At 45.1% G+C, this 228,362-nt stretch carries 233 protein-coding genes, 9 tRNA genes, 18 pseudogenes and 2 riboswitches (1 of these 262 running past the window's edge); of the genes and pseudogenes, 81 read left to right on the top strand and 179 right to left on the bottom strand.

Annotation, left to right across the window (positions count from 1 at the left end):
* Positions 1–152: 152 nt before the first annotated feature.
* From AC1DN5_RS13745 to AC1DN5_RS13760, 4 genes are all read right to left on the bottom strand, one after another.
* Positions 153–226: transfer RNA gene (locus AC1DN5_RS13745), tRNA-Gly, on the bottom strand.
* Between the two features lie 9 nt (positions 227–235).
* Positions 236–312 (bottom strand) — tRNA-Arg (locus AC1DN5_RS13750).
* A gap of 303 nt (positions 313–615) precedes the next feature.
* On the bottom strand, positions 616–2,034 hold the full coding sequence (locus AC1DN5_RS13755; RefSeq protein WP_188154811.1) for a sugar porter family MFS transporter: 1,419 nt from the start codon (positions 2,032–2,034) through the stop codon (positions 616–618).
* A gap of 420 nt (positions 2,035–2,454) precedes the next feature.
* Positions 2,455–3,456, bottom strand: coding sequence for an NADPH:quinone oxidoreductase family protein (locus tag AC1DN5_RS13760; RefSeq protein WP_045926943.1), 1,002 nt, complete (start codon positions 3,454–3,456; stop codon positions 2,455–2,457).
* Positions 3,457–3,582: 126 nt separating this feature from the next.
* Here AC1DN5_RS13760 and AC1DN5_RS13765 point away from each other — a divergent pair, with 126 nt between their 5' ends.
* The 6 genes from AC1DN5_RS13765 to AC1DN5_RS13790 all read left to right on the top strand — a co-directional run bounded on the left by AC1DN5_RS13765 (position 3,583) and on the right by AC1DN5_RS13790 (position 8,232).
* Entirely contained in the window at positions 3,583–4,050 is a 468-nt protein-coding gene (locus tag AC1DN5_RS13765) for an SRPBCC family protein (RefSeq protein ID WP_016937076.1), read from the top strand.
* A 111-nt stretch (positions 4,051–4,161) separates the two neighbouring features.
* Positions 4,162–5,007, top strand: coding sequence for a manganese catalase family protein (locus AC1DN5_RS13770; RefSeq protein ID WP_366970170.1), 846 nt, complete (start codon positions 4,162–4,164; stop codon positions 5,005–5,007).
* A 249-nt stretch (positions 5,008–5,256) separates the two neighbouring features.
* Entirely contained in the window at positions 5,257–6,819 is a 1,563-nt protein-coding gene (locus AC1DN5_RS13775; protein ID WP_047478243.1) for an APC family permease, read from the top strand.
* 116 nt (positions 6,820–6,935) lie between these two features.
* Positions 6,936–7,517 (top strand): TetR/AcrR family transcriptional regulator, encoded by a 582-nt coding sequence (locus tag AC1DN5_RS13780; RefSeq protein WP_016937079.1) that lies wholly within the window; start codon positions 6,936–6,938, stop codon positions 7,515–7,517.
* Positions 7,518–7,588: 71 nt separating this feature from the next.
* Entirely contained in the window at positions 7,589–7,918 is a 330-nt protein-coding gene (locus AC1DN5_RS13785; RefSeq protein WP_016937080.1) for a DMT family transporter, read from the top strand.
* Positions 7,918–8,232, top strand: a complete 315-nt coding sequence (locus tag AC1DN5_RS13790; protein ID WP_007409295.1) for a DMT family transporter — start codon at positions 7,918–7,920, stop codon at positions 8,230–8,232. The genes AC1DN5_RS13785 and AC1DN5_RS13790 overlap by 1 nt, the downstream gene beginning before the upstream one ends.
* Positions 8,233–8,291: 59 nt before the next feature.
* Here the strand turns inward: AC1DN5_RS13790 and AC1DN5_RS13795 are convergent, their stop codons facing one another.
* Positions 8,292–9,506 (bottom strand): CynX/NimT family MFS transporter, encoded by a 1,215-nt coding sequence (locus tag AC1DN5_RS13795; RefSeq protein ID WP_366970169.1) that lies wholly within the window; start codon positions 9,504–9,506, stop codon positions 8,292–8,294.
* Positions 9,496–10,182: a FadR/GntR family transcriptional regulator gene (locus AC1DN5_RS13800; RefSeq protein WP_188154808.1), complete on the bottom strand. Its 687-nt coding sequence runs from the start codon at positions 10,180–10,182 to the stop codon at positions 9,496–9,498. Before AC1DN5_RS13800 ends, AC1DN5_RS13795 begins: the two co-directional genes overlap by 11 nt.
* Positions 10,183–10,539: 357 nt before the next feature.
* Positions 10,540–10,639: riboswitch (purine riboswitch) on the top strand.
* Positions 10,640–10,694: 55 nt separating this feature from the next.
* Between AC1DN5_RS13800 and AC1DN5_RS13805 the strand changes: the two genes are divergently transcribed.
* Positions 10,695–11,855: an MFS transporter gene (locus AC1DN5_RS13805; RefSeq protein WP_016937083.1), complete on the top strand. Its 1,161-nt coding sequence runs from the start codon at positions 10,695–10,697 to the stop codon at positions 11,853–11,855.
* Between the two features lie 52 nt (positions 11,856–11,907).
* Here the strand turns inward: AC1DN5_RS13805 and AC1DN5_RS13810 are convergent, their stop codons facing one another.
* Entirely contained in the window at positions 11,908–12,474 is a 567-nt protein-coding gene (locus AC1DN5_RS13810) for a YdhK family protein (RefSeq protein ID WP_045926971.1), read from the bottom strand.
* A 203-nt stretch (positions 12,475–12,677) separates the two neighbouring features.
* Here AC1DN5_RS13810 and AC1DN5_RS13815 point away from each other — a divergent pair, with 203 nt between their 5' ends.
* Positions 12,678–12,851 carry a hypothetical protein gene (locus AC1DN5_RS13815; RefSeq protein ID WP_016937085.1) on the top strand — a complete coding sequence of 58 codons (174 nt, stop codon included), beginning with the start codon at positions 12,678–12,680 and terminating at the stop codon, positions 12,849–12,851.
* Positions 12,852–12,901: 50 nt separating this feature from the next.
* Here AC1DN5_RS13815 and AC1DN5_RS13820 read toward each other — a convergent pair whose 3' ends face one another.
* Both AC1DN5_RS13820 and AC1DN5_RS13825 read right to left on the bottom strand, forming a co-directional pair.
* Positions 12,902–14,260, bottom strand: a complete 1,359-nt coding sequence (locus tag AC1DN5_RS13820; protein WP_188154806.1) for a serine hydrolase — start codon at positions 14,258–14,260, stop codon at positions 12,902–12,904.
* Positions 14,261–14,399: 139 nt separating this feature from the next.
* Positions 14,400–14,669, bottom strand: coding sequence for a hypothetical protein (locus AC1DN5_RS13825; RefSeq protein ID WP_047478256.1), 270 nt, complete (start codon positions 14,667–14,669; stop codon positions 14,400–14,402).
* A gap of 233 nt (positions 14,670–14,902) precedes the next feature.
* Between AC1DN5_RS13825 and AC1DN5_RS13830 the strand changes: the two genes are divergently transcribed.
* The gene (locus AC1DN5_RS13830) at positions 14,903–15,157 is read left to right on the top strand and encodes a hypothetical protein (protein ID WP_016937088.1); all 255 of its coding nucleotides are present in this window, start codon (positions 14,903–14,905) and stop codon (positions 15,155–15,157) included.
* 58 nt (positions 15,158–15,215) lie between these two features.
* On the opposite strand, the gene AC1DN5_RS13835 is transcribed toward AC1DN5_RS13830, so the two are convergent.
* A complete protein-coding gene (locus AC1DN5_RS13835; RefSeq protein ID WP_047478259.1) occupies positions 15,216–16,403 on the bottom strand; it encodes a macrolide family glycosyltransferase in 1,188 nt (395 codons plus the stop codon).
* Between the two features lie 139 nt (positions 16,404–16,542).
* Positions 16,543–17,229 (bottom strand): GntR family transcriptional regulator, encoded by a 687-nt coding sequence (locus tag AC1DN5_RS13840; protein WP_029575258.1) that lies wholly within the window; start codon positions 17,227–17,229, stop codon positions 16,543–16,545.
* 180 nt (positions 17,230–17,409) lie between these two features.
* Between AC1DN5_RS13840 and AC1DN5_RS13845 the strand changes: the two genes are divergently transcribed.
* Positions 17,410–18,465, top strand: coding sequence for a tartrate dehydrogenase (locus tag AC1DN5_RS13845; protein ID WP_047478263.1), 1,056 nt, complete (start codon positions 17,410–17,412; stop codon positions 18,463–18,465).
* A gap of 21 nt (positions 18,466–18,486) precedes the next feature.
* Positions 18,487–19,392: an alpha/beta fold hydrolase gene (locus tag AC1DN5_RS13850; RefSeq protein ID WP_047478267.1), complete on the top strand. Its 906-nt coding sequence runs from the start codon at positions 18,487–18,489 to the stop codon at positions 19,390–19,392.
* Between the two features lie 129 nt (positions 19,393–19,521).
* Here the strand turns inward: AC1DN5_RS13850 and AC1DN5_RS13855 are convergent, their stop codons facing one another.
* A complete protein-coding gene (locus tag AC1DN5_RS13855; RefSeq protein ID WP_095242142.1) occupies positions 19,522–20,139 on the bottom strand; it encodes an NUDIX hydrolase in 618 nt (205 codons plus the stop codon).
* Positions 20,140–20,411: 272 nt separating this feature from the next.
* On the opposite strand from AC1DN5_RS13855, the gene AC1DN5_RS13860 reads away from it, so the two are divergent.
* On the top strand, positions 20,412–20,882 hold the full coding sequence (locus tag AC1DN5_RS13860) for a GNAT family N-acetyltransferase (RefSeq protein WP_095242143.1): 471 nt from the start codon (positions 20,412–20,414) through the stop codon (positions 20,880–20,882).
* 145 nt (positions 20,883–21,027) lie between these two features.
* Complete coding sequence (locus AC1DN5_RS13865) at positions 21,028–21,771, top strand: sulfite exporter TauE/SafE family protein (RefSeq protein ID WP_016937094.1); 744 nt, start codon at positions 21,028–21,030, stop codon at positions 21,769–21,771.
* A gap of 40 nt (positions 21,772–21,811) precedes the next feature.
* Here AC1DN5_RS13865 and AC1DN5_RS13870 read toward each other — a convergent pair whose 3' ends face one another.
* On the bottom strand, positions 21,812–22,651 hold the full coding sequence (locus tag AC1DN5_RS13870) for a helix-turn-helix transcriptional regulator (RefSeq protein WP_016937095.1): 840 nt from the start codon (positions 22,649–22,651) through the stop codon (positions 21,812–21,814).
* A 108-nt stretch (positions 22,652–22,759) separates the two neighbouring features.
* On the opposite strand from AC1DN5_RS13870, the gene fabF reads away from it, so the two are divergent.
* Complete coding sequence (gene fabF / locus AC1DN5_RS13875; protein WP_366970166.1) at positions 22,760–23,995, top strand: beta-ketoacyl-ACP synthase II; 1,236 nt, start codon at positions 22,760–22,762, stop codon at positions 23,993–23,995.
* A 27-nt stretch (positions 23,996–24,022) separates the two neighbouring features.
* On the opposite strand, the gene AC1DN5_RS13880 is transcribed toward fabF, so the two are convergent.
* Positions 24,023–25,234 (bottom strand): Bcr/CflA family efflux MFS transporter, encoded by a 1,212-nt coding sequence (locus tag AC1DN5_RS13880; protein WP_045926951.1) that lies wholly within the window; start codon positions 25,232–25,234, stop codon positions 24,023–24,025.
* Positions 25,235–25,389: 155 nt separating this feature from the next.
* Positions 25,390–26,502, bottom strand: coding sequence for a glycerol dehydrogenase (locus AC1DN5_RS13885; protein ID WP_060963463.1), 1,113 nt, complete (start codon positions 26,500–26,502; stop codon positions 25,390–25,392).
* A 301-nt stretch (positions 26,503–26,803) separates the two neighbouring features.
* Here AC1DN5_RS13885 and AC1DN5_RS13890 point away from each other — a divergent pair, with 301 nt between their 5' ends.
* The 9 genes from AC1DN5_RS13890 (at position 26,804) to AC1DN5_RS13930 (ending at position 33,778) form a co-directional block, all read left to right on the top strand.
* A complete protein-coding gene (locus AC1DN5_RS13890; protein WP_003156057.1) occupies positions 26,804–27,661 on the top strand; it encodes a YitT family protein in 858 nt (285 codons plus the stop codon).
* A gap of 113 nt (positions 27,662–27,774) precedes the next feature.
* Positions 27,775–28,302, top strand: coding sequence for a GNAT family N-acetyltransferase (locus AC1DN5_RS13895; protein ID WP_366970164.1), 528 nt, complete (start codon positions 27,775–27,777; stop codon positions 28,300–28,302).
* 275 nt (positions 28,303–28,577) lie between these two features.
* Entirely contained in the window at positions 28,578–30,206 is a 1,629-nt protein-coding gene (gene abc-f / locus AC1DN5_RS13900; protein ID WP_441397063.1) for a ribosomal protection-like ABC-F family protein, read from the top strand.
* Positions 30,207–30,347: 141 nt separating this feature from the next.
* Complete coding sequence (locus AC1DN5_RS13905) at positions 30,348–31,070, top strand: gamma-glutamyl-gamma-aminobutyrate hydrolase family protein (RefSeq protein WP_016937100.1); 723 nt, start codon at positions 30,348–30,350, stop codon at positions 31,068–31,070.
* A 391-nt stretch (positions 31,071–31,461) separates the two neighbouring features.
* On the top strand, positions 31,462–31,707 hold the full coding sequence (locus tag AC1DN5_RS13910; RefSeq protein ID WP_016937104.1) for a hypothetical protein: 246 nt from the start codon (positions 31,462–31,464) through the stop codon (positions 31,705–31,707).
* 17 nt (positions 31,708–31,724) lie between these two features.
* Positions 31,725–32,093 (top strand): spore coat protein, encoded by a 369-nt coding sequence (locus tag AC1DN5_RS13915; protein ID WP_049627976.1) that lies wholly within the window; start codon positions 31,725–31,727, stop codon positions 32,091–32,093.
* An 18-nt stretch (positions 32,094–32,111) separates the two neighbouring features.
* Positions 32,112–33,248, top strand: coding sequence for a zinc-dependent alcohol dehydrogenase (locus AC1DN5_RS13920; RefSeq protein WP_095242151.1), 1,137 nt, complete (start codon positions 32,112–32,114; stop codon positions 33,246–33,248).
* A gap of 18 nt (positions 33,249–33,266) precedes the next feature.
* Complete coding sequence (locus AC1DN5_RS13925; RefSeq protein WP_016937107.1) at positions 33,267–33,464, top strand: hypothetical protein; 198 nt, start codon at positions 33,267–33,269, stop codon at positions 33,462–33,464.
* 14 nt (positions 33,465–33,478) lie between these two features.
* Entirely contained in the window at positions 33,479–33,778 is a 300-nt protein-coding gene (locus AC1DN5_RS13930; protein WP_016937108.1) for a spore coat protein, read from the top strand.
* 179 nt (positions 33,779–33,957) lie between these two features.
* Here AC1DN5_RS13930 and AC1DN5_RS13935 read toward each other — a convergent pair whose 3' ends face one another.
* Positions 33,958–34,536 carry a TetR/AcrR family transcriptional regulator gene (locus AC1DN5_RS13935; protein ID WP_095242163.1) on the bottom strand — a complete coding sequence of 193 codons (579 nt, stop codon included), beginning with the start codon at positions 34,534–34,536 and terminating at the stop codon, positions 33,958–33,960.
* A 248-nt stretch (positions 34,537–34,784) separates the two neighbouring features.
* Here AC1DN5_RS13935 and AC1DN5_RS13940 point away from each other — a divergent pair, with 248 nt between their 5' ends.
* Positions 34,785–35,975, top strand: a complete 1,191-nt coding sequence (locus tag AC1DN5_RS13940; protein WP_049627973.1) for an MFS transporter — start codon at positions 34,785–34,787, stop codon at positions 35,973–35,975.
* 92 nt (positions 35,976–36,067) lie between these two features.
* Here AC1DN5_RS13940 and AC1DN5_RS13945 read toward each other — a convergent pair whose 3' ends face one another.
* The 4 genes from AC1DN5_RS13945 to AC1DN5_RS13960 form a co-directional block, all read right to left on the bottom strand.
* Complete coding sequence (locus AC1DN5_RS13945) at positions 36,068–36,703, bottom strand: TVP38/TMEM64 family protein (protein WP_316936483.1); 636 nt, start codon at positions 36,701–36,703, stop codon at positions 36,068–36,070.
* A 119-nt stretch (positions 36,704–36,822) separates the two neighbouring features.
* Entirely contained in the window at positions 36,823–37,896 is a 1,074-nt protein-coding gene (locus AC1DN5_RS13950) for a sensor histidine kinase (protein ID WP_366970162.1), read from the bottom strand.
* Entirely contained in the window at positions 37,893–38,579 is a 687-nt protein-coding gene (locus AC1DN5_RS13955) for a response regulator transcription factor (protein WP_016937113.1), read from the bottom strand. Before AC1DN5_RS13955 ends, AC1DN5_RS13950 begins: the two co-directional genes overlap by 4 nt.
* A complete protein-coding gene (locus AC1DN5_RS13960; RefSeq protein WP_366970161.1) occupies positions 38,551–39,159 on the bottom strand; it encodes a class I SAM-dependent methyltransferase in 609 nt (202 codons plus the stop codon). The genes AC1DN5_RS13955 and AC1DN5_RS13960 overlap by 29 nt, the downstream gene beginning before the upstream one ends.
* A 205-nt stretch (positions 39,160–39,364) precedes the next feature.
* On the opposite strand from AC1DN5_RS13960, the gene AC1DN5_RS13965 reads away from it, so the two are divergent.
* Positions 39,365–39,727, top strand: coding sequence for a hypothetical protein (locus AC1DN5_RS13965; protein ID WP_366970160.1), 363 nt, complete (start codon positions 39,365–39,367; stop codon positions 39,725–39,727).
* A 48-nt stretch (positions 39,728–39,775) separates the two neighbouring features.
* On the opposite strand, the gene AC1DN5_RS13970 is transcribed toward AC1DN5_RS13965, so the two are convergent.
* Positions 39,776–40,396 (bottom strand): FMN-binding negative transcriptional regulator, encoded by a 621-nt coding sequence (locus tag AC1DN5_RS13970; protein ID WP_366970159.1) that lies wholly within the window; start codon positions 40,394–40,396, stop codon positions 39,776–39,778.
* A gap of 116 nt (positions 40,397–40,512) precedes the next feature.
* Between AC1DN5_RS13970 and pdxR (AC1DN5_RS13975) the strand changes: the two genes are divergently transcribed.
* Positions 40,513–41,895 carry a MocR-like pyridoxine biosynthesis transcription factor PdxR gene (pdxR, locus tag AC1DN5_RS13975; RefSeq protein ID WP_366970158.1) on the top strand — a complete coding sequence of 461 codons (1,383 nt, stop codon included), beginning with the start codon at positions 40,513–40,515 and terminating at the stop codon, positions 41,893–41,895.
* 30 nt (positions 41,896–41,925) lie between these two features.
* On the opposite strand, the gene AC1DN5_RS13980 is transcribed toward pdxR (AC1DN5_RS13975), so the two are convergent.
* Together AC1DN5_RS13980 and AC1DN5_RS13985 are read right to left on the bottom strand one after the other, a co-directional pair.
* Complete coding sequence (locus tag AC1DN5_RS13980; RefSeq protein ID WP_366970157.1) at positions 41,926–43,215, bottom strand: Na+/H+ antiporter NhaC family protein; 1,290 nt, start codon at positions 43,213–43,215, stop codon at positions 41,926–41,928.
* A 213-nt stretch (positions 43,216–43,428) separates the two neighbouring features.
* Positions 43,429–43,833: a MerR family transcriptional regulator gene (locus tag AC1DN5_RS13985; RefSeq protein WP_045926964.1), complete on the bottom strand. Its 405-nt coding sequence runs from the start codon at positions 43,831–43,833 to the stop codon at positions 43,429–43,431.
* A gap of 159 nt (positions 43,834–43,992) precedes the next feature.
* On the opposite strand from AC1DN5_RS13985, the gene AC1DN5_RS13990 reads away from it, so the two are divergent.
* A complete protein-coding gene (locus AC1DN5_RS13990; RefSeq protein WP_366970155.1) occupies positions 43,993–45,042 on the top strand; it encodes an NAD(P)-dependent alcohol dehydrogenase in 1,050 nt (349 codons plus the stop codon).
* Between the two features lie 73 nt (positions 45,043–45,115).
* Here the strand turns inward: AC1DN5_RS13990 and AC1DN5_RS13995 are convergent, their stop codons facing one another.
* Together AC1DN5_RS13995 and AC1DN5_RS14000 are read right to left on the bottom strand one after the other, a co-directional pair.
* Positions 45,116–46,078 (bottom strand): arsenic resistance protein, encoded by a 963-nt coding sequence (locus tag AC1DN5_RS13995; RefSeq protein ID WP_366970154.1) that lies wholly within the window; start codon positions 46,076–46,078, stop codon positions 45,116–45,118.
* A gap of 211 nt (positions 46,079–46,289) precedes the next feature.
* On the bottom strand, positions 46,290–46,676 hold the full coding sequence (locus tag AC1DN5_RS14000; RefSeq protein WP_047478546.1) for a hypothetical protein: 387 nt from the start codon (positions 46,674–46,676) through the stop codon (positions 46,290–46,292).
* 191 nt (positions 46,677–46,867) lie between these two features.
* Between AC1DN5_RS14000 and AC1DN5_RS14005 the strand changes: the two genes are divergently transcribed.
* The gene (locus tag AC1DN5_RS14005; RefSeq protein WP_366970153.1) at positions 46,868–47,398 is read left to right on the top strand and encodes a DinB family protein; all 531 of its coding nucleotides are present in this window, start codon (positions 46,868–46,870) and stop codon (positions 47,396–47,398) included.
* A 117-nt stretch (positions 47,399–47,515) separates the two neighbouring features.
* On the opposite strand, the gene satA is transcribed toward AC1DN5_RS14005, so the two are convergent.
* The 4 genes from satA to AC1DN5_RS14025 form a co-directional block, all read right to left on the bottom strand.
* Entirely contained in the window at positions 47,516–48,037 is a 522-nt protein-coding gene (gene satA, locus AC1DN5_RS14010) for a streptothricin N-acetyltransferase SatA (RefSeq protein WP_366970152.1), read from the bottom strand.
* A gap of 346 nt (positions 48,038–48,383) precedes the next feature.
* Positions 48,384–48,944 carry a cupin domain-containing protein gene (locus AC1DN5_RS14015; RefSeq protein ID WP_366970151.1) on the bottom strand — a complete coding sequence of 187 codons (561 nt, stop codon included), beginning with the start codon at positions 48,942–48,944 and terminating at the stop codon, positions 48,384–48,386.
* 422 nt (positions 48,945–49,366) lie between these two features.
* Positions 49,367–50,404 carry a flavin-containing monooxygenase gene (locus AC1DN5_RS14020; RefSeq protein ID WP_366970150.1) on the bottom strand — a complete coding sequence of 346 codons (1,038 nt, stop codon included), beginning with the start codon at positions 50,402–50,404 and terminating at the stop codon, positions 49,367–49,369.
* 63 nt (positions 50,405–50,467) lie between these two features.
* Complete coding sequence (locus AC1DN5_RS14025) at positions 50,468–51,409, bottom strand: cation diffusion facilitator family transporter (protein WP_366970149.1); 942 nt, start codon at positions 51,407–51,409, stop codon at positions 50,468–50,470.
* A 207-nt stretch (positions 51,410–51,616) separates the two neighbouring features.
* Between AC1DN5_RS14025 and AC1DN5_RS14030 the strand changes: the two genes are divergently transcribed.
* A complete protein-coding gene (locus tag AC1DN5_RS14030) occupies positions 51,617–52,039 on the top strand; it encodes a VOC family protein (protein WP_366970148.1) in 423 nt (140 codons plus the stop codon).
* Between the two features lie 77 nt (positions 52,040–52,116).
* Here the strand turns inward: AC1DN5_RS14030 and AC1DN5_RS14035 are convergent, their stop codons facing one another.
* The 5 genes and pseudogenes from AC1DN5_RS14035 to AC1DN5_RS14055 form a co-directional block, all read right to left on the bottom strand.
* Complete coding sequence (locus AC1DN5_RS14035; protein ID WP_366970173.1) at positions 52,117–53,463, bottom strand: FAD-binding oxidoreductase; 1,347 nt, start codon at positions 53,461–53,463, stop codon at positions 52,117–52,119.
* 344 nt (positions 53,464–53,807) lie between these two features.
* Complete coding sequence (locus tag AC1DN5_RS14040; RefSeq protein WP_099744880.1) at positions 53,808–54,128, bottom strand: hypothetical protein; 321 nt, start codon at positions 54,126–54,128, stop codon at positions 53,808–53,810.
* Positions 54,129–54,395: 267 nt separating this feature from the next.
* Positions 54,396–54,581 (bottom strand): hypothetical protein, encoded by a 186-nt coding sequence (locus AC1DN5_RS14045; RefSeq protein ID WP_016937132.1) that lies wholly within the window; start codon positions 54,579–54,581, stop codon positions 54,396–54,398.
* 138 nt (positions 54,582–54,719) lie between these two features.
* Complete coding sequence (locus tag AC1DN5_RS14050) at positions 54,720–55,085, bottom strand: cupin domain-containing protein (protein WP_049627954.1); 366 nt, start codon at positions 55,083–55,085, stop codon at positions 54,720–54,722.
* A 66-nt stretch (positions 55,086–55,151) separates the two neighbouring features.
* Positions 55,152–55,588, bottom strand: a pseudogene (locus tag AC1DN5_RS14055) (DinB family protein).
* Between the two features lie 178 nt (positions 55,589–55,766).
* Here AC1DN5_RS14055 and cotR point away from each other — a divergent pair.
* Positions 55,767–56,729: a sporulation hydrolase CotR gene (cotR, locus tag AC1DN5_RS14060; protein ID WP_016937134.1), complete on the top strand. Its 963-nt coding sequence runs from the start codon at positions 55,767–55,769 to the stop codon at positions 56,727–56,729.
* Positions 56,730–56,794: 65 nt separating this feature from the next.
* On the opposite strand, the gene AC1DN5_RS14065 is transcribed toward cotR, so the two are convergent.
* Together AC1DN5_RS14065 and AC1DN5_RS14070 are read right to left on the bottom strand one after the other, a co-directional pair.
* Entirely contained in the window at positions 56,795–58,057 is a 1,263-nt protein-coding gene (locus tag AC1DN5_RS14065; RefSeq protein WP_366970146.1) for an MFS transporter, read from the bottom strand.
* Positions 58,058–58,078: 21 nt separating this feature from the next.
* Positions 58,079–58,984 carry a bifunctional helix-turn-helix transcriptional regulator/GNAT family N-acetyltransferase gene (locus AC1DN5_RS14070; protein ID WP_099744883.1) on the bottom strand — a complete coding sequence of 302 codons (906 nt, stop codon included), beginning with the start codon at positions 58,982–58,984 and terminating at the stop codon, positions 58,079–58,081.
* Between the two features lie 306 nt (positions 58,985–59,290).
* Between AC1DN5_RS14070 and AC1DN5_RS14075 the strand changes: the two genes are divergently transcribed.
* Positions 59,291–59,608 carry a PadR family transcriptional regulator gene (locus AC1DN5_RS14075; RefSeq protein ID WP_015416893.1) on the top strand — a complete coding sequence of 106 codons (318 nt, stop codon included), beginning with the start codon at positions 59,291–59,293 and terminating at the stop codon, positions 59,606–59,608.
* Positions 59,595–60,164, top strand: a complete 570-nt coding sequence (locus AC1DN5_RS14080) for a DUF2812 domain-containing protein (protein ID WP_016937138.1) — start codon at positions 59,595–59,597, stop codon at positions 60,162–60,164. Before AC1DN5_RS14075 ends, AC1DN5_RS14080 begins: the two co-directional genes overlap by 14 nt.
* Before the next feature lie 328 nt (positions 60,165–60,492).
* On the opposite strand, the pseudogene pdxR (AC1DN5_RS14085) reads toward AC1DN5_RS14080, so the two are convergent.
* From pdxR (AC1DN5_RS14085) to AC1DN5_RS14105, 5 genes and pseudogenes are all read right to left on the bottom strand, one after another.
* Positions 60,493–61,455 (bottom strand): annotated as a pseudogene (gene pdxR, locus AC1DN5_RS14085) (MocR-like pyridoxine biosynthesis transcription factor PdxR); the annotation flags it as partial.
* A 240-nt stretch (positions 61,456–61,695) separates the two neighbouring features.
* Entirely contained in the window at positions 61,696–63,099 is a 1,404-nt protein-coding gene (locus AC1DN5_RS14090; protein ID WP_016937141.1) for an MFS transporter, read from the bottom strand.
* Between the two features lie 167 nt (positions 63,100–63,266).
* Positions 63,267–63,499: pseudogene (locus tag AC1DN5_RS14095) on the bottom strand (BCCT family transporter).
* A gap of 484 nt (positions 63,500–63,983) precedes the next feature.
* Complete coding sequence (locus AC1DN5_RS14100) at positions 63,984–64,754, bottom strand: TSUP family transporter (protein WP_095242162.1); 771 nt, start codon at positions 64,752–64,754, stop codon at positions 63,984–63,986.
* 160 nt (positions 64,755–64,914) lie between these two features.
* The gene (locus AC1DN5_RS14105; protein WP_223152404.1) at positions 64,915–65,085 is read right to left on the bottom strand and encodes a TauD/TfdA family dioxygenase; all 171 of its coding nucleotides are present in this window, start codon (positions 65,083–65,085) and stop codon (positions 64,915–64,917) included.
* Between the two features lie 411 nt (positions 65,086–65,496).
* On the opposite strand from AC1DN5_RS14105, the pseudogene AC1DN5_RS14110 reads away from it, so the two are divergent.
* A pseudogene (locus AC1DN5_RS14110) lies at positions 65,497–65,758 on the top strand (T7SS effector LXG polymorphic toxin); the annotation flags it as partial.
* 34 nt (positions 65,759–65,792) lie between these two features.
* Here the strand turns inward: AC1DN5_RS14110 and AC1DN5_RS14115 are convergent.
* The 3 genes from AC1DN5_RS14115 to AC1DN5_RS14125 form a co-directional block, all read right to left on the bottom strand.
* Complete coding sequence (locus AC1DN5_RS14115; protein WP_064778170.1) at positions 65,793–67,241, bottom strand: DHA2 family efflux MFS transporter permease subunit; 1,449 nt, start codon at positions 67,239–67,241, stop codon at positions 65,793–65,795.
* Between the two features lie 164 nt (positions 67,242–67,405).
* Positions 67,406–68,593, bottom strand: coding sequence for an MFS transporter (locus AC1DN5_RS14120; protein WP_045925207.1), 1,188 nt, complete (start codon positions 68,591–68,593; stop codon positions 67,406–67,408).
* Positions 68,594–68,884: 291 nt separating this feature from the next.
* Positions 68,885–71,224 carry a molybdopterin-containing oxidoreductase family protein gene (locus tag AC1DN5_RS14125; protein WP_366970144.1) on the bottom strand — a complete coding sequence of 780 codons (2,340 nt, stop codon included), beginning with the start codon at positions 71,222–71,224 and terminating at the stop codon, positions 68,885–68,887.
* Between the two features lie 238 nt (positions 71,225–71,462).
* Here AC1DN5_RS14125 and AC1DN5_RS14130 point away from each other — a divergent pair, with 238 nt between their 5' ends.
* Positions 71,463–72,341 (top strand): LysR family transcriptional regulator, encoded by an 879-nt coding sequence (locus tag AC1DN5_RS14130; RefSeq protein WP_049627941.1) that lies wholly within the window; start codon positions 71,463–71,465, stop codon positions 72,339–72,341.
* 449 nt (positions 72,342–72,790) lie between these two features.
* On the top strand, positions 72,791–73,246 hold the full coding sequence (locus tag AC1DN5_RS14135; RefSeq protein ID WP_366970143.1) for a CarD family transcriptional regulator: 456 nt from the start codon (positions 72,791–72,793) through the stop codon (positions 73,244–73,246).
* Between the two features lie 615 nt (positions 73,247–73,861).
* Here the strand turns inward: AC1DN5_RS14135 and cspC are convergent.
* Positions 73,862–74,065 (bottom strand): cold shock protein CspC, encoded by a 204-nt coding sequence (cspC, locus tag AC1DN5_RS14140; RefSeq protein ID WP_003156143.1) that lies wholly within the window; start codon positions 74,063–74,065, stop codon positions 73,862–73,864.
* Between the two features lie 355 nt (positions 74,066–74,420).
* The gene (locus AC1DN5_RS14145; RefSeq protein WP_082083375.1) at positions 74,421–74,552 is read right to left on the bottom strand and encodes a molecular chaperone TorD family protein; all 132 of its coding nucleotides are present in this window, start codon (positions 74,550–74,552) and stop codon (positions 74,421–74,423) included.
* A gap of 183 nt (positions 74,553–74,735) precedes the next feature.
* Between AC1DN5_RS14145 and desA the strand changes: the two genes are divergently transcribed.
* Complete coding sequence (desA, locus tag AC1DN5_RS14150) at positions 74,736–75,764, top strand: Delta(5) desaturase DesA (protein WP_342007394.1); 1,029 nt, start codon at positions 74,736–74,738, stop codon at positions 75,762–75,764.
* Positions 75,765–75,948: 184 nt separating this feature from the next.
* Here desA and AC1DN5_RS14155 read toward each other — a convergent pair whose 3' ends face one another.
* Positions 75,949–76,587: an NAD(P)-dependent oxidoreductase gene (locus AC1DN5_RS14155; RefSeq protein WP_099744887.1), complete on the bottom strand. Its 639-nt coding sequence runs from the start codon at positions 76,585–76,587 to the stop codon at positions 75,949–75,951.
* A 198-nt stretch (positions 76,588–76,785) separates the two neighbouring features.
* On the opposite strand from AC1DN5_RS14155, the gene AC1DN5_RS14160 reads away from it, so the two are divergent.
* Positions 76,786–77,229, top strand: a complete 444-nt coding sequence (locus AC1DN5_RS14160; RefSeq protein WP_049627938.1) for an Rrf2 family transcriptional regulator — start codon at positions 76,786–76,788, stop codon at positions 77,227–77,229.
* A 125-nt stretch (positions 77,230–77,354) separates the two neighbouring features.
* Here AC1DN5_RS14160 and AC1DN5_RS14165 read toward each other — a convergent pair whose 3' ends face one another.
* Both AC1DN5_RS14165 and AC1DN5_RS14170 read right to left on the bottom strand, forming a co-directional pair.
* Positions 77,355–77,438 (bottom strand): hypothetical protein, encoded by an 84-nt coding sequence (locus AC1DN5_RS14165; RefSeq protein WP_327816083.1) that lies wholly within the window; start codon positions 77,436–77,438, stop codon positions 77,355–77,357.
* A 297-nt stretch (positions 77,439–77,735) separates the two neighbouring features.
* Complete coding sequence (locus AC1DN5_RS14170; protein ID WP_016937147.1) at positions 77,736–78,176, bottom strand: MarR family winged helix-turn-helix transcriptional regulator; 441 nt, start codon at positions 78,174–78,176, stop codon at positions 77,736–77,738.
* A gap of 432 nt (positions 78,177–78,608) precedes the next feature.
* On the opposite strand from AC1DN5_RS14170, the gene AC1DN5_RS14175 reads away from it, so the two are divergent.
* The 3 genes from AC1DN5_RS14175 (at position 78,609) to AC1DN5_RS14185 (ending at position 80,454) form a co-directional block, all read left to right on the top strand.
* Positions 78,609–79,028 carry an organic hydroperoxide resistance protein gene (locus AC1DN5_RS14175; protein WP_029575264.1) on the top strand — a complete coding sequence of 140 codons (420 nt, stop codon included), beginning with the start codon at positions 78,609–78,611 and terminating at the stop codon, positions 79,026–79,028.
* 74 nt (positions 79,029–79,102) lie between these two features.
* Positions 79,103–80,050 carry an alpha/beta hydrolase gene (locus tag AC1DN5_RS14180; RefSeq protein ID WP_366970142.1) on the top strand — a complete coding sequence of 316 codons (948 nt, stop codon included), beginning with the start codon at positions 79,103–79,105 and terminating at the stop codon, positions 80,048–80,050.
* 146 nt (positions 80,051–80,196) lie between these two features.
* The gene (locus AC1DN5_RS14185) at positions 80,197–80,454 is read left to right on the top strand and encodes a MarR family transcriptional regulator (protein ID WP_366970141.1); all 258 of its coding nucleotides are present in this window, start codon (positions 80,197–80,199) and stop codon (positions 80,452–80,454) included.
* Between the two features lie 448 nt (positions 80,455–80,902).
* On the opposite strand, the gene AC1DN5_RS14190 is transcribed toward AC1DN5_RS14185, so the two are convergent.
* The 4 genes and pseudogenes from AC1DN5_RS14190 to AC1DN5_RS14205 all read right to left on the bottom strand — a co-directional run bounded on the left by AC1DN5_RS14190 (position 80,903) and on the right by AC1DN5_RS14205 (position 82,534).
* Entirely contained in the window at positions 80,903–81,427 is a 525-nt protein-coding gene (locus AC1DN5_RS14190) for an NAD(P)H-dependent oxidoreductase (protein WP_016937151.1), read from the bottom strand.
* 182 nt (positions 81,428–81,609) lie between these two features.
* On the bottom strand, positions 81,610–81,738 hold the full coding sequence (locus AC1DN5_RS14195) for a phosphatase (protein ID WP_076983039.1): 129 nt from the start codon (positions 81,736–81,738) through the stop codon (positions 81,610–81,612).
* A pseudogene (locus AC1DN5_RS14200) lies at positions 81,695–81,823 on the bottom strand (tetratricopeptide repeat protein); the annotation flags it as partial. The pseudogene AC1DN5_RS14200 and the gene AC1DN5_RS14195, both read right to left, overlap by 44 nt.
* A gap of 69 nt (positions 81,824–81,892) precedes the next feature.
* Positions 81,893–82,534 carry an FMN-dependent NADH-azoreductase gene (locus tag AC1DN5_RS14205; protein WP_016937153.1) on the bottom strand — a complete coding sequence of 214 codons (642 nt, stop codon included), beginning with the start codon at positions 82,532–82,534 and terminating at the stop codon, positions 81,893–81,895.
* 197 nt (positions 82,535–82,731) lie between these two features.
* Here AC1DN5_RS14205 and AC1DN5_RS14210 point away from each other — a divergent pair, with 197 nt between their 5' ends.
* A complete protein-coding gene (locus AC1DN5_RS14210; protein ID WP_198698398.1) occupies positions 82,732–83,235 on the top strand; it encodes an RrF2 family transcriptional regulator in 504 nt (167 codons plus the stop codon).
* Between the two features lie 375 nt (positions 83,236–83,610).
* Positions 83,611–83,961: a TQO small subunit DoxD gene (locus AC1DN5_RS14215; protein ID WP_441397065.1), complete on the top strand. Its 351-nt coding sequence runs from the start codon at positions 83,611–83,613 to the stop codon at positions 83,959–83,961.
* A gap of 89 nt (positions 83,962–84,050) precedes the next feature.
* On the opposite strand, the gene AC1DN5_RS14220 is transcribed toward AC1DN5_RS14215, so the two are convergent.
* The 13 genes and pseudogenes from AC1DN5_RS14220 to AC1DN5_RS14280 form a co-directional block, all read right to left on the bottom strand.
* A complete protein-coding gene (locus AC1DN5_RS14220) occupies positions 84,051–84,554 on the bottom strand; it encodes a tunicamycin resistance ATP-binding TmrB (protein WP_366970171.1) in 504 nt (167 codons plus the stop codon).
* 57 nt (positions 84,555–84,611) lie between these two features.
* Positions 84,612–84,952 (bottom strand): annotated as a pseudogene (locus AC1DN5_RS14225) (cystatin-like fold lipoprotein).
* A gap of 406 nt (positions 84,953–85,358) precedes the next feature.
* The gene (locus AC1DN5_RS14230; protein WP_366970139.1) at positions 85,359–85,826 is read right to left on the bottom strand and encodes a GNAT family N-acetyltransferase; all 468 of its coding nucleotides are present in this window, start codon (positions 85,824–85,826) and stop codon (positions 85,359–85,361) included.
* 114 nt (positions 85,827–85,940) lie between these two features.
* Positions 85,941–86,122 (bottom strand): annotated as a pseudogene (locus tag AC1DN5_RS14235) (IS1595 family transposase); the annotation flags it as partial.
* A gap of 19 nt (positions 86,123–86,141) precedes the next feature.
* Positions 86,142–86,497 (bottom strand): annotated as a pseudogene (locus AC1DN5_RS14240) (cystatin-like fold lipoprotein).
* A gap of 94 nt (positions 86,498–86,591) precedes the next feature.
* Positions 86,592–86,675 (bottom strand) — tRNA-Leu (locus AC1DN5_RS14245).
* Between the two features lie 62 nt (positions 86,676–86,737).
* A tRNA-Leu gene (locus AC1DN5_RS14250) sits at positions 86,738–86,819 on the bottom strand.
* An 8-nt stretch (positions 86,820–86,827) separates the two neighbouring features.
* Positions 86,828–86,903 (bottom strand) — tRNA-Lys (locus AC1DN5_RS14255).
* A 33-nt stretch (positions 86,904–86,936) separates the two neighbouring features.
* Positions 86,937–87,011, bottom strand: a tRNA-Gln gene (locus AC1DN5_RS14260).
* An 11-nt stretch (positions 87,012–87,022) separates the two neighbouring features.
* Positions 87,023–87,097: transfer RNA gene (locus AC1DN5_RS14265), tRNA-Glu, on the bottom strand.
* A gap of 19 nt (positions 87,098–87,116) precedes the next feature.
* Positions 87,117–87,207, bottom strand: a tRNA-Ser gene (locus AC1DN5_RS14270).
* 3 nt (positions 87,208–87,210) lie between these two features.
* Positions 87,211–87,285 (bottom strand) — tRNA-Asn (locus AC1DN5_RS14275).
* A 135-nt stretch (positions 87,286–87,420) separates the two neighbouring features.
* Entirely contained in the window at positions 87,421–87,870 is a 450-nt protein-coding gene (locus AC1DN5_RS14280) for a SprT family protein (RefSeq protein WP_049627932.1), read from the bottom strand.
* A 98-nt stretch (positions 87,871–87,968) separates the two neighbouring features.
* Here AC1DN5_RS14280 and cmpA point away from each other — a divergent pair, with 98 nt between their 5' ends.
* On the top strand, positions 87,969–88,082 hold the full coding sequence (gene cmpA / locus AC1DN5_RS14285) for a cortex morphogenetic protein CmpA (protein ID WP_003156164.1): 114 nt from the start codon (positions 87,969–87,971) through the stop codon (positions 88,080–88,082).
* Positions 88,083–88,091: 9 nt separating this feature from the next.
* Here cmpA and AC1DN5_RS14290 read toward each other — a convergent pair whose 3' ends face one another.
* The 14 genes from AC1DN5_RS14290 to acpS all read right to left on the bottom strand — a co-directional run bounded on the left by AC1DN5_RS14290 (position 88,092) and on the right by acpS (position 98,867).
* Positions 88,092–90,251, bottom strand: a complete 2,160-nt coding sequence (locus tag AC1DN5_RS14290; RefSeq protein WP_016937166.1) for a Tex family protein — start codon at positions 90,249–90,251, stop codon at positions 88,092–88,094.
* Positions 90,252–90,323: 72 nt separating this feature from the next.
* Positions 90,324–90,926, bottom strand: coding sequence for a phosphoserine phosphatase RsbX (gene rsbX, locus AC1DN5_RS14295; RefSeq protein WP_016937167.1), 603 nt, complete (start codon positions 90,924–90,926; stop codon positions 90,324–90,326).
* Complete coding sequence (gene sigB, locus AC1DN5_RS14300) at positions 90,926–91,714, bottom strand: RNA polymerase sigma factor SigB (RefSeq protein ID WP_016937168.1); 789 nt, start codon at positions 91,712–91,714, stop codon at positions 90,926–90,928. The genes rsbX and sigB overlap by 1 nt, the downstream gene beginning before the upstream one ends.
* Positions 91,680–92,162 carry an anti-sigma B factor RsbW gene (gene rsbW / locus AC1DN5_RS14305; protein WP_003156173.1) on the bottom strand — a complete coding sequence of 161 codons (483 nt, stop codon included), beginning with the start codon at positions 92,160–92,162 and terminating at the stop codon, positions 91,680–91,682. Before rsbW ends, sigB begins: the two co-directional genes overlap by 35 nt.
* Positions 92,159–92,488 (bottom strand): anti-sigma factor antagonist, encoded by a 330-nt coding sequence (locus AC1DN5_RS14310; RefSeq protein ID WP_016937169.1) that lies wholly within the window; start codon positions 92,486–92,488, stop codon positions 92,159–92,161. The genes rsbW and AC1DN5_RS14310 overlap by 4 nt, the downstream gene beginning before the upstream one ends.
* Positions 92,489–92,551: 63 nt before the next feature.
* Positions 92,552–93,559 carry a PP2C family protein-serine/threonine phosphatase gene (locus tag AC1DN5_RS14315; RefSeq protein WP_016937170.1) on the bottom strand — a complete coding sequence of 336 codons (1,008 nt, stop codon included), beginning with the start codon at positions 93,557–93,559 and terminating at the stop codon, positions 92,552–92,554.
* 11 nt (positions 93,560–93,570) lie between these two features.
* Positions 93,571–93,972, bottom strand: coding sequence for an anti-sigma regulatory factor (locus AC1DN5_RS14320; protein WP_003156178.1), 402 nt, complete (start codon positions 93,970–93,972; stop codon positions 93,571–93,573).
* 2 nt (positions 93,973–93,974) lie between these two features.
* Complete coding sequence (gene rsbS / locus AC1DN5_RS14325) at positions 93,975–94,340, bottom strand: RsbT antagonist protein RsbS (RefSeq protein ID WP_003156180.1); 366 nt, start codon at positions 94,338–94,340, stop codon at positions 93,975–93,977.
* A gap of 4 nt (positions 94,341–94,344) precedes the next feature.
* Positions 94,345–95,166: an STAS domain-containing protein gene (locus AC1DN5_RS14330; RefSeq protein ID WP_003156182.1), complete on the bottom strand. Its 822-nt coding sequence runs from the start codon at positions 95,164–95,166 to the stop codon at positions 94,345–94,347.
* A 120-nt stretch (positions 95,167–95,286) separates the two neighbouring features.
* Positions 95,287–95,637 (bottom strand): type II toxin-antitoxin system endoribonuclease NdoA, encoded by a 351-nt coding sequence (gene ndoA, locus AC1DN5_RS14335; RefSeq protein WP_003156187.1) that lies wholly within the window; start codon positions 95,635–95,637, stop codon positions 95,287–95,289.
* 5 nt (positions 95,638–95,642) lie between these two features.
* Positions 95,643–95,924 (bottom strand): type II toxin-antitoxin system antitoxin EndoAI, encoded by a 282-nt coding sequence (gene endB, locus AC1DN5_RS14340; protein WP_003156188.1) that lies wholly within the window; start codon positions 95,922–95,924, stop codon positions 95,643–95,645.
* A gap of 119 nt (positions 95,925–96,043) precedes the next feature.
* Positions 96,044–97,213 (bottom strand): alanine racemase, encoded by a 1,170-nt coding sequence (alr, locus tag AC1DN5_RS14345; RefSeq protein ID WP_016937171.1) that lies wholly within the window; start codon positions 97,211–97,213, stop codon positions 96,044–96,046.
* A gap of 116 nt (positions 97,214–97,329) precedes the next feature.
* Positions 97,330–98,337: a LolA family protein gene (locus tag AC1DN5_RS14350; protein ID WP_016937172.1), complete on the bottom strand. Its 1,008-nt coding sequence runs from the start codon at positions 98,335–98,337 to the stop codon at positions 97,330–97,332.
* A gap of 164 nt (positions 98,338–98,501) precedes the next feature.
* Positions 98,502–98,867, bottom strand: coding sequence for a holo-ACP synthase (gene acpS / locus AC1DN5_RS14355; protein WP_095242092.1), 366 nt, complete (start codon positions 98,865–98,867; stop codon positions 98,502–98,504).
* A gap of 92 nt (positions 98,868–98,959) precedes the next feature.
* On the opposite strand from acpS, the gene AC1DN5_RS14360 reads away from it, so the two are divergent.
* Positions 98,960–99,559, top strand: coding sequence for a rhomboid family intramembrane serine protease (locus AC1DN5_RS14360; protein WP_016937174.1), 600 nt, complete (start codon positions 98,960–98,962; stop codon positions 99,557–99,559).
* On the opposite strand, the gene AC1DN5_RS14365 is transcribed toward AC1DN5_RS14360, so the two are convergent.
* The 5 genes from AC1DN5_RS14365 to AC1DN5_RS14385 form a co-directional block, all read right to left on the bottom strand.
* Complete coding sequence (locus tag AC1DN5_RS14365) at positions 99,556–101,022, bottom strand: PH domain-containing protein (protein ID WP_064778179.1); 1,467 nt, start codon at positions 101,020–101,022, stop codon at positions 99,556–99,558. The genes AC1DN5_RS14360 and AC1DN5_RS14365 overlap by 4 nt on opposite strands.
* Positions 101,012–101,491 (bottom strand): PH domain-containing protein, encoded by a 480-nt coding sequence (locus AC1DN5_RS14370; protein WP_029575265.1) that lies wholly within the window; start codon positions 101,489–101,491, stop codon positions 101,012–101,014. The genes AC1DN5_RS14365 and AC1DN5_RS14370 overlap by 11 nt, the downstream gene beginning before the upstream one ends.
* 116 nt (positions 101,492–101,607) lie before the next feature.
* A complete protein-coding gene (gene cshA / locus AC1DN5_RS14375) occupies positions 101,608–103,095 on the bottom strand; it encodes a degradosome RNA helicase CshA (protein ID WP_047476319.1) in 1,488 nt (495 codons plus the stop codon).
* Between the two features lie 329 nt (positions 103,096–103,424).
* A complete protein-coding gene (locus AC1DN5_RS14380; RefSeq protein WP_064778180.1) occupies positions 103,425–104,795 on the bottom strand; it encodes a UDP-N-acetylmuramoyl-tripeptide--D-alanyl-D-alanine ligase in 1,371 nt (456 codons plus the stop codon).
* 77 nt (positions 104,796–104,872) lie between these two features.
* The gene (locus AC1DN5_RS14385) at positions 104,873–105,958 is read right to left on the bottom strand and encodes a D-alanine--D-alanine ligase (protein ID WP_013351087.1); all 1,086 of its coding nucleotides are present in this window, start codon (positions 105,956–105,958) and stop codon (positions 104,873–104,875) included.
* Between the two features lie 153 nt (positions 105,959–106,111).
* On the opposite strand from AC1DN5_RS14385, the gene AC1DN5_RS14390 reads away from it, so the two are divergent.
* Positions 106,112–106,429 carry a thioredoxin family protein gene (locus tag AC1DN5_RS14390; RefSeq protein WP_016937180.1) on the top strand — a complete coding sequence of 106 codons (318 nt, stop codon included), beginning with the start codon at positions 106,112–106,114 and terminating at the stop codon, positions 106,427–106,429.
* Here AC1DN5_RS14390 and AC1DN5_RS14395 read toward each other — a convergent pair.
* Positions 106,426–107,319 carry a cation diffusion facilitator family transporter gene (locus AC1DN5_RS14395; protein WP_366970137.1) on the bottom strand — a complete coding sequence of 298 codons (894 nt, stop codon included), beginning with the start codon at positions 107,317–107,319 and terminating at the stop codon, positions 106,426–106,428. The genes AC1DN5_RS14390 and AC1DN5_RS14395 overlap by 4 nt on opposite strands.
* Before the next feature lie 216 nt (positions 107,320–107,535).
* Here AC1DN5_RS14395 and AC1DN5_RS14400 point away from each other — a divergent pair.
* Together AC1DN5_RS14400 and fbpB are read left to right on the top strand one after the other, a co-directional pair.
* Positions 107,536–107,710 (top strand): annotated as a pseudogene (locus AC1DN5_RS14400) (Fur-regulated basic protein FbpA); the annotation flags it as partial.
* A complete protein-coding gene (gene fbpB / locus AC1DN5_RS14405; protein ID WP_003156206.1) occupies positions 107,703–107,849 on the top strand; it encodes a Fur-regulated basic protein FbpB in 147 nt (48 codons plus the stop codon). The pseudogene AC1DN5_RS14400 and the gene fbpB, both read left to right, overlap by 8 nt.
* A gap of 25 nt (positions 107,850–107,874) precedes the next feature.
* Here fbpB and AC1DN5_RS14410 read toward each other — a convergent pair whose 3' ends face one another.
* The 8 genes from AC1DN5_RS14410 to AC1DN5_RS14445 all read right to left on the bottom strand — a co-directional run bounded on the left by AC1DN5_RS14410 (position 107,875) and on the right by AC1DN5_RS14445 (position 116,220).
* On the bottom strand, positions 107,875–109,020 hold the full coding sequence (locus tag AC1DN5_RS14410) for an acyl-CoA dehydrogenase family protein (RefSeq protein WP_476982769.1): 1,146 nt from the start codon (positions 109,018–109,020) through the stop codon (positions 107,875–107,877).
* Between the two features lie 114 nt (positions 109,021–109,134).
* Positions 109,135–109,470: a hypothetical protein gene (locus AC1DN5_RS14415; protein WP_003156210.1), complete on the bottom strand. Its 336-nt coding sequence runs from the start codon at positions 109,468–109,470 to the stop codon at positions 109,135–109,137.
* A gap of 94 nt (positions 109,471–109,564) precedes the next feature.
* Positions 109,565–110,305: an ABC transporter permease gene (locus AC1DN5_RS14420; protein ID WP_095242095.1), complete on the bottom strand. Its 741-nt coding sequence runs from the start codon at positions 110,303–110,305 to the stop codon at positions 109,565–109,567.
* 19 nt (positions 110,306–110,324) lie between these two features.
* Positions 110,325–111,251: an ABC transporter ATP-binding protein gene (locus tag AC1DN5_RS14425; RefSeq protein WP_016937186.1), complete on the bottom strand. Its 927-nt coding sequence runs from the start codon at positions 111,249–111,251 to the stop codon at positions 110,325–110,327.
* A gap of 100 nt (positions 111,252–111,351) precedes the next feature.
* Positions 111,352–112,401, bottom strand: a complete 1,050-nt coding sequence (locus tag AC1DN5_RS14430) for an AI-2E family transporter (protein ID WP_016937187.1) — start codon at positions 112,399–112,401, stop codon at positions 111,352–111,354.
* Positions 112,402–112,586: 185 nt separating this feature from the next.
* Positions 112,587–113,843, bottom strand: coding sequence for a C4-dicarboxylate transporter DctP (gene dctP, locus AC1DN5_RS14435; RefSeq protein ID WP_012116859.1), 1,257 nt, complete (start codon positions 113,841–113,843; stop codon positions 112,587–112,589).
* Between the two features lie 108 nt (positions 113,844–113,951).
* A complete protein-coding gene (locus AC1DN5_RS14440; protein ID WP_366970135.1) occupies positions 113,952–114,623 on the bottom strand; it encodes a response regulator in 672 nt (223 codons plus the stop codon).
* Entirely contained in the window at positions 114,598–116,220 is a 1,623-nt protein-coding gene (locus tag AC1DN5_RS14445; protein WP_366970134.1) for a sensor histidine kinase, read from the bottom strand. The genes AC1DN5_RS14440 and AC1DN5_RS14445 overlap by 26 nt, the downstream gene beginning before the upstream one ends.
* A gap of 80 nt (positions 116,221–116,300) precedes the next feature.
* Here AC1DN5_RS14445 and AC1DN5_RS14450 point away from each other — a divergent pair, with 80 nt between their 5' ends.
* Both AC1DN5_RS14450 and AC1DN5_RS14455 read left to right on the top strand, forming a co-directional pair.
* Positions 116,301–117,353 carry a TRAP transporter substrate-binding protein gene (locus AC1DN5_RS14450; RefSeq protein ID WP_366970133.1) on the top strand — a complete coding sequence of 351 codons (1,053 nt, stop codon included), beginning with the start codon at positions 116,301–116,303 and terminating at the stop codon, positions 117,351–117,353.
* Positions 117,354–117,435: 82 nt separating this feature from the next.
* Positions 117,436–118,257 carry a manganese catalase gene (locus AC1DN5_RS14455; protein WP_016937192.1) on the top strand — a complete coding sequence of 274 codons (822 nt, stop codon included), beginning with the start codon at positions 117,436–117,438 and terminating at the stop codon, positions 118,255–118,257.
* 24 nt (positions 118,258–118,281) lie between these two features.
* On the opposite strand, the gene AC1DN5_RS14460 is transcribed toward AC1DN5_RS14455, so the two are convergent.
* The 4 genes from AC1DN5_RS14460 to AC1DN5_RS14475 form a co-directional block, all read right to left on the bottom strand.
* Complete coding sequence (locus AC1DN5_RS14460; protein WP_016937193.1) at positions 118,282–118,641, bottom strand: YdbC family protein; 360 nt, start codon at positions 118,639–118,641, stop codon at positions 118,282–118,284.
* A complete protein-coding gene (locus AC1DN5_RS14465) occupies positions 118,635–118,976 on the bottom strand; it encodes a cupin domain-containing protein (protein WP_045927189.1) in 342 nt (113 codons plus the stop codon). Before AC1DN5_RS14465 ends, AC1DN5_RS14460 begins: the two co-directional genes overlap by 7 nt.
* 133 nt (positions 118,977–119,109) lie before the next feature.
* Positions 119,110–119,481 (bottom strand): glucose starvation-inducible protein GsiB, encoded by a 372-nt coding sequence (gsiB, locus tag AC1DN5_RS14470; RefSeq protein WP_003156229.1) that lies wholly within the window; start codon positions 119,479–119,481, stop codon positions 119,110–119,112.
* Between the two features lie 100 nt (positions 119,482–119,581).
* A complete protein-coding gene (locus AC1DN5_RS14475) occupies positions 119,582–120,388 on the bottom strand; it encodes an EcsC family protein (protein WP_366970132.1) in 807 nt (268 codons plus the stop codon).
* A 162-nt stretch (positions 120,389–120,550) separates the two neighbouring features.
* Between AC1DN5_RS14475 and AC1DN5_RS14480 the strand changes: the two genes are divergently transcribed.
* The 3 genes and pseudogenes from AC1DN5_RS14480 to AC1DN5_RS14490 all read left to right on the top strand — a co-directional run.
* Positions 120,551–120,916, top strand: coding sequence for a DMT family transporter (locus AC1DN5_RS14480; protein ID WP_366970131.1), 366 nt, complete (start codon positions 120,551–120,553; stop codon positions 120,914–120,916).
* Positions 120,913–121,320, top strand: a complete 408-nt coding sequence (locus AC1DN5_RS14485) for a DUF5360 family protein (RefSeq protein ID WP_045927191.1) — start codon at positions 120,913–120,915, stop codon at positions 121,318–121,320. The genes AC1DN5_RS14480 and AC1DN5_RS14485 overlap by 4 nt, the downstream gene beginning before the upstream one ends.
* Positions 121,321–121,377: 57 nt before the next feature.
* Positions 121,378–121,593: pseudogene (locus AC1DN5_RS14490) on the top strand (DUF2188 domain-containing protein); the annotation flags it as partial.
* Positions 121,594–121,651: 58 nt separating this feature from the next.
* Here AC1DN5_RS14490 and AC1DN5_RS14495 read toward each other — a convergent pair.
* Positions 121,652–122,005 carry an SH3 domain-containing protein gene (locus tag AC1DN5_RS14495; RefSeq protein ID WP_016937199.1) on the bottom strand — a complete coding sequence of 118 codons (354 nt, stop codon included), beginning with the start codon at positions 122,003–122,005 and terminating at the stop codon, positions 121,652–121,654.
* Positions 122,006–122,641: 636 nt separating this feature from the next.
* On the opposite strand from AC1DN5_RS14495, the gene AC1DN5_RS14500 reads away from it, so the two are divergent.
* The 5 genes from AC1DN5_RS14500 to AC1DN5_RS14520 all read left to right on the top strand — a co-directional run bounded on the left by AC1DN5_RS14500 (position 122,642) and on the right by AC1DN5_RS14520 (position 126,338).
* Positions 122,642–123,919 (top strand): Nramp family divalent metal transporter, encoded by a 1,278-nt coding sequence (locus AC1DN5_RS14500; RefSeq protein WP_116746213.1) that lies wholly within the window; start codon positions 122,642–122,644, stop codon positions 123,917–123,919.
* A 107-nt stretch (positions 123,920–124,026) separates the two neighbouring features.
* A complete protein-coding gene (locus AC1DN5_RS14505; RefSeq protein ID WP_029575267.1) occupies positions 124,027–124,293 on the top strand; it encodes a hypothetical protein in 267 nt (88 codons plus the stop codon).
* Between the two features lie 517 nt (positions 124,294–124,810).
* Positions 124,811–125,095: a hypothetical protein gene (locus AC1DN5_RS14510; protein ID WP_016937203.1), complete on the top strand. Its 285-nt coding sequence runs from the start codon at positions 124,811–124,813 to the stop codon at positions 125,093–125,095.
* 72 nt (positions 125,096–125,167) lie between these two features.
* The gene (locus tag AC1DN5_RS14515) at positions 125,168–125,725 is read left to right on the top strand and encodes a hypothetical protein (RefSeq protein WP_366970130.1); all 558 of its coding nucleotides are present in this window, start codon (positions 125,168–125,170) and stop codon (positions 125,723–125,725) included.
* A gap of 382 nt (positions 125,726–126,107) precedes the next feature.
* A complete protein-coding gene (locus AC1DN5_RS14520) occupies positions 126,108–126,338 on the top strand; it encodes a hypothetical protein (protein ID WP_252206696.1) in 231 nt (76 codons plus the stop codon).
* Between the two features lie 360 nt (positions 126,339–126,698).
* Here AC1DN5_RS14520 and AC1DN5_RS14525 read toward each other — a convergent pair whose 3' ends face one another.
* The 16 genes and pseudogenes from AC1DN5_RS14525 to AC1DN5_RS14600 all read right to left on the bottom strand — a co-directional run.
* A complete protein-coding gene (locus tag AC1DN5_RS14525) occupies positions 126,699–126,833 on the bottom strand; it encodes a hypothetical protein (RefSeq protein ID WP_254922222.1) in 135 nt (44 codons plus the stop codon).
* On the bottom strand, positions 126,833–127,963 hold the full coding sequence (locus AC1DN5_RS14530; RefSeq protein ID WP_441397064.1) for a response regulator aspartate phosphatase: 1,131 nt from the start codon (positions 127,961–127,963) through the stop codon (positions 126,833–126,835). Before AC1DN5_RS14530 ends, AC1DN5_RS14525 begins: the two co-directional genes overlap by 1 nt.
* Positions 127,964–128,099: 136 nt before the next feature.
* Complete coding sequence (locus tag AC1DN5_RS14535) at positions 128,100–128,303, bottom strand: DUF2651 family protein (protein ID WP_228767510.1); 204 nt, start codon at positions 128,301–128,303, stop codon at positions 128,100–128,102.
* A 75-nt stretch (positions 128,304–128,378) separates the two neighbouring features.
* The gene (locus AC1DN5_RS14540) at positions 128,379–129,512 is read right to left on the bottom strand and encodes a hypothetical protein (RefSeq protein ID WP_025853743.1); all 1,134 of its coding nucleotides are present in this window, start codon (positions 129,510–129,512) and stop codon (positions 128,379–128,381) included.
* Positions 129,513–129,574: 62 nt separating this feature from the next.
* A complete protein-coding gene (locus tag AC1DN5_RS14545; RefSeq protein ID WP_079890911.1) occupies positions 129,575–130,342 on the bottom strand; it encodes a septation ring formation regulator EzrA in 768 nt (255 codons plus the stop codon).
* A 416-nt stretch (positions 130,343–130,758) separates the two neighbouring features.
* Positions 130,759–131,013: pseudogene (locus tag AC1DN5_RS14550) on the bottom strand (peptidoglycan-binding domain-containing protein); the annotation flags it as partial.
* Between the two features lie 316 nt (positions 131,014–131,329).
* Positions 131,330–131,537: pseudogene (locus AC1DN5_RS14555) on the bottom strand (phage terminase small subunit-related protein); the annotation flags it as partial.
* Between the two features lie 90 nt (positions 131,538–131,627).
* Positions 131,628–131,877 (bottom strand): annotated as a pseudogene (locus AC1DN5_RS14560) (hypothetical protein).
* Between the two features lie 141 nt (positions 131,878–132,018).
* Positions 132,019–132,810 carry a DUF4145 domain-containing protein gene (locus AC1DN5_RS14565; protein ID WP_099686869.1) on the bottom strand — a complete coding sequence of 264 codons (792 nt, stop codon included), beginning with the start codon at positions 132,808–132,810 and terminating at the stop codon, positions 132,019–132,021.
* 56 nt (positions 132,811–132,866) lie between these two features.
* Positions 132,867–133,791, bottom strand: a pseudogene (locus AC1DN5_RS14570) (DNA cytosine methyltransferase).
* A gap of 105 nt (positions 133,792–133,896) precedes the next feature.
* Positions 133,897–134,418 (bottom strand): annotated as a pseudogene (locus AC1DN5_RS14575) (ParB N-terminal domain-containing protein).
* A gap of 119 nt (positions 134,419–134,537) precedes the next feature.
* The gene (locus AC1DN5_RS14580) at positions 134,538–135,299 is read right to left on the bottom strand and encodes a DUF2971 domain-containing protein (protein WP_366969965.1); all 762 of its coding nucleotides are present in this window, start codon (positions 135,297–135,299) and stop codon (positions 134,538–134,540) included.
* 538 nt (positions 135,300–135,837) lie between these two features.
* Positions 135,838–136,410, bottom strand: coding sequence for a hypothetical protein (locus tag AC1DN5_RS14585; RefSeq protein WP_039252705.1), 573 nt, complete (start codon positions 136,408–136,410; stop codon positions 135,838–135,840).
* A 263-nt stretch (positions 136,411–136,673) separates the two neighbouring features.
* Positions 136,674–136,835 (bottom strand): hypothetical protein, encoded by a 162-nt coding sequence (locus AC1DN5_RS14590; RefSeq protein WP_014304372.1) that lies wholly within the window; start codon positions 136,833–136,835, stop codon positions 136,674–136,676.
* A gap of 177 nt (positions 136,836–137,012) precedes the next feature.
* Positions 137,013–137,225 (bottom strand): annotated as a pseudogene (locus tag AC1DN5_RS14595) (ArpU family phage packaging/lysis transcriptional regulator); the annotation flags it as partial.
* A 7-nt stretch (positions 137,226–137,232) separates the two neighbouring features.
* Positions 137,233–137,343, bottom strand: a pseudogene (locus AC1DN5_RS14600) (hypothetical protein); the annotation flags it as partial.
* 122 nt (positions 137,344–137,465) lie between these two features.
* On the opposite strand from AC1DN5_RS14600, the gene AC1DN5_RS14605 reads away from it, so the two are divergent.
* Positions 137,466–137,903, top strand: coding sequence for a GNAT family N-acetyltransferase (locus AC1DN5_RS14605; protein ID WP_366969966.1), 438 nt, complete (start codon positions 137,466–137,468; stop codon positions 137,901–137,903).
* A gap of 121 nt (positions 137,904–138,024) precedes the next feature.
* Here the strand turns inward: AC1DN5_RS14605 and AC1DN5_RS14610 are convergent, their stop codons facing one another.
* The 10 genes from AC1DN5_RS14610 to AC1DN5_RS14655 all read right to left on the bottom strand — a co-directional run bounded on the left by AC1DN5_RS14610 (position 138,025) and on the right by AC1DN5_RS14655 (position 152,491).
* Positions 138,025–139,746 (bottom strand): pyruvate oxidase, encoded by a 1,722-nt coding sequence (locus tag AC1DN5_RS14610; RefSeq protein ID WP_326351757.1) that lies wholly within the window; start codon positions 139,744–139,746, stop codon positions 138,025–138,027.
* A gap of 58 nt (positions 139,747–139,804) precedes the next feature.
* A complete protein-coding gene (locus tag AC1DN5_RS14615) occupies positions 139,805–140,251 on the bottom strand; it encodes an NUDIX hydrolase (RefSeq protein WP_016937209.1) in 447 nt (148 codons plus the stop codon).
* A gap of 53 nt (positions 140,252–140,304) precedes the next feature.
* Positions 140,305–142,125 (bottom strand): APC family permease, encoded by a 1,821-nt coding sequence (locus AC1DN5_RS14620; protein WP_016937210.1) that lies wholly within the window; start codon positions 142,123–142,125, stop codon positions 140,305–140,307.
* Positions 142,126–142,281: 156 nt separating this feature from the next.
* Positions 142,282–142,428, bottom strand: a riboswitch (cyclic di-AMP (ydaO/yuaA leader).
* A gap of 134 nt (positions 142,429–142,562) precedes the next feature.
* Positions 142,563–144,680, bottom strand: a complete 2,118-nt coding sequence (locus tag AC1DN5_RS14625; protein WP_366969967.1) for a cellulose biosynthesis cyclic di-GMP-binding regulatory protein BcsB — start codon at positions 144,678–144,680, stop codon at positions 142,563–142,565.
* 5 nt (positions 144,681–144,685) lie between these two features.
* Positions 144,686–145,948, bottom strand: coding sequence for a glycosyltransferase family 2 protein (locus AC1DN5_RS14630; protein ID WP_366969968.1), 1,263 nt, complete (start codon positions 145,946–145,948; stop codon positions 144,686–144,688).
* On the bottom strand, positions 145,941–147,668 hold the full coding sequence (locus tag AC1DN5_RS14635) for a DUF2334 domain-containing protein (RefSeq protein WP_366969969.1): 1,728 nt from the start codon (positions 147,666–147,668) through the stop codon (positions 145,941–145,943). Before AC1DN5_RS14635 ends, AC1DN5_RS14630 begins: the two co-directional genes overlap by 8 nt.
* Complete coding sequence (locus AC1DN5_RS14640; protein WP_366969970.1) at positions 147,658–148,506, bottom strand: diguanylate cyclase domain-containing protein; 849 nt, start codon at positions 148,504–148,506, stop codon at positions 147,658–147,660. Before AC1DN5_RS14640 ends, AC1DN5_RS14635 begins: the two co-directional genes overlap by 11 nt.
* Entirely contained in the window at positions 148,487–149,572 is a 1,086-nt protein-coding gene (locus AC1DN5_RS14645; RefSeq protein ID WP_049627907.1) for a hypothetical protein, read from the bottom strand. The genes AC1DN5_RS14640 and AC1DN5_RS14645 overlap by 20 nt, the downstream gene beginning before the upstream one ends.
* Before the next feature lie 233 nt (positions 149,573–149,805).
* On the bottom strand, positions 149,806–151,992 hold the full coding sequence (locus AC1DN5_RS14650; protein WP_366969971.1) for a DNA topoisomerase III: 2,187 nt from the start codon (positions 151,990–151,992) through the stop codon (positions 149,806–149,808).
* A gap of 64 nt (positions 151,993–152,056) precedes the next feature.
* Positions 152,057–152,491, bottom strand: a complete 435-nt coding sequence (locus AC1DN5_RS14655) for a transcriptional regulator LrpC (protein WP_045926223.1) — start codon at positions 152,489–152,491, stop codon at positions 152,057–152,059.
* A 176-nt stretch (positions 152,492–152,667) separates the two neighbouring features.
* Here AC1DN5_RS14655 and AC1DN5_RS14660 point away from each other — a divergent pair, with 176 nt between their 5' ends.
* On the top strand, positions 152,668–152,958 hold the full coding sequence (locus AC1DN5_RS14660; RefSeq protein ID WP_013351048.1) for a DUF3817 domain-containing protein: 291 nt from the start codon (positions 152,668–152,670) through the stop codon (positions 152,956–152,958).
* Positions 152,959–152,995: 37 nt separating this feature from the next.
* Here AC1DN5_RS14660 and AC1DN5_RS14665 read toward each other — a convergent pair whose 3' ends face one another.
* From AC1DN5_RS14665 to AC1DN5_RS14705, 9 genes are all read right to left on the bottom strand, one after another.
* The gene (locus AC1DN5_RS14665) at positions 152,996–153,805 is read right to left on the bottom strand and encodes a lipid II flippase Amj family protein (RefSeq protein WP_366969972.1); all 810 of its coding nucleotides are present in this window, start codon (positions 153,803–153,805) and stop codon (positions 152,996–152,998) included.
* A 498-nt stretch (positions 153,806–154,303) separates the two neighbouring features.
* Positions 154,304–154,726 carry a pyridoxamine 5'-phosphate oxidase family protein gene (locus AC1DN5_RS14670; protein ID WP_045926226.1) on the bottom strand — a complete coding sequence of 141 codons (423 nt, stop codon included), beginning with the start codon at positions 154,724–154,726 and terminating at the stop codon, positions 154,304–154,306.
* A 6-nt stretch (positions 154,727–154,732) separates the two neighbouring features.
* Complete coding sequence (locus AC1DN5_RS14675) at positions 154,733–155,356, bottom strand: GNAT family N-acetyltransferase (protein WP_366969973.1); 624 nt, start codon at positions 155,354–155,356, stop codon at positions 154,733–154,735.
* 87 nt (positions 155,357–155,443) lie between these two features.
* The gene (locus AC1DN5_RS14680) at positions 155,444–155,947 is read right to left on the bottom strand and encodes a D-lyxose/D-mannose family sugar isomerase (RefSeq protein ID WP_045926228.1); all 504 of its coding nucleotides are present in this window, start codon (positions 155,945–155,947) and stop codon (positions 155,444–155,446) included.
* 12 nt (positions 155,948–155,959) lie between these two features.
* Positions 155,960–156,820 (bottom strand): SDR family oxidoreductase, encoded by an 861-nt coding sequence (locus AC1DN5_RS14685; RefSeq protein ID WP_016937221.1) that lies wholly within the window; start codon positions 156,818–156,820, stop codon positions 155,960–155,962.
* A 159-nt stretch (positions 156,821–156,979) separates the two neighbouring features.
* Positions 156,980–158,494 carry a class I adenylate-forming enzyme family protein gene (locus AC1DN5_RS14690; protein WP_188154762.1) on the bottom strand — a complete coding sequence of 505 codons (1,515 nt, stop codon included), beginning with the start codon at positions 158,492–158,494 and terminating at the stop codon, positions 156,980–156,982.
* A gap of 220 nt (positions 158,495–158,714) precedes the next feature.
* A complete protein-coding gene (locus AC1DN5_RS14695) occupies positions 158,715–160,799 on the bottom strand; it encodes a BglG family transcription antiterminator (protein ID WP_366969974.1) in 2,085 nt (694 codons plus the stop codon).
* 297 nt (positions 160,800–161,096) lie between these two features.
* Positions 161,097–161,999, bottom strand: coding sequence for an aldo/keto reductase (locus AC1DN5_RS14700; protein WP_016937225.1), 903 nt, complete (start codon positions 161,997–161,999; stop codon positions 161,097–161,099).
* Positions 162,000–162,113: 114 nt separating this feature from the next.
* Positions 162,114–164,117: a penicillin-binding transpeptidase domain-containing protein gene (locus AC1DN5_RS14705; RefSeq protein ID WP_045926230.1), complete on the bottom strand. Its 2,004-nt coding sequence runs from the start codon at positions 164,115–164,117 to the stop codon at positions 162,114–162,116.
* Between the two features lie 155 nt (positions 164,118–164,272).
* Here AC1DN5_RS14705 and AC1DN5_RS14710 point away from each other — a divergent pair, with 155 nt between their 5' ends.
* Entirely contained in the window at positions 164,273–164,593 is a 321-nt protein-coding gene (locus AC1DN5_RS14710; RefSeq protein ID WP_016937227.1) for an antibiotic biosynthesis monooxygenase family protein, read from the top strand.
* Here the strand turns inward: AC1DN5_RS14710 and AC1DN5_RS14715 are convergent.
* From AC1DN5_RS14715 to AC1DN5_RS14755, 9 genes are all read right to left on the bottom strand, one after another.
* The gene (locus AC1DN5_RS14715) at positions 164,564–164,779 is read right to left on the bottom strand and encodes a YczI family protein (protein WP_395941101.1); all 216 of its coding nucleotides are present in this window, start codon (positions 164,777–164,779) and stop codon (positions 164,564–164,566) included. The two genes, AC1DN5_RS14710 and AC1DN5_RS14715, sit on opposite strands and share 30 nt — an antisense overlap.
* A gap of 196 nt (positions 164,780–164,975) precedes the next feature.
* Complete coding sequence (locus AC1DN5_RS14720) at positions 164,976–165,617, bottom strand: GDSL-type esterase/lipase family protein (RefSeq protein WP_016937229.1); 642 nt, start codon at positions 165,615–165,617, stop codon at positions 164,976–164,978.
* A gap of 64 nt (positions 165,618–165,681) precedes the next feature.
* Entirely contained in the window at positions 165,682–166,431 is a 750-nt protein-coding gene (locus AC1DN5_RS14725) for an IclR family transcriptional regulator (protein ID WP_099744419.1), read from the bottom strand.
* A gap of 18 nt (positions 166,432–166,449) precedes the next feature.
* On the bottom strand, positions 166,450–167,457 hold the full coding sequence (locus AC1DN5_RS14730) for a 5-oxoprolinase subunit C family protein (protein ID WP_155816730.1): 1,008 nt from the start codon (positions 167,455–167,457) through the stop codon (positions 166,450–166,452).
* A gap of 2 nt (positions 167,458–167,459) precedes the next feature.
* Entirely contained in the window at positions 167,460–168,191 is a 732-nt protein-coding gene (pxpB, locus tag AC1DN5_RS14735; protein WP_064778202.1) for a 5-oxoprolinase subunit PxpB, read from the bottom strand.
* A 28-nt stretch (positions 168,192–168,219) separates the two neighbouring features.
* On the bottom strand, positions 168,220–169,014 hold the full coding sequence (locus AC1DN5_RS14740) for a putative hydro-lyase (protein ID WP_366969975.1): 795 nt from the start codon (positions 169,012–169,014) through the stop codon (positions 168,220–168,222).
* 4 nt (positions 169,015–169,018) lie between these two features.
* Complete coding sequence (locus AC1DN5_RS14745; RefSeq protein WP_198698375.1) at positions 169,019–170,233, bottom strand: NRAMP family divalent metal transporter; 1,215 nt, start codon at positions 170,231–170,233, stop codon at positions 169,019–169,021.
* A gap of 22 nt (positions 170,234–170,255) precedes the next feature.
* Positions 170,256–171,020 (bottom strand): 5-oxoprolinase subunit PxpA, encoded by a 765-nt coding sequence (locus AC1DN5_RS14750; RefSeq protein ID WP_047476256.1) that lies wholly within the window; start codon positions 171,018–171,020, stop codon positions 170,256–170,258.
* 200 nt (positions 171,021–171,220) lie between these two features.
* The gene (locus tag AC1DN5_RS14755; RefSeq protein WP_188154757.1) at positions 171,221–171,970 is read right to left on the bottom strand and encodes a Cof-type HAD-IIB family hydrolase; all 750 of its coding nucleotides are present in this window, start codon (positions 171,968–171,970) and stop codon (positions 171,221–171,223) included.
* Between the two features lie 127 nt (positions 171,971–172,097).
* Here AC1DN5_RS14755 and AC1DN5_RS14760 point away from each other — a divergent pair, with 127 nt between their 5' ends.
* On the top strand, positions 172,098–172,262 hold the full coding sequence (locus tag AC1DN5_RS14760; protein WP_003156294.1) for a hypothetical protein: 165 nt from the start codon (positions 172,098–172,100) through the stop codon (positions 172,260–172,262).
* Between the two features lie 38 nt (positions 172,263–172,300).
* On the opposite strand, the gene AC1DN5_RS14765 is transcribed toward AC1DN5_RS14760, so the two are convergent.
* The 5 genes from AC1DN5_RS14765 to AC1DN5_RS14785 all read right to left on the bottom strand — a co-directional run bounded on the left by AC1DN5_RS14765 (position 172,301) and on the right by AC1DN5_RS14785 (position 176,302).
* Complete coding sequence (locus tag AC1DN5_RS14765) at positions 172,301–172,696, bottom strand: 3-hydroxyacyl-ACP dehydratase FabZ family protein (RefSeq protein WP_264820255.1); 396 nt, start codon at positions 172,694–172,696, stop codon at positions 172,301–172,303.
* 68 nt (positions 172,697–172,764) lie between these two features.
* Positions 172,765–173,886 (bottom strand): mannitol-1-phosphate 5-dehydrogenase, encoded by a 1,122-nt coding sequence (locus AC1DN5_RS14770; protein WP_366969976.1) that lies wholly within the window; start codon positions 173,884–173,886, stop codon positions 172,765–172,767.
* Position 173,887: 1 nt separating this feature from the next.
* On the bottom strand, positions 173,888–174,319 hold the full coding sequence (locus AC1DN5_RS14775) for a PTS mannitol transporter subunit IIA (RefSeq protein ID WP_012116817.1): 432 nt from the start codon (positions 174,317–174,319) through the stop codon (positions 173,888–173,890).
* 25 nt (positions 174,320–174,344) lie between these two features.
* Complete coding sequence (locus AC1DN5_RS14780) at positions 174,345–175,778, bottom strand: PTS mannitol transporter subunit IIBC (protein WP_366969977.1); 1,434 nt, start codon at positions 175,776–175,778, stop codon at positions 174,345–174,347.
* Positions 175,779–175,960: 182 nt separating this feature from the next.
* Positions 175,961–176,302: a hypothetical protein gene (locus tag AC1DN5_RS14785; protein WP_016937241.1), complete on the bottom strand. Its 342-nt coding sequence runs from the start codon at positions 176,300–176,302 to the stop codon at positions 175,961–175,963.
* Positions 176,303–176,478: 176 nt separating this feature from the next.
* Between AC1DN5_RS14785 and AC1DN5_RS14790 the strand changes: the two genes are divergently transcribed.
* The 3 genes from AC1DN5_RS14790 to AC1DN5_RS14800 are packed head-to-tail and all read left to right on the top strand — an operon-like array spanning position 176,479 to position 179,333.
* Positions 176,479–177,051 (top strand): DeoR family transcriptional regulator, encoded by a 573-nt coding sequence (locus tag AC1DN5_RS14790; protein WP_049627893.1) that lies wholly within the window; start codon positions 176,479–176,481, stop codon positions 177,049–177,051.
* 32 nt (positions 177,052–177,083) lie between these two features.
* Positions 177,084–178,709, top strand: coding sequence for a copper resistance CopC/CopD family protein (locus tag AC1DN5_RS14795; RefSeq protein WP_064778228.1), 1,626 nt, complete (start codon positions 177,084–177,086; stop codon positions 178,707–178,709).
* A gap of 12 nt (positions 178,710–178,721) precedes the next feature.
* Complete coding sequence (locus tag AC1DN5_RS14800) at positions 178,722–179,333, top strand: YcnI family copper-binding membrane protein (RefSeq protein WP_045926241.1); 612 nt, start codon at positions 178,722–178,724, stop codon at positions 179,331–179,333.
* Between the two features lie 45 nt (positions 179,334–179,378).
* On the opposite strand, the gene gdh is transcribed toward AC1DN5_RS14800, so the two are convergent.
* From gdh to gabT, 4 genes are all read right to left on the bottom strand, one after another.
* Positions 179,379–180,164 carry a glucose 1-dehydrogenase gene (gene gdh / locus AC1DN5_RS14805; RefSeq protein ID WP_366969978.1) on the bottom strand — a complete coding sequence of 262 codons (786 nt, stop codon included), beginning with the start codon at positions 180,162–180,164 and terminating at the stop codon, positions 179,379–179,381.
* Positions 180,165–180,185: 21 nt separating this feature from the next.
* Positions 180,186–181,049 carry a RhaT/GlcU family sugar-proton symporter gene (locus AC1DN5_RS14810; protein WP_016937246.1) on the bottom strand — a complete coding sequence of 288 codons (864 nt, stop codon included), beginning with the start codon at positions 181,047–181,049 and terminating at the stop codon, positions 180,186–180,188.
* A gap of 154 nt (positions 181,050–181,203) precedes the next feature.
* A complete protein-coding gene (gene gabD, locus AC1DN5_RS14815) occupies positions 181,204–182,592 on the bottom strand; it encodes a succinate-semialdehyde dehydrogenase (protein ID WP_045926242.1) in 1,389 nt (462 codons plus the stop codon).
* Between the two features lie 105 nt (positions 182,593–182,697).
* Complete coding sequence (gene gabT / locus AC1DN5_RS14820) at positions 182,698–184,005, bottom strand: 4-aminobutyrate--2-oxoglutarate transaminase (RefSeq protein WP_264819636.1); 1,308 nt, start codon at positions 184,003–184,005, stop codon at positions 182,698–182,700.
* Positions 184,006–184,113: 108 nt separating this feature from the next.
* Here gabT and gabR point away from each other — a divergent pair, with 108 nt between their 5' ends.
* Positions 184,114–185,523: a MocR-like transcriptional regulator GabR gene (gene gabR / locus AC1DN5_RS14825; RefSeq protein ID WP_366969979.1), complete on the top strand. Its 1,410-nt coding sequence runs from the start codon at positions 184,114–184,116 to the stop codon at positions 185,521–185,523.
* Between the two features lie 25 nt (positions 185,524–185,548).
* Here gabR and AC1DN5_RS14830 read toward each other — a convergent pair whose 3' ends face one another.
* On the bottom strand, positions 185,549–185,863 hold the full coding sequence (locus AC1DN5_RS14830) for an ArsR/SmtB family transcription factor (protein WP_003156322.1): 315 nt from the start codon (positions 185,861–185,863) through the stop codon (positions 185,549–185,551).
* Between the two features lie 141 nt (positions 185,864–186,004).
* Between AC1DN5_RS14830 and AC1DN5_RS14835 the strand changes: the two genes are divergently transcribed.
* The 4 genes from AC1DN5_RS14835 to AC1DN5_RS14850 all read left to right on the top strand — a co-directional run bounded on the left by AC1DN5_RS14835 (position 186,005) and on the right by AC1DN5_RS14850 (position 189,533).
* Positions 186,005–186,292 carry a putative quinol monooxygenase gene (locus AC1DN5_RS14835; protein ID WP_016937251.1) on the top strand — a complete coding sequence of 96 codons (288 nt, stop codon included), beginning with the start codon at positions 186,005–186,007 and terminating at the stop codon, positions 186,290–186,292.
* A gap of 16 nt (positions 186,293–186,308) precedes the next feature.
* Positions 186,309–187,055, top strand: a complete 747-nt coding sequence (locus AC1DN5_RS14840; RefSeq protein ID WP_095242043.1) for an NADPH-dependent oxidoreductase — start codon at positions 186,309–186,311, stop codon at positions 187,053–187,055.
* A gap of 160 nt (positions 187,056–187,215) precedes the next feature.
* On the top strand, positions 187,216–188,091 hold the full coding sequence (locus tag AC1DN5_RS14845) for a TetR/AcrR family transcriptional regulator (protein WP_047476241.1): 876 nt from the start codon (positions 187,216–187,218) through the stop codon (positions 188,089–188,091).
* A 17-nt stretch (positions 188,092–188,108) separates the two neighbouring features.
* A complete protein-coding gene (locus AC1DN5_RS14850) occupies positions 188,109–189,533 on the top strand; it encodes an MDR family MFS transporter (RefSeq protein WP_047476239.1) in 1,425 nt (474 codons plus the stop codon).
* 41 nt (positions 189,534–189,574) lie between these two features.
* Here the strand turns inward: AC1DN5_RS14850 and AC1DN5_RS14855 are convergent, their stop codons facing one another.
* From AC1DN5_RS14855 to AC1DN5_RS14870, 4 genes are read right to left on the bottom strand one after another with little or no spacing between them, the layout of a single operon-like run.
* On the bottom strand, positions 189,575–190,519 hold the full coding sequence (locus AC1DN5_RS14855; protein WP_366969980.1) for a siderophore ABC transporter substrate-binding protein: 945 nt from the start codon (positions 190,517–190,519) through the stop codon (positions 189,575–189,577).
* 21 nt (positions 190,520–190,540) lie between these two features.
* The gene (locus tag AC1DN5_RS14860; RefSeq protein ID WP_047476235.1) at positions 190,541–191,299 is read right to left on the bottom strand and encodes an iron ABC transporter ATP-binding protein; all 759 of its coding nucleotides are present in this window, start codon (positions 191,297–191,299) and stop codon (positions 190,541–190,543) included.
* The gene (locus AC1DN5_RS14865; RefSeq protein WP_045926247.1) at positions 191,293–192,240 is read right to left on the bottom strand and encodes an iron chelate uptake ABC transporter family permease subunit; all 948 of its coding nucleotides are present in this window, start codon (positions 192,238–192,240) and stop codon (positions 191,293–191,295) included. The genes AC1DN5_RS14860 and AC1DN5_RS14865 overlap by 7 nt, the downstream gene beginning before the upstream one ends.
* On the bottom strand, positions 192,230–193,183 hold the full coding sequence (locus tag AC1DN5_RS14870; RefSeq protein WP_045926248.1) for an ABC transporter permease: 954 nt from the start codon (positions 193,181–193,183) through the stop codon (positions 192,230–192,232). The genes AC1DN5_RS14865 and AC1DN5_RS14870 overlap by 11 nt, the downstream gene beginning before the upstream one ends.
* 414 nt (positions 193,184–193,597) lie before the next feature.
* Here AC1DN5_RS14870 and AC1DN5_RS14875 point away from each other — a divergent pair, with 414 nt between their 5' ends.
* Complete coding sequence (locus AC1DN5_RS14875) at positions 193,598–194,962, top strand: aspartate kinase (RefSeq protein WP_366969981.1); 1,365 nt, start codon at positions 193,598–193,600, stop codon at positions 194,960–194,962.
* Positions 194,963–195,058: 96 nt separating this feature from the next.
* Positions 195,059–195,157, top strand: a complete 99-nt coding sequence (locus AC1DN5_RS14880; protein WP_016937260.1) for a YjcZ family sporulation protein — start codon at positions 195,059–195,061, stop codon at positions 195,155–195,157.
* A 141-nt stretch (positions 195,158–195,298) separates the two neighbouring features.
* Here AC1DN5_RS14880 and phrC read toward each other — a convergent pair whose 3' ends face one another.
* The 4 genes from phrC to AC1DN5_RS14900 form a co-directional block, all read right to left on the bottom strand.
* On the bottom strand, positions 195,299–195,418 hold the full coding sequence (phrC, locus tag AC1DN5_RS14885) for a phosphatase RapC inhibitor PhrC (RefSeq protein WP_016937261.1): 120 nt from the start codon (positions 195,416–195,418) through the stop codon (positions 195,299–195,301).
* Positions 195,402–196,550, bottom strand: coding sequence for a Rap family tetratricopeptide repeat protein (locus AC1DN5_RS14890; RefSeq protein ID WP_366969982.1), 1,149 nt, complete (start codon positions 196,548–196,550; stop codon positions 195,402–195,404). The genes phrC and AC1DN5_RS14890 overlap by 17 nt, the downstream gene beginning before the upstream one ends.
* A 153-nt stretch (positions 196,551–196,703) precedes the next feature.
* A complete protein-coding gene (locus AC1DN5_RS14895) occupies positions 196,704–198,137 on the bottom strand; it encodes a two-component system sensor histidine kinase YclK (protein ID WP_366969983.1) in 1,434 nt (477 codons plus the stop codon).
* Positions 198,124–198,807, bottom strand: coding sequence for a two-component system response regulator YclJ (locus AC1DN5_RS14900; protein WP_016937264.1), 684 nt, complete (start codon positions 198,805–198,807; stop codon positions 198,124–198,126). The genes AC1DN5_RS14895 and AC1DN5_RS14900 overlap by 14 nt, the downstream gene beginning before the upstream one ends.
* Positions 198,808–199,019: 212 nt before the next feature.
* On the opposite strand from AC1DN5_RS14900, the gene AC1DN5_RS14905 reads away from it, so the two are divergent.
* Both AC1DN5_RS14905 and AC1DN5_RS14910 read left to right on the top strand, forming a co-directional pair.
* Positions 199,020–200,456 carry an ABC transporter permease gene (locus AC1DN5_RS14905; RefSeq protein ID WP_366969984.1) on the top strand — a complete coding sequence of 479 codons (1,437 nt, stop codon included), beginning with the start codon at positions 199,020–199,022 and terminating at the stop codon, positions 200,454–200,456.
* A 14-nt stretch (positions 200,457–200,470) separates the two neighbouring features.
* Complete coding sequence (locus AC1DN5_RS14910; RefSeq protein ID WP_064778214.1) at positions 200,471–201,154, top strand: ABC transporter ATP-binding protein; 684 nt, start codon at positions 200,471–200,473, stop codon at positions 201,152–201,154.
* Positions 201,155–201,256: 102 nt separating this feature from the next.
* On the opposite strand, the gene AC1DN5_RS14915 is transcribed toward AC1DN5_RS14910, so the two are convergent.
* From AC1DN5_RS14915 to gerKA, 10 genes are all read right to left on the bottom strand, one after another.
* Positions 201,257–202,603: an MmgE/PrpD family protein gene (locus tag AC1DN5_RS14915; RefSeq protein WP_366969985.1), complete on the bottom strand. Its 1,347-nt coding sequence runs from the start codon at positions 202,601–202,603 to the stop codon at positions 201,257–201,259.
* Complete coding sequence (locus AC1DN5_RS14920) at positions 202,600–203,751, bottom strand: M20 peptidase aminoacylase family protein (RefSeq protein WP_366969986.1); 1,152 nt, start codon at positions 203,749–203,751, stop codon at positions 202,600–202,602. Before AC1DN5_RS14920 ends, AC1DN5_RS14915 begins: the two co-directional genes overlap by 4 nt.
* A gap of 17 nt (positions 203,752–203,768) precedes the next feature.
* Positions 203,769–204,518, bottom strand: coding sequence for an amino acid ABC transporter ATP-binding protein (locus AC1DN5_RS14925; RefSeq protein WP_099744404.1), 750 nt, complete (start codon positions 204,516–204,518; stop codon positions 203,769–203,771).
* A gap of 13 nt (positions 204,519–204,531) precedes the next feature.
* Positions 204,532–205,206: an amino acid ABC transporter permease gene (locus AC1DN5_RS14930; RefSeq protein WP_016937270.1), complete on the bottom strand. Its 675-nt coding sequence runs from the start codon at positions 205,204–205,206 to the stop codon at positions 204,532–204,534.
* Between the two features lie 22 nt (positions 205,207–205,228).
* A complete protein-coding gene (locus AC1DN5_RS14935; protein WP_045926256.1) occupies positions 205,229–206,020 on the bottom strand; it encodes an amino acid ABC transporter substrate-binding protein in 792 nt (263 codons plus the stop codon).
* 28 nt (positions 206,021–206,048) lie between these two features.
* Entirely contained in the window at positions 206,049–206,540 is a 492-nt protein-coding gene (locus tag AC1DN5_RS14940) for a GNAT family N-acetyltransferase (RefSeq protein ID WP_049627878.1), read from the bottom strand.
* A gap of 13 nt (positions 206,541–206,553) precedes the next feature.
* Positions 206,554–207,876 carry an LLM class flavin-dependent oxidoreductase gene (locus AC1DN5_RS14945; protein ID WP_099744403.1) on the bottom strand — a complete coding sequence of 441 codons (1,323 nt, stop codon included), beginning with the start codon at positions 207,874–207,876 and terminating at the stop codon, positions 206,554–206,556.
* A 170-nt stretch (positions 207,877–208,046) separates the two neighbouring features.
* The gene (locus tag AC1DN5_RS14950; RefSeq protein WP_047476216.1) at positions 208,047–209,165 is read right to left on the bottom strand and encodes a GerAB/ArcD/ProY family transporter; all 1,119 of its coding nucleotides are present in this window, start codon (positions 209,163–209,165) and stop codon (positions 208,047–208,049) included.
* A gap of 24 nt (positions 209,166–209,189) precedes the next feature.
* On the bottom strand, positions 209,190–210,416 hold the full coding sequence (locus tag AC1DN5_RS14955) for a Ger(x)C family spore germination protein (RefSeq protein ID WP_366969987.1): 1,227 nt from the start codon (positions 210,414–210,416) through the stop codon (positions 209,190–209,192).
* On the bottom strand, positions 210,403–212,043 hold the full coding sequence (gerKA, locus tag AC1DN5_RS14960; protein ID WP_045926260.1) for a spore germination protein GerKA: 1,641 nt from the start codon (positions 212,041–212,043) through the stop codon (positions 210,403–210,405). Before gerKA ends, AC1DN5_RS14955 begins: the two co-directional genes overlap by 14 nt.
* Before the next feature lie 121 nt (positions 212,044–212,164).
* Here gerKA and AC1DN5_RS14965 point away from each other — a divergent pair, with 121 nt between their 5' ends.
* Complete coding sequence (locus AC1DN5_RS14965; protein WP_016937277.1) at positions 212,165–212,386, top strand: YczF family membrane protein; 222 nt, start codon at positions 212,165–212,167, stop codon at positions 212,384–212,386.
* 88 nt (positions 212,387–212,474) lie between these two features.
* On the opposite strand, the gene AC1DN5_RS14970 is transcribed toward AC1DN5_RS14965, so the two are convergent.
* Positions 212,475–214,220, bottom strand: a complete 1,746-nt coding sequence (locus AC1DN5_RS14970; RefSeq protein WP_366969988.1) for a right-handed parallel beta-helix repeat-containing protein — start codon at positions 214,218–214,220, stop codon at positions 212,475–212,477.
* 277 nt (positions 214,221–214,497) lie between these two features.
* On the opposite strand from AC1DN5_RS14970, the gene AC1DN5_RS14975 reads away from it, so the two are divergent.
* Complete coding sequence (locus AC1DN5_RS14975; RefSeq protein ID WP_366969989.1) at positions 214,498–215,976, top strand: peptide MFS transporter; 1,479 nt, start codon at positions 214,498–214,500, stop codon at positions 215,974–215,976.
* Between the two features lie 43 nt (positions 215,977–216,019).
* Here AC1DN5_RS14975 and AC1DN5_RS14980 read toward each other — a convergent pair whose 3' ends face one another.
* From AC1DN5_RS14980 to AC1DN5_RS14995, 4 genes and pseudogenes are all read right to left on the bottom strand, one after another.
* Positions 216,020–216,481, bottom strand: coding sequence for a hypothetical protein (locus tag AC1DN5_RS14980; protein WP_047476204.1), 462 nt, complete (start codon positions 216,479–216,481; stop codon positions 216,020–216,022).
* Complete coding sequence (locus tag AC1DN5_RS14985; RefSeq protein WP_016937281.1) at positions 216,481–216,708, bottom strand: non-oxidative hydroxyarylic acid decarboxylases subunit D; 228 nt, start codon at positions 216,706–216,708, stop codon at positions 216,481–216,483. The genes AC1DN5_RS14980 and AC1DN5_RS14985 overlap by 1 nt, the downstream gene beginning before the upstream one ends.
* A 17-nt stretch (positions 216,709–216,725) precedes the next feature.
* The gene (gene bsdC / locus AC1DN5_RS14990) at positions 216,726–218,147 is read right to left on the bottom strand and encodes a phenolic acid decarboxylase BsdC (protein ID WP_016937282.1); all 1,422 of its coding nucleotides are present in this window, start codon (positions 218,145–218,147) and stop codon (positions 216,726–216,728) included.
* Positions 218,148–218,149: 2 nt separating this feature from the next.
* Positions 218,150–218,769 (bottom strand): annotated as a pseudogene (locus AC1DN5_RS14995) (non-oxidative hydroxyarylic acid decarboxylases subunit B).
* 84 nt (positions 218,770–218,853) lie between these two features.
* Here AC1DN5_RS14995 and AC1DN5_RS15000 point away from each other — a divergent pair.
* From AC1DN5_RS15000 to AC1DN5_RS15025, 6 genes are all read left to right on the top strand, one after another.
* Complete coding sequence (locus AC1DN5_RS15000; protein ID WP_045926264.1) at positions 218,854–219,726, top strand: LysR family transcriptional regulator; 873 nt, start codon at positions 218,854–218,856, stop codon at positions 219,724–219,726.
* Between the two features lie 129 nt (positions 219,727–219,855).
* Entirely contained in the window at positions 219,856–220,653 is a 798-nt protein-coding gene (gene tcyA, locus AC1DN5_RS15005; RefSeq protein WP_016937284.1) for a cystine ABC transporter substrate-binding lipoprotein TcyA, read from the top strand.
* Positions 220,640–221,344, top strand: coding sequence for an amino acid ABC transporter permease (locus AC1DN5_RS15010; RefSeq protein WP_016937285.1), 705 nt, complete (start codon positions 220,640–220,642; stop codon positions 221,342–221,344). Before tcyA ends, AC1DN5_RS15010 begins: the two co-directional genes overlap by 14 nt.
* A 12-nt stretch (positions 221,345–221,356) precedes the next feature.
* On the top strand, positions 221,357–222,100 hold the full coding sequence (tcyC, locus tag AC1DN5_RS15015; protein ID WP_016937286.1) for a cystine ABC transporter ATP-binding protein TcyC: 744 nt from the start codon (positions 221,357–221,359) through the stop codon (positions 222,098–222,100).
* 99 nt (positions 222,101–222,199) lie between these two features.
* Positions 222,200–222,829, top strand: a complete 630-nt coding sequence (locus AC1DN5_RS15020; RefSeq protein WP_016937287.1) for a YczE/YyaS/YitT family protein — start codon at positions 222,200–222,202, stop codon at positions 222,827–222,829.
* A 98-nt stretch (positions 222,830–222,927) separates the two neighbouring features.
* Positions 222,928–223,602: a 4'-phosphopantetheinyl transferase family protein gene (locus AC1DN5_RS15025; RefSeq protein ID WP_327815964.1), complete on the top strand. Its 675-nt coding sequence runs from the start codon at positions 222,928–222,930 to the stop codon at positions 223,600–223,602.
* Positions 223,603–223,637: 35 nt separating this feature from the next.
* Here AC1DN5_RS15025 and AC1DN5_RS15030 read toward each other — a convergent pair whose 3' ends face one another.
* The 3 genes from AC1DN5_RS15030 to srfAC form a co-directional block, all read right to left on the bottom strand.
* Positions 223,638–224,948, bottom strand: coding sequence for an aminotransferase class I/II-fold pyridoxal phosphate-dependent enzyme (locus AC1DN5_RS15030; RefSeq protein ID WP_016937289.1), 1,311 nt, complete (start codon positions 224,946–224,948; stop codon positions 223,638–223,640).
* 121 nt (positions 224,949–225,069) lie between these two features.
* Positions 225,070–225,801 (bottom strand): surfactin biosynthesis thioesterase SrfAD, encoded by a 732-nt coding sequence (gene srfAD / locus AC1DN5_RS15035; protein ID WP_016937291.1) that lies wholly within the window; start codon positions 225,799–225,801, stop codon positions 225,070–225,072.
* 18 nt (positions 225,802–225,819) lie between these two features.
* Positions 225,820–228,362: the 3' portion of a surfactin non-ribosomal peptide synthetase SrfAC gene (gene srfAC / locus AC1DN5_RS15040; protein WP_366969990.1), read on the bottom strand. Its footprint extends 1,294 nt past the window's final position; 2,543 of the gene's 3,837 nt are visible here — the last part of the coding sequence; the start codon falls outside the window, past its right edge; its stop codon occupies positions 225,820–225,822.

The raw sequence follows: 228,362 nt of genomic DNA on the forward strand, positions 1-228,362 counted from the left end.
GTATTAGGCACGCCGCCAGCGTTCGTCCTGAGCCAGGATCAAACTCTCCGATAAAGTAGTTTGACTGACTACGCACATCGCTGTGCGATTTATTTAAAACTTTGAATTAACAGGTACGTTTTGTCTTGTTTAGTTTTCAAAGATCATTATAATGGAGCGGGTGATGAGAATCGAACTCACGACATCAGCTTGGAAGGCTGAGGTTTTACCACTAAACTACACCCGCATTTTAAATTGGCGCGCCCGAGAGGAGTCGAACCCCTAACCTTTTGATCCGTAGTCAAACGCTCTATCCAATTGAGCTACGGGCGCTTATCAGGCGACTCAACTATCATACTATCAATCAGTTATGATGTCAAGTGTTTTTTTATTTCTTTTCGAAGTTGTTTTCTCAACCTCATTTATTATACACGTTTCTGAGAATTTGTAAAGTCTTTTTTCAAAAGCTCATTTTCTCTTTTAGCGTGATCGCTTTGTTCATCAGCGACGTTTAATAATATACCATGCCCCTTAAATCGCGTCAACACTTTTACAAAAGTTTTTTCTCGCTTATTACTTCCTTCTATATATAGAAAATAAAAAACAGGATTCCTAAGAACCCTGCATCTCTCTTGATTACCCGCTCACCTTGACCTCTGCACTTTTTCGCTCTGGTTTTTCATAAGTACGGAAGTTTTGTTCAAGCTGTTCAAGCGACAGACCTTTTGTTTCCGGCAGGAACCTTTTCACGAATATGACGGACGCTATTCCTAACAGAACAAAAATAAAGAAGGTTGCAGACAGTCCGATGTTTGCGAGCAGAACCGGGAAAGTTAAACCGACAAGGAAGTTCGCGATCCAAAGGCAGAAGACAGTGACTCCCATACCAAGCCCCCGCAATCGAAGCGGGAATATCTCCGACAGCATCAGCCAGGTCACAGGAGAAACCGCTCCCTGCTGAAACGCAAGGAAAGTGACGGTTAACCCAAGAACTACATAAGGAAGTGAAGGGGATCCTTTCAGCACGACAGATAAAATGCCGATCAGCAGCAGCACGGCAGTCGTTCCGATCAGCCCCGTCATCAGCATCGGGCGCCGGCCGACTCTGCCGAGAAGCCATATGCCCACAAAAGTCGCAAGCACGGAAATCACACCGTTAGCGATATTGCCGATCAATGCAGCTTTTGTTTCGAAGCCGGCATCTTTTAGTATTTGAGTTCCATAGTACATAATTGAATTTACGCCGGTGAGCTGCTGCACTACAGCAATTCCGATTCCGATAAACACAATGCGGCGCACCCACGGAACGGCAAGGTCCTTAAATGTCGCCTGCTCCATCTCCGCTTCCTTATGAAAAGCAGATTCAATCTCGGCGAGTTCTGACTTTGCTTTCTCGTCATTCCGTATTCGCCGGAGAACGCGCAAAGCATCTTCTTTTCTTCCTTTAGAAACCAACCAGCGCGGACTTTCGGGAACTTTCAGCATACCGAAAAACAAGAATACCGCCGGAAGAGCCGCGATAACGAGCATGTAACGCCAAGCGTGGGACGTATCACCGAGCACATTGCCGATGATGGCATTACACGTGAAGGCAAGCAGCTGGCCCGTTACAATCATCAGTTCATTTTGGGTAACCATTCTCCCCCGGCTTTCCGCCGGCGACATTTCAGCCAAGTATGCCGGAACTGTTACGGAAGCTCCCCCGACAGCAAGCCCCAGCAGAAAACGAGAGATAATCATAACCGATACGTTAGGCGCCAGTGTACATCCCAGCGTCGCCGCAAAGAACAAAACGGCAAGGAAAAGGATATTTTTACGTCTGCCGTTATAGTCTGACAGCCGCCCTCCGAAAACTGCGCCGATCGCAGCCCCCAAGAGAAGGGAGCTTGCCACCATGCCTTCAGTCAGGGCCGTAAGATTAAGCTGGTCAGCTTCCGCCATAAAAGGAAGCGCTCCATTAATTACACCTGTATCGTAACCGAAAAGAAGCCCCCCGAACGTCGATACTAAAATGATGGTTCTCAAAAATGAATACTGGCTGCTATTTTTATTCATCTTCAAATCCTCCCAGTTTTTATACAGAGATATAAACCGAATATTCAGTTATCTATATTTACGCCTATAATGACTTACCCACGTTTCGACAATTCAAAACAGCTTTTATATAAAAAATCACTCGAAAGTGTCATCATTTATATTTGCTCTCTCCTTTCGTCGAATTGTTACTTTATAGTTATTTCTTAGTTAAGTTGTAATAATATTATTGGCACTTATGTTATTATATTAATTTTAAAAGCGCTTTCAGTCAATAAATATTTCAGATAATTTAAAAACTTTTCTAAATATGATCTACATATAACCAATATTTGTTTAAAATCAGCTCACTTTCAGAATATACTCAATAATCATCTCAGTTTTAATCAGTAAATGATTATATAATGAAAAAACCCCCAACTGCTGATCGGGGGTTTTTGTTTATTCTTCGTTCAGTTTAACGATCGTTCTCCCTCTCGCTTTTCCTTTTAAGAGAGCAGGGAGCGTGTCCGGCAGTTCCTCAAGTGTAATTTCCTTTTGAATAAAGGTCTCGAGATCCGCTGGCTTGAAATCTTCAGCCAGACGCTGCCATGTTTTCTTTCTTGTCTCCATCGGACAGGATACGGAATCAATTCCCAGGAGGCTGACGCCGCGCAATATAAACGGAAAGACCGTAGCCGGGAGTTTCGTTCCCGCTGTCAGTCCGCTCACTGCAACTGCTCCGCCGTACTGAATCTGGCTGAGAACTGAAGCAAGCGGCTCACCTCCGACCGGATCGACGGCCGCGGCCCATTTTTGTTTTTGCATCGGTTTTAACGTGCCGTTGTAAACTTCGTCACGGTGAATAACCGATTTCGCACCGAGACTCTTCAGATAGCCGCTTTCTTCTTCTTTTCCCGTACTGGCCTCTACGTCATAGCCTAATGCAGAAAGAATGGAAACCGCAAAGCTTCCGACGCCTCCTGTTGCTCCCGTCACCAGCACTTTCCCTTTTTCAGGGGCGGCATGGTTTTCCTCAAGCCGCTGAACGGACAATGCGGCCGTAAAGCCGGCGGTTCCGATCGTCATGGCTTCTTTAAGAGTCAGACCTTCAGGCAGCGGCACAATCCAATCTGCTGGAATGCGGGCCATCCCGCTATAGCCGCCAAAGTGGGAAACGCCTATGCCGTAGCTTGTCGCAATGACTTTGTCCCCTTCTTTAAAACGGGCGTCATCTGAGGAAACGACGATTCCCGCTAAATCAATTCCCGGCACGAAAGGATACGAGGTTACGATCTTGCCGTCAGGAATGGCAGCCAAGCTGTCTTTGTAATTCACGCCTGAATAGCAAACCTTAATCAGCACTTCACCCTCGGGAAGGTCCTGAACTGCGAGCTCCTGTACGCTGACTGAAAACCGGTCTTCACGTTGATCGACTACTAACGCTTTAAATTGATCTGTCATCACTACGTCTCCTTAAAATGTATTGAATGGCTTTGAAAAAGCATAAACTAAGTTTGATTTGTTTTCAAATGTCATGCCCCGTGTAGTATGATCAAAAGAAAAAACAGCGAAAGAGTGGTTAGCAGCATGTCTGATAAACAAAACAATGATAACAAAAATAACAACAGCAGTAATCAAACATTACCGGACATTATTCATACCGCCGTTTTCAAGGCGCCGCTGCAAGTGGTCTGGGATACGGTCTCCACTGCGGACGGACTGTCTCTCTGGTTTATGCCGAATGATTTCACGCCTCAAGAAGACAGTGATTTTCAGTTGGAATCTCCATTCGGTCCGTCTCCGTGCAAGGTGCTGGATATCGAAGCGCCGTACCGCCTTTCTTTTTCATGGGATACGGAAGGCTGGATCGTTTCTTTTATCTTGAAAGAAACGGAAAGCGGAGATACGGAATTCACTCTCATTCACGGCGGATGGAAAGAGCCGGATGCCGTCATCAATAAAGTCAATCGGAAAAGCTCGGAGATTCACAGTACGATGGACCAAGGATGGAACGGGCTTGTCAACACGAAGCTCCGCGGGGCGGTCGAGGCTTAACGCAAAAGGACGGGACACACTTTCCGTCCTTTTTTGCTGCCGATACACAAAAACCGACTTTGCTAAGACACTAACAGAAGAACTGAAAACTGATTTCAGGGTGCGCTGTTCATGTACTATTACAAAGAAGAACTGATCAATATCATTAAGCCGGATCCGGCCGCCGCCAAGGTGCTTCAGGAAATTTTAGGCGGGCACTACGGAGAAATGCGGACGATGATGCAATACTTTTTCCAAAGCTCTAATTTCAGGGGAAAAGAAAAGCAGTTCCGCGACCTGCTTCGCGGCGTATTTTTAGAAGAAATTGCACACGTTGAGCTCGTCCAGCATACGATTAATGCGCTGCTCGATGAAAGCGGGGCTGAGGGCCCCGGAAATCAGGCTTCAGATCAGGCGCCGATTGACGAAGCGGTGAAGCATGCCAATCCGCACCATTATATTATCGGGGCGCAAAGTTCTCTTCCTGTAGACGCCGGCGGCAATCCATGGAATGGGTCTTGGGTATACAACCACGGGAATCTGATTGCCGACTTATTGGACAATGTCGTGCTGGAATCAACCGGCGTGCTGCAAAAAACGCGCATTTATGAAATGATTTCTAATCAGACGTTCAGAGAAACACTCGGTTTCCTGATTGTCCGTGACAATGCTCATCAAAATGCTTTTACAAAAGCGCTGGAAACACTTGGTGTTGAATGGGGAAAATTATTCCCCGTGCCGAATTATGACATTGAGAAATATCCGGAGTGCCGTAAATTCGTTGAGATGGGATATCACAATACCCAATTTAATTTCAGACTGGATTCGACACGGATCGGAGAAATTCTGCAGGGACAGACGCCGAGCCGAAACGGCGGCGAATTAAGTGTGTCTGAGCCGCCTAAAGGGTTCCCTGTGCCGGAACTTCCTGAGCTTCCGAATGAGCACAGCCCCGGACTGAAAGATATGAACTTGTAATAAAAAAACGCCTGCTTCGGGCGTTTTTTTATTTTTATAGATGTAAGGTTTGAACGTGAGCAAAACGGGGAATATAAGCGGGGAGATCTTGACATGCGGCCGTATCAAGTCACTCCATTATGATTTGAGCATACTGCTGTACATACTTCAGCATATAAAGCTGTCCTAATTTTCCAGCCGGCCGGCTGGGTATGTTCGAATGATAATGGGAATTATGTAAATAGAACATGTCTTATAAGGAGGCAGCGAATGTCTAAGCAAGGAAACTTCCAGAAATCTATGTCACTTTTTGATCTTATTTTAATCGGCATGGGAGCCATATTCGGTTCAGCATGGCTGTTTGCCGTCAGTAACGTCGCCTCTAAAGCGGGCCCATCAGGCATTTTTTCCTGGCTGATCGGCGGGGGAATCATCTTATTGATCGGCTTAGTTTATGCGGAACTGGGCGCCGCGCTGCCGCGGACCGGGGGAATTATCCGGTATCCCGTATATTCACACGGACACCTGGTCGGATATTTAATTTCCTTTGTCACCATTGTGGCCTACACGAGCCTTATTTCTATAGAAGTCACGGCAGTCCGCCAATACGTGGCGTATTGGTTTCCAGGGTTGACCGTGAAAGGTTCTGACTCGCCGACAATTGCCGGGTGGATATTGCAATTTGCGCTGCTCTGCATGTTCTTCCTCCTCAATTACTGGAGTGTCAAAACCTTTGCAAAAGCAAACTTTATTATTTCGATTTTTAAATATGTCGTTCCGATTACGGTTATTATAGTACTGATTTTTCATTTTCACCCGGGCAATATGACCGTTCACGGATTTGCGCCTTTTGGTTTCACCGGAATTCAGGCCGCGATTTCTACCGGCGGTGTCATGTTCGCCTATCTTGGGCTGCACCCGATTGTGGCTGTCGCAAGTGAAGTGCAGAATCCGAAGCGGAACATTCCGATCGCATTGATTGTCTGTATTATCGTTTCTACTATTATTTACACCGTGCTGCAGCTCACTTTTATCGGGGCGATTCCGGCGGATACCCTGAAGCACGGATGGCCGGCTATCGGGACTGAATTCTCTCTTCCGTTTAAAGATATCGCCGTTTTGCTCGGATTAGGGTGGCTGGCGACATTGGTTATTTTAGATGCGATTTTATCACCGGGCGGTAACGGTAATATCTTTATGAATACGACTTCACGTCTCGTCTACGCCTGGGCCAGAAACGGAACTTTATTCAGCATCTTTTCTAAAGTCAATAAAGAAACCGGGACACCGCGTGCCTCCCTTTGGCTTTCGTTCGGTCTGGCTGTTTTTTGGACGCTGCCGTTCCCTTCTTGGAACGCTCTTGTGAACGTGTGCTCCGTCGCATTGATTCTGTCTTATGCGATTGCGCCGATTTCTTCAGCGGCGCTGAGGGTGAACGCGAAGGATATTAACAGACCGTTTTATTTAAAAGGGATGAGCATCATCGGGCCGCTGTCGTTTATTTTTACCTCTTATATTGTATATTGGTCCGGATGGCGCACCGTATCCTGGCTTCTCGGTTCTCAAATTGTCATGTTTCTGATCTATCTCTGTTTCAGTAAATATGCTCCCAAAGATGATGTCAGCATACGGCAGCAGCTGAAATCAGCCTGGTGGATCGTCGGCTTTTATGTGATGATGCTGATTTTCTCCTATCTCGGCTCGTTCGGCCACGGATTGGGTATTATCAGCAATCCGCTTGACCTGATTCTGATCGCCATCGGTTCGCTCGGTATTTATTACTGGGCAAAATATACGGGACTGCCGAAGGCTATGATCGACAGTGATAAATGATGAACGCCGGAAAGAAGCATGATCTTCTTTCCGGTCTTTTTATTTTTAAGGATGACAAAAAAGCGAAAATACGATAAAATGAATGACAGTCATTCATAAAAGGAGGAACCCCTCTATTGGCAAAACAAAGCTCGGGAAAATATGAAAAGATCCTGCAAGCCGCGATTGAAGTCATTTCTGAAAAAGGATTAGACAAAGCATCCATCTCAGAAATCGTCAAAAAAGCCGGAACGGCCCAAGGGACGTTTTACTTATATTTTTCTTCTAAAAACGCCCTCATATCAGCGATTGCAGAAAACCTGCTTGATCATACGCTGGACAGAATCAAAGGGAAAACGGACGGCACTGAAGATTTTTGGACGGTGCTGGACATTTTGGTTGATGAGACATTTCACATCACCCGGCTTCATAAAGATATTATCGTCCTCTGTTATTCCGGTCTTGCCATCGATCACTCAATGGAAAAATGGGAGGCCATTTATCAGCCTTATTATTCCTGGCTGGAAGGCGTCATCAATACGGCCATTGAGCAGGGTGAGGTCATCAGCGGCATTCATGTCAGATGGACGGCCAGAACGATTATCAATGTTGTCGAGAACGCGGCTGAACGGTTTTATATCGGCTGTGAACAGGATGTTGATCTCGAAGTATATAAAAAAGAAATATTCAGCTTTCTCAAAAGAAGCTTACAGAAATGATTGGCAGAGACCGATCATTTTTGACCGCCATAAAAATGACTGACATTCATTCATAATTGAGGTGACTGTAAATGTATTGGCTGCTTGTACTGATAGCCGGACTGTTAGAAGTGGTTTGGGCGTCCGCTCTGAAACATGCGGACTCGCTCATTGATTGGATCGGTATTTTCCTGCTGATTGCCGTCAGCTTCCTGATGTTGATTCGTTCTTATAAAAAAATACCGATGGCTGCCGCATACACCGTTTTTGTCGGAATAGGCACCGTCGGCACATATGTAACGGGCGTCATTTTAGGAGAACCTTTTTCAATCGGGCAAATCTTCTTTTTGGCTCTGCTGTTGTCCGGTATTTTAGGAATGAAGGTATTTACGAAAGAAACTGAAACAAGGGGTGAACATTAATGGCTTGGCTGCTGTTATTTATTGCCGGAGCGGAGGAAGTTGTAGCGGCCGTTGCCATGAAACATATTGACGGTTTTAAAAAAAAGTGGCCGCTGATTGTCATGGTAACAGGCTTTATGCTTTCATTCTTTTGCCTTTCCGGAGCGATGCAGGTTCTTCCCACAGGTGTCGCGTATGCGGCTTGGACCGGCATGGGAAGCATCGGCGTATCAGCCGTGGGTATACTTTGGTTTAAAGAAAAATTCAATCTGTCACAATTGGTGTCTCTGGGGCTTATCCTCATCGGGGTCATCGGTTTGAAACTGACAACGTGATGTCCGGAGACAGCTTTTTAAATAAAAAACAAAGGGCCCTAAGCAGACCCTTTGTTTTTTTATGCAGTTTTAATCTGTTCCGCTTTTCCGGCCCCGACACCGAAAATGAAAATCAGAACGGAGACCGCGATCAGCATGAATAACGGAACCGTCCAGCCGTGCGTGATATCATGCAGCAGGCCGAATACGAGCGGTCCGAACGCGGCAAGCAAATATCCGAATGACTGGGCCATTCCCGAAAGCGCCGCGGCTTCATGGACATGGCGGGTCCGCAGGCTGAAGAACATCATTGCCAGACTGAACGCACAGCCTCCCGCAATTCCGATCAAAATGACCCATAGCGGAGTGAGAGCCGGGCTTCCGAAAAGAACGCCGGCAATGCCGATAAGGAAAAATAAAGCCGTCAGTCCGGCGAGTGCGCGCTGGTTTTTCATTTTAGCGGCAGCGATCGGCACGATAAAAGTAATCGGCAGGACTGAGAATTGCATTAATGAAAGCATCCATCCCGCCTTACTTGAGCTGAGTCCATTCTGCTGAAGAATTTCCGGCAGCCAAGCGATGATGGTGTAAAAAATAAGGGATTGCAGCCCCATGAACAACGTCACCTTCCAAGCCAGAGGAGACCGCAGCAGACTGCTTTTCTTCTCTCCATTTATCCCAGTCGTGCGGACGGGCAGTTCGCGTCCTTTCATTTGCGGAATCCACATGATAAGCGCAATGAAAGAAAGGATAGCCCAGCAGCCGAGCGCGCCTTTCCAGCCTAACCCCGCTGAGGAGGCGATCGGAACGCTGATGCCGGATGCAATCGCGCCGCACAGATTCATAGAAACCGAGTAGACGCCGGTCATGACGCCTAAATTTCCGGGAAACTTATGTTTAATGAGACTCGGCAGCAGGACGTTGCATACGGCGATCGACAATCCTAACAGGATCGTTCCGAAAAAGAGAGTGCCGATCCCTGCGATGGAGCGCAGCAGAGTTCCGGCTGTCAGGACAATTAATGATGACAGTAAGACAATCTCGGTCCCGAAGCGCCGGGACAATAAAGGAACAAACGGCGACAGACATGCAAAGGCCAAAAGCGGCACTGTCGTAATGGTGCCGGCAGCCGCATTGGTCATTCCGAGGCTGTCCCGAATTGAGGAAACGAGCGGTCCGACCGATGTCAGAGGCGCTCTGAGGTTGGCCCCTATCAATATGACTCCGATAACCAGCAATATCAGTTTTTTACGCTGACTTGCTTGCAGAATTTGATGTTCGTCTTCAATTTTCATGTTCATCCTCCATGTGTATTGTATCTTTAAATACTGTGATGTATTGGTTGACGGCCTCCATGGCCTCATCCGGTTTCTGTCCGGCAATCGCAGCGGCAAGCTGGGTATGGATCCGGATAGCAGGGGTGATTTCCAAGAGATTATGGACTGACGCACAAAGCGCATCCGTCATATGCTCGTATAAATCAGAAAGCATATTGTTATGGGCCGCCTGTACAATTGTTTTGTGCAGTTTAATGTCAGCTTCGGCATACCGTTTTCGATCTTCATTTTGCAAGGCCGCCTCACATTCACCTAAGCATGCCTTCAGTGCTTTAAGGTCTTCGTCATTACGCCTTTGGGCCGCCAATCGTGCGGCTTCTCTCTCAAGTGCGTATCTGACTTCTAATGTTTCAAGCAAATTTGATTTTTTTATATGGCGGTAAAATGCAGCGCCGAGGACGCTGGATGAGCTGACATACGTACCGCTCCCCTGCCTAGTCTGAAGAAGGCCGGCATGTACGAGCGCCCGAATGGCCTCACGCAATGTGTTTCGGCTCACATCAAATTGCTTCATTAAATCCAACTCAGGGGGAATGCGCGTCCCGACCGGCCATTTATCCGATTGTATTAACGATTCAATTTGCGCCACCACTTGTTCTACGAGCGACAGTCTGCTTGTTTTGGATATTTCCATCAGAACACCTCTGTAATTTGTAGGATGATTCTATCATTGGGTAATATAACATAAATGAAGCGAAGATGTAAATCAGCCGCAACGAAAAAAAGTGAGATTTCTCTCACACTTCGGCGCTTTATGAACGTTTTAAATTGACTGACGTTACGACGAACTTGTCATGGCGGCGGCGATTTTTTCGTATTTATTCATCGGTTTCCTCCGGCTGTGTAATGTTTGATCTGTATAGACTCCTTATGGTTATCATAAATTTTTTTCTGCTTCATCAATGACCCGCTGTTGAAATTGAAAGGATTTCCTCGAATTTTCTATGGAATCTCTCTCACTATTATGGTAGAATTCTTTGCAGAAACGGACACAAACGAATATTGTATACATTGTATAACCTCAATGATATGGTTTGAGGGTGTCTACCAGGAACCGTAAAATCCTGATTACAAAAAATTGTCCCGCACACTTTTTGTAATCAGGATTTTTTATTTTCTAAAAAATAAAAAAAGGAGTATCTGTACATGAATTTCAAAGTATTTCTGCTTGCAGCATCTACTATTGCAGTCGGATTGGTTGAGTTAATTGTGGGCGGTATTCTTCCGCAAATCGCTTCCGACTTAGATATATCCATCGTCAGCGCGGGGCAGCTGATCAGCGTATTTGCGCTCGGTTACGCGGTATCCGGCCCGCTGCTTTTGGCAGTGACGGCAAAAGCTGAACGAAAGCGGCTTTATTTAATCGCACTTTTTGTTTTCTTCCTGAGTAATCTGGTCGCTTATTTCAGTCCTAATTTCGCCGTGCTGATGGTGTCACGGGTGCTCGCTTCCATGAGTACGGGACTGATTGTCGTCCTTTCTTTAACGATTGCCCCTAAAATCGTAGCGCCGGAATACAGAGCGCGGGCGATCGGCATCATTTTCATGGGCTTCAGCTCCGCAATCGCTTTAGGCGTGCCTGTCGGCATTATCATCAGCAATGCTTTCGGATGGCGCGTTCTGTTTTTGGGAATCGGCGTATTATCTCTTGTTTCCATGCTGATTATCAGCGTCTTTTTTGAAAAAATACCTGCTGAAAAAATGATTCCGTTTCGTGAGCAGATCAAGACGGTCTGGAACGCCAAAATTGCCAGCGCACATCTTGTCACCTTGTTTACACTGGCTGGGCATTACACACTCTATGCCTACTTTGCGCCTTTTTTGGAAACAACGCTTCATTTGAGTTCCGTTTGGGTCAGTGTATGCTACTTTTTGTTCGGCCTGTCAGCGGTATGCGGCGGACCGTTCGGCGGCTGGCTGTATGACCGTTTGGGATCATTTAAAAGCATCATGCTTGTGACTGTTTCTTTCGCTTTGATACTGTTTATCCTTCCGCTGTCAACGGTTTCTTTAATTATTTTCCTGCCTGCGATGGTGATCTGGGGATTGCTCAGCTGGAGCCTTGCGCCGGCGCAGCAAAGTTATTTGATCAAAATTGCGCCTGAGTCTTCCGATATTCAGCAAAGCTTCAATACATCCGCTTTGCAAATCGGCATTGCGCTCGGGTCAGCCATCGGCGGCGGCGTGATCAGACAAACGGGTTCTGTCACAGCAACCGCCTGGTGCGGCGGTTTGATTGTCATTATCGCTGTCGCGTTAGCTGTGTTTTCTTTAACGAGACCCGCTTTGAAAAGAAAATCCGCATAAGTGTGAGACCGCATAAAAGCCGAAGGAGTTCCTTCGGCTTTTGCGGTCTTTTTTATTTTGCGGCGGACAGCTCGTCTTCTGTCACCCATTTATGGTTCGTTACTTTTTGGCCGCCGTCCGTCGATGTATAGTCGACCATATAAACGGTTGTCTTTTTGGCTGAATCAATGACGGCTTCAGCGCCCTTCATGCCTTTCATATGGGATGCCTCGATGACGGCCTTGTCACCCGGCTTTAACGTCTTATCACCGGCGCCCTTTAATTCTTCCTGAATGACCCATTTATGATCTTTAACGCGCTTTCCTCCCGTTGTCGGCGTGTAAGATACACTGTAAACCGTTGTATCATAAGCACCTGTTACGGTTCCTTGCGCATTTTTCATGCCCTTCATATGAGAAGCTAAAATCATGACGTCACTGCCGACTTTATAAGTCGGATTTTCGGCCTTCTTTAAACCTTTCGGCACCTCGGATGAACCTGAGTGATTCATGTCTTCGTGAGCGTGCGTTTCTTTGTCTTTCGCTTTTTCGCTTCCTCCTGAAGATTGACTGTTGCATCCGGCAAGCGCCAGGACGGGAATGAGGAGAAACATGCTGAATAAAAATAATCTTGCTTTCATTTCAAGAACTCCTTTGCCTTTTTGATTTTTTACTTTTCCCTTTCGGTTCGTCAGTAAAACAAAAGATGAATTGCAGCCGGTCACCTCTCCTAATTCTTCAAATCTCTCTTCATTGCCTTTCGTCAGGTGAAATTGTTCACAAAATGTACACATTAATGGAAATGCAGTATAATTCAATTATCAGATAATAGGGGGAACTCATCATGAAAACGAAGGTTTTTGCGGTGGTATTGGGCGCTGTTTTAATGGTTGCAGGTTTGATTTTGGCAGAGGTTTCACTTTATATGGAATACATCACCATGCTCGGAGCTATGATTTTCTCTTCTATCTTTATGTCAGAGCCGAAAAGGAAATTTCGCGTCATCAAAGGGGTTTGACTTTTCTATTACCGCCGTCTTCTCAGGACGGCGGTTTTTTTGTATGTCACTCAGTCTATTCGCAGAGCGGTTTCTTCTGTGCCGTCTTGATATAAAACGAAATGTGAGGCCGCTTGGTCTTTATCACCGGCAAATTCAATTTCAAGCGGCAGCGCCCGGACAAAATAACGGGTTTCCGCCATTGGGAATAATTCGAATGGTGTCTGCCCGTCTATAGTAAGATACAATCGATTTTCTTTTACCGCCACCGATGCATGTGTATCATCCTGAAATGAGTAATCACCGGTAAATCTGCTGTAAATCGCAGGATCGATATCTGCTTTTTTCTGATCCGCCGGACGTTTCGGAATCACGTATGGCTGATCAAATAAGATGTTTACGGCCGCGGCAATCACAGCTTGTTCAAATTGATACGGTTGTTCCATATTGCTGAGATAAATCAGTGTTTTGTTCTGGTCAATATATCGGATCATCAGAGTTGAATAGCCCGGCCAGCCTCCGTCGTGACTGACAACCTTCCCTTTTTGGGGGCTGTTTTGAATCATCCAGCCAAATCCATACCCGAAATGCTCTTCTTCATTCCAATAGCCAGGTGTAAAAGCTTGGTCTTTCGTCTCTTTGCTGATGATTTCTTCCGTATAAAGAGCCTGATCAAACAGATATAAATCTCTTATCGCCGAGTTAACGGTTCCGTCACCTTGAATGCCGTCAAGGAAGACGACATAATCGGTTTCCTCAAGTTCATCAGGCAGGACATACTCTCCGGAATGCACATCATAGACATAGCCATATGCATAGTTCGGGATGTTTTCTTTACTCAGCCTTCTGTTATAAACCCGCGTATCGTTCATACGGAGCGGATGAAATACAGCTTGCTGCATAAATTCAGCAAAACTCATGCCTGATACAATTTCAATCATAACCGCTAACACAACATACCCCGTATTACTGTAAAGCCACCCCTTACCCGGCGGGAAATAAGCATCCGGTTTATGCTGCTTAAGCATATCGATCACATCTTGATTAACGGCAATTCTGTCCCGGTCCCAATGTGTTAAGAACAGCTCCATATAATCCGGCAATCCTGACGTATGATGAAGTAAATGCCGAATGGTAATGCCCGGATAAGGAAAATCAGGAAGCCACCGCTCTATCATATCGTCATACCGCAGCTTCCCCTGCTGCTCTAACTTCATAATCCCGAGAGCTGTAAACGGCTTCGATACTGAGGCCAATTCAAAGACAGAGCGGTCATTCAGCATCCTGTTTGTTTCCAGTTCTGCAATGCCGAATGAACCCTGATATAAAATGCGGCCGTTTTCTGCCGCTAAAACAGCTCCGTTTATTTCATGCCTTCCGTCTAAAGTGCTGAAAAGCTGTTCAAAAGCTTGTTTTTTCTTATCCTTCATTATGATCCCCCCATATAAAAACTGTATTTCTCTTTTATACGAATGGCTTTTATATGAGTTTCAATATTATTCCTTAACCGGCACAAGTCGGTAAATATACGATGATAATCAGAAGCCGCGGAGTTTTTATGACGATCTTTTATTCACACAATACAGTACAGGCTTCGAATTCAACATGCTTCTCATCTTTTTTGGCCCCGGCAATTTCCATAGTTGAAAACATCGCACAGACGACAGCTTTGTATTCGTTCATGACGGTTTGAATTTCAATCAGGAACCGTTCGGATGAAGCCGCGCATTCCGTTACGTACTCTTTCATTTTGCCGATAATATCATCTGCCTGACGACTGAATCCTGCCGCCTCCAAATCACTCTCAAACTGGTTTTTGTTCATCATATGAATATGCATTTCCAGGCCCCTTTCAGCAGTGTGTTTGTGGTTTACACCTACTGTAAAGGACAGGGTTGGATAAACTTTTAATAAAATATGAACAAACTATGAATTGGCGCATCAGCCTGACCCGCGTGCATCCGGCTGTTCTCCATACCATTTGAACTACCTGAAAATAATACTTCTTTACTCTATTAAAAACAGCTCATATATGATCTAATACTGTAAAACAATCGTTTAGGAGGCGGCCTATGTCAACAGCAGGAAACCGGCAAAAATTTTGGGTTAAGGCGATGCTTATAGCGGTCTTTGCTGTGTTTGTCTTCTCTTTTTCTGAGAATCATTCACAAAAGGACTGGCACGCGACAGTAGATCAGGCGTCCGTGAATGTTTTCGGCCAGCAGATCTTTGAAAAAGACCGTCTGGAAAAAACACTCGGCGCACGTGAGGCAGAATCTCTTCTGACTCTTATCAAACTCGCAAATGAAGAGCATCACATCATCTAGGAATCTTTATAAAAAGCCTGTTTCCCTTTTTACAGCGGAAACAGGCTTTTTTCGTGTATTATTTTTTTTGTTCAATAAACCGGTCGATCCGGGCCAGGACATCTTTCATGTCCATGCATTCTTTAAAGCTTTCGTTAATGGCTTGAATGCCTTGTTTATATTTCCCGTTATGCAGCACTTCTTCTGCGGCAAGCTTTAACTTTTCAGCGCTTACTTCATCTTTTTGCACTGTATAGCCGGCATTCAGTTCAGTCAGGCGGCGTGCAATCATCGGCTGATCTTTATCATGCGGGATGACGACCAGCGGCACTTGATAATGAATGCCTTCATTTACACTGTTCATTCCGCCATGTGTAACAAATAGGTCAGCTTGTTCCAGCACCTCAAGCTGCGGCACGTATGGAGCGATGATAAAGTTTTCCGGCGCCTGTTTGATTTTCGACTGATCGGCTATTTCTCCGGCGGCGATGACAACCTTGCCTTCAAAATCTGAGAACGCGTCTATGCACAGATTGAAAAACGCTTCCGTGTCCCCGAGCACCGTCCCCATTGAAATATAAATGACTTTTTCATCCTTTAAAGAATCGATCGGGAAGTCGGCGTGCCCCTTTCTCTTCGGAAAACTTGGACTGATAAATAAATACTCATCTCCGAACGTCTCGCTTTCGGGCTGAAAATATCTGCTTGTATAGACGACGTTCAGTTCACCCGTGTTGTTCATAAATTGGAGCAGGCTGTCAGGAGCAACGCCGTATTTGTCTTTCATCTCAGCCAACAGCTCTTCACATTCCCTATCCGGCTGAAACGGCACGCCCGATTCCGGATGGAGCGGGAGGGTTTTCAGGCCGTCTTCATTGAGCAGGAAGGATGCTGAAGAAGAGATGCCGGGAATGTTGAGATAATCTCTCACCAGCTCTCCCGCACCGAATTTATCATAATAGACGGCGTCGAATTGAATGTCCTCAGCCAGACGCTGCACAATATGTAAAATCTCCAGTGACGTTTTGATATGAATTTTTAAGAATGGCAGTATGCCGGACGGGCTGTCTGGATCAATGGGTGTCATTCTGAGCAGATCGCGGTGAAGGTGAACCTCCGCCCCTACTCCTTCCAGCCTGCTTTTGTATTTTTCCGTTGAGATATAATGAACGTGATCGCCCCGTTCACTGAAGGCCTTTGTCATACCGAGGGTCGGGTTTACGTGTCCTTCTGCGGGAAAATTGACCATGAGAATATGTTTTGCCATTTTCAAACTCCTTTGCCTTTTTTGCGCTTTTTCCATATCCATCATAAATGAGCAGAAAAAATCATGCAAGAAACATCAGTCAGGTCTTTATTGCAGTTTGATGACACCGCAAAAAAAAGGACAAGGCTTTTCGCCTTGTCTATCGTGATGATTCGTCTGTTTCTTGTGCTTTCAGCACGCCTTTCAGATGTTCTGCATCGTGCTTGAGATGTTCCGTCATATAGTGCACGGCTTTTGTTTTGTCGCCTTTTTTTATTTCTTCAAAGACTTTCCGGTGCTCATGTAAGATCACTTCCGCACGGTCATCCCCTTTAAAATTAAGGACTCTGCAAAAATGAATCAGCACATTGACATGCTCAAGCAGCTTGGCCAGCTGACTGTTATGGCTGAACTCCACAAGGAGCTGATGAAACGTTTCATTCAAGGAAATAATCTCCGTCTCTTTGACGCCTTTATGGATGGCTTCTTCCGTCTCCCGCAGCTGTTTTTCGATGAGTTCAATTTCACTCTCAGCCGCTTCATCAATGACGAGTTCGACCGCCAGTGATTCAAGTGACATTCTGATTTGATAAATCTCTTCAACATCCTTTACGGATAAAGAATAGATGACAAAGCCGTTTCGATCGTCTGCCGTCAGAAGCCCGTCCTTTTCAAGGAGCCGCATCGCTTCTCTGACCGGCGACCGGCTGACTCCGAAATCCTTGGCCAGCTGTGTTTCATTCAGCCGTTCTCCCGGTTTAAAAATCCCGTCAAATATCATTTTTTTCAATTGGGAATAAAATTGCAGATAATACGGGGTTGGCTTATCTAATTTAAAGTTATCCATCTTTCCTACCTCTTCATACAATTTAGGCCTTATTGTTACCAAGATCATATAACAGTTTATCTATGGAAGCAACATTCCCGAGCTTGTCAGCATAGCGGATTTGGCGTAATATGGAATTATAACAAACGACGGTCGACGGTCTGCCGTAAACCGAAACAATTCATTCAGGGGGGATGGAATATGAAAACATACAAGATTGCCAGCATACCGGGGGACGGTGTGGGAAAAGAAGTCGTTCCGCAAGCGGAGCGGGTGTTGAACACAATCGCCGAATTACATGGGGGCATGGCATTCGATTTTACTTCTTTTCCGTGGAGCTGCGAGTATTACTTGGAGCACGGAACCATGATGCCGGATGATGGATTAGAAACGTTACAGCACTTTGATGCTTTGTTTTTAGGAGCTGTGGGGAATCAAAAGCTCGTCCCCGACCATGTTTCGCTGTGGGGGCTGCTCATCAAGATACGCCGGGAATTTGAACAGGTGATCAATGTGCGGCCGGCGAAGCTGCTGCCGGGCATCACGTCCCCTCTCGTTAACCCTAAGGATTTTGATCTGCTGGTCGTCCGGGAAAACAGTGAGGGCGAGTACAGCTCTGTCGGCGGCAGAATGTATCAGGGCGAAGACGAAATCGCCATTCAAAACGCGGTCTTTTCCCGCAGAGGAACGGAAAGAGTGATGCGGTATGCCTTTGAACTGGCGGCAAATCGAAAAAAACACGTCACAAGCGCGACGAAATCCAACGGTATTGTTCACTCGATGCCGTTTTGGGATGACATCTTTAAAGAGGTCAGCCGGGAGTATGCCGGGATTGAAACGGACTCGCAGCATATTGACGCACTGGCGGCCTTTTTTGTCACTCACCCGGAGCGCTTCGATGTCATTGTCGCTTCAAACCTGTTCGGAGATGTGCTGACAGATATCGGCGCGGCGATTATGGGAAGCATCGGAATCGCTCCCGCCGCCAACATCAATGTAAACGGCAAATACCCTTCCATGTTTGAGCCTGTTCACGGCTCCGCTCCGGATATTGCCGGAAAAGGGATTGCCAACCCTATCGGCCAAATATGGACGGCTAAATTAATGCTCGATTCGTTCGGAGAAGAGGAGCTGGGCAATCTCCTCCTGCAATCAATTGAAACGGTCACAAACAGCGGCGTCCTGACCCCGGACGTCGGCGGAAAACATTCAACGGAAGACGTCACCTCCGCTATTATTTCTCAAATAAAAAAATAACATTTTATAAGGAGAGAGAAAATGGATTCTTTTCGTGAACAATTTGAAAAGCATGTGACCCATGATTCAATTGAAGTAAATGGCATCCGCCTTCATTACGTCTTTGCAGGAAAGGAGGAGGCTCCCCCCGTCATTCTCCTGCACGGCTTTCCGCAAAGCTGGGTGACGTGGCGTTATGTAATTCCGACGCTTGCCGCTTCTCACAGAGTCATCGCTGTTGATCTGAGGGGCTACGGCGATTCTGAAAAGCCGGGCGGCATAAACGGCTATGATAACAAAACGATGGCAAGCGATATACAAGGTCTGATGCGCCGCCTGCATATACAAAAAGCGTTAATTGCCGGGCATGACAGAGGCGCCAGGGTAGCAAGACGGCTTGCTTTAGATGCTCCGGAGCTGGCGGCAGGCCTTGTGCTCATCGACATTATGCCGACTGAATACGTCTATGATTCTCTGACGGCAGCTGAAGCCGCAAAAAAATACTGGCACTGGATATTTCAAGTCGTTCCCTATCTGCCGGAAGAATTAATAAGAGGAAAAGAAGAGGAATATCTTAGATTTTTATTAAGCAGAGGTGACGGGCTTTTTGACCTGCTGACATCAGACGGCGCCTGGGACCGGTACTTAGCCGCCTGGAAGCAGCCCGGTGCTGTCCAAGCTGCGCTTAACGACTACAGAGCCGCTTATCAAATTGATTTGCCGAGATATCGTTCAGAAAAGGAAGCACAGAAAAAACTGGATATGCCCACGCTTTTGCTGTGGGGAGAAAAAGGGAACTTAGCCGGCCTTCCCGTGCTTGACACATGGAGAGAATCAATTCGTGAAGTCAGCGGATATGAGGTAAAAGGCTGCGGCCATTACGTCCCTGAGGAAAAACCGACAGAAATTGCCCGCAGGATTATCGATTTTTCAAAAACGGTTTTTTAAGGGCGGACCACACCGAAACAGGCAGACTCTTAAAACCCGGCCTGATGATTTACCATCTCTATCACAGGCCGGATTATTCATAAGTGAAATGGTTCTGAACCAGTTCCTCTCTTTTTCCTGCTTGCTGCCTTAATCAAAATAAACGGGTTCGTCCGGATGTTTGAGATATGCAAACATCCTTTCAATCTGACTTTCCGTATTGCGGGCTTCAGACAGCGGCGGCAGCTCCGTTTCTGCAAAAAAAGCGGCCGCGCTTGTTTCCGTTCCCTCCCTGAGCTGTCCGCCGATGATCTCACATTTGATAAACACTTTGTAAACGTGGGCGGCGGACGGCGGATGGGAATGGCATTTCTTATCCATTACAGCTAACAGTTTGACCGGCTTTACGTCAATGCCCGATTCCTCTTTTACTTCTTTGACAGCGGCTTCGCCCGGAGAGATGCCGATATCGGCCCACCCGCCCGGCAGCGCCCATCTGCCGTCGCTTTTCTCTCTTACCATTAATATACTATGATCTCTAAAAACTGCCGCTCTGACATCAACTTTCGGAGTGGGATACCCGCTGTCCCCTGCGAAGACGTCTTGTAAGATCTCTTTGCCAACCCCGGTATGATGCGCCATGATATCCACGCTTATTTTTCTTATTTCTTCAAATCTCTCAATATCATATATGTCTTTGGAATAAGCCAGCCCCGCTTGCGCCGCGGATTGAAGCTGTTTTGCCCATTCAAGCCATTTTGGCTCCATTTTCAATCACCCGCCGATCTTTATGTTTTCACGAATACAGAAAATGCTGCCGGTTCATTAGACCCCAGTTTTCCGCCGATGAGACTGGGGCCCGTTCTCCCCTCTGCCGGAGAAAGCAGACGGAACAGGGTTTGTTTTTTTACATGAATTCAACTGTTATGAAGTATTTTTTGACGTCTTCGCTCATAATACCTCCTTGACGATATGGCAACCATATCCTTTATGATGATCATTGGATGATCTTCAGAAAAAGCGGAAGAGGAGTATGAAGGATGACGATTGAAATCAGAGCAGTCACGGAAGAAAACCGTGCCGATATACTGGCGCTTCATGTAAGTGAAAGCCAGGCTTTATTTATTGAAACCGCGGAAGAGTGTTTACAAGATGCTGAGGATTGCCGGCATTATCAGCCGGCCGGCCTTTATGTTGACGGGGAGTTGGTCGGCTTTGCCATGTACGGCTGGTTTCCGGAATATGATGAAGAAAATAAAAACGGCAGAGTGTGGCTTGACCGTTTTTTCATTGATGAACGATACCAGGGACGGGGATTGGGCAGACTGATGCTTGATGCCCTTATCCATCATCTCGCTCAATTATATGATTGCAGACGGATTTATTTAAGCCTGTTTGAAGATAACGTGCACGCACTGCGCCTTTATCAAAAATTCGGCTTTAGATTCAATGGAGAGCTGGACTCAAACGGGGAAAAAGTGATGGTCAAAGAGCTGCAGAGCGCTGTATAAAAGCATTCCGGCTTCTTGCCAATACTTTAAATTTGAGGTAACATAAAGATATTGAACGACGGTCGACGGACAACGGTCGATCGTTAAACATCTGGTACAGCGGATCGAAACATTGTCATCAGGCATCTAAATGGAGGAGAAGATTGTGCTTATTATACTCGTTATGTTTCTGCTCGGGATTATTCTCGGGTTTATCGGCGCGGGGGGAGCCGGCTTTGTTATTGCACTTTTAACCATACTTTTTCACGTACCGATTCACACGGCTTTGGGCACTTCCTTAGCCGGAATGGCTTTCACAAGTCTGTCCGGAGCTTTCAGCCACTACCGTGAAGGCAATATTCAGATGAAAATCGGTCTCATCGTCGGCGTTTTTGCGGCATTCGGTTCTTTTTTCGGGGCCAGACTTACTTCTCTTATCCCCGCAGATTTGCTGCATTACTTGACGGCGGGCATGCTGTTTTTATCTGCTCTATTGATTTTAGTCCGGTTATTTATTTTAAAAGAAACACAAGAGGACACCGGACCGCAAAGCAATCTGAACATATGGGTGAAAGCCGTTGTTCTCGGTATCATCGCAGGAATCTTGTCCGGAACATTCGGCATCGGCTCCGCCCCTTTCATCCAAATCGGCTTAATGATTCTTTTGCGCTTATCCATCCGCCAGTCGGTCGGCACAACCATGCTAGTCATTATCCCGCTTGCAGTCGGCGGAGGTCTCGGTTATGTGACGGAAGGGTTTGTCGACTATATGCTGTTGGTCAAAGTGCTGATCGGAACGATGTGCGGCGCATATGTCGGAGCGAAATTCACCAATCTCGTGCCGAAAGTCATTCTGAAATCAGCTATCTTTTTAACACCGGCCATCGCCGGTCTGATGCTTTTATTTTAAATTGAAACGGAAGGCGGCGGCCTTCCGTTTTTTTCTGTTTTCACCTGTTTTCGAAGAGCTTTTTCAGCTTTGCTTCCGTTTCGGTATGATCTACCGGCGTATAGACGCTGCAGCGCAGGTCACTGTTGCCCTGAACCTGAAAAGAAGTCAGATTAAAGACCATTTTTCCCGCCTTCGCGTGGCGGAACTCAATTAATACTTCGGGAGCCGAGCTGACTTCGCTCTCATTCCACAACGTATGAAACTCTGAATATGTCTTCTCCATTTCTTCTATAAACTGAGAATACCACGTATCCGCTACATATTGGCCGTAATACGTTCTGAAAATGGCAATGAAACCTTTCACAAAGTGCTCCCAGTTCACGGCTAGACTTCTTAATTCTTTTCTTGAAAACAATAGCTCAATGAGATTCCGTTTTTCGGGGGGGATTTGTTCAAAATCTAAAAACACGTGAGCCGCCGCCTGGTTCCACCCTACGATATGACACCGCCTGTCCGAGATAATGGTGGGACAATAACGGAGCTCCTGCAGAATTTTTGAAAGGGACGGGCTGATGACCGCTTCTTCCTCCGCGGTAAACGGCTGTTTCACGCCCTCATCAATGGCAAGCGCGTACAAATAATTTCTTTCATCTTTATTCAGCTGCAGCGCATCGGAAACGGCGTCCAATACACCTGCCGACACTTTAATGTCTCTGCCCTGCTCCAGCCACGTATACCACGTGGTGCTTACGCCGGCTAATTGCGCGACCTCTTCTCTTCTGAGTCCCGGCGTTCTTCTTCGCGTACCCGTCGGCAGGCCGGCCATCTGCGGAGAAATTTTAGCCCGCTGCGTTTTTAAAAACTCTGAAAGAGCCTGCAGTCTTCCTTCTGGTATCATTCCGAATCTCTCCTCTCCTACCCTGGTATTCATTATACTAGGATAAACAACAACTTGTAATAGGATAATTGAGAGTTACAATAAATACATACCGAAGGAGGAATGACCATGAAAAGAGTTGTAATCACCGGAATGGGAGTGATTTCACCTCTCGGCAATGATGTAAATACATTTTGGAAACACCTGACGGAAGGAAAATCGGGAATTTCTTTCATAGATTCTTTTGATGTCTCCGGCTCCAAGACAAAAATAGCCGGCACCGTCCGCGATTTTGACGCAGAAGAAAGATGGGGCAGAAAAGAAGCGAGACGGCTTGACCGTTTCAGCCAGTTTGCTTTAGCGGCAGCGGAACAGGCACTGGAAAGCTCCGGAATTCAGCTCGATCAGATTGACCGTGAACGCCTCGGCGTGTACGTCGGCTCCGGAATCGGCGGCATCACGACTTTGATTGAGAATGTCCATACTTTAAATGAACGGGGAGCGCGAAAAGTGAGCCCGAGCCTTGTCCCCATGATGATCTCAAATGCGGCCGCAGCTCAAATCAGCATCAGATTAGGCGCGCTCGGCCCCTCACTTTCTCCGGTGACCGCGTGTTCCATCGGCAATACGTCGATCGGGGAAGCATTCAACGCCATTCGGAATGATGACGCGGATATCATGTTTGCCGGGGGTGCGGAGGCGGCGATTACCAATCTGTCACTGGCCAGCTTCGGAAATGCCCACGCCATTTCAGCAAGAAACGAAGATCCCGCAGCGGCAAGCCGGCCGTTTGACGCGGATCGTGATGGATTTGTCATGAGTGAAGGCGCAGGCATCTTAGTATTAGAATCATTGGATAGCGCAATCAGCCGAAACGCCCCGATCCTCTGTGAGGTGCTCGGCTACGGCGCGAGCTCGGATGCCTATCATATGGTAGCCTCTCATCCGGAAGGAACGGGCGCTTACCTGGCGATGAAAAACGCTTTGAAGAAGGCGAACGTTTCAGCGGAAGACATTGATATCGTAAGCGCCCATGCGACAAGCACAAAAGCCGGAGATCTCTCTGAAACATTGGCCATCAAGAAATTATTCGGGGAGCTTGCCTATGACATTCCGGTCACGGCAAACAAATCAATGCTCGGCCACATGCTTGGCGCGGCAGGCGGAGTTGAAGCCATCGCTTTGACAGAAAGCTTGAGACACGGCATCATCCCGCCGACGATCAATCTTCAAAACCCTGATTCGGCGTGTGATTTGGACTATGTATCAGACGGTCCGCGACATCAATCGTTAACGATCGGCCTTTCCAACTCATTCGGCTTTGGCGGGCATAATTCAGCGATCGTGCTCAAGACATATGAATAACGGGAACAAAAAAAGGAGTGAATCATTTCACTCCTTTTTTGCTTTCTCCGGTTTAGTTGTTAAGGTGAAAAAAGCGATGGAACCGATAACGGATGTCGTAAACATAATCGCCCCCATCGGGACGGCCGTCGCTTCATTCATTCCGACAAGCGGCGACACGATGGAACCGAGAAGAAGCGGAAGCATGCCGAGCAGTGCGCTTGCGCTTCCCGCGCGGTGTCCCTGCTTTTCCATCGCCAATGTAAAGGTGCTTGTCAGCGTCATGCCGATCGTAATCATATAAATAAAAATTGAAATCACCAGTGCCGCCAGCGGCCCGTGAATGATCGTCATGACGAGCAGAACGGCAGTCGCCGTCATAGCTGTAATCACGCCGATTCTCAGCAGGCTTTTTTCATGAATAATTCCGCCGAAACGCCCGATGATAAAACTTCCGGAAATGATCGCCAGACCGTTTATGCCGAATAAAATACTGAATACCTGCGGCGATACTCCGTAAATATCCTGATACACAAAAGGCGTCCCGGAAACATACGCAAAGCTCCCGCCGTGAATAAAGCCGACCGTCAGCGCATAGCCGATAAATGACCGGTCTTTCAGCAGGCTTCCCATTGTCCGCACGGAATTTCCGATGGAACTCGGAATCCGCTTTTCCGGCGGGAGGGTTTCTGTCAGCTTGAGCGCAATGATGAGAACAAGCAAAAACCCGATAACGGTTAAAAAGAGAAAAATCGTATGCCATGATGCAAACGGGAGCAGTAAAATCGCGCCTCCCGTCATCGGCGCCACCATCGGCGCGACGGCGGTAATGACCATCAGCAGCGAGAAAAACTTAGAAAGCTCTCTTCCCGTAAACACATCTCTGACGATCGCACGGGACAGAACGAGCCCCGCCGAAGCGGTGAATCCTTGAAGAAAACGGGCAATCACTAATGTTGTAATGTTCGGTGCAAGCGCGCAAAACAGAGAAAACAAAGCAAATAAAAAAATACATAGTAATAACGGTTTTCTTCTTCCCTTCGCATCACTTAACGGTCCGACAACAACCTGTCCGATTGTCAGTCCGATCAGACATGCGGTTAAACTGAGCTGGACAAGCGATGCGCGGGCGCTTAAATCTTCAGCGATTTCAGGGAAACTCGGCAGATACATATCTATATTCAGCGGCCCCAGTATCGCAAGCATGCCAAGAAGAAATGCCAGCGCAAGCCGCTCCTTACCGGTCGGATTATGCAGCATATCGTTCCCACCTTTCCTTTGTTAGTCTCTCAAAACATTTGTATATTGTATCATAATTTTTTCTTTATTTTTAAAAGTTTTCAATCGGGGCAAAAAGACATAAAAAAACCAAGAGCCGTCACAGCCCTTGGTTTCAAATCACGCGATGAAAATGTTTACGCATGCTTTTCTTTAAACGCTTTTGCGTATTGGTCGGCCGCTATAATAGCATCCGCCACATCATCAGCCGTCACATCAAAAGCGGCATGAATCGTTTCTTCCTCAATCGTCGCGGCTTCTGCCACTTTCATAATATCCTCTTTCGATGCGTCTTTTAATTTGATGTCTTCAAGTGTGACAGGCAGTCCCAAGCTGATATAAAACGCGATATACCGCTCAATTTCTTCAAGCGAACGTTTTTCCAGCGCCAGCTGAACGAGCGTGCCGAATGCCACTTTTTCACCGTGGGTTAAGTGATGGATTTCTCCTTCAAGCGCGGTGAAGCCGTTGTGAATGGCATGCGCCGCAGCCAAGCCTCCGCTTTCAAATCCCAGTCCGCTCAGAAGTGTATTCGCTTCAACTACCGCTTCTAATGGAGGAGTGACGACTTTCGCTTTCACAGACTCATAGGCGAGACGGCCATATTTGAACAGAACTTCCTCACATTTTTCCGCGATAGCTTCCCCGGCAATTGTGGGAATTCCGCCTGCCATCGTTTTACCGCCGCTGGCGATGACACTGCGGGCCTCTATCCACGTCGCCATCGCATCGGCAATCCCTGATGCTAAAAAGCGCGGCGGAGCTTCCGCGACGATTTTCGTATCGACCAGAACCAGATCAGGATTCTTATGATAGAAACGATAATTTTCAAACGCGCCTTGTTCAGAATACACGACAGACAGCCCGCTTGTCGGGGCATCCGTCGAAGCGGCCGTCGGCACGATAACAGTGTAGCCGTTTATTTCATCTGATACCGCTTTGGCCGTATCAAGCGTTTTACCGCCGCCGACTCCGATTACAATGGACGCGCCCGCTTTCTCTGCGATGCCCGCAATTCTTTTCATTTCTTCTTGGGAGGCTTCCCCGTTGAAAACCGCCTCTTCAGCCGAAATGCTGCTTTTCTTTAATTCAGCCGTCACTTTGTGACCCGCGATATCCCATACGGTTTTGTCTGCAATGACGATTGCTTTTTCACCAACGCCCTCAAGGTGTCCGCCGATCGTTTCAATTGCGTTTTTTCCCTGCACATATTTAGCCGGACTGATAAAAATTCGTTCCAATGTTCTCATCCCTTCTTTGCTGCTTTATTCCATTTCTCTAATCAATAGATTAGAAATAAAAACTCTTCTGATATAATTCCTTGTTTTTATTTCATTCAAACCTCATATATACAATAGAAAATTCAATTTTTACGTCATTGACAAGATGTGAAGGTGTCTATATAATCTTCGATATTGAAGCTGATCATTCTTTACTGAATGAACAAACGAGATTGTGAATGATTCGTCTTAAAAATTATTTAGTTCTGCTGGATAATTTTTGAGGCGTTTTTGTTTTGTATATATTTTTAACTGCGGAGGAGGTTTGCACATGAAGAATATTTGCAAGGATATACTGATGATTATGGCCGGAGCCTTTCTTATCGCGGCATCCGTGGAATTTTTCGTCATCCCGAATCATCTGGGGGATGGCAGCACCGTGGGAATCGCTCTCGTTTTATATTATCTTTTCCATATACCTGCAAGCATTACAACTCTGGTTGTAAATTTGATTTTTATCGGGCTGGCTTATAAATTTTTAACGAAAAAGACAATTTTATATACGATACTCGGCACGGGAATGACTTCTGTTTTTCTCAGCATCGTCAGCTTTATTCCATTCGGCGTGCACGACATGGTGCTCGGGATTGTATTCGGCGCTCTGCTGATGGGAGCGGGGCTGGCATTGATCTTTATCGCTGACGGATCTACCGGCGGAACCACGCTTTTGGCGTATTTATTGAATTACACAAAGGGCTTTAACATCTCCAAAAGCATGTTTTATATGGATTGCGTCATTATTTTCGCGTCCGTTTTAGCGATCGGCATCAATCATATGCTGTATACGTTTATATTCGTTTATCTGTGCGCCAAAATCGTCGATATTGTCATTGAGGGTTTCCATAATAAAAAAGCTCTCACCATTATGTCCGACCAATACGAAGAGATCGCCAAAGCCATCACGTCCGAATACGGCAACGCGGCGACGATTTTTTACGGATACGGGTATTACGGCAGCAAAGACAAGCGTATTATCTATGTCGTCATTAAAAAGAACGAATTGCTGAAAATCAAAAAACACGTTCAAAAAATTGATCCGAAATCATTTATCGTTATTCATGAAGTAAAAGAAGCTGTCGGAGGGCAATTCGGCTTTACTAACCTGCCTGCCGCCGCCAATGAGAAATAACCGCCTGCAGTGTACAGCTGCAGGCTTTTTATATCGCCCTTCCCCGCTCAAAGGTATTTGCATCTTTTCGATCGAAGTATTAGGATGAAACCTTTTGGATGGGAGAATGTAAAATGAAGATCAAAACCGACAGACTCGTGATCCGGACATTTGAACGGGAAGATTGGCAAGACGTTTATGAGTACACGTCAAATCCGGAGGTCATGAAGTATATACTGGAGGGCGTCTTTTCCGAAGAAGACGCCAAGAAATTCGTTATTGAAAACAGCGGTGAACATGCTGAAAAGTATCCCGTTTTATTGAAGGATGAAAAAACGGTCATTGGCCACATTGCTTTTTTTAAGTATTTTGGCGACCATACGTATGAAATCGGCTGGGTGTTTCACCCGGAATATCAGCGCAAAGGATATGCTTCAGAGGCTGCACGCGCCGTGCTGGCATTCGGGTTTAACGAGATGAAATTACACCGAATCATTGCGACATGCCAGCCGGAAAATACGGCTTCGCACCGGGTGATGGAAAAGATCGGAATGAGACGGGAAGGTTTCTTCAAAAAATGCATCCCCCATGAAAATCACTGGTGGGATGAATATTATTATGCGGTGTTAGAAGAAGAATGGGAAGCCTCGAATCTGGAATAAAAAGGCGAATACCCTTTGCTCTTACAGGTAGGTGTGTGCTACACTGTTTGTAACAAATACGAAGGGATGATGGGTGGACAATGATTAACTAATCTTATTTTGACCGTTTGAAATCAAATATTTCAAATCAGAAAAAATAGGATTAGTCTGCCCATTTTCTATACGATACGAAAGCTATGTGAAAATAGCTTATTTGATCATGCACAGGTACGGCTAATCCTTCCAAATCAATTGGGAGGATTTTTTGTCCTCCCTTTAAAGCGAGGGATTGACATATGAAAGAAATATTAAAATTAAGCGGCATCAGTTATGAAATCAACAGTGTGCCCCTTTTGGAACAGATCAGCGCAAGCGTTCAGCAGGGCGACATCATCGGCGTTATCGGCAAAAACGGCGCCGGCAAATCTTTATTGCTGCAAATGATCTGCAATAAAACAGCGCCGTCACAAGGACAGATTCAGATGCTGCAAGATGTGAACATCTATATGGTGGAACAAGAAACGGAAGCTTATGATTCCGGCCAACCGGAGCCTGCGGAAGCAGCCCTGTTAGAAAAATGGAACGTGCCCGCCCGCGCCTTTTCACAATTAAGCGGCGGAGAAAAACTGAAAGCCCGGCTTGCTAAAGGATTCTCCTCCTCAAGCGGTCTTTTGTTATTAGATGAACCGACGAACCACCTCGATCAGCAAAGTTTAGACATATTGCTTAATCAGATCAAGAACTATAAGGGCACCATTATTTTCGTATCACATGACCGTGCATTTTTGGATGCGGCGGCGACAAAAATCTGGTCGATCGAAGGAAAGAAACTCATTGAACATAAAGGGAATTATTCAAGCTATATGGAGGTCCGCAAACAGAGAAGACTGACACAGCAGCGGGAATATGAGAATCAGCAGCATATGATCAGACGGATTGAAGCTCAAATGAACGAGCTGAGCGCCTGGTCAGCAAAAGCCCATGCCCAATCAACGAAAATAGAAGGCTTTAAAGAATACCATCGCGTAAAAGCAAAACGCACGGACGCCCAGATTAAATCAAAACGGAAGCGCCTTGAAAAAGAGCTTGAAAAAGTGAAAGCAGAACCGGTGGAGGCGGAGTATGAAGTCCGTTTTTCCATTGAGCACCGCAAAAAAGCGGGAAAGCGTTTTTTAGAAGTACGTGATCTCACAAAATCGTATGACGGCCGAACGCTGTTCAAAAACGTAAATTTCACTGTTATGCACGGCGAAAAGATTGCCATTACAGGCCCGAACGGGAGCGGGAAAACAACATTATTGAAGGTCATCCTCGGTCAGGAAAAAGCGCAGGGAAGCATATGGATATCTCCGTCTGCAAACGTCGGATATTTAACGCAGGAAGTATTCGACCTCCCGCTTGATAAAACCCCCGAACAGCTTTTTCACAAAGAAACGTTCGAAGCAAGAGGAAATGTTCAATCTCTCATGAAGCATTTAGGATTTACCGCAGCGCAATGGACGGAGCCCATCGGCAAGATGAGCATGGGAGAGCGGGTCAAATGCAAGCTGATGGCGTTTATTCTGGAGGAGAAAGATGTGCTGATTCTGGATGAACCGACAAACCACCTTGACCTGCCGTCACGCGAGCAGCTTGAAGACACATTGGCTCAATACGACGGTACGCTCATCATCGTATCGCACGATCGCTACTTTCTCGAAAAGACGACAGACATCCGGCTTGATATCACGAACGGCAGCGTTCAAAAACAATGGAAAGAATCCCCCGCCGCCAGAGATGATATTGAAGAGCTGCGGTTAAAGCTTGAAACCGAACGGCAGGAAGTCCTCGGAAAGCTCAGCTTCATGACTCCGGCTGATAAACAATATCGTGAGCTTGACCAAAAATTCAAAGAGCTGACGGAAGAGATCAAGAAATTGAAATGAATGTAAAGACCCGTGATTGTTGTCACGGGTTTTGTTTTAGAAAGCTTACGTATAAAGAGAATAATTTCAAACTGATTTGTACAACCTACGTTCAGATTTGTTATGAACAGGCTCAGAAAGAAAGGTTCAGGTGAACGAAGAATGGCCAAGCGCATTGGTATTACGGGAAACATTATGGCTGATCAATCCGGTCCTTTCCCGGGTTATAATCGGGCGTATGTCAACAATGATTATATTCAGTCTGCTGCCGAGGCCGGCGGTGTGCCGTTTATATTGCCGGTAATTCAAGAAACTGAGCTTTTAAAGGAACAGGTCTCTCATGTTGACGGCATTATTCTGTCCGGCGGCCAGGATATAGACCCGCTGATGTACGGTGAAGAACCTTTACAGGCTTTAAGAAAGACCTTTCCTGACCGGGACGCCTACGAGAAGGAGCTGATCCAAACGGCGGTTGCTTTGGAGAAGCCGATACTGGCAATCTGCCGGGGGATGCATATATTAAACGTCACTTTCGGGGGGACTTTATACCAGGATCTGACACACGCTTCGTTTGCTGAAATTAAGCACGATCAAGAAAAAGATCCCCCGTTAAGAACCCATCATGTTTCTTTTGAAAAAGGAACCCGTCTTCATTCCTTGTTTGGCGATTCAACGCTTGTGAACTCGTTCCATCACCAAATCATAAAAGAGACAGCGCCATCGTTTAAGGCCGCGGCTTATGCAAAAGACGGGGCCATTGAAGCGATTGAACGGACGGGTGAATTATTTGTCGTCGGCGTGCAATGGCATCCTGAAATGCTGACAAAAAAACATGAAGATATGAAAAAGCTTTTTTCTCTTTTTATGGATGCGGTCAGCACATAAAAAAAGCAGATCATCATGATCTGCTTTTTCCTTTAAGGTTTTACTGTGTGTCAGCTTATGGCCCTCGATATCACAATGAGTGATGCTCAATGCCGTTTTTTCTCCCTGCTTCCCCCAACTATTTTTCGATCATCGTACTAATGGGCATTGTGCTCAGCAGTCCCGTCTCCCGCACGGCAAAACAGCCCGCGCATCAGAAAAACGTGCATGAAAATAGCCATTCTACGTAATGGGATATTGTGACCAAGAGGAAGCGATTATGCTTCCTCTTTTTTGATGTGCTGCCAGACTTCTTCTCTGCTTTTTTTTATAAACAAAATGTGCAAGAATAAAGTCCTTTTCTCAGGGGAAATTAATTACGTAATTGAGAAGAGGAGGTTTAAAGATAATTATGGAAAAGCGTGAATTAGCGGCTCACGAGTCGCTTGACTTACATGAAATGATTAACTTCAAGACGCTTTGTGTAGCGAAATCCAAGCTCATGCAAGGGCTTGTGTTTGATCAGGACCTGAAAACGTTAATGGAAAAAGACGTTCAGCAAGCCTCTCAAGACCTGGCTGATTTGCAGGCGGTTTATGAACGTGCTTCTTTTCAGGCTCCTGTTCCTCAAAACCGGCCGACTTCGATCATCAATTGAAAGGAAGGTAAGCATCATTGAATCATGACCATTTAGATCCAATCAATTCATTACACGTCCCTGAACTCGCAGATACGACATTCGCAATGGATTTTCTTTTACGGGCAAAAGAAGGCGTCAGAAATACCGCCGTCGCTTTAACAGAAACCGCTTCACCTGATGTAAGAGCTTTGCTGCGCAAACAGCTCATGCAAGGAATCGCGATGCATCAGGAAATTACAGACTTGATGGTCAGCAAAAAGTGGTTTCACCCGCATGATCTGAGCGAACAGTATAAACTGGATCAGCTCTCTGCGAAAAATACCCTCATGGTCGGAAACATGAATCTGTTTCCCGTGGAAACGAACAGAAAAGGGATGTTTGACCGCACACCTGATGAACACTAACACTGGAGGTATTACAGCATGAAGGCCGTAACGTATCAAGGAGTTAAAAACGTCGTCGTCAAAGACGTGCCTGATCCGAAGATTGAAAAACATGATGACATGATTATAAAAGTCACAAGTACGGCAATTTGCGGGTCAGATTTACATTTAATCCACGGACTCATCCCGAACTTGCAGGAAGACTACATCATCGGGCATGAACCGATGGGCATCGTGGAAGAAGTCGGTCCCGGCGTGACGAAAGTCAAAAAAGGGGACCGTGTCATTATTCCTTTTAATATCGCCTGCGGAGAATGCACTTATTGTAAAAATCACCTGGAAAGCCAATGTGATCAATCAAATGATAACGGCGATATGGGCGCTTATTTCGGCTATTCAGGGAGTAACGGCGGCTATCCGGGCGGCCAGGCCGAATATTTACGCGTCCCTTTTGCGAACTTTACTCATTTTAAAGTCCCCGAAACATGCGAAGAACCGGATGAGAAATTGAGTGTTATTGCCGATGCGATGACAACCGGCTTTTGGAGCGTTGACAATGCCGGCGTAAAAGCAGGCGATACGGTCATCGTTCTCGGCTGCGGGCCTGTGGGTCTGTTCGCTCAGAAATTCTGCTGGTTAAAGGGAGCGAAACGCGTAATAGCTGTAGACTATGTCAACTACCGTCTCCAGCATGCGAAACGGACGAATAAAGTGGAAATCGTGAACTTCGAAGACCACAAAAATACGGGCAGCTACCTGAAGGAAATCACCAAAGGCGGCGCTGATGTGGTCATTGACGCCGTCGGCATGGACGGAAAAATGACGGATCTGGAGTTCCTCGCCAGCGGATTAAAACTTCAAGGCGGGGCGATGAGCGCTTTAGTCATTGCCTCCCAAGCTGTGCGCAAAGGCGGAACGATCCAGATTACGGGTGTGTACGGCGGCAGATATAACGGTTTTCCTCTTGGCGATATCATGCAGCGAAACGTCAATATCCGATCAGGACAAGCTCCGGTTATCCATTATATGCCGTATATGTTTGAACTGGTGTCAACCGGCAAAATTGATCCGGGCGATGTTGTAAGCCATGTCATTCCGCTTAGTGAAGCGAAGCACGGCTATGAGATGTTTGACACGAAAACAGATGATTGTATTAAAGTTGTACTCAAACCTTAGAGAACGGAGGCTACAGAAATGGCCAGCGCCTTACATGAATTACTCGAAATTCAGGAGATGGCTTCTTTTAAGTCACTTTGTCTGACGAAATCCAAAACCATGAAAGCGCTCGTATCCGATCCGCAGCTGAAAGAAATCATGCAGCAGGATACGGATACATCAACAAGGCAATTGCAGGAGTTTGCCTCGATTTTATCTGATGCAAAGCATGAATAGGAGATGAATAACGAATGAATCCGATTATGGAATACCTGACGGGGATGGATGCACTGACAGACCAAATTGTCGCTATGGATTTATTGAATTCGGCAAAAAGCGGAGTCAGAAACTATGCGATGGCGGCGACGGAAGCCGGAACGCCTGAAGTGAAAGCGATACTCACCCGTCACTTAGAAGAAGCCATCGACATGCATGAGCAAATCTCACGCTATATGATGGAAAAAGGCTGGTATCATCCGTGGAACACAGATGAACAAGTCCGGTTTAATTTGCAAAATATTGATACGGCGCTCCGCCTGCCCGTCCTATAAATCGTTTTGCTGCTGAGACAGCAGCTTCAGTATGTCAAACTGAGAACTGCCTTTACAGCGCCCAGGCATACCCCCGCGAATATCGCGTGCGTGGCAGCCGCCCGGCGGTTCGCTAATAAAGCAGAAAAGGCAGAACAATGACCTTGTTCTGCCTTTTTATTTTCCGCTCGGGCGATTATTCAGGTAGCTTGAACTCCCTTAAACGCATTCATCACCAAATCATGCACATAGGCATCATTGACCTCGTCCCCTGTCACAAGCAGCCGATAGAAAATCGGTCCGTAAATGAGATCAATACTTACTTCAATATCAAGATCCTCTCTCAATTCACCTTTCTGAATTCCCTTTTCCAGAAGGCCTTTCGCTTGGAGGCGGCGGGGCCGGAAAAATCGTGTGCGATATTCTTCTGCCAATTTGGCATCCAGCTGCCCCGCACCTATTAATTCCTTAATCACGGTTCCTTCCCGGCTTGTCAAAAACCTTGCTAAATTCGCGGCGTGGGTCGATATATCATGTACTGTTGATCCCGTATCAGGCACAGGCAGTCTTTCCGTAGCGGTCGAAAGAAAGCTGTCCATGATAACGGCAGCTTTGTTTGCCCACCATTTATAAATCGTTGCTTTACTCACTTTCGCGCGCTCTGCAATTTTATCGACTGTCACCGCATCAAAGCCTTTTTCCAGCAAGAGGTCATAGGCCGCAGAAAGAATCGCCTTATGTGTTCCTTCATCACGCGGCCGCCCTCGTTTACTCTGCACATACATCATTCCTTCCCGAAATATAAACGATACGTTCAGTATACTTAACATGATAAAAAAATAAAACAGAAACCTATTTACAAAACTGAACGTTTAGTATATCATTCACTTATAAATAAAACTGAACGTTCAGTTTAGAAAATGTTTAACACTCCGCAAAACCTTAGGACTAAAAATCTATGGAGAGGAAATGAATCAGCAAATTATTTATCAAACCTCATAAAATCATTAAAAAGGAGTTCATTCACATGGCTACATTAAACAAACAAAAAGCAGATCAGGGGGTCTCACCTGGTTTAACCCTTCTTCTCGCAGCTGCATGCGGCATCATTGTCGCTAATCTTTATTATGCACAGCCCTTGGCAGGATTCATCAGTGCGGCAATTGGGCTTTCTCCAAGCAGTGCCGGATTGATTGTCACGCTGACCCAGATCGGATACGTTGCCGGCTTACTGTTTCTCGTCCCTTTGGGAGATATTATCGAAAACAAAAAACTTGTCGTGGTATCGCTCCTACTAAGCGCAGCCGCTTTGACACTGACAGCATGTGTGAAGCACGGAACACTGTTTTTAGCCGCTGCGTTTTTCATCGGATTGGGATCGATCGCAGCCCAAGTGCTTGTTCCGTTCGCATCCTACCTTGCACCGGACGCCGCACGCGGCCGGGTTGTCGGCAATGTGATGAGCGGCCTATTGCTCGGTATTATGCTTTCCCGCCCGATATCCAGTCTGGTCGCTGATATATGGGGGTGGAATGCCATATTTGCTTTTTCCGCCGCGTTAAGTGTTGTCCTGGCCATCGTCTTAGCAAAAGTGCTTCCTGCCAGAAAACCAACAGCAAACACACGCTATACCGTCTTACTCGGTTCAATGTGGAAGCTGTTGCGCACGACTCCGGTCTTACGCCGCCGCGCCATTTATCATGCGTTTGTATTTGGAGCTTTCAGCTTGTTCTGGACGACTGTACCTTTATTATTGTCCGGTCCTGCTTTTCATTTTTCTCAGAAGGCAATCGCGCTATACGCACTGGCAGGCATTGCGGGTGCAGCCGCTGCACCGATAGGCGGCCGTCTGGCTGATCGCGGCCTGACCCGGCTTGCCACCGGAATCGCTCTTGGTGCTGTCATCGTTTCTTTATTACTCCCGCTCATGATTCAGAGCAGCTCCCCCGTCGGAATAGCAGTTCTGGTGGCCGCAGCTATCCTGTTAGATGTGGGTGTATCCGCCAATCTCGTACTCAGTCAACGTGCCATTTTTTCGTTGGCGCCTGAATTTCGCAGTCGATTAAACGGTTTATTCATGGCAATCTTCTTTCTGGGCGGTGCTGCAGGTTCATCAATCGGAGGATGGGCATACGCTTCAGGCGGGTGGAGTATCACATTATGGATTGGAATCGCTTTTCCGGTCATAGCATTGCTTTATTTCACCACGGAGAAATAAGCCTTTCACCCAAAAAAAGCCGTCAGTGACCAAGCTGACAGCTTTTTTTGGGTGTATTCTTCTTTAAATCCTTCCGAACAAAAAATACGGATTCATGAAAAATTTTGCTTCATGCGGTTCCATATTCTCACCGTTAAGACCGTAATCAATATAAATGAAACAATAATAAGTGCAATGCCTGCAAAAGACTCACTGAAATTGATAACAACAAAGCTGGACAATACGATGACAGGAATATTTGAAAGCAATACAGTTAACATGTAGACAGAATACTTTAACCCGGCTGCAGCGGATAAAAAACAAATCACATCCGTAGGAGCTGCCGGGCAAAGCATCCCCAATGCCAAAAACTTATAATTGTACGCCTCCAATAACACTTTCAAATCAGGATATTTATCTTCCAGTAATTGAGTCGTTTTTTCGCTGGCGAATTTCCTCGAAAAAAGATAAACCAATGTTTCGCTTATAAACAGACCGGCCAATGATAATAAAATGCTGACCATCGGATCAAAGCATATTCCGCCCAAAAACATCAGCGTCATGCCGGGAATAAAAAAGAGAAGCCTGACGACCCACAAAGCCAAAAACAGCAGCATCGCGTATTCCGCATGCCCTGATATAAAATCCGTTACATCATTCATATCAAATGACAGCAAGTCCAGTTCCTTCAAACAATAAATGCCTAAAAACCATATACATAATAAAACAATTTTATTTTTCAATTTCACCGCTCTCCTCGCTTTCCATCACATCATAAGCAAAGAAAATGAAGAAACAGCCGGTAAAATTCTTAAGGATTCTTAAGTTATTCTAAAAAAAAGCTTATGGAATGTTTGTGCCGCAAGCTCTAATCAATCTGGTGTTCAACAGTAAAACGAAGCCAGCCGCCGCTGTAATCCGCATGAATACGGCCGCTGTGAAGCTCAACAATTCTTTTTGAAATGGCAAGTCCGAGCCCGGTGCCATGATGACCCGTCCTGGCCTTATCCCCTCTGAAAAACCGTTCAAACAATTGATTTATATCGTCAGCCGGAACATTTTCGGCCTTGTTTGATACTTGCAAAATCGCTTTTTCATCTTTCAGCTCAAGGTTTATGAAGAATTCAGAAGGTTTGATACTGTACTTTAACGCATTCATAAAAAGATTATCATAAACGCGAACCATCTTTTCTATATCAATACATACAGGTACATGTTCTTCCGTAATTGATTTTCGGACAGTTAATTGTTCCTTTTCAAACATAGGAAAGTACTCTCCGACGATTTGTTCCAATAAAGCAGACAAGTCTGTTTTGCTGCGGTTCAAAATAACATCCGGACTCGATAAATGCGTATATTCAAACAGTTCATCTATCAAATATTTCAGTCTTTGCGATTTGGAATAAATCGTTTCAAGGTATTCCTGAAATTGTGCTTTACTATTGTATTGTTCTTTTTTAAGCAGATCCAAATATCCGATAATCGATGTTAACGGGGTTCTTAAATCGTGCGATACATTTGAGATCAGCTCACTTTTCACTCGTTCCAATTGTCTTTCATGTTCAAATTTACTCTCTAATTCTTCAGACATATAATTGATATGTTGTGCAAGCTGAGTCAATTCATCCCTACTCTCCATCCTAATGGTCAAGCCCAAATTTCCATTGGCAATATGGTGAACACTCTCAGTAATGAGCTTCAAATATCCTATTTTTTTTCGTATCAATAACCAAAAAACCACAATAAAGGTCAAAATAGCTGCAGTAAACTGAAGCAATATCTTAAAATAGGCGCCGCCTAGGCTCACATTTGTCAAATGGTATATTTTATCCAAATATGAAATAGATAATATAACAAGAATCAATACACCGAATGCAACAAGATAACTAATAGCGATCGCGACCAGAAGCCTGACAATCAGCTTATTTCCAAACTTCCTCATATTTTATATCCCGTTCCCCATACCGTTTTGATATAAATCGGATGTTTAGAATCCTCTTCTATCTTGTCTCTGATCTTTGTGATGTGGACCATTACAGTATTGTCCGACTTAAAAAAGTCTTCCTTCCATACCGCCTCATATATTTTTTCAACACTCATGACAATTCCTTTGTTTCTCGAAAGAAGCTCCAGAATATCAAACTCTTTCGGGGTGAGCCTGACCTCTTCTCCCCGCACCCACACCTGCCTTGTATCCGTATTAACGGTCAAATCACCGATTTCAATAACGTTTGCCGTGCTGACCGCATCTGTATTGTATTTTTTATACCTTCTCAGCTGAGATTTCACTCTGGCGATCAATTCCAACGGATTAAACGGTTTCGTTAAATAGTCATCTGCACCGGAAGCCAGCCCTTGAATTTTATCCATATCTTCTGATTTGGCGGACAGCATGATGATGGGCAGATTTCGTTCTTGTCTGATCTTCATGCATGCCTCAATCCCATCCATATTGGGCATCATAATATCCAAAATAATCAGGTCAAACTCCTTTTGCTCCAATAATTTCAAGGCTTCAGCAGCATCTTCCGCCTTGCGCGTGCTTATTCCTTCATTTTCCAAATATACAGAAATAAGATTTCGGATATCTTTGTCATCATCCACGATAAGAATGCTTGTCCCCATATGAATCCTCCCTCGTTTTTGGCGGCAATGAACAGCTGAAAACATAAGCCGGCGGAATATTCCTGAATTCTCTCCTTACTTCTGTTTTGGGAAAGAATTGCTCAATCAATGCCTTCTTATATTGAGTATATTGGAATGTGATAAATTCTCCATGATTTCTTAAGATTTTAGCTGTATCCGTCAAAATATCTTCAGAAACATTTTTTGGAAGGCTTGCAAAAGGAAGTCCGGAAACGACATAGTCGGCATAAGGGATTCCATGCTCTTTTATATGCCTCTCAATATGTTCGGCTGATCCGTGCACAATGAATAGGTTCTGTTCATTTTTATATTGTTCTTTCAGCAAAGCATAAAATTCTTCATTTTGTTCTATCAATAAGATTATTGTCCCGGGTTGCCGTTTTTCAAGCAGTTTTTTTGTAAATACTCCCGTACCGGGCCCGTATTCAACAATGTATTCAGCTTTATGAAAATCAATTTTTCCCATCATCTTCTCAGCAAGAAAACGCGAGCTGGGCAGAACGGCGCCAACAGATCTGGGATTCATAATATATTGAAATAAAAATAACAGACGTTTCATCTTTAATCTCTCCATTTGTTTTGAATTTATAAAACACACTCTACATTCAAAACCTGAAGAAAAAGCGGTGAAAGTTCTTAAGAAATCTTAAGATATAAAAAAGACGGCGGGATTTGCCGTCTTTTTCAGCTGCCGATTCTTTCAGCAGCGGTAAAACCATGTCATAATATGTTAAGAATTAATTGCGCTATAGGCAGGTGAACACATGAAGAAGAATTTATATAAACACCTTTTGCTGGCTCTGATTTCGTCCGTTTGCTTTTTAATGATCTTTTATTTTGGTTTAAGAATGACACAAGAAGACACACCGCCGTTGTCTTCTTATCCGTTTTACCTTTTTATTTATATGTACATAGCAGCCGGATATTTGACGGTCGGCCTTTTGTCAGCATGTATGACTGATGTCTTGAAGAACCGCTGGACATTGAATAAAACGTCTTCCATTCTATTGAAACTTATCGTTTATTTACTCATAACGTATGCTATTTCCCGTTCTTTCTTCGTTTTATCGGCGCCGTTGATTTATTTGCTGTTTGAGTCGTTATTCATCCTGAGAAAAGCTTCATAATCAGAAAAAAACATACCGCATGCTGCCGGTATGTTTTTAAGATGCGTATCAGTTTTTTGCAGTGATCCGCTTGATGTTTTCTTCCATCAGGCCGGAAATGAGCTGTTCGTTTGTGTGCGGGATCTGTTTGAGCTGTTGTACGACCATTTCCTGTCTTTGAGCTGAATGATTTTGACTCAGCTTCGCTTGCCCCTCTATTTTGCTGATTTTAATTTTAAAGCCTTTTACCCCTTTGTTCATGCCTGACAGGAATTTCGCATCGACATCCTCTAATTTGTAGGGGCTGTCGGGGCTTTCGTATTTCAATACGAGATCGCCCATCGAATGCACGGTTTCTTCCTCATCCAAAAGCTCTGCCTCCCCGTATACATGAACCGCCACATAATTCCATGTAGGAACAGCCCGATTCGTCTCATACCATTTGGGTGAGATATAACAATGAGGCCCTTGAAAAACGGCTAATACACTTTGGCCTTCAATCTCTTTCCATTGGGGGTTCGGCAAGGCAAAATGACCGTATAAGCATTCGTTGTCCTTGCTCATCGTCAATGGCAGATGGGTTGCATACGGCATGCCTCCTGCCGTTGAGAACAGTGCTGCGAAACCATACTCTTTAATAACATCGTACGCTTCAGCTTCACTCAGCTGAAATGGAGCGGGAATATACATAAAAACTCTCCTCCTGAACTTGGATTGGTAAAGCGCTTTCCGCTATAATAAAATATCAACTGACATTTAAAAAGGTACAGTTTGGGATAAATGCACATGTCAGAGGAGAACATCTGATGAAAAATATGATTTTTGCTTTCAAAAGCGACACCCCGAAATACAAACAAATTTACGAGCAATTTAAGACATTGATTGAGCAGGGAACGATTCAGCCAAATGAGCGGCTGCCATCCATTCGGGAGCTGGCAGATTCCCTGCGTGTAAGCCGTAACACGACACTGATGGCCTATGATCTGCTTTTCGCGGAAGGATACATTCGCGGCGAAACGCGCAAAGGATATTTTGCAAATGAAATAGAGCCCTCTTTATTTCAGCAAGAAAACGATGTTGTTCACGCAGAGAAAACCGAATCAACTCAGTCGGCCCTGATTGATTTTCGCGCCGGAGCCGTCGATCAAAAGCATTTTCCTCTGAAAACATGGAGAAAATTATTCAATCAAGTTTTGGCAGCAGAGAAAAGCTTTCTGTACGGTGAACCGTTCGGCGAGAGAGGCTTGCGTGAACAAATTGCCGCTTATCTTTTGGAATCACGCGGGGTGAAAACAGATGCGGATTCGGTTATCATCGGCAGCAGCACACAGCAGATGCTGATTTATCTCAGCCGGATTCTGAAAGAAGATTTTTCCGGAGTTATAGTAGAAAACCCGGGCTTCGACGGTGCCAGAGAGGCTTTTCAATTTCACGGGCTTTCTCTTGAAACGATACCCGTCTATGAAAACGGAGCTGATTTTTCTCAATTGCATGCAATGAAAGAAAAATTAATCTACGTGACTCCTTCCCACCACAGCCCTTACGGCGTAAGCATGTCCATTCAGCAGCGCCAAACTCTGATCAATTGGGTGAATAAAAGAGAGGGATATATTCTTGAAGATGATTATGACAGTGAATTTCGTTATACGCAGCAGCCGTTTCCCGCCCTTGCTTCCATTCAGTCAGACCGGGTGATTTATTTAGGGAATTTCTCAAAATCCTTTCTTCCGGGCATCCGCATAAGCTATATGGTTTTGCCGCAGCGCATTTTGCATCGGTATAAAAAACGTTTCATTCATTTCGAAAGCACCGCTTCTTCGCTTAACCAGCTGACCATGGCTGAATTGATGAAGACCGGAGAATGGACTCGCCATATTAAGCGCATGCGCACTGTCTACAAGCGTAAGATGCAGCACTTGACTTCACATATCAAGCAGCAGTTCGGCGATCATGTGACGGTCATCGGCGAGCAGTCCGGATTGTATATATTGGTGAGAGTTCACTTGAACTTTACAGAAGAAACGTTAATTGAGCGCGCTCTTCAGTACGGAGTGAAAGTATACCCTACCTCCGTTTATTTCGTTGCCGGAAAGCCTGAACCGCCGATCATAAAGTTAGGTTTCGCCCACCTCGATACTGAACAGATCGCACAGGGCGTGCAGCTTTTGAAACATGCTTGGCTGAGATGAAAGAAAAAAGGCGCCGAACGGCGCCTTTTTTTATTTCGTATTCCTTGTGAATTTCGGCAGGCCAAACATAATGGCGATGATGCCGCAAATTCCGATTAAAACGGGGTAGAAAGAGTATGGCAGGATGCTGACGGGGGAAATATTCCCGAATTTCCCGGCCGATAACAGCTGCGCGCCGTAAGGAATCAAACCTTGCACCATGCACGAAAAGATATCCAGAATACTTGCCGATTTTCTGTTGTCGATCTTAAATTCATCAGCGATATTCTTTGCAATCGGACCGGCTGCGATAATCGAGATCGTATTATTGGCAGCAGCCAGATTCGTCACGCTGACCAGTCCGGCAATGCCGGCTTCGGCGCCTTTTTTCGAACGGATTCGTTTCGTGATGAACTCCAGTAAAAAGTCGATTCCGCCATTTTGTTTCATCACGCCGACCATTCCGCCGATCAGCATGGACAGGATGATCAGATCGCTCATTCCGGCAACTCCATCCGTAATCGCCTTAAAATAAGAATCAAACGTCAGGCTGCCGCTCGCTAACCCTATGATTCCCGTCAAAACCAATCCGCCGAATATGACAGCCATCACATTAATACCGATTAACGCAAAAACTAACACGGCGACATAAGGAAGCACCTTAATCCAGCTGTAAGATACAGCACCCGTATGGAGGGCGTGGCCTGCCGGAATAAAAAATAAGATAATAACAGTCACAATGGCAGCGGGCAAAACAATCAGAAAGTTCGTTTTGAATTTATCCCTCATTTGTGTTTTTTGCGTCCGGACTGCCGCAATGGTCGTATCTGAAATAAAAGAAAGATTATCTCCGAACATAGCTCCGCCGACCACAGCCGCAATCGGTATCGCGCTGGAGATGCCAAGCTCGCCGCTCAAACCGGCGCTGATCGGCGCAACCGCCGCAATCGTACCCATTGATGTTCCCATCGATATAGAAATGAAACAAGCAATGATAAACAGCCCAGGCAGCAAAAACTGCTGCGGAATAATGCTCAAAGCAAGATTGACAGTTGAATGCACCGCTCCCATCGCTTCAGCCGCTGAAGCAAAGGCACCTGCCAATATAAAAATCATAACCATAATGATAATATCAGGATGTCCCGCGCCGGAAGCAAACCATTCTATTTTTTGATTGAGCGATTTCTTCCGGTTAAATAGCAGCGCAAAAGCTGATGCAATAATCGCGGCAATCAGAATCGGCAATTTATAAAAATCTCCGGTCACCAGACCAGAGCCGACAAAAAGCCCTACGAATAAGACTAAAGGCAATAACGCCCAAGGGTTCTTTTTATTGTTCATCTGGGTAAACCACCTCTTTTCAGCATTAAAGTCGCTAATCACAGTCTAAGCAACATTTCACACTTTAAAAGTCTGCAGTAAAAAAGTCAAGCTGAAAAAAAGATTGGTAAGATAGGAAAAACTGTTTTGTCTCCTCTCTTTAGAAAATAAAAAAACCAAGGTTCGTTTCCCTTGGTACATTTCATGCGGCCCGGCGCCCGGGACATCTACTCTTCATTCAGAAATATATTCAGCTTTCAATCTGTTTTTAAGTTTCGCTTCATTTTCGAGGATGTCTTCGTAATCCTCAATCTTCCTGTTTAATCGTTTTATAGTTTCATCAATTTCCCTCTGTTTCTCCGTCAGCCTTTTCCTTTCATTTATAAGGATGTTTTTTCGGGGTTCAATCGTATGATCGGCTCCTTCAATAAATAAAGCGGTATATTCAATCAGCGCCTCAATCGACAGCCCGGCACTTCTCATGCATTTTATAAATTGAATCCAATTCACATCATCTTCGTCATAATCGCGGATGCCGCTTTCATCGCGTTTTACCGGAGGAATCAGTCCTATACTTTCATAATACCTAAGCGTCGCGGCTGATAACTCAACCTGCTTTGCAGCCTGCGCAATCTTCATCTTCTTACCACCCATCCTTCATCCCTTTCATAAGCGTGCCATTATAGAATATCATTTCATAAAAAAATAAACCAAACCCCTTGACTTAAAGTCCGCTTTAACCTTTAAAGTAAAACCGAACAGAGGATTCATCACTTTATCTTGGAAAGGAAGATAACCATGTGCAATAATCATCCGACTCGTGTATTAAGCGCTCCGCATGCAAAAGCTAAATTTGAGCGGACGACGATTGAGAGAAGAGCATTACGGCCGCACGATATCCTGATTGATATTAAGTACAGCGGGATTTGTCACTCAGACATCCACAGCGCATTCGATGAATGGGGCGGCGGAATCTTTCCGATGGTTCCCGGGCATGAAATTGCCGGAGTTGTGGAAGCCGTGGGAGAAGAAGTCACCAAATTTGCCGTCGGCGACCGTGTGGGTGTCGGCTGTTTTGTAGACTCCTGCGGGGAATGTGAATACTGCCTTAACGGAGACGAACAATATTGCACAAAAGGTGTTGTTCAGACCTACAATAACCTGGACTACGACGGAAATCCTACGTACGGCGGCTACAGCCAGAAAATAGTTGTCACTGACAGATTCGTTGTCCGGATTCCGGATCAGCTGGATTTGGATGCTGCCAGCCCGCTATTGTGCGCGGGCATTACCACGTATTCTCCGCTGAAACACTGGAATGCCGGTCCCGGCAAAAAAGTGGCGATTGTCGGAATGGGAGGGCTCGGACACTTAGCCGTTCAATTCGCGCACGCTTTAGGCGCAGAGGTCACCGTCCTCAGCCGCTCAATGAACAAAAAAGACGAAGCTCTTGAATTTGGAGCCGATCATTACTTCGCGACAAGCGATCCGGATACATTCACTGAGCTGGCCGGACATTTTGATATCATTTTAAATACGGTATCCGCGAACCTTGATGTAGATGCCTACTTATCCCTGCTACGCATTGACGGTACATTAGTAAATGTAGGAGCGCCTGCTGATCCGGACTCATACAGTGTGTTCTCTTTAATCACGGGCCGCCGCAGCATCGCGGGTTCACTCGTCGGCGGTATTCCGCAGACTCAGGAAATGCTTGATTTCGCCGCCGAGCACGGCATTGCTCCTAAAATTGAAGTGATTCCGGCCAGTCAAGTCGACGAAGCATACGAACGGGTTCTTCGAAGCGATGTCCGCTACCGTTTCGTCATTGATATTTCAACTTTATAATCATCAAAAAAAAACATACCAATATCTCTTGGTATGTTTTTTTCAGTTCAGACGGAATCCGCCGGGTATTTTTTTATTTCAGCAGCCATTTGGGCACCGCTTTTATATAAATCAATTCGCCTATCAGTTCAACAATCGTCTGTGTGACGATAACAGCTGCGGCTAATGAGGCCCAAGCATCCGGCAAAGCCAGTGCTAACGGAAGGACTGCGAGAGAATTTCTTGTGCCCGTGCTGAAGATCAATGCTCTTCCTTCGCCTGTATCCAGACGGAACACATATGCGATAAACCGGGAAACAAATGGCATAATGAGCAGGAATAACAGATAAATCGGAATTACACGTATAATGACCTCAAAATCACTGTATACCTTGCCGATTTGTGTGGCAACGACCGCCAGCAATACGAGAGCCATAAAAGGAACAGGCAGCCAGGACGTCCACTCTAACACCTTTTCTCCAGCCGGCTTCTTATCAGCCCATAATTGTGTCATCACTGCCGCCAGCAGCGGCCCCGCTATTAAACATAAGAATGCTTCCAGAAACGGCCCGGCATGAACAGCCCCTATGACTTCTTTCCCGATAAACAGCCACAAGTATAACGGAAGCAATACCATCTGAACGACGAACAAAACCGGCGTGGAAGCCAGTATTAATTTCTCATTACCTTTCCCGAGCTGAGTAAAGACGATGACGTAATCAATGCAAGGTGTAAGCAATACTAAACAAACTCCTAATAATATAGGAGGAGATTGAGGAAAAATGGCGGTCAAACCCCATACAACAACAGGCACAGCTAAAAAATTACCGATCAGTAAAGCCGCCATAAACTTGAGATTTGAAATGGCTTCCCTCAGCTTCAAGAATGGGATCTGAGCAAACATGGCATACATGAGAACAGCGATTAGCGGTGATATCGTCCAGTCCCAGCTGAGTCCTGAATCCTTCCCGGCGATCCCCGCTATTCCTCCGATCACAAGAAACACACCATATATCCAAATTTGCTGATTTTCTAATGTCTCTCTGGTTATTTTCATTGACCGGCACCCCTTCCCGACCATTATACCTTCTTTTCTGATCAGCCGGACCGCTGAATTACCAGTTCCTATTAGTTGGATCGTTTTATTACTGGGTGTTGCTTTGTCATTTTACAGCGCTGTATGGCTGGCAGCATAACTAAAAATTCCCGAAGAAAAAACAAGCATGTAACAATATGCTTGTTTTTTTACTTATGCATGATCAGACCTTCTAGCCGTGTTTTGTTTTAACATCCTTATTTCTTCCAATGAATAAGGTCACGGCAACACTCGCTAAACTGACCAAAGTCCCCAGAACGGCAGCAAGAATTGTCAAAAAGCCATTAGGGATAAGAAATCCAATTGGAATGAGCCCCGCAAACGTGAGAACGATAAAACATTGATAGACTCCGGATATAATTCTCACAATCAAGCTGCCAAAAAAGGACATCACTAATGGGGGAATGAATAAACATAAAATGATTCCGAGTGAGATCAATAAAATCATAGGCTCGTCAAAAGAAATGACATGATCGCCGGGAGACTCCTCAGCAGCCGCGAATACAGCAAATACAGACATTATCAGCGTAAGAAAAACAAGAAAAAACCTTTTCAGCAACGTTTTAACTCCTTTTTATAAAAACGGGTATCCTTTTTTAATTACGATAACCATTTTATGTTATTAAATGTAATAATACGAAGTCGATTGATGAATGAATCATAATAAAACGTGTCATTCTCTGGATGACTTGACAAATAACAGTAATAAGGCAAACTTAATATAAAAATTGTACTAATGAGGTGGGGTTAATGATTTTAGATTTAAAAGGTGAAACACACATGGATCATGTTGTGGGGATGCTCTATTCTGCCGTTAATGAAAATTACAGCCGCTTAAAAACCATAGTATCTGACATGTCACAGGAGGAGATTGATTTTAAAGGACCAAATCAAAAATACAACAGTACAGCTCAGCTAATAAAACATTTAGCATATGTTGATCTCTGTTGGATATTTAGAATTAAGGGTGAGCCTGTACCAAAGGAACTGGAAGAAAAGTATGGACCAATGTTAGATCAAAACAATGAGATTCCTTTCATTTCCGGTGTGTCATTAAAACAAATTCTCTCTGATTATGATGAGATATTCAGCATGTTTAAGTCTGTTTGTTATCAGTTAACTGACGATCAACTGAATCGTACAATAGATTATGAAGCTGGAAAACAAGCAACCATTCAGTGGGGGATATGGCATATAGCAGATCATAATAGGTACCATCAAGCTCATATCAATCAACTTCACAAATGGTTTGAAGAAGAAAAACAGAAACTTGGCAGTTAAGTGAGATTGAGCAAGGGCCTGCTCCAACTGCAGCTAAAATTTATTTCAAATTCCCTTTAGATGATAAATTTAGAATCAATGCCAAACAATTAACCTCTCATCACCCTTAAGCGGCAGTTAAAATTGATAATACCAAAAAATCGCGATCTCATTTGCCGTTGAAAAGTTGGAATAAAGCATAGTATCAACTGCGCCTATTACAAAGCCGTGTTTAGCATAAAAATGACAAGCTGATACATTAATATCTTGTGTTTCAAGCATGAGACCGCAAAAATCATTCTCCTTTGCCCATTCAATCCCTTTATTTAACAATTCCGTTCCAATACCATTGTTTCGATAGTCCTTTGCAATCGCAATGTCCTCTATCAGCGCATATCCATTCCAATTAGAACGTATCTTAATCCGGCCGATGCAGTTATTTTCATCATAATAAAAAAAGACTGCTTTCCCCTCTTCTTCAACATAACTGACGTCAATTTCGTCATCTTCATATTTCTTAACATAAGGCTTAGAAAATCGTTCCTCAGTATATGTCCAAACATTGTTTTCAAGTGCGGGTATAATTCTCCCGAAAACAACCAGAGGTTCATTTGGTTTATTGAAGTCTTTCATATGAAACGAAGTCATTTTAATGATCATCTCAATCTCCTTCTCAACGAGATTACATTTCACCATTTCCATTATATGTTACTTCACAAATAAATCAATAACGTTTGCCAAATGAATGAAGAAGCAAAAAAAGAGGATCTCTTTCTTTGCTGAAAAGCCTAATCAAGAAGGCCGTATTGGGCTCGTGCCGGGGTATACCGGAGAATTTGGGGGCCGTTAAAACCGATACATTGCCCGCAGCGATCAAAGGCCGATTTAAGGAAAAATCCAACAAAAAATAAGCCGATTCATATTAAATCGGCCTTATTTACCGTACTCTTGGGCAGCCAGAAAGGCGTAATCCCAGTTTGTCAAACCTCTGCAGCATACTTTACTGCTAACCTTCCGCAGCCTCTGCATCTGCCTTAGTCGCATGAACCGTGCCAAATGGATGGTTGGGAGGCGCATAAATTGAATATAGTTTTAACGGCGTATTACCCGTATTAATCACATTGTGCCAAGTGCCGGCAGGTACAACAATGGCAAAGTCATCATAGACATTTCTTTGGAAAGTTAAATTTTCCTTGCTCCTGCCCATTTTAACGATTCCCCGGCCTTGCTCAATCCGTAAGAATTGATCTACGTGGGGGTGGATTTCCAAACCGATATCTTCTCCAATGCCGATACTCATCAAGGTAATTTGAAAATGTTTTCCTGTCCATAAGGCAGTACGGAACGTGTGATTTTGTTTTGCGGCTTTATTGATATTCACAACAAATGGTTTTGGTCCGTAATCTTTTAGGAGAAGATTTCTATCTTCGTATGAAGATCGCAAATCATCATTTCGGTCTGCATACCCCATGTCGTTTGGATAAGTCCAATAAACAGATCTTCCATCGCTATACATCGGTACATTCACATAATAATAACATTGATGCGAAAAAGGTATATAATACATTTTTCATCCCCGCAATTTCAAATTTTTATGATATTATCCTATGCTTTTTGTAATGAGAGTGTGCCACAGCAGAAACGGCCACAAAACCTGTTTGCATAAAAAATACCAAAGGTCTGCAACTCTTGGTAACACTGTTGCAGCCGGGAAACTTGAACCTGCCCGGGGTATGCACTCACCAGTCCGACAACCAAGAGATATTGTGTTTTCTGTTCCACAAGCCGATTAAAACAGCGTTTTTGGCGGGTTTCCTTACGTGCCGCGCAGTTAGCTCGGGAAGTACGTCAGAATGTTGCACAATCAGTGAGTCAGGGATCTTCTTACTTAATACGTCAAAAGATTTTTTCGGCTTTACACAGTCACATAACTGGACTTATTCAATACAAAAAAGAGCAGTAAACCCGTAAGTTACTGCTCTCCTCAGTCTATCCACCGTTCATTTGTTTTACAATGTATTCAGCATCATTTCCTACACCTTGAAGCAGCGCTGAACCTCGCCTATGCTGCCAAGGCAAACCAATAAAGTACAATCCTTTCACAGCTGAAACACCCCGGTGATGTATAATTCGGCCTTCCTTATCCAAAACACCTTCTATTTTCATCCACCAAAGCGGATTCTTAAAACCAGTTGCCCAAATAACATTGTTAACTTCTAATGAAGATGAATCTTTAAAAATAATTTCATTTTGCTTTCCGGCTATGACTCTTTGTTTTAAAATGATCTTCTTCTGTCTTATTGCATGTTTTAATTCATACCCAAATATGGGGTCGCCTTTCTTTTGAATGAACTTGCCTAATATTGATGTATGACTTGCATGTAAAACTCCTAATTTATCAAACCACCAAAAGATGCTTCTTTTTCCAATCCATAAAGGGAAATAAACCGGTTTATTACTGCAAGCCAAATATGTAACTCTTTCTTTGAATAATTCAACAGCTATCTGAGCCCCGCTATTCCCGCCGCCGACTACCAGTACATTCCCAGGCGCCAGTTGTTTTGAATGTTTATATTGTGAAGAATGTAATTGATGAATATGACCGGCTACATCCTTTGATATTGATGGAATGTTAGGGGTATGAAAAGGACCTGCGGCCATCACAAGATTCTTCGTTTGATAATCTTCCCGGTTTGTTTTTATTAAGAAATAGTTGTTTAATTTTTGGACACTTATTACTTCTGTCCGTAATTGGATCGGGATTTCAAATCTTTCAACATATTTTTTCAGATAAGCAGCAATTTCATTTTTTGAAGGGAGTCCATGCTTGTCTCCCTCAAGATGCATTCCAGGCAAAGAGCTGTACATTCGAGAAGTAAATAAAACCAATGAGTCATACCGGTTTTTCCAGCTTTCTCCCACTTCATGACTTTTATCTAAAATGATAAACTTTTGTTTCGACTTCTTTAGATAATATCCTGCTGAGATTCCTGCCTGACCGGCTCCGATTACTATCGTGTCGTACATCTGAATCCCCCTCCGGTTTTATCTTAATTGTCAGAGAGACAAAGTGAGTCCCTATCTCCTCCTTTAATGATGATGGTGGCCGTCCGTCTGCTCACTTTTTGCCTGACAAAGGATTGCATTGTCGTGATTATGCGCTGCTGTTTCCATTTGAATCGTTACATGCGTAATGCCTTTATCTCCAAGCTCATGTTCAATTTTGCGTAAAATACTTTCGCTTTCTGAAATGGTCAGCTGATCGTCAACAACAGCGTGGCAGGAAAGAGCATTCAATCCGCTTGTGATAGACCATATATGTAAATCATGAATATGCTGAATGCCCTCTGTCTCTTCAATCGTATGGATGATGTCAGTCACGTCAATATTTTCCGGGGTTCCTTCCATTAATACGTGAATGGAATCTTTCGTCACATGATAACCGCTTCTTAAAACAAGAACAGCTACAATGACACTGGCCAATGGGTCTGCCCAGCCCCACCCGAAGAAGATGATAAGCAATGCAGCCAGAATGGCACCTACAGAGCCGAGCATATCACTTATTACATGTAAATAAGCTCCCCTTATGTTCAGGTTATTCTTTGTATCTCCGCCGCTCAGCATAATCCAAGCGACCAATATATTCACAGCTAACCCGATGATACTAATGATAAGCATGCCGGTTGTTGCCACTTCTGGCGGATGAGAGAAACGTTTGATTGCTTCATAAATGATATAAAGGGAAATCAATATTAAGGCAACACCGTTTATCACAGCTGCGAGAATCTCAAATCGTTTATAACCGAATGTCTTATTATGACTTGCCTTTTTTTCGGCTAATTTAAAAGCAATGAGAGCAACCATTAATGAAATTGAATCACTCAGCATATGACCGGCATCTGACAAAAGCGCTAAACTATTGGTTACAAATCCGCCTATAGCTTCTATTATCATATAACCTGTAATCACGATAAAAGAGATCAATAAAACCTTCTTATTGGACCCGCCGGCGTGATTGTGATTGTGACCCATAAAAAATCTCCTCCTGCATTTATTATTCCTTTTCTGTTATGAAGCATTCTAACATGGACACAAAAATAATCATATATGATTATGTGCTCATATAAGAATATATAGATTCTTTACTGAAATGTCAAAATCTTTTTCTATATGATGCTGCAGCGCAATAATGAAACTTGATATCATTTTCTTATCAACAGCTTGGGAGGTTATATTTTTATGAAACCGCGGGTTACAGTCATCACTTTAGGCGTAGATCATCTGGAACGATCACTTCGCTTCTATCGGGACGGCCTCGGACTGCCTGCTGAGGGAATAGTCGGAAAAGAGTTTGAACATGGCGCCGTTGCCTTTTTTGACTTACAAACAGGACTGAAACTGGCCATTTGGAATCGTAAAGACATCGCACATGAGACAAACGTTGCTTTAACTGCACCAAGCCCGGCAGAATTTACATTAGGACATAATGTTACGAGTAAAGCTGAAGTCGATAAAGTCATGGAACAGGCAAAACAGGCAGGAGCGACGATAACTGATCCCGCTCATGATACTTTTTGGGGCGGGTACTCCGGTCACTTCCAAGACCCCGATGGGCACCTATGGGAAATCGTTTGGAATCCGCACTGGGATGCAAGTGAATAACCAAATTTTATAGCAACAATAAAAACACACCTGAATGTTCTGGTGTGTTTTTTATTTTGTTTCCCAAAACGATCAAACTATTTATACGATGGCGGGATGCTTTGCGGAAAATGAAATACATTTTCTGGATCGTATTTCGCCTTTACTCTTTGAAGCCTTGCAAAGTTTGAGCCATAATATGCTTTTCCGAAATTTTCAATATTCTGATCCGGAACATTGACGTATGAACCTGTTACATATGGTTTCAACAGCTGACGCACTCTTTCAACTGATGCAAGGTTCGAGGCTTCTTGTGATTTATTTTTCCAACTGGCCGTCCATTCCGTATAAAACAATGGACGGCGCCAAAAGAAGGCTGTTTCGCTGCTGGGAACTCTGCTTATCGCACCGCCCCAATTGATAAAAAAGAAATTTGTTTCTGTCCCGGTGGCTTTTTCTAAAAATTGTCTCATCACTGAAATAGGTTTTTCCGGCCAAAGATTTAGCGCCCACGCCGAGGAGAATTTAACACTCTGATCAGATCTTCCCGGGATCGGTTCATCAGGGTCCAGGAAATCTATGCAATCCGGATAGTATAATGTTTTGATAATTGTCCGTGTCGGGGTTCCGGCATTTAATAAAGGTTTTAATAATTGAATCAGCTCAGGTTTTGAACCGAGGAACAATCCTTCCACATGACACAAGCCATTTACTTTGCTGTAAATCTCAAGGTAGCACCCCAATCGTTCGTCTGTAAACGGCGCCCACTTTTGCCAAGCTTTAAAGACCGTCTCCAACTGCTCCCATGGCCAAATAATATTAAAGACGGTTGCAGTTTTAGGAGCACGGTGAACTTTGAACGTGTATTGGGTATTATATCCGAAGTTGCCTCCCCCGCCGCCTCTGGAAGCCCATAGTAAATCTTCATTGTGAGATTGATTTGCTTGAATGATCCTGCCTTTTGCATCTACCATTTTCAGTGCGAGAAGGTTATCACTTATCAGGCCGATTGATCGTGAAAGCACTCCAAACCCGCCGCCCATCGTAATTCCTCCGATTCCCACTGTCGGGCTGTCTCCAAACGGAGCCATAAAACCGTCGCGGGCCAATCCTTTCACAAGCGGGCCGACGTGAATGCCGGTTTGAACGGTTGCAATCGCGTTTTTTTCGTCTAATAAAACTTTATTCATATCACTCACATCAATAACTATTCCATCACTTACGACTGAAAGGTTTCTATCCAGAGCATGGCGGCCGCTTCTGACACGCAAAGGCACATTATTCTCACGCGCCCATTTAATCGCATTACTTACATCGTATGAATTTTGTGCAAAAACAAAGACAAGCGGACAGACATCAACATAAGGGTTCCAATTCTTAACCGCCTGTGCATAGCCGGGGTCCCCTTTGAAGATGACGCGCCCTGTTAACTGTGTTGATCCCATCTGTTTCACTCCCCATAAACATTTGATTCCGATTCCAGTATATGCAGGATCTGGACAAATTCTTAGACGGATGATCTGCTGACTTAAAAATAAATAGAAATACGCGAAGATGATATAAAAACACAAAAAAGACAAGAGCGGCAAGTTGCCGAAACTCTTGTCTCTCCTATCTTTTTAATATGATTGGCGTGATATACTGACCCGGCTATGAAAGCTCATAGGAAAGTTTTTGTTTGCCCTGCTATGCGCCCTTTTCGCCGCACCAGCTGAGTAATCTTCCTGTTTGATCTTCCAACAAGAATCTTTTTCTTTATCGTTTTTGCAGCCTTGGGACGGAATTTCTCCTATTTTTTCTTCTTGTGTTTCCGTTTGCAATCATGTTTTTTCTCTTTCTTATGATGTTTTTTACATTTCGCTTTTGCTGCTGCTTTTGCTGCTTTTGCCGCTTTTACCTTTGCTTCTGCTGCTGCTCTTGCTGCTTCTGCTGTTCTGGCTCTTGCTTCTTCCGCTCTTGCTATTGCCTCTTCCGCTCTTGCTCTCGCTTCTGCTTCTCTTGCTGCTTCTGCTCTCGCTTCGTCTTCCGCCATATCAAAATCATGGCCAAGGTCACAGGCTTCGTCGTATGGTTTTTTCTGAACGTGATTTTCACCTGGGTTATAATACATGAACTACCACTCCTTCTTATATTTTTTAATCTCTTCATACTATGTAGATAAAAGACTCCAGCTTGGACTATTCATTTGGTTAACCAGCACATTTCAGCCGCTATTTTCATTTATCCATACAACAGACTCTGGATGCCTGCAATAAACTTGAAAAATAATAAGCTGCGAAAACCACAAAAAAAAACCAAGGGGCTGAACCCTTGGTTTTTTGTGAGACTGAGAGATGCTGCACGTTGCAGCCTCCTTCTGTACCAACTTTTTTGACTTTTAATTTGCTTGCTGTGTTTGTTTTACCGGTTCTTTGCTAAAAAGTCCAACAATGTTCCACAAGACAACTACTGAAGCTATTATTAAACGAGTAGTATTAACTTCTTGGTTAGTCAATAATTTATAACCATATATTGATCCCAATGCAACTATACAAAAAATATTGAACCATTTACTCCAACGCAATTAGAAAACTCCTTATCAAATGATAAAATTTCCAAACAATATATTATAATATTAACAAAATTTTTCAATATTCAACCTTAAATCTTTCTTAATTGGTTTTCCTGACCATTTTCTCTAATCGTCAGTTATTATTACAGGCTAGATCCAGACATCATTTTCAGCTGTTTGATCAGTTATTTCTTCCCCGGTATTCACAACACCTTTAGGCTCTACAAGCAAAATTTTACACTCTGATTCTGCATAAGGTTTATGTTCAGCATTTTTCGGAATGACAAACATTTCACCTTCATTTAATTTTACTTCTCCATCACGAAATTCAATGATTAAATTCCCCTCAATAACAATAAAGACCTCATCTGTTTCCTCATGCTTATGCCAAACAAAGTCCCCTTGTACTTTAACAAGTTTAAATTGATAATCATTCATTTCAGCAATTACTTTTGGAGACCATTGATCTTGGAATGCAGCTAATTTCTCTTGAAAATTAATCGGTTTATAATTCATTCTTTCTCCTTCCCGTGTAAAACTAAAGACATCATATGTCCGCCTTTGTTCTTCTCCTGATTTTAACTAGTCCCAAATGAAAGGCCGCTCCACTTCAGCAGTTCTGAGATAGTCTAAAAGCTGACCGGTATGTACTGACTCATGATAAGCAATCCTTAATAACATGTCCCCCAGTTCACGGACGTACCCAACATCAGACCTATCAATCTTTATATTTGTTAAATCGGTTTCATTTAAAGATTTGATGAATGTCAAAAACTCGGTCCGAAACGGTTTTGCAAATTCTAATTCTTCGGGTGCTGTGGTAAACGTTTTTGATTCATAAGGATTAGCAGATTCCTCTGAAGTCTCATTCATATGTTTTAGTAAAATTTGATGATAAAGACATTCTGCTTCTAAAACATGTCTTATCATTTCCTTACACGACATGGCTTCGGAATCCGGGCGCCAGTCCATCTTTCCTTAGATATACCTGTCCATAACTTAATGCTTCGCCGTCTCACTTATTTTTAAATCATTCTCCTTCTTCCCGGAAAAACCTCTTCAAATAAAGAAGATATTTTTTCCCAACCCGCTGGATTGATAAATTTTTAAGATAAAGAGATATCCATTCATCCATACAATAGATTCTGGTTGAACATATACTAAATGATAGTTTTCATTAGAAAGGAGACATCAGCTTTGGCAAAATATCGGATCATGACCTTTGATGGGGGAGGTACGTTAGGTGCTTTAAGTTTACAGCTATTGAACAGACTGGTTAAACAAAATCCGACTTTAATAAGCCGAACCCACGTGTTTTCAGGAAATTCAATCGGTTCATTCACTGCCCTTGCATTAGCCAGCGGAAGATCGCCGCATGAGACATTCCGCTATTTCAAGGAAAAAATCCTGCCCGCATTCAGCGTTTCCCGGCCGGGCGGACCCGTTTTCAATCAACAATTACCATATTCCGGTTTTATTAAAGCAGTACGGAATTTTTTCCCGGCAGATCTTCGTCTCAAAGATTTAAGAAAGCGAATTGTTGTCCCTTCATTCAAATTATACTCTCCAAAACTGGATCGTTGGACTCCTGTATTATTTCACAACTTTCCCGGCTCTCCCTATTTAAATGAGAAAGTGAGTGATGTCATACTGCGGAGCAGCGGTGCCCCTGCGACGCAACGCGCCTATCAAAACTACGTGGACGGATATGTAGTAGCAACGAATCCCAGCACAGCCAGTATCGCGTTTGCAGTTGGTAAAGCCAACGTGCCATTGGATCAAATTGCGGTATTGTCCATCGGAACAGGTGAAGCCCCGACCCGTTTAAGAAGAGATACGAGGGGATGGGGAATGGTAAGTGCAGATAACATACGTCCCGAAAATCTGAAGAACCTTCCTCCAAATTGGGGAGTCCTTTTGGACAGGTCGCCTAATGAACCTTTACTGCCATTTCTTCAGATAATTGCTGGCGGAAATGGTTACTATGAATCCATGGTCAGTGCGAATCTTCTGGGAGATCGTTTTTTCCGATTAGATCCGCGGATTCCGAACTTCTCCAAAACGGACCCTGCCGTCGTTCCCGCTGTCATTGAAATTGCGAACAAAACCAACTTACAGCCTGCGATTGAATTCATAGAGAAAAACTGGAACAACAAATAAGAACAGACAAAATACCAAGGGTGGAAAAACCCTTGGTATTTTTAGATGCGGCCCGAAAGAACTGATTAATATGAAACTGAATCGGTCTCCGGCTTTTGCTCTTTTTCTATTTTCACCGTTTCAGGCAGTAAGAAAGTAAATATTGCCGCCCCAAACAAAATAATAATTGAGAAATAAAAAGAAAGATCATAGTTACCCAATTCACTATAAAGAAAACCCGGTACATAAGCTCCCAGTGCTGATCCTATCTGATGGCTCAGGAATAACCAGCCTAAAATAAATCCAACTGAATATTGCTTAAAATATTGCGTGGCTAACATTTGGGCAGGAGCTACAGTTGCAAAATCAACCAGCCCAAACAGAATTGCAAAAATAAGTAATATAACCGGATGATGACTGTATAACAGGATGCAAATTGATAATGCGCGGATGACATATAAAAGAATAAGCATCTTTTTACTGCTCCAGCGGTCTGCCGCAATCCCTGAAATGATTATCCCCAAAATATTAAATCCCGCCAACACACTAACTGCAGCACTGGTTACACTTGTTGAAAACCCATGGTCATGAGAAAAAGGAATAAGGTGAGTATCCATCAGGCCTGTAGTTGTAAAACCGCATATCGCAAAGGGTAATATTAAAAACCAGAATTGTTTCTTGCAAAATACTTCCCAAACAGAAATGCGGGTCGTATACTGCCCACTTGCAGCTTCTTCTTTCATAAAGCCGCCCATAGGAGATAACCCCATCTCGCCGGGATGATTCCGTAAAAATAACAGGATGACAGGAAACACAATAACCATTAAAAGCAAACCCAAAATCACTACAGTTAACTTCCAGTCAAACCATTGAATCAAAATGAGAGAGCCGGGAACAAGAAGCATCTGACCAGCGCCAAACCCCGCCTCCATAATGCCAAAAGCAAGCCCGCGTTTTTCATTAAACCAATTTGTAACCACAACTGTTGCGGCTACATTAGATGCCCCTCCAACACCGATGGAGATAACAACTCCGTAAAGGATAAATAATTGCCATGGATGATTCACAAAAGAAGTTAAAATAAAGCTAAGCCCGACCAAGAAAGTGCTGACTGACAAAATCATTTTGGGGCCTAGTTTATCAACCAGCCTCCCTATTATGGGCTGAGATATGCCATATATGATAAAACTCAGAGTAGAAATAAGTGAGATTGTTCCTCTGTTCATAGAAAAATATTTTTCCCACGGTTCAACAAAAGCTCCAAATGAAAGACGTGCGCCTTGAACCGCTAATAAGGTTAAAAAACTGACAAAAACAATGATCCATGCGTAGTGATATTTTATTCGCATCCTATCCCCCCTCACTTTTATTTATAATTCCAAATCCCAGCGCTCTTCTATTAAATTTGATCCCCATAAAGGTTTCTCTTCATGAACTTCTGTCATTTCAAATCCGGTTTTTTTATACAATGGCCGGGCTGTTGACATGTCTTTTACCGTCCAAAGAAATATGCGCTCGTATCCATTTTCTTTACAATATTGCACAAGTGCCTTCATCAGACGGCTGCCGACACCTTTTCTTTGAAAAGACGGATCGACTAAAAACCATCTTAACTGTCCTGTTTTTTCATCGTCATTCACTAAGCCGATACAACCTGCAAAGGTATTCCCGCTTTCCGCCACCCATATTTTTTCAATATCAGCTTTAAACGTATCGCGAAGATAAGATAAGAATGTGTTATCCCACCCATGGGATTTGGCATAAAATAATCGCTGTTTTTCAATTATGTTTTTGACATCCTCTGAAGTATAATAGTCTCTTATTGAAATCGGAGATTCTTTATCATAAAAAGAATGCTGCAAAATGTTTTGAATGGTTTCCATTGAACCTAAAAGTTTTTCTTGTTCCTCTTTGTCTATGCATTCAAGGATATATTCAACTTGATGATTGGCTTTTTTCTCCAGACTTTTATAAATACTTTTCCCTGACTCGGTGACATAAAGGAAATGATTACGTCCGTCTTCTATACATTTTTGCTTATATATAAAGCCTTCCTCTTCGAATTTTCTGATAATTCTGCTTACATATCCTCTGTCCAGATCTAACCTTTCTTGAATGATTTTTGCTGTACAATCGGGCGTATTATAAATTTCGTATAAAATCCTGGTTTCTGTTAAAGAGAATGGACTGTCATAAATATGTTCATTCAGAAAACCCAAAATATCTGTATAAAATCTATTAAATTGTCTGAATGCCAAAACACGTTTTGTTTCCAAATTGATGTACCTCCTCCAAATGATTGACTTAAGCAACTTTTTTCCATCGTAATCGAGACAGTTGCTTAAGTCAACTATATTTTTCAATCCTTCTGCCTTTTTTGTAATGAGCACCTTTTATTTCTAAAAAACACATTGAAAATAAACGGCACTGTTTCATCGGAGAACCGTTACGCACCGCCATAAATTCTTTTTTACTTCAAGTTCCTTTTACAAATTTTGAAAAACTCATTGACTATTCAGTTGAACTGTATTACATTATTATAAAGTTGAACTATATAGTCGAACTGAATAGAGGGTGAGGATATGAAACATAAATTATTACCGCTGTCTGAAACCATGCATTACATTTTATTAGCTCTGCGTGAGCCGCTTCATGGCTATGCCGCCATGCAGAAGATAGAAAAGATGAGTAACGGTACTGTTATTTTAGCGGCCGGCACATTATACGGCGCGATTGAAAACTTGAATAAGCATGGCTGGATTGAGCCTGTCGGAGAGTCGGGCCGGAGAAAAGTCTATATGATAACTGCGGAAGGAAGCGCCATTTTGAAAATGGAACAAAACAGGTTATTGCATATTTTATCCCTGTACGAAGGAAGTGAATCGAATGAAGAAATTTAAGATGTTTTTTGATATTGAAAAAGAGGAGCAATGGCTGAACGAGCAATTACAAAACGGCTATCGTTGTACAAATATTAGCGGATTAGGAATATACACCTTCGAAAAAACCGATAAGAGATATGTAATGCGAGTGGATTATCAAGATTATTTATCAAACAAAAAGTTCAAAGATTACAAAGGAATTTATGAAGACTTCGGCTGGAGTTATATAAACGGCCCGTGGGGGCTTGGAACTCGATATTGGCAAAAAGAAGATGATGGTCAAAATGAAATCTTCTCGGATCGCCAATCAAAGAGTAATTATTATAAAAGATTAATGAGTTATTCATCAAGTTTTGGTTTCCTGTGTTTGTTTATTTCTTATATGTTTTACAAGGATTCAGGTTTATATTTAGCTGAAGGCCTGTGGAGTATGGAAGGCTCAATGTTTTGGAAAGCATTTTTATTTGAAACTCCATTTGCCATTTTGAGGTCGCTTCCCGCCCTTATGGCTGTTATCTTCGGCATCAGTTTCTATAAAGCGTATCGAAAGTATTCAATGTTAAAAGAAGAATAATGCGGGGAAGTTACATTCAAAAAAGTAATGAAGGATCATGTCCTGCCACAGTCGGGCGCAACAAAAAATACCAAGGGCGTAAAACCCTTGGTATCATTGGGATGCTGCCGAGACGGCTTAAACCTTCACAGAGATAGTGACGTTTTTAAAACAGATGAAGCAAAACATTCTTGAAACCAGCTCTTCTACTCGTTTCATCCCGAAATGATCCTCCCCTGTTTAACGGGGATTTTTTCATTCGAGGCTTTTGGAAATATATCATAGAATGTTGCATGTTAGACTGGATACAATTTAAATTTTCAGAAAAATACCCATTCAAGTACAGCGCCTATAATGTTAATGCTTTTGCAGACAAAGCAGCTTTCAATCTTCGTATCCCTTCTTCTATTTCTTTCTCAGCTAAATTTCCGTAGCCTAAAATAATTTTGTTTTTATGAACCCCTTTCTCGATCGTATGGAGTTCAACCGGGTAAATTTTAATTTTATGCTGATCTAACTTTTTCAGCACCTGTTCAGAAAAAATGACATTTTCAAAACTGGCTATTAAATGGAGACCTGTCGAATCTCCAAATATCTTGACCTCATCTCCAAATTCACGGTTCAGGCTTTGTTTTAAAGCCTCACGACGTTTCTTATACACTTTTTTCATTTTACTAATATGGTGTTCTAGATAACCATCCTCAATAAAGTTTGCAAGTGTAAGCTGCTCCAAGGAAGAGGTATGAAGATCTGTAAACCATTTTAGATTCTTACACTTCTCAACGAGAGACGGCGGAAGAACTAAATATCCAAGACGCAGTGCCGGTGATAAGATCTTACTGAATGTACCGATATAAATAACTCTTGACGGGTCTAACCCCTGAAGGGAACTTATAGGTGATCCCTTATATCGAAATTCACTATCGTAATCATCCTCTACGATATAACAATTTGATTGACGCGCAAACTGTATTAATTGAATACGGCGTTGAATTGTTAATGTACCGCCGATTGGGAATTGATGAGACGGAGTAACAAATACAAAACTTGGTTTTTTATCGTGGGGCAGCAGCTCCGTTCGCATCCCATTATGATCTACTGGTATAGGGTAAAGCGAGCTGCCGGGTGATGAAAAAATAGTTTGAATTTCATGTGTAATAGGATCTTCAATAATGACTTCATCACCCGGTGACAATAACAATTTTGCTATAAGGGAAAGTCCTTGGGTTGCACCTGAAGTGATTACAATTTGGTCAGGATGACAATGAACCCCTCATGTTCTTCTAAGATACCTTGAAAGGACATGCCTTAATAGGATTATTAGTTAGCGTACAAGTTCCCCATATAGAAAATAAAAAGCCAGCTCTCCTTCGGGAGAAGAACTGGCATACCAAAGCTTCTTGCTTCTTATTTTGCTGTATTGCTCGGACCTTTTAATTTCTCTTCGTTCTTGCGTCAATGTTTTATTATTAGGACACAACCAATTAAATAATGACGATCGAGAAGCTGCAGTATTGCTGCTGGGATAATCCCGCTTATATGGATGCTTTTTTCATTCCTTTTCTGTTTGCTCCATTTTCCACCACAGTGAATCTTTTGGATTTTCAACAGCTTCTTGAAACTCAGCTTTAGAAGCAACTGTTGGGTAAGAACCTTTTAAAGATTTACCTGAAGTATCTTTAAATAAGGTTAACACCACTATTAAGCCAATTAGACTAACTGCTAATAAATAAAAACCTGGCGCCAAATTGTTTCTTGTCACATGGGTTAACCAAGAAGCAACTAAGGGTGTTGTTCCGCCAAAAATAGAAACCGATAAGTTGAATGTCCAGGATAATGTACGATATCTAATGTCAGTATGGAACAACGTAGGTAAAGATCCTGGCATAGTACCTTCATATACAGATAATACAATACCTAACAATAAAAGTCCTATAAATAAGAATGTTATATTCCCCATATTAAGAAATTGGAAAGAGATAATCGAAAATACAATTCCTAATACTAATCCAATTGTTATAACTTTTTTATTTCCTAATTTATCTCCCAGTTTACCAAAAGTTAAAGCGAACGGTACCATAATAATCAATACAATTGCTGTAACCGGTGTACTTATATTATCACTTATACCAAGGTTCTCATCTAAATAAGAAGGCATATAACCTAACAATAGGTAATTGGTTATATTGAAAAACGCCACAAATACGATACATAAAAAGATATCTTTTTTATATGTTTTAATTACTTCTAATAAACCTGGTTGTTGTTCTTGGTTTTCAGAGATGTCATTTTCAAAGATTGGTGATTCATCTAAATGACTTCTCAAATACAAACCAAATAATCCAATTGGAATACTTAAGAAGAAAGGAATCCTCCATCCCCAACTATTCATTTGAACATCAGATAAAGCCCAGAAAAGTACTGTAACTAAAACAGAAGCTACTATATAGCCAGATAATGTACCGATTTCTAAACCGCTGCCTAACCTTATACGTTTATTATCTGGAGAAGATTCTGCGATATATACCATTGCACCAGCGTACTCTCCACCCACAGAAAAACCTTGCAGAATACGAGCTAAGAGTAATAATATAGGGGCCCATACACCAATCTGATCATAGGTAGGAAGTACACCAATTATTAAAGTAGATAAAGCCATCATTAAAATAGTAATTGTTAATACCATTTTCCGGCCAAATTTATCACCCATTTTACCAAAAATAATTCCGCCTACCGGTCTAAGTAAAAAGGCAATTGCAAATGTAGCAAAAGTAAATATTAACTTTAATTCATCGTTTTGAACCGGACTGAAAAAGTTTTTACTAATAATAACTGCCAAATAAGAATATAAAGCAAAATCAAACCATTCCATCGCGTTTCCTATCCCTGTAGCAAACACGCTTTTCTTCGCTTTTTGAATGTCTACAACGTTAATTTTTTTCTTGTTGAACTTCATTTAATAATATCAACTCCTTAATGATCAAATCCACATGATACAAGCGGATAAACGGTCCAAGCGTGCAGTCCCAGAATGTATAGCGTAATGCTTCTCTAAAAGTCTGGGGGTTTCTGTTTCACCTGATGGAGAGCTAATGGCATAGTAGCGATTGGTTCAACTGGACCTTAAAAGACTGGACCAATATCCATCTCAGCGTCAAATAACATTGTAAACCAGGAAAGAAGGATGAAATTCAGCTTTTCCGACGGTTTTCTTAACTTATTTTTGCCGATTGGACTAAAAATAATACAAACACAACAAAAAGAGAAACAACCAACAGATAATGCCAGCCAAAGTGGTTAGTGATACATCCTTGGGCTGTGGTTGGTATTTTCTGCAGACTATTTGGAGAAATGATTCCCCTTCATACAGCTCTATTGTGAATATTATCACAATCGAAAAAAAACTTTTATTCCTTCAAAGTATCCTAAACCTTTATTTTAGTTCTTCCATTACGTCTTCCAATATGTTTATTATGTGTTGCAGAAAGATTGAGGTCATTCCTAAGAATTATTTACTGATCCTATCTTTATTACCCCGCAATCAGGTGAAACAAAACATTATAAACGTAGCATACCTTTTTAAAACCTGACAAGCCCAACAGGGTGATAGAAACCCGGCTAAAGCCAAGCTAATCAATGGATAGAAGAAATTTTTTTTGTTTTTCCCAAGGAATAACCGTCTGCGTTTAATCTAGCCCAATCAGAAAGAAAAAGAGCAGGAGTAATCCTGCTCTTTCATTCAAAACTTTAATTTGGATGACGAATTTCGTAAACCTTTTCGACTTCTTTACCTATTAATTAGTATGCAGACTGCAAACAGAAATACTCATATCGCCATCATCAATAATGCATTATAAAATCAAAGATATTTTTTCCTATTAAGATAACAGTAACTAAAATAAATAACATTCTCACATAGGTTACACCTTTTTTAATTGCGAAGTTAGATCCCACAAGCGCTCCTAATATCATTGATATACCCATTGGTACACCATATAAAAAATTAATTTTATGAAGAAAAAGAAACATAATTAGAGCTGCAATGTTACTGCCGAAATTAAGAAATTTTGCATTTCCTGCAGATTGTAAAAAATCGAAGCCTATAATCAAAAAGGCAAATAAAATAAATGAACCCGTTCCTGCACCTAAAAATCCATCATAAAAACCAATAGCGAATATTACAAAAGAAAAAATAATGGCTTTTTTCCAAGTCAGTTTTTTATAAGTAGATTCATTACCCCAGTTTTTCTTCAAAATAGTGTAAATAGCTACACCTACTAAAAGAATTAATATTAATGGTTTTAATAATTCAGACGAAATAAAATTGACAACTAAAGCACCCAATAAGGACCCTATAAAAACAATCGGAAACAATTTAGAGACTAACTGAAAATTAACTTTTCCTGATCTTATAAAGGAAATCGTACTCGTTAATGTACCCATTGTACTGGCTAACTTATTTGTAGCGATAGCAACTGAAGGCGGGAGACCTGAAAATAACAAAGCTGGTATAGAGATCAGTCCTCCTCCTCCCACTACTGAATCAATAAAAGAAGCAAGAAATCCGAAACATACTACTATTAATAGTGTATAAAAATTAATATCCTCCACTTATAAAATCCCCCCATAATGGTAAATAATAAGAGTGATCAAACTATTTTTCAATAAATAGTTTGATCACTCTGTCCATTATTTTTGCAATTCAAGTTCGATTTTTAAAAGCATACATACATGACTTTTAATAGAACGACTTGCACTTGATTTATTACTATCAGCTACAGCAAACATTCTTTGTAACCATCTGTCTTTCCCCATATTTTGGTTTAAAGGCCGTTCGAGCATGTGCCGCTAAATGGTTGTCTAATATAATAAGGTCACCAGGTTTTAGAACTACTCCTGAAGACACTTCCGATAGTGCTTTTTCAGCTCTTCTAATGCCCATCTGGCTTCATCATTTAATCCTTCCATTAAGGAACCATGAATACATAAGTCCGGTTTAATAAATCTTTTTCATTTCAATCCCTTAATGATTTAATTCCAGTATATAAAAAATTTTTTAAAAATTCCACATCTTATTCATTTCCTTTAGGTGACACGTATGGATACGTTCAAAAACACACCAAAAATTCAGGTGTGTTTCAAAAAGGCACTCAAAATTGTAAATCCATTTCACTTGTAATGAAGGTTTGTTGCATTGCACTTTCTAACTCCACATTCATCATTTCTATATGTTTGGATAAGTTGGGTTAACCATAATTAGTTAACAAAAACCACCCTTACTTTCCCACTTCTATTCCCATTACGTTCAATTTATTACCTATCCTTCAACAATTTTTTGGGAAGCCCATAACTTATCTATGGTGATATTTGGTTATTAAGTCGCCAAAAAGATTATAAAGAATTGAAAAATCAAATGATTAATTTGAAAAAGCATTTAAGGCTGTTGCTGATCTTGATGATTGTGAGTTCTCTGGGACGGGAGCAAACAATATTTAAAGCATTTTTTCACGATCACACAGGTGTCTCCGTTCAATGGATTGATTTAATTGAAATGAAGATCGTTTTCCTTTAGCATTTCCGATGTGCTGGAACATGCCAGCTTATCCGATGCATTTTAGAAGAAAACGACCTTTCTTTTTTGTTTTAATCTTAGGATAAATCATCATTATCTGTTTCAAGATACTGGTCTTTTTTCTTTAAACTAAGGGCTAAAATGAAAGAGACCACCGCAAAGACAATTGCTGCACGATAAGCTGTATGAACACCTTGGGTCATACTTTGTATGTTCAACACCGTTTTGTTGACTTCGTTTGTATGTTGAATATAATGCTGCGAAGCCGCAGCCATAATACTTGTATAAAGAGCCGGACCGATTGCACCAGATACTTGGTTAATGGTATTAGAGATTGCTGATCCATGAGCATGCAGCTGTTTAGGAACTTGATTTATCCCAAGAGTCATCACAGGCCCTATACTCAACCCTACTCCAATTGTAAATGCTGCATAAAGAATGGCAGCTGTTGTCGTAGTCGTTTCGTTTGAAATCTGAGTGAATAAACTTAAAACGATCATTAAAAGAATTAAACCAATGATGATCAGCGGTTTAAAACCAACTTTATCAAACAATCTCCCGCCAATCATCGCTGTAAGTGCCAGCGTGATTCCGCCAGGCAGCATAAGAAATCCCGTTTCTACTGGTGTCAAGCCGGCAGCTGTTTGAAAGTAAAGAGGTAAAATAAGCATCATCGAGAACTGAATCATCATAATGAGAAACATCAGAAACATCGCTCTTGAAAAAACGGATGACGTAAATGGTTTCATGCTGATCATAGGTGACGAAAGCTTCGTTTGCTGTCTGACGAAGAATGCAAGAGCCAGCACCCCAACGACAAGCGTAATCCATACGATTGGGTTTCCCCATCCAGATGCTTCACCAGCTGTACTAAATCCATAAACAACTCCGCCAAACCCAACTGTCGAAAGAATCACGGATGGAATGTGAATCGTCGGTTTAGATGTTTCAGACACATTTCGAAGTTTAAAGACAGCTATTATCAAAATAAGCACCGCTGCAATTAAAAGCCCCAAGAAAACGATTCGCCATGAATAATATTGAATAATTAAACCAGAAATGACAGGTCCGATCGCTGGAGCAAATAAAATCGCTACGTTGAAAATTCCCATCACAGTTCCGCGTATACTTACCGGTACAAGTGTTAACATTGTACTCATGACTAATGGTAAAACAATACCTGTTCCCAATGCTTGAATCATACGGCCAATAAAGAGCAAAGAGAAAAATGGCGTAATAAATCCAATCAATGAACCAATCACATATAAACACATCGCTGTGATAAACAGCTGCCTTAGTGTAAACCGTTGAATTAAAAAGGCTGAGACCGGTACGGATATTCCGATGATAAGCATATAGCCGGTTGACAGCCATTGTGCGGTGCTTGTTGTAACGTGCAATGTTGAAATGATGCTGGGCAATGCCACATTCATTACAGTTTCACTGATTAGGCATAGGAAATTCCCTAAAATTAAAATGAAGAGAATGACTTTGCTTTGTGTACTCATTTTTTCATTTGTTGTCATGACTTTTCACCTCTTATATCGAAAATAGCTTGTTCGCTGTCTACCTTCAAGGAGCAATACTTTTTTCGTCAGGGACAGTGCAGAAGCGCCTTCAATCCAAGAAGAACCCATTGCCTTGTTTCTTCCGTTTCATTTCCCTATCATATACACGGCTTCACTGGTATTTATTTTACAGATATCACCTCTTCTAAAACATTAGCTGGTTTAGTGAGTTTCCAACCTAGTAAGATAATAATCAGACCTAAGGTGATAAGAAGATATAATGCAGGAACAAAACTTCCTAAATAATCATGAAGAAAACCGATGATAAACGGACCCACTGCACCAATCATATATCCAATTGCTTGAGTCATCGCTGACCAAGTACTTGCTTCTATAGATGAAGCTGTTTTATCTATTGGTAATAATAAGGTTAGCGAGACAAGACCCCCGCCGCCAATCCCTAAACATATACTTGAAACAACAGGTGTTAAGTTCGTAAAACATAAAAGGGATAAACCAATCATCACACTCAGGGTAAAGAATGTAATCCAAAATCTTCTGCTTGGTATTACCCTCAAGAGACTGGGCAATAAAAGGGTAGCTGGCAGCTGCGCAAGCATAGATATTGTACCGATAAGACCTCCAAATGCTGAAGTTCCTCCTTTTTCCTCTACAATTGCCGGCAGCCAAGCTGCAAAACAATAAAATAAAAGAGTTACCAAACCTACAAAAGAAGTTAATAACCAGGCCTCTTTATTTTTTAAAGGTAAGGACGCACGCCTCTTTTGTGACGCTTTATTTGTGTGATGATGAGCGTATTTTGTCACTATAAACCAAAGTGGAAGAGCGACTAGAGCAAAAATACTCCAGAATGCTAATCCGTTTTTCCATGAATCATTGAGCAAGCGTTGAAGCGGTGTCGTCAGCCCAATAGAAATAGATGCACCAACGACCATTGAAGTAGAATATATGCCTATCATAGATGCTGCCTTCTCCGGAAAGTAACTTTTAATGAAGCCAGAGAGCAGAGGGCTGACAATCCCAATTCCTGCACCTATAAACAAAGCCGTTATTAATAGGTATGTTGAGGAATTTGAAAAGAAACGTAAAAACGTTGCAATACCTATACAGGCGATAAAGAATGTGATAATTTTCTCTGATTGATAGCGATTGGCTAAACGACCAGCAAATAACGAACAAAAACCAAAACATAATAAAGGAATAGAAGTGAGTAAACTTGCTGACGCAGAACTCATGCCTAGTTCCTTCGTTATTCCGTGTAATACCGGGCTGACTGAAGTGATACCCGGCCTAAGATTGAATGCAGCTAATATAAGCGCAAATAGAAATAATCTATTACGATTGATCATAGTTGTTACCTCCGATTAATTTCTTAAAGTTTAATTCTCTCTAATGGTACATGAAGTTCTTACATGAATAAAATGCATATTAATTATGTGGGAGATAACAAAAATGGTATGAAAAATCGCAAATTCAACTTAGTGACGGCTGATTTTAAAAAAGTCACAAGTCTGAGGTAATACGTTTATTGAAAAAACAAAAGCTGATTTCTCCAACGCTAAGGAGCCATCAGCTTCATTGTTATGTCTTTACATGTATTCTATCACTTATCATTAATACTTAATTTGCAAAGAATGAATCTATGACATCTTATAAATCTGGCAACGATATGATTTTAAGGGTTCGGAACCTGACATGGGATCCAGCTGCTCTATACCTATCAATTGATTCACGTTTGCACCTTCAGCTGAAAATGGATCAAATCCTAATAACTCTAGTTCATCACACTTATCCCACCATCCCGCTTGAGTATATACCGTACCCACGGGTATACTTTGTGTCATTCGAGTGACTGCCTTCATTCTGCCATGAGGAGATACCAATTGAATCCATTCTCCATCATTTAATTTATACATATGAGCTGTTTGTGGGTGAATCTCAATAAAAGGATCAGGATGCATTTTCCTTAGTTTAGCAATATTTCGATGCTGACTATGACAAAAAGATTTTAATTTATTTGAAGAAAGAACTAACGGAAAATCATATAATTTATCCTGATAATACGGAACAGTTAATGGTTTTTCAAATTGGGGCAACGGATCATATCCATGCTGTAACAAAAACTCGGAATAAATCTCCAACTTCCGCGTTGGCGTGGAAAAGCCACTGACTCCTCCATTCTTTTTTTCACTATATTTACAATAGTTTACTTGTAGGGGGATTGATATCCCTGCAGGCTGAGAACGAAGTTGATCTAATGTTAAATTCAACGGTTCCAGATAGTAATTAAACGCCGCTTCAATATCCCCATTCCAAAACTCTTCTTCATAGCCCATTTCCAATGCCAGATCCATTATAATTTGCAGATCAGGACGAGTTTCCCCAGGAGCCTTTGACATTGCAGGGTTATATTGAATATGTTGAGCTGTTTGTAAACTCCCTTCAAAACCAGCCAACAGACTTGGCGACTCCCAGGCATGCGCCGCAGGTAATACAATATCTGCAAACCTTGTCATAGGGCTATGAAACATATCGACATGGACATGAAATTCTAGTTTTTTTAAGGCCTCCATCATATTTCCGCTTCCCGGGTTTTGTGTGACCATATTACTCCCAAAACTTAATAACGCTCTCATAAGATAAGGCGTTTCGTTCAATACAGCATCGGCAAAATCATACCCTGTTGCGGAAATTTTCGGAGCACCTAGGGGCCTCTTCTCTCTTCCTAAACGTTTCTGTTGTTGTGAACGCGTAATCAAATTTTGATCTTTAATTGGATTAACCGGTAAAGACGGAAGGATAATATTCCCTCCCCGCTTATCAAAATAACCGGTCAGACTGTAAAGGATACATAATGCTCGATTGGTTGATGAACTATTTACATGCTGTTCTAAGCCATTCCATGAATAATAAGATATCGGATCTCCATCGCTTAATAATTCCCCAAGTTCCACTAATTTTTCATATGGAACACCCGTTATTTTTTCCACCTTTTCTATCGTGAAAGAAGAGACTCTTTTCATTAATTGAGAAAAAACAGTTTCTGAAGAAACGCTTTCATTTGTATATTCACCTGTAAGCAAAATATTTTCTGACCATGTTTGAGGATCTTCCCGGGTATCAATTTTATATGGCTTCTCATTCTTATCAAGAGCTAAAAATTCATATGGATGATGATTTTCCGGCCGAAGGAATTTCCCCGTTTGCTTATCCATTAAGAAGGGGGCATTGGTCCAATTAAGCAGAAATTTATGATCAAATGAATGATTCTCAATTAAAAAGCGAATACAGCCTAATATTAAGGCACTATCAGTTCCATGATTCGGAGCAATCCATAAATCTGCCGCTGCAGCTGTCGTTGTTCGGCGCGGGTCAATTACGACTAGTTTGCTCCCTCTTTTTTTCGCTCCCATGAGCCTTTTCCATGTCTGAAGATTCGTATCTGCTGGATTGTGTCCCCATATCAATATTAAATCAGCATGTTCAAAGTCGGGTTGAGGCAATCCAACACCGTACGTGTATTTTGATCCCTCATCCCTTGCCCATTGGCAGACATTTGTATGGGAAATATAGTTGGGAGTGCCGTAAAGATTCATCAAGCGCTGCAGGTATGGCCCCCAGTTAAAACTTCCGCTCGCACCAACAGTTGGAAAAGTGTATGATACCGATTCTGCCCCTGTTTCAGAACTGATCTGTTTTAACTTATCAGTAACGGTTTGTATGGCTTCTTCCCATTTTATTCTTTTCCATTTCGGTTCTTCCCCTTTTGGATTCGTTCTTTTTAAAGGGAAAAGAATACGATCAGGATGATTGATTATCTGAGGGGCTGACGCTCCTTTTGGACAGATTCCCCCATTCGGATGACTTTTATCTGGAATCACCTTTTTTAACCGATCATTTTCCGTAATGGATATAACCCCGCATTTTGAAACGCATTGCGAACAAAACCCCGATCTTCTTTTTTCACTAGTATTCATCATACTTCTCTCCTTTTTAAGGTTGAGTTGATTAGTGATAACAAAAAACTAGGAACCTTTTCAGCCGAACATCTCAAATAAGGATCACATATCCTTGTGATTCTTATCCAGCTCTTATTGAATGTCTTCCGCTTGTCTACGGTTATTGTTATTATCTTGATGTTTCATTCTCTTTTATGGTACATTAGATTTCATCATAAATAAAATGCATATTAATCATATGGGAGATAACAAGAACGATATGAATAGATCGCAAATTCAACTGATTGTTAAGATATCAGAAACAGGAAGTTTTACAAAAGCCGGTGAAGAGCTGCACATGACACAGCCTGCGGTAAGTCGTGCCGTAGCAACGATTGAATCGCAATTAGGGACGAAGTTAATTAAGAGAAATAAGAAGAACGGGTTGTTTTTTACTGATATAGGAGAGCGTGTCTTAATTAATTTTAGAAATATCCTGGGTGAATTACAGAAAGTAGATGAATTAATTGCAGCTGAACAAGGATTAGAAATAGGCAAGGTTCATATTGGAGCTTACCCAACTGCGTGCACTAGGTTTATTCCCAAAATTATACGGACAATGGAAGATAAGTATCCTGGTCTTGAAGTTAAGATTTCGGAAGGAAGTGTAGATCAAGTCAAAGAATGGTTACGTTCTAAATGTGTTGATGTAGGAATGATTATTCCTCCCACAGAAGATTTCGATATCGTGCCCTTAATGAAAGATCAATTGATTGTCATTATGCACTCGAGTCATCCTTTATATCAGAAAGAAACAATAGGTATTCCCGACTTACAAGATGAGGATATATTACTTGGAAGAGGCGGTTATGAGTTACAAATTCACTCTTTATTCAAAGAATTTAAATTGAAACCTAAAGTACGGTTTGTCATTGATTATATAGACACAGCATTATGTATGGTACAAGAAGGATTAGGAATTACAATTACAACGAAAAAAAACATTCTATCACTACCGGAAAATGTCGTTTTTCGTGAATTAAAGCCAAACACGTTTAGAGAAATCGGTATAGCTGTTCCAGATATGAAAGATATCTCTAAAGCAACAGATGTCTTTATCCAAACAGCTCGTACTCTTTTCGCTAATGAAAGTGATTAGCATAAAAAATACCTGGGGTCTACAACCCTTGGTATCATTGAGATGCGGCCGAGAGGACATGAACCTCCGCGGGTTATTCACCCACTAGGCCCTCAACATAGTAAATCCATATCACTGGTTATGAAAGCTTTTTTTCATTACACTCTCTATTGTGCCCATATAGATAGCAAACATGTCATTAATGTCAAGTCATGAACTCCTAATGGATATTTAATAACTCATTTTCAATGAAAAACTGAACTCTGATCATTAGTCAAGATTCTAAGATATACACGGACCAATCGTCCTTCCCTTTTTTCGAAATCCCAATGGTTCCCTCTTGTTTTGATGTTGTTTTTTTAAAAAAAGTTATTGACACCAAAAAATTATCATGTTATTATTATAAATTTGATATCGCTTTCCATATATGTTAACCTTAAGTTGAGTTACCATATATGGAGGTGGATGATATGTTTCAAATTGGCGATAACATTGTTTATCCAATGCACGGAGCAGGTATAATTGAAGCCATAGAAGAAAAAGAATTCTTAGAGGAAAAAGAACATTATTATGTCATAAAAATGTCAATCAGTCATATGACAGTTATGATTCCAACGCGTAAAATAATGAGTTTAAATATACGACCAGTTACTGATATACTTGCATTAAAACACATTATCCACATTTTTCAGCATGGAGAATCAGATAAGTTGCTGCCGTGGAAACAAAGATATAAAGTAAACACAGACAAAATAAAAACGGGTAAAATCCAAGAAGGTGCTGAAGTTGTACGTGATTTAATGCGTATGAAGAAAGAAAAAGCACTTAATGCAAGCGAAAAAAAAATGTTGGATAGTGCATATGAATTTTTGATTAGTGAACTGGAAGTTATTAAAGGAATCACTGAAAATCAAATAAAAAGTTAGATAATGTTTGCTTTCCAAAACATCCTTAAGTTTTCGGAAAATTACGATTAGACGTTTAACTTCTTCAACTTACTTTTAGAACATTAACCTCTTTTATTACTCCTGCAATCTAATCTGTCTTATTTTTAAATTTCTTCAACGAACATTTTAATTTTTATCAAAAACTCGATGGAATAGTCACTTGATTTTTGTAATCCTGATTCACACTGGCACGGACAAGGAGACGTAAGGATGGAAGAGAGGCAGGGTTTTCATTGTTTTAGGTCTAAGTGATTATTTCCAGAAGAAAAAACAACCCCTCTCCTCTTTATATTTAAGAATTTCTTACAACTGCTTCCACAGTGAATAGCAATTGTTTATCTTCTTTTCATAAAAGAGATATGCGAATTGTAACAAAGAATAACATACCGTTACAAATCATTTATATATATTCCACATATCGTCAATCCGTTATGTTATACTGTAAACAATCCTTTGAGGTTTTAAACCTTTTTTTTACCTTGTAGCATCTGTCCCTACTCGAACGTTGAGTAGGGTTTTTTTATTCAGTATTATACAGAGAACATAAAAAAACAGGCCCTATATAAAGAGCCTGTTTGTATAAACGATTGAAGATTAAGCAGTTTTTTGAACGTTAGCAGCTTGAGCTCCACGAGCACCTTGCTCAACGTCAAACGTTACTTTTTGACCTTCGTCTAAAGATTTGAATCCGTCACTTTGGATTGCAGAAAAGTGTACGAATACATCGTCTCCATTTTCACGTTCGATAAATCCAAAACCTTTTTCTGCATTAAACCATTTAACTGTACCTTGTTCCATTTTTGTTGCCTCCTAGTGTGTTACACATTGTATTACTATCCTTGCCCAAAGTATCATCAAGACGAAAAGTCGATATTCATACTATCCTTTACACGAACAAAAATAATTCTCCTTTATCATAACACGAAACGGAAATAACTGCAAATTAATATCATGTTTCATTTTGTTAAACGTGTCGATACGAGTGCAAAATAAGATGCCTATTAACAACGATGGTTTGAAAACACCGTGAAAATGGATCACGAGTGTCTTCAAAAAAGCTCAGCTGTTTCTTGTTCAAGTACAAGATATTCTTTTAAAAGCAGGGCTGTTCACTGGTATAGCTTTGTTTCTGCAGATGTTTCCAAACGATCACTCAGGTATACTGTAATGTTTGTTCTTCAAACAATGAATGTTTACGGTCTAAATAAACCGATCCCCATAGGGGAGCATGGAGAGAGTTTGGCCCGATAAAGAGCTGGGTATAATCTTCATACGCTTTTTGTATCCCGGCTGGCCATTGCTCATAAAGATTTAATCGAGATGGAGATCATTTTCTGACCTTCAATCATTTTACATAGGATGAGGAAAGATACTTATTATACAGGGAGGATGACAGCTGGGACTTCAAAGGCCTAAAACGTTTTCTATACTTAGATTAAGAACATCAGGGAAGGGGAAACTTTTAAAAATGAATGAACAAAACCTAAGGACTTTGAGAAAACTGGTTACCCCTTACGAAAAGTCCGATTCACAAAAAAGCATTTATCAAATCATTAACACATTGGTGCCATTTTTCCTGTTATGGTGTTTGGCCTATAAGAGCTTGTCGATTTCTTATATCCTTACATTAGCGATTTCTGTCGTTGCAGCAGGTTTTTTAGTGAGAACCTTCATTATCTTTCATGATTGCTGCCACTATTCCTTTTTTAAGAACCGAAAGGCGAATCGAATCCTTGGAACAATTACAGGAATTCTGACTCTGCATCCGTTTGATCATTGGGCACACGATCATTCTGTCCATCATGCGACAAGCAGCAACCTGGACAAACGCGGTACGGGCGATATTTGGGTACTGACTGTTGAGGAATATAAAGAAGCCTCAACTAAGACAAAAATAATGTACCGTTTGTACAGAAATCCGTTTGTTATGTTTATTATCGGACCGATTTACGTCTTCGGGATAACCAATCGTTTTAATCGGAAAGAGGCAAAACGCAAAGAACGGATGAATACATATGTAACCAACCTGGGGATCGTCGCTTTGGCAGCACTTTTATGTTGGGCTATCGGCTGGAAAAACTTTCTGCTGGTCCAGACGCCAATTTTTATGATATCGGGATCCCTCGGAATTTGGATGTTTTATATTCAGCATACGTTTGAGGATTCATATTTTGAAGAAGATGAGCAGTGGGAATATGTAAAAGCAGCCGTTGAAGGAAGCTCTTTTTATAAGCTTCCAAAAGTCATGCAATGGTTAACAGGCAATATCGGTTTCCATCATGTTCATCATTTAAGCCCAAGAGTCCCAAACTATAAGCTTGAAATCGCACATAACAACACTGAACCATTGCAAAACGTTCCGACCATCACACTGGCAACAAGTCTTAAGTCGTTAAAGTTCCGCCTATGGGATGAAGAAGGCAAAAAATTTGTTGGTTTTAAACACTTAAAAAAAACTTCTAAAAGCCAAGTATCAGCTCGGTTAAGAACGGATTAAAAACTAATCGATGATAATGGGCAGTGTATCTTGCAGAATAAAAGTGCAGACTCGCGCAAAGATTTTGTGCAGAGATCAGCACTTTTTTAATGCCAAATGCACTTACAACAAAAAATACCAAGGGTGTCAAAACCCTTGGTATCATTGAGATGACGGCTGAGAGCCTTTGTTTCTGCTCAATAACTTATTCAGCTTCTCCAACAACTGTAAAGCGTTCATTTATATGTTTTGGATTTTCGATTTCATCCAATACTGCAATTGCATAGTCTGCATAGCTGATATAACTTTCGCCTTTCGAATTCACAAGAAGATGATCTTTTCCTGACTGATAAAATCCAGTTCTTTTCCCGTCTGGGTCAAATACCGCTGAAGGACTGATAAATGTCCAGTTAATATCAGAAGTTTCCTTTAGTTCTTGCAAGTTACGACCTTGCCCTTTAGCTGTTGGAATAAAAATCTCAGGGAAATCAGGTGTATCCATTACACTGACAGTTTTATTTTCGTCTACATAAAGACTCCCTGCTCCTCCTACAATTACAGCTCTTGTACCCGTTCCTTTTAATGCCCTAATTAATGCCCGGCCAGCATCTACATGTGCCTGTTCTTCTCCTAATGGAGCACCGAAGGCATTAACTGCTACATCTAACTTTTTTAGATCATCCGATGTAAGATCAATTATATTTTTTTCAATGATTGAAATCTTATCCTCTTTAAGTTTTGCAGCATCTCTTACAATTGCAGTTACTTCATGTCCCCTGCTTACCGCTTCTTTCAAGATAAGACTTCCAGCTTTTCCGGTTGCACCAATGATTCCAATTTTCAATTTAAAGTCCTCCTAATCATTCAAAATTTTAAATGTAACCATATTGATTACATGTAATCATTTTAGTTACATTATATTTATTTGTCAATACGTTTATCATCTTGTTAATTGAGCATATTAGAGTAAAATAAACTTGTAATACATTCAGTTACAAGTGTACTATAAAGAGTGTAAAGTAATTAGGATGGTGAAGAAATCATGTCTATTAGCAGCCGTTTTGCTGTAGGAATTCATATATTGGCTCTTGTTGAAATAAATGAAGACGGAATTAGCACTTCTGAATTTTTAGCTGGGAGTGTAAATACAAATCCCGCCTTAATAAGAAAAATTATGGGGATGCTGAAAAAAGCAGGTTTAGTAAATGTACGGCCAGGTATTGCGGGAGCCGAATTAGCGAAGGATTTAACTGAAATCACCTTACTTGATGTTTATAGAGCAGTTAATGTTGTTCAAGATAAAGAATTATTTAGTATACATGAAAATCCCAATCCTCAATGTCCTGTAGGCCGGAACATTCAAAGTACAATTGGTCCAATATTTGAAATCGCCCAATCTGCCTTGGAAAAAGCTCTTGGGCATATCACAATTGAGGATGTGGTAAAGGATATTATTGAAAAAGAAAAATTGACCAATAATTGTTAAATGATTTCACAGAAAATCTTTTATCAGACTGGGGATAAGAAAAATCAATAAAACAAAAAGGGACTGGATCATATTGAATCCAGCCCCGTATTGATATTGATTTTTCGATTAAAAAAATGGCTTTTTCAAGTAGTAAGCTTGCGAGAACTTTCTTCTGGTTGATAAAACGCAAGCTGAATATACTTCCCGTCATCATATACACGAATTATAGCGTTATCTCTCTTGTACTCATCTGAATCCTCGCATTACTTTTCTGACTTTCTTCTCCTGCTTCATCACTTCATTAATTGCATTATCCTATTTACTACCGCCGCACGCAGTCAGCAGAAGGATGAAGATGACTGACAAATCATACGACCTACTATAAGTAAGTGGACAGTAACAGATAAATTTCTATAAACAAAAATACCAAGGGTATCAAACCCTTGGTATCATTGATGCGGCCGAGAGGACTTGAATCTCCACGGGTTATTCACCCGCTGGGCCCACCATCTATATTCATAAAACTATTGCTCAGTTGTCAGCATGTTAAGTAAATTACGAATTTCCTTGTTATAACTTTTAATTTCTTCTTCATTACAACCGGTTTTATCAAATACTGCATTAGGAATTAATGTGACTTTTTCTTTAAACTCATTCCCTTCAGTTGTTAACGTTATAATTACACTTCGTTCATCCTCTTTTGAACGCTCTCTTATAATAAGACCTCGCTCCTCAAGTCGTTTTAAAACTGGAGTTAATGTTCCGGAGTCTAGATATAATTCTTCGCCTAAACCTTTAACAGATATTTTTTCCTTCTCCCATAAAACAAGAAGAACCAAATACTGCGGATAAGTAATTCCTAATTCTTTTAAGAGAGGATGGTATAACTTTATCATTTCACGGGAAGCTGCATAAATCGCAAAACATAGATGATTACTTAACAGTAATTTATCATCATTCTTCATGTTAAATCCCTCACAATATTTATATTCATTGTTACACATAATAGCACAAGAATTACATTAAGTAAAATTGAATGACTAACAATTTAATTAATCATAACTTATATACATGGAAAATCATCTTTATTTATAACCATAATGTGTTTGAGGTGCATTCTTATTATTACCGATATAGATACTTCTACTATATTGTTTAGACCCACTCGATTTATTGAGCCGCCAATAATATGATCTCCTATTTTCTCAATATGGTAATTATGTACACTAACTTTAAACTGCCGAAAACTGGTCTTTATTTTAGCCTAATCAATAATTTAGAGGATTTTAATCGCGAATTTCAATTGAGAACAATTAAATTTTTAAAAATTTAATTGACAACGCTATTTAGATTGGTTAAAATTCAATTGTGTTAAATTTAATTTATAGGGGTGTTTGATGATGACAGTATATTTTACAGCAGAAGCTACAACAAAAGGCGGAAGAGAAGGTCATGTAAAATCTAATGATCTTATTATTGATTTGGATTTAGCTATGCCAAAACCAAATCAAGTATCCACGGCGACAAATCCAGAACAATTATTTGCAGCAGGCTATTCAGCTTGTTATGACAGTGCTCTTCATTTAGCAGCCCAAAGAAAACGATTAAAAATCGAATCAGCAGTTACTGGTAAAGTAAGTTTATTAAAAGATGAAAGTGATAATGGTTATAAGCTCGGAGTTGTTTTGGAGGTGGAAATTCAAGGGGTATCTCAAGAGCAAGCGGAAGAATTAACACATGCAGCTCATCAAGTATGTCCATATTCTAAAGCTACTCGCGGAAATATTGATGTACAAATCATTACAACAGCAATGTAAGACGAAAGATGTCAAGATCAATAGATAATAGAATAAAAAAATAATGATTAAAACATATATAAGGAGAGATATCTATGTTAAAGAAAGTACAATTAGAAAAAGCAGCTCAAGAATTTGCAGAAGCAACCGCGAACCCACCCTATCTATTCGACCTTGGACCTGAGAAAGGACGAGAAGCTGTAGATGAGGTCCAATCTGACCCAATTGATAAACTGCCAGTTGATATTGAAGACATTATGATTTCAGGAGGGCCGAGCGGACAGGTATCAGTAAGAATAATGCGCCCACAGAATGCGCCTGCGCACCTTCCTGTCATCGTGTACATTCATGGAGCCGGCTGGGTATTCGGTAATGAGCATACACATGATCGGCTCATCCGTGAGCTAGCAGTTGGAGCACAAGCTGCTATTGTCTTTCCAAATTACACCTTATCTCCAGAAGCAAAATATCCGACAGCCATTGAAGAAATCTATGCAGTAGTGAAGTGGGCAGCTGAAAATGGCCGTGAGAACGGCATGATTCCCGAGAGTCTAACAATTGCAGGTGATAGTGTTGGCGGCAATATGACTGCTGCTGTCACGCTAATGGCCAAAGTACGCGGTGACTTGAATATCCGACAACAATTACTTTTCTATCCGGTAACAGACGCTTCTTTCGATACAGAATCCTATCATCAGTTTGCTGAAGGATACTTTTTACGCAAGGACGCGATGATGTGGTTTTGGGATCAGTACACAACCAATTCGAATGAGCGTGCTGAAATTACAGCATCACCTCTACGTGCAACTACTGAGCAGCTTCAAGGGCTTCCGCCTGCATTGATTATCACAGCTGAAGCTGATGTACTTCGTGACGAGGGAGAAGCATATGCCAATAAACTTCGTGAAGCCGGTGTTCCGGTCACTGCCGTACGTTTCCAAGGTATCATTCACGATTTCGTGATGCTCAACGCCTTAGCTAAAACTAAAGCTGCGCGCGGGGCAATTGATCTTGCCACAGCCTGGTTGCGTAAAGGGTTTTAATTCATCTATTGTTCGTCACATAGAGACTGCCGCAAATAAATAAAAAACAAACAGATCCACTCAAATAATTGAGTGGATCGTATATTTATTCATACAATGATTATATAAATACAGCACGTGATTATGGTACCGATGAGATCTTTCATATGGTTGAAGTACACACTCTCACTGTTATTGAAGAGAACCCAGGAATTACAGTTACTGAGGCAGCGTTGAAGCGGAACCGAACAAGGGGTGCTGTATCACAGATTATCTCTAAACTGGAAAAACGCGATTTGATTATAAGAAAAAAAGAAGGCAGAAACGCCAAGAATGTACATCTGTATGCAACCGAGCTGCTGGATAGACCTCTTGACATGTATATGACCATCTTAATAAACAAAAAGAGATGGCTGACAAATTAGATGACTTCCTATAAGTTAGTGGACACTTTTGGTCACAAAACACATAAAAAAATACCAAGGGCGTCTAAACCTTGGTATCATTGATGCGGCCGAGAGGACTTGAATCTCCACGGGTTATTCACCCGCTGAGCCCTCAACCTAGTAAAAATATGTCGTCATTTACAAAAGCCTCTATTCAAAGCATCTGTTTATTTTATTGACAGCTATTTTCATCATTTTTCGTGAATTCTGAGCATATATTGGGCACCGATTAGAGACCAAGGAACTCTACATTTCATCAAGAAATATGTACTCATTGCCCTGCTGTAATTAATTTTAAGCCCTCGCTCTATGCTCCCCTGAATTCAGTATTCGATGTAAAACTTTGAAATTAAGTTTATTAAAATCTATCACAAACCCTTATTTTCACAACACATAATTTGTTTCAGCCTCCCTTGCGAATACCGGATCAATGCTCAGCTTTAAGATAGTCAACCAATTTCTCCGCACTGTTCTTAACATCTTCTTTTGAAAGGTGAAGTGTCCCATATTGTGTAAAGGCAGGAAGAAAACGCATTCCTATATAGTTAGCAGTGACTTGAAACGGTCTGATAAGCTCGCTGATCGTGATATTATATTCTCCGCCTGCTTGATAATCAGATTCCGGTGCGCCTAAGGAGATAGCTAAGAGTAGTTCTTTTCCATGCAATTTAGTTCCTCCAGTTCCATAAGCCCAGCCATGTGTTAACACATCATCTTCCCATTGTTTGAGTAACGCGGGACTGCTGTACCAATACATTGGGAACTGAAAAACGATACGCTCATGATCTAACAGGAGCTGCTGCTCTTTTTCTACATCAATGATAAAATTAGGGTATTCACCGTACAGGTCATGAACCGTAATGTCATTCTCTTGCTTTAAACGATTCATCCAGGTTTTGTTGACAGCGGACGTTTCCAAATTAGGGTGTATAACGATAACTAATGTTTTCATTTGACTGATTATCCTTTCTTCGCCGATTAGTTATTCTTGCTTTTGCGATAATGAATTGATTCTAATTTTAAAATAGCAACTTTATTACACCTATTTTATCCTTTTTCAAAAATTCAGGGCAACTAATTGGGCAGCAATTATAGTCAAAAAAAGGCCTACCCTTTTAAAAAGATTAAGCCTTTTTAGTACCCTCGTGCGCCTACCCTATCAGCAGCCACTTTGACTTCTGTACTTTGATCATCTTGCAAATAAGTTATTGAAAATACACTACTTAAAATCTCCGCTGTCAAAAGAATCCGCCTGATTTTCATTAATAATCTCCCCTTGTTTAATTTTTCGTCTTGCTTCAATACTCATACGATAATATTCATTAGAGAGCATTAAATTTCCTTTTTGTATTAATGCAGGAAGGAGGGCTCGGCCAATTACTCCAGTCCCCCCAGCAACAATGATCTTCACTATTTCTTATTTACCTGCTAATCTTGAAGCAGCTTCTTCAACTTCTTTATTTGCTTTTTGTAATACACCCTCCGGATTTAGTACATCTGTTCCTTGCACTCGGATAGTTTGATAATCCTCAATACCTAAGAAATTGAACATTGATTTCAGGTATTTATGAGAGTATTCAACTTCTGTATACCAATCATTATTTGTATAGATTCCTCCGCTTGCTTGGATGACAAGCATTCTTCGTCCGTCTTTAAGCAGACCCACTGAGCCAGTGTCCGTATATTTAAATGTTTCACGTGCGATCATGATATTGTCCATATAGTCTTTTAATTTTGATGGAATATTGAAATTATGCAAAGGTAAAACGATGACATATGTTTTTGCGCTTTTGAATTGTTCCAATACTTCTGTCATGCGTTCTGTTACTTTTTGTTCCTCGCTTGTCAGTTCTTCGCCCTTGCCTGCCTTTTCCCATGCGCTTAAAACTGTTTTATCAATCATAGGCACTTCATCACTATATAAGTTAATTTGCTCAAGCTCTTCACTCTCTGGAATTAATTCTTTGTAAGCCTCTAAAAAGTGGTTCATTACCCCTAAACTGTATGACGATGTATCATCTACTTTTGGATGTGCGTTAATGATAAGTGTTTTGCTCATTTGAAACTCTCCTTTTAATTTATATTGAAGACTAATTTAATCGACGATTGACTCGGTCTCTAATATAAACCCTGTATTTTTTTTTGTCAAACGGAACAAATAATATACCTAAAGAAGGGTTTTATGATTGACTATCACCAAAAATACTCCTAAGATACAATGTGATAACCCTTAAAATCAAAAGCAGGTGAGTTTATATGCAGTATAGTGTTGGGGTTGAATATGCTTTACATTGCCTGGTTTATTTAATAGATGTTCCCTCCAAGGAAAGTGTCGGGATTCGGGACCTTGCAGAGTTCCAAGGACTTTCAGAAACATTTCTTTCAAAAGTTTTCGGTAAATTATCTAAAGCTGGTATTGTAAATTCTGTCCCTGGTGTAAAGGGAGGATATAGGTTAGCAAAAACCCCAGAAGATATTTCCTTTTGGGATGTAATAGAGGCTGTTGAAGGACCAAAACCCATTTTTCAATGTAAAAATATTGTAAGCAATGGTCTGCTTTATCGAGACAAATGCGACTCCTGTGAATCCAGCAATTCCTCTTGTACAATTAACTTGGTAATGCTTGAAGCAGAAGAACACATGCGTAAGTATCTTCGTAATAAAACGCTCGCATGGTTAAATAAAGAATTGGACGCAGTATTGCCTAAAAAAACCAGGATAGATACTCGGGAATACTTCATAAAAAAAAGCTCTGACTAAATTAATTAGTTAGAGCTTTTTTGTGCTTAAAGGTGCTTTTGCCAAGTCATATTATATTTTTCGTTTTTCATCTCGACGTTTGAATTTGTAAAAACAATGCCGTACCTATTGGTGCTTCTCTTGCATAAGAAAGCGCAAATGTTTTACTTATATTAAAGGCTGCATTAATCGTCGGTTTATATAGTCTCTTATAAACAAGAATAACAATCTTCTTATTTAACGGACTAATTTCAAAAAAGGAAGGAGAAATGTAAAATGAAAGCATGAATGACACTGTATCTTAGGCTCGCTTGAGGAATTAGCTTTTTATCTTCTGCAGCCGATCGATTCGGAATATGGGGGACACCTGGCAAGCCTAATGTCGTATGGGGAAATATTGAAAATCACACGGATGATGTTGCTGCCTTAACTCCTTTTATACCAGATGCTCTTGTACCGATAGCAGGATGGATAGCAACTATTTTTGAAACCATCTTAGGAATACTTTTGATCATTGGTTTCAAAACAAGAATAACTGCTGTATTGAGTGGTGCTATGTTGATTATTTTCGCTCTAGGTTTAACTGTAGGAACAGGTTTTAAGACTTCTCTTGACTATTCTGTATTCTCTGCATCTGCAGGTGCATTCATATTAATTTATTTTAAAAAAATACCCTATAGTATAGATGCTTTACTGATGAAAAAAACTGTAGAGGCTAAATCATTTTCACTAGAGTCAGACAAATAGCCCCAAACCTCTAAAAAATAGGGAAAGAAATTTTGAAGCATAAAAAAGGAGCAGACATAAAGTCTACTCGGGCTTTCTGTGCGGGATCTTTATTTGATGCGGATATGATTTAGCTTTACCATCAATCTGTCGGTGAACCTTCGGAGGTGATCCGCAAAAACTGGTGATGACAATCCTTCAATGCAACGGCCGATTTGTTTGGCGGCCCATGAATTTTTTCCTTCTGCTCTTGTGCGCAGCCGTTTTAACAAGGTTTCCTTTGAAGCCATTAGTGTAAAGTGGTGAACCGTCTGACCGTCATGTCTAAGTCTGCCGATGATCTCATAAAAGTATTCAGGATGTACAATCGTCATAGGCACAATGATGATGCCGCGATATGTATCGGCCAGAGAGGCTAACAGGCGGTTATTGAACGTCCGCCATAAGGGATAGCTTTGAAAATCGTCTTCCGCGATCTCCGGCGGTATCATGGAGCGCAGCGCAAAACCCATCTTCTCAGGATCATACACATAAGATGCTTTCAACCTTCTGTGCAGTTCGAAGGCCGTTTGTGTTTTTCCAGAACCGAAAGCCCCGTTTATCCAAATGATCATCTCCATTTCTCCCTTCTTATTTATCATACAAAAAAAGCCTCGAGCAGACATATAAATCTACTCTTCCAACTTTGTTTCTTTTCCTTTAACTTCTTCATAATCAGGTGTTTTCTTATACAGACCAAGTCGGTCGCCATCCCCATCACCCGGCATATGTGCCATTTCAGGAATCTCCAAGCTTCTCATAAATAAGAATAAGTAGTAAGTTTGCGAGAACTCTTTTCTGGCTGATAAAACGCAAGTTGAATATACTTCCCGTTATCATATACACGAATTATGGCGTTATCTCTCTTGTACTCATCAGAAGCAGCTCTCATTTCTTTTCTGGCTTTCTTCTCCTGCTTAATTACTTCATTAATTGCATTATCATATTTACTACCGCCGCATGCAGTCAGCAGAAAGCATTTAGTTTTTTTGTCACCAAATCATATGGAATTTTGCTTCTCTTTAAAAAACCCTGCTGCAAGAAAGCTCCCCCATCTCCACTAAATTGTTGGAATATTTAGATTAATCGTTATGGCAGATCGAACATTTCTTGACAGATTTTAAACATAAAAAAAGAGCAGACTTCTATGTCTGCTCCAAATCCTTACCAATCCAATCCGCCAATATCAGCATAGACACCAGGATAATTAGGAAGAAAACGCAAGTTTGCTCCTTTAAATGTCATGCTATTCCCATTTAACTTAATCCTCTTATCCTCACCCGTAAAATGGCCTTTAACATATTTCGTGCCCAATACCGTATCACCCATTATGCCTTTTCTTACAACAGCATATTTGATACCTGTATTGTTATGTATTTTTATAACTTTAAACTCATAATGTACTGCTCACCGATTATGCCCATTTTTCTAATTCCTGTATCTTGAAACCCAACTTTTAGATACAGTTTTTGAGCAGCTATATTTTTATGATTAACAGCTAAAACAATTTCATTACAGTCGGGGAATTCCTCAGCAACGAATTTCTTTAGTAATAACAAAGCTTGCTTAGCGTAGCCTTTTCCTTGTTTGACTTGATTGATTGATAATGCTGTTAGCAACATAGCCTGCGGGTTATCCGAATAGTCCTTCACTTCGTCAGTTGCGTGTAATAAAAAAAACCCAACTGGTTCTCTATCATTAAGTATAACAATCCGATACTGTCCTTCTGTTACTTCTTTATAATTGCCCGGTAACGAAGTAAATTGAACTTGCACTTTAGGAAGTTCAAAAGAATCCAAAATATCACTATATTCTTCCGAAAAGTATACTAACTCAGTTTTATTCATTTGTCATTCCCCCTTAATTTCATAATACAATAAGAACTTACGTTTTGTGAATTGAAGTAAATATGAAGATAATTCTTTCACTAAACTGCCCGTTAGTTGATAAAAGAAATAACCTTAAACAGTAAACTTTGATAATCTAAGTGTATTATACGTTTCTATATTTGGAATTAAATTCTCTTTTTTATCATATCGTTCACCGTAACTTCATTTCTCTGATGATGGATGCTTTCTAATACTTGAAATCACGCCCACGCAAGGTAATTGTTCAGATATTTGGTCGCCACACCGTTAAAACGCAGACATAAAGTCTACTCCTTAGTTTTTGGTTTCCTTCCCTTTAACTCTTATACAGACCAAGTCGGTCGCCATCACCACCACCCGGCATATGTGCCATTTCAGGAATCTCCAAGCTTCTCATAATAAGAATAGGTAGTAAGCTTGCGAGAACTTTCTTCTGGCTGATAAAACGCAAGTTGAATATACTTCCCGTCATCATATACACGAATTATGGCGTTATCTCTCTTGTACTCATCAGAATCAGCTCTCATTTCTTTTCTAGCTTTCTTCTCCTGCTTAATTACTTCATTAATTGCATTATCATATTTACTACCGCCGCACGCAGTCAGCAGAAGCAAAGCGAATATATTAAGGAAAATAAAAAGGTTCTTCAAAAAGAGATAGCTGACAAATCATACGACGGACAGTAACAGATAAATGTCTATAAACAAAAAATACCAAAGGTATCTAAACCCTTGGTATCATTGATGCGGCCGAGAGGACTTGAACCTCCACGGGTTATTCACCCACTAGGCCCTCAACCTAGCGCGTCTGCCATTCCGCCACGACCGCATGTTATGAAGCTGTTTTTCCACTAAGCATATAAGCTAGTGATCAGCACTTTGAAAATAAAGTGCGGGTGAAGGGACTCGAACCCCCACGTCGTAAGACACTAGATCCTAAGTCTAGCGCGTCTGCCAATTCCGCCACACCCGCGTGACAAGTGGTGAGCCATGAAGGACTCGAACCTTCGACCCTCTGATTAAAAGTCAGATGCTCTACCAACTGAGCTAATGGCTCGCTCTAAAAGTGATTCAAAATTTTAAAATAAAATGGCTGGGCTAGCTGGATTCGAACCAACGCATGACGGAGTCAAAGTCCGTTGCCTTACCGCTTGGCTATAGCCCAACGAAGGTAAATGGTGACCCGTACGGGATTCGAACCCGTGTTACCGCCGTGAAAGGGCGGTGTCTTAACCGCTTGACCAACGGGCCGTCTGGTTGAGAACTTATCTGGCGGAGAAGGAGGGATTTGAACCCTCGCGCCGCTTACGCGACCTACACCCTTAGCAGGGGCGCCTCTTCAGCCACTTGAGTACTTCTCCATATGGCTCCACAGGCAGGATTCGAACCTGCGACCGATCGGTTAACAGCCGATAGCTCTACCACTGAGCTACTGTGGAATAATCAGACTTTCTTCATTATAAATGATGCGACATATTGTGTCAATAAGCAACATTTATTTTTTTAAGAAAGTGTCGTTGTCTCTCAACGACTTTTATAATTTAACATAGAACATTAAAATGAGTCAAGTCTTTTTAAAAAATTCTTTTGATTTTTCCCCTGCACTTTCCGCAGGCATATCTTTCCGGATTCATTGCCCGCTTCTTTATATACTGTTGGCCGCAGGCCGTGCATCTATACATATATGTTTTCTTTTGTGTCTTTTTTGTTTGGAGCGGCGTGCAGAATCTCGGCGCTCCGACTTTCTGAAGCAGGTCTCTGAAGTCTTTGTCTCTGTGCTTGTACCCTTTTCCTTCAAGGTGAAGGTGATAATGGCAAAGCTCGTGTTTGATGATGCCTACCAGCTCGCTCCGGCCATGTTCGAGCAGATATTTGCGGTTTAATTCGATGTTATGGGAAGACAGCATGTACCGGCCGCCTGTCGTTTTCAGCCGGTCATTGAAAAAGGCCCGGTGACGGAACGGCTTCCCGAAATCCTGTGCAGAGATGTCTTCCGTCAGCTTTTGAAGTTGTTCGTTATCCATATGTGCACCCCGCTTAAAAACATCGAACGGGACAATTTACCGTTCGCATACAATATGTTAAAACCGCCCTCTAACTAAAAGCTGAGGAGGAATGAGCCATGCCGAATTGGCTGATGAAACAAATGCAAAAAGCGTTTTTAGAAAAGGACAATTATCAAATCAAACTGCTGAACCAGTGCTGGTATTTCTACAGAAAAAAACACTGCTCGTAAGCAGTGCTTTTATTTTACCATAGACAGCGACACTCTGCCCTTTTGCACGTCCACCCCTTCGACCCATACGGTGACAATGTCTCCGACCGATACGATGTCGAGAGGATGTTTGACGAACTGATTGCTCAGTTTTGAGATGTGCACAAGCCCGTCTTGCTTGACGCCGATATCGACGAAAGCGCCGAAATCCACAACGTTGCGGACGGTGCCCTGCAATTCCATTCCTTCCTTTAAATCCTCAAGCTGCAGAACGTCTTTTTTCAGCAAAGGCTTCGGCACTTCGTCACGGGGATCGCGTTCCGGCCTTGTCAGCTGTCCGCAAATATCTGCAAGTGTAATTTCCCCTATACCGAGCTCCTCAGCCGTCTCAGACAGCGGCAGTGCGCTGATTTTCTCTTTTACGTCCGCGCTTCCGATCTGATCTGCAGTGAGCTGCAGTTTTTTGAGCAGCGCCTTTGTCTCTTTATAGCTTTCCGGGTGTATCCCGGTGCGGTCAAGCGGCTCCTGGCCTCCGGGCACTCTCAAGAAGCCGATGCATTGTTCATATGTTTTTGCGCCGAGGCGCGGGATTTCTTTCAGCTCTTTACGATTTGTAAATTTGCCGAGTTCTTCCCTTTTTTTGACGATATTGCCGGCGACGGTTTTGGATAATCCGGCTACATATTGAAGCAGCGCGGCGGATGCTGTGTTGACATTTACCCCGACTTGGTTGACGACGGTTTCTACGACAAAACGGAGAGATTCGTTTAATTGCTTTTGGCTGACATCATGCTGGTATTGCCCGACACCGACGGATTTAGGATCAATTTTTACAAGCTCGGCCAGCGGGTCCTGCAATCTTCGCGCGATGGAGACGGCGCTGCGCTCTTCGACTTGAAAATCCGGAAATTCCTCACGGGCGATTTCTGACGCGGAATACACGCTTGCTCCGGCCTCATTGACGATGACGTAATAAATGTCCCGCTCTGTTTCTTTTAACACATCAACGACGAATTGCTCTGTCTCCCGTGATGCCGTGCCGTTCCCGATCGCCACAACCTCGACTTCGTACCGGTCCAGCAATTCTTTGATTTTTTTCCGGGCTTCCGCTGTCTTTTTGACGGGAGCGTGCGGATAAATGACGTCGATTTTCAGCACTTTTCCCGTCTCGTCAACGACTGCCAGTTTGCATCCCGTACGGAAAGCCGGATCGACGCCGAGCACGACTTTTCCCTTCATCGGCGGCTGCAGCAGGAGCTTACGCAGGTTTTCAGCGAAAATATGGATCGCCTGCGCGTCTGCTTTTTCTGACAGCTCTTTGCGGATGTCACGCTCAATAGCCGGCTGGATCAGGCGTTTGTAACTGTCCTCAATGGCTTCTTTCAGCGTTTCTTTCACAGGCGTTTCACGGTGTTTGATGATTTGCTTTTCTAAATAAGCTTTTATCTGATCGGCGGGCGGTTCGATCGCAATCTTTAAAATGCCTTCTTTTTCACCGCGGTTCATCGCGAGCACTCTGTGAGGAACGACCTTTTGGATCGGCTCTTCGTACTCATAGTACATTTCATAGACGTTTTTCTCATCGTCTGCGGCTGACTTGCCTGCCGCGGATGTGAGAATTCCTTTTTTATACGTTTCCTGGCGGATCCACTTTCTGAAATGAGGATCATCCGAGATTTGTTCGGCTATGATGTGCTTCGCGCCTTCAATGGCTTCTTCCCTTGTGGCGACTTCCTTTTCTGCATTGATATATTGATCAGCCGTTTCGTGTAGACGGTTTTCTTTCGGGAGTGAAAGAATATAGTCCGCAAGCGGTTCAAGCCCTTTGCTTTTGGCGACGGTCGCTTTTGTTTTCCGTTTTTGTTTGAAGGGACGGTATAAATCCTCGACTTCCTGAAGCTTGGCCGCTTGTTCGATTTTTTGCTTCAGTCCGTCCGTCAGCTTGTCCTGTTCGGCGATCAATCTGATGACTTCTTCTTTCCGCTGCGTCAGGTTTTGTATGTACTGCCACCGCTCGGAGATTGCCTGAATCTGCACCTCATCCATTGAGCCGGTCTGCTCTTTTCGGTACCGCGCAATAAACGGAACGGTATTGCCGTCTTCAAGCAGGCGGATGACACTTTCGACATGTTTTTGGGATAACGCTGTTTCTTCAGCAATTTGTTTTTTCAAAAGGGCTAATGTTTCCATCTCACCAAAGCCTCCATCTCTTCATTCTTTCTCTAGTGTATCAAAAAACGGCGGAACATAAAAAAAGCAGCCTTACGATAAAAGCTGCCCGAGAATATAGGTCAAATCATCACGTCTGGATGTTGTGTACGGATGAATTGATTTTGATATATCTTCTATTGAGTGTCCCTGCTTTAAGCAAGTGCGGATATGCGGAACCTCCAGCCCATCCGTGTAGATGATGAATGTCGCCCCTTTTTCGTATGATGACGTATACGTTTTGTATTTTTGCGGTTTGCCTGAGAGGTAACCCGAAATCGGGAGCGGATGAAAGACTTCGCCTGATGGGGAGTGCAGAAAGAAACGGACATTCCCGATCGAACAGTATGTCAGTTCTCTTTTGGTGAAATTGATTTTTAAGATGGAGGCAGTCGCCCCTCTTTTGTTTTTCATCGCTTGGTTACAGCGCTCAATGATGCTTTCCACATCCTCATCCGCATATGTTTCCACGATGTCTTTAATAGCTGAGGAGGATTCGTTGGCAAGGGATCCGCTGCCGAGACCGTCGGCTACCGCGCAAACCAATTCCTCTTCATCCGCCTTTATGAAAAAGCTGTCCCCGCATATGGACTTGCCTTCTTTATTTAATTGGTATACAAGAGTTTGAACATGTTCGTTTTCTTCAACCTGAATCATTACATTAGCTCCATGGAGGGATCTCCAATCAAGGCCTCTCTCAGTTTTTTCACCGCTTTCCGCTGTAGGCGCGAGACGTGCATTTGAGATATTCCGAGAATGTCCCCTGTTTCTTTTTGGCTTTTATTTTGCACAAATGTTAGATCGATAATTTGTTTTTCGCGGTCAGACAGCACATGAAGCACGCTTTGGATCATCATCTGCTGGTTGACGCGTTCGTATCCTTCCTCGTGCGAACCGACGATATCAAGGATCGTGACGGTGCTTCCGTCTGCATCCGCTTCGATGCTGTGATCGACAGAAAGCGCCTGATAGCTTTTTCCCATCTCCATCGTTTCAAGCACTTCCTCTTCTGACACATCGAGAAAGGCTGCGATTTCTTCGACTTTCGGCGACCGCTGTGTCTCTGTCGTCAGCTGATCCACCGCCATTTTAATGCGCGGCCCGAGTTCTTTAATCCGTCTCGGGACGTGTACGCTCCATGTTTTATCTCGGAGGAAGCGTTTGATCTCGCCGATGATGGTCGGAATCGCAAATGCTTCAAAGGATTTGCCGACCTCCGGATCATAGCGTTTAATGGCGCCGAGAAGCCCGATCATCCCGACCTGGCGGAGATCCTCGTGAAAGCTTTTTCCTTTTGAATATTTCTTTGCCAGCATTTCGACGAGATTGGTATACACCTCGACGAGTGTCTCCTGGGCTTTTTTATTATCATGTATTTGAAAGTCGCGTATGAGCCGATCAACTTCATCTTTAGTTAGTTTCGTAGTTTTTGATGGTTGTGCCATGATCAACTCGCTCCCCATTTAAATACTTTGTCATCGCCACGGTTACGCCAGAGTTGCTTTGAACTTTGACTTCATCCATGAGCGTTTCCATTAAATATAGACCGAGTCCTCCTTCTGACAATTGATCGACTGTGTGCGAAGGCGTGTACGGCCCGAGATCCTGCTGCTTCTGATCAAAATCAAAGCTGTCTCCCTGATCGGCGACAATGACCTCCAGCCGATCCTCAAACACACCGAACCGCACGGATACTTCTCCCTTGTTTTCATCTTTGTATGCATGCTGGACAGCGTTTGTACAAGCTTCGCTGACAGCGATTTTCAAATCTTCAATGTCATCGTAGGTATAGCCCATTCTGCTGGCGACACCTGATAATGTAAGCCTGACGATCCCTACGTATTCCGGTTCGGCCGGAATTTTCATCTCAATATAATCAACTGATGTACTCATTGCACGCCACCTTCTGACTTTGCCGAAATGTCGATGATATCCTTAAGCCCCGTAATTTCAAACAGACGGACGAGCCGATCGGAAAGATTCTCAAGCTTCAAAGAACCGCCTTCCTTGCTCACCGTTTTAAACACGCCTACAAAAACGCCTAAACCCGTACTGTCCATATAGTTTACATCTTTTAAGCAGATTCTCATGTTTTTCCCCTCGTTTGCCAAGGGCATCAGCTTTTCACGAACCACCGGAGCTGAGTATACATCGATTTCTCCAGCGATATTGATTTGTATATCTGAAAGATTCTCCTTCATATCTACCGTTAAATTCATCGTATCACCTCTGAAAGTTATCCTTACTCGTGCTAATGGCTTTTTACCCGTGCTGCCGTTTTGTTAAACCTTTCTTTTCAAAACTATTAACGTAAAATCGTCATGAAGCTGAAAGTCCTGGAGTCTCAGCAGGCTGTCGTAAATATTTTTGACCATATCCTGCGCCGAGCATTCCATATGTTCTTCCAGCATGCGCTGAATGTCGCTGCGCTCCAAGAAACCGTTTTCGGTACGGCATTCGGTGACGCCGTCAGAAAAAAGAACGATCATGTCTCCTTCGTCCATGTGCTGTTCGTATTGGCTGTAATCAAAATCCTGAGAAATTCCCAGCACCAATCCTTTTGCCTCCAGATCATAAAACTTCTTTTCTTTTTCAGAGTAGTAGAAGCCCGGTTCATGCCCCGCAGAAGCATACGTAAATTGGTGATTTTTCGTATTGTAGTTTGCGTAAAACATGGTGATAAACATGCTTGAGTCCACATTCTGTTCTACAACGCGGTTAAGGTTTTTCAACACTTGGGAGGGGTGAATGCCGATCTCTGGAAGAGAGTCCATGGCATACTTGATCATCGACATGCACAATGCGGCGGGGATTCCTTTTCCGATGACATCGGCTATCGCGATGTTAATCGATTCCTTGTCTTTGACAAAGTGATAATAGTCCCCGCTCATCTGCTTGGCGGGAACGCTGATCGCCCCGATATCCAGCTCTTCTTCTTCAGGAATTTTTGTGCCCAGCAGCGTCTGCTGGACATTTGCGGCAATTTCAATTTCTGAACGAAGCTCCTGCTGGATATCTCTCAGACTTTGATGTTCCTGATAAGCCATCCCGTAGCCAATCATGACTTCTATTAAAAAATCCAGCGAATGAAAAACATCTTCCGGCAGATCCGGATACAGTTCCTTTATTACTTTTCGGTGGATGCTGATAATTTCCTCCGGAGGAACCTGATGTTCAATCGTTTTTCGGCTGAATTTTTGGGCTTGATATAAAGATGTTTCTGTTAATTCGGCTATATATCGGCTAAGCAGCTGATGGTACCGCTGCTCTATAACCTCCCTGAAATCCACGTTCTAACCTCCTACCGAAGCCATTTCACGGCTTGAATCTCTGTTCCTTCCTCTGCAACAGATTGCAGGCTGAATTCATCCATCAGCCTTTTGACGCCCGGAAGCCCCGCTCCCAGTCCGCCAGACGTTGAAAAGCCGTCTTCCATCACTTTACGGATGTCGGGGATTCCGGGTCCTTTGTCTTCTGCTATGATTTTAAGGCCTTTTTTACCTCTGTCGTTTACTTGTTCTATGCTGACCTGGCCCTTGCCGGCATATAAGTAGATATTTCTGGCCAATTCTGAGATAGCCGTCGTGATTCTGGCCTGGTCCACCGTGCCGAAGCCTAATTCCTTCGCAACGTTGCGGCCAAGCTGTCTGGCGGCTACGATATCCCATTCTGTCATGATTTTCACACAGGATTGGTCGTTCATCGCTATTCCCCCAATTCCCGCTTCAATGTCTCAAGCCCTTGCTCTAAGTCGAGCGCTGTTTCGATTTCCTCAAGTGAGATTCCGAGTTCAATCAATGTGACCGCCACAGCCGGCTGAATTCCCGTCAACACGACTTTTGCGCCCATTAATTTTGACATGGTAATGACATCGCCGAGCACTTTCGCGATAAATGAATCGATCATATCAACGGATGTCAGGTCGATGACGACCCCGTTCGCGCCGGTTTCATAGATTTTGTTCAGCAGGTCTTCCTGAAAATGCAAAGCAGTCTGATCGTCAAGTTCCCATTGAATGGATACCAATAAGCAGTTATACAGTTTCAAGATCGGGATTTTTGGATGTCTCACAATGTTATTCCCCCAATGAAACGATTTTTCGATTTGTCATTTCAAGCGCTGTTTGAATTCCTTTTTGAAGGGTATTCTTCGTAATAACCTGTGACAAATCAATTCCCAGATTAACGATCGTCTGCGCGATTTCCGGACGGATTCCGACGAGCAGGCATTTCGCGCCGACAAGCCGCACCGCTTCCGATGCCTGGATAATATGGTGCGCCACCATCGTATCAACGACCGGCACGCCCGTAATATCAATCAATACAACCTGTGAACGGTGCTTCACCACGCCGTTTAACAGATTTTCCATAATGTGCTTTGCACGCTCCGTATCAATCGTCCCGACAAGCGGCATGACCGTTACATGCTCAAATACCGGGATCAGCGGAGCCGACAGTTCCTGAAGCGCGATTTTTTGCAAAGTAACCGTTTTTTCCCAGGAGATAGAATACTGATTTAAGATTTCCGTGTTTATCGGATTGAAAAAGCTGTCTATTTCCAAAATCAAATCCGCTCTGTCCTGATCGGCCATATTAAGGTCGACCATCGTTTCGTAAAGCAGTTTCCAAAACTCTGACAGGGTGGCTGAAAGAAGTTTCAGTGACAGGCCGAGCTGAACGGCGCGCAGTGCGAGTTCACTGATCTGCTCTTCGGTAGCCTCGTCATTTTTAGTCGATAATAAAAGAATGTCTATATAATCTTTACAAATATTTTCACATATGTGATTCGTAAGCTGATAGTCTTCCTGATTGCCTACTTCTTTTAGTTTGGCTGTCCAAGTATCAAGCAGTTCATCATGCTGATCAATAATGAACTGATACACTTTCTGATTCGACATGGGTTTCACTGACCTCCCGACACAAAACAACAAATTTTGTTTGATTATCTCTTTATTATAGCGCTTATGTTTTTCGAAAACAAAAAAAGTTGCTCTTTATGAGCAACCAGAAAAATATGACTAAAAATCAATGAGTGCCAAACTGATTTGCAGGGCTTCATCAACCTTATCCATCATTTCATCATCCAGATGAGTTATTTTATCCGTTAATCTTTGCTTGTCAATCGTCCGAATTTGCTCCAGCAAAATAACGGAATCTCTTTCAAAACCGTAGCGTTTTGCATCAATTTCGACGTGGGTTGGTAATTTCGCTTTCTGTATTTGGGCTGTTATGGCTGCAACAATAGCAGTCGGGCTAAAGCGATTTCCGATATCATTCTGGATCACTAAAACCGGGCGTACGCCGCCTTGCTCTGAGCCAACAACAGGAGATAAATCAGCAAAATAAACATCGCCGCGCTTTACAATCAAAATGATTATCCTCCGCTGACTAAGCGCTCAACGGTCGTTTCTGCTTCGCACTCAGCATAGTGAGCCTCAGAAGAAATGTTCAAGTTGATTTTCGCCATTTCCATATACCCGCGTCTCATCAAATCACGGTTGTGGCGAGTTGTCCGTTCGCTGACATACGCTCTCACTGCTTGTGATATCAGTTCGTTTCTGCTTCGTTTCTCCCGCATCGCTACACCATCCAATTCAGCTACTAAGTTTTCAGGCAAGCTGATTTTCATTTCGGTTCTTGCGCTGGATTCAGACAAAAAACATACACCTCCACCAAACTTACGGATACGACCAATTCATCCATCCAGACATAATGATACCATTATTCAAACGTCAAGCAAAGCTGTTTTATAAATTCTCTTTTTCCGGATGACGGCTACTTGCTTGTATTTTCTTGCAGTAAAGGATTTCTTACTTCCATTATACTCTCATTTTCCAAAAACATACGGGGAACGCGGGAACTAATGGTACAAGGGACCTCGTAATTAATCGTCTCAAGCCGCCCGGCGATTTCGTCCATCGTGATCGTTTCTTCTTTCTGGCTGCCGATCAGGGTGACTTTGGTGCCCGGCGGATAAGATTGGTCTAATTCGACCATCAATTGATCCATGCAGATCCTTCCGGCAATGTTCATCCGTCTGCCGCCGATCAGCACAGCCGTACCGCTCAGCTTGCGGAGCCATCCGTCTGCATAGCCGATGGGAACGGTTCCGATCCATTGATCCTTCTCTGCCGTATATGTTGCACCGTAGCTGACGCTTTCCCCTTTGCGGATTTTTTTCACATGGGATAAAACAGAGTGCAGTGCAAAAGCCGGCTTTAATTGAAACGGAATTTCGTTTTGGATGTCAGCGGAAGGACGGAGCCCGTACATACTGATGCCGAAACGAACCGCGTTAAAAAAGCCTTTTTTAAGACGAAGTCCGGCAGCGCTGTTCGCGCAGTGGACCATCAATTCTTTTAAAGGAAGCGGAGCGATCAATTTTTTAAAGCGTTCAAATTGGAAGAGGAAATAATCTCTGTTTTTTTCATCCGCGGTTGCAAAATGGGTGAATACGCCTTTACAGACTAAACCGGGATTTTGGCCGAGGATTTTTAACACGCTTTGGATTTCTTCCTCCGTTTTGACTCCGAGTCTGTTCATGCCGGTATCGACTTTCAGGTGAAACGGCACTGTTTCACTTCCGAGGTGGCGCGCAGCTTCCTGAAGCCATTCAACAGAATATCCCGTCAGTGTGACGTCATATTCGGCAGCGGCTTGTACATATTCAGGGGGCACGGCGCCAAGGACGAGAATCGGCGCTGTAATGCCCCGTTTTCTCAAGGAGATCGCCTCATCCAGTATCGCTACGGCAAGACACGAGGCACCCGCTTCAAGCGCGGCTTTCCCGACTTCCAAATCTCCGTGGCCGTAAGCGTTCGCCTTTACAACCGCCATGAGATGGACGTTTTCGCCGATGTGTTTTTTCATATGTGTGACATTTTCTTTAATCGCAGACAGGTTGATTTCCGCCCACGTTTCTCTGTAAAAGGATGCTGTGTTCACTCGATACACTTCCTAGCATTATTTTCAAACCATATTGTTATTATCATACTAAAATTATGCTGCAAAGTGAAATGGAATCAAAAAAAGAGGCCGGCAGCGGCGGCCTCTTTTTGACGTTATTTTGAAGACTGTCCCTGCATGCTTTTGGCGGCGGCCACCATTTCGTCTTTCGTAAGATCCTTCGATGACAGGAGGTAATCCACTCCGTCATATGTCCACGTTAAAGACGTATCGGATAGTGCTGCGACCGTGAAGCCGAGATTAACCGGTTCGCCTTTCAGCGTGACGGCAGAGGCTGCTTTTGCGATTTGGGCTTTTTCTTGAATGAGCGTGAATGATTTTTCCCCGCCGTATGTCATGACGACCCGTTTGCCGTCCGCGGTTGAAATATCTTTCTCTTCAAGCTTTTTGACGCCGGCCGGCACTTGAAGCGGTGTTTTGACGGCAAATGAATCAGACGGCTTAGCGCTTGTGGCGACGTCCATCTGGGAAAGCGTCATGTTTTTCTTCTCGTCAAAAGAGTCTTTGTCAAACGGTTTGTTGAATTCAAAGCTTTTGAATTCGACTTTTACCATCACTTTCCGGTCTGTATCCATGACTTTGACGAGCGACGGGCTCATGTCCTTTTTGTTGAAAGTGATTTCTTGCGTCGGCAGCATTTTGTTATGCTGATAGTTTGTTTTTGTTTCAAACGTGTACTTTTTATCTTTGGCGGAATAGACGGCGTCTTTGTCATTTTGCACGTCTTTTACAAGTGACTCAAACAAATATACTTGGCTGCTGTTATTCGGCCAGTCGCTTTGGAAGCGGAAGCTCTTATTTAAAGACGGCGTGAGGACAAAGACTCCGTTGGCGTTCCGTAAAATGACTTGATTTTGGTCTTTTTTCGGATTTTCCAGATAGACCCGGTACAGGGAAGGTTTTTTATGCCAGATTTCCACATTGTATACTTGCGGATCACTCCCCGTTTCAATGGTCATTTTGGCTTTTGCTTTGTACGAGGTGTATTCTTTCGCCTTCTTATCTAAACCGGTCACGATATCTTCCTGTGATTTTTGGCCGCAGGCCGAAAGAATAAGGACGGCAAGCAGTCCCGTTAAAAGCAAAACAAAGCTTTTTCTCACCTTTTTCCAACCCCTTCTTCTCAATTGATGTAAAGGGAAGAAATCGCTTGTTTGACTTTAACGGTACGCCCTGAACGGCCGGACGCGTACCATAAAAGCCTCAAACAACTTGTCTCCCTTAATGCACTATCAAATATATGAAGGGGTTTCGGCTAATATGCAGACTAGCGTGACAACCTTTCAATCACGACCTGCGCCGCGGCGTATTCTTTTGTATGGGTAATGGAGACGTGAATTGCCGCGCCGTCAAGCTTGGCGCAGGTCAGCACTGGCTTTCCGGCCGGGTCCTTTCCGATTTCAATATCCTGAAAGCTGAGCTCTTTGCCGATACCCGTGCCGTACGCTTTCGAAAAGGCTTCTTTTGCCGCAAATCTCCCCGCGAGAAATTCAATTTTCCTTTTGTCCGACAGCTGTGTAAAACGGACGTATTCACCGTCCGTCAATATTCTTTGCGGAAATCTCGTCTGCCGACTGAGCATGTTTTCAATTCTGTGCAGTTCAACGATGTCGATTCCGATTCCGAAAATCATGTGAATTCCTCCTAAAAGTCCGTACTAAAAAACGGTTTGTGTCATAAACGTGTTACTATATATGTAACAAATCAAGTGCAAAGGGGCTTGCGATGTTTATACGAACGGAAAATTTCCAGACTTTTATCAGACGTTATCCCGCCGTCAGCTGTATTCTGGCGCTTCAGGCGTTTTTATGGCTGTTTTTCAGCCTGCCGCTTCATTCCGTCATGATGTGGTCAGATGCAGTGACCGGCTATAATTACGGCGTTTTCGAGGGAGAATGGTGGCGGCTGGTGACACCAATGTTTTTACACGCGAATTTCACCCATCTCCTGTTTAACTCCATGTCTCTGTTTTTATTCGCGCCCCCGCTTGAGCAGATGCTCGGAAAAGTCCGTTTTCTGATTGTGTACATCGCGTCAGGCATCATCGGCAATATCGGCACGTATCTTGTCGAGCCGCTTGATTATGTGCATGTCGGCGCATCAGGGGCGATCTTCGGACTTTTCGGCGTGTATGTGTTTCTGACTGTCTTCCGGAAAGAGCTGATCGGCCGGGACCAGTCAAAAATGATTATGACGCTGCTTGTCATCGCGGTGCTGTCGACCTTTATCAATTCTAATATTAACATTATGGCGCATTTGTTCGGACTGGCAGGCGGATTTTTGCTTTCTTTTTTATGCGTGCAGCAAAAAAAGCGGCGGTATTAACCGTCCGCTTTTTCATATGAATACCAGCGCCCGATGCGTTCGGCATCTTCCTCACTGACATCCTTCAGCATGACATGCTCCATGTGGTGAGCTGATTTCACCGCGGTAGCCACTGATGCGAGCCGTCTTCTTTTTTGCAGAATAGACCGGCTGACTTCAAACATCTGCATTCTTCTTCTCAGCATAATCGTGGTCGTCTTCCCGATCAGCCTCGTGGTGATCTGAAGCCTGCCGCCGTTTATGCACCATGACGCTGTCCTAAACGAGGCATATCCAAGCACCAGTTCGGCAGGAAGCACAAGCAGCGATGCATATCCCCACGGTTTAAACAGAATACAAAGCGGGATGATCACGAAAACCGAGAAGATTATGGATCGGAATAAATACCGGCGCAGCGCCCTTTTCGGCAAATGATTCCGGTTTTCTTCCAGCACGTAATCCGGTGTGAAATCGTTCAGCATCACACCGAGCTTGGATCTGCGGATGATCGGAAACAGAATCGTTTGAGCGCCTTCTTTCTCATTCCCCGCCCTGCCTGCACTGACAATCGCAACCGTCGCGTATCCGAATAGCTGTCTGATGACATTTTCTTTAATTTTAATGGCCTGAATTTTACGGAGCGGGATCGTCACTTGATGCTTTTCAATAATTCCGCGTGTAATGACCAATTCATGTTCCTTTTTCTCTATTTTGAAGTTGGCATGCTTGATCATCATACCGGCGATGCTTAACAGCCAGGCGATGAACAATCCTATGAAAATGATCACGGCGTAAATGCCGATGCTCGCATGCTTGAGAAAAGAGAACCTGTCATAGAGCCAGTCCATCGGAAATACTTCATCAATCTGAGAAAAGAGGGCGAATACCGCTGAGATGATGACACCGATTCCCCCGGATGTTGAAGCCGCCATAAGCAGCTCGCCTAAAGACAGCCGGTAGACGGATTGCACATCACCCCTAGGCATCGGCTCCTGCTCCGCCGCTGTCTCTCGGTGTTCTTCCAGCTCGGCTTTTTGCTGAAAAACCGCCGCTCTGATCCGTTCCGCCTCTTCCACGGTAATGGCGGATAAGACGGCCTCGGCATTTTTTCCGTCGCCGGCCGTTTCGATTTGCAGCTTAACCAGCTTAAAAAGCTGCTGAATGACGCCTGCACTCGTATTCATTGATTGAATCCGGTCAATGGAGATGTATCTTTTTTTTGTAAAAAATAAGCCTTCTTCTATTCTGAATTCCCCGTCTTCAATGCGATATGTAAACTTTCTCCATTCGATCACGCTTGCTGCAATCAGCCAGATAAGCAAAACGGCGAGCGCAATGCCTCCGTAAAAGCGGATGAAATGGTTGGAATTAACAATATAGACAAGAAAAAATGGCAGAATAATGTTTTTAATGGTTTCGATAATAATATGGAATAAGTTCAAAATCACGGCCGCCGGGTGCAGACGTTTCGGCTCAGACATCATCTTCCGTCACCCTTGCCAGACGGGAAATGGAATCCCTCAGCCGGTCAGCTTCCTCCATATCAAGCGCCGGAATGGAATGAACGGTCGCCGCCGTGGAGATTTTGACTGAGGCCAGGCGGTATCTTCTGAGAAGCGGGCCTTGTGAAGTATCTACGTGCTGCACCCTCACCATCGGCACAATGACCCGTTTGACAATAAAAATGCCGGATTGAATATCTATTTCATTTTCATGGACTTCATAACGCCAGATCCTGTGCCTGATTTTCGGTATGGCATAGATGGATATTACTGAGCCGATGATCCAAATGATGCCAAGGACTCCGGTGATCCAATATGGCCAATGGAAGAAATGGCTTAAAACAGCTGCTGCTATAACGGCCAGAAGACAAACGGCGGACAGGATGATTTCCTGAAGACGCCAGACTTTTAAGCCGCTTGGACTGATTCGATTTTTTGGCTGTGCTCTCAACATACCTACCTCCCATTTTTTATCATACATACAAATACGGCTGATTTGCAAAAAAGATTCACTTTCCGGCATATCGAAAAAAAGCGGACCCTGTAAAAGGGTCCGCTTCCTGTGTTTTAGTATGATTTTTTCTGGCGTCTGTCACCTGAAGAACGGCGGTCAGTTGAACGTTTTTTATCGTAGGAAGAACGGTTGGTGTTTTTCCCTTTGCCGCCGCCGCGGTAGCCGCCGCCTTGGCCGTCTCTGCGCTTAGAAGTGCGCTGGTTTTTATAGCGTTTGCTGACCATCGGCGCTTCATCAGTGAGGCGTACAGGCGTGCTGTCCGGCTCTTTTGTCGCCATTTTGATGGCTGCAGCCACAACTGTCACTGCATCATGATCTTCTAATAATTCCGCAGCTGCCGTCATGTAGAAGTTCAGGTTGTTTTCGCTGATCGCCGTGCGCAGACGGTCAACCGTCACCTGCTGCTGTCCTTCTAATGCTTCGTCAAGCGTCGGCTCTTTCATGCGGTCCATTTTGCGTTTTGTCGTTTGTTCAATCGCGCGAAGCATGCTTTTCTCACGCGGTGTGATAAACGTCATCGCCATACCCGTTTTTCCTGCACGGCCCGTTCTTCCGATACGGTGAACGTAGCTTTCAGGATCTTGAGGCACGTCAAAGTTGTACACGTGTGTTACGCCTGAGATATCAAGTCCGCGGGCGGCAACATCAGTCGCTACAAGCACTTCGATTGCACCTTCTTTAAATTTGCGAAGCGCAACCATACGCTTCGCCTGCGTTAAGTCGCCGTGAATTCCTTCAGCTGCATATCCGCGCAGGTTCAAGGCTTCAGCCAGCTCATCAACACGGCGTTTTGTACGTCCGAATACGATCGCAAGTTCCGGAGACTGAATGTCAAGAAGACGAGTCAGCGTATCGAACTTTTTACGCTCTTGCACTTCCAAGTAGAACTGCTGAATGTTAGAAACAGTCATTTCTTTCGCTTTTACTTTTACATGCTCAGGCTCAGTCATGAAACGCTCTGCGATCCGTTTGATCGGAGCAGGCATTGTTGCTGAGAATAGAAGCGTCTGATGCTCGCTCGGCACGTTTGAGAGAATTGATTCGATATCATCAATGAATCCCATGTTCAGCATTTCATCGGCCTCATCCATGACAACCGTATTCACGTTGTTAAGACGGATCGTGCGGCGGTTGATATGGTCAAGAAGACGCCCCGGCGTACCTACGATGATATGCGGGTTTTTCTTCAATGCGCGGATCTGACGCCCGATATCCTGGCCGCCGTAAATAGGCAGCACTTTCGCGCGCTTATCTTGTCCGATTTTATATAACTCTTCAGATACTTGAATGGCTAATTCACGGGTTGGCGCGATTACGATTGCTTGAATATTAGGAGACTCGGGGTTCATTTTTTCAACAAGGGGTATACCGAACGCAGCTGTTTTACCTGTACCTGTTTGCGCTTGTCCGATGACATCTTTATTTAAAAGTCCGAGCGGAATCGTTTGTGCCTGAATCGGTGTTGCTTCTTCAAATCCCATACGGTTGATTGACTTCATGAGATCAGAACTTAATTGGAAATCTTGAAACGTTATAGTCAAATTATTCAAACTCCTTCTGATTGCTGTTTCAGTAATGTCGTGATTTACCACTAAAAACTGCCCTTTCATCAAAGGACAGGATCATACGTATACAAAGCCCGAATTACTTTACGTTTAATCTTACCATTACACTATGTGTTTTTCAATAAGGCGAGATGTTCAAGCTGCCGGAAGCGGCCTGACCGGATTCTTCCCGCAAATGACGTCGGCCCCCGCGCCGGGCGGGATTTTCCAGCCGGCGGTCTTTCTTTTTCATACGGACAGAATTATTTCACCCGGATTTAGTTTCTTCATTTTTATAAATTTTTATGAGGCTGATCAGTATTTCTTCAGTTCTCCTCTAATAAATCTTTAACGATTTCTTCAAGCTTCATACCTCTTGATGCTTTAAACAGAAGGAGATCGCCGGAAGCGGCCTTTTCCTGTATGGCGTGAAGCAGTTCTTTTTTTTCGAGATAATGGCTGACGCGGCCTTCTTCAAAATGCCGGCGTGCTCCGTCAGCGATGAACGCGCCGAGAGTGCCGTACGTAAATACATGGTCGATCTCCTCCGGATTGATCGCGGCCCCGCATTCTTCGTGGAATGCTTTTTCATGATCACCGAGTTCAAGCATATCACCAAGCACGAGCATTTTCTTCCGGTAGCCTTTCATCGTTTCGATTAATTCGACCGCCGCTTTCATTGACGTCGGACTTGCATTATACGCGTCGTTAACGATTGAGATGCCGTTATCCGTTTTGACCAATTCCAATCTCATTCCCGTCACTTTCAGGCGGCTCAGTCCCAGAGCGGCATTTTCGGGCGTAATGCCGAAATAGATGCCCGCGGCGTATGCGGCCATGGCATTCATGACATTATGTCTGCCGAGAACGGGAACAAAGAAAGAACGATCAATACCGTCGATACTGAAATAAGTGCCTTCTTCCGCCTGTTTCATTTCTTTCAGGCGGAGATCATTGTCCGCGCCTGCGCCGTATGTCGTTGTCCGGCAAGTGTACGCCCTTTCGCGAAGCAGCGGCTCATCCCCGAAATAAAACAGAACGCCGTCTTCCCGAAGTCCGTTTATAATTTCTAGTTTCGCCTCCGCAATTCCTTCTCTTGAGCCTAAATCCTGCATATGGGATTCGCCGATATTGGTAATGACGGCAGCTTCCGGTTCGGCGAGACGGCTCAGAAAATCAATTTCGCCTCTCGCGCTCATCCCCATTTCTAAAACGGCGATTTCTGTATCTTCGGGCATAGCAAGCACCGTCAGCGGCAGGCCGATATGGTTGTTGAAATTGCCTGCGGTTTTGTGAACGCGGTATTGAGTGCCGAGGACGGCGTGAAGCATGTCTTTTGTTGTCGTTTTTCCGTTGCTTCCGGTCACCCCGATAACCCGTGTGCCGAGCTCTTTTAAGTAAGCTTTTGCCAATGTTTGCAGCGCCTCCAGCGTGTCATCGACAAGGATCACGGCACGCTCTTGCGGCGGATTCGGCTCAGAGCGGTCCCACAATACCGCGGAGACGCCTTTTTCGAATGCTTGCGGCACAAAGGTATGGCCGTTAAAATGCTCTCCTTTTAAAGGAATGAACAGCTGATTTTTTTCCAAAGTCCGCGTATCGGTTGCGGCGCCCTCAATCATCGTTTGTTCAAATACAGGATTTGTCAGTGTGCCTTTGACCATGTCTGCGATTCGTTTTACAGTTCGCTTTATCAAAGGTGGCACCTCGCTTTCTGAAAATGTTGTCTGTTACGGGAAAAGACACTGCCCTCTTCAGGCAGTGTCCGTCTTCATTAAAATGTATGTTTAATCAGCTGTTTTTCGGCATGGCGTTCTTTTGCCAGCTCAACCAGCTGCTCGATCAGATCGCTGTAATCTACGCCGGCTTCTTTCCACAGCAGCGGGAACATGCTGAATGGCGTAAAGCCCGGCATTGTGTTCACTTCGTTAATGAGCACTTGACCGTCATTGGTCAGGAAGAAATCGGCGCGGACAAGGCCTGAGCCATCAATCGCTTTGAAGGCTTTAATCGCCATCTCGCTGATTTCCGCGTACTGTTCATCCGTCACTTGCGCGGGAATCATTAAATCCGTGTCGCCGTCTTCGTATTTCGCTTTATAGTCGTAAAAGTCGGTCTTCGGAGCGATTTCACCGACGGCGGAACATTTCGGTTCGTCATTTCCGAGCACGCCGATTTCGATTTCTCTGCCGGCGATTCCTTCTTCCACAACAATTTTCCGGTCATACTCAAAAGCCAGTTCGAAGGCTTTTTCAAGCTCTTCACGGTTTCGGCATTTGCTGATTCCGACACTTGATCCGAGGTTCGCCGGTTTGACAAAGCACGGATACCCCAGCTCCTCTTCAACCTGTTGTAAGCAGCTGTCCGGCGTCTGTTTCCAATCCTTTTTTAAGAAAGCGGCATACTTCGCCTGCGGAAGCCCCGCTTGAGCAAACAAATGCTTCATGATGACTTTATCCATGCCGGCTGATGATGCAAGCACTCCGTTGCCGACATAAGGAACATTCAGCAGCTCCAGCAGTCCTTGAATCGTGCCGTCTTCACCGTTCGGTCCGTGGAGAAGCGGAAATACGACGTCAATCGGCGCCTTCTCGTCAGCCGACGCTTCAGGAAACATTTCCCGGTTCAATGCTGAAAGAGCGAAACTTTCACCGTTTTGTTCCAGCTGAAGCATTTTCACGTTGGAAACCGGTTCAGTCAGAAGCGGGCCTCTTTGCCACTCTCCTTTTTCAGTGATGTAAATCGGATGTATATCAAACTTATCAGTATTAAGCGCTTTTGTTACAGCCAGTGCTGTCTGCAGCGATACATTGTGTTCGGCTGACTTTCCGCCGTACACCAATCCTAGACTTGTTTTCAATGGATATTCCCCCCACAGCAATTCATCTTTACTATCTTATCATTTTCATCAGAAAATGATCTAATTATTTTTGGGCATTCTGAATATGAAAGCATTTGTATGTAATTCCTTTTTATTTTATATTAAAATGGCATGGAAAAGGAGATGTGTCATATGAAAAAAATCAGTACAACAGAACAATTTAATGAACTTATTCAATCCGACAAGGAAATCATCGTGAAATTTTTCGCTGACTGGTGCCCTGACTGCACGCGCATGAATATGTTCATCGGCGATATTTTGGAAGAATATAATCAAAATGATTGGTATGAGCTGAACAGAGACGAACTCCCTGAGCTTGCCGACAAATATCAAGTGATGGGCATCCCGAGCCTTCTGGTCTTTAAAGACGGTGAAAAGAAAGCGCATCTGCACAGCGCAAACGCGAAAACTCCGGAAGAAGTCACAGAGTTTTTATCACAGCATATTTAATTCGTTTCGTGATCTTTGTTTATGACTTCAGGCTCTACATGAACATGGACATGAGTCACATCATGTTCATGTTTTATTGCACATTCGACCTCATCGGCTACTTCATGACCTTCTTTCACAGACAGTCCCGGATCTACCGTAATGACCATTTCCACATGAACCGTGCTTCCCAAATACCTTGCTTTCACATCCTTCAGCCTGCTGACTTCTTTTATTTCTTTCACCGTATGTTTGTACGGTTCCAAATCTTTCAAGTCAAATCCGTCCGTCAATGAGTGGGAAGCATCTTTGAAGATGTCCCGTGCCGTCTTACAGATGATGATCCCGATCAGAAAAGCAATGACCGGATCAATCCACGGCAGATGAAAGCGGGCCGTTATGACACCTATAAACGCCCCAATACTGACATATGCGTCAGATCGGCTGTCTTTCGCCGCCGCATGAAGCGCCGAACTTTTGATCCGGTTTGCAAGACGCCTGTTATATACATACATGCCGTACATGACGATCGCGCTTCCGAGCGCCGTCCATGCCGCAATGTAGCTCGGTTCGGCCTCCGTTCCGCTGACAACCGCCTTCGCCCCACCGATCAGCACTTCAATCCCGACCGCCATCATAATAAAAGACGCAATTAGTGAAGAAATTGTTTCAGCTCGATAATGTCCGTAGGCATGATCGCTGTCCGCGGGGCGCTGGGAAATCCGGAGCCCGATCAACACAGCAAGAGATGCGACAATATCCGTGGCATTATTTAACCCGTCCGCTCTAAGCGCTTCGGAATGATAAATAAGACCGATCGCCAATTTGACGGCGGCAAGGATGAGGTATGCGGCGATATTCAGAATCGCGCCTTTCTCGCCCCTTTTTAAGTTCGCCGTTTGATCATTCATGTAAGGACTCCTCCATTCTCATTCATAGTATGGATGGAAAAGCAGAAAAATAGCAGCTTTTATATGGCGGAAATGCAATCAATTCGACAGCATTATTCCCCGGGAAACTTTTTGTCGAAAAATTGGCGGTATTTTCTCTTTACATATGAATAGGCTCATTGTATACTTTCATTAACTGATAATGATTATCAATATCATTTGATTAGGAGGGTAATCATGAGATCTTCTCCTCAACTCAGATCATCATTCGAAGGACGTAAAAAACATCTGATCCATTTGCTGATCAGTAACGGAATATACAAGAAGTCGGAACGGCACTTATATGAATTATCGCTTGGAGAGTTAGAAAGCGAATATCAAATATGTAAGGAAGGTGCGGGCTCATGGCGAAACGGAAAATAAAAACATACGAACAGCTGATAAAAGAAAACAAGGCGGCCATTATGAATAATCAAAAGCTGATGAATGTCATTTATGACAGAATCGACCGCAAGCATCAAAAATTGCTCCGGCACAACAGCCATACATAAAAAGAGCCTATTTCAGGCTCTTTTTTTATTGCTCAAAGGCTTCCGCCGCTAATTTGCCGATTACCGCATCGTCCATCGGCGGGTTGTGAAGGCCGGCGCGGGCGTCACGGTAATACCGCTGAAGCGGGTTGTTTCGCTCCAGGCTTTTCGCGCCGGTGATTCTCATGGCTTTATCAACAACGGAAAGGACGGCATTTGTCACAATGTGTTTTGCCGCGCCGAGTTCGCTTTTGATGAAAGGGCGGCGTTTCGGGTCATCATACATTTGCGCCGCCGTGAAAAGAAACTGTCTCGCTTTTAACAATTCAAGCTCCATTTCCCCGACACGCTGCTGAACGGCCGGCACGTCTTTAATCGGTCCGTTCAGGCTGTTTGGCGAATATTCGGATGCAAACCGGACGGCATAGTCCCTTGCTGCTTGAGCGATACCCAAATAAGCAGCGGGAATGTGAAGCAGCCAGCCATTCACTTTCGCCGCTCTCGGCCCGCTGATAAGCTCCACGAGCCGCTCGTCACTGACCGTGACATCATCTAAAATGAGGTCGTGGCTTCCGGTCGCCTTCATGGCAATCATATCCCACGTTTCTTCGACCGAGACGCCTGCCTGATCTTTATGAATGAGAAAAACACCGGTCGTKTGTTTTTCTTCAATCCATGCCGTCACAAGCATATAATCCAAAGTCAGCGAAAGGGTTGTAAAAGTTTTTCGGCCGCTCAGCACCCATTTTCCGTCTTTTTTGACAGCGGAAGTGCCGGGTCTTCCTCCCCTCGTCGGACTGCCGGTCTGCCGTTCAGTCGCTGCCCTGTTCAGGACGGCTCCCTTTTTCACCTCTTCTGTGATAAAAGAAAAGACATCTTCATTCCAGCTGTTTTCTTCTCCGAGCTCTCCCATGACAGATAAATGCCAGCCGATTCCGAGAGCAACAGCCGCATCTCCCCGGGCCAGCCGTTCCTGAAACAGCACCATATCATAAACGGAAATGCCTGCACCGCCGAAGGCCTCAGGTACCGTTAACGCCGTATATCCCGCGTCCCGCAGTCTTTCAATTTTCTCCGCGGGAAAACGGCCCTCTTCGTCATCAAGCGCGGCTGTTTTTTGAAATTCGTCTGCAAGCAGGCCGATTTTTTCAATCCATTCTCTCTGCCGTTCGTTCTGTATCCATAAAGACACTGGAATCCCCCCATTATAATTCCGATAAAGTTAATAAGTATTATAGAGATTCAAGTCCCGTTTCGCAACTGTAAGGCTGTACAAAAAAACACGCTATTCCATAGAATAGCGTGTTCAGACTGCTTCCGGGCCGCGGTCCTGCTTGAGCCCGAGATAAATCAGCATATATGTGAGGTAACCCATCGTCATCACAAGTCCGCCAAAGAAAAAGCTTGAGAATATCGGCTCTTCAAACGCGGTAACCGCCGCAAGCACGATCCAGCTTGCATACAGGTAGATGATGAAATAACGGAATCCCGTCTTCATTTTATATAAGAGAAACAGACCCACTGTAGAAAACAATCCCAGCGCAAGCCTGAAATAAACAAGATGTTCGAATTGGAACATGAATGACACAAAGGAAAAACCAAGCAATAACACAATCGGTAATGCGGTAATAAAATTTCTCAAGTGAGCACCTCCGTCATTACCTTTATTATAAATCAAAATAGCATAAATTATTGATTTATCGTGATCTTTTTCACAAAAATGTCATTCCTTTACTTTATACCCGAACATCGCGTTTGCAAAAGCTCCACCAAGCGACGGCTAAGAAGAAGACGATATGGATAATGATAATGCCTGTCGAAAATAACGGCGTCATTCCCGCAAACAGCGGTTTCGCCCCGCTCATGTATTGCGTCAGGTCCGTATTCGCGAACAGCAGGAAGCTTCCCCATTTGTTTTGGAAGACTGACATAATCGTCACAAGTGATTTTGCGCCGTACAGGACGATAAATGACAGAATGACGGCCGTGGCGCTGTTACGGAATAAGGAAGAGCACAGCAATCCGAAGCATGCCATCGCAAATGCCTCGACCCAGTTCGTGCCGATTACTTTCAGTGTGTTTACAAGAAGCGTCCCTGATTCAGATGTCACCGACACTCCGAAGAAAGCCATGCCGAACAGCAGAGACAGAATATAGTACGCCGCATACAGGTACAAGCTGACCAAAAATACGGTAATGAGTTTAGATATAAAAATCCGCTCCCGCTTTACCGGACGGATTAACAAAAATTTAATCGTTTTCTTATCAAATTCAGCTGAAATGATCGTCGCCGCAATGACGATCGTTAATGCTTCAAGCAGAATATTGAGCCCGGGCGCGTACGCCATATAGCCGATGAAATTCTCGTCCGTTCCGGAGCTGATGACAAGCCGTTTAATGACGAGCGCCATAATAAACTGAAGAACGGCCATTAAAATCAGCGCCACTAATGAGACTTTACGATTAAAGAGTTTCATATGCTCATTCGCTGTCAATTTAAACATTCGTCTCCCCCTCCTCTTGAAGTGCCGCCGTCACTTTCATGAATTCATCCTCAAGCGATTCCGCATACGGCATGATGGAATACACGAGAAAGTCTTGTCCGACGAGCGCCCGGTTTAATTCCGGGATGTCCTTCTTCGCTACGGTGACGGTAATGCCCCCGCCGTTTTTCTCCGGAGCAAACTGCTGTTGGGACAGCCATTCGAATGCTTCGTCAGCAGGCTGTATGTCGAGGACGGCTTTTTCTTCTTTTTCCGCTGCGCCTCGCAGAACGACCTCTGTTTTGATTTCACCTTTTTGAATGATGATGACACGGTCGCAAAGGTCCTCCACTTCACGCAATAAATGCGTCGCAAAAAGGATGCTCGTCCCTTCAAGTTCCGCGAGCTCTTTTAAGTGATCGCGAAAATCTTTCATTCCGCCGGGATCAAGACCGTTTGTCGGTTCATCTAAAATGAGCAGATTCGGACGGTGAAGAATGGCCTGTGCAATCCCGAGACGCTGACGCATGCCGAGGGAATACGTTTTAACTTTGTCGTGAACGGCATTTGCGAGCCCGACCCGCTCGATGACTTCCTGAAGCCTGTCCTCTTTGATGTTTTTGTGCATGTTGGCAAAGTGCTTCAGGTTTTCCCATCCCGTCAGATACGGGTAGAATTCAGGGTTTTCCACGATCGCGCCGACGGATTCCAACGCTTTTTCGAACTCAGTATCGTGCTGAAAGCCGTTAATTGTAATCGTGCCGCTGTTTTTCTTTAAAAGACCGACGATGATGCGGATCAATGTAGTTTTTCCCGACCCGTTCGGACCGAGCAAACCGATGATCTCGCCCTGCCTGACATCCATGCTGATGTTTTTCAAAATGTGCTTTTTGCCTATTGTTTTGTCAAGGCCTTCAATATGTAAAATCGGCTCAGTCATACAGCCTTCCTCCTTTTTCAAAAAAAAATAAACAGTGCCCGTACATAAGGCACTGTCTGCATTATAACATTTGTCATTTATTCGTGAAGAGCCGGGGCTGTTACGTCTTCTCCGGCCCCGGTCCGGATTTTTCTTTCTCTTCATTATTGACGACATCCAGAATATCCAGCAGGAACACAAAAATCGGAATCCCGATAATCAGGCCCCAAATGCCGAAGAAATGTTCCGAGAAAATCAAAACCGTAAAGGTAAAAAAGATCGGAAGTTCCGTTTTCGCTGACATCAGTTTCGGATTGAGGAAGTACGTCTCAATCGCATGAATAACGAAAATGACCAATACGATGTAGATAACATACGCAGCGCCGCCCGTCGTATACGCGATGATACTGAGCGGGATGAGCGAAATCACCACACCCGCCACGGGAATGAGCCCGAGGAAAAAGACCATGATGGACAGGCCGAACAGCTGCGGAAAATGCAGAATGGCCAATGCGATGAAGGTGAGGATACAGTTCACCAGCGCGATAATAAATTGTGCTTCAATCACTTTGCCGAATGTTCTCGCAAACTTGCTGCCGAAAAAAGCAAGTTCATAGTAAAAGACAGACAGCTTGCTGTGCTGAAATTTTTTCATGAATTCCGTGAGCCGCTTTTTCTCGAACAGGAAAAACATGCTGAGAATCAGTGACATCACGACCTGCAAACCGAAAGTGCTGATATCGGCCAAGTATGTATACAGTACATTAAATCCTTCTTTTACATAAGAACCGATATTAATGTCACCGAACACGCTCGATATTTCATCATAAAACGGGATGACATCGGGATGATACGCGATGTGCTTGATCTGCTTAATCAGCTGTTCAATCTGCTTGGCAACAATCGGGTAGAAGACAAAACCTCCCACAGTCGCTCCGACAGCCAGCGCAATATATAAAATGGTGATGACCACCCTCTGACTGATACGGAAAAAATGGTTCAACACGTGCCGGATGACAGTCTCCAGCCGATCCATCAGAAAAGTAAAAATAAACGTAAGCAAAATCAAATTAATCATACTTCGGAATACAACTAACACCCCAGTCAAAACAAGAAAAACGGAAAAACGTCTGACACCCGGATGCTGAAAAAATTTAAAAATAGCCGCCATTTATACACTCCTGCTAGGACAAAAAGCCCTTAGATTTCATCTTTCACTCTCTAATTGTAAATTATATAACAAAATGACGCTAAGGTCTTTGTCCACCTCCTAATAAATTTAAACAAATTTATCTTTTTTACTCATGGCAGACAAAAAAAAGAACGGCATGCCGGATGCATGCCGTTCCTCCCATTTTATACCGCCGTTTTCATTTCTTTTACGGCCTGTGTGCTTTTTGCTTCGTCAAACTCATTTTCGCTCTTGGCTACGATGATGGTGGCGATTCCGTTTCCGATCAGATTGACGATCGCCCTTCCTTCACTCATAAAGCGGTCAACACCGAGGAGCAGCGCAAGCCCTTCCAGCGGAATTACCTGGAGCGCCGACAAAGTGGAGGCGAGCACGATAAATCCGCTTCCGGTTACGCCCGCCGCGCCTTTTGATGTCAGCATTAACACGAGAATGATCGTAACCTGCTGACCGATGGTAAGGTCAACGCCGAACACCTGCGCCAGAAAAACCGTCGCCATGGAAAGGTAAATCGAGGTGCCGTCCAGATTAAAGGAATACCCCGTCGGAATCACAAGACCGACAACCGATTTGGAACAGCCGTAGCGCTCCATTTTATCCATCATCCGCGGCAGGACGGACTCAGAAGAGCTTGTGCCGAGAACGATGAGCAGTTCATCTTTAATAAACCGGAGATAGTTCCACAAACTGAAACCGAAAAGCTTGCAAATGATATTCAAAGCGACAAATACAAACAGGAACATTGTAACGTATACAGACAGCATCAGACTCGCCAGCGGCTTGATGGAATCAAGTCCGAAGTGCCCGATCGTATAGGCCATGGCCCCAAATGCGCCGATCGGCGCCGCGCGCATGATGTAGCCGATGATCTTGAAAAAGACGTGCGACAGTTTATCGAAGAAATCAATAATGCTTTTGCCTCTTTCACCGAGCGCTGCCAAGCCGACTCCGAATAAAACAGAAAAGAATAAGACCTGAAGAATGTCACCTTTCGCAAAAGCGTCAACCATGTTTGACGGAACGATGTGAGTGATAAATTCAATCCAATCAATTCCCTGTCCCCCGTTTTGCGTGTACTGAGAGACATCCCCTTTTTCAAGCTTGCTGTAATCAAGCCCCTCACCGGGTTTCATGATATTGACGACCAGAAGTCCGATAATAAGGGCGATGGTGGTCACGACTTCAAAATAAATAAATGCTTTTCCCCCGACTTTGCCGACTTTTTTCATATCTCCCATCTTGGCGATGCCAAGCACGATCGTCAGGAATATGATCGGTGCGATAATCATTTTTACCGCATTGATAAATGTATCGCCGAGCGGTTTCATCTGTTTCCCGGCCTCAGGCCATACAAGCCCGACGATGACGCCGATGATGACCGCCGTGATGACTTGGACTGTGAGATTTTTGAATATTTTCATCCCTGCTCCCCCTTGCCTCTCGCTGTGTCTATGCTGAAATGATAGCGTTTTCAAACAAAGAGGGGAAGCTTATGTTCATAACGGACATTTTGGTCTTTTTGGTCTCGGCTAACGGACGAATTTGTAGCGGTTAACCGGCCGGCCCACTCCCCCGTACTGAATGTCGAGCTTAATCTGACCGTCTTTCTCAAGAAAATCAAGATAGCGCCGCGCCGTCACTCTGGCGATTCCGAGCGCTTTGGCGGCTTCTTCAGCTGAAAGCGGCTCCGTCTGCCGTTTCATATAGGTTATAATTTCATTCATCGTAAAATGATTTAACCCCTTCGGCAGATCCCGGGACGGATTTTGCGGAATTTTAAGCAGCGCGTCAAGCTGGTCTTGAGACATGGTGTCATGCTGTTCCATTTTCCGTTTATATTGTTTAAAGTTTTCGAGCGCCTGTCTCATCCGCTCCAGCTTAAACGGCTTCAAAATATAGTCGGCCGCGCCGTTTTGCAGCATAAGCTGGATCGTTTCTTTGTCTTTTGCAGCCGAGACGATGATGACGTCCACTTCGAGCTTTTGTTTTCTGATTTCCTGAAGCGTTTTAATTCCGTCTTTTTTCGGCATGTACACGTCTAATACCACGAGTTCGGGCCGAAGATCTTTTATAAGCCTGATTCCCTCGTCTCCGTCAGCTGCCGTGGCAATGACGCTGAATCCTGAAACGCCGGTGATAAATTCTTTATTCACCTCCTGCACCATCGGATCATCTTCAATAAGCAGCACCTTGATTTCCATCTATTGATTCCTCCCCCTTCATCGGAAATAAAATAGAAAATGCCGTTCCCTGTCCCTGCCGTGTGTCGACTTCTATGATGCCCATCCCTTTGTCGACGATCTGTTTGACGAGGTACAAGCCGTATCCCGTGCCGCCCGTTTTATTGACGGTAAACCCCTTTTCATAAATGTGCGGGATATGCTGATCGGAAATCCCGCTTCCATTGTCTTCTATTAATATCGCAAGCACTTCTTCATTTTGCTCGATACTGATGTCAATGTGTTTGTCCTCCGTGTCCGCTGTTTCGAATGCGCCGAACGCGTTTTCGATTAAATTGCCGAGCAGGACGACGATGTCATGCTGGTCCACATGCACCGGAAATTGTGAAAAGCTGCTGTTTTCATCAATTTTCACAGAAATGCCGAGCTCTTTGCCTCTTTTGATTTTGCTTAACAGAAGCCCCGCCGCGGCGTCATTTTGAATGGCCTGATGAAGGAATTCTGTGACGCTTTCTTGTTCTGATGATGCCTTGAAAGCAAGCTGGAGCGCTTTTTCTGATTTTCCGAGCTGAATCAGTCCCGCGATGGTGTGAAGCTTGTTCATGTGTTCATGGTTTTGGACTCTGAGCGCATCGACAAAATTTTTCACACCTGTCAGTTCTTCAGCCATTTTCGCCGCTTCCGTCCTGTCCTGGAATATGGCGACGGCGCCGATGACCTTCTTTTTCATAACGATCGGAATTCTGCTGCTCATGATGACCTTCCCGCTGACTTGGATTTCTTCATTATATACAGCCCGGTTTCGCTCGACGATTTCCGGGAGCCGCGAATCTTTTAACACGTCCCAGATCAGCCTGCCATCGGTCTCTTGTCTGACATTGAATATCTGCTTCGCTTTTTCATTAAAAATGGTGATGTGATGCTGGTTATCAATGGCGATGACACCTTCATTCATTGAGTGAAACGTAGCGGTCCGTTCTTCATACATTCTCACGATCTCATGGGGCTCCAGCCAAAACATCTGTTTTTTGATGTGGCGTGCCAGCAAAAAGGAGCCGGCCAGTCCGAAACCGAGCGCCAGCAGAACGATAAAGAGAATGTCATGTTTCAGCTGAAGAAGGATTTCACCAAAGCCGGGCAGCGTTTTACCGGCAAGGACGACGCCGATCTGATTCAGATCCCGATCTTTTATCGGATAAAAAGCGCGGACGGCAGTGCCGATTTCTCCCTTTGCTTCGGAAAAATAAATGTGCTCGGCAAACGCCGCGGCTTCGTCCTCACCCCTTGAACGCTTCCCGATCATCGTGCTGACGGGATGTGAATAACGGATATGGTCCATATCCATGACGACGATGTAGTCCGCTTCATTGATGATCCTTATTTCTTCGACCGCATGGCGCACGTCTTCCCTCTGCTTTTTCTGCTCCAGGGCGCGTTTGACATCGGTCATCTCAGATACCGTCCGCGCCGTATTCATCAGCCGTTTTTTCAGCTCGCGCTCCTCTGTATGCTGAATATTTCCGATCAGCACGATGCCGACGATCAAAAAGGTAAAAAGCACGACGATATAAGAAAGTATGGTGATTTTCCAGCGGATGGTGAGCTTTTTTTTCGTCATTGGCCTCTTCCTTTCCGTCTCTTTACGAAAACGGCCCGCCCGATTATGCTTGTTATAGAAAATGGCGGAGGGGGTTTTCGATGAAAAGCTTGCTGACGTGTCTCAGCCTGATGGTACTCGGTATCGGAACCGCTTTATTCATCGGCTTTCATGATCGTTTCCCAACGGATGAACCGTATTATGATGACGAACAGGAAGGCCTGAAAGATCAAATGGTGTTCAAATTCAGCCATGTCGTTGCTGAAAACACGCCTAAAGGGCGGGCGGCGAATAAATTCGCCGATCTGGTCTATCAAAAGTCAGGCGGAACCATTAAAGTAGAGGTGTTTCCAAACGGGAGCCTCTATTCAGATAATGAAGAAATAAACGCCCTCCAAAACGGGGACGTGCAATTCATCGCTCCCTCCACCTCAAAGCTCGGATCTCTGTCGCCTGAATGGGGTGTTTTAGATCTGCCGTACGCGTTTACAAACTATAAAGCCGTACAAGAAGGCCTAAACGGCAAAATCGGGACTCGCCTGTTCGCTTCTTTAGAAAAGCATCATTTGAAAGGCCTGGCATACTGGACGAACGGATTTAAGCAGCTCACGTCGAACAAAGGGCCTATCTTCACTCCGGACGACTTGAAAGGACAGGCGCTCAGGATCATGCCGAGCAGCGTGATCGAAGACCAATTCCGCCTGCTCGGCGCGAACCCGCGGCAGGATTCGTTTAATTCCACGTTTCAGCTCTTGGAAAGCAATCTCGTAGACGGAGAGGAAAATACGATTTCAAATATCTATTCTAAAAAATTTTATAATGTTCAAGATTATTTGACAATCAGCAATCACGGATACCTCGGTTATGCCGTGATGACCGACGAACATTTCTGGAATTCACAGACGGAAAAAACGAGAACCATCTTAACGGAGGCGATGAAAGAAACAACGGAATGGAACGAAACCTCCGCTGAGAAAATGAATAAAGACCAGCTTGAAGAAATCAAGAAGAATTCATCCATCAATATTCACATGCTGACGAAAGCGGAAAAGAAAAAGTGGATGAAACGCCTCGATCCGGTTTACGGACAATATGAACAGGTGATCGGCCGGGGGCTTGTGCAAGACTTGTTATCTTTGCGGCGCGATCCTTAGCAGGACCGATACGCCCATCTCCGTTTCATCCCTTTTCCTGATGGGGAAGTAAATAGGGACAAATAAAAAAGGAGATGGAGACATGTTTACACATACGAAAAAACTGCAGCATCCGGCAAAACCGGATCGTCCTGACCCGCTGTTCGCAAAAAAGATGCAGGAAATCTTGGGCGGACAATACGGGGAAATATCGGTCGCCATGCAATATTTGTTTCAAGGCTGGAATACACGGGGCAATGAAAAATATAAGGATCTCTTGATGGATACCGCGACGGAAGAAATCGGCCATGTCGAAATGATCGCGACAATGATTGCGAGACTGTTAGAAGATGCCCCGCTGGCGGAGCAGGAGAAAGCGGCTGATGATCCGGTCATCGGGTCCATTTTAGGCGGAATGAATCCGCATCATGCGATCGTCTCAGGACTGGGCGCCATGCCGGAGAGCAGCACGGGCGTTCCTTGGAGCGCAGGCTATATCGTCGCAAGCGGAAACCTCCTGGCAGACTTCCGCGCCAATCTGAACGCCGAATCACAAGGAAGGCTTCAAGTCGCACGCCTGTATGAAATGACCGATGATAAAGGCGTGAAAGATATGCTCAGCTTTTTATTGGCCCGCGACACCATGCATCAAAACCAATGGCTTGCGGCCATTAAAGAATTAGAAGCACAGGAAGGCCCGATCGTTCCTTCCACTTTCCCGAAGGCGCTGGAAAAGCAGTCATTCTCGCATAAACTTATCCATTTCTCAGATGGAGCAGAAAGCGCTGAACAAAATTGGCTGAAAGAAAAAGCGCCTGACGGCGAACCTTTTGAATACGAAAAGGAACCGAAAGCGCACGGCGAAATAGCGAAGCTGGATCCCGTCCCGCCTTATGTCCACAACACGCTTCCCGGACGAAAATAAAAAAGCCCTCTAAAGGGGCTTTTTTTAGGTGCGCACAACTGTCCAATCCGGTTCGTATCGGATGTCCGGGTGATGTAACAGCTCGTGAATGAAAGGTTCATCCTCTTCGTACAGCATCACTTCTATTGAAAGAATCGCAGCCTTCTGCTCGTTTTCTTCGTATATGCGGTCATGTTCGTTCTCCATAAAATGATCATAGGCCTGTCTGTTCTCCCAAACGCTGATGATCTCTGCGATGAACAGACCGTCTGCGTTTTTCCGCCAGCCGCCGGCCTGTTTGACGAAGCCATTTACACGTGATAATGCTCCCCACCGTGACTGTGCTTGCGAAAATGCTTCAGCGTTTGCAGCGTCTGTTTCACATACAATCTTTTTGATCAGCACGGCAGTTCCTCTGTGATGACTGTTTTCGCATGCGTATGCTCGACACAAAGATTCACGGTTCTGACGTATGAGCGTGTACGGTGAATCGTGCCTTTCGGGATGAGCAGGCTGTCATTTGCTTTGAGCACTGCAGTTTCTTTGTCCTTAAAATCGATCAGCAGCTCACCTTCAAGAACAATGAACCATTCATCTGAGTCAGGGTGATGGTGCCAGTCATATTCTCCCGTAAACACTGCGAGGCGCACACAGTGGTCATTGATCTCCGCGATTGAAAAATTATCGTGTTTTTCTTTGACTTTATTGGCGATGGCGAGTAAATGTTGCATTTCAGACACAAGTAAAAACTCCTTTTTTCATTTATTGTACTGCAACGCCGGCCCAGATCAAGATTTTTCCAAAACAAAAAGCGATCCAGCTGATGCGCCGGATCGCTTTTGATCTGCAAGTTGTCTGCCTTTTATGCTTTTATTAGCTGCTTCGTCTGTTTCCGCCTTTTTGGCCGATTTCTTTATAAAACTCTTTGTCATGATTTTTGCTTGTAGCTTCTCCGCCTTTTTGGCCGATTTCTTGATAGAATTCCTTGTCATGGTTATTGCTTGTGGCTTCTCCGCCTTTTTCACCGATTTCCTGATAGAATTCTTTGTCGTGATTTTTGCTTGTGGCTTCTCCGCCTTTTTCACCGATTTCCTGATAGAATTCTTTGTCGTGATTTTTGCTTGTGGCTTCTCCGCCTTTTTGACCAATTTCCTGATAGAATTCTTTGTCATGGTTATTGCTTGTAGCTTCTCCGCCTTTTTTACCTGCTTCTTCTCTGCTCATTTTGTTATTATCTTGTGCCATTTTTGAATTCCTCCTTTAATTGGTGTTGGTTGTTGGTTTCCCGATTTCAGAACTGCTAAACAAAGAAAACACATTGAATGTGTTTTCGGGTGATTTTTTATCATTCTGCATCCTTCAGCCGGCTTAGAATCCGGCGTTTTTTATAAAGCATGATGCCTGTTTCCGCGATGCTTTCTAAAGCTGAACGGTTGGCGGATGCGCCAAAGATGATGCCTGCGGCCGGAACCATTTGCAGCAGTTTTTTCGCAGCGAACGTATCGCGGTAGCTGTAAACGACTTCCCGCCAGCCCTGTATCTGCGAGGCAACGCGCTGATAGGTGCGGTCGTTTTGATCATATTGCCGTAAATCCTGCAGGATCGCTTTTTTTCCGATGACGTCACTCGATACCAGCTGAAGCAATTTGACGATAAACACGCGTTCTTTTTTGTCTTTCGGGTCAAAGCCGTAGGCAATCGCGATATCCTGCAGTGTCTTTAAAGACAGACCGAGCATCGCCGGGATGTCTGCCGCAAGCGTAAACACGCCGCCGACTCCCGTTGCGGCTCCCTGCACCGTCGCGGCCTTTACACTTGTGCGCGCCATGGCTTCTGCGATTTCGTCCATGACGGCAAGCGGCGCATTGCGAATGTCGTGAAGCGTTTGACATGTTCCGTGCGGAAGTCGTTTCTGAAACTTTTTCATGATGCGCTTTTCTGATGTGAGATACTGTCCGCCTGACTGAATAAACGTTCCCGTTTCATCGAGTATGCGTCCGATTTTCCGCTGGATAAATTGCGGTGTCAGCTTGTCCAAAAGCTGAAACGGCAAGCGGGTGAATGTTTGCCAGAACATCACCCTCTGCTGCGCCTTTTCCCATTTTTGAATGTCTCTCAATTGTTTTTCCAGGTCTGTCCGCTCTTCTGTCACCCGTCCTGCACGTCCTTTCTGAATTCTTTCTTCATAGTATACCTTTATGGTGTTTTCTTACCCGACCGGGTTTTTTATTCGGAAGGGCATTCCATTGTTTAATTTTCTTTAAATTCTATATATTGTATAATTTTGAATAATACGAATGAAGGAGAAGGTTGAATGCATTGGATTTATTTGAGTTTAGCGATCATTTTTGAAGTATTGGGTACGGTCAGCATGAAATTATCAAATGGTTTTACAAAACTTGTCCCCAGTATTTTATTATTATTGTTTTATATCGGCAGCCTATGTTTTCTTACTTTGACTTTGAAATATATAAGTGTCTCCATCGTGTATGCGGTCTGGTCGGGAATGGGGATCGTACTGATTTCCTTGATCGGAATTTTTTTCTTCCATGAACAGTTCTCTGTCATAAAAGCTGTCTCTGTTCTTCTGATCATCATCGGTGTCGTTTCCTTAAACTTTATTTCTGAAAGTGAAACGTCATCAAACGGCATCAGCGTTCATACGGACAGAAACAGATGATGAAAGGCTTAAAGGTTCTCTTCCTCATTACAGATATTGGATTTATCATTTATTGGATTGTTACTTTTTTTGAGTGGATTCCAAAAAACATGGTGTTTAAAGATTATGATAACGCCATGATCATGGCTTGGAACTGGTCATTCTTTCCCTTAGATATTTTCATTTCGATAACCGGGCTGTACAGCTTGTTTCTTTATAGACAGAAACATGCGTTATGGCGACCTTTCGCATTAATATCACTTGTGCTGACCTTTTGTTCAGGCCTGCAGGCGATTGCCTTTTGGGTATTTATCGGTGATTTTGATCTTATGTGGTGGGCATTCAACCTGTACTTGCTTCTTTATCCTTTATATTTTATTCGGAAATTGCTGGCCTCTCATAAAAATAGCTGTCATTCTTTTTGATGAGGCGGTTTTCTTTTTCTTCAGGCGGGAAACACTTTTTATAAAGGAGTGATAGACATGCCTTGGTCAATGAAGGATTATCCGCAATCATTGAAGAATCTCGAGGAACCTGTGAAGAAAAAAGCGATCGAAATCGCGAATGCGATGGTGGATGAGGGATATGAAGAAGGACGGGCCATTCCCATTGCGACAAGTCAGGCGAAAGAGTGGAAAGAAAATGCCTCTAAGGAAGAAATCGATCAGCTGATGAAGCACGATGATGAAACGAAGCGCGGAAATTGATCCGGTATATATGGAAAAACCCCGCTCTAAAGAGAACGGGGTTTTCTGATTATAAACCGTAATAATAAGAAAGAGTGGTGACTGACACGTAGCCTGTCGCTCCTGCATACGTGACTTTCAGCCATTTATTAGAATTGGTGTAGTGGCCTTGAACATATTCACCGGTTACCCAAGAACCTGTAATTTTTTTACCGCTTGAGAATGTTGTAATTGTTGAACAGCTGACCTTAGAGCATGAGCGCATATTAGCTCCGTAAATACCGACTGTTCCCCCGCTGGCTAAAATGGAAACGTCCGGTTCAGCTTTAGGTGTAAAAGTTGCAGCTGATGCAGAGCCGCCAAAAGCGAATAAAGAAACAACAAACATCATGGCTAGAGAAAAGACCGACAAACGACGTACCAAGAAAATTCCCCCTCTTTTATCATATGGCTGGAAAGCTTTCCTGAGGTTATTATACGTTTTCGCCCGGAAGACTGGAATAAGTCTAATGCTCCAACTTCTTTTCTGCATGAATGATAAAGCGCTTTCTTTGTTTCGATAAATAACAGCGGTTTATTGGACTTGAATCACTGATATATCGTTGATTCAAACATTTATTCAGAGCGTCCGGAGTTTTTCCGGAGGTCATTTGAATGGTACAGGAAGGTTTTATCTTCCAATGGAAAGGTTCATTATTATTCTATTTACCCGGCAAAATGGAGGAAATGTGCCGTCTTTTTTCAAATCTTTGCTGGCGGACGGAATGTTCTGACGATTTATGGGACAGTGTACTCTTTCACCCTTTTTAAAATGGAGAACCCGTGCGGAAACATCGTTGAGAACGGCATCGTTTCTTTCCGAATACGATGTCTTTTTCATTTTCGGACCTTTCTCGGGCGGGATACATATCATAGATAAAACAGGGCATACATGTACTGGTTTATTGAACATAAAGAGCTTGACATCTCATATTAGCGGATTTATGATGTAGATAAAATAATTTGCACCTAGGAAACTTTTTGTTATTTAGCTAAAAATCTATCGGAATTTAGGTGAGACATAATGAGCAAAGACATCTCAGCACAATCATTGCAAGCAAAAGCCATTCAGGATGCACTTGACGGCAAAAGCAAGGGATTCAAGCGGCTTCTGCCTTTTTTAGGTCCCGCATTTATCGCGGCGATTGCCTACATTGATCCGGGAAACTTCGCTACGAATATCTCAGCTGGTTCGAAATTCGGGTATATGCTGTTGTGGGTCATCCTCTTTTCAAACTTGATGGCTTTTTTAATTCAAGTCCTTTCCGCGAAGCTCGGCATCGCGACGGGTAAAAACCTGCCGGAAATCGCCAGAGACCGGTATCCGAAATGGGTATCGGCCGGGTTGTGGATACAGGGTGAATTGGTGATCATGGCGACTGATCTGGCTGAGTTTATCGGAGCGGCCCTCGGGCTCAATCTGCTGTTCGGCATACCGATGATGGAAGCGGCCATTATCGCGGCGATCGGCTCATTCGCGATTTTAGAGCTGCAGCGCCGCGGTTACCGGGCGCTGGAAGCGGGCATCGCCGGACTTCTGTTTGTGGTGGTGATCGCCTTCGCCCTGCAAACCTTCTTCGCCAAGCCTGACGCCGCTTCCGTTCTCGAAGGGCTGTTTATCCCGAAAATTGACGGAATGGACAGTGTGCTTCTGGCAACCGGGATACTCGGCGCAACCGTGATGCCGCACGCCATTTACTTACATTCCGCACTGACACAGCGCCGTGTCGTCGGAAAAACGGATAGCGAGCGGAAAAAGATTTTTAAATTCGAGACGATTGACATTCTCATCGCGATGGTGATCGCAGGGGCGATTAACGCAAGCATGCTGATTGTAGCGGCGGCGCTTTTCTTCAAGAACGGGCTGTATGTAGAAGATTTAGACGTGGCTTATCAGCAATTCGGCCACTATATCGGGCCGGCATCAGCCGCTCTCTTCGGAATCGGGCTGCTGGCCGCGGGGCTTTCGAGCTCTTCTGTCGGCACATTGTCAGGCGACATTATCATGCAGGGCTTCATCCGTTACCGTATCCCGCTTTATTTGCGGCGTTTCATTACCATTATTCCGCCGATGCTCATCATTATCTCAGGGGTCAACGCCACAGAAGCGCTTGTATGGAGCCAGGTCGTTCTTTCATTCGGCATCTCCTTTGCGCTCGTGCCGCTGATTATGTTTACGAGCAACAGACGCCTGATGGGCGCCCTGACGAACCGTAAATGGGTGACGGCTCTCGCCTGGCTGATTGCGGTTTTGGTGATCGCGCTTAATCTGTTTGTGATTTACGATTCTTTCCGTTAGAAACACCGGCCGATATGGGCCGGTTTTTTTCTTTTGGCGCCGGCTCTCGTTCGTATCTTTTTCCGGGTGTTTTTGGTATGATAGAAGAAAAAATCGGAGTTTTGCTTATGTCAGTATTTATCCTTTTTTATCTGTGGATCGTGCCGATTGTCATCGGCATCTTCTGTTCTCTTATTGCTTATCGGACAACGGGCAAGAAACGCCTGATTCCCGGCTTTGTGATGGTCGCATTGAGTATCGTTTCCTTAATCACGGGGCTTTGGATCGGCGGAGTGAACTATCATGTGTTCATCGGGGGCATGTTTTTATTCGGTACGTTATTGGCCGGTTCCGCCTTCCCGTTTTTCTTCGCTCTTTCACGCAAAAAAAAATAAACAGGCATGCTGCCTGTTTATTTTTTTTAATTAACCCCAAATTATAAAACCGCTCCGATCATGTGGTTCCGCCTCAATCAGCCTGTACATGTATTATATAGGCTCAGCCCATGTTCTATTTCACGAAACTGCAGCTAAAATGAATCCTAGTAAAGAAGATTTTGGATCACGAGAAAAATACTGTATTAAAATCCTATTTACCCAAAAAATACCTATTGATAGAATGGTATCTGAGAGGGAAAAATGTTCAAAGCGGATCATATAGGTCCCGCCTAAATACATAGTCTTTCATTTCTCTCTACACTACATTTCTAAAGGAGGATTTCCCATTAGACACGCAGCTAAAGGCATTCTGTTTGCCGCATCTTTAGCCCTTGTAACTACTTCTTTTGTCCCCGCATCCTTAGCTAAAGAAAATCATAATAATACTGCCAATGCCACTGGAACGGCCAAATCATTTTTTTATCAGACTGATACACAATTTTCCTACGGACTAAAAGCACAAAGCGATGCATCTGTGTCAAAACCAGTCAAAGATGCAATCAGAGAAGTGCTGAAAAATAAAACAAAATTATTTAATCTTGTTGAAAGATTAGCAGGAAAGAAAATAAGAAATGAACTTGAATCTGTTTTCAATGAACACATAGAACCGGTTTTAAAGAAAATGCTGAACGAGTATGTCGCCTTAAGCTGGACTGACGTGGAAAAGAATCTTTATCTTTCACTTAAAAAGTCCGGACTTTCTGACAGCCAGGCTAAAAACCTCGCTCATTTGACAACTTTAGCAATGAAAACATTTTAAACTGATTCATAAATGATCATGCAAAGTGCTGTTAGATTCACTCTAATAGCACTTTTTCATTGGAGATTTCACTTGACTATCTTTTTTACTGTTTTACTCACTCTCTTATGCTGCCTTGTTATTTCATCTCTTATTTTTATGATTCTATTAAAAAAGGAAATTGTGGATACACCACCCAACCACTTAGCTCATGCAGCATTCATAGGGCTTATTGGATTCTCCCTGTGCTTCGCTGTAACTGTACCCAGCCTAGTTATTTATTTTGCAGCTATAACTGTAAATCATTTTTTCGGAGAATATATCTTCTACGGTTCACTTTCAGACTTATACATATTTTCTGTCGTCGTCAGTATTTTAGCTTTCATTTATATGCTAATCCTTATGGCAATTGTAAAAGGAATGACTCATGTTTTTAAATTACCTGCTTGGTTAGCCTATATCCTTGAATTCATTTTTGCATGGGCTGCTGTTTACTTCTCAATTGAATATGTTTCCAATCATATCATTGAGAACATAGCTATATTTCAAGGTGGAGAAATTCTTCTTTCATTCTTCATAACTTTCTTATTTTCGGGCCTGGATATCCTTTTTACTCATTTGGATAAGATCGCAAAAGAGAAATTAGGCTAGTAAAGGGGGAATTGGGTATGAAGAGCATTAAATATATATCTTATTTTTCTATTTCTTTAGTTTTGCAGGTGGTATGGCTGCTGCTAATAAAAGAAACCCCTAATATATCTCTAATAGATATGATGACGATGTCCTTTTTATTCACTCTCTTTATGTTCATCTTGGATCAAGTTTTCAAAAAAAAGCGGACAAATTAGGGTCTGTTTTTAATAATCCTCGGGCTTCTCTTTCGTTTTGAAATTGTTCCGGATCTGGGGATGCTGCGGCGAACCGTTCATTAATGTTTAACACCAGCCTCGTAAAATACTTCTCCTTTTATATAACATCCTGACTTTTCCGTCATATATTAAAACGAAAAAACGGCAAAAAGGAGTAATGAAACATGATATTGTTTATTGGCAAGTTCATGTTGCTCTTTTTATTCTGTTCGCTGGCATATTATTTGTTTAAAGTTGTTTATTACAATATAGGGAAGAACATTGCGCTTAAAACTCCGAAAGGGACAAAGACGAACCGGACGGCACATGTGTTTGTCAAAAATGGAACTAAACTGAAAGATGGAGATTACTTTATGATCGCTGTTGTGACCGCTCTCTGGCTGTTCTTCAGATGAAACCGCGCTGATCCATCACGAGTTTTTTGATCAGCCATCGCTCGCCAGCTGCCGATTTTCACAATCATCGTTTTCGTTTAGGACGACTATATGCAAGCAAGCCGCTCAACAAACAAAGGAGCTGTCGAGATCTTCTCGATAGCTCTTTTGTTTGTCCTTGAATGATTGAAGATAGGCTTAAAAATGGACAGCGTCTTTCTCATGCATGCATCGTTCAAGAAAACACTTCACAGCAAAACGGAAAGGTGAACGCAATACAAGTAACGGTTAAGAACCTTATGAGGCAGCGTATGTTGATTACTGGATAAGAAAAAGAAATCCCCCAGTCTTAAAAGGTGGAGGTCAAAAATTGGAGAACACTTAAATATTTATAGCTTTTTCAGCGATATAAAAAGTTCCAGAGTCACTCATTTCAGCAGTATAAACATTTGTCACACTTAATAATCCAGTGAAAAGAATACCGATTAAAGCGGAGCTGATTATAAGTTTCTTCATTATATAGCCTCCGTAACCTTAAGTATTTGTGTTTGGGCATGTATGGTTTTCTTTAAAAAGTTTCTTCCCTCTACATAGTTTCTCTTCTCAAAATGAAAGTCACCTAATTTTTCGGTTAGCTCTGCGAAATCAGACCAAAGGCGTTTCTTTTCCAAGTAACCTAAGCTTTGTTTCACTTCTGTTTCATTATATTCTTCGTATAATGAATTAATGATTTTTAATTTAGCCAAATATTCTTCTTCATTAGAAGTCCGAGCACGATTTAAAGCCGTTTCATAAAAGAAACGCGCTTCCTTGGCTTTATCACATTGGTACAGGACATTTGCCATCATATATAATGATCTCACACCATACACTGTATCAATATGTTCTTTCACGTCTATTGCCTTTTTGAAATTCTCTTCAGCAGCAATTAAATTTTTCCCTCTTAAATAAACTAATCCTAAGTTATGAAAGATCACTCCGATAATTCTTTTCACTTTTTCCTCATCCAACCCACGGGCGATACTTAATGCTTCCCGATAATATGATTCTGCTTCCGTCAGCCTGTACATATCGTACATGTTAGCACCAACCATCATATTACAGCCAATCACTTTCACTTTGTATAATTGACTTTTTTCAAACAATTGCTTGGCTTTTTTCAAATGATTGAGGGAAACAAAGTGCTGATCAATTTGATAATAGGCATCAGCTATTTTGTAATGAAATTCAGCTTGCTCCATTTCATCTGATACAGCATTCAACTCTCTCTCTGCTTTGCGATAATAGCCTATCGCTTCAACATACTCTTTATGATCAAATTCATACATTCCACGAAAAAATAATGAGTAATACTTCAAGAGGCCTGTAAGTCTTTTTTGCGGCTTTTCTATTTTTTCAAGTAGTTCGTCGATTGTGGGGCGATCTCGATATCTGTCTTCCGGCTCCAAGGAATCTAACATCAATTGGTGACGAAAGCACATCAATGAATAAAAAACAAGCAAATCCTGATCCTCTTCCATCTCCTCTATTTCCTGTTCGACTTCAGCCTTCAAAATCTCAGCATCAGGCACACTGAACTGGCGAATCATTTTGTACCATTCATTGATCTTGACACCAACTTGGGACGACGGCAAAACTTGATCCATATATACCTCTCCCTCTAATCACTATTTTTGTAATATTATAACTTTTCCTACAATAAACACAAACGAAAAAATCCCGCAATTTTCGTCGCGGGATTTTTGGGATTATGGTTTTGATGTACACTCTTGATTATACCATTTAATATTTTCGCTTTGTAAAATTCATTATAGTCTTAGTGATTGAACCGGAGATAAGGCAGGCTCCCGTCATGATAAACACCCAAATTAAAAATGTTGGCTCTGCCCCTATCACAACAAACATAAATATCAATGACAGGATCAATACGACGACAACCATAGTCCATACTTTTTTAAAGATGAAATACCCTATTATCCCCAGCATAAAAGAAGCTGCCGGAAGAATAATGAGTATGATATATGCAGGGCTCAAAAACGGGCTAATATAAACACCTCCTACTTATTTTAAAATTTCGAACCGGGCAATTTCCCACTCTTTTTTTGCTTTTAGCGGGATTGTTTTTACCTTTTTGCCTGATTTCAAATCATAAGACGTGATATCTCCAAGCTTGTTATCACGCTGGATATCAAAGTTTTTGAGTAAAACATACATCTCTCTGTCATTGAATTGAACATCATTCATTAATTTGTTATCATCCCCAGCATAAAAATCAAAAGATTTTTTCTTAACCATTTTTTTATCAAACACCTGCAGCTTCCCCTCAAAAGAAACAGCTAAGATGCTATCTTTTAATATTTTCAATTTTGCAGGATGAAACCCTTTCTCCATCTCGACTTCTTTTTTTACCTTAAGAGTCTCTCTGTCTATTAATATGAGCTTAGAATTCTCTTTCTCATTCACGTTATCATTAACTGCCAGTACAAATGTATTTTCATCTAGAGCTTGGAATGCATCCTTTTCATCCATGAAGTATATCCCTTTATTCGGTATGGATGCCTTGTTCTCTTGCTTATTTCTCTCTGGGTTAATTGAAAGGATGGACATACTTTCTTCATCACTTGAAATGACATAAATTTTATTTTTAGCGACGATTGCTGATCCAAGTTCTCCGTCAAGCTTTATTTGTTTCTTGTTTTTTCGGCTGTTTCCCTTCCAATATACCAGTTCACTTTCCAGCCCTTTGTCTGTATATCCAACGTTAATGTCATGGATGATATAACCGTCAGAACTATTTATAAAGAAAGCACCTTCATCCTCAGTTGTTTTTGACAAACTCTTTTCATTTATTTTGTTTATTTTTCCGGTTTTATTGTCTATCATCAAGTGATTATTGCTTCTATTTGATGAGAAGAACGTATCGTTTTTGTTATATGAAGACATCGTGAAATTTATACCATCTTTCAATTCCAAGCTATCCATTTTAGCACCATCTTCACCGTAAACCCCAATCTCACTTCCCCTATCTAAAGTGTTAGAAAAACCAACAATAAATTTTGCATTGTCAATATCCTTTAATACAGTCTTTTTATTGCTGCTTCTTTCCTCTTTTTCATTCCCAGTTTGGATGAGACCGCAAGAGGTTGTGACTATCAGTATGCAAATGAAAATAAACAGGGTCTTAAGTCTATTCATATTTTCCTCCCTTTGAAATGACAAAACAACCGGTGCAGCACCGATTGTTTTTGTCAATTTGTTTAACCCTTGTGATAAAAGATTGTTGTGTTATTGGATTTTACAAGCTCCATTGGTGTTACAACGCTGTCCCATTTGACATTGTCAATATCAATACCTTGGTTTTTCCAAGAACGCCAAGCTAGTTGAGAACAATAAAATTTAGCAGTTGTCTTTTTATTTAAAAAGTTGAAATTATATTTCTTTTTATTATCTGCTTGCTTTTCCGCATATTTTGCAGCGTTTATATACTTATTGTTATTCGATCCTTTAACCCATAGACCATAAACTTTCTTTTTACTTCCCCAGTTATTATTATATCTGCGAACTCCATCTTGGTTTATAGGGCTCCAGCTTTTCGCCCATGCTTCAACTGTTTTTGATTTGTTAGTTGAAACAACCGCAGCATGTCCTACACCAATAGACCAACTTCCAGAATTAATTTCATAGCTTGTAAGAACATCACCTTTTGTACCTAACGCTTTTGCTGCAATTTGGTTCTTGGGCTGATATTCAGGCTCCTTGTATTTAGGAAGAACTTCATCAATTTGACCAGAGGCTTTCAATTCTTTGATTTCTTTTTGGGAATCCTTATACAAGTCTTCTGCATGTTCTTGTACATACGCATACTCTTCTTTACTCATTTCATAGAATTTCTGTACTTCTTCACTTGTCATGCCGGCATCTTTCATTTCCTGTATTTCCGTTTGGACTTTTTCATTAGTAAGTTGCGGAAATTCTTCAGCATGTGCACTTTTCCCAAATCCCAAGCCTAAACCGGAAATCAACATAGTTGTAGAGAACATGGTGGTAAGTAAAAATTTACTCTTTTTCACGTCAGTATCCCCCTATTGAATATTTTTCCTTCTTTTCTAATATATAGGATATAAATAAGGTTGTAAACACCTTTTTTGAATTATTTAGGATATTTTAATCATTTCTATCTAGTGCATAATGACACAAAATCGGGATATGCAGTGCCAACTGAACTATAGGATTTGGGTTTTGCACGATGTTTATCAGGCAATGTGTTGTTTCACTATTTCTTCGTAAGGTTACCCTTCAAATTTTATACAAATTTACAAGTATTTGAAACTACTTCCAACAAACACATTCTACCATTGATGCGAACCACAATTCTATATACTTCTTTATTTTTATGAAATATATAGAATTGTGGTACAGCCCTATTAAAGGGCTGTTTCATTTATTTCAGAAGAGACAACATTTTTGCTTTCGTTTTTGGCCCGTAAATACCGTCCGCAGTCAATCCATACATGGACTGGAACCGTTTGACTGCATTTGCAGTCTTCGGTCCGTAATAGCCGTCTATTCCGTTATTCTTCGCCCCTTTGTCCGGGTAGTAATAAAGAGCCGCTAGAGCCGTCTGGATCTGTTTCACAGCTGTTCCCTTAGTTAAGGGGCTTGTCACTTTAAAAACGCCTGACGGCAGCGTGTAAGATGATTTCTTTCCTTTTGTTGGAGAGCCGGCCGAATCCGCCAGCTTTAATACTTGGCCGACTTTGAAAAATTCGGGTCCTTGATACCGTTCAACCTTTGCAGGGCGGCCATGCTTACGCCTGACTTCTATGCAATGACGATAATATTCCGCCTTTTTTGACGGTGTACGTCAGCACTGGTCCTTTTCCTGTTTTTTGATAGAGGCTCACGGCGCTAATGTGCAAACGCCCTGGCCCTTCAATAGCTTTTTTATCAGCCATCGCTCGCTAGCTGCAGATTTTATGATCTCTGTTACCGTGTCAGCAAATTTGAATGCGCGGCGCCTTGCCTCCTCTATTCCCCCGGGCGTTTTTCTTTTGGAGCGCCCGGACGAAAAGGAGCGCTCCCTTTCGATTTAGGAGCGCTCCCATTGATTTTTTCTTCCCATTTATCATTAGCTTTCCATTTGCGGACAGTGCTGCTGGTGACGCCCAATTCATCGGCAATGTCTTTTAATTTCTTGGTTCCGCCGCTCTCTTTCCACAAATGAAAAGCCTGGTCTCTGCGTGGATCTCTTTATCTTGGCATTACATCATCACCCACCCCCGAGCCATCTAATTGAGTTTGAGTTTGTTTTTAAATTTCTTCATCCTTCTGAAGCTGTATATCGAGCTCTATGAGCTTTTTTAAGTCGTCCACAGTGTTTTACCTCTATTCGACCGTTTTGAAAGTCTCTGATCCACTGTGCAATGCCTGCACTAACGATTTTCCGATACTTCTCTTTGGATTCACTGATATTTTCAAGAACATCGGTTTTATGTAAAAGCAGAAGCTTTTCCTTCTCTTCATCAGAATAGGAACATACGTTTGTTTTTTCTCTTGTCATGCTCCCCATCCTCCATTACAATATGAATCAGAGCGTGATTTCCCACAAACGCGGCCGCGTCATGATCACGCTCTCGCAGGGAGCTATCTCTGTTGTGATTGGAGGGTGTTAGTAGCACCTTCCTTTTTAAAAAAGCACTTATTAATTACTACTTGTATGTTTTTCGAATTTTATATGCGGCAATTCAAAAATACTATAAAGAATTGAATCTATTGTCTCCAAGTACTGTAATAAATCTGACCTTTTAGGCTTGAAGAATTGATGCACTGTTTGGTTTCCTATATCTTTAATTTCAAGGAATATCCTTTGTTGTGTATCATTAATTATTTCTTTTTCTTTAAGCTTTTTTATCTTCTCTTCTAAACTTATGGGAACCATGACTGGCTCATTATTTTTGTCGAAAATCGGTTTTCCATTTTTTATTCTTTGTCTCTTATCATCGATTCCTTTTACTTTACATATTGTTTCAATTAACATTCTAATACCCGTATTACATAATAAATTCATACGTTGTCGATATGCATATATTGCTTCATTTCTAATCTCACTTATTAAGTCTGGCAAATTTGCAAACTCAAATTTCTCATCATAATCTGATAACTGAGGAGGACCAAAAGGATTCTCCTTCATTGGCTCTTTTGGATAGACTCTATATTCTTTATAGTACAACCTATCAGTATGATAATCTGGACCTGTTACTTCAAACATATCCTCATCCTCATATATATCTAGAAAAGCAAAAGTATCGCATCCCATACATTGCACAATATAAAATTCATGAGAGAACATAAAATCACATTCTTCATCGCCATCATCAAAATCATTGTGATTAATTGAGTGCATTAATTCGTGGCCATGTTTATTTTGAGCTACTTGATGATTTGTTTTTGTATCACAGTTAATACAGTAAACTTTTTTTTCTATTTTATTCACATTTATCATCCCCCTAGAGAAATGATAGCATTTATTTCCTACAAGGTGATAAATAGTTATAACCATTGTTTGTAAATCTGTTCCGCAATCCTCTTCATCATGATAGGCGGGACACTCATTCCACAAACATACTGGGTGTTAGCGCCCATGAAATCATAATCCAACGGGAACGACTGCATTAAGATGATATCCCGTTCAGAGATATAGTAAGGTTCATCATAACGTATGAAAACAGAGTTACTAGCCAAAGTAGGCGGCACAAGGCTGTTTTTGACCAAGACAGTATTGAAATTACTTTCTTTCCCCTCTGTTCTCTTCGTTATATCTCCTATAGTGTTATCTGACGGGCGCCGCTTCATCCATCGCCTATATGTTTTAGAGGTCTCTGTCAGCTTTGATCCCCGGCCGCTCCTGAGCTCACCATACAAAATAGGTGATTCATTAAAAGATAGATGCAAAGGCGGGAGGTTCAGATCCTTCCGACGGCCAATAAAAAAGACCCGCTCTCTCCGCTGCGGGACTCCCATTGTAGCCGCATTCAACAAAAACACCTGAACGTCATACCCAATTTCCTTGCTCGTTCAATGACAAGCTTGACATATCCTTTCGCCTTACCGATTATCATTCCTTTTACATTTTCAGCGAGAAACGTTTTAGGCTTCAATCTTTCTACGGCATCCAGGTATTCAAAAAACAAATCGTCCAATGACTGTTTAGCCTGACCTTCCCTGAACGTTTTTTCTTTCCCCAGGCATCCTCCCGTTCACCAGATATTGAAAATACACTACACGGCGGAGAACCGTCGAACACATCAAGATCAAATAGAGCCGCCGGAAGTTCGTTCAAAGGGATTTTGTTAAATTTTCGTATATCCATTAAGAAAGAATGCTGTGGATTATGATTTTTTCTGTATATCTTCATCATTTGGGGATCGATTTCACAATTCCCCACAAGCTCAAATCCGGCAAGTTTGCAGCCCATAGATGAACCGCCGCCGCAGGAGAATGTACTGAACACCTTTAGACCATTCCGTTCTACAGATTTTAGATCGGAAAGCCTCCATCTGTAACTGACCATATGCTTCCCCTACTCATTAAACGAGAATCCGCATTTCGGGCATGTATGCTCAAAATGATCGTCTTCATATTCATCTAAGTCCAGTTCATGACCATCAGTAATCTTCCCGCCATTCCCCGCATGTTCAGGTAATTCATCCAGGATCTCGTCTAACTCAGAATCTGAAAAGCCAGTAACAAATAAATCAAAATTATTCTCCTGTAGATCTCGCAATACCTGTTCAAGCTTGTGCTCATCCCAATCTCCGCCCGTCTTATTTAAAGCCAGATTTAAGGCTTTCTCTTCTGATTCATTCAGGTTGACTACAGAGACAGTGAGTTCAGCAGGGTTGCTTTCCATATATATTTTAAATCGTTGGTGTCCGCCAACCAGATTACCGGTTCTTTCATTCCAGACAAGCGGCTCAACATTGTCAAATCGATTTATTTAAGCTTTAAGGGAATCATATTCCGGATCGCCCGGCTGAAGATCTATCCGAGGATTGTAAAGAGCGGGGTTAATCTTTGCTACCGGTATAGTTCTAATATTCATTCGGCTAACCTCCATATCTAATAAAACCTATAGAAAAAGCATCCTGATTGGATGCTAAAAAATCGGTATTCCCTTCATTTTAGAGTGCTTTACCTTCATTATGGTGCCGTCTTCTTTCATTACATGAATTTCTCTAATACAGAGTCTACTACCTCATGGAACCAATCAGCTGAAACAGGACTTATATAAACATTCTGAATAAGGGTACCTAAATCATTAACAGGTACATGAATAGCATTAATATTATCTTGATGATAATCATCTAAGACTTTATATTTTCCGTCATCCCGTGAATACAAAAAAGGGAACACAGCCCTTATTTCTCTTTCATGACTAAAATGATTTCGCTTATGAAAGAGTGGTGTAGATATACCATGTTTCTGGTCAAAGGGTTCAGTTTCATAATCTATATAATTAACTCTGTCTATTATGATAGGTGTATGAAAACCTTCAATGCTTTTTTGTAAGCGGCCTACTGTAGTTTGAATTGCAATTCCATCACCACTTTTTAGATACAGTTTCCACATTGCTTCTGATTCAGTTTCATTTTCATGCCAACAAGATACAAAGTGAATTTCTCTAATTTTTTTATGTACCTCTGCATCCTCAGATCCATTTTTCACTTTTCCGAGTTCAACCCACTCACCATCATAAAAAATACGTGCCGGATAATCTTTACTTTTATCACTTATTGCTCTTTCGAGCATTAAGCTCCTTTGTTTAACACCTATTATTGTGCTAGAGCCTTCAAATGGATCTTGAAATTTATCAGCGCGCGGAAAATACAGGTCCTCATCAGTTAACAATTTAATAAACTTAGATAGATCTAAATATCTCCATATTTTCACATCAGGATTTAATTTTTGTTCTCTATAGCTCATACTCTTCACCTCTAGTAGAGTTTACAATAAATGCAAAGAATAAGCACCGCCTTACGCTATTCGCTTTTATTTATTTGTGGCCCGTCGATTTTCCCCAGGAGGTAAGCAAAGAAAATGGAGAGCCGGTTTAAAAGACTTTCCTTGCAATCGGGATCTCACCTCTTGCGTTCCTCGTGACTATCGCGCGCAATACTGCATAGACTCCAGCAGCTCCTCCTGTGAAGCTAACGACCTTCATTGTCATTCGATACATCCGAGTGCACACTTGATACAGGAAAGGTACGTCTCCCAATCTGCCATAAAAAAAGCGGCCACTAATCAGATGCACAAATAGACTCATGCAAAAGATCAGCGTCCGCAGGTTTCTCCTTTTGGGACAGATATTCACGTTCGTTTTCTTCTTGTCTCTATCGTATGACAAACTGCATCTAAAAAAAGTACCCATTTTATCCCCCGTTTTGTCGGCATTTTCTCGGCTTTTTATCGGTGTTTTTTGGACATACAAAAAGAGCAAACCACTTAGGCTTGCTCTGTTACATCAATCCCACCATTTTGTAGAGACACTTGTTGCAGGGTTTGTTAGTTTCTCCAGATGTAATTCTGCTTTTTTATTATCTCCATCAACAAAACTACGTACATTGAATACTACTTCATATGTTCCTTTTTGATTAGCCAAAGTAAAGCGGGAAACTGTATCATTGATAACCGGATCTTCTTCTACAAGTTTATACTGCCATGTGAATCCAGGGCCAATATATGGCTGAGAAATCTGAATTCCAAGGTCTCCTCCACCAGAGTAGAATGTTTTTGAACGGGCCTTAAATGTTGAAGATCCTAAGTAATCCCACTCACCGGCGCCTAGAAGAGAAAATAAGCTTATATCATCTGATATTTTTCTGATCTTAGGCTGCACGCTGGATTCATCGTTAACCCCATCTTCTGGACCATCTTTTGCTACAACTGGATCAATCACGTCAGATCGTCCATCTTCCGACCCAATTTCATCTCCAATAGGATCAATTTTGTACTCTTCCGCTTTTACCGCGCTAACACCGACACCGGACATGAAAAACCCTGCAACAATAGCACTTACAAAAAATACTTTTTTCACTTTTCCTGATCCCCCACACAAGTTATTTTATTTTTTCAATCGATTTAACAGGTACTTCTGACGGATTAAAATACAGGTCAATCCTTTGAACAGTCACAAACACGACAGAAAAAATCACTGAACAAACCAACGTTAGTAAGAGTATTTTCCACACTTTTAAGTCTTTCATCATCTCTCCCTCTTTTCTTATTGGTAATTTTCTACCTATTCCAATAATAAACTTAATAGGTAATAAGTACAAGTGGGGGATCAGGAATTTTTTGTTAAAAACTTTTGAACATGAAATTCAAAAAAATAAACAGCACGATGATCGTCACAACAATAAAGGCTTCTCTTGTGAAGTTTTTATCATCTTCTTTTTGCTGTTTCTTTCTCTTAATCTCTTCTCTATATTTTCTTTGAACCTCTTTCTTTTTATCATCCATTATCTAAACTCCTCTGAGTCCTTTTTTCTTTTTATCACTTGCACCCCTCCTTTCAGTTACTGCCATTTTATCGCGCAACAAATAAGTACACCAGTGAAAAAAGCCTTGACTATAAAGCCTTCTCGCACAGCTGAGACTCTAAAAGGTGAATTTAATTTAACGGATTAAAAACAGCCCTCAGATGATTCCGAGCGCTGTCGCGATATTGCAAATGGCCTGCCTTTTCACCTGATAAAACTTATCTCTTTTCAGGCCGAGCTCAATCATAATTTCTAAATCCTTTATTTTTCTTGATGACAAATATTTCTTTTCAAGAATACTGCGCTCATCTTCATCAAGACAGTTCTCTAGCGCCCTATCCATCTGCTTGACCTTCAACTCATTAACTGTTTTTGAACTAATCACCTGAATCAATCAAGGCAGACAGCGAATACTGGCTGAAGCCTTTTGCTTGGCCGTAAGTGATTTTTCCCGGAAGCGGCGGCTTATTTGAGTTAAGCGATTCATGAGAACGGTTCCGCCTTCTTAAACAACAAACCGGTTCAAAACCAATTCAAAACTTTGCATTATTTGGAATAATTGTGTAAGTTTTATATAACAAAAATTAATAAAGAGTGAGGGGGGAAACATATGATCATCAGGAGCGCGGAACCTTATGATGTAAAACAATTGACCGATTTAATGTATTTATATATCGTGGATTTTTATCAACGGCCTAAACCACCGATTGAACATATACATCGTTTGATTGAAATGCTATTTGAAAAGGACAGAGGTATTCAATTCGTTGCTGAACAAGATGGGGAACTTATTGGCTTTGCAACATTATATTTTAGTTTTAGCACGACGAAAGCAGATAAAATAACAATAATGTATGATTTATTCGTGGCAGAAAAAGCAAGAGGCACAGGAGCAGCCCAAGAACTGTTTAAAAGTTGTGAGGCTTTTACAAAAGAAAACGGGTATGCGCATATGTCATGGATAACAGCATCCGATAATTACCGTGCACAAAAATTCTATGAAAAGATGGGCGGCTCCCTTGGAAATTGGCTGACCTATTCCATTTAACTGAAGAAAAATGATCATACGGCTCACCTGAGTAAATAGAAGAGCCTATATGCAAACAAGCTGCACGGCAAAAAAATAAACAGGCATGCTGCCTGTTTATTTTTTTTATAAGCGCCGCTTTTTAAAACAGCCGTTTCAAGCTTTTCTTGAGCGACGGCATTTCGATTTTTTGGTTTTCAAAGAAGTTTTTCAGCATGTATTTGCTGAAGCCTTTCGCTTGGCCGTAAGTGATTTTTCCCGGAAGCGGCGGCTCGTCGCCGATGACGGCGTCAATGACGACCGGTTCATTTGAGTTGAGCGCTTCATGAAAAGCGGGAGCCAATTCTTCGTGTTTCGTCACTTTGATCCCTTTTGCCCCGCAGCTTTTTGCAAAAGCGGCATAATCCACATTTTGCAGATGGGTGACGTAGTCAATGTTGCCTTTGACTTGCTGTTCATATTCAATCATGCCTAAATTTTCGTTGTTTAAAATGACAACCGTAATCGGCAGTTTATATTTAACAGCCGTCGGCAGATCCTGCATGACCATTGAAAATCCGCCGTCTCCGCAAATGGCGATGGACTGCCGCTCAGGTTCGGCAAGGCTTGCGGCAATCGCTCCCGGAAGCCCGCATCCCATCGTGGCGAGCCAGCTTGAGACGATAAAGTCCTGCTTTTTCATTTTAAAATGGCGGGCCATCCATACCGTAACTGTTCCGACATCCACTGATAGGACGGCATCCTCTGCGGCCGCATCCTGGAGCCGGGCGATGACCTGCTGCGGCTTGAGCGGATGAGTCGCCTCGGTTTCATCTTTTTCGATTTCCTTCCACCAATGCTTCATGTGCTCGGTGCAGGCGTCTAAAAATCTTCTGTCTTCTTTATATTCAATGTAATCCGTCAGCTCTTTCAGGCCCAAAGCCGCATCACTGACGATTCCCGCATTGACGGGATAGCGCTTGCCGATTTTGGCCGGATCCGAATCAAGCTGGATGGCGGGCGTATCCTCCGGGAGATAATCCCTGTATGGGAACGATGTGCCGAGCATGATCAGCAGATCGCATTCCTCCATCGCTTCGTAGGCGGGCTTTGTGCCGATTTGCCCGAGATTTCCGAGAAAATGGGGATGGCTGTCAGGTATGACCCCTTTTGCCGGCAGGGTAATGACAATCGGAGCGGCCGCTTTATCGGCGAATGCGAGCAGCTCCTCTTTTGCTGACTTTAACCCTTGGCCGGCGAGAATGACCGGTTTTTTTGCGTTGTTAATATATTGCGCGCATGTCACGAGATGTTCTTTTTTCGGCTCGATATCGGCTTTTAAATATATCGGCGACGTGTAGACCGGCTCCCGTTTGATTTTTTGCGCGAATAAATCATCAGATACGGTTAAGACGGCAACGCCTTTTTTACTGTAAGCCGTACGGATCGCCTGGTTCAGAAGATCGGGCAGCGCTTCTGCTGTATGTACTTGCTGGTTGAACACCGCCACGTCCTCAAACATTTGCTCTAATTTGATTTCCTGAAAGCTGTCACGGCCGATTTCATCTGAGGCAACCTGTCCCGCAATCGCCAGCACCGGAACACCGTCCGCTTTGGCGTCGTATAAACCGTTCAGCAGATGAACGGCTCCCGGCCCTGCGATTGAAAGGCAGACACCGATCTGCCCGGTCAGTTTTGCCTCAGCCGCGGCGGCCAGGGCTGCGACTTCCTCGTGCCGGGTTTGGATGAATGTCAGGTTGTTTCGTTCATGTCTCAATTCTTCGATAAATTCATTAATGCTGTCTCCGGGAATGCCGTATATATGTCCGACTCCCCATTGTTCAAGCAGCTCTGTCATTACGTGTCCTGCTGTTTTACTTGGCATACTGCATCCTCCTTTTACCTGTATTCATCCCCTTTTTAAAACGGGTTGAAACACGGGGCTATCTGCCTGACTTTTTTCTCAGCAGATCAAGGATGGATAACAGATGCCGGTCTTTCAGCGTTACCTTCATATTTGCCGCATCATTGATTCCGTCTTTTACTTGGCGTTTCCTGTTCGGCACCATGAACAGCGGCAGCCGGTTTGGGGAAAACCAGCGTAATGCGGCGGTTTTCGGCCCGTTCATCAGCGGGGTTCCGCCAGTAACGGCTCCGATGAACACGTGCTGTGTATCTTCAAATGCAGGCCTTTCATACTCACCGGATTTTTGCAGAATGGTCACGTTATAACCGGTTTCTTCGAAGGCCTCTCTCATGGCTGCGGCTTCAGGTGTTTCACCTTCTGCGATCCCGCCGCCGGGCAAATCCCATAAGGGAACGTCTTTTCGTTTTACGAGCAATATGTCCCGCCCGTCATTTTGAATGATGACAAACGCGCCTTGAGCCATGTCGTCCTCCTTTACAAAAAAGACCGCGGCACTAAGGCCTGCGGTCTTTACCGTTACTTTTTAAAATGATACGGCAGTGTAGCGACGATTATGTCCTTCTTCCAAAACAGCCGGACGCGGAGCAAGAAGGCTGATTGGTTGTGAAGGATGGTCTGCCAGCGTTTTTTCGTAATAAATTGCGGAAACAGCACCATCACGGAGAACTGTTCTTTTTTCGCTTTTTGTTCGACCGTCTCTAAAAACTTATCAAACGGGTGAACCAGACTGCGGTATGAGGAATGCAGGGTGACGAGGCGGACACCGTTATGAAGCTCTTCCCAGCGCTTTTCCACCTTCTTTTCGTTTTCCCTGTCAAAGGAAACATGAACCGCAATGACCTGATCCGATAATGATTTCGCATACTGAATCGATTTTTGGACGACCGTGGTGACACCGGCGACAGGCACGATGACGACGGTTCCCTTAATTTCCTCAGGCTGCTGATCAACGACCCGCAGCTGTTCGCTGACCGCGGTGTAGTGATTTTTAATAACGAAAAACAAAAAGACGACAGCCGGCATGAATAACAGCACGGGCCAGACAAGATTGAATTTTGTCGCGAATAAAATGCACAGCACCATAAATGAAATGGCGGCGCCGCATGAGTTGATCAGCATTTTTACAGCCCAGCCCTTCGGCTTCTGCCTGATCCACTTGATGCACATTCCCGTCTGCGACAGCGTAAACGGAATGAACACACCGACGGCATAAAGCGGAATGAGATGTTCCGTGCGGCCGCCGAATAAAAGAATAAGCAGGATGGACGCGATACCGAGAAAGATAATTCCGTTTGAAAAACCTAATCGGTCGCCGCGAACCGTAAACATTCTCGGCATATACTGATCGCGCGCTAAATTAAACGCCAGCTGCGGAAATGCGGAAAAGCCCGTATTCGCCGCAAGCACGAGAATCAGTGATGTAACGCCTTGAATGAAATAATACACCGTATGGCGTCCGAAGGTTTCCGCGGCGATTTGCGAAATAACGGTCTCGTTAGGCTTCGGACCCGTGCCGTAGCCGTACGCCAGCACCGTAATCCCCGTAAATAAGATCGCCAGCAGAATCCCCATCATGGCCAGAGTGCGGGCCGCGTTTTTCGCCGGAGGATTTTTAAAGGCCGGAATCGCGTTTGAAATGGCTTCAACACCGGTCAGCGCCGAACACCCTGAAGAAAAGGCCTTCAGCAGCAAAAACAGTGTGATGCCCGCTACGGGCGTGCCGATCGGTGTATGCTCGGCCGGATGAACCTGGCCTGTCATGAGCTTAAACAGCCCGACGACGATCAAAAGGACAAGCGCCGCCACAAACAGATAGACGGGATACGCCAAAATGGACGCCGATTCTGACAGCCCTCTCAAATTTAAAATCATAATCAGAATCACAAGCAAAACAGCAATGAGCAAATGATGCGGGTGCAAAGCCGGAAATGCCGATGTAATGGCGTCAGTTCCGGCAGAAATGCTTACCGCCACCGTCAGAATATAATCAACAAGCAATGAGCCGCCCGCAATCAGGCCGGGCTTCTCACCAAGGTTTTCTTTAGAAACCATATAAGCGCCTCCGCCTTGCGGATAAGCGTAAATAATCTGTCTGTAGGACAGAATCAAAGCAAGCAGCAAAATAAGAACGCCGGCTGCGATCGGAATGGAATACCAAAACGCGGCCGCGCTTACCGCAGCCAAAATGATCAGAATCTGTTCCGTTCCGTAAGCAACTGATGAAAGCGCGTCTGAAGAAAGCATGGCAAGCGCCTTGAGTTTCGTCAGTTTCTGCTCTCCGGCAGCCTGTGATTTCAGCGGTTTCCCAATCAAAAATCTTTTGATTGAATGATACATTTGTTGTCTTCCCCTTTTTTTCATTTTCCGTTTGATTTACAAACCCTTACTGCTATGATGTCTCCGAATGCTGATTGCATGCCTTATTTCAGGACAGCAAAAAGACACAGAGGCAAACGGATGCCCCTGCGCCATAATCGTGCACAGGTTTCATTCATCTCCTCTCATGAACGCTTACGAGGTTAGCTGTCGGATTCGGGCTTATGAGAGTTGGCCCTACCTGAAAAAGGATTCACCCCAAGCGGCATGACGCGCCGCAAATTGGTTCCCCCGCTCTGGATACAGATTAAGCGATATAGATTATAAAAGAGATCATACTCCCGTCCCGTCCGGTTGTAAAGGGGCTTTTATGCTGTTTCAAAAATAAAAAAATTACCGCCAAAAATGGAAATAAAAATACAAAAAAAGAGGCCTGTTAACAGCCTCTTTTGCTTTCATTACTCTTCACTTTTTTCATTGTCCGCTTTTCTTTTTTTCCTTCTTGCCGTCAGCCAGATCAGACCGGCCGCAATGATTATAAGCGCAGCGAAAACAGCGATATACGTGACGTTCAATGCTGCGGAACGGCTTTTCGTATCAGCCGATGGACTGCTGTCGTCGGATTTGATTTGCTGATGGTTCGAAAACAGCTGCCGGCTGCCCGTTTCGTTGACGACGGTTGCGGCGTCGCTTGTGCTGTCTAAAAAGCTGATCAGCTCTTTTGTGACGGCCGCGCCGCTTCCTGATAACGGAGCAAAAACAGCAATACTGCTGTCTGAGTCCCAAGGTGATTTCTGTGTAAACGCGACTTGTTTCGTCGTCTCATTCAGCATCTGAAACGACGAAACATCGTAAGCGCCGTTGCGGTCTGACGGCACGAGAAGCTTAGAAGCGTTTGACTTCAAAAGCGGAATTTGCGGCAGACTTCCGATAAACACAACATTCCGGCCTTTGGCGTCCGCTTCCTTCATATCTGATGCCGTCTTCACGGTAAATGACTGCCGGGCGCCGTTTCCGAATGAATCGGCCACTAAAGAAAGCTCTTTAAGTGTCTGCATAGTCACGTCATCCGGGATGACGATCACAGTTTTCTTATTCACGCTACCCGCAAATGGGAGCGGCCATTGCCCGAAATCCGCTTTCTGCGCCGCATCGCTTACCGGATACGTCAGCGTGCTGCTTTTATCAATATAGACCCATTTGTTTTCGTCACGGTCGATACACGGATTGTTATGTTTCAAGCCTGAGGTGACAAATTGCAGATCAATGTATCTGCTGCTGCGCAAAAGTTTCGGATCAATCGGGATTGAGACGTGGTAAAAGCCGTCTTTATCCTTATTGCCGAGATCATCAAGACGCACCGCATTCGGCTGTCCGTTGACCACGACGTTCAGTTCCGCTTTCTCGGCGTCATCACCAGAATCGGCCTTCGTCCGGACCGCTTCCGACGTCTTTAATGTAAGCGAAAACTTGACCTTCCCGTCTTTATCAACAGCGGCCGCCGCAGGGTAAAAGAAATGCTCTGACGCCGTTTTGTTTGATCCGACCGTTACATTTCCCGCGCCGAAATCGTCTAAAGTCAGTTTATTGCCTGTCTTTTCAGCAGCGGGCTGAAGACGGCCGATCATCAGTGAGTCTCCGCTCAGCTGGCCTGAATAAGCGCTGTCTGTCATGACGCGGATTTTTTCTGCCAGCGTTTTGTCTGATTGTGCCGTGACAAACAGGACGGGCTGCCGTTTATCCCCGGCGGTGAGCACCCGTTCAGCGAGAAGGAGTTTGTTGTGTTCCGCTTTGATATTCCCGCGATCGAAAAGCTCTTTTATTTTGCCGTTCCAATGCTGCCCGGCGCCGATGACAATTGACGGATTGCTGATTTTGCCGGCGGCGGATTCTTTTACGTATGACACTTTCAGCCTGCTGTCAGCCGTTTTCAGAAATCCTTCTGTTTTGACTGCGGCTTCAGCTTCCGCAGAGGTCGGTTTGTCAGGAAGGATAATATCGGTTTCTTCACCCGTATTGCCTGATTGGGCAAACGGATACGGGAAATGGCTCAGATCCGCCCCCTTTGACTTGCTTGCTTCTGAAAGCATGAGGCGGCTGTCCGGATAAATCTTTATCCAGTTCCCTGACGTATCCTGCCTGACGCAAACGCCCTCTTTTAATGCGCCGTAAAATTGCAATGATACGTTGTGATAGCCTTGGGCGGCTTGGCTTTTGCTGAGATTGAGCTTTACTGTTTTACGCTTGGAGCTGCCGTCAAGCTTTATGGATTTGACGGGTTCATTATCAATGGCAATCGTTAAAGAAGACGGAGCTATTAATAAGTTTGACGCCTCGTAATCAATCAGAAGCGACTGATTGGCATTCGAAGCTCCCGCAGGAATCTGATAAGTCAGCTCCGAGCTGTCTTTCGCCCCGTAAAGAGTAATCAGATCGCCCGTCAGCGCCTGCTGCTCTTTTGCGCCGGCGCTTGTTCTGAGGGCGGAACCGTCCGTTTTCAGTTCCTGGGCCGCGGCCGTCTGCCCGTTATATATCAGCAGCAAAAGGCCGGTTATCAATATGATCGCTTTTTTCAAAAAGGTCACCCGCTTTTATTTTGATTGTATCGCTCCGTTTTGTACCACTTGACTTCCTGCTTGAACAAGCGGTGCTTGATCTCTGTGAATAATGACCAGATGACAAGCACGATCCAAGCCTGGGAGTATGTAAAGTACATGAGAAATACGATAAAGAAGTTTTGTTTGTTCATTTCTGTTTTTTCAATGCTTAAGGTAATCATGACCTCGGTCATAAACAGGAAAAAGGCCAGTATCCACAAAATCATCGCCAAAAACCCGACTGCCAGATGCAGGTCGTAAAAAAGATTGATAATAAAAATCGTGTTTGACATGATCACACCGAAGAAAAACAAAAAATACGTAAAAAAGAAATAAAACAGATCGAAGATGATCCGCTTGCGTTTCAGCTTAAAAAATTGGGATAAAAACTTGAGAACGACGTATTGATTGCCGCGCGCCCATCTTGTCCGCTGGCGCCACCAGACCTTCCATGTCTCAGGCTCCTGCTCCCATGTCACAGCCGCCGGGAAAAAGCGGATATGGTACCCGAGATTATAGACGCGGATCGTCAGCTCGGTGTCCTCCGCCAGCGCCTTATCATCCCAGCCGCCAAGCCGTTCGATAATGCTCCGCCTGATCGCGAAGTTTGTTCCCGGGATGGTGGCGATTTTGAACCATTTCCATCTGCCGCCCTGCGCCATCCATTGAAAGCAGATGGTTTCAATATTGATAAACTTCGTCAGGAGCGTTTTGGCCGCGTTGATGACACGGAATTTCCCGACAACCGCTCCTGCTTTCTCATCATTCATCAGACCGAGAACGAGGTAGTACACCGCCATTTTTTCCGGCGTATTGTCCGCATCATATACGCAGATCACGTCTCCGTTCGATTCGGCAAACCCTGAGTTCAGCGCCGAGGATTTTCCTTTTCCGGCGTTCGGGGGCTTTGTGACAACCATTTTAATGAAATCATACTGACGGGAAAATTCATTGACGATGTCTCCCGTCCGATCGGAGGAATTATCGTTAATGACGATGATCTCAAGCCTGTCTTTCGGATAATACAGATTCACCATCGCCTTCAGCGTCTGCCTGATAACAACTTCCTCATTATGCGCGGGAATCAGGACGCTGACCTTCGGGAGCTCCCCCGCCTTTGCGCGCCATTTCGGAATGTTTTGTTCGAAGGTCATATAATGCCTGAATCCGCCCTGCATCAGAAACATGTGATAGAGAAGCATCACCCATATTAAACTTAATGAGATAAAAAACAGAATGTTACTCAAGGGTTCTTCTCTCCTTAAAGATTCGTTTTTTTAATGTGGCGCGCAAATAAAGGACGTAGCATGCGAACATGATGATGAACAATAACACCACGCCGGAGAGAATCCAAAGCGCTTTTTCCAGAGGCGTCTGCTGATGATGATTGAAAAAGGATGTTATCGGGTGAATCTTGTTTTCCACATGAATGATTCCGTCCCCGTTCGTTTTGATTCTGACGCTGTCCGACGTTACCGTCTGCTTCGTTTTCTTCAGATCGAGCCACTCGCCGCCGGGGATTCGTTCCATCTGATTGACGAGCTCAGGGAGGTATTTCATGCCGAGATACGGATGATAGAAACCTCCCGCCACTCCGCCGCCGAAGTCAATCATCTGCGAGATATGATCCTCCATATCTCCGAGCGGATTTTCCTTTGAGTTATCGGCATAACCGATGGTTTCAGGGTACAGCGTCATCCCGTCCAGCATAGCCGGCTTTGAGACGAACGGAGGGGCGCCCGAGGTTTTCCACGTCGTGCCGCTGAGCTGCACTTGGCCGAAAATGCTGGAGAAATAAGAAGATGCGATTTTGTACCCTTCTTCAGACATCGTATAGTGCGGCGCTTCGAATGACAGCGGATAAAGGCCGAGCTCTGTCAGGTCATCAATCGCCTGCTCCAGCTTCGTTCTCGTGTAGATTTTCTCTTTTTCACGGAAAGGCTTCACATACGCCCGGTACGCTTTTTCATTCGGAAAATCCTGTTCCTTTTCAAGCTTGACCGGAGCATCGGCCGCATTTTCTGACGTAATCGGCTGATCCGTTTTGGCATCCCAAAATTCAAAGCCTTCTCCCGTTTCGCTGTACCGGTATGCGTGCGTATAGCCGTGGATAATGATGCTGCCGCCCATTTGCTGAAGTTTTTTCAGGACGCTGACCATTTTCGGCTTGTCCGCCAGATATACTTTTTCTCCGTTTTCCGGATTGAGGTAGACGGGAATCACCGCCAGAATAAACGGTATGTGTCGTTTATGCAGGTAAGTGCCCGCTTCGTAAAGCAATGTTTCATCTGACATCGGACTGATGTCTTCAAGCCGCAAATAAAGGAGGGTGCCGCCCTCTGATTCTCCAAACGCCTTGCGCAGTTCTTTTGCTGTCAGGAACGAATCATTTAACAGACTGGTCACACCGAAATAATAGTCAGAGCGCGCCGTTTTCCATATAAAAGGGCGGGTGCTGCCGTCACCGGACCGGTATGTATAAAGGGGCTCCCCTTTTATTCCCGCTGCACCGAGCACGGACATTCCTTTTTCAAGCGGCATGTCTGTTTTTTCTTTCTTGCTGTAAATGCGGTATACCGTTTCTTTTTCTGTGAGGGACAACCCCGCAAATCGGTTGAACTGGCCGGCGTTATACCCGATGCTGATAAGCTGCTGCGGCATGCTGCCGATCAGCGACACAAATGGTTTGCTGAGCTTTTTCTTCGTGACGCCGTAATAGATGACGCGCCGATTCTTTTCGAGGTCGGCGGCTGTGATATCTCCGTCGCTTTTCACGGTCACGGCGGATGAGAAATGGCCCGCGATCAAATCAAGCATTTTGACTTCAGCGGTTTCTTCGCCGTCCGCGCTTGTATAAATAATGAGAATGCCGTCCTTTTTGTCTGTTGCTCCCGCCGTACGGGGAATATAAACCGCCGTAATCATGAAGATTGCTGAGAGTAAGAGACGTATCCATTTAGAGTTCATTCATCATCATCTCGTTTTCCAGTTCATTTAAAAATTGCTCGGCCGTCTGTAAATCTTTTCGATACGCCAAGTAACATACACGGAAGGTGATGGAGACGTATTTACCGTTTTGCAGCCGGTACGTATCCAATTCCTTTTTCAGCTTCGCCAGAACGGCCGGCATGTTTTCTTCAGGCGTATGGGTCAGCACGATGCCGAACCGTTCGGCGGACGGCCTGAATTTTTTATCTGTTTCCCGTACGCTTGACCGGATTTGACGGCTGATAAATGCCAGCAGGCGGTCGGTCTCTTTTTCTCCGTAGAGGGATTTGAATTCCTTGAAATAATGCATGTGCAGCAGCAAAAAGACAAAGGAATTGCCGTAGCGTTCCGCCCGCTTGATTTCCTCAGACAGTTCCAGCTTCATCCGGAGATGGTTGTCAAAGCCCGTCACCCTGTCGACGGCGACAAAGCTCGTGATCTCTTCCCGCAGCTGCTTCACTGAGCGCTCAAGCCCCTTGGCCAAATCGTGTATTCTTCCCGATATGTAGGAAAAGACGAGCAGCGCAATCCCCCAAACGGTCAGCATCTGCAGACCTTCGGCACCGGCAGACACCATAAAGCTCCCGGTCTGAAACCACAGGAGCAGGCTGCCGAGAACAAATAAGACGAGTAAGGTGATAACGAGCGCGTAGATCGCCCCGAACCATAAGCCGGCTCCCGCGACAAGCAATGTGATGCAGGTTATCAGTAGCCCTGCGGATTGCTGTGACACATAGTAAATAAAAAAAGACAGCAGCGCTAACATAACTGCTGTGTAGCTGCACAGTTTTTGTGATTCATTGAATGATATGTTCATTAAACAATTTCCTTTCAGCCAAAAGCGGCAGCAGGTTATCGAAAGAATGTGTATCGCTCCCGCTCATATAGCCGCCGTAATCAGGTTTCAGCGTGTCCAGCGTTTCAAATGAAGTCATTCTTTCATAAAGCGATCTGATGACAGCCGGATCAGCTTTTTGCTCTGTTAAAAAAAGAACGGCGAGAGCGTAAACGGACGGTGACTCGTATTGAACCGCCGGCTCCTTCGTGTCTGCGATGTACCGTCCGTACAGCTGTCCGCGCGACTTCCATTCTTCTATGATCCATTTTGACAGCGCGGCGGCTTTGTCATCGCCCCGCTTTAGATTTACGGCGGCATACAGCTGGTCGATGACATTCACTTCGCTGTCATATTTGTATTCCTTAGTTTCGGTATTGAACGATTTCGGCAGAAAACCATTTTTCATGGGCGCAAGATTGAGAACATCAAGGTTCCGGTTTTCCGTTTTCTCATCGATAATCCCCTGTTCTCTGAGCATCTGTAAGGCGCCGGGGCCGACATAGGACAACGTCACGGTCTTTGATGCGGCATTTGAAGCGGCATCGTAGTAATCCGTAAAATACCCTTCATTCATATTGTATTTTTTCAGAGCCTTCCCGATCTGCACCGCTGTTTTCCCGTATTCACTGTTTCCCCACAAGGTTCCGGCCTCATTCAGACAGTTCATGATTCTGAAATCGTCAATCAAGGCATTGGTGCCGCTCGCTTTATTCCCGGCAATTTTCCACGACACGAGCCCGTTGTCCGTCAAAAATGAATCGGTAAGAAGCTGATATTGGGCTTGAAACTGCCGTTCATCTTTCCTGCCGAGCAAAAATTCCATCCATAGTCCGAGAGACTCAGATAAATATTCCGGCTCACCGGATATGTTCGTCTGAATCATTCCCCGCCCGTTCATCAATTTATGATAAATAAAATGCTCTGCGGGCTGAAGCGGTCCGGACGGTTCAGCAGCCGTCTGTTTTTCGGTTCCGGCCTCCGCGCATCCCGCCGTCAGCACGATTGAAATCAAAAGGATCATCAGACTAAAACCGAATCGTTTCACGTACCATCCTCCTATTTTGTAATTCCTTTTTTATACCTATATCTTATTTTTCACAAAGCAATTTTTACTATATAAGAAACGATAAAAGAATACTAGCATATTTTCACATTGGGAAATTTTAAAATAGGGGCGCCGCCGATTTACCTTTTCCCTCTTTGTTTGGATTTCATCCCCAATACAGTGAAAACACGACAAAAGGCAGCATTTCTTTAAAAATGCTGCCTTTCTCTGATTTATTTATCCAGGCCGAGTTTTTTCAGCTGTTCTGCCAGCGCGTTGTTCAGCGGCTCCTCTTTATTTTGGGTTTTCATATAAGAGTTGATGTCCCGCTTGGATGCGCGTCCGGATTTATCTTTCGCCTTGCGCTTTTCAAAGACGGACAGTTTCTCCCGGTGGCCGCATACACATGCGAAGGTTTGGCCTTCACCCTGGCCGCGAAGCTCCATTTTCTTATGGCAGTTCGGACAGCGGGCGTTGGTTTTTCTCGCCACCGTTTTTCGGCTGCCGCATTCCCGATCTTGACACACGAGCATCGTGCCGCGTTTGCCGTTGACTTTAAGCATCATCTTGCCGCAATCAGGGCAGGCGGTGCCTGAAATGTTGTCATGTCTGAAGGTTTGGCTGCTGTTTTTGATTTCCTTCACCGTTTTGTCCGCATATGTTTTCATGTCTTTAATAAACACGGCGGATTTCAGTTTGCCCGCTGCGATGGCGGAGAGCTTTTGCTCCCACTCGGCGGTTAACGCCGGCGATTTTAAATCTTCCGGGACGAGCTGTAAGAGCTGCTTCCCTTTTGACGTGATGAAAATATCTTTTTCTTTTTTCTCGATTAAGAAACTGTTGAACAGTTTTTCAATAATATCAGCGCGGGTGGCGACTGTTCCGAGTCCTCCGGTTTCACCCAATGTTTTCACAAGGTTCTTCTCTTCTCCCTGCATAAAGGCGCTTGGGTTCTCCATCGCGGATAACAGCGTGCCTTCATTAAAACGCGCCGGCGGTTTCGTCTGTCCGCTCGTTTCTTTCAGCGACGAGACGGACAGGCGCTGACCCTGCTGAAGGGCCGGGAGCGTCTGATCTTTATCTTCCTCATGATCTTCGTCATCCTCATACATATCGTACACGGCTTTCCATCCCGGCGATTGAACGATTTTCCCTTTTGCGGTAAATGTTTCGCCGCCGATATCGGCTGTGACCTTTGTTTCTTCGTATTCGAACGCCGGCATTAACACCGTGAGAAAACGTTTGGCGATCAGATCGTAAAGCTTGCGTTCTTTGTCGCTGAGGCTTGAAAGAATCAGCGGCTCCTCTGTCGGAATGATGGCATGGTGATCCGATACTTTCGCATCATTGACGAATCCTTTATGCGCTTTGACGCCGCGCTTCAGTATTTGATTGACGTATTGTGCGTACGGCTTGACTTCCATGCCGTTTAAACGGTCTTTTAAAGTCGGCACGATGTCGGCGGAAAGGAATCTGGAATCCGTCCGCGGGTAAGTGACAAGCTTGTGCTGTTCATACAGCTTTTGAAGCACGGAAAGCGTCTCTTTTGCGGAAAAACCGAAGCGCTTATGAGCGTCCCGCTGCAATTCCGTCAAGTCGTAAAGACCGGGAGCGAAGCTTTTCTTCGCCGTTTTTTTCAATTCTGAAATGACTGCCGGCTTTCCTTGTAGATCTTTTGCCAAACGGCCGGTCACCGTCTGGTCGAACGTTCTTGTCTGCTTTGTTTTTTTATCCTGCCATGTCAGCGTCAACTGATCAGCCGCCGCGCGGAGACCGTAATATGGGACGGGTGTGAACGCCTGAATGTCCGCTTCACGCTTGGCGATCATCGCCAGTGTCGGAGTCTGGACGCGTCCGCATGACAGCTGCGCGTTAAATTTTGTCGTCAGGGCGCGGGTCGCGTTGATGCCGACGATCCAATCCGCTTCCGCTCTGGCGACGGCGGAATGATACAGGTTTTCGTACTCTTTGCCGCTGCGGAGCTTTTGGAATCCTTCTTTAATCGCCTTGTCTGTTACAGAGGAAATCCACAGGCGCTGAATCGGTTTGCGGACGTTTGCCTTTTCGATAATCCAGCGGGCCACAAGCTCCCCTTCCCGCCCTGCGTCTGTTGCGATTACGATCTGGCTGACGTCTTTCCGGACAAGTTGGGCTTTGACCGCGTTGAACTGCTTTCCTGTTTTTTTGATGACGACGAGCTTCAAAGGCTCCGGAATAATCGGCAGATCCTCAAGCCGCCACGATTGATATTCTTTGCCGTACCCTTCAGGATCAGCGAGCGTTACCAAATGCCCGAGCGCCCATGTGACGATGTAGCGGTCGCCTTCAAGATATCCGTTTCCTTTTTTATGACACTTCAGAACGCGGGCCAAGTCCCGGCCGACTGAAGGTTTTTCAGCTAATACAACTGTTTTTGACATGCTTTTTCACTTCTCTTTCTTTCACACTCATCCTGTTATTATAACAGACTTCCTCACGCTCTCTCTAATCGAGGACGTTTTTTGTGTCAATTTCTGAGAAAATGACGTGGGTCACGGTTTGGGCATACGGAGAGGTGCGGTCGATGAAGTGTTCGATCGTTTCCAGGCTGTCCGCGTTCATCTTCAGCATATAACACGCCGCGCCGGCAATCCGAAAACAAAATTCAATGTTGGGAATGGATTGAATGTAGGTTTTAAATTGATCGTATTTTCCGTTTTTCACTGTTGCTTCGACAATGCAGGAAACGGGAAGCCCGATCTTTTTTTGATCAATGTCCAACGTATAGCGCTTAATAACGCCGAAAGATTCAAGCTGCCTGACACGCTCTGTGACCGACGGGGCTGACAATTTGATTTTTCTGCCCAGCTCCCGCATGGACAGGCGGCTGTCCCGCTGCAGCTCTTTTATGATGCTCAGATCAACATTATCTAGTTTCATGACTGTAGTCCTTTCTTACCTTTTTGGCTATATTATCAAGAGAAATCCGAAAAATGACAAGAATAACAATCTGAAATGAGGAAGGTTTTTTCAGGAACAGACGCGAAATGGTCATATTAGGACTGCCCATTGCTTATAGTATAGAGGAAAAAAGATGTCTGACAGGAGGGAATTGTATGTTACACACGCCGATCGGCAGGCTTCGCACGATGGGTTTTATTGAAGGCATGTCGCTTTTGGTGCTGCTGTTTATCGCGATGCCGCTGAAGTATTGGGCTCATCATCCGCTCGCCGTCACCATTGCCGGCTCCATTCACGGCGGTTTGTTTATCATTTATTTGGCAGTGCTGGCGTATGCGGCGTTTACCGTCAAATGGCATGTGAAATGGTCAGCCGCCGGTTTTATCGCGGCCTTTATCCCGTTCGGCAATTTTATTTATGATCGCGGCCTGAGAAATTATAAATGAAAAGCTCCTCTTTTTTACAGAGGAGCTTTTTTATGCGTTACATCCATTTCGTCACCCAGGCGATATAATAAGCGCCGGGGAGGAATACGAGCTGGGCGAGAAGCGTGCCCGCGACCCTTGAGGTCACCATCGTCAATGATGTCCATTTTAAGGAGACATAGCTGCGCTTGCCCTTCGCCACATCGTCTGCCAGTACGGATACTTTCGGATCAACAAACACGGCCAACAGCATGGTCGCAATCCCGTTGATTAAACCTGATGCCATCACCGCCGTCGTGCTGTGCTCAGGCGCCAGAAGGCCGGCATACAGAGCGGACAGGACGCCGATCGTGTAAATGGACGTAATGACCATATTAATGACAAACAAGCGTTTCGGGATCATTCGGAATTGAAGCCCTTTTAAATAGGAGACGGACGGACGTCTGATATAAGAACGCGCATGCTTCAGCCCGTTCAGTGAAAATCCTTTTTTAAATACCTGCATGACGGAGCCTCCTCCGTCCGCCAAGTGTATAATCGCCCTGGTGAATAACGCGACGAATGTCGGCAAAAGACAGATGCCGAGTATCGTTCCGACCGTGGAGCCGAATATTAAAAACCGAAACTGAGCGCCCACAACAGACAGGGCGTTTGATCCGGCGGCATCAATCAGATGTCCGGTAAACGGCTGTTGGACCATGTTTGACATGCGCGATACGATGACCATGACATTAAATAATGACAGCGCGGACGCGATAAATCCGACTCTCGCGCCGGAAAGCCGTGTTGCATAAGCAAGTGTTTCAATCGAATGTATTAAGAGCAGAAAACAGAAGATAAACAGTACTTGTGAAGTCATAACGTGCAATGTATGATTCCTCCAAATCTTTTCATACTGATTAGACTCTGCAGAAAGCGGCGAGGTTTCGGCCGATCAAATAAAAAAACCGCCCGGATGTCCGGTGCGGTTTTGTCTTATTCTTTTCTTACGCAAATAAATAATATATGGTTTCCCGCCTTAGCCCGCGGGTGATTCGTCAATTACAGTTCCGAGAATCATTCTTCGAAAGTAAACACCATGGAAGTTCTTGAACACAAGACAACGAAAGCCCTACCTCTCAATCGTCACTGCGGCTCCGAAGCCGCGCCGGTGTGAATTGTAAAACAAAAAGTCTTTTTTCCATCTCTTCGTTAGGGGCGAATAGTCAGAAGGAAAAGAATAAGCTCAGCTTTTTTTCAAGCTGTCCGTTGAAGCCTGAAGCTTCTATATCAAAACAGAAAAAAGAAGTTTACTTTCTTTTTTATTTGCATGTTGTCACTTAGCAGTTAATTATAACAGATTGCCCCCGAATGATCAAATGATTTATTAAAGTTCCAGCTCGGCCGGCGTTTTTTCACCCGCGTTCATGAGCTTGATCTGCTTCGGTTCAATTTCAAGAATCACCAGGTTCGGATCGTCTTTTCCTTCGAACCAGCGTTCCAGTTTCGAATCCCACAGCTTTTCTTTTAAATCTGCTGAGTTGTTCAATTTGGCGGTTCCGGCCACTTCCACATAAGCGTCACCGAAACCGTCACAGTCATACCCTAACAAGATATGAACATTCGGATTGTTTTCAATTTCTTCCGCTTTATGCGTGTCTTTGCTCGTCGGCGTATAAATGGTTAAGCCGTCATGGAAAAATGTCATGTAGCGTGAATGCGGCTTGCCTTGCTCTACTGTCGCAAGCGAACCGACTTTATGATGATCCAGTACTTCAAGCACTTTTTCTTTGATTTCATTTTGATTCATGAAGAATCACTCCTTTTTAACGTCTCCGCTGTTACTTTTCCACATTGGGGAGACATTTAAACCAAGAAATGTGCTCTTCTGCCGTTCTTCGCTCCATTCCCGCTTCAGGATGCTGTAATTCACCGTGTCATGGTATGCGCCCTGTACGAAAATGCCTTCTCTCGTCAGTCCTTCTTTCTGAAATCCAAGCCGTTCCGCCACCGCCCTGCTTTTCGTGTTTTTTTCAGCGGCGCTGATCATGATGCGGTTCAGCCCGAGGTCCTGAAATGCATGGGTGATAACTGCCCGGCAGCTTGCTGTGATGATGCCGAATCCTTCATGCTCCCGATCCAGCCAGTAGCCGATCTCTGCTTTTTGATTGACTGAATCGACATTATGGATGCTGATCATGCCGCAAAACCGGCCCTTTACAAAAATTCCGGCGTCGAAACCATTCTCTTCCGCATATTTATAACGCCATTCCGGAATGATCACATCGCGGTACGTATCGATATCAGCCAGTTCTTCCGCCCAGCTGAGCCATTCGCTGAGATGGTTTTGATTTCGCTTCATAACAGAATACAATTCGTCCGTATCTTCTTTGGCAAGCAATCTGATCGTCAGATGTTCCCGGATTTGACAGGAAAACACGATCACACCTTCTTTCCTTTATTAGCCATTATACAGGTAAATTCATTTTTTTCCATACAAAAAAAGATGAGGCGAGCAGCCTCATCTTTAAATGCGCGGGTCGGTAAAAATGTCGTGATCATCCGTGCTTGGCGATGACATTTCCGTAACGACGGCCCCATCTTCTCCCGCTTGGAACCAATGTTTCGTATCCGGCGGAATGGTGTATTGTCCGCCCGGTTCCAGCACAATTTCATTCCAGACGGTGTAGTATTCCTTATCTTCTTCCGGCGGGAGGACGCTTGGGTTCTCTGCCTTTTCGCCTTCCACGTAGAGATACACCTTCCCCCAGCGGCAGCGGAATGTCTCTTGTTTTCCCTTTTCGCCGCCGACCGGCGGATGACGGTGTTCCGGACACGTCTGGCGCGGGAAGAGCACCAATTCTTTTGAACAGTAGCGGTCGGTATTCACATAAATAAACAGCTGAAGCCCGGTTTCCTCAAGCTTGCCCAAGCCGTAATCCATGATTTGAATATCTTCGACTTCATCATCAGTCAGAACGATTCCCGCTTTTTGATAGTATGCATTTACGTCTTGCTTCGATATTGTCATGCTTCAGCCTCCTTATGTGGTCACAAATCTGCCGCCGTTGACATGCAGCGTCTGTCCGGTCATATAAGATGATTCATCTGAGGCCAATAGCACATAGCAGCCGACATGCTCAACAGGCTGGCCTGCCCGGCCCATCGGTGTATCCTGACCGAAGGAAGCGACGGTTTCTTCCGAGAATGTCGCCGGAATAAGCGGTGTCCAGATAGGTCCCGGCGCCACGGCGTTGACACGGATACCGTCGTTGACGAGCGCTTGCGCCATTGATCTCGTAAAACCGTTAATCGCGCCTTTCGTAGCCGTGTAGTCAATCAGCTGCGGATTGCCTGTGTATGGATTAATGGATGTCGTATTGATGATCGCGCTGCCCGGCTTCATGTAATCAATTGCTTTTTTAGTCAAATAAAATTGTGAGTAAAAGTTTGTCTTAAAGGTTCTGTGAAGCTGCTCGCTTGTAATGTCCTTAATGCTTTCTTTCGGATGCTGTTCCCCGGCGTTATTCACGAGAATATCAAGACGTCCGAATTCTTCAACCGTTTTTTCAACGGCTTCATTGCAAAAGTCTTCCTCACCGACATCGCCGGAGATTAACAGACATTTTACGCCTTCTTCTTCCACTCGTTTTTTTGTATCCTCCGCATCTCCGTTTTCATCAAAATAGACGATCGCGACATTTGCGCCTTCCTTTGCGTAAGCGACCGCTACGGCGCGTCCGATACCGCTGTCGCCCCCTGTGATAAGCGCGGTTTTCCCTTTTAGTTTATCAGCGCCTTTATATTCTTTGTATTCGTAAACAGGCGCCGGATTCATTTCGTTCTCAATCCCCGGCTGGCGGTTTTGTGATTTTGCAGGGAATTCCTTCGGATAGTTTTCCATGTCAAGTTCCTCCTTATTGTTCGTTGTCATATTTCTTGTCTACCTCTGCTGGCTTTTGGATAAACATGAATGAGACAGTTCAAAATGTTTTCGGAGAAAAATGTTTCACATGAAACGCAAGAAAAAAAACCCGGCTGGCAGCCGGGTTTTTGTTTTCAATTATGAACGTACCGCTTGTTTGCGGAGAACGTCTTTTCTCACTTTTCCAAGGTTGTTTTTCGGAAGTTCGCTGACGAACTCAATGTCCGGAATTTTAAAGGCAGCAAGACGTTCTTGAAGGAATCGGGTCACTTCTTCTTCTGTCAGGTCTTCTCTGCTGTTTGTCACGATGAACGCTTTCGGTTTTTCACCGTAAAGCGGATCAGGGATACCGACAACCGCTGTTTCGAGAATTCCCGGCACTTGCTGAATGACCTCTTCAATCTGGTCAGGATAAATATTGTCGCCTCCGTAGATGATGACATCTTTATAACGTCCGGTGATAAAGATAAATCCGTCTTCATCCACATATCCGGAATCGCCCGTATGGAACCAGCCGTCTTTCAGCACTTTTCGTGTCGCTTCTTCGTTACCTTCGTATCCTTTGAATAAAAACGGATTTGTCACAACGACTTCTCCGATTGAGCCTTGCGGAAGGACTTCGCCTGTTTCCGGATCTACAATGCGGACGTCCACTTCTTCCATCGGTTTACCCGCAGAAGCGGCTTTATCCATTCCCATTTGCGGATTCCAAGAGCTGATGCCCCACGCTTCAGTGCTTCCGTATCCGTGCATGAGCGGAATGCCGATGTCGCGATACTGCTGGATCAGGCTGCTTGGCACCTTTGTTCCACCAGTCATCAAATAAACGATAGAAGACATGTCAGTCTGGTGCTTTTCCCAAGCTTTCAGCAAGTATGTGTAATAGACAGGAAGCGCCATGATGGTTTGAATTTTCTCTTTTTCGATGAGCTTCAAGTTTTCTACAGGATCCTGATTGTCTGTCATAATGAATGTCGTTCCGCTCATCGTGCCGACCATCTGGCAGATAATCGCGCTCGTATGGTAATTCGGATGGCATGCTAAGAAGCGGACATTCTGCATTCTCCCCGTGTATGCCAATGTCGCTTTTACGTAGTTGTATATGCCGCCGTGAGTGATCATGCAGCGTTTCGGATTGCCAGTAGTACCCGAGGTAAACATCAGCAATGCCGTATCGTTTTCGGACACTGTTTCGACGTCTGGTGTATCGCCGGAGCCTGTCAATAAAGCGTCAAACTCAGGTGTTGTCTCCGCAGCTGTTCCGGTCACGACCTTCAGTTTAAGAGAAGATGCAAGCGCAGGAAGCACTTCTTCCATAATCTCTTTAAATTCAGTGCCGTAAAAAACAGCTTTCGGTTCACAGGCTGCTAAAATGCCTTTCATTTCATACGGTGTTAATTGCCAGCTGACCGGCACAACCACCGCTCCGATTTCAAGTGCCGCAAACATGACGATAGATGCCGCGTGGCCGTTTTTACAAAGCATCGCCACTCTGTCGTCTTTTTTTATTCCTTTATTAAGAAGCGATTGCGCAAGCTGGTTGATTCGTTTTCGATATTCCGCGTAAGTCAGGGTATGCGCACCGCTTTTTACAGCTTCGATCTCTTCGCTATTTGAAATGTCGTGCAGAATCAGATGCTGTAATGTCTCCATATTTTCATCTCCCATAATCATAAATCACAAAAAACTCTGTCAGATTTTCTTCCTCACGCAACCCATTTTAAACCAAAAAATATAACTTGTAAAACTATTTTGTTTTAGAACTATTCTATTCGTGAATGATACAATAGTCCCATGTTTTAGTTTCTTCCCTTCCCCTTACCCTCATACATGCAGAAAAAAACACACCCCATATGAGGTGTGCGCCATCTGTTCAGCGCTGTCCTTTTTCCTGAATGAAATGATAGAACAGCCTGTTTAAACGTTTGTATAAATCGGCCTGATCCTCAGTCTGGAAGGCTTTTATACTGGCTTCGGATTCAATGATGGCCGAGCTGACCGCACTTAATATTTCCGATCCTTCAGCGGGCATATCAGCCGGCGCCATCATCACTAAAGCGCGGCCGACGGTCAGGGAATTTCCGTCCATGCCTTTGACACTGCATGGAGCTGTCAAATCATAAATTTTGAAAAAAGGCGTGACAATTTCTTCATTTTTGAGATGGTACAGCGCCATTGCCGTTCCCGGAATGCCGAGACCGCCCTGTTCTTCACGCTCTGCAAGGCGCTGTGCGGTTTTTTGGGCGTTATGAACCAATCCTTCTTCCTCCAGCATGGCAAACATACGGTTCAAAAACAGCTCATACGCCATGTTTGAATCAATGGATTTGATCGAAAAGTTCCGCAGCACGCTTTGAATAACCGCCGCATAATGCGCCATACGCCCGGCCGCTTCCAGCATATCAGGCGTCTCCGGCTGGTTCTCCTCTCTTCTGCCGTTTCTTTTCTTGTCAAGAATCAGCGGAATCTTTCTTTTGATGTACTGCTTGACCTGATCGGCGTCTTCTTCATTTAAAAGCGGACTGACCATGACATAATCAATGTTTTCATACGGGATCGGCACAGTGGACACGATCATGTCGTATGCGGCGGTATCACGGTCCTTCAGTTCAATAAGGGAAGACATATCAAAGGAACGGATTTCCGGGAGCTCTTTTTTCAGTCTGGATGCGAGCATTTTGGACGACCCGATGCCGCTTGAACAGACGATCAGCGCTTTGATTTTCGCTTCTTCCCGTTTGATTTCCAGGGCGGAGCCGAAGTGCAGAACGATGAAAGCGATCTCATCATCAGGGAAATGAAGCCCCGGAAAGAATTTTTCCATTCCTTCTTCTACAGCCATATACAGCAGGAAGTAGTCGCGTTTAATTTGCTGGGTCATCGGGTTGTACATGTCGATACTCTCTTTTACCCGGTTAATCGCAGGCTCGAGATGGGCGATTAAACCGTCGTATAAAGAGCCGTTTTCCGTCAGATCCATTTTAATTTTTTCTGAAATGAAGCCGATCAGCTGCTTTGTTTGCAAAGCCGTTTCAACTTCAATGTTCTCGGGCTTGAATTCGGTTTTGTATTGGCGGTTGGCGCTCCGTAAATGGATGGTGATATAGCCGATCTCAGCCTCCGGTATCGAAACGCCGAAGGCTTTTTCAAGCTCTTTTGCCATTTCGAGCGCGGAGCCATATTCCTTCGTCTGCTGCAGCGCTTTTAGTTCAGAAGCCTCCATCGTGATGGTTTCTCCGAGTCTGATCCGCTCCATCGCAAAGGTTAAATGAACCGCCAGCGCCATATAGGAGCTGTCAGATAAGGCGATCGAAATTTTTTCCTTGAGCTGAATCAAGAGCCGGTCCATTTTCAAAAGTTCCGCTTTATTTACGACGCCGAACATTTTATCAGCAGCGTCGGGTTTTCCTTTAATATTCAATTCAACCGCTTCCAAAAAGCTTTGAATATCAAGGCGGTTGACCATGAGATTGCCGACGATTTTCCGTTTCGCATTTTCCGGCCCCGTCAGCTGAATGCCGAAGCCTCTTTTTCGGATCAGCGTCAAGCCGAAGGGCGCAATCCAAGTCTCCAGCTCATCAAGATCATAACTGATCGTCGCGTTTGTCACTTGGAGTTCGTTCGCCAGACTGTAGAGCTTGATCGGATCTTGGGACTCTAATAGTGAACATAGGATTAAAAGTTTCCGCTCCTCAGCGCTGTATTCTTGCTGTTCATAGGACAGGTCTGACAGGAGCTTCTGTTTATCCTCCGGGTTTCCCACCGCTTTCAGTCCTTTGCCGGGCTGTTTATCAAGTGCCAGACCGAATGATTCCATCAGCGGTTTGATTGTTTTTAATTCGCGGTGAATGGTTCTTGTGCTGACTTGTAAAGCTTCCGCCAGTTCATGCACTGTTTCGTACCGGTTCTGCAGTAAAAGATGTTTCATTAATTTTTGTTCTCTCGCTGTCATATACATGAAACGCGCCTCCAGATTTTCTAGTTGTGGGGGATGCGGCACATGGGGGGTGCTTCCGGGGAAAGTGTTGTAATTAAAAATATAAAACGCTTTCAATGATTATTCAACCATTTTCTAATGGCAATTTGGCACTGGTCCGTGTGACAGTATTGAATAAGAAAAATGTGTCAGATAATATGCCATGACGCTTGGTTCCTTTCATCTGAACGGCTATACTTCAAAGTGACCTTACTTGTTTTTAGACATTGCACACCACATAAACAAACGCCCGGGAAGATACCTTCCGGGGCGTTTTGTTTATGGAATATCATAACCTTGGACACTTGTATAAACCCGAAACCATTGATCATGGCTGAGTGTGTAAGCTGATGCACGCACCGCGGCAGAAATGCGGCTCTGTTTTCCGCTGCCGACAATCGGCATGATGTCCGCCGGATGGGTGAACAGCCATGCGTACATGACTTCGTCAATGGACGCAGCGCCGATTTCTTCCTGTACGGAACGAAGCGCCGCGCGGATCCGGACGTCCTTATCTGATTGGCCTGTAAAAACGCTTCCGCCCGCAAGCGGTGACCACGCCATCGGCGGGATGCGTTTTTCCTGACAGAAATCCAGCGTGCCGTCATGAATATTTTCCAGCTCGTAAGCAGAAATTTCAATTTGGTTCGTGATGAGCGGATCATCCAAATAGGATTCGAGCATTCTGTACTGGTGCGCTTTAAAGTTTGACACTCCAAAATATCTGACCTTGCCCGAGCTTTTCAGCGCATGAAACGCTTCAGCCACAGCTTCCGGGTCCATAAGCGGGTCGGGTCTATGAATGAGCAGCACATCGAGATAATCCGTATTCAGATTCAAGAGCGACTGCTCAGCCGACGCTAAGATATGAGATTTCGACGTATTATAATGGTGCGGCTTGTTGCCGGGCCGTTCCGGCGACTCAATGACGATCCCGCATTTTGTGACGATTTCGATTTGCTCCCTTATCGAAGGTGAAAGGGACAAAGCACCGCCGAACAGCTTTTCACATGTATAACTGCCGTATATATCGGCATGGTCGAAGGTGGTAATGCCTTGGCTGATACACCATTCAATCAGATCCAGCAGCTCTGTGTCCGAATAATTCCATTCGTTCAGGCGCCAAAGCCCGTGTATCACTCTTGAAAATTCCAGGTCTTCAGCCAGTTGAATACGCTGCATGTGAAATCCCCCTTTTTCTTAGTGAGCCCTTGTCTCTCTGTTTTCAGGAATTGCCCATGCTGTTTCATTCTGCTTCGGCGGCTGATTTTCCTTTCAGCCCGCAAAAATCGTCATTTAATGATTCTGAAACTGTTTTTTTGCTTTTTCAACGACGTAATGGCTTCCGCCGCGTTTTTTGACGTCTTGAATCATCATCGCGATCAAGAGGTCTTTCTTTTTATAATCGTAGCCGACAAACCAGCCGTTTTCTTTGCCGTCTTTATCTTCTTTTGACGTTTTCAGCTCGGCTGTGCCGGTTTTTCCGGCTACGGTAATGCCGCTTACGGCCGGCTGATATGCAGAGCCGCGCGGATCTTCAACGACGCCTCTCAGCCCTTTTGTGATTTCTTCGGCATTGGCTTTGGATACCACTTGCTTATGCCAGATTTGCGGTGTTTTTTCTCCGTCTTTGATTAATGTCGGTTTGACGAGATTTCCGTCTGTTACAAATGCGGTATAATCAGCCGCTAAGTGCAGCGGAGACATCAGCATCTGCCCTTGGCCGTAGCCCGTATCTCCGAGAAGAATCTCGGAATCAAGCTTGCCATTTGCGATTGACGACTTTTCAATCGGGAATTGGTACGGAATGTCTTCGTCAAAGCCAAATGTTTTTAATCCCTTTGTAAACGCGTCCGCTCCGGCGTCTATGGCATTTTGCGCAAAGTAGATGTTGTCCGATGTAATCAGCGCGTTTTCGAGATCCACTTCATTCAGGCGCTCTGATACGCGTGTGACATGGTAACCGCCCCAGCTTGAATCCTTCTGCCACTCTTTTCCGGTGATTTTTTTCTTTTCCGACGCTTTCAATGTGCCGTTTGTCAGGCCGACCGCCGCGGCAATCGGTTTAATCGTTGATCCCGGTGCATACAGCTTGTTGAATTTCGCTGAAAATGGATTGTCTTTATTTTCATTCAGTTTTTTCCATTCTTTGCCGCTCCAGCCGAAAATAAAGCCGTTCGGATCATAAGACGGTGCGCTGACAAGCGCGAGGGTCTCTCCCGTTTGCGGTTCAAGGGCGACTGCCGCTCCGCTGTCATCTTTCATCGAATCATACAGCTTCGTCTGCGTTTTCATATCAATCGTTACATGAATATCCTGCCCGTTTTCGGCTTTCTTTTCAGCAATGACCTCTCCCGTTTGCGGGACATAAATTTTCCAGCCGGTCGTGCCGCGCAGCTTGTCTTCGTATACATTTTCAAGGCCGGCGGTGCCGATTTTGGAGGTGTCGCTGTATTGGCCTTCTTTCGCTTTTTTCAGCTGCTCCGCTGTGATTGTTTTAATATATCCGGTCAGATGGGCCGCTTTTTCACCGTACGGATAGTAGCGGGAGCTGACTTTCGTTTTCGTCACGCCGTCTAATGCGAGCAGGCTTTTGACCTTGCTTTCATCATCCGGTCTGATTTTTTGAATCGGAACATAGGAGTCATCTTTTACCCAGCCCTGATTCAGTTTGCTTTTGATATCGTCTTCAGAAAGGTCCAGTTTTTCAGACAGTTTTTTGATCACGCTGTCTTTATCCTTGCCGAGTTTTCCAGGGATAATGCCGATTTCCGGCACCTCCGTATTCACGGCCAGGCCTTTGCCGTCTTTGTCGTAGATTTGCCCGCGCTTCGGTTCTTCATTTGCGATCTGCACGGTTTTGTCATCGGAAAGCTGTTTGAAAATAAAAGAAGGATTCCAGTCGATGTTCCATGATTCACCATCGTCTGTTTTTTCTTTTTTCAGGACGGCCGTGTTGTCAAAGGCGACCTTCCCTGCTTTTGTATCCATGCTGACTTTATAATCGATGTGCTGAAGGTCATCTTTTTTCTTATCGTCTTCGTCCTGTTTTTCGGCAGTGACTTTCAGATTTTTGACCCCTGCTTGTTCATAAATGGTTTCATATCGTTTTACAAAATCCTTTTTGGATAGTTTTTTCTTTTCATCCTGGGTGAGGCTTTGGTACATTTTATCGTAATGACCGCCATTCCAGTCTTTTACGAAATCTTTCATTCTGTCTTCGGCTGACTCCGATTTCGAGCAGCCGATTAAACCTATGATTCCTGCGAGTAAAAGTAATAGGTATAATCCTTTTTTCACTGTCTATTCCCCTGCCTTCCAATTGTTATTTTCTCCTAAACCAAATGAGGCTTGCAAGGATTTTTTACTTATAGTGTTTTAAATTTTTATATTTTCCAGCTATTTTTGTCCATATTTTTATACAATGTATCTATTAATAAAAGGGGGAGTTCCGAATGATCAGAGAAGCAGCCATGCTGCATGTAAAAGAAGGTCTTGAAGGAGAATTCGAAGCGGCATTTCGCCGGGCGGAGCCTATTATAGCGGGGATGAAAGGTTATCTGTCCCATTCCTTGTCCAAATGTATGGAGGAAACGCATAAATATTTGCTGCTGGTGGAATGGGAAACATTAGAGGATCATACAAAAGGCTTTCGCGGATCGCCGAAATATCAGGAATGGAAAGCCTTACTGCACCGTTTTTATTCACCATTTCCCGTTGTGGAGCATTTTCAGGATCTATCAAACTCAGATTACGTGAAGCGTAAAACCGATTAAAGAGATCGACCATACAAAAACGGCGGTATATATATTGAATTTCCCGGAGCTATCGTTTTCTTTCCATTTTTCTTCCAGTCCCTGAATGAACATGACCGCACCGAGAAACACGAGCATAATCGGCTGTATGACAGATGTATGTTCTGCATACGTAAATGCGGCAGCAGCAAGTATAATAATCAGCATCGCGAGTGACAGTTTTAAAACGCGCAGCAAAAAAATCCATCCTTTCTGTTAGCATTTTTTGAACACAATTCTATTTCTGTCTTTATCCCCCATTATTCTAGCGTACTTTTTACGCGGATAGAACGAAAGTCGGACAATTTTAAGTTTGTTTTAAGGAGAACGAAAAGCGCGCTCCCGATGAAAAGGAGCGCGCGGTTTATGAGCGGGCGAGGCTTCCGTATCCGAGTCCTCTGAGAACGCATGCCATGACTTCATATCCTCTGCCGTTGGGGTGGACGCGGTCATGAGAGAGATATTCGTTCAGCTTTCCTTTGAAAGCGCTGTGGACATCGGCAATTTTGACGTGCGGCGCCGATGCGAGTGTGCTGAGGTGCGCATTATAAGAAGATATCCATTTCTCTGCAATGGAAATACCCGGGAAAGGGTTGTATAAATTGAAGACGCGGATCTCATAAGGAGACGGGTGCGGCCCTTTTAAGGCTGTGATCTTGGCTATCATCTTTTCAAAGTTCTCGTGACAGTGACTGGACACACTGGTGAACACCGAAGCGTCCGATGTTTGCTGATATTCCCGAACCGAATCGATCAAATCGTTGCCGCAGCCTGTAATTGTAATCATATCAGCAGCCTGAATCCGCCTCTGAATGTACGGCCAGGACATAAGCCCGAGAATTTCTCCCGTCTCAAGGCCTGATTTGGCAAAGATGGATACGTCGGTTTTTGTCTGTAAATCTTCTGCCATCATACGTCCGAACCGCTGAACAAAACCGGCGGAAAACGGGCCGGATCCCCTTCCCGTCGTCAAAGAATCCCCAAGCGCCGTATAAACAAGTCCCATTTTCTTTCCTCCACTCGTTACTATCGATATTGTAATGTACGCGAGTGAAGAAAAATTGGCTCGGTCAATAACCCAATTTCTCAGAAATATGCTGAGCGGCGTTTTTGACTTTTTCGGTTAAGTACGGCAGCCTGTCCTCTGAAAATCTGGCTTCAAAGCCGGCGATGCTGATTCCCGCAGCCACCTTGCCTTCGTGATTGAAAATCGGCGCCCCGATTGCCGCCGTGTAATCCTCTAATTCCGAATAGCTGATCGTATATCCTGATTGTATTGACGTTTCAATGGATTGAAGCAGTTCAGCCGGATTCGTCATCGTGCCTGAAGCGATTGCGGCAAGCTTTGTTTTCTGAATGTATGTGTCAATCTCCTCTCGCGGCAGAAACGATAAAATGCTTCTGGCGCACGCTCCCGCATACAGCGGCGACCGGCGGCCGATTGCAGTATACAGCCGTACGGTTTGAGTTCCCTCAATTTTATCGACGTAAATGGCTTCATCGCCGTCCCTCATAATCAGCTGAACGGCCTCATCCACTTCACCGCACAGCTTTTCCATCACCGGCTTGGCTATTTTCCTGATGTCCAGACGGTCAGAGACGAGCTGGCCGAATTGTAAAAAGATCAGACCAAGCTGATAACGGCCGTCCGCTGTCCGGGTGAGAAATCCCATTTCCTCCAGTGAACTTGCCATCCGGTGAACCGAGGTCTTCGGCATTTCCGATAGAGAAACCAGCTCATTTAAACTCAGGCTCGGTTCGGTCAGGAATAAATGAAGCAGCTCCATTGATTTTATGACGGTTTTGTTTTTGTTTTCCATGACCTTTCATCCCCTTTGTCAGATCAGCCATTCCATTTTGAGTCTTGCTTTCAGCTCCTTCAGCTGCTGTTCCTTCTCCAACAGCAGCATTTCCGCCTCCTCCAGCGAAACAGCAGCGAACGTGATATGTTCCCCCGGCATCGTTTGGGCGGCAAGAGGAAGATCGGCGGATATGATATGCGCCATTCGCGGGTAGCCCCCCGTCGTCTGTCTGTCAGCCAGCAGTATAATCGGATTGCCGTCCGGCGGCACTTGCACCGTCCCGAATGTCACAGCCTCAGATACCATTTCAAGCGGCTCCCGCAATTCAAGCGGGGCGCCCTTCAGGCGGTAGCCCATTCGGTCGGATTGCGGCGTGACCGTATACGATTCTTGGTAAAAACGCTGTTTTGCTTCTTCTGTAAACGCATGAAATTGAGCGCCTTCAAGCACGCGAATGACCGGATTTCTTTTCAGCGGCAGAAATCCTCTGCTGCTGACAGACCAATCAGGCGCTGAGAAACCATGCTGCCCGGGAGATTCGCTCAGACGGGCAGCGATCAGTTCCGAGCACTGCGTCATACCGCCGAGCGGCAGCTCATCATCTTTTTGCAGCGCTCTTCCGCAAAAGCCGCCGATCCCCGCTCTGACATACGTGCTTTTGCTTTCCATGACGGCGGGCACGTCAAATCCCCCCGCAACGGCAAGATAAGCGCGGCTCCCCATTTTGCACGGCCCGAATGAGACGACGCTTGTTTCCTTTATCAAAATCGGTTTCCACAGAGGAGCTGGTTCTCCATTAATATGAAAGGCGAAATCGGCCCCCGTGACGGCAATGACCGCCGGTTCTGAAAACTCAAAGGAAGGCCCGGGCCCCATGAGCGTAATTTCCAGCCCCGCCTCTGTTTCTTTATTTCCGGCAAGAAGATTGGCGATGCGCAGAGAGATTGTATCCATTGCGCCGCTGCCCAGTACGCCGTATTTCTGATACCCTGTTCGGCCCGTATCCTGAATCGTCGTCAGAAGACCGGGCTTCATCACTTTCATGCTCATTCGGCTCCCTCCTTGATGCGGCTGTATTCTTCCGCTGAGATCCGGACGAATTTCACAATATCGCCCGCTCTCAACAGGCTCGGCGGTTGTTCTTCAGGCCTGAAAAGCCGAAGCGGAGTGCTGCCGATCAGCTGCCAGCCGCCGGGGGTGGATATCGGATACACACCGGTCTGCATCCCTGCGATTCCTACTGAACCAGCCGGGATCGACGGCCTTGGCGACGCCTTTCTCGGCGCTCTGATCCGCTCAGACATTCCTCCTAAAAACGGAAATCCCGGCGCAAATCCGAGCATATAAACGAGATATTCGCCTTCGGTATGAATGCGGATGACGTCTTCCGGCGTCAGATCGTTCATCTCAGCGACGTCTTCTAAATCAGGACCGAAATCACCGCCGTAGCAAACGGGGATTTCCATCACCCGGCGCTCTTCCTGCCGGCCGGCCTTTATATGGCTGAGGCGTTCTGTCACTTCTTTCTTGACCAAAGCAAAAGGAGAGACGCCTTTTTTTATTTGTGAGACGGCATACACATCATAAAAGATCGTTAAGCTTGTGAATGCCGGAATACATTCAACGAAGCCCGGAAACGGCCGTTCTTCAATACAGGCAGCCGCCGCATGCACCCGGCTGTTGACTTCTTCGCTGATGTGCCCGCCAAAGCGGATGATAACGGCGGAATCACCGTGCGGCTGTATATCAAGCGCTGTATTGCCGCTATACTGCTTCATTGTCATCACCTCGTTGTTTTCTTTCTGCTTACAGAACAGCAAGCGATTCGTTCCGTATATCCGTGATCAGCATGTGCCCAGGTGAATGGGTTATCACGATATCGGGCTTTGTTTCCATGATCACCGCCTGCGGTGTAACGCCGCACGCCCAGAATACGGGAACTTCGCCTTCTTTCACCGTTACGGCATCTCCGAAGTCCGGCTGATTCAGATCGCTGATGCCGATGCTTTTCGGACTCCCGATGCGGACGGGGGCGCCGTGCACGGCGGGAAAACGTGACGTGACCTGTGCCGCGCGGACTGCCAGTCTTTCCGGAATCGGCCTCATGCTGACGACCATCTTTCCTGAAAACGGGCCCGCCGGAACACAGTCAATATTTGTTTTATACATGGGAACGTTCACGCCTTCATCAATATGCCTGATTGGAATGTGCTGATTGATAAGGGCTTGCTCGAATGAAAAACTGCAGCCGATCAAAAAGCTGACAAAATCATCCTTCCAATATGGCGTGAGATCCGTTACCTCTTCAGTAAGCACGCCATGCCGATAGATTCTGTATTTCGGAAAGTCCGTCCGGATATCAGCTCCCGGCGCCGCTATTGCCGGAACGGGTGAACCCGCATCCGTCACGTCAAGCACCGGACAAGGCTTTTGATTGCGCTGGCAGAATAAGAGAAAATCAAAGGCAAGATCCTTTTGCAAAACGACGAGATTGGCTTGTGCGTAAGAAGCGGCCAATCCCGCCGTCGGCCCGGTCATCCGCCCTTTTCTGATAAGCTGCCTGACTTCTTCGGGACTCATGTCACTCATATGTTTTTTCATGTCATCAGCCCCATAGCTGCGGCATTTGCGAGAATAATGTATAGATGCCCATAATCGCCATGACAACGACTACGATTGCCCCGGCGATCGTCAGCCAGATCGGATGTTTGTAGTCGCCGACGATTTTTTTCTTATAAGCGCCTAACAAAATCATCGCTAATGCAAGCGGCAGAATTAAACCGTTAAGCGAACCGACCGCGACCAGAATTTTGGCAGGCTGGCCGATCGTGACAAAAATGAGAGTGGATACGATGATAAAAGCGATAATTACGCCGTTCGAATGCTTTTCGATTTTTGCCGAGAACGATTTGAAGAAAGACACTGACGTATATGCGGCGCCGATGACAGACGTAATAGCCGCAGACCACATGATGACACCGAAAATTTTATAGCCGACATTTCCCGCCGCAAGCTTGAACACAGAAGCTGCGGGATTATCAGGATCAATGCGCAGGCCCTTTGAGACGACGCCGAGCACGGCGAGAAACAGAGCAATCCGCATTACAGATGTAATCAATACGCCTGTGACGGAGCTTTTCGTGACTTGAGGAATGACTTCCTTCCCTTGAATGCCTGAATCAAGCAGACGGTGGCCGCCGGCAAATGTAATGTATCCGCCGACCGTGCCGCCGACAAGCGTCACGATCGCCAGCACACTGATATGATCAGGCATAAAAGTTTTCACAACGGCGTGTCCGACCGGCGGAGCCGTCGTTACGGCAACATACACCGTCAATACGATCATGACAATTCCGGCGATCTGCATAAAACGGTCCATGACTTTTCCGGCTTCCTTTATGACGAAAATCAAAACCGCAATCGCAGCGCTGATTAAAGCGCCGATCTCCGGTTTGATTCCGAATAATACTTGAAGGCCGAGACCCGCGCCGCCGATGTTTCCGATATTAAACGCAAGTCCGCCGAGCACCACCAGAAAAGCAATGGCATAACCGGCGCCCGGAAGTACCATATTTGCAATCTCTTGGCCGCGCTTTCCGGAAACCGCGATAATCCGCCATACATTGGTTTGCGCGAAAATGTCCAAAATAATAGAGATTAAAATGATAAAGCCGAAGCTTGCCGCCAATGTATTGGTAAACGTGGCCGTCTGCGTCAGAAAGCCGGGCCCGATTGATGATGTCGCCATCAGAAATGTCGCGCCTAAAAGCAGCGACCATTTGCCGGAAGCCTTTCCGGCTGTGTTTTTCTTTTGCTCCATGCTGTCTTCCTCCCTCTGCTGCTCAGTCTTTTGAAAGCGCACTGATTTGAATGTCCGCCGCTTTTAATTCGTTTCTGATCGTTTTTGCGAATGTCAGCGCGTGGGCGCCGTCTCCGTGAATGCAGACGGTGTCCGCTTTCAGGCTTACGGCTTGTCCTTTACGTGATGTCACCGTGTTGTCTTTCACCATTTGAATCACTTGCCCGACCGCTTTTTTGTCATCCTGAATCAGCGCATCCGGCTGTGAACGCGGCGTCAGCGTGCCGTCTTCCTGATAGGTGCGGTCTGCAAACACTTCGCTTGCCGTCTGCAGGCCGATTCGATCTCCCGCTTTAATCAGCTCGCTTCCGGCTAGCCCGAAAAGAATGAGTCCGGGATCAAAATGAGAGACCGCCTGAGCGATGGCCTCTGACAGGCCGCGGTTGACGGCGGCCATATTATATAAAGCGCCGTGCGGCTTTACATGCTGCATCGCGACACCTTCTGCTTTTAAAAAACCTGACAGCGCGCCGATTTGGTACAGTGTCAGATCATACGCTTCCTCGGGCGTAATCGCGATCTGCCGCCGCCCGAATCCTTGAAGATCGAACAGCCCGGGATGAGCGCCGATTTTCACGCCCTTTTCCGCCGCAAGCGCAACCGTTTTGCGCATCACGCTGGGATCACCCGCATGAAAGCCGCAGGCGATGTTTGCAGATGTCACATAATCCAAAATCTCTTCATCCATCCCGATCTTATATGCACCGAAACTTTCTCCTAAATCACAATTGATGTCAATCTGAAACATAAGCTCCCTCCTGTATTGTAAACGTTTTATATGATTATCATTCCGCTATTCGGAACGACTATTCCGAATTGTTGGATTTCACTCAATTATATCAATTCTGACACGTTTGAACATCCCTTTGTCAGAAAACCTACCATGGACCTAGTCACTAATGTGACAAACAAAAAAGAGAGCCTCATCCAGAGACTCTCTTTTTTCTATTATAATACCCAGTGGCGGATCGCTTTGGCGACTCCGTTTTCCGTGTTGACATCAGTCACCCAGTCAGCGGTTTCTTTTACGATATCCTGCGCATTTCCCATGGCGACGCCGACACCCGCTTTTTCAATCATCGCAATGTCATTCAGACTGTCACCCATAGCCATCACATTTTTCATCGTAAAGCCGAGTTTTTCCGATACCTTCGCCAGCGCCGCCGCTTTATTGATGCCGAGGGCATTGACTTCGATATTGATCGGGCTTGAGTTTGTGACTTCGAGCTCCTTGTTTTCTTTCAGCTCTTTCAGCACCTCATTCCGCACATCGTCATCCTCGATTTCAAATCCGAACTTGAGCCACTGGTGATCCGTAATCGTTTCCGGGAATTCCCCTCTCCACACTTTATCGACAGTAGAGGCCCAGAAATTCGTATTGTGCTTATTTCTCAGATCCCATAATTTTTGAATATGATCGGTATGAAGAAGCTTGCGCTCAACCAGCTCAAAGTTGGAATCCCAGATTTCGCTGCCGTTTGCCGTAATTAAAAAGGATGACAGCTCGAGAGACTCAGCCAGTTCGCGGCATGTCATCAGCGTGCGTCCGGTGCTGATGACGACGTGAACTCCTTTCGCCTCCGCTTCCTTGATCGCCCGCCGGTTTTCCTCCGGGATGAGCTGCTCGTCATTGAGCAGGGTTCCGTCCATATCGATCGCGATCAGTTTAATATCTGCGTCTTCTCTTTGTATCGGCATATATGTACCTCACTTTTTATAATGTAGTCGTCTCTATTTTAATACATATGACCCACAGGAACAAAAAACCGCTCCTGACGTTTGGCGGGGAGAACGTTGAGGAAAAGAAATATTGAGGTGATGGAGGATGAAAGAAAGAAAACAGAAAAACAAACCGAATGAAAATCCTGAACATCATGATTTAACCGATCCGATTCCGCTGGAAGAGCTGAAGGAAAACGCCAATGATGAAAAACACAAACACGACCAAAGAGACAATTCACAGAGTGAAAGAGATTATGATACAAAATAACAGACTTGTCCGAAAGCCGCCGCTGGAGGCGGCTTTTTTTACGATGGTGCGATAAATATGCTGATCTCAGCGTCCGCTACCGGATTCCCGGCAACGGACGCTTTCGCCCGGCCGAATACAAACCCGCGCCTCGTTCGCGTGACTTCAAACAGCAGATCCAGACGGTCTCCCGGCAAAGCGGCGCCTAATCTTTCCGCTTTCTTCACCGCGGATAAAAGACCGAGGCTGTCACCGCCGGTAATTCCCGCGCAAGCCGCCGTTTGGGCCATCGCTTCAATGACGAGTGAAAACGGCATCTCTCTTTGTGATTCGGTTATAAACCAGTCATTTTCACTGATGTTTTTGTAAGCGGCCGCCCATTTTCCGGCTTCGCTGTTTGTCGTGCCGTCAATCAAAAGAAACGGAAAACGGTGGGGTAGGAGCTTTTGAGTCATCATACAGCCTCCCTTCCCCAACATTATAACAGAAGAAAAAAATCCGCGTCCCCCGACGCGGATTCATCTTATTGATTGAGTTTTTTGAGCACGATGCCGTGCAGCGGCTCATGCGGCTGAATACCGCAAATGTCTTGCAGAACACCGCTCGTTCCTTTTTCCGCGATAAGCTTCTGCAGCTCAACCGCTTCCGGATCATCCTGATAGTCAAAGCGCAGGGCGGCGGCGATGCCTTCTGCCAGCGCGTTCGGTTCTTTTATTTTTTTGGCCGGCCCTACTAATCTATCATTCGCTCCGAGTTTTCTGAGCGGTGATCTGGCGACTCTTGTCACATCATCCGTGATGTATTCATTTTCAAAACGGCCGATGATTTTCTTCATGTACTGCTCGTGTTCGGCTTGCTTAAAGCCGTACGCTTTCACCAAGTACTCGCCCGTTTCTGAAAGTGCATCGTACACGACACGCCGGATTCCAGGATGGTCGATGGCCTCTTTGACGGTTTTTAATCCGCGCTGATAGCCGACGTACGCCGTAACGGCATGGCCGGTATTGACAGTAAACAGCTTTCTCTCGATGAAAGGCGTAAGATCATCCGTAAATATCGCACCTTTAAGTGCCGGCTGACCGCCGGCAAAGCCGGTTCTGTCTATGACCCATTCAAAAAACGGCTCTACGGATACTTTCAGCGGGTCTTCATGGTGCTGAATCGGCACGATCCGATCCACCGCAGAATCAGGGAAGCCGACCGTCCGGTTCACGAGTTCGCGCTCCGCTTCCGTCAAATGTCCGAAAACTTCTTTTTTCAGAAAACGGCTGCCGCCGATCATATTTTCACAGGCAATGATATTGAGAGGCTCAGAGGACGTTCTGCGCTTCAGCCCTTCCGCGATGGACGGGGCGATGAGTCTGAGAACGTTCGGGCCCACTGCCGTCGTAATGATCGCCGCGTCATTGATCAGCCTGTACAGCTCTTGTTCTTGCACCGCGCTGTTGATGGCTGAAACGGGGCCGATAATTTCTGTCTGCCGGCCGCCGTCGGCAAGCTCCACGGTATATTCCTTCTTATCATTGAGAAAGCCGACCATCGTTTCATTCACATCTGCAAAAACAACCTCATAGCCGGAATGATGGAGCAAAGCGCCGATAAAGCCCCGCCCGATGTTTCCCGCTCCGAAATGAAGAGCAATCATGTCAGTTCACCTCGCTGAAAATCGCGGCCAGTTCTTCTTCCGTCTTTGCACTGATCAGCCGCTCGATGTTTTCTTCCTCTGAGCAGATGATGGCGATGTTTGACAGAATGTCTAAGTGTTCATTGTTTTTTCCGGCAATACCGAAAACGACCTTTGCCGTATTGCCTTCACCGTATTCCACCCCGTCCGGAATCTGGATGACGGAAATGCCTGAATGAAGCACCTCATCCTTCGCATCTTCCGTGCCGTGCGGGATCGCAATGAAATTCCCCATGAACGTGGATGATGTTTCTTCACGTTCGAACATTTTTTCCACGTAGCCGTTCTTCACGTAACCGTTATCAATCAACGTCTGTCCCGCCAGGCGGATGGCATCCTCTTTTGAATTCACTGTCTGGTTCAGTTTGATGTTCGCTTTAGCCAATACTTCCATGATGAAAATCCCTCTTTCTGTTTGATTAGTTTTTAAGCTTTTCAATCAGTTCATCGTATTTCGGGCTGTTCAAGAAATTATCAACCGAAATGTGCACCGCCTGCGGCAGCTTCGCTTTCGCACGGTCAGTCAGGTCCTTATGCGTAATGACTATATCCGCGTCATTCGGAAGATTATTGATCGACGTATTTGTCACATCAATGTCAAGTTCTGCTTTTTTCACTTTGTTTCTTAAAATGGAGGCGCCCATTGCGCTCGATCCCATTCCTGCATCACATGCGAAGATAATGCGGCTGACTTTGTCAGCGGAAATATCAGCGGCACTGTTTTCCGGCTCTTCCTCTTTGTCCGCCAATGCGGCCGCCGCTTCGCTTTTCCTGCCTTTCATTTCCTGCATTTTTTCCGCAGCGGCTGTCAGATCTTCTTCTCCCGCTTTAGACGATTTCAGAATAAACGCCGAGACGATAAACGATACGGCCGCGGCAACGATGACGCCCGCCAGCACGCCGAGATAGCTTCCCTTCGGTGTCAGCGCCAAAATGGCGATGATGCTGCCCGGAGATGATGCCGCGACAAGACCCGCGTTAAAAAGCGAGAATGTGAGCAGCCCGCTCGCTCCCCCGGCGATCGCCGCGAGGATCAGCATCGGTTTCATTAAAATGTAAGGGAAATAGATTTCATGAATCCCCCCGAAGAAATGAATGATCGCCGCTCCCGGAGCCGTCGATCTTGAAGAACCTTTCCCAAAGAACATGTATGCCAGTAAAATACCGAGTCCCGGCCCGGGGTTCGCTTCCACTAAGAACAGAATGGATTTACCCGCTTTTGCTGCCTGCTCGATTCCGATCGGGCTTAAAATGCCGTGGTTGATCGCGTTATTCAGGAACAGGACTTTCGCAGGTTCTACGAAAACGCTTGCAATCGGCAGCAAATTCGCGTGGACAATGACTTCCACACCCGCCGCCAGCAGTTTGTTAAGAGACAGGACGACCGGGCCGATCGCATAAAACGCGATAATCGTCAGCACCGCGCCGATAATTCCCGCCGTGAAGTTGTTGATCAGCATTTCAAAACCCTGTCTGACTTTATCTTTAAACACACGGTCTAATTGTTTAATGAGATAACCGCCCAAAGGCCCCATAATCATTGCCCCTAAGAACATCGGTATGTCCGCCCCGACAATGACTCCGATGGCGGCTGTCGCTCCGACGACTCCCCCGCGGTGATCGTAAATCATTTTTCCGCCCGTATATGCGATTAAAAGCGGCAGAAGATACGTAATCATCGGGCTTACCAATGTATTCAGCTGCGGATTCGGAAACCATCCCGCAGGAATAAACAGCGCGGTGATAATTCCCCATGCGATAAATGCGCCGATATTCGGCATGATCATACCGCTTAAATAACTGCCGAACCGCTGTATCTTTACTTTCATGCCAGCTTGCTGTTCTTGCTTCATATCATTTCCCTCCCTGTTTGCCTGCCTTAAGATGAAAATAAATAAGACACCGGGTTTTCTTTCGCCCCTGTGCCTTCATCATAAAACGCTTACAATCCTCATTCAATGAAAAGTAAAGAGGAGTTTGGCACAGAGACTGTGACAAATCCTTAACTAAAAAAAGACACCTCATCAAAGGTGTCTTACCGCTTCCTGTATATAATATGTCCTTTTGTAACGACGAGTTTGGCAATGATCCGCTCACTGACAATAAACACCGGATACGCACATACGAGCGCAAAAATGGCGGCCGGCACATACCGCGCGGCCGGAAACATCGGCATGACGGCGGTTCTGGCCATCTGCACAAGATAAATCAAAAGCACGGTTATCGCAATGGCTACAGCCATAATCGGAGCTGATACTTTATATTCACGCAATTTCACATGGCAATGTCCGCACTGAAACTGGCACGGGATCATGGATGATCTGACCATGTCGCCTGTAATCGGCTTGCCGCAGTTCGGGCAGGTCGTTTCTTTCATATTTATTCCTCCATTCAACTCTTCTATTATAACAGAGTCTGTCTCCGCGTTTTACATTTGTGATTGTTCAACATATTTTCACACATTTTATCATCAGGCTCTTGTGCATATTTGTGAAAACATCTACTCTTAAAAGGAGGTTCATCACTCATTCGCATAAAAAGGAGGATGCAGAATTGCTTCCGATTAACAGACAGCAAACCTTGCTTGAATGGCTGAAAGAGGAGGGCGCGCTGAAAATCTCTGACATAAGCGAGAGATTCGGCGTCTCCGAGATGACCGTGTACAGAGACGTCAATCAGCTGGCGGATGCAAACCGGATTATCCGGACACCCGGCGGCATTACGCTCCCGCCCGCTTCAGAAAAAAGCGCCAATCAATGCGGCTATTGCCTGCGGCCGATTCAGCATTCATATTCTGTCCAGCTCATTACTGTTTCACAAGCCGTTGAGCAGATGTGCTGCATTCATTGCGCGATTTTGCGGTATGAGGATAAAAAGGAAGAAGTGTCTCATGTCATTTGTAAGGATTTTCTTCTCCAGACGACGCTGACGGCCGCTTCTGCTTACTTTTTAGTCCATGCCGATATTGACCTTCACTGCTGCCGGCCTCAGGCGATTCCCTTCTCAACGCGTGATTACGCAGATCGGTTTCAAAAAGGCTTCGGCGGGGTCATTTGCACCTTTGACGAGGCGGCGGACATCATCTTACACGACAGGCAGAAGGGATGCACCTGCAGCAAGACATAACAACAACCAACCGGAAGGCGGTGTCACAAGCCATGAGACAGAACAAACGCTGGCTCATCTTTTTGCTGTTCCTTGTTTTGATTCCGAAAACAAGCTTCGCCCACGCCTACATCACAAACTCAAATCCGGGTGAGAACAGCGAATTAAAACAAGCGCCGAAGCAGATTGAAATTAAGTTTAATGAACAGGTTGAAGAAGGCTTCCACTCCATTAAGGTCTATAATTCATCCGGTGAACGGGTCGATGCCGGCAAAACGGTGATTCAAAAAAGTGATGCCCGCATCATGACCGCAGCCTTGAAAAAAAATCTGCCGCATGATATTTACAGAGCGGAATGGAACGCGGTGTCGGCCGACGGTCACCCGGTATCCGGCGTCATTCCTTTCAGTATCGGGAAAGCCGGCGGTGAACTTCAGGAGCAAACATCATCGCAAGCGGCGCTTCATCCCGAAGCGGCCATCGACCGCGGTATTTTGTATACCGCTCTCTCCCTGTTTATCGGCACGGCGTTTTTTCATCTGTTTTGGTACAGAAAAAACGATTCATCAAAAGCAAAACGAACTGTAAAGCTGCTCGTGATTTCCTTATGTTTAACGGGGCTTGCGCTTGTCTGCCAGCTCCCGATTCAGACGAAAGAAAACGCGGGCGGCGCTTGGAGTTCCGCGTTTCAGCCGGACTATGTAAAAGAAACGCTTCTGAAAACGGCAGGCGGGTATGTCTGGATGATCCAGATCAGCCTATTTATCCTGCTTGCCCTGTCCATGATCCCGCTGCTGAAGAAGAAAGCTTTCCGCTCATTTGCGTACTGGACGGCGCCGCTGCTGTTCTTTTTCGCTTCGCTTCTGGCAAAAGCATTCGCCGGACATGCAGCGGTTATTGACGAAAAAGCGGTCGGCATCACGATGGATTTTCTCCATTTATCAGCCGCGTCTGTATGGACCGGCGGTATAGCCGCGCTTGTGCTCCTTCTTTCATCAGAGTGGAGAAAAACAGATAAAACCGCCGCATGGGAAACGGTCAGACGCTTTTCTCCTTGGGCGTTCACCTCTGTCGGCGTGCTTTTATTTTCAGGTGTTCTGAACGGATTTTTCATTATCCGTTCGTTTGATTCACTCTTTCACACCGCTTACGGCAAGACGCTCCTTTTGAAAATCGGGCTGTTTGTCATCATGCTTGCGCTCGGCGCCATTCACGTATGGATGACGAAGTTCCGCAGAAAAAGGAGCATCAGCGCAACGATAAAGGCCGAATGGGCAATCGGCATTGCGGTATTATTTACAACCGCCGTCTTCACAAGCCTGCCCAGCCCGCCGCCGCCCGCGCCATTGCCTTTTAACGGCTCAGAAATGATCGGAAACGGGGAAACCCTGTCCTTGCATATTACGCCGAACCAGCCGGGTAAAAATGAATTTCAAGTCATTGTCACCGATCATAACGGCGGCTTGGTGAAAGACATTCAGCAATTTACGGTGACGGTTTATCAGACGGGCTTCAGCGGCAAACAGCATGAAAGCACCTTTGATTTGAAAAAGACGAAGGAAGGCACATTCGAAGCCGCCAACCTGTCCATCACCGAAAAGGGAAACTGGAAGATCAAAGTCCACGGACTGACAAGCGATTTCAATGAAATCAACCAAGTATTCTCAACGACTAACTAAGGAGTGTATCTCATGTTGAAAAAAAAGGCTTTCGTATTCATATTTGCCGTGACCCTGTCACTCACCGGTTTTACCGCTGCAGCAAGCGCCCACGTCTCCGTCAAACCCGCGGAATCCGCGGCGGGTTCTTGGGAAACGTACACAATGAAAGTGCCTGTGGAAAAAAATGAGCCGACAACGAAAGTCGTGCTGAAAATGCCCGCTGGCGTTGAATTCCAGCAGTATCAGCCGATTCCGGGCTGGAAAACGTCTGTAGCAAAGCATGATGACAAGGCGGTCTCCGTCACTTGGGAAGCAAAGGACGGCGGCATTCAGCCCGGCCAATTCCAGCAGTTCACATTCGTTGCGAAAAACCCTGAAAAGACCGCGGATGCGGCTTGGGACGCCTACCAATACTACAAAGACGGCAGCATTGTAGAATGGACGGGTGATGAGAACGCCGACACGCCTCACTCGATTACGAAAATCACAAAAGCGGCGAACGTGACGGATGCGCACGGAGCTGAACAGTCAAATGAAGAAAGCAAATCCGGTGTATCTGCGCTTGATATTGCGGCCATCGTTCTGTCAGCTGCGGCGATTATCCTTTCTATCGCAGCGCTTGTAAAGAAAAAACGTGCGTAAGCAAAAAGCGATCCGGCTCTAAAGAGCCTGAGATCGCTTTTTTTCTTATCCGCGGCCTGCCTGGAATGACGGATATTTGGTCATTCCGCCGTCAGCAAACAGTGTAATGCCGGTCACGTAGCTCGATTCCTTTGAAGCGAGCCAGACGGCGACGGCCGCGATTTCTTCCGGCTCACCGATATATCCCATCGGAATCATGCTTTCCACATCTTTTTTCTGGACGGGATCCGCGAATTTTTCCGCATTGATCGGCGTATTGATCGCGCCCGGCCCGATATTGTTAACACGGATGCGCTTCGGCGCGTACTCAAGCGCCAGCGTTTCCGTCATCAATTTAATGCCGCCTTTACTTGCCGCGTAGTGGACAAACAGAGGCCACGGAATCTTTTCATGCACGCTCGACATGTTAATGACGTTTCCTTGAATATCATTTTCTACGTAATATTTAATGGCTTCGCGGCTTCCCAGAAAAGCGCCGGTCAGATTGGTATTGATGACTTTGTTCCAGTCTTTTAACGGCATTTCATGCGACTGAACCGGGTTTTCCATGCCGGCGTTATTGATCATGATATCCAATGTGCCGAATTCTTTCACCGCGGTCTGGACGATGTTTTTCACATCTTCTTCTTTTGTGACGTCACCTTGAATGATGACTGCTTCACCGCCCGCTTTTTGAACCTCTTCTTTTACGGTTTGGGCCTCTTTTTCATTACTGTAGTAGTTAATGACGACTTTCGCCTGCTCCTGTCCGAAGCGGAGCGCCATCGCTTTTCCTAATCCTGATGATGCTCCCGTAATGGCTACGACTTTTCCTTTTAAATCCGTGTACATGTTCAAACCTCCTGCATGTTGTTATGAATTTGATTTTGCAATGCCTAAGAATATTGCGGCCACGATGATCAGGATAATCCCGATGGCAATGGCGACCAGCTGGCGCTTCGTTTTGCTCTCACGGAGGATGAAGATTCCGCCGAGCGTGCTGATGACGATTCCCATTTGAGACAGGGAAAAACTTGTCGCAACACCGACGCGCGGCTGTGAGATGAACAGAAACATATTCCCGAGCGCCCAGATGATTCCCGGCAGAATGTTCTTGAGGGCGTACTTATTAAACGGTTTATGCTTGTACGTCAGGAGCAGTCCGCCGATAACCATCCCGATCGCCTGCGGCAGAAGCGCTGACCAGCCGGATACGCCGAACAGCCGGGCCACGACGACATAGACCAAATAACCGAGCGTAGAGATCAGCAGGATGACAATGCCTTTTTTTAAGTTTCCCGGTTCTCCGTCCGCCCGCCCTTTTTTATCTTCTAAAGATGTGAGCACTATACCGACGATGATTAAAATAAGGGCGAGAATACCCAGCGTAATCGCGATGGGGGTTGACCATTCTTTGAATACGATCACCCCGAACAAAGAAGTCGAGACGAGCTGCATTCCCGTTGATATCGGCATCGTTTTTGAAACGCCCATCAGCTGGATGCTTTTTAGCTGATTGCTTTGGCCGAGCGACCAAAACAGCCCCGATATGATGCCGACAATAAAAATGCGCCCTGACAGCACCGGATGGACAAACAGATACAGCACAAACGAAACGATGAGCGCCCCGATTGTGGTACCAAGCGTCTGGCTGTAAGGCCCGCCGCCTAATTTGACGTTAAATAACACGATGCTCCCCCAAAACAAAGCCGGGAGAAGAGCCAGTAATATATCCATGATGGCGACCTTCTTTCAATCGTATTTGCTGTTATTTTGTCTGGAATTGAACCGATTATTCTCAAATCACAACAAAAAAGCCTGCCGGCGATTTTACCGGCAGGCTGCCCCAAAAAAAAGCCCCGCTCAGAAGCAGGGGCTCTTTTTTTGGCTATTAAAGTCCGATTGACATGTATTTGGTTTCCAGATACGGCTCAATGCCTTCCGTACCGCCTTCACGGCCGATGCCGCTTTCTTTCATTCCGCCGAACGGCGCTTGAACCGCTGACGGGCCGCCGTCATTCCAGCCGATGATGCCGTATTCAAGCTGTTCAGAAATATAGATGCCGCGGCGGTAGTTTTCTGTAAAGAAATAAGCCGCAAGCCCGAACGGCGTATCGTTCGCAAGCTTGATCGCTTCATCGATATCTGAGAACGTAACGATCGGCGCAACCGGGCCGAAAGTTTCTTCATGCATGATGTTCATGGATGTATCTACGTTTGACAGCACGGTCGGCGTCACGAAATAGCATCCTTTTTCATCGTTTTGGTCATATGTTCCGCCTGTCAGCACTTCTGCGCCTTTTTCCACGGCATCATTAATTTGAGCGACGATTTTATCGAACCCTTTTTTGTTGATGACAGGACCGACGTTTACGCCTTTTTCAAGACCGTTTCCGACTTTGAGTTTCGCAGCTTCTTCACTCAGTTTTTTCGCAAATTCGTCTTTCACGGATTCGTGTACGATCAGACGGTTCGCACAGACGCAGGTTTGGCCGGCATTTCTGAATTTAGAGGCCATTGTTTGGGCTACCGCCAGATCAAGATCAGCGTCTTCATCTACGATCAGCGGCGCATGTCCGCCAAGCTCCATTGACATATGTTTCACGGTATCGGCGCTGTTTTTCATCAGGATTTTGCCGACAGGCGTTGAGCCGGTAAAGGTAATTTTGCGGATTTTCGGGCTGCTGGTAAAAACGTTTCCGATTTCGGCTCCGTCACCGATCACCACTTGCAGCACGTCCTTCGGAATTCCCGCTTCATATGCGAGACGCGCAAGGGCGTAAGCGGAAAGCGGCGTATCCTCCGCGGGTTTGATGATGAACGTACAGCCTGCGGCCAAAGCGGGCGCGGCTTTTCTTGTAATCATCGCATTCGGGAAATTCCACGGCGTGATCGCGGCTACCGGGCCGACCGCCTGGCGGGTGACGACGATCCGTTTGCCCGTTGTCGGCGCAGGTACGGTTCTGCCGTAAATCCGTTTTGCTTCCTCGGCAAACCATTCAATATAGCCGGCGCCATATAAAACTTCTCCGACCGCTTCTTCATACGGTTTACCGTTTTCCTTCGTAATTAATTCCGCCAGTTCTTCTTTATTTTCAACAATCAGCTCATACCATTTTCTCAAAAGTGAGGCACGTTCTCCCGCTGATGTTTTGGACCATGATTGAAACGCTTGATGTGAACGTTCAATCGCTTTTTCAACTTCTTCGGCCGTCTGCTGGGGGATGCTTTCGATCGCCTCTCCCGTTGCCGGGTTGTACACTGTTAATTGTTCTGGCATATTGAACATTCCTTTCTCTGCTATAGTAAAGCCATTGAATGCTTGTTGATATATCTCACACTTTCATGATAGCAGACCCATCCGCCGGCATACCAATAATTGAACTCACAGCGCTGCTTCGATAATGGAAAGGCCTTCTTTGAGCTGTTCATCCGTCACGACAAGCGGCGTCAGAAATCGGATAATATTGCCGTTAATTCCCGCCGTCAGCAGCAGCAGTCCGTTCTCGTTCGCCGTTTTAGCGATCGCCGCGGCTTTTGCTTTGTCCGGTTCACGGGTGGCCTCGTCTTTGACAATTTCGATGGCCGCCATCGCGCCGAGTCTGCGCACTTCTCCGATACACGCATGCTCTTTTTTCCATTCAAGCGCTTGATGCTCAATGATGCGGCCGATCTCTTCAGAACGCTGATTAAGTCCTTCTTCTTCAATAATATCCAGGACGGCAAGCGCAGCCGCACAGCCGAGAGGGCTTCCCGCATATGTGCCTCCTAGTTCCCCCGGCGCTGCGGCATCAAGCATTTCCGCCCGGCCGATGACGCCGCTCAGCGGCAATCCGGCCGCAAGTGATTTGGACACGGTGATCAAATCAGGGACGGCCCCGAAATGCTCGATTGCAAAATACGTTCCCGTTCTCGCAAATCCGGTCTGAATCTCATCTGCCACGAAAACGATGCCGTGTTTTTTACAAAAAGCGGCGACGTGCTGCACGAAACGTTTTGAAGGAATGATAAAGCCGCCTTCTCCCTGAACCGGTTCCATTACGACACAAGCGACCGTTTCCGGCGCAACTGCAGCGATAAAGAAATCATCAAAAGCGCTGATGATAAAGTCGTCATACTGCTCGTCAGTCATGCCGGCCGGCTTTTGATAATAGTAAGGAAACGGCGCCTGATACACTTCCGGGGCAAACGGGCCGAATCCGTATTTATAAGGTTTCACCTTGCTTGTCATGCTCATCGTCATGTTCGTACGGCCGTGAAACCCTCTTGTAAATGACACGACAGCCTGGCGCTTCGTATATTTTCTGGCGATTTTCACGGCGTTTTCCACCGCTTCCGCTCCAGAGTTGAGAAAAATCGCTTTTTTCGCATGATCTCCCGGCGCAAGGGCGCAAAGTTTTTCGGCAAGCTCAATATAAGACGGATACATCATGACGTTAAATCCCGGGTGAATCAGATCCTCCGCCTGTTTCTTCACCGCCTCCACCACTTTCGGATGGGAATGGCCGACATTCAGCGTTCCGATCGCGCCGGCAAAATCAATGAATCGTCTGCCGTCCAAATCGTATAAAAGCGCCCCTTCCCCTTTTACCGCCATGCTGCGGTTTCCGTTGCCGACCCCTTTGGAAACGAATTGATCCCGTTTTTGCTGCCACTGGGCAGTTGTCACTTCCGTTGATGCTGTTTGACTCATAGATTTCATCCCCCTGCATTGTTTTCTTATCATTCTGACTTCTTTTTGGTATGATGAAAAGTACCAAAATTAATTTATCTATGGTACCAGAAAGGGGGGATGGACTTTATGCTGACAATTTCCATTGATCATTCGGAAACGGCGGATTATATATACCAGCAGATCTATCAGCACATAAAAGCGGCCGTTTTGAAGCGCAGCCTGATGCCCCACACAAAGGTGCCGTCTAAACGGGAGCTTGCCGAGACACTGAAGGTCAGCGTGAATTCAGTGAATTCGGCTTATCAGCAGCTGCTTTCGGAAGGTTATTTATATGCAGTCGAAAGAAAAGGTTTTTTCGTGGAGGAAATTGATACGGTTTATCATGAAGAAACGCCTTCACTCTCATTGCCTGAAGATTTAAAAGAGCGGGAGACGGATAAAAGCGGCTGGATTTCATTTTCACATATGAGCGTGGATACGGCGCATTTCCCCCTGAAAAGCTGGTTCCGCTGTGAGCATAAAGCAGCCGCCCGTTCATTTCATACACTCGGAGAACTCGTCCACCCGCAAGGCTTATATGAAGTCCGCGAAACAATTTCGAGGCTTATTTCTCTGACAAGGGGCGTTACATGCCGTCCGGAACAAATCGTGCTCGGGGCGGGCACGCAAATGCTGATGCAGCTGCTGACGGAACTGCTGCCAAAAGACGCGCTGTACGCGATGGAGAACCCGGGATATATGAGGATGTACCGGCTGCTGCAAAACCTCGGGAAAAAGACGGCCACGATCAGCCTCGATGAAAAAGGCATGTCCATGGCCGAAATCGAAAAGCGCCGGCCCAGTGTATTGATCACTACGCCGTCCCATCAATTTCCCTCAGGCGTAATCATGCCCGCTTCCCGGCGGATTCAGCTTTTAAACTGGGCCGCCGAACAGAACGGCCGCTTCATTATTGAGGATGACTATGACAGTGAATTTAAATATGACGCCGACACGATCCCTGCGCTTCAAAGCCTTGACCGGTTTCAAAATGTCATCTACATGGGGACCTTTTCAAAGTCCCTTTTCCCCGGCCTGCGCATCAGCTACATGGTTCTGCCGCCCGGGCTTTTGCGGACGTTTAAAGAGAGAACGTATGACCTTAATACGTGCAGCACGCTTGCCCAGCTGGCGCTTAAAGAATTTATCGATTCAGGTGAATATCAGAAACATATAAAAAAGATGAAGCAGCATTATAAGAACATGCGGGAGCGCCTTATTTCGGCTTTGGACGAAACCTTCGGGGAAAGAATCAATGTAAAGGGCGCCAATGCCGGGCTTCATTTTGTCACGGAGTTTGACTGCGCCCGTTCAGAAAAAGAAATGTTGGCGCGGGCGGATGCAGAACAGCTCGATCTGTTTGCGATGAGCCGGTTCCGCCTGAAAACGGGAGGCGATTCAAATAAGCCGCAGCTCATTCTCGGCTTCGCCCGCCTGAAGGAGAGCGATATTCAAGAAGGCGTCGCAAGGCTTTACCGGACGGTTTTCGGCGCATAAAAAAACCCCGGAATTCGGGGACTATTTACCAGCGGTCCGGCTCTGTCTGCAAAATCGCCTCCAGCAAGCCGGGAAACGCCGCTTGTAAATCATCTTTGCGCAGGGAATAATAACGGTGCTTCCCGTCTATGCGCACTTGGGCGATCCCCGCTTCCCGGAGCACTTTAAAGTGATGGGACAGCGTTGATTTGGCGACCCGGACATCCGCACATGTGCCGCACGTTTTTTCAGTTGTTTCCGCCAATTGTTTGACCAGCTCTAAGCGGAGCGGATCACTCAGAGCATGAAGAACCTTTGTCAGCTGTAAGCGGTCGGTTTCAGGATGATTTGGAATGTTCATGAGTCAAATGTAACACATAAAAGCGGCGGGTGACAATTTAGGCGGTGAGGGTTTTTTCTTTACCATTCACTGCGAAACATGTTACAGTTAGTTCGATAATATTCGAACTATAACAAATAAACCCAATCAGGAGGAATACCAATGATCGTCTTACAGGCTTACATGAAAGTAAAAGCGGATAAACGCGAGGAATTTTTAGGAGAAGCGCAATCACTTGTTCAGCATTCACGTGCGGAAGAAGGAAATGTGCAATACGATCTTTTCGAAAAAATCGGTGAAGAAAATACGTTCGTCATGCTTGAACAATGGAAAGATGAAGAAGCGATGAAATCCCACAACGCCACTGACCATTTCCAAGGATTCGTGGCAAAAGCAAAAGAAGTGCTGAGTGCGCCGCTTGACGTCGTCCGCACAGAACTGTCAGAGTAACGAAAGGATGAATGACATGAACGAAGTCCTTCAAATATTAACAGACCACCGTTCCATCCGCAGCTACACAGATGAACCCGTATCGGATGAGCAGCTGGATCTTATCATCCAAGCAACTCAGGCAGCGCCGACTTCCATTAACGGCCAGCAATTTACCGTTATTGCGGTGAAAGATAAGGAGCGGAAGAAAAAAATATCCGAATTGGCCGGCGGCCAGCCGTGGATTGACCAAGCGCCTGTTTTCCTTTTATTCTGCGCTGATTTTAACCGCGCCAAAATTGCGCTTGAAGAATACAATGATACGCCGCTTGAGATCACGAACGGTTTAGAGTCCGTTCTTGTCGGCGCAGTAGACGTCGGGATTGCGCTCGGTACGGCAACAGCCGCGGCTGAATCAATGGGACTCGGCACTGTGCCGATCGGAGCCGTGCGCGGCAAGCCGGATGAACTCATTGAAATGCTGAAACTCCCGAAATACGTTTTCCCGGTTTCCGGTCTCGTCATCGGCCATCCGGCAGACCGCTCCGCGAAAAAACCGCGTCTGCCGCAAGCAGCCGTTCTGCATCATGAAACGTATCAAGAGGAAGATTTAAGAACACATATCGAAGCCTATGACAAGCAGATGTCCGAATACATGAAAAACCGCACAGGCGGACAGGAAACAAGAAACTGGTCACAAGGCATCACTTCCTACTATAAGCAGGTTTATTATCCTCACATTCGTGAAATGCTTGAAAAACAAGGATTTAAGACGGATAAATAAACGTATCAGCCTGCCGGAACACTCCGGCAGGTTTTTTCTATTTCTCAAACAAAAGCGTTGACACTGCGCAAAAATTTTTGTTAATATTTTCATCATATACTCATTGGTTTTCTGTGAACCGATGGGTTTTCTATTGTGACGAAAGAAGGAATCTGGGCTTATGAATGATAAGAAAACGGATATTCTGCTGGCGGCAAGAAAGCTTTTTTCGGGGAAAAGCTTTTCGTCGGTATCGATGCAGGCGATTGCTGAGGAGTGCAAAGTCTCCAAAGCATCTTTATATAAGCTGTTTGAATCGAAGGAAGACCTGCTTCTGGAGCTGCTCGATTTTAACCAGAAACAGATGGTAGCGGCCGCTTCACTATTGAATGAAGAAACAAGCCTGTCTCCTGAGGAACGGTTTGCCAAAAAACTGATGGCTGAGCTTGAAGGCTTCAGGCGCAATCAGCAGTTTTTTAATATGCTGATGTACGGAAGCCCTTCCTCTATTAATGACCGGGTAAAACGGCATATTCACAGGGCCCGTTCCACTTTTATCTGCTGGCATCGCGATTCACTGATTCAGACGTACGGCGAAGACATCATTCCTTATGTATGGGAGCTGGTGATTGTCCTGCAGGGGCTCCTGAGAGAATGCATCACGCTGATTAAGCTGGAAAAAGAACCGCTCGACCTGGAACCTCTCACGGAGTTTATCATCCGCCATCTCAATCTCATCGTCGAAAACAGGAAAACCGAAACCGCTTTGCCGCAGGAGATGATTGACCTTTATATCGCCTCCGCTTCCTCATTTAAGCCGAAAGACAAAACCGTATTGTTGGCTGAAAGCCTGAAGGAGCTGAAAGAAGCCGTCTCAGCCCTTCCTGAGGAGAAATATGATGCCGCGGGTTTCGCTTCCGCGGCGGCCATGCTGGAGAAAGAATCAGCGGACAAACAGCCGCGGGATTTTCTCATAAAAGCGCTCATCGGTTATTTGGAACAGGCCGGACCGCTGCACCAGCCGCTTGCAGCCGTTAAAACATTGCTCAAACTATAAAGAAAGAAGGAATCAGCTTGAATAAGAGTATTAAAACTGCACCATACAACCGCTCTGTCATTGTCGGGATTCTTTTGGCGGGAGCGTTCGTCGCCATTTTGAACCAGACGCTGCTTATTACGGCGCTGCCGCACATCATGAATGACTTCAATATAGACGCCAACAAAGCGCAATGGCTGACAACATCGTTTATGCTGACGAACGGGATTTTAATCCCGATTACAGCGTTTTTAATAGAGAAATTTACGAGCCGCACCCTCTTGATTACCGCCATGAGTATTTTCACGGCCGGAACCATTGTCGGTGCATTCGCTCCGAACTTTCCGGTACTGTTAACGGCCCGGATTATCCAGGCGGCCGGCGCCGGAATCATGCTGCCGCTCATGCAGACGGTATTTCTCACGATTTTCCCGATTGAAAAGCGCGGCCGCGCAATGGGTATGGTCGGCTTGGTGATCTCGTTCGCGCCGGCAATCGGCCCGACGCTTTCCGGATGGGCGGTCGAAGCATTCTCTTGGCGCTCTTTGTTTTATATCATCTTTCCGATCGCGGTCATCGATTTGCTTTTAGCGATTATTCTGATGAAAAACGTCACGACATTACGAGAAACACAGATTGATATTTTATCCGTGATCTTATCGACCCTCGGATTCGGCGGCCTGCTTTACGGCTTCTCAAGCGCCGGTTCATCAGGGTGGACCAGTACTGAAGTGCTGACCTCGCTGCTTGTCGGAGCGGTCGCGCTGATTTTCTTTATCGCAAGACAGATGAAGCTCAAAAAACCGATGCTGGAATTCCGCGTGTTTTCTTTCGGGATTTTCAGCCTGACCACCCTGCTCGGCACGCTTGTTTTCGCGCTGCTGATCGGAACGGAAACCATTCTCCCGCTCTACACGCAGAAGGTCCGGGGCGTATCCGCGTTTGATACCGGATTAATGCTTTTGCCGGGCGCGGTTGTGATGGGGATGATGTCTCCGTTTATCGGCCGGATTTTTGACAAAATCGGCGGAAAGGGTCTTGCGATGACCGGATTCTTTATCATCCTGCTCACGTCCCTGCCGTTTATGAATCTGACGGACTCGACTTCTCTCATTTGGATTGTCGTCGTTTATACCGCGCGGCTTTTGGGAACAGCCATGATTATGATGCCAGTGACGACAGCGGGAATCAACGCCCTGCCGCGCCACTTAATTCCGCACGGAACAGCCATGAACAATACCGTCCGCCAAATCGGCGGTTCTATCGGTACGGCGCTGCTTGTTTCCATTATGAGCAGCCAGGCTGCGCACGCAAATACGTCAGCTCCGGCAAACGCCGCTCTGCACGGCATGAATGCGGCATTTGTCGTGGCCGCCTGCATCGCGCTGGCCGGCTTCCTGCTATCTTTCACTTTGAAGAAAAAACCGCGTCAGCCTGAGCAGCAGCAGGCCGTCACGCGTTAAACCAAAAAGAACCCGATCACGTATGTGACCGGGTTCTTTTTTTACTTCTCGATTCCGCCTTTTACTTCTTTCACCATTTGCGCCATGGATTCCAGGCCGCCTCCTGATAAATACCATGTAGCTGAGTCAAGGTAGACAACATGGTTGTTTTTCACGGCTTTCACCGATTTTACATAATCATTTTCAACCACTTGTTTTGTTGAAGATTTTGTGCCGATCGCTGTTCCGCGATCAACGACAAACATGTAATCAGGGTTTGTTTTGGCGATATATTCATAGGAAATGCTTTGTCCGTGCAGTGATGCTTCGATGTTTTTGTCAGCCGGTTTAACGCCGAACACATCATGAATGAAGCCGTATCTTGATTTAGATCCGAACGCGCTGATTTTGCCGTCGTTCGCCATCACCACTAAACCGTTTTTATCCGTGCTGCTTGTCTTTTTCTTCAGATCGGCAATGGACTTGTCAATTTTCGCAAGCTTATCTTTCACTTCATTTTCTTTGTTAAAGATTTTGCCGATCACTTCGGTGTTGTGTTTGAATCTGTCAACGTAGTTTGTATAGTCATCATCAAGATAAATCGTCGGCGCGATTTTTGAGAACTCTTTATAAGAATCAGATTGTCTGTGGGCGATAATGATTAAATCCGGATCAATATCCGCGACTTTTTCAAAATCCGGTTCTTTTAAACCGCCTGTATTGGCGTATTTATCACTATTGTATGAAGATAAGTATTTTGGAAGGTTTTGTTTCGGAAGTCCCGCGACATGGTCCTGTAAACCGAGTTCATCCATCGTGTCCAGCATTCCGAAGTTGAATACGACGACTTTTTTCGGGTTCTTCGGCACTTTGACTCCTTCTTTGTTCATGTCGTCCTTAATCGTGATCATTTCTTTTGATTTGCCGGATGTTTTGTCCCCGTTTCCGCATGCAGAAACAACAAAAATCGTAACTAGCGCAATGAATAGCAATGCGAATTTTTTCATGTCTCTCACCTCATCTGGTTTTTAAGAAAAATACACACCGATCCGCTGACTGTCAATCTCTTGAATCGGGATGGTCATATCATAAATGTCTTCAAGCACGGAAGTGTCAATAATCTCCTCCGCCGGCCCTTCTTTGACGATCCGGCCGTTTTTCAGAGCAACGATATGGTCTGAGTATACGGAAGCGAAGTTGATATCGTGAATCACTACGACGACCGTTTTTCCGAAGTCTTCCACAAGCCGCTTCAACAGCTTCATCATTTCAACGGAATGCTTCATATCTAAATTGTTCAGCGGCTCATCGAGAAAAATATAATCCGTATCCTGAGCGATAATCATCGCGATAAACGCCCTCTGGCACTGTCCTCCGCTGAGCTGATCGAGATATTTATCCTTTAAGTCATCAAGCTTCATATAACTGAGGGCCTGGTTGATGTGCACCCAATCCTCATCCGTCAGCTTCCCCTGGGAATACGGAAATCTGCCGAAGCTGACCAGGTCTTTAATCGTCAGCCTGATATTGATTTGGTTCGTCTGTTTCAGGATGCTGATTTTTTTCGCCAGATCATTGCTTTTGCAGGAACCGATCTCTTGCCCGTCAACCGTGATTTCTCCGGAATCCGTCTTAATCAGCCGGCTCATGATAGACAGCAGCGTGCTTTTTCCCGCGCCGTTCGGACCGATAAACGAGGTCAGCCTGCCCTTTTGAATGGAAAGAGACGTTTTCTCAAGGACGACTTTCCCGCCGTATTGTTTGCTTACATTTTTGACCTCTACCATGATTTATTCTCCTTTAACAGCAGATAGATAAAATAAATCCCGCCGGCAAAATTAATGATGACGCTCAGCGTCGTGGAAAACGTGAACACTTTTTCCACGACGAACTGGCCTCCGACAAGCGCAATGATGCTGATCAGAACAGACCCCGCGATTAAATACGTGTGCCTGAAGGTTTTTAAAAACTCCCTCGCCAGATTGACGACAAGCAGCCCTAAAAACATAATCGGCCCGACAAGAGCCGTAGAGACAGACACAAGAACAGCGACAACAATGAGCATCTGCTTCACAAGCTTATCGTAATCAATCCCAAGGTTGACGGCGTGTTCCCTGCCAAGCGACAGCACGTCAAAAAACCGTGTGAACCGCCAGACATAAATGCCTGTCAGAAGAAAGACGGCACCGGCAAATCCTAAAAGATCGGTGTTGATATTGTTAAAGCTGGCAAACATTTTGTCCTGAACAACCTGAAACTCATTCGGATCAATCAGCATCTGCATAAAGGATGACAGACTGTTGAACAGCGTGCCGAACACGACGCCGACAAGCAGAAGGAAAAACACGTTCCGCCCCTCGCCTTTAAACATGAGCTGATACAAAACGAGTGACAAGAGCACCATCAGCCCGACGGAGATGACGAAATTAAGGTTTTTGTTCATCATGACGATATTCATTGAACCGAACAGGAACACGATGACGGTCTGAATGAGCATATACAGGGAATCGAGGCCTAGAATGCCCGGTGTCAGTATGCGGTTATTTGTAATCGTCTGGAAGATGACCGTTGAAAATGCGATCGCTCCCCCGGTGAGCATCATGGCAAGCACTTTGAAGCACCGTCTCGGCAGGGAGTATTCCCAGTTGCCCAGCCCGTAGAACAAAAAGAATCCGATACATATCATGGCGAGCGCCGCCAGCAGCGTAATTTTTTTATTATGACTCATATGCTTTTCTCCTTAGCAGCATATACAGGAAGATGCCGCTGCCGATAACACCGACCATCAGGCCGATGGAAATTTCGTAAGGGAAGATGATCACCCTTCCCAAAATGTCGCAAAACAGCACAAAAACAGCGCCCAAGAGAGCTGTGTGGGGCAGGCTGCTCCTCAGGTTGTCCCCTTTGTAGATCGACACGATATTGGGAATGATCAAACCGAGAAACGGCAGCATCCCGACGGTCAGAATCACAAGTGACGCGATGAGCGACACGATAATCAGACCGATATTGACGACGCGTTTGTATTTCATGCCGAGATTGACGGAAAAGCTCTCTCCCATTCCCGCCACCGTAAATTTATCCGCATAGACATAAGCGATGATCACCAGCGGGATACTCAGATATAAAAGCTCGTACCGGCCTTTGACGACCAATGAGAAATCCCCCTGCAGCCAGGACGACAGGTTTTGGATCAGATCGTATTTATACGCGATAAACGTGGCGACTGAACTGACGATATTCCCAAGCATTAAACCGACAAGAGGAATAAAAATCGCATCATTGAACTTGATTCTCTCGAGGATTTTCATGAACAGGAAATTTCCCGCCAATGCGAAAATAAAAGCGATAGACATTTTCACAAGCGGACTCGCTGACGTAAAAAGCATTAATGAAATCAAAATCCCGAGCCTTGCCCAGTCCATCGTTCCCGCAGTCGTCGGCGATACAAATTTATTCCGGCTGATCTGCTGCATGATTAATCCGCAGATGCTCAGGCTCATGCCGGCAATGATAATGCTCACCAAACGCGGCAGCCGGCTGTCAAATAATGTACTTGCCTGTTCTTTATTTAAATGAAAAATATCCAGCGGCGACAAGTCTTCTACACCGATAAAAATAGAAGTACACGCCAATACCGCCAGTAGCAAAAGTAAGTAACGTAGCTTCATGCTGCCTCCCCGCACCCATCACAAACGGTATGACTCATTGCCAAACAACTCCCATATATCCCCACTCGTAATGATTATCATTATCAACGACAATTATAATCTTATCATCTTTCCAAGCGCAGTCAATACGGTTTTGCTTTTAAAAGCGGTCATCCGCGGGCCGTACACTAAATTCTTTTACAATCAGTCTATCAAGAATTTTCAGGATTTACTATAACCTTCATTTGGCTGCTTATCATTTTTTGCACAGGATGACACACTTTAAGGAAGCAAATCTGACAAACAGCGATGAAATTCCTCTCCGAGAATACAAATGTTCTTACCACATAGAAAAAACCCTTGATTTACCTCTTTGAAAGAGAGATAATAAAAATTAAATTTGTGAGAAAATTTAAATATTAGGGGATGTAAATCATGAAAGTTGTAAAATTCGGAGGCAGCTCCCTTGCGTCAGGAGCCCAGCTTGAGAAAGTGTTTCAAATCGTGACGGCCGATCCCGCGCGGAAAGCCGTCGTTGTATCGGCGCCGGGAAAACGCTTCTCGGACGATACAAAGGTGACGGATCTGTTAATCCGGTGTGCGGAGCATTATTTGCAAAAAGGAGCGGCGCCCGAGCTTGCCGAAGCGGTCATTGAGCGGTACGCCGCCATCGCGCGCGAGCTGGATCTCGATCCCTCTATTATAGAAAGAATCCGCCGTGACTTATTCGCTCTCTTAAACAGCAGCAAAGCCAATCCCGATCAGTATATGGATGCGGTGAAAGCGAGCGGCGAGGACAATAACGCGAAGCTGATCGCGGCCTACTTCCGCAGGCAGGGCGTGAAAGCCGAGTACGTAAGCCCGAAAGAAGCGGGGCTGTTTGTGACGAATGAACCCGGCAGCGCTCAGGTGCTCCCTGAGTCTTATGATCATTTGTACCGTCTGAGAAACCGTGAAGGCTTGATCATTTTTCCTGGTTTTTTCGGCTATACGAAGGAGCATGAGATTGTGACGTTTTCCCGGAGCGGTTCAGATATTACCGGCTCCATTCTCGCCAACGGCTTAAAGGCCGACCTGTACGAAAACTTTACCGATGTGGACGCCGTCTATTCCGTCAACCCGTCGATCGTGCAGCACCCGAAAGAAATTAACGAACTGACGTATCGGGAAATGCGTGAGCTCTCCTATGCCGGGTTTTCCGTTTTTCATGATGAAGCGCTGATTCCCGCTTTTCGGGCCGGCATCCCCGTTCAGATTAAAAACACGAATAATCCTGATGCGAAAGGAACGCGCGTCGTCAGCAGCCGTGACAATACGAACGGGCCTGTCATCGGCATCGCAAGCGACACGGGCTTTTGCAGCATCTACATAAGCAAATATTTAATGAACCGGGAAATCGGCTTCGGCCGCAAAGCCCTTCACATTTTGGAGGAAGAAGGATTGACGTATGAGCACGTTCCATCTGGGATTGACGATATCACAATCATCCTTCGGCACAATCAGATGGACTTAGAACTGGAAGAGAAGCTCGTCACCCGTCTGAAGCAGGAACTTCAAGCAGATGAAGTCACCGTCAGGCACAATCTGGCGCTGATTATGGTAGTGGGCGAAGCGATGCGCCAAAATGTCGGCACAACCGCCAGGGCATCCAAAGCACTGTCGGGAGCCGGCGTCAACATCGAGATGATCAATCAGGGATCATCGGAAGTCAGCATGATGTTCGGGGTGAAAGAGGAGCAGGAAAAACACGCGGTGCGGGCACTGTATGACGAATTTTTCGCCGGGGTCTTACTCTCATAGGGCACAGCCTCTTTTTTTCTCTTGTCCACTACTATCCCTTACAAAACAGCTTCTGAAACATATTGTATGGTATAGACAATATGGAGGTGAAGCATAATGGGATACTCAGGAGAAGGAATTAGCTCTTTCGCTTTGATCGTTGTTTTATTTATCCTGTTAGTAATTGTAGGTACTGCCTTTGTTGGCGGTTTCTAAGCATCACTCCGTCTATATGAGGACGCTGCGGGTTTTGACCTGCGGCGTTTTCTTTTTTTCTTTGAGCCGCTTCCGTACGCAAAAAAAGACTGCCGAGAACATTCTCTGGCAGTCTTTTCTTTTGTTCAGGTTATTTTCTTCTCACGTCATTCCTCTTTCAGTTACATGGAAGTCAGCCTGATCTGTCTGGCCTGCACCTGCAACTGTAAAAATCGCGGCGGCTGCTAAACAAATAACAAACCATTTAGATTTCAATTTCATACAAACCCTCACTCCTTTGTATTTGTTTTCTTGCCTCTTCGACTTTCAGAAAATAGTCAGAAGAAATTTTAAAGCAATTTTGTTCATAGTAATATTTAGCTGCTTCTAGTGCTAAATCCTCTATATCGGCGTACAAATTTTTATTCTCCAGGTAACAGAAACATGCGCTGATTTTTTCCTCATCCGGTTTCGCCTGATACAGAGCCTGCAGCCATTCGAATTTTACCGTGTAAACGGGATCGTCTGTTTCTTTAGCATATTCATATCCCCGCCTGTGATATTCCGACGCTTTATCTTTTTTTCCGAGTTTAAAGTAAATGAGTGTGATTAGAAAATATGCTTGAGGAAGAGAATTGACGATTCTTTGTGATTCAAATGTATCAACCGCCCGTTCAAAGTACGGAATCGCTTCGTCGGTGCGGTCCTGATTGTAGTAGCACAGTCCGAGGTTATACAGCGCCCTCCCGACAAGCTGCGCTTTTTGTTCTTTTTCAGCCATTTGCAGAGCGTGCTGAAAATGTTTGGCCGCCTGTTCAAAACGTCTTTCATCCATTAAATTGACGCCGAACACAAAATGGCATTGAATGATCCGGACGTTGTATGTGTCCTGCTCTACGTAAATTTCATAAGCATTCTTTATATGTATCAAAGAAAAATACGTTTGTTTCATATGATAATAAGCTTCGGCCACCTTAAAATAAAACTCTGCCCGCTCCACGTGGTCCGATACGAAGGCCAGTTTTTTCTCAGCCTGTTTATAATACGTAATCGCTGATATAAATTCTCTTTTATCAAATTCAAACATGCCTTTGAAAAAGTTGACGTAATAATCGAGAAGCCCTTTGAGCCCGGCCTGGCTGTTATCAATGTTATCAAGAATTTCCGACAGGGTCGGCTGGTCTTCTATCTTCAGTTTTTCCAGCGGCTCCAAGTAGTCCAGCATCAGCTGATGGCGAAATTCCATGAGGGAATAATAAAGCACCAAGTTCGAATCAGGCTCCATATGGTCAAGCTCTTGTTTGATCTCGGCCTTCAAGATCTCCGCATCCGGCACGCTGAATGTTCTTATGTATCGATACCACTCGTTAATCTTCTGCCCGACTGCTGAAGAAGGAATTAACCCGCTCTTCATTCCTTCACCCTCCCCATCCAAGACCTGTTTACCAGTTATTTTATCACGTTTCCGTGTCTTTCCATCCCGAAAAACACGCAAACTTTGTTTCGGCAGAGCGCAATTTTGCGCAGTGAAGATGAAACAGCCGGCAGCCAAACAGGACTGCCGATTTTAACATGATGCATGATTCGTATTCAGCGGAAGGCGGATTGTAAAGGTTGTGCCTTTTTCCTTTTCGCTTTCAATGTCTATCGTGCCTTTGTGCATTTCGACGAGCTGCCTGACGATGGACAGGCCGAGTCCGTATTCGCCGTATGCCGTATTCGTTCGGGACACATCCGCCTTATAAAAACGCTCCCATATGTGCTCGATTTCTTCTTTCGAAATACCGATTCCGGTGTCTTCAATTTCAATAACCGTTTCCTTATAGCCTTCATACCCGCGCAGCGTAATGTCTCCGTTTTGCGTAAATTGAATGCTGTTTTTCGTAATGTTGACGAGAATCTGGATCAGCCTGTCATAATCGGCGAACACTTTGACGCCGTCCCCTGCTTCAATCCGGAGCCGGTTTTGTTTTTCCTCGGCCTGCTGATTGAGATGCTCTTTAATAATCTCAAACACCTCGATGAGCGGCAGACTCAGCTTGTCCAGCTTGATCTGCTGTGATCTGATTTTTTCATAATCCAGGTTTTCTTTCACGAGCCTGAGCATCCGCTTCGTTTCTTCGCTGATCAGCGAGAAGCATTTCTCTTTATCTTTTTCCGGGATGGTGTTGCTGTTAAGGCCCTCCACCAGCCCGTTAATGGTCGTCAGAGGCGTTCTCAGCTCATGGGAAACATCGGCGATAAATTGGCGCCTCCGCTTTTCAAGGCGGTCAATCTGCTCTCTCGATTGCTTCAGATTTTTAGCCATCGTATTGAAATCGGACGCCAGCATGCCGATTTCATCGCCGCCACTGTTCTTGAGCGAAATATCGTAATCACCGGATGCCACTTTTCCCGTCGCATCCCGCAATGTCTGAATCCGCTTGACGTGAAACTTAGATAAAAGCCAGCTTAACAAAATCGTGATGATAAGGGTGCTGATAATCGCGTAAATCATATAGCGGTTGACCTGGCTGATCATCTGCTCGACCCCTTTGACGGGAGACACGAGCAGCACCGCGCCTTTAAATTGACCGTTGATAAAAAGCGGTTTTGCGACGAGCGATACTTCTAAGCCTTCCGTATTAAAACGATTCACCTCCGCTCTGATCTGAACGGTTTTCCCTTGCTTCAGCATGTGCCACTCTTTACTTTTCAGCTTCTCGCGCGGCGGCATATCGTCAGGAAAAAAGTAAGGCCGCTGATGTTCATCAAAAATAATAAACCTTGTCTCGCGCGTTTTTAACATGTCCTGATACGGATACAGGCGGCGCAGATCAAGATCGCGTCCGTTCAGCTCACTTGTGATCTGCTGGGCGTAAGAAGACAGCTCATCCACTTTATTTTGATACGCAAAATCTTTTACAAAATGCGAAAACAGGGAAATGATGATGAAAAAGGCCAAAATCAAAATGCTGACATGGCTCAGCAGCAGCTGATATAAGTATTTAATCCTCATCAAATTTATATCCTACCCCCCACACCGTGTATAAAAACGTTTTTTCGTCACTGGACAGTTTTTTGCGCAGCCGTTTAATATGAACATCAACCGTACGTTCATCGCCGTAAAATTGATAGCCCCACACCTGCTCAAGCAGCTGCTCTCTTGAAAAAACCTGGCGCGGGTTCTGCGCGAGATAAAAGAGCAGATCAAATTCCTTCGGCGTCAGATTCTCGACAGGTTTTCCGTGCAGAAACACTTCCCGCGTCTTCTTATTGATTGAAAAACACGCTGTTTCGATCAAGTCATCGCTTTTTACGGCCTGCCCCGTCGCCCGGTATCTTCTGATCACCGCTTTAATTCGCGCTACAAGCGTCAGCGGGCTGAACGGCTTGGTGACATAGTCGTCAGCCCCCATTTCAAACCCGATCACCTGATCAGACTCCGTGTCCTTTGCGGTCAGCATAATAATCGGCACACTGCTCGTCTCTCTTATTTTTCGGCAGATCGTCACTCCATCCATAGACGGAAGCATTATGTCCAAGATGACCAAATCCCACTCCTCTTCTGTGAACCGCTGATAGCCTTCCACTCCGTCATGGACAAATTCGGCTTCAAATCCTTCTTTAAAAAAGAACATTTCCGTCATGGTGCATACGCTTATATTGTCTTCTATCATTAATATCTTCATTGGTTCCTCCGCTTATCTTGACGCTTTTACTTATAATAGCACCATTTTACCCGGATATTTTCGCGTTTCACAATTGTTAGTTTTTATTTCATCACCCGGAAATAGTTTGTTCATATTTTTTTCATACATTTCTCCTACTATATACATATCGGATAACCGGTTCTAAAGAAGGGTGTTTTCGCAATATATGACACCCACATGGAGGAACAGACATGAACTTTATTAAAAGAGCCTTTTGGAGCATGAAGGCAAAAAAGGGAAAAACGTTTATGCAGCTGGTTGTGTTTTCAGTGATTTGCATTTTTGTCCTGTCCGGTCTTACGATCCAGTCAGCGGCAAAGAAATCAAGCGAACTGGCAAGGCAGCAGCTCGGCGGGAGTGTCACACTCCAGGCTGACCGCCAAAAGCAAATGACGCAGCAGCAAAAAGACGGTGAAAAGAGGACGTTTGAATCAACGCCGATTTCCGTCTCGGATGCCAAGAAGCTTACATCCTTACAGCATGTTAAAAATTACAACTTTCTCACGACAGCGTCAGCAAACGCAGAAAGCTTTGACGCGATAAAAAGCTCAGGCGACTCAGCCGATAACAGTTCCGGCGGAAGACGTTTTCAAGGCGGCGGAAGACAGATGATTTCAGCGGACATTTCGGTCGAAGGCGTGCTCTCTACGGTGTTGCTTGATGATTTCACAGGCGGGATCTCAAAAATCACTGACGGCCGCGCCATCACAAAAGCAGATGCGGACGCAAAAGTCGCCGTGATTAATGAAACGCTGGCAGATCAAAACAAGCTGAAGGTCGGCGGCTCCATTACGGTTTCCTCAGCAACGGATGATTCTGTGAAAACGAAGCTTAAAATTGTGGGAATCTATAAAACAACATCATCAGGAGACGATCAGGCAGAGCATTTTTCATTCTTAAATCCTGACAATAAAATCTACACGCCTTACACCGCCGCGGCGGCGTTAAAAGGGTCTGATAACAAAAACAAAATCAGCTCAGCCGTTTATTATATGGATGATGCAAAATATATTGATTCATTCGTTGCGGCTGCGAAAAAAACATCTATAGATGATAAAACCTACACGCTGACGACAAATGATCAGGTGTATCAGCAAATGGTCGGCCCGATTGAAAATGTCGCGTCATTTTCTAAAAACGTGGTGTACCTTGTATCCATCGCGGGCGCGGTCATTCTCGGGTTGATCGTGATGATGTCGATCAGGGAACGCAAGTATGAAATGGGTGTCTTGATGGCGATCGGCGAAAAGCGCCGGAAGCTGATCGGACAATTCTTAACGGAAATTCTGATTGTCGCGGTTATCGCCATCGGGATCGCATCCGTCACGGGCAGCCTTGTGGCGAATCAGCTGGGAAATCAGCTTCTTTCCCAGCAGGTCAGCTCAGCCGATGATTCACAGCAGCAAACAAGCGGCTGGGGCAGCGGAGAAATGCCGCGGGGAGGCGGCATGTTCGGTCAGCATTCATCCGGTGCAGATGTCATCAGTACAATGCAGGTAAACGTCTCGCTGAATGACCTTCTGATCCTCGGCGGAATCGGCGTCGCAATTGCCGTCATCGCCACATTACTGCCGTCTGTATCAGTCATGCGGCTTCACCCTAAAACGATCCTGACCAAGCAGGAATAAGAGGAGGCAGCATAATGAGCCTATTAACCTTTCAACAGACTGGCTACTGGTACCAAGATAAATCACAGCCGCTGTTTCAGGATATAACGATCAGCTTTGAAAAAGGGAAGTTTTATACAATTGCCGGCGCCTCCGGAACGGGAAAAACCACGTTTCTGTCTCTGGCGGGCGGCCTTGACACACCTAAAGAGGGAAGCATCCTTTATAACGGCGAAGACATCTCCAAAATCGGATTAACCAAATTCAGAAATCAATATGTCTCTATCGTCTTTCAATCTTATAATCTGATTCCGTATATGACGGCGCTCCAGAACGTCACAACGGCGATGGAGATTACCGGATCTAAGGAGAAGAACAAAGATGCGTTCGCGCTCAGCATGCTGGATAAAGTCGGCATCACCGAACAGCAGGCCCGTCAGCGGGTGCTGACATTAAGCGGCGGACAGCAGCAGCGCGTTTCAATTGCGCGGGCTTTCTGCTGTGACACGGATTTGATTTGCGCGGACGAGCCGACGGGAAACCTCGACGAAGATACGTCAAAGGAAATCGTCCGGCTCTTTCAGGACCTGGCGCATAAAGGCGGCAAATGCGTCATCATGGTTACGCACGACGAACAAATTGCCAAAGTGTCTGATATCAACATCCGCTTATCAAGAGGAAGTTTCACAGTAAAAGAAAACGGCACGGCCGTGTCCTGATACCGCGCCCCTGCCAGCGCAGACAGGGGCGCACCCTATATCCCCCTATTCAATAGAAGTGAACGTAAAAAAAGCGAGGGCTGCATCCCCTCGCTTTTTTATTTATATCAGCTGTAAATAGCGTTCAATATTTGATTGACCGGCTGCTTTGATCAATTCTTCCGCCTTTTCCTCTTCCCCCGGCAAAGCGAGCCGGAGTTTGTCTTCAATGTCTTTTTCAGAAAGACCGTTTCCCGGCGCTCCCTTCGGACAGTCGATACGTGTTTCATAGACATGATTGCCGGAAGCCGTGACCCGTACAATTGTAAAACGGCCCTTCGGAACGGCGTTGTCAGCCGGCTGAATTTGATCATCATAGCTTCGGTGAATTCTCGCAAACCCCTTTTGAAGGGATTCCGGAATCGGCTCTGAGGTGAAGTGTTTTGCTGAAAAATCTTTACCGTGCAGAGCCAGGGCAATCACATATTCCACGCTGAAGCGCCCCGCTTCGCCTGTTTTCGGGCGCCGTTCTGTCAATGCGGCATCCCCTCCCGGCGGATAAATCACGTCGATCCGTTCCGTTTGGCCGAAAGTGAGGCCGTGCTCAGCCTTCAGCTTGAGAATGGCGTCCGCCGCGTGATGGGCCGCCGAGCAAAATGGATAAACCTTAAACCAAAGCCCCGGGCTCACAATCCGCCAAGGGTTTCCCCATCCGTTTAAAAGCACGGTTTCTGCCCGTTCAAGATTGCCGTACAGCCCGAAGAAGCCTTTCTCCCCGTCAAGCGCATGATCCGACCCGCCAAAACCGGCCTTCGCAAGCTTTACGGCGAACAACCCGGCTTGAGCGGCCAGTCCGGCATGAAGCGGCTTCATTTCTGTCCCGAACTGCACCCGCATGCCGCCGGAACGGGCGGCCGCAAATCCGATCGCTTTTTGCAATTCATTTTGATTGAGATTCTCCGCGAAACCGACGGCGCAGGCCGCCGCAATCGCGCCTAACGTTCCCGTATTGTGCCAGCCTTTCTCGTAATGGTGTCTTCCCGCTGACTCACCGAGCCGCGCCATCACTTCGATGCCTGTCACGTAAGCACCGAGAAAACGGCTTTCGTCTATATGGCCGGATGATGCCGCTGCGATCAGAGCCGGAAGGATGACCGCGCTCGGATGTCCTCTTACATCAGAATGAACATCGTCAAAATCAAGCGCATGAGCGATGAATCCGTTAATCAGCGCGGATTGGGACGGCGTTGCTTTTTGATTTCTGCCGATAAGCGGAGCTGTCGGCGTCCCGCCTTCTTCTTCGGCCAGTTTAATCAGCTTCTCAATGCCTTTATCCCGTCTCCCGGCAAAGGCCGCCGCTGTAAAATCAAGCAGACCTTTGCGCGCTTCTTTCATCGCTTCGGCGGATGTTTCCGGTACAGACGACATGACGGCCTGAGCAAGCCCGGCCGTCAGATGTTCCGTATTCATTCCGTCTGCTCCAATACATTGACGGCCAGCCGGGCGAAAAACTCAGCCGCTTGCGGGAGTGCTTTTTCGTCGAGTGTGAAGGCGGGATGGTGCCATTCTTCCGTTCCGTTTGTTCCCATCCAGACGAAGAAGCCGGGGATTTTTTCTTGATATAACGCGAAGTCTTCCCCGCCGGGAGACTGTTCTGCCCGAACCGTTTGAAGCCCGAGATCTTCAGCCGTCTGTTCCGCCGCCTGGATGAAACGGGCGTCGTTTACCACTGACGGAAGATAAGGATACCAGCGGAATTCGGCTTCTGCCCCGAATCCGGCCGCGATTCCTTCGGCAACCCGCTTCATATGTTTCGGAACAGCGTCACGCGCTTCTTTTTGAAACGTCCGGACGGTGCCTTCCATTTCAACATGGTCCGGGATGACATTCCAAGAGCTGCCGCCTTGAACTCTTGTGATGCTGACGACGGCATTGTGAAGCGAGCTGATATTTCTGCTGACAACTGATTGCAGGCCGCCGATGATCTGCCCTGCCGCCTGAATCGGATCAATGCTGTTATCAGGGATTCCGGCGTGGCCGCCTTTTCCTTTAACAGTGATTTCAAAGCGGTCCACACTCGCCATCAGCGGGCCTTCTTTCAGGCCGACCGTGCCGACGGGGAGGTCGGGTTTGTTATGCATGCCGAATATTGCCGATACACCGTCAAGCGCGCCGGCTTCAATGACCTGTCTCGCTCCGGCGGCGATTTCTTCCGCGGGCTGAAAAATAAACCGCACCGTTCCTTTCAGCTCGTGCTTTCTCTCATTTAATAAGAAAGCCGTGCCGAGAATAGATGCCGTATGGAAGTCGTGGCCGCAGGCGTGCATGACGCCGCTGTTGCGCGAAGCAAACGGAAGGTTTGTTTTCTCTTCGATCGGCAATGCGTCAATGTCCGCTCTGACGGCGATGACGGGGCCGCTTTTGTCTCCTTTGATTTCAGCGATCACTCCGGTTTGAAGTTTCGGAACATCAAGAACCGTGATACCCTCTTCCTCCAGCCAGCGGCGGATTTTATTCGTCGTTTCGTATTCCTCGCCTGACAGCTCAGGGTGTTCATGAAGGTCGCGGCGGATATTGATTAAACGTTTGTTTAATGATTCATACGTTTCTCTTGCCATTTCTTCTTCGTCCCTTCCTATACAAGCTCAGCAGGCTCTCCCACTTGCTTTATAAATTTTTTCGTCCGTTCGTTCTGCGGATTGTCAAACAGCTCTTCCGGTGTTCCCTGCTCGATAATGCGTCCGTCCGCCATAAAGATGACCTGGTCGGCCACTTCACGCGCAAAAGCCATCTCATGTGTGACGATGACCATGGTTGTCTGTTTTTCGGCAATTGATTTGATGACTTGAAGCACACCGGTTACAAGCTCAGGGTCAAGGGCCGAAGTCGGTTCATCCAGTAAAATCGCGTGAGGGTCAACTGCCAAGGCGCGAGCAATGCCGATCCGCTGCTGCTGCCCGCCTGACATCGTAATCGGGTAGCTGCCCGCTTTTTGCTCTAAACCGACTTGCCGCAATAGATCCATACCGATCTGTTCCGCTTCTTTTTTCGGTTTCTTTTGCGCTGTGATCAGCGCTTCTGTCACGTTTTGCAGCGCGGTTTTGTTTTTGAAGAGATTGTAATTCTGAAACACCATCGCCGTCTGCTGGCGAAGCTTGTGTACGTCTTTGCGCGAATAGGACGCTGCATTCAGCTTGGCATCACCGATTTCAATGATGCCGCCATCCGGGCGCTCCAGCAGATTCAGACAGCGGAGGAGCGTTGATTTTCCCGAGCCGGACGGGCCGATAATGGCCGTGACTTCGCCGCTTTTGATCTCAAGATCGATCCCGTCAAGTACGGTAAGGTCTTTAAATGCTTTTCGAATATGTCTGACTTGTATCATCCTGAGCCTCCTCCTATGTGCGATAAGGCTTGCTGATCGCCCGTTCGAGCAGATCCTGCAGCACGCTGTAAATAATCGTAAGAATCCAGTACATGATCGCAACGGCTAAATACGTCTCAAAATATTTGAGGTTGCCTGATGCGTACATTTTTCCTTGGGCGAACATCTCCATCACTCCTAATGTAAAGGCGAGCGATGTTTCTTTTAACAGCCCGATAAACGTATTTCCCGTCGCGGGAAGCGCGTTTCTGACGGCCTGCGGGAAAATGATCCGTCTGTATGCCTGTGATTTTGTCATTCCGACGGACAGGCAGGCTTCAAGCTGCCCCTCATCAACTGAGTTGAGCGCGGCGCGGAAAATTTCAGCGAGGTAGGCGGCATTTTTCAGGCTTAGCCCGATAATCGCCGCCGTTAACGCCGTCATCTTGCTCATTCCTGGGAACAGCTGAGGCAGTCCGTAATAAATTAAGAAAAGCTGGACGAGCGTCGGCACGCCCCGAAAAAATGAAATATACACCTTTGACAGCTGGTGAAGCACAGGAATACGATTTTTTGTGATAAGCGCTAATATAAGGCCGCCGATCACGGCAAATACCATGGCCGCGACGGCCATTAGTAATGTGATCGGCAGGGCTTCAATTAACGCGGGAAAAGCTGAAAACATAAATCCCCAATCAATGCTGTTCATTCTCGATTTTCACCGCCGTTTCTTAATGCTTTGCTTCCGTTGTGATATCTTCTTTAAAGTACTTTTCAGACAGCTTTTTCAGCGTGCCGTCTTTCCGCAGTTCTTCAATGGCTTTGTCTACTTTTTTGCGGATTTTATCGTGAGCCGCATCCTTCGCAAACGGGAAGGCGACTTTTTCATAGACAATCGGATCTCCTGCTAGTTTCAGAGGCAGGCCGGTCTTTTTGATCTGGGCAATCAGGACGCTGCGGCTGTTTACGTAAGCGTCAACGCGCCCGTAAGCCACGTCTTTCAGCGTGCCTTCTTGTGTTTCATACGTTTTAATGTTGATTTTTTTATCCGGGTCCTTGCTCTCAAGGTTTTTCGCATGGTTTGAGCCGAGAACGGCCGCCACTGTTTTTCCTTTTAGATCATTGACTGATTTGATGTCTTTGTTATCGTCTTTGACGACGATTTGAGTGCCCGCATACGAATACGGTTCTGTGAAGTTATACGTTTTCTTGCGTTCGTCCGTGACAGCGACCTGGTTTGAGATGGTGTCGAGTTTGCCGGTCTGGAGCTCTCCCATCAGGCCGCTGAATTCGAGCAGCTTCCAGTCCAGTTTCATGTTGATTTTTTTCGCAACAGCTTCCATGACATCCACGTCAAAGCCGGTCAGCTTGCCGTTTTCTTTATATGCGAACGGATAGCTTTGCCCCGTGGCGCCGACATGCAGCACGTTATCGCCGCCTTCGCTTTCTTTGCCGTTACCGCATGCTGATAAGACCGCCAGAAGAGCGGCAGACAGCAGCAAAGCCCATGTTTTCTTCTTCATTGAAATCCCGCCTTTTCCTATTTCTATGTTAATCGTGCAATTGTTTTTTTAAATAGATGGTGATGTGCCCTTTTCCTAAATCCTTTTCGCCTGCGCGGACGTAGCCTTTCCGCTCGTACATGCCGATCAGCCACGGATGCTTGTCCGCTGTGCCCAATGATACGAAGGGCGCTTTTAATGTATCGCGGAGCACTGTATTCTCCAGCCACGCCAGCATGTCTGACCCCGTCCCTTTTTTTCCGGTTTCAGGGTCGACGGCGAACCACCAAATATGAGGGACACCGTACGGACCGGGATTCGGCCCCCACGGCATCCGCAAAGAAATCGTCGCCACGATGCGTCCGTCTTCCTCCAGAACGTAACAGGCGTTTTTTTGTATGTTATTCAAAACGAGCTCTTTATCCGCCGTTGCCGCGGCAAAGTTGATGCCGAGCTTGCGGATCGGTTCATATGCCCTTAGTGTCAGTGAAAGCAGTTCATCAGCGTCCGCTTCCGTTGCGAGCCGGTATCGTTTTGACATAATGAGCCCTCCTTTAATCGGCATATCGGTTTGCCGGTTTTTCCAGTCCGAAATGTTCTCTCAGCGTCGTTCCTTCATACTCTTTTCTGAACACGCCCCGTTCTTGTAAAATCGGAATCACTTTGTCTACAAAAAGAGTGAGACCTTCAGGCAGCAGCGGCGGCATGATGTTGAAACCGTCACAAGCTTGTTTTTCGACCCATTCCTCCATCTTATCGGCAAGCTGTTCAGGCGTTCCGACAAAGATGTGATGGCCTCTTGAACCCGCCACATATTTGTACAATTCGCGGATGGTCATGTTATCGCGTTTGGCCATCTCCTGAACGAGCTTGAACCGGCTTTTAACGGCATTTGACGCTTCCGCATCCAATTCAGGCAGCGGGCCGTCAAGCGGGTAGGCGGAAAGATCGACGACGCCCAGATAGTTTTGCAGAATGTTCAGGCCGACAGACGGGATGATGAGGTCTTGAAGCTCTTCATATTTGGCCCGCGCTTCTTCTTCGGTATCGGCGATAACTGGAAAAATCCCCGGCATGATCGCGATTTTTTCAGGATCCCGGCCGTAAGAAGCCGCTTGTTCTTTAATAGATTGATAGAATTCCTGCGCGGATTCCAGATGATTTTGCGCGGTAAAAATGACCTCCGCGGTTTTGGCTGCCAGCGCCTTTCCGTCTCCTGATGAGCCAGCCTGAATAATGACCGGGCGTCCTTGAGGTGTGCGGGCGACATTCAACGGCCCTCTCACTGAAAAATAGGTTCCTTTATGATTCAATTCATGCATTTTGTCTTTTTCGAAAAATGTCCCTGACTCTTTGTCGCGGATAAAGGCGTCTTCCTCCCACGAATCCCATAATCCTTTGACGACTTCCACGAATTCTTCCGCGCGCTGATATCTGAGATGATGCTCAAGATGCGTTTCGCCGCTGAAATTAAGCGCGGTCGATTCAATTGATGATGTGACGACATTCCAGCCCGCGCGGCCGTTGGAAAGATGATCCAGCGATGCAAATTGTCTCGCGATATGGAACGGTTCGCTGTATGTGGTAGACGCGGTCGCCGTCAGACCGATGCGGGATGTGACCTGAGCCAGCGCCGACAGCAGGGTAAACGGCTCAAAGCGCGTCAGCACATTCGGATGCGATTTGCTGTCTATTGATAAACTGTCCGCCAAAAACAGCATGTCCAATTTCCCCCGCTCCGCTGTTTTCGCCAGTTCTTTGAAATAATCCAAATTCATGCTCGCGTCCGCCGGCGCCTCAGGATGTCTCCAAGAGGCGACATGATGGCCGGTGCCTGCGAGAAACACACCGAGTTTGATTTCTTTTTTCTTTGTCATGACGATCTCCTTCTATAATGAAATACGGTGCGGAACATATTAACACCACTAAACCTATATTTCCTATTAAATTTATAAGAATAAATCAAAATGTACAATTGTCAGGCAAGTTTGTCAATGCATTAAGAAAAAAATCATGATTTTAAAAATAACCCGGCGCACCGGCCGGGTTATTTCTTCGAAACTGTATAGACGCTCCCTTTGACTTTTTTCTTGATGACGGCAATGATAAGCAGCAAGACGGGGAACAGCACTTGAAACGGAAGATGAATATAGATCGGGACAATTTTTAACCCTTCGTTCATGTGTTCCGACAAATTGCTTGCGATGCTGATGGAGAGAATCAGCACCCCCAATCCGACCGGGAAGGCCAGCTGGGACGGATTTTTTTCTTTAAACAGCGTGGACACGCCCACGACAACCGCATATGTAAAAAGGCTGACTTTGAAAAAACCGCCGATGACAAGCACGAGCATGAAAAAGACATCCAGCCGGTCTAAAAACTCTTCCACTTTAATCGTCTGTATGGTGCTCAGCAGCGGAAATTGAGAGCGAAGCATTAAGTTGACGTCAAGCACACAAATATTAATCGCCACTGACATCGCCAAAAACAGACCGCTGATGATAATCGCCAGAATCCCTGTTTTCTTCACCTTTTTCCGATCTTTTAAGTAGGGGAATATCATGACAAACACGATCAATTCACCGAACGGGATGAACATGGTCTGTTTAAATACGGAATAAATGACCGGCCCCATCCCGTCCGCTAAAATAGGCTGGAGAAATCTCAGGTTTATCGTGCCGGAGCTGATAATGAGGATCAGCCCGATGGCCGTCAGGAAATACATAATGCTAAACAGCAGCTCGCCGGCTCTCGCTATGACTTCAATTCCCTTTCTGACCGCAAATATCGCGGCGAGCATCAGCATGCCATTCACAATTAGAAGGGGCGTGTCCTGATATGCGAAGGTGACAAGCATTTCGCCAAAATCCCTCAATATGCGGGCCGCGATATAAGCAAAATAGAGAATATAAAGAAGAGAGACCGCCCAGCTCAGATGCCTGCCGATCAGTTCGGTCATGTAATCTCTCGGAGAGGACTCAGGAAAATATTGATACAGCGCCTGATATACGTAGAAAAGTCCGAGACCGGTAACGCACCCGAGAAGCACGGACAGCCATGCATCCCGCCCCGCCATCGTGCCCGGCGGGATCAATAACGAACTGCCCAATTCAAACAAAATGATCATCACAAACAGCTGGCGTGTGCCGATTTTCGCATTTTCCATACGCTTCGCTCCTTTCTCCTCAAATCAATCGTGCTCAAGCTTGTCTGAGAGAGGGTTATTCCGCAAGCCCGTTCTTCTGATAATGACTTCCGTTTTTACGTCCACGGGGAGGTTGGGGAAAATTTCTTCATCCCACTTCCCTTCGAGCTTTTTCCATTTGTCCGGATGTTTTCGATAGATCAGGTCTCCGAAGCCGACGAAGTCATTCTTATGGGCTTTTATATCTTCAATCGATTTGGTGATATCTCTATCAAGCTGCGTGCTGAGCGCCTTTTGCATGACCATGATCACTTTCGGATCAGACAGATGGAAAGGGTATCTGACAGCGTCCACCAGCCCTTCAACCTGAGCACGAACGTGAATATGCGGTTTTCCGTCCTGAAAGGTAGCCGTCACCTTTGTATTCTGACGGGTGACCTGCAGACTGATTGCATGCTTCACGTTCTTCCAATCCGCATTGATAAACGTATGCTTGATTTTGTTCAGCAGCCATACCGCGCCGACACTGTCGTCATCCTCAATCCAGTAATCCAGTCTCCCATCCTTTTTGAACACTGCCAGTCCGTCCGCTGACAGCACCGCTTTCGGTTCAGTCGTCTGCGTATTTTCCATCGTAGGGCCGGCTTTATCGTCTCCGTGCATTTCATAACCCGGAATAAACGGCGACCCGGTCGGAGAAGCAAGATCAATCAGAACGTCCTGAAGGCTTGTTTTCACGACTCTGCCGTATTGTTCCTGTGTGAAGCTGAGCGTCTTGTTCACTTTATTGGAAGGGATTTTATCAATCGGCGTCAGCACTTTAATAATGTCTTCAGCATTGCAATTATGCGCAATAACCGCGGTTGCGGTTGTTCTGAATTCGGTATCACGGTCAAGATTGTCCAGAATAAAATTGAGTCCTTCCTCTTTCGCGAGCTTTTCACTGAACACCACAAGATTCGTATGCGCAAAATAGAGCCTTCTGGACACCTTCATCGAGGCTTTTCTCAAAGCTTCCGTCATATTGTCTCCGGACACGGAATAGACGGAAACCGGCGGCCGGTCTCCCGCTCCGCCGCCCTGCAGGCCGCCGGCTACGTTTCCCGGGTTGATAATCTGAAAGTGAAGGACATATTTTCCCGATTCGGTACGGTCAATACCGATGGCGGAGATTACGGCCAAATCGGTCAGCTCTCTTTTATCCCAGCATCCTGATACAAACATAAGGGAAACCATCGTACAAAGGAGGAGTATCCATTTACGTCTTTTCATTGCCGCCGCCCTCTTCTACATCTTTATTAACCATTCCTCTGGAGGTCTCCGGTTTCGGTCTTTGATGTTCCCCTTGGCGCCTGTTGTTTTTCTGCACGAGCAGCTCCGGCCTTTTTTCATCCGCCCATAACGGAGCGCGGAAAATGGAATCCTTCAGCCCGCCCGGGGTCAAAGGAGCGAGCGGGGACATATACGGAAAACCGAACGAACGCAGTCCGCACAGATGGACAAACATTATGATAATGCCCAGAATCAGCCCGTAAAATCCCATGACGGCCGCGATCAGAATAAAGACAAACCGGATCAGGCGCGCAGATATCGCCATGTCAAAAGCCGGAGTCGCAAAGCTGGCAATCGCGGTCAGCGCGACAACGATCACCATGGCCGGGGAGACGATGCCGGCCTGTACAGCAGCCTGGCCGATGACAAGCGCTCCGACTATGGAAACGGCGGAGCCGACCACTCTCGGAAGACGGACGCCCGCTTCCCTGAGAATCTCGAAGGCCACTTCCATCGTCAGCGCTTCAATTACGGCCGGAAACGGCACGGTCTCCCGCTGGGCCGCGATGACGATCAGCAGCTGCGTCGGAATCATTTCTTGATGAAAGGTCGTCGCCGCCACGTAAATCCCCGGCGCCACCAGTGAAATGAAGAAAATCAAAACCCGAAGCAGCCGGATGCTCGTAGCGATATCAAATCGGGAATAATAATCCTCAACCGATTGAAAAAATTGAATGAATAAGGCTGGCGCGATGAGAACAAACGGCGTTCCGTCCACAATAATCGCAAATCTTCCCTCCAGCAGATTCCCCGCCACAACGTCCGGCCGTTCCGTATGATACACAGTGGGAAATACGGAAAACGGCGCGTCTTCAATAAGCTGTTCAATGTAGCCGGATTCAAGAATGCTGTCGATGTCAATGTGCTTCAGCCGCCTGCGGACTTCCTTAACCAGCTTTTTTTCACAGATTCCGTTAATATACATCAGCGCGACGTCCGTATTCGTTTCGTGCCCGATCTCCATTTTTTCCACCCATACATCAGGATTTTTTACATATCTGCGGATCATGGAAATATTGGTTTGCAGGGATTCAGTGAATCCCTGCCGCGGTCCGCGGAAGGACACCTGGGTGCTCGGTTCTTCAATGGACCGTTGCTCTCCTCCTTCCGTGCTGGCGATCAGCGCCTTGTCAGCCCCGTCGACAAAAATGAGCGTGCTGCCCGCCACCAGCCCGGCATAAAGGCTTTTCCATTTCTCTTCCTCTTTTACTCCGCCGATCGCAAGCGTTTTTTCATATATCAGGCAGACCGCCTGTTCCGGCTGAACGGACGGGATGTCAATTAAATCCTCCAGCAGGGATTGGCTGACAAGCTGCTCGTCTACCAAACCGGCGATATACACGATCGCTGCCGGAAGCTCTTCTTTTCCGATTTTCAGCCGGCGGATGACGACATCGGCACTGTTGCCGAATCTCTCAGACAGCTTCTTCATATTTTCCTTTAAGCTGATGGAGATCGGCTCTTCCCGCTCTTTATCTGATTTGGTTTCCGCTTCTTTTCTGTCTTCATTGTCACCGTTCTTTTGATCGTCTTTTTTTCGTTTCTTCTGCTTAAAAAATGGCGGCATATCGCAAAAAACCTTTCCTTGTTTTTTTCATATTCTTCCTGTACGGCAAAAGATTATGCACGGCGGATAGTCTGTATAAGTTTTGCGTAATCGAAAAGGATAAAAAGGGAGAGTGATGTGCATGAAAATATTGGGGGTTTCAATTTTTTTGCTGGCTTTCTGTCTGATGATTTCGATAGGAATGGATATGCTGCAAGGATTCAGTCTCTATGGAGCGGTTCGAAACAACCTGTCCGCTTTTAAATTGATGACCTTCTCGGAATGGCTGATGCTGTTTTTCTTCGCCCTCTTTTTAATGAAAGAAATGCTGGCTTTATATAAATCAGGTAAAAAAGATGCCTGACAGACGTCTGTATGGTGTCAAAAAAGAACACATCCCTCCCTTTGTCGGAGTTCATGTGTTCTTTTTATTTTTCCGGCGGGGATTGTTTTCAGATGACGATATTTCCGATTTCCGTATCTGTCGTGTGTTTCACAATGATGCCTTTGATAATGCGATTGCCGATGATTTTGGTGCTTGCCGAGGAACTGGTTTGGATGGCGGAAGCAGAAGCGGCGGAAAGGTTGTTGATGGTATTGCCCGAAATGAGGGAATTGGAGGCACCGTTCAAATAGATGCCGATCGGGCTGCCCGCCGTTCGGTTGATCGTGATCGTATTGTCTATGACTTCATGCGTGCCTGAGTTCAGATACACGGTAACGATAAGCGGTGATGATTCAAAGCGGTTGCCGATGACAGAGGTCCCTGAGGATGTTGAACTGAAAATGGGGTAGTTTTTGTAGCTTTTGAAGAGATTTCCCTTGATGACAGCCCTGGCGTCATTTGTAACAGATACGGCATAGGACTCCGCGGCGCCCTGAAACGCATTCGGGATGAGCGTATTTCCTTCAATGACGGCATTTCCGCCTGTGACCCATATGCCCCGGCTGAATGATTTCAGCACATTCTGTTTTACGGTGATATTGCCGGCTGACATGCTGATTCCGTCTGTTACCTGATTCAGTGTGTTATTCATAAAGACGGCGTTGTCCGAGAGCGTCGCCCGCATCCCCGTGCTTCGTCTCGTTTCGGAACGTCCGTTTTCAATGACATTGCCGTCAACGGTCACATCTTCCGCCTGATAGACGGAAATACCCGCATTTTCAAATTGATTGATTTTGTTGTGAGTGACCAGGACGCTTTTTCCTCTTACATCTATTCCCGTGGAAAAACCGGTAATCAGATTGTTGGAAATGACGGCATTGCTGCTGTCCTGCCCTTGGGAGACACCTTGTCCGGCGATTCCGGTCCTTGAGCCGCCGTTTGACCAAAAGAGAACATTCCCGGAAATGACGGTATGTGCGCTGTATCCGTAGCTGATTGTGTTGTCGGAATGATTTCCTTCAATTAACACATGATATCCGTTAAAGTTGGTGACTGAGCTTGCGGCGTTTCCGTAAAAGAAGTTGTTTCGGATGGTGATGTGAAGAGCCTCTTCATAATCAACATCGCCTTCTCCGTACGATTCAATGTCGATTCCGAATTTCGGAGCCGTTCCGTTCCCTTGCCCGGCGTCTTCGATCACGCATTCTTCCACCATAATGGTATTGCAGCCGGTGATTGAAATGTTGTTCCGTCTTGACTCCCTGATCTCACAGCGGCGGATGGTCACATGTTCTGATGTTTCGTAATCACTGTTTGTTTTTAAACCGAGCGGGCTGACAATAATGCCGTCTCCCGTAAAATTCGATATTTTCACATTTTCGATCAGCACATTGCTGCTGCCTTCAATACAGATGCCAAACCCCCATTCATGAGTCGACCGTAAAGGAACATTGGTATACGTGTGTTCATCCCGTTCCCCGATGATGCGGCCGCCGGTGATGGTGACATTTTCCCGCCTGCCTATATAGAAAGCCGAATAACCCCAGGAGCTGTTCGGCGCCACTTTAATCGTGCATTCCGGATCCATGATGATGGAGAGATGGCTCGGCACATTAATTCCCGCGTTCCTAAACGGCTGGCTTTTGTCACCGCCGAGCGTGCCGTTAATTTTATATGTTCCGGGCGGAAAAAACACCGTATGACTGCCCTCGCTGACGGCCTTGGCCAAGCATTGATTGATGGCGGCCGTCACATCGGCAGTCCCGTCTGCTGCCACACCGCAATCCGTTATATCTAAAATACGATTCGGCAAGTAATAATCTCCTCCTTCCTCTCTTATTTCATCTTATTCCGTCATAATCCGCTCCGCCTGTACATACTTTAAATTTTATTAAAAAAGTTTATATAGATAGTTTAGTCAGATTATATGACAAAATAAGCCATTGGAATTAGGAAAATCCATCTATATTCAACGTTTTAATATCTTTTCATTCTGGAATTTTTTGAATTCAGTATAAATTATATTGACACAAGTATTATATAAGAATATGATTTTTGTAATACACTTTTTTAAGAAAGGGTTGGCTCAGGTGGCATCTATTGAAAAGGAATCTATAACAGAAACTGTGCCGCAACGAGGCTTTTTCGGTCATCCCCGCGGCCTGTTCACACTGTTTTTTACTGAATTTTGGGAGCGTTTCTCCTACTATGGTATGAGAGCTATACTGCTTTACTATTTATACACGGAAGTCGCTCATGGCGGTCTCGGATTTGATAAAACCACCGCAGTTGCCATCATGTCCATATACGGGTCTCTCGTATACATGTCGAGCGTCATCGGCGGGTGGCTGGCCGACCGGGTATTCGGTACGGCAAACACCGTTTTTTACGGCGGAATTTTAATTATGTTCGGGCACATCGCTCTTGCCTTCCCTGGCAGCACGGCGGCGTTTTTTACAAGCATGACTCTGATCATTATCGGAACCGGCCTGCTTAAACCAAACGTATCCAGCGTTGTCGGAGCTTTATATACGAAGGAAGACGAGCGCCGCGACTCAGGTTTCAGTATCTTTTACATGGGGATCAACCTCGGCGGATTGCTTGCGCCGCTAATTGTCGGAACACTCGGACAGAAGTACAACTACCACTTAGGCTTCGGATGCGCCGCGGCCGGTATGTTCCTCGGACTGATTGTTTTCGCTCTTACGAGAAAGAAATACCTCGGCAAAGCAGGCTCCAATGTACCGAATCCGATTTCTAAATCATCAGTGATCGGAACGGGAATCGGAATAATCATCGCAGCAGCGGTTATCATCGTTCTGATTCAAACCGGCTGGCTGACGATCCAGCGTGTGATTGACATCGTCAGTATCCTCGGCATTGCCATTCCGATTATTTACTTTATTGTGATGTTCATGAGCAAAAAAGCGACAAAAACGGAGAAATCACGGCTTGCGGCTTATATTCCGCTGTTTATTGCGGCGGTTATGTTCTGGGCGATTCAGGAGCAGGGCGCGACGATTCTTGCTTTATATGCCGATCAGCGCACGAGACTTTCTTTTGCGGGCATACATCTTGAGTCATCATGGTTCCAGTCTCTGAACCCATTATTCATCGTCATTTTCGCACCGGTATTCGCTTGGATCTGGCTGAAGCTCGGCAAACGCCAGCCTTCAACACCGATTAAATTCGCGATCGGCATTATTCTTGCCGGATTGTCATTTTTAGTCATGGTGCTTCCGGTTATGGGCGGAAGCGGTGAGCTTGTGAGCCCGCTTTGGCTTGTGCTCAGCTTCCTTTTGGTTGTGCTTGGTGAGCTTTGTCTTTCACCGGTCGGTTTATCCGTCACAACGAAGCTCGCGCCGGCCGCCTTCTCAGCGCAGACCATGAGCATGTGGTTCTTAACAAATGCCTGCGGTCAAGCCTTGAACGCAAAAGTAGTCGGTTTGTTTGATAAGGTTTCTGAAGCGGCCTACTTCGGCTCAATCGGTCTTATTTCGATCATTCTCGGTATTATTTTAGTACTTCTTTCTCCTGTTATTAAACGGGCGATGAAAGGCGTACAATAACTAAAAAAGCCTGCGGAACCGTCCGCAGGCTTTTTTTGTGCGTCTATCGTTTTAATTCCTCAAGCGTTTCGCTCCACCTCTTCAGGACACCTTCCGGCTCGTGAAGCCGGATGACCGGTCCGGATGTCAGATCCGCGTATTTCGCCCGATCTTCCTTGACGGTGATCACGCGGCAGCTGAACCGCTCCCTTTCGTATTTCGCCTCTTTCAGCGGCGGAAGCGCCTCACATTCCAATGTCACGTAATATGCGGCTCCTCCGTGCCAGGCGATGAAAAGAGCTTGTCCCGAATGCAGCAGGCTGTTTACGGTCGTCGTGTTTTTCCATAAGGCAAGCCGGAGATTTGTGCGGCTTACAGCCAGTATTTCACCGGCGCTGATCATGGCCGCGTGCGGACGGCCTTCTTTTGTGACAGATTGCAGCACAAATGCGTCGTGCTGTTTTTTTTCAAGCTCCGTTCCGTCTAAAAGCGTGTAAAGCGCCGCCGGCAAGTGCTCCGTCAGCATTACGCTTTTCTTTCCGGGACAGCGGGAACATGTGTGGCCGTCTCCGTTTCTTTCGGATCAATTTTAAATGCCGGGTTGAACGCCGCCGGATTGGTGATGCTTTCCGGTTCACAGGATCTCCATGTGAAAAAGCAGGTTTGGCATTGGTATATTTCCCAAGCGCCTTTGACCGGCGATTGGCTGACGGTTTCTCCTTTTTTCGATTCACAGCGCGGGCATGTTTTCATAGCAAACTCATCCTTTCTTATTGATTCATTAAGTCCATCAGTTTTTGTTCCCACTCTTTCGTTGTCAGCGGAGAATCAAGCGGCTGCGAATAATGGCCTCTTGTTTCCGGCGCGACAGGCGTCGTGGCGTCAAGAATCATTTTGTGTGTCATCCCAGCCGGATCAGATCCCGGGTCAAGCGGAAGGACGGACAGGTCAGGAATGATGACTGCGTCGTGTTTCGGATGCATTTTCGTTGAGAGCGCCCACATGACTTGCGGGAGGTTAAACGGATCGACATCCTCATCCACGACAATGACCATTTTGCAGTAGCCGAGTCCGTGCGGCGTCGTCAGGGCGCGCATGCCGACCGCCTTGGCAAAGCCGCCGTAGCGTGTTTTCGTTGAAATGATGGCGATCAGGCCGTGCGTATACATCGCGTTGACGGCGACGATTTCGTTCGGGTAGGCTTCCTTCAGCTGCTGGTAAAGCGGCACGCACGTATTAATGCCGATCATATAATCGCACTCCGTCCACGGCATGCCTAAGTATAAATGTTCAAAGATCGGATTGTTTCTATGATATACCCGTTTGATTTTGATGACCGGCATGCTGCGGCCGCCTGAATAATGGCCCGTGAACTCACCGAAAGGGCCTTCGTATTCCCGTTCTCCCGCAAGGATCTCTCCTTCCAGAACGACTTCGGCGCCCCAAGGGATGTCTAAATCAGACAGCTTAGATTTGACGATTCTGTAGGGCTCCCCTTGAATCGCGCCGGCCATCTCATACTCGGATTGATCGTATAGCAGCGGAGTTGACGCGGCCGTCGTAATCACCGGCTCACAGCCAAGCGCGATCGTAACGGGGAGATTGACGCCGCGTTCTTCAGCCTGGCGAAGATGAATCGCAATATCATGCTGAGGCACGGGCTGAATGCCGAGACGGTCTTTTCCCTTCACCTGCATTCTGTAAATGCCGACATTCTGCTTGCCGAAATTGTCCGGATCTTCAAGATCGCGGGAAATGACGCACGCTTTATCCAAGTAATAGCCGCCGTCCCCCTGGTTGATTCTGAATAGCGGAAGGATGTCAAAAAGGTTGATGTCCTCAGTAATTTCATTTTCATGAAACGGCGCGGTTTCTTCACGTTTGACCGCTACCGGGAATGAATCGTACCGTTTGGCGAACTCAAAGAATTGTTCTTTTACAGGCGTATCTTTCGGCATGCCCAGCATCATCGCGTGATTCGGCCATGAGCCGATGACATTCAGGGCGACCTGCGCATGGTGATGTCCGTAAATATTGTTAAACAAAAGCGCGGGGGTTTTATCCCCGAGGTTGCTGGCTGCACGCGCGGCGGCGCCCAGATCCGGCTCCGGTTTTACCTCTTCGTTGACTGTCAACAGCTGCCCTTCTTTTTCAAGAGCGGCGAGAAATTCCCTAAAATCCTGATAGGCCATTATCAGATTCCTCCTTTTTGTTTTTCAATTCCGTACCACCGTTTCGCTTCCGGCAGACGGATCCCGAACTGGTCGAGCGTCCGGAACACGATGTGGTCAATCAATTCGTCCATGTCAGCCGGCTTGTTGTAAAAGGCCGGCATCGGCGGAAGAATGACGGAACCCATTTTTGTAAGCGCTAGCATATTTTCTAAATGAATTTGGCTGAGCGGCGTTTCTCTTGTCAGCAGCACAAGTTTTTTCCGCTCTTTCAGGATGACGTCTGCCGCTCTTGTCAGCAGATTGTCAGCCATTCCGGTGCGGATGCTTGCAAGTGATTTCATGCTGCACGGAGCGATGATCATCCCGTCCGTTTCAAACGAGCCGCTTGAAATCGCCGCCGCCTGGTCTTTGTGAGAATACGTATAGGACGCCAGTTTCTCGACATCTTTTAACGTATAATCGGTTTCATGTGTGATGGTGACATTTGCCCAAGGTGACACGACAAGATGGGTTTCGATCTCCGCGGCTTTTAAATATTCTAAAAGCCTGATCCCGAATATGGCCCCCGTAGCCCCGGTCATTCCGATGACGAGCTTCATATTGACCCTCCTTTACGCTTGAAATATGGTGTCAAAACCATCATACTCCTGATATATCCATATGAAAAATATTCGTTAAATCTATGTATCATACTTTAAAGGTATAAAATAAAGGAGCGTTGTTCATGGATATCAGGCAATTGCGTTATTTCGTCACCATCGCCCAAGAGCAGAAAATCACGACGGCCGCCAAAAAGCTTCATATGGCGCAGCCGCCGTTAAGCAGACAGCTGAAACAGCTGGAAGATGAATTGGGCGTCATCCTGTTTGACCGCAATAAAAAGAAACAAATGACCCTTACATATGAAGGAAATGTCTTTTTGAAAAGAGCAAAAGAGATTCTTCATAAGTTTGAGGACGCCATTATCGAGGTACAAGAGCTGAAGGAGGAAGTGGCCGGCACGCTTGCCGTAGGGTCAACCATTTACTGTGCCGCGCTCATGCTTGAAAAAGTGTCACAGATGAAAGAACGGTATCCGCATCTCACCTTTAACATTTGGGAAGATGAACCCGTCTCACTGCTGGAGCTATTGGAATCCAGACAGATTGACGCCGCCGTCACCACCACCTTAATTAAAAACGATGGCATTGAATCGAAGGAACTTGAAGACATTCCGTGCGTCTTGGTGCTGTCCGAGCATACGAAACGTCTGTGCGGTGAAACGATTAAGCTGAATGATATCGCCTCTTTGCCTCTGATCCTTTTGCGCACCGTCAATGGAAGGGGTGTGTATGATCAAGTCCTCCATGTTTGTGAACAGTACGATCTTGACCTACGGGTTGTCTGTGAATGCCATGATTCCGCGACGCTCTTGAGCCTCGTATCATCAGGATTCGGCGCCACGATTCTGCCTTTGACGATGATTCCCGTCCATATGCGTTCGCATGTCAAAACGGTTATCATCGAGGACAACCCGTTTGTCATGACGCCGGCCGTCATCTGGAGAAAAGACAGCTATCTCCCGAAGCCGGTCAGACAGTTTTTGGAATTATTTTGATCGTGAAACACGGAGATTTCACACTCATGAAAACCAATTACTTGACTCATACTAAAAAAAAGTTATCCTTTACAATTGGGAGCTATTTTTTCTCAATAAAACTACTCAGAAAAGTGGGGAATAAAGAAGATGAAAAAAGCATTGTTCGCTTTATTCATGATGGTCAGCATCGCGGTGCTTGCAGCCTGCGGAAACTCACAGGGCAGCGGATCTAAGTCAAAAGACAGCGATCTTTGGGCTTCTGTCAAGAAAAAAGGCGTACTGACCGTCGGTACAGAAGGAACGTACGAACCGTTTACCTTCCATGATAAAAAGACTGATAAACTGACCGGATATGATGTGGAAGTGATTCAAGAAGTCGCGAAACGTCTCGGTCTGAAAGCTGACTTCAAAGAAACGCAATGGGACAGCATGTTTGCCGGTTTAAACTCGAAACGGTTTGACGTCGTCGCCAACCAAGTCGGCAAAACAGGCCGTGAGAACCAATATGATTTTTCTGATAAATACACAACGTCAAATGCTGTCGTCGTGACGAAAAAAGACAGCACGATTGCGAAAGAAGCTGATGTCAAAGGAAAAACAGCGGCTCAATCATTAACAAGCAATTACAATAAATTAGCGAAAGATGCCGGAGCGAAAGTTGAAGGCGTTGAAGGCATGGCGCAATCCCTTCAGCTCATTCAGCAGGGCCGCGCTGATCTGACTTACAACGATAAACTTGCCGTACTGAACTACTTAAAAACGTCCGGCAATAAAAACGTGAAAATCGCGTTTGAAGCAGGCCAGCCGCAACAGACATATTTCGCATTCCGAAAAGGAAGCGGCGAACTTGTGACTCACGTCAACAAAGCGTTAAAAGACATGAAAGAGGACGGGACTCTTTCTAAAATAGCTAAAAAATGGTTCGGCGAAGATGTTTCTAAGTAACATGCCCGAGCCGGTGATTGCGGCAGCCATTCCTTGGGACCTGGTGCAGCAGTCATTCTGGCCGATTCTTTCCGGGGGAATCTATTACTCGATTCCCCTTACTATTCTTTCCTTTATTTTCGGAATGATCATCGCGCTGATTACGGCGCTCGCCAGAATGTCAAATATGAAACCATTGAGATGGGTGTTCAGCGTATACGTATCAGCAGTGCGCGGCACTCCTCTTCTCGTTCAATTGTTCATCATTTTTTATCTGTTCCCGACCTTTAATATTACGCTGGACCCTTTCCCAAGCGCAGTCATCGCGTTTTCATTAAACGTGGGCGCCTATGCTTCTGAAATCATCCGGGCATCTATTTCATCCGTGCCGAAAGGGCAATGGGAAGCCGGTTATACGATCGGCATGACCTATCGCAAGACATTGTTCCGCGTGATCCTGCCGCAGGCGTTTCGCGTGTCCATTCCGCCATTATCAAATACATTTATCAGCCTGATCAAGGATACATCTCTCGCGTCACAGATTCTTGTCGCGGAGCTGTTCAGAAAAGCGCAGGAGATCGGTGCGCAAAACCTTGATCAAATCTTGGTCATCTATATTGAAGCCGCCTTTATTTATTGGATCATCTGCTTCTTGCTGTCTATCGTACAGCATGTGATCGAACGGCGTCTCGACCGTTATGTGGCCAAATAAGGAGGTTTCGATATGCTTTTCGTCAAAGGATTGAATAAATCATTCGGCCAGAATGAAATTTTAAAAACGATAGATATGGAGATAGAAAAAGGGAAAGTCATCGCCATTCTGGGACCGTCCGGTTCAGGAAAAACGACGCTTCTGCGCTGTCTGAACGCGCTTGAGATCCCCAACCGCGGCGAGCTGGCATTCTCCGATTTTTCTATAGATTTCTCTAAAAAAGTGAAGCAGGCTGATATCCTCCGCCTCCGCCGCAAATCAGGCATGGTCTTTCAGGCGTATCATCTGTTTCCTCACCGCACGGCGCTTGAAAACGTCATGGAAGGACCCATTCAAGTGCAAAAGCGCGACAAGGAGCAAGTCAGAAAAGAAGCGATGGAGCTTCTTGAAAAAGTCGGGCTGAAAGACAAAATGAACTTATACCCGTTCCAGCTTTCCGGCGGTCAGCAGCAGCGTGTCGGTATCGCCCGCGCGCTTGCGATTCAGCCCGAGCTGATGCTGTTTGACGAACCGACGTCAGCGCTTGATCCGGAGCTGGTCGGCGAGGTGCTTAAAGTCATTAAGGATTTGGCGAACGAAGGGTGGACGATGGTTGTCGTCACGCATGAAATCAAATTCGCGCAGGAAGTGGCCGATGAGGTCATCTTCATTGACGGCGGCGTCATTGTGGAACAAGGACCGCCGGCCCAAATTTTTTCCGCGCCGAAAGAAGAACGTACGCAGCGGTTCTTAAATCGTATACTGAATCCTTTGTAGGAGCCGGAGAAGAAGCGAAACACTGATTTCGCTTCTTCTTTTTTTCGGCGTTTATGCTACAATGACAATTAATGAGATTTTATGAAAGAAGGGACCTCTTTGAAGCGGGAATTCGTGATGCGCTGGACGTTTTATTTTGCCGGTCTGTTGATTTTGTCTTTCGGGGTATCTTTAACCATTAAAGGAAAAGCTCTCGGCATCAGCCCTTGGGATGCCTTTCATTATGGGCTTTTTCAGCATTTCGGGCTTTCCGTCGGCCAATGGTCCATCTTGGTCGGCGCGGTGATCGTCGTTTTAACCTGCCTGTTCACGAGGACGCTCCCGAAAATCGGCGCCATCTTGAATATGGTGCTGATGGGAATGTTTATTGATTTCTTTTCGTTTCTGCTTCCTGAGGCGCACGCTTTTTCCTTAGCAGCCGTGTTTTTCTCTTTCGGATTGCTGCTGATCGGCTGCGGCGTCGGGGTTTACGTATCAGCCGGGCTCGGTGCGGGCCCCCGGGACTCTCTGATGATGCTGATATCTGAAAAAACGGGCTGGAACGTGCAATGGGTGCGGAACGGCATTGAGCTGACGGTTCTGGCCGCAGCTTGGACGATGGGCGGACCGATCGGAGCCGGCACGATTATTACGGCGGTTTTGACGGGGCTGATTCTGCGCTTTTCTTTGCCGCAGTCCTCTAAACTGTTAACATATGCGATCTCAGGGCGGGCAACGTCCGTTCATTAAAAACAAAGCCGAAATGGTTTTGTTTTTTTATTTTCGGACAGCTTGCGTCTGATATGATAGGATGGTTTTGACAATATTTGCAGACGGAGGATCTGGACATGAAGATTTACGGAGTATATATGGACCGGCCGCTTTCTCCAGTAGAAGAAGATCGGATGATGGCGGCCGTGTCCGCCAATAAGCGGGAAAAATGCCGGCGCTTTTACCATAAGGAGGATGCTCACCGCACCTTGATCGGCGATATGCTGATCCGCACCGCCGCGGGGAAGGCTTACGGACTTGATCCGGCCGCGATTTCATTCAGCGTCCAGGAATACGGAAAACCGTATATCCCCGCGCTTCCGGACATGCACTTTAACATTTCCCACTCCGGGCGCTGGGTCGTGTGTGCCATTGATTCAAAACCGATCGGCATTGATATTGAAAAAATGAAGCCCGGCACGATTGATATCGCCAAACGGTTTTTTTCGCCGACGGAATACAGTGATCTGCAAGCAAAACACCCTGACCGGCAGACCGATTATTTTTACCACCTGTGGTCGATGAAAGAAAGCTTTATCAAACAGGCCGGAAAAGGGCTTTCCCTGCCGCTTGATTCATTCAGCGTCCGCCTCAAAGACGACGGCCATGTGTCCATTGAGCTCCCGGACGGACATGAACCTTGTTTCATCCGCACATATGATGCGGACGAGGAATATAAGCTGGCCGTTTGTGCGGCTCATCCCAATTTTTGTGACGGAATTGAGATGAAAACGTATGAAGAGCTGCGGTAAAAATAGAAAAAGGAGGGTGTCCCCCTCCTTTTTTGTCAGCCTGATATTTCCGCCTGTTTCTGCAGCTGCTTTGCTTCTTGATAAATTTCTTCGAACAGATCCGCGATGTGTTCTTCTTCGACGCATGAAAATGCGATTCGCAAATCCGTCTCATTGATGGATATCGTCCCGATTCCTCTTTTTTCAAGCAATGAGACTCTCAATTCACCGGCGTTTATATCTTTCAGCCGGACACACATGAAATAGCCCGAGTTAAACGGATAAGGCGTCCATACGTCTTCATAGTGCTTGTTTTCTGCAAGAACGGCTTTTACTTTGTCAGCCCGTTTTTTCATAATGTTATATTTCAGCGATTTTTCTTTTTCGTATTCCGGTGACTGCATCGCCCGCAGCATAAACGTTTGGGAAGGGTGCGGGGCGCTTGAAATCGTCCCTCTGATAATCCCTTTTGTTTTTTCCTCGAGCACGCGCAGCGCTTTTTCGCTTTTTGTGCTGTACGTAATAAAACCGACGCGGAAGCCCCACGCGTAATTTTCCTTCGTCGCGCCGTCTATTTTCACGCAAAGCACCCGGTCGTGCACTTGGGCGAGTTTGCTGAAGATGGATTCCTGAATGGCCGTTTCATCGTAAAACAGATTGTAATACGCATCGTCTACGAGCACGACAATCTCTTTGCCGGCCTCCGCCGCCTCCAAGATCACGCTGACGATTTCTGACGCTTCCTCTTCTCCCGGCGTATAGCCTGTCGGATTATTCGGGAAATTCAGCACGACAATCGCCTTCTCTTCCTGCTTTTTCAGCAGCTCGGACAGCCCTGCCGCATTAAAACGCCCATCGTGCTGAAAGAGCGGGTACGTCTCAATAGATGCCTTGCGCCGGACACCGAAAATGAAGTTGTAATTCCCCCAATATTTATCAGGGAGAAGGAGCGTATCCCCTTCATTGACGAACAAGTCGGCGGCAATGCTCAGCCCGTGTGTCAAAGCGTTTGTCACGATCGGCGTGCTGATGTCTTTGCCGGCTAATGAAGGATTTTCGAGACGCATTTTTTTCAGCCATTCCTGTCTGAGCGGCTCTTTTCCCTGCGGCGGAGCATAATCGTAGATATCATCGGGGTTATAGGCGGACAATGTCTCTTGAATATGGGAAAAGTGCATGGACTCCCCTTGTGAGGTGGCGATTCCGATCGTGGCATTATACTTTCCGGCCTTGGCTTTCGCTTCCGCTGATTGCGTCAGCACCCCTTTCGGATAAAACAAATCTTTGCCCAAATCAGAAAGCATATGAAGCACGTGCGGGTTTTCTTCAGATAATGTTCTGTTCAGCTCTTTTGCTGCATCATTCATGTACGACAATCCCTTCAAAATTATATTCCATCAAATCATAACATAAAATTTTTGATAAATGAGAAAACGATCGGGCAGATTTTGTTACAAAAAACAGACAGCGAATGCTGTCTGTCATAACCTATAACAATTGGCCTGCAGTGCTCCTGTTAATAATCTCATAGATTCGTTCCGCCACTTTTGCAGTTTCACTTAATATGAACATGTGGCCGTCCGAAAACTCGTGAAATACGGGATTTGCGGCCCATTTTTTCCATCCGTCCGCATCTTTGATACATTTTTTATCCTTCCGCCCATTAAAAATATGGACGGGTGATTGAATGGTGTGAAGATCAGACGGCCGGAAGCTTTCAAGCGCGCGGTAGTCGGATCTGAAAGAAGGCAGGAAAAATGACATGACCTCCTTATTTTCCACTAACTCCTGCGGCATTCCGCCAAGCTCGATAATATGGGCGAGAAATTTTTCATCATCAAGATGAGAAACCTTTTTTCTTTCCGCATGCGGCGGCTGAATGGCTGAGATGATCACGGCCTCAGGGTAAATGCCTTCCCGCTCCAGCTTTTGCGCCAGCCTGAAAGCGACCATGCCTCCCATACTGTGCCCGAACAGCACAAACGGACGGTCAGGACGGAGATTCAGCTCCTGCTTGTACAAGCTGACGAGCTGTTCAAAATCCTCAACGGCGGACATTTGATTCGTCCCGTGTCCAGGCGGTTCCGCGGCAAGCATCTCACATTCACCTTGGAGATAGGTGTGGAGCGGGCGGAATGATGCTGAATAGCCTCCTGCGAACGGAAAACAGATGAGCTGCGTTTTTTCTGTGGTATCGAACGATTTAAAGAGCTGGACCATTAGCGGCTTCCTCCTTTTCTATCGTGAAGTTGTCAGCTTCAGATGTTCATTTCTTAGGAATTCGAGCAAAAATGCCGCATTCCTTTCGAGACATTCACCCTGAAGCATTTCTGCGTGAGTGCCGCAGCCTTTTTTCACACGGTATTCACCTGCCGTAGCTTCCTCCCACGAAGCGAGCCACGGCGGCATCGCAAAGTCCGGTTCTGATGTTAATAGATCTATGTCCGCATTGACGGTGCCGGTGCTGACGGCATGCACGAAATAAGAATAAAATGCATTTGTTTTTTTGGCGAGTCCTTCTTTGACGGCTTCGTTATTCAGTGCTTCATTGTCCCTGTTTACCTTCATCAGCGCCTCGACATCACTTTCTACTGTGCGGCCTTCCAAGTCGCTGACGCCTTGTTTTTTATAGGAATCAACCATGATCAGCCGCTCCACTTTACGTCCTTCGGCTTCAAGCCGTTTGGCGGTTTCAAAGGCAAGCGTGCATCCTGCCGAGTATCCGAACAGCTTGACCGGGCCTTCCGGCTGCAGCTGATTGATCAGCTCTGTGTAGCGTTCGATACGGCTGTCTTCCTCGATAAAATCGAACGCGCAGATTCTATAGCCGGACAGATGTTTTGCCAGCGGCTGGTACATCAGCCCGTAACCGAGAACAGGCGGGAACGCAAACAGTGTGTCAGACTGATTTTTATTCATGATGGTGAGGTCTTTCATCCCTTTTTCTTCACCGTGAATCAGATAATCGGCAATGCCTGCGATTGTCGGCGCTTCGAACAACAGCTTCACCGGGATATCCGTACCGAGCTCTTTTTTAATACGGGACGCAGCCGTCATCGCTTTTAAGGAGTGCCCGCCGAGTGCAAAGAAATCATCATGAATGCCTATCTGCTGTCTGCCGAGAATTTCGGACCAGATGTGTGCAATCATTTCTTCCGTCGCATTTCGGGGCCCAATCCATTCTTTCGCCAGCTGAGCGGGATCAGGTTTTGGCAGCATCCGTTTATTGACCTTCCCGTTTGTCGTTAAAGGAAGCTCCTCTAAGAAAGTAAAGGTTTGCGGCACCATGTAAGCAGGAAGCTGTTTTTTCAGGTGCGCCTTTACGTCTTCGGCTGACAGCTGCGCCCGGTTCACGAGGTAGGCGTTGATTGATGCATCTCCAGACTCGTGGCGGTCAACAACAACAACCGCATCTTTCACACCCGGATATTCCTGCAGCTGCTTTTCAATTTCTTCAAGCTCGATCCGGTGTCCGCGAATTTTGACCTGATCGTCAATTCGACCGGCGTATTCAATCGTCCCATCCGGCAGCCAGCGTGCCAAATCCCCTGTGCGGTAAAGCGTTTCTCCCGGCTTGAACGGATTTGGGATAAACATTTTCTCCGTCAGATCATGACGGTTCAGATACCCTTTTGATACACCCATTCCGCTGATGCACAGTTCACCGACAGCTCCAAATGGCTGAAGCTGATTTTGCTCGTTAAGAATATAAACACTGGCATTGCTGATCGGCTTTCCGATCGGCAATGAAGAGATGGAATCCGGTAAATCATGCACGACGTGAGCTGTCGCAAACACTGTTCCCTCAGTCGGCCCGTAGCAATTAATCAGCTTGCCCGGCCCCATGATCTTAAGCGCTTTTCTGACGTGAGGCACAGACGCGCGCTCACCTCCGAATAACACGCAGCGAAGCCCCCTCAGCCAATCCTCTCCCGCATCGGTGAGAAGGTTGAAAAGTGCAGTCGTCGCAAACATGACATTGACATTCTCCTGCCGGATCAAGTCAGTCAGCCGTTCTGTATCAAGCAGTGTCTGTTCATCTGCGATAATGAGCCGTGCCGCATTCAGTATTGACGCGTAGAAATCAAAGGTAAATGCGTCAAAGGCGTAATTCGAAACGGATAAGAACGTATCTTGTTCAGAAAATTCCATGTAGTCTACATGCTTGACCAATCCTTGAATATTGGCATGAGTGGTGATATTGCCCTTCGGCTTTCCGGTTGTGCCGGACGTATACATAATATATGCCGGATCATCGGGTTCAATTGCGGCTGCAGGGTCGCTTGCCTGCTCTTCGAATCGTGCAGGATCATCAATGAAGAGTGTTGTTCCTGTATACGGCAGCTGATCCGCTTTTTCTTTCATCTCCTGATGTGTCAGCAGACAGGCTGCATCACTGTCAGTCAGCATATACGAGATTCGGTCCTCCGGCAGCTTCGGATCAACCGGGAGATAAGCCGCTCCTGCTTTTAGTACGCCGAGAATGCCGATCACCAGTTCAAGCGAGCGCTTCGTGTACAACGCGACAACGGAGCCTTTACCCGCACCTTGCTTTTGCAAACGGCGTGCAAGGCGGTTCGCTTCCTCATCTAATTCGCGATAGGAAAGAGTCTGGCCGGAATACGTAAGCGCCGGCGCATCAGGATGAACATTCACCGCCTCTTTGAACCAATCCGTCAGAGGCTTCGCCTGATGGTTTTGAGCAGGCGGGTTTAAGCCTGTAAGCAGAAACTCTCTTTCCTTTTCATCAACAAGACTGATCGTATGAACAGGCTGATCCG

The organism is Bacillus sp. 01N42_2, assembly GCF_056399565.1.

Coding starts and splice junctions, on each gene's coding strand:
- AC1DN5_RS14115 (WP_064778170.1), bottom strand. CDS start 67,241: ATGACAACAAATGAAAAAATGAGTACACAAAGCAAAGTCATTCTCTTC.
- AC1DN5_RS14750 (WP_047476256.1), bottom strand. CDS start 171,020: ATGTTTCAGATTGACATCAATTGTGATTTAGGAGAAAGTTTCGGTGCA.
- AC1DN5_RS14720 (WP_016937229.1), bottom strand. CDS start 165,617: ATGGGACTTGTTTATACGGCGCTTGGGGATTCTTTGACGACGGGAAGG.
- AC1DN5_RS14190 (WP_016937151.1), bottom strand. CDS start 81,427: ATGAAAACATTAGTTATCGTTATACACCCTAATTTGGAAACGTCCGCT.
- AC1DN5_RS14925 (WP_099744404.1), bottom strand. CDS start 204,518: ATGATACAAGTCAGACATATTCGAAAAGCATTTAAAGACCTTACCGTA.
- AC1DN5_RS13890 (WP_003156057.1), top strand. CDS start 26,804: ATGAAGAATATTTGCAAGGATATACTGATGATTATGGCCGGAGCCTTT.
- AC1DN5_RS13775 (WP_047478243.1), top strand. CDS start 5,257: ATGTCTAAGCAAGGAAACTTCCAGAAATCTATGTCACTTTTTGATCTT.
- AC1DN5_RS13810 (WP_045926971.1), bottom strand. CDS start 12,474: ATGAAAGCAAGATTATTTTTATTCAGCATGTTTCTCCTCATTCCCGTC.
- AC1DN5_RS13805 (WP_016937083.1), top strand. CDS start 10,695: ATGAATTTCAAAGTATTTCTGCTTGCAGCATCTACTATTGCAGTCGGA.
- AC1DN5_RS14810 (WP_016937246.1), bottom strand. CDS start 181,049: ATGGATATATTACTGGCTCTTCTCCCGGCTTTGTTTTGGGGGAGCATC.
- AC1DN5_RS14505 (WP_029575267.1), top strand. CDS start 124,027: ATGTCAGTATTTATCCTTTTTTATCTGTGGATCGTGCCGATTGTCATC.
- AC1DN5_RS14700 (WP_016937225.1), bottom strand. CDS start 161,999: ATGCAGCGTATTCAACTGGCTGAAGACCTGGAATTTTCAAGAGTGATA.
- AC1DN5_RS14530 (WP_441397064.1), bottom strand. CDS start 127,963: ATGGATCAAGTTTTGCCGTCGTCCCAAGTTGGTGTCAAGATCAATGAA.
- AC1DN5_RS14065 (WP_366970146.1), bottom strand. CDS start 58,057: ATGCGAATAAAATATCACTACGCATGGATCATTGTTTTTGTCAGTTTT.
- AC1DN5_RS14360 (WP_016937174.1), top strand. CDS start 98,960: ATGTTTATACGAACGGAAAATTTCCAGACTTTTATCAGACGTTATCCC.
- AC1DN5_RS14890 (WP_366969982.1), bottom strand. CDS start 196,550: ATGAAGAGCGGGTTAATTCCTTCTTCAGCAGTCGGGCAGAAGATTAAC.
- AC1DN5_RS14640 (WP_366969970.1), bottom strand. CDS start 148,506: ATGAACATATCATTCAATGAATCACAAAAACTGTGCAGCTACACAGCA.
- AC1DN5_RS14310 (WP_016937169.1), bottom strand. CDS start 92,488: ATGAATTTAACGGTAGATATGAAGGAGAATCTTTCAGATATACAAATC.
- AC1DN5_RS14615 (WP_016937209.1), bottom strand. CDS start 140,251: ATGGCTCAAGGCGCGTTTGTCATCATTCAAAATGACGGGCGGGACATA.
- AC1DN5_RS13835 (WP_047478259.1), bottom strand. CDS start 16,403: ATGGCAAAACATATTCTCATGGTCAATTTTCCCGCAGAAGGACACGTA.
- AC1DN5_RS14390 (WP_016937180.1), top strand. CDS start 106,112: ATGAAAAAAATCAGTACAACAGAACAATTTAATGAACTTATTCAATCC.
- AC1DN5_RS14760 (WP_003156294.1), top strand. CDS start 172,098: ATGAAAGAAAGAAAACAGAAAAACAAACCGAATGAAAATCCTGAACAT.
- AC1DN5_RS14775 (WP_012116817.1), bottom strand. CDS start 174,319: ATGGAAGTATTGGCTAAAGCGAACATCAAACTGAACCAGACAGTGAAT.
- AC1DN5_RS15010 (WP_016937285.1), top strand. CDS start 220,640: ATGTTTCTAAGTAACATGCCCGAGCCGGTGATTGCGGCAGCCATTCCT.
- AC1DN5_RS13860 (WP_095242143.1), top strand. CDS start 20,412: ATGACGATTGAAATCAGAGCAGTCACGGAAGAAAACCGTGCCGATATA.
- AC1DN5_RS14005 (WP_366970153.1), top strand. CDS start 46,868: ATGATTTTAGATTTAAAAGGTGAAACACACATGGATCATGTTGTGGGG.
- AC1DN5_RS14195 (WP_076983039.1), bottom strand. CDS start 81,738: ATGAAAATCAGGCGGATTCTTTTGACAGCGGAGATTTTAAGTAGTGTA.
- AC1DN5_RS14020 (WP_366970150.1), bottom strand. CDS start 50,404: ATGTACGACACGATAGTAATCGGAGCCGGTCAGGCAGGAATCTCAGCA.
- sigB (WP_016937168.1), bottom strand. CDS start 91,714: ATGGCACAACCATCAAAAACTACGAAACTAACTAAAGATGAAGTTGAT.
- srfAD (WP_016937291.1), bottom strand. CDS start 225,801: ATGGTCCAGCTCTTTAAATCGTTCGATACCACAGAAAAAACGCAGCTC.
- AC1DN5_RS14835 (WP_016937251.1), top strand. CDS start 186,005: ATGATCGTCTTACAGGCTTACATGAAAGTAAAAGCGGATAAACGCGAG.
- AC1DN5_RS14840 (WP_095242043.1), top strand. CDS start 186,309: ATGAACGAAGTCCTTCAAATATTAACAGACCACCGTTCCATCCGCAGC.
- AC1DN5_RS14455 (WP_016937192.1), top strand. CDS start 117,436: ATGTTTACACATACGAAAAAACTGCAGCATCCGGCAAAACCGGATCGT.
- pxpB (WP_064778202.1), bottom strand. CDS start 168,191: ATGAAGCAGTATAGCGGCAATACAGCGCTTGATATACAGCCGCACGGT.
- AC1DN5_RS14635 (WP_366969969.1), bottom strand. CDS start 147,668: ATGAACTCTAAATGGATACGTCTCTTACTCTCAGCAATCTTCATGATT.
- AC1DN5_RS14965 (WP_016937277.1), top strand. CDS start 212,165: ATGAAAATATTGGGGGTTTCAATTTTTTTGCTGGCTTTCTGTCTGATG.
- tcyA (WP_016937284.1), top strand. CDS start 219,856: ATGAAAAAAGCATTGTTCGCTTTATTCATGATGGTCAGCATCGCGGTG.
- AC1DN5_RS14740 (WP_366969975.1), bottom strand. CDS start 169,014: ATGAAAAAACATATGAGTGACATGAGTCCCGAAGAAGTCAGGCAGCTT.
- AC1DN5_RS13930 (WP_016937108.1), top strand. CDS start 33,479: ATGAATCCGATTATGGAATACCTGACGGGGATGGATGCACTGACAGAC.
- AC1DN5_RS13770 (WP_366970170.1), top strand. CDS start 4,162: ATGTACTATTACAAAGAAGAACTGATCAATATCATTAAGCCGGATCCG.
- AC1DN5_RS13820 (WP_188154806.1), bottom strand. CDS start 14,260: ATGAAGGATAAGAAAAAACAAGCTTTTGAACAGCTTTTCAGCACTTTA.
- AC1DN5_RS13825 (WP_047478256.1), bottom strand. CDS start 14,669: ATGCATATTCATATGATGAACAAAAACCAGTTTGAGAGTGATTTGGAG.
- AC1DN5_RS15000 (WP_045926264.1), top strand. CDS start 218,854: ATGGATATCAGGCAATTGCGTTATTTCGTCACCATCGCCCAAGAGCAG.
- AC1DN5_RS14180 (WP_366970142.1), top strand. CDS start 79,103: ATGTTAAAGAAAGTACAATTAGAAAAAGCAGCTCAAGAATTTGCAGAA.
- acpS (WP_095242092.1), bottom strand. CDS start 98,867: ATGATTTTCGGAATCGGAATCGACATCGTTGAACTGCACAGAATTGAA.
- AC1DN5_RS14875 (WP_366969981.1), top strand. CDS start 193,598: ATGAAAGTTGTAAAATTCGGAGGCAGCTCCCTTGCGTCAGGAGCCCAG.
- rsbX (WP_016937167.1), bottom strand. CDS start 90,926: ATGATTCAGGTTGAAGAAAACGAACATGTTCAAACTCTTGTATACCAA.
- AC1DN5_RS13795 (WP_366970169.1), bottom strand. CDS start 9,506: ATGAAAATTGAAGACGAACATCAAATTCTGCAAGCAAGTCAGCGTAAA.
- AC1DN5_RS14755 (WP_188154757.1), bottom strand. CDS start 171,970: ATGCCGATACAAAGAGAAGACGCAGATATTAAACTGATCGCGATCGAT.
- AC1DN5_RS13920 (WP_095242151.1), top strand. CDS start 32,112: ATGAAGGCCGTAACGTATCAAGGAGTTAAAAACGTCGTCGTCAAAGAC.
- AC1DN5_RS14480 (WP_366970131.1), top strand. CDS start 120,551: ATGCATTGGATTTATTTGAGTTTAGCGATCATTTTTGAAGTATTGGGT.
- AC1DN5_RS14605 (WP_366969966.1), top strand. CDS start 137,466: ATGATCATCAGGAGCGCGGAACCTTATGATGTAAAACAATTGACCGAT.
- AC1DN5_RS14050 (WP_049627954.1), bottom strand. CDS start 55,085: ATGAATTATAAACCGATTAATTTTCAAGAGAAATTAGCTGCATTCCAA.
- AC1DN5_RS14795 (WP_064778228.1), top strand. CDS start 177,084: ATGAGACAGAACAAACGCTGGCTCATCTTTTTGCTGTTCCTTGTTTTG.
- AC1DN5_RS14075 (WP_015416893.1), top strand. CDS start 59,291: ATGAAACATAAATTATTACCGCTGTCTGAAACCATGCATTACATTTTA.
- AC1DN5_RS13970 (WP_366970159.1), bottom strand. CDS start 40,396: ATGTATATTCCCGCTCCATTTCAGCTGAGTGAAGCTGAAGCGTACGAT.
- AC1DN5_RS14430 (WP_016937187.1), bottom strand. CDS start 112,401: ATGGCGGCTATTTTTAAATTTTTTCAGCATCCGGGTGTCAGACGTTTT.
- AC1DN5_RS14210 (WP_198698398.1), top strand. CDS start 82,732: ATGCAGTATAGTGTTGGGGTTGAATATGCTTTACATTGCCTGGTTTAT.
- gabR (WP_366969979.1), top strand. CDS start 184,114: ATGCTGACAATTTCCATTGATCATTCGGAAACGGCGGATTATATATAC.
- AC1DN5_RS14715 (WP_395941101.1), bottom strand. CDS start 164,779: ATGCTGATTATTATACTTGCTGCTGCCGCATTTACGTATGCAGAACAT.
- AC1DN5_RS14485 (WP_045927191.1), top strand. CDS start 120,913: ATGATGAAAGGCTTAAAGGTTCTCTTCCTCATTACAGATATTGGATTT.
- AC1DN5_RS13830 (WP_016937088.1), top strand. CDS start 14,903: ATGTCAACAGCAGGAAACCGGCAAAAATTTTGGGTTAAGGCGATGCTT.
- AC1DN5_RS14695 (WP_366969974.1), bottom strand. CDS start 160,799: ATGTATATGACAGCGAGAGAACAAAAATTAATGAAACATCTTTTACTG.
- AC1DN5_RS14540 (WP_025853743.1), bottom strand. CDS start 129,512: ATGAATAGACTTAAGACCCTGTTTATTTTCATTTGCATACTGATAGTC.
- AC1DN5_RS13885 (WP_060963463.1), bottom strand. CDS start 26,502: ATGAGAACATTGGAACGAATTTTTATCAGTCCGGCTAAATATGTGCAG.
- AC1DN5_RS14105 (WP_223152404.1), bottom strand. CDS start 65,085: ATGGGCATTAGAAGAGCTGAAAAAGCACTATCGGAAGTGTCTTCAGGA.
- AC1DN5_RS14125 (WP_366970144.1), bottom strand. CDS start 71,224: ATGATGAATACTAGTGAAAAAAGAAGATCGGGGTTTTGTTCGCAATGC.
- AC1DN5_RS14855 (WP_366969980.1), bottom strand. CDS start 190,519: ATGAAAAAATTCGCATTGCTATTCATTGCGCTAGTTACGATTTTTGTT.
- AC1DN5_RS14690 (WP_188154762.1), bottom strand. CDS start 158,494: ATGGAGACATTACAGCATCTGATTCTGCACGACATTTCAAATAGCGAA.
- AC1DN5_RS14985 (WP_016937281.1), bottom strand. CDS start 216,708: ATGAAAACATGCCCGCGCTGTGAATCGAAAAAAGGAGAAACCGTCAGC.
- abc-f (WP_441397063.1), top strand. CDS start 28,578: ATGAAAGAAATATTAAAATTAAGCGGCATCAGTTATGAAATCAACAGT.
- AC1DN5_RS14025 (WP_366970149.1), bottom strand. CDS start 51,409: ATGGGTCACAATCACAATCACGCCGGCGGGTCCAATAAGAAGGTTTTA.
- rsbW (WP_003156173.1), bottom strand. CDS start 92,162: ATGAGTACATCAGTTGATTATATTGAGATGAAAATTCCGGCCGAACCG.
- AC1DN5_RS14945 (WP_099744403.1), bottom strand. CDS start 207,876: ATGACAAAGAAAAAAGAAATCAAACTCGGTGTGTTTCTCGCAGGCACC.
- AC1DN5_RS13905 (WP_016937100.1), top strand. CDS start 30,348: ATGGCCAAGCGCATTGGTATTACGGGAAACATTATGGCTGATCAATCC.
- AC1DN5_RS14670 (WP_045926226.1), bottom strand. CDS start 154,726: ATGAATCAAAATGAAATCAAAGAAAAAGTGCTTGAAGTACTGGATCAT.
- AC1DN5_RS13870 (WP_016937095.1), bottom strand. CDS start 22,651: ATGATACCAGAAGGAAGACTGCAGGCTCTTTCAGAGTTTTTAAAAACG.
- AC1DN5_RS14870 (WP_045926248.1), bottom strand. CDS start 193,183: ATGAAGCTACGTTACTTACTTTTGCTACTGGCGGTATTGGCGTGTACT.
- AC1DN5_RS14780 (WP_366969977.1), bottom strand. CDS start 175,778: ATGAAGCAAGAACAGCAAGCTGGCATGAAAGTAAAGATACAGCGGTTC.
- AC1DN5_RS13815 (WP_016937085.1), top strand. CDS start 12,678: ATGAAAACGAAGGTTTTTGCGGTGGTATTGGGCGCTGTTTTAATGGTT.
- AC1DN5_RS13950 (WP_366970162.1), bottom strand. CDS start 37,896: ATGAGGAAGTTTGGAAATAAGCTGATTGTCAGGCTTCTGGTCGCGATC.
- gerKA (WP_045926260.1), bottom strand. CDS start 212,043: ATGCCGCCATTTTTTAAGCAGAAGAAACGAAAAAAAGACGATCAAAAG.
- AC1DN5_RS14930 (WP_016937270.1), bottom strand. CDS start 205,206: ATGAACAGCATTGATTGGGGATTTATGTTTTCAGCTTTTCCCGCGTTA.
- AC1DN5_RS14080 (WP_016937138.1), top strand. CDS start 59,595: ATGAAGAAATTTAAGATGTTTTTTGATATTGAAAAAGAGGAGCAATGG.
- AC1DN5_RS13940 (WP_049627973.1), top strand. CDS start 34,785: ATGGCTACATTAAACAAACAAAAAGCAGATCAGGGGGTCTCACCTGGT.
- tcyC (WP_016937286.1), top strand. CDS start 221,357: ATGCTTTTCGTCAAAGGATTGAATAAATCATTCGGCCAGAATGAAATT.
- AC1DN5_RS14280 (WP_049627932.1), bottom strand. CDS start 87,870: ATGGATAACGAACAACTTCAAAAGCTGACGGAAGACATCTCTGCACAG.
- AC1DN5_RS14650 (WP_366969971.1), bottom strand. CDS start 151,992: ATGTCAAAAACAGTTGTATTAGCTGAAAAACCTTCAGTCGGCCGGGAC.
- AC1DN5_RS14880 (WP_016937260.1), top strand. CDS start 195,059: ATGGGATACTCAGGAGAAGGAATTAGCTCTTTCGCTTTGATCGTTGTT.
- AC1DN5_RS13755 (WP_188154811.1), bottom strand. CDS start 2,034: ATGAATAAAAATAGCAGCCAGTATTCATTTTTGAGAACCATCATTTTA.
- AC1DN5_RS14765 (WP_264820255.1), bottom strand. CDS start 172,696: ATGACTCAAAAGCTCCTACCCCACCGTTTTCCGTTTCTTTTGATTGAC.
- AC1DN5_RS14620 (WP_016937210.1), bottom strand. CDS start 142,125: ATGTATCATTCAATCAAAAGATTTTTGATTGGGAAACCGCTGAAATCA.
- AC1DN5_RS14205 (WP_016937153.1), bottom strand. CDS start 82,534: ATGAGCAAAACACTTATCATTAACGCACATCCAAAAGTAGATGATACA.
- AC1DN5_RS14610 (WP_326351757.1), bottom strand. CDS start 139,746: ATGCCAAGTAAAACAGCAGGACACGTAATGACAGAGCTGCTTGAACAA.
- AC1DN5_RS13845 (WP_047478263.1), top strand. CDS start 17,410: ATGAAAACATACAAGATTGCCAGCATACCGGGGGACGGTGTGGGAAAA.
- AC1DN5_RS13760 (WP_045926943.1), bottom strand. CDS start 3,456: ATGACAGATCAATTTAAAGCGTTAGTAGTCGATCAACGTGAAGACCGG.
- AC1DN5_RS14365 (WP_064778179.1), bottom strand. CDS start 101,022: ATGATGTCTGAGCCGAAACGTCTGCACCCGGCGGCCGTGATTTTGAAC.
- AC1DN5_RS14865 (WP_045926247.1), bottom strand. CDS start 192,240: ATGAGTCATAATAAAAAAATTACGCTGCTGGCGGCGCTCGCCATGATA.
- AC1DN5_RS14030 (WP_366970148.1), top strand. CDS start 51,617: ATGAAACCGCGGGTTACAGTCATCACTTTAGGCGTAGATCATCTGGAA.
- AC1DN5_RS14830 (WP_003156322.1), bottom strand. CDS start 185,863: ATGAACATTCCAAATCATCCTGAAACCGACCGCTTACAGCTGACAAAG.
- AC1DN5_RS14525 (WP_254922222.1), bottom strand. CDS start 126,833: ATGAAGAAACTTATAATCAGCTCCGCTTTAATCGGTATTCTTTTCACT.
- AC1DN5_RS14450 (WP_366970133.1), top strand. CDS start 116,301: ATGAAAAGCTTGCTGACGTGTCTCAGCCTGATGGTACTCGGTATCGGA.
- AC1DN5_RS13955 (WP_016937113.1), bottom strand. CDS start 38,579: ATGGGGACAAGCATTCTTATCGTGGATGATGACAAAGATATCCGAAAT.
- desA (WP_342007394.1), top strand. CDS start 74,736: ATGAATGAACAAAACCTAAGGACTTTGAGAAAACTGGTTACCCCTTAC.
- AC1DN5_RS14660 (WP_013351048.1), top strand. CDS start 152,668: ATGTTACACACGCCGATCGGCAGGCTTCGCACGATGGGTTTTATTGAA.
- pdxR (WP_366970158.1), top strand. CDS start 40,513: ATGAAAAATATGATTTTTGCTTTCAAAAGCGACACCCCGAAATACAAA.
- AC1DN5_RS14520 (WP_252206696.1), top strand. CDS start 126,108: ATGATATTGTTTATTGGCAAGTTCATGTTGCTCTTTTTATTCTGTTCG.
- satA (WP_366970152.1), bottom strand. CDS start 48,037: ATGATCATTAAAATGACTTCGTTTCATATGAAAGACTTCAATAAACCA.
- AC1DN5_RS14710 (WP_016937227.1), top strand. CDS start 164,273: ATGATCAGAGAAGCAGCCATGCTGCATGTAAAAGAAGGTCTTGAAGGA.
- AC1DN5_RS14090 (WP_016937141.1), bottom strand. CDS start 63,099: ATGAAGTTCAACAAGAAAAAAATTAACGTTGTAGACATTCAAAAAGCG.
- AC1DN5_RS14230 (WP_366970139.1), bottom strand. CDS start 85,826: ATGAATAAAACTGAGTTAGTATACTTTTCGGAAGAATATAGTGATATT.
- AC1DN5_RS13960 (WP_366970161.1), bottom strand. CDS start 39,159: ATGAAACGTCTGTTATTTTTATTTCAATATATTATGAATCCCAGATCT.
- AC1DN5_RS13895 (WP_366970164.1), top strand. CDS start 27,775: ATGAAGATCAAAACCGACAGACTCGTGATCCGGACATTTGAACGGGAA.
- AC1DN5_RS13980 (WP_366970157.1), bottom strand. CDS start 43,215: ATGAACAATAAAAAGAACCCTTGGGCGTTATTGCCTTTAGTCTTATTC.
- AC1DN5_RS14130 (WP_049627941.1), top strand. CDS start 71,463: ATGAATAGATCGCAAATTCAACTGATTGTTAAGATATCAGAAACAGGA.
- AC1DN5_RS14175 (WP_029575264.1), top strand. CDS start 78,609: ATGATGACAGTATATTTTACAGCAGAAGCTACAACAAAAGGCGGAAGA.
- AC1DN5_RS15030 (WP_016937289.1), bottom strand. CDS start 224,948: ATGAATGATGCAGCAAAAGAGCTGAACAGAACATTATCTGAAGAAAAC.
- gsiB (WP_003156229.1), bottom strand. CDS start 119,481: ATGGCACAAGATAATAACAAAATGAGCAGAGAAGAAGCAGGTAAAAAA.
- AC1DN5_RS14135 (WP_366970143.1), top strand. CDS start 72,791: ATGTTTCAAATTGGCGATAACATTGTTTATCCAATGCACGGAGCAGGT.
- AC1DN5_RS13765 (WP_016937076.1), top strand. CDS start 3,583: ATGTCTGATAAACAAAACAATGATAACAAAAATAACAACAGCAGTAAT.
- AC1DN5_RS14220 (WP_366970171.1), bottom strand. CDS start 84,554: ATGATCATTTGGATAAACGGGGCTTTCGGTTCTGGAAAAACACAAACG.
- AC1DN5_RS14730 (WP_155816730.1), bottom strand. CDS start 167,457: ATGAAAGTGATGAAGCCCGGTCTTCTGACGACGATTCAGGATACGGGC.
- AC1DN5_RS14445 (WP_366970134.1), bottom strand. CDS start 116,220: ATGACGAAAAAAAAGCTCACCATCCGCTGGAAAATCACCATACTTTCT.
- AC1DN5_RS14170 (WP_016937147.1), bottom strand. CDS start 78,176: ATGAAGAATGATGATAAATTACTGTTAAGTAATCATCTATGTTTTGCG.
- AC1DN5_RS13785 (WP_016937080.1), top strand. CDS start 7,589: ATGTATTGGCTGCTTGTACTGATAGCCGGACTGTTAGAAGTGGTTTGG.
- gabD (WP_045926242.1), bottom strand. CDS start 182,592: ATGCCAGAACAATTAACAGTGTACAACCCGGCAACGGGAGAGGCGATC.
- AC1DN5_RS14120 (WP_045925207.1), bottom strand. CDS start 68,593: ATGATCAATCGTAATAGATTATTTCTATTTGCGCTTATATTAGCTGCA.
- cmpA (WP_003156164.1), top strand. CDS start 87,969: ATGCCGAATTGGCTGATGAAACAAATGCAAAAAGCGTTTTTAGAAAAG.
- AC1DN5_RS14980 (WP_047476204.1), bottom strand. CDS start 216,481: ATGCTGACGGAGCACTTGCCGGCGGCGCTTTACACGCTTTTAGACGGA.
- AC1DN5_RS14905 (WP_366969984.1), top strand. CDS start 199,020: ATGAACTTTATTAAAAGAGCCTTTTGGAGCATGAAGGCAAAAAAGGGA.
- gdh (WP_366969978.1), bottom strand. CDS start 180,164: ATGTACACGGATTTAAAAGGAAAAGTCGTAGCCATTACGGGAGCATCA.
- dctP (WP_012116859.1), bottom strand. CDS start 113,843: ATGAAAATATTCAAAAATCTCACAGTCCAAGTCATCACGGCGGTCATC.
- cspC (WP_003156143.1), bottom strand. CDS start 74,065: ATGGAACAAGGTACAGTTAAATGGTTTAATGCAGAAAAAGGTTTTGGA.
- AC1DN5_RS15025 (WP_327815964.1), top strand. CDS start 222,928: ATGAAGATTTACGGAGTATATATGGACCGGCCGCTTTCTCCAGTAGAA.
- AC1DN5_RS13840 (WP_029575258.1), bottom strand. CDS start 17,229: ATGGATAACTTTAAATTAGATAAGCCAACCCCGTATTATCTGCAATTT.
- AC1DN5_RS14040 (WP_099744880.1), bottom strand. CDS start 54,128: ATGTATTATAACCCAGGTGAAAATCACGTTCAGAAAAAACCATACGAC.
- AC1DN5_RS14800 (WP_045926241.1), top strand. CDS start 178,722: ATGTTGAAAAAAAAGGCTTTCGTATTCATATTTGCCGTGACCCTGTCA.
- AC1DN5_RS14680 (WP_045926228.1), bottom strand. CDS start 155,947: ATGACAATATCGAAGCAAGACGTAAATGCATACTATCAAAAAGCGGGA.
- AC1DN5_RS13925 (WP_016937107.1), top strand. CDS start 33,267: ATGGCCAGCGCCTTACATGAATTACTCGAAATTCAGGAGATGGCTTCT.
- AC1DN5_RS14330 (WP_003156182.1), bottom strand. CDS start 95,166: ATGTCGAATCAGAAAGTGTATCAGTTCATTATTGATCAGCATGATGAA.
- AC1DN5_RS14290 (WP_016937166.1), bottom strand. CDS start 90,251: ATGGAAACATTAGCCCTTTTGAAAAAACAAATTGCTGAAGAAACAGCG.
- AC1DN5_RS14535 (WP_228767510.1), bottom strand. CDS start 128,303: ATGCTGGGGATAATAGGGTATTTCATCTTTAAAAAAGTATGGACTATG.
- AC1DN5_RS14185 (WP_366970141.1), top strand. CDS start 80,197: ATGGTTGAAGTACACACTCTCACTGTTATTGAAGAGAACCCAGGAATT.
- AC1DN5_RS13990 (WP_366970155.1), top strand. CDS start 43,993: ATGTGCAATAATCATCCGACTCGTGTATTAAGCGCTCCGCATGCAAAA.
- bsdC (WP_016937282.1), bottom strand. CDS start 218,147: ATGGCCTATCAGGATTTTAGGGAATTTCTCGCCGCTCTTGAAAAAGAA.
- AC1DN5_RS14745 (WP_198698375.1), bottom strand. CDS start 170,233: ATGGAGCAAAAGAAAAACACAGCCGGAAAGGCTTCCGGCAAATGGTCG.
- AC1DN5_RS13790 (WP_007409295.1), top strand. CDS start 7,918: ATGGCTTGGCTGCTGTTATTTATTGCCGGAGCGGAGGAAGTTGTAGCG.
- AC1DN5_RS14685 (WP_016937221.1), bottom strand. CDS start 156,820: ATGGAAAACTATCCGAAGGAATTCCCTGCAAAATCACAAAACCGCCAG.
- AC1DN5_RS14770 (WP_366969976.1), bottom strand. CDS start 173,886: ATGATTGCTCTTCATTTCGGAGCGGGAAACATCGGGCGGGGCTTTATC.
- fabF (WP_366970166.1), top strand. CDS start 22,760: ATGAAAAGAGTTGTAATCACCGGAATGGGAGTGATTTCACCTCTCGGC.
- AC1DN5_RS14320 (WP_003156178.1), bottom strand. CDS start 93,972: ATGAACGACCAATCCTGTGTGAAAATCATGACAGAATGGGATATCGTA.
- AC1DN5_RS14900 (WP_016937264.1), bottom strand. CDS start 198,807: ATGAAGATATTAATGATAGAAGACAATATAAGCGTATGCACCATGACG.
- phrC (WP_016937261.1), bottom strand. CDS start 195,418: ATGAAATTGAAATCTAAATGGTTTGTTATTTGTTTAGCAGCCGCCGCG.
- AC1DN5_RS14440 (WP_366970135.1), bottom strand. CDS start 114,623: ATGGAAATCAAGGTGCTGCTTATTGAAGATGATCCGATGGTGCAGGAG.
- AC1DN5_RS14860 (WP_047476235.1), bottom strand. CDS start 191,299: ATGGTAGAGGTCAAAAATGTAAGCAAACAATACGGCGGGAAAGTCGTC.
- AC1DN5_RS14915 (WP_366969985.1), bottom strand. CDS start 202,603: ATGAATACGGAACATCTGACGGCCGGGCTTGCTCAGGCCGTCATGTCG.
- AC1DN5_RS14785 (WP_016937241.1), bottom strand. CDS start 176,302: ATGAAAGAAACGACCTGCCCGAACTGCGGCAAGCCGATTACAGGCGAC.
- gabT (WP_264819636.1), bottom strand. CDS start 184,005: ATGAGTCAAACAGCATCAACGGAAGTGACAACTGCCCAGTGGCAGCAA.
- AC1DN5_RS14950 (WP_047476216.1), bottom strand. CDS start 209,165: ATGGAAAATGCGAAAATCGGCACACGCCAGCTGTTTGTGATGATCATT.
- AC1DN5_RS14935 (WP_045926256.1), bottom strand. CDS start 206,020: ATGAAGAAGAAAACATGGGCTTTGCTGCTGTCTGCCGCTCTTCTGGCG.
- AC1DN5_RS14160 (WP_049627938.1), top strand. CDS start 76,786: ATGTCTATTAGCAGCCGTTTTGCTGTAGGAATTCATATATTGGCTCTT.
- AC1DN5_RS13855 (WP_095242142.1), bottom strand. CDS start 20,139: ATGGAGCCAAAATGGCTTGAATGGGCAAAACAGCTTCAATCCGCGGCG.
- AC1DN5_RS13995 (WP_366970154.1), bottom strand. CDS start 46,078: ATGAAAATAACCAGAGAGACATTAGAAAATCAGCAAATTTGGATATAT.
- AC1DN5_RS14580 (WP_366969965.1), bottom strand. CDS start 135,299: ATGAGCTATAGAGAACAAAAATTAAATCCTGATGTGAAAATATGGAGA.
- fbpB (WP_003156206.1), top strand. CDS start 107,703: ATGGCGAAACGGAAAATAAAAACATACGAACAGCTGATAAAAGAAAAC.
- AC1DN5_RS13910 (WP_016937104.1), top strand. CDS start 31,462: ATGGAAAAGCGTGAATTAGCGGCTCACGAGTCGCTTGACTTACATGAA.
- AC1DN5_RS14420 (WP_095242095.1), bottom strand. CDS start 110,305: ATGAAACTCTTTAATCGTAAAGTCTCATTAGTGGCGCTGATTTTAATG.
- AC1DN5_RS14940 (WP_049627878.1), bottom strand. CDS start 206,540: ATGTCAAAACGATACCGGCTCGCAACGGAAGCGGACGCTGATGAACTG.
- AC1DN5_RS14425 (WP_016937186.1), bottom strand. CDS start 111,251: ATGACTGAGCCGATTTTACATATTGAAGGCCTTGACAAAACAATAGGC.
- AC1DN5_RS14590 (WP_014304372.1), bottom strand. CDS start 136,835: ATGGATGATAAAAAGAAAGAGGTTCAAAGAAAATATAGAGAAGAGATT.
- AC1DN5_RS14725 (WP_099744419.1), bottom strand. CDS start 166,431: ATGGAAAACAAAAACAAAACCGTCATAAAATCAATGGAGCTGCTTCAT.
- AC1DN5_RS14845 (WP_047476241.1), top strand. CDS start 187,216: ATGAATGATAAGAAAACGGATATTCTGCTGGCGGCAAGAAAGCTTTTT.
- AC1DN5_RS14545 (WP_079890911.1), bottom strand. CDS start 130,342: ATGTTGATTTCCGGTTTAGGCTTGGGATTTGGGAAAAGTGCACATGCT.
- AC1DN5_RS14015 (WP_366970151.1), bottom strand. CDS start 48,944: ATGTATTATATACCTTTTTCGCATCAATGTTATTATTATGTGAATGTA.
- AC1DN5_RS13965 (WP_366970160.1), top strand. CDS start 39,365: ATGAAGAAGAATTTATATAAACACCTTTTGCTGGCTCTGATTTCGTCC.
- AC1DN5_RS13850 (WP_047478267.1), top strand. CDS start 18,487: ATGGATTCTTTTCGTGAACAATTTGAAAAGCATGTGACCCATGATTCA.
- AC1DN5_RS14920 (WP_366969986.1), bottom strand. CDS start 203,751: ATGGCAAGAGAAACGTATGAATCATTAAACAAACGTTTAATCAATATC.
- AC1DN5_RS14395 (WP_366970137.1), bottom strand. CDS start 107,319: ATGAATGATCAAACGGCGAACTTAAAAAGGGGCGAGAAAGGCGCGATT.
- AC1DN5_RS13800 (WP_188154808.1), bottom strand. CDS start 10,182: ATGGAAATATCCAAAACAAGCAGACTGTCGCTCGTAGAACAAGTGGTG.
- AC1DN5_RS14035 (WP_366970173.1), bottom strand. CDS start 53,463: ATGGGATCAACACAGTTAACAGGGCGCGTCATCTTCAAAGGGGACCCC.
- AC1DN5_RS14955 (WP_366969987.1), bottom strand. CDS start 210,416: ATGAAAAGACGTAAATGGATACTCCTCCTTTGTACGATGGTTTCCCTT.
- AC1DN5_RS13880 (WP_045926951.1), bottom strand. CDS start 25,234: ATGCTGCATAATCCGACCGGTAAGGAGCGGCTTGCGCTGGCATTTCTT.
- AC1DN5_RS13985 (WP_045926964.1), bottom strand. CDS start 43,833: ATGAAGATTGCGCAGGCTGCAAAGCAGGTTGAGTTATCAGCCGCGACG.
- AC1DN5_RS14655 (WP_045926223.1), bottom strand. CDS start 152,491: ATGAAACTAGATAATGTTGATCTGAGCATCATAAAAGAGCTGCAGCGG.
- AC1DN5_RS14910 (WP_064778214.1), top strand. CDS start 200,471: ATGAGCCTATTAACCTTTCAACAGACTGGCTACTGGTACCAAGATAAA.